Source organism: Serratia sp. 2880STDY5682894, from assembly GCF_001537385.1.
In the GTDB taxonomy this organism is placed as follows: Bacteria; Pseudomonadota; Gammaproteobacteria; order Enterobacterales; family Enterobacteriaceae; genus Serratia; species Serratia nevei.
On sequence record NZ_FCJA01000001.1, the window covers coordinates 537900 to 763335 of the forward strand.

The window sequence follows — 225436 nt, forward strand, 5'->3', positions numbered from 1 at the left end:
TAGGATGATTCTTAATGACTAGTCGCGTTCAAAAATCTAGTATTATGGCCATCTATTGCTTCAAATCACTGATTTTAAAGCAACCTTTCTGAACTATGTAATGCCATACATGTGAATTGCTGTGTGTAGTCTTTGCCCATCTCCTACGGTGGGCTTTTTTTTATTCTTTTTTCGCCAAATTGATTATTTTACGCGCCGTTATTTACATTCAGAAATAAAAAGGCCGCAGCGTAAACTGCGGCCTGGCGTTAATGCCTTAGCGATGCCGAGACATTATTTCTTTTTCGACAAATTGATCCAGGTCTGCACCACGGTGTCCGGATTGAGCGACAGGCTGTCGATGCCCTGCTCCATCAGCCACTCGGCGAAGTCTTCGTGGTCGGATGGGCCCTGGCCGCAGATGCCGACGTATTTGCCGTGGCGCTTGGCCGCCTGAATCGCCATCGACAGCAGCGCTTTCACCGCCTCGTTGCGTTCGTCGAACAGCTCCGACACCACGCCGGAGTCGCGATCCAGCCCCAGCGCCAGCTGGGTCATGTCGTTGGAACCGATGGAGAAGCCGTCGAAGTGCTCGAGGAACTGATCCGCCAACAGCGCATTGGACGGGATCTCGCACATCATGATCACTTTCAGCCCGTTCTCGCCGCGCTTCAGCCCTTGACGCGCCAGCTCGGCCACCACCGCTTCCGCCTGCGCCACGGTGCGCACGAACGGCACCATGATTTCGACGTTGGTCAGCCCCATTTCGTTACGCACGCGTTTCACCGCCTCGCACTCCAGCGCGAAGCAATCGCGGAAGCTGTCGGCCACGTAACGGCCGGCACCACGGAAGCCCAGCATCGGGTTCTCTTCGTGCGGTTCATACTTGTCGCCGCCCACCAGGTTGGCGTACTCGTTGGATTTGAAGTCGGACAGACGCACGATCACGCGCTTCGGCCAGAACGCGGCGCCCAGCGTCGCGATGCCCTCGGTCAGACGGCCGACGTAGAACTCGACCGGATGATCGTAACCCTGCATCAGCGCGCGAATTTCGTTTTGCAGCGCCGGCGTCTGCTGGTCAAACTCCAGCAGCGCGCGCGGGTGCACGCCGATCATGCGGTTGATGATAAATTCCAGCCGCGCCAGGCCCACGCCTTCATTCGGCAAACGCGCGAAGTCGAAGGCGCGATCCGGGTTGCCGACGTTCATCATGATCTTCAGCGGCAGATCAGGCAGCTCGGTCACTTCGGAGCTCTGCACGCTGAAGTCCAGCATATCGCTGTAAACGAAACCGGTGTCGCCTTCCGCGCAGGAGACGGTGACTTTCTGGCCGTCTTTCAGCACGTCGGTGGCGTGGCCACAGCCCACCACCGCCGGAATGCCCAGTTCACGGGCGATGATCGCCGCGTGGCAGGTGCGCCCGCCGCGGTTGGTGACGATCGCGGCGGCTTTCTTCATGATCGGTTCCCAATCCGGGTCGGTCATGTCGGTGACCAACACGTCGCCCGGCTGGATGCGATCCATTTCGCTGATGTCGTGGATCACTTTCACCGGGCCGGCGCCGATGCGGTGGCCGATGGCGCGGCCTTCCACCAGCACCGGGCTGGAGCCGTTCAGCTGGTAGCGCTCCATGGTCTGCTCGTTGGAGCGTACGGTCTCCGGGCGTGCCTGCACGATTAGCAGCTTGCCGGTATGGCCGTCTTTCGCCCACTCGATATCCATCGGGCGACCGTAATGTTTTTCGATCAGGATCGCCTGCTGCGCCAGCGCCTGCACTTCTTCATCCGTCAGCGAGAAACGGCTGCGCTGCGCTTCCGGCACGTCTTCGATGCGCACCTGCTTGCCGTGATCCTGCGACGGTGCGTACACCATGCGGATCTTTTTCGAGCCCAGGTTGCGGCGCACGATCGCCGGCTTGCCGTTTTGCAGCGTCGGTTTGTGCACGTAGAACTCATCCGGGTTCACCGCGCCCTGCACCACCATTTCGCCCAGGCCGAAGGCGGAGGTGATGAATACCACCTGATCAAAGCCGGACTCAGTGTCGATGGTGAACATCACGCCCGAGGAGGCCAGATCGGAGCGCACCATCCGCTGTACACCCGCCGACAGCGCCACGCCCCGGTGGTCATAGCCCTGATGCACGCGATACGAGATGGCGCGGTCGTTGAACAGCGACGCGAACACGTGCTTGATCGCCACCATCACGGCGTCGATGCCCTGCACGTTGAGGAAGGTTTCCTGCTGGCCGGCAAAGGACGCGTCCGGCATGTCTTCCGCCGTGGCGGAGGAGCGCACCGCAAAAGAGGCTTCCGGTTCGCCATCGGCGAGCTGTTGGTAAGCCTGATGAATTTCACGTTCGAACTCGGCGTGGAACGGCGTGTCGATCACCCATTGGCGGATCTGGGCGCCGGCCTTGGCCAGTTGTGCAACGTCGTCAACGTCGGTCTGATCCAGTAGCTGATAGATGCGCTGGTTAACACCGCTTTGTTCGAGGAAATCGTTAAACGCCTGTGCGGTGGTGGCAAAACCGTTTGGCACGGCCACGCCCAAATCGGAAAGATTGGTGATCATTTCACCGAGGGAGGCGTTTTTGCCGCCGACACGGTCAACGTCGTGCATGCCAAGCTGGTTGTACCAAAGCACATTACGCAAGTCTGGGCCATTGTTGGACATCGAGACAATCCTTATTGCTATCAGTAGGGTAAAGACGGATTTAATTCGCTTGCTTTACGGCGCCGCTAACACGGAGCCGAATCAGACTAGCACACTGATCTGGGGAAAATGGAAAGGTGAATCGATCAACCCACTGAAGAAAGTGGTTTTTAAGAGAATGTCCTAACCGGCTGATTTGCCTGGGAACCGTTCCCAATCGCACGAAAAGCTTAGTTCTCAACAAATTACGTTCTTTTTAAACTTCTGTTTTAATGACCACGCAAACGCTACCGTTTTTGGTGAAAATAGCGGCAAATTTGCGTTTCGGATCGAAAAGCGTCGCTGCGCCACGATTTTTACCGTCGTCAAAATGCACTTTTCTTCACGCGCCGCCGCAAGGCGGTTTACCGCCCCGCCGTCACAATTTTTTCCCTCGCCCCTTTACCGGCGAATCGTCTGCGGCTCATGATATTGGCAGTGATGACAGCAGGAACACCGTTCTCAGGTAAGGAGCCTCGGGTGGAAAGAAGCGTTTTTTATATTTCGGATGGTACGGCGATCACCGCCGAAGTGCTGGGGCACGCGGTGCTGTCGCAGTTCCCGGTCACGGCGACCACGTACACCTTGCCGTTTGTCGAAACCGAGGCCCGCGCACGCGCAGTTCGCCAACAAATCGATGATATCTATAATGAAACCGGCGTGCGGCCGCTGGTGTTTTACTCCATCATCTCGCCGGAAGTGCGCGATGTGATCGTCCAGAGCCAGGGCTTTTGCCAGGATATCGTGCAGGCGCTGGTCGGCCCGCTGCAGGGCGAGCTGGACGTAGAACCGACGCCGGTGCCGAACCGCACCCACGGCCTGACCGCCAGCAACCTCGGCAAGTATGATGCGCGCATCGCCGCCATCGACTATACCCTGGCGCACGATGACGGCATTTCGCTGCGCAACCTCGATCAGGCGCAGGTGATCCTGCTCGGCGTGTCGCGCTGCGGCAAAACCCCCACCAGCCTCTATCTGGCGATGCAGTTCGGCATCCGCGCCGCCAACTATCCGTTTATCGCCGACGATATGGACAATTTGCACCTGCCGGCTTCGCTGAAACCGTTTCAGCATAAATTATTCGGCCTGACCATCGATCCGGAGCGCCTGGCGGCGATCCGCGAAGAGCGGCGCGAAAACAGCCGCTACGCCTCATTGCGCCAGTGCCGCATGGAGATCGCCGAGGTCGAGGCGCTGTTCCGCAAAAACCAGATCCGCTATCTCAATACCACCAACTATTCGGTCGAAGAGATCTCCACCAAAATCCTCGATATCCTCGGCATGAGCCGCCGCATGTTCTGATCTTTTCCTCGCGGGGCCGTCGCGCCCCGCCGCCTGCCGTTTATTTCATCAGCAGCTGATTTTTTTGTGCTTTTTTTCGCGGCTTTGATCAACAGAACGCAATCTCTACGGTTGAATTCAGCGCTTTTTGCGTTATTGTGATCGCCATCACTTCCCGGCACTCCTGCCGCAGAGAAGAACAGTTTCCAGGGAACAACATGTACAAAACAGATGAACTGCGGACCGCGCGCATCGACAGCCTCGTCACGCCGCAAGCGTTGGCAGACAAGCTGCCGATCTCGGCGGCCGTCGCTGATAACGTGACAGCGTCACGAAAACGCATTGAAAAAATCCTCACCGGTGAAGACCGCCGCCTGTTGGTGGTGATCGGCCCCTGCTCCATCCACGATCTCGACGCCGCCGTCGATTACGCCGGCCGGCTGAACGCCCTGCGCGAACGCTACCAGGATCGTCTGGAAATCGTGATGCGCACCTACTTCGAAAAACCGCGCACCGTCGTCGGCTGGAAAGGCCTGATCTCCGATCCGGCGCTGGACGGCACCTTCCAGGTCAACCGCGGCATCGAAATGGCGCGCCGCCTGCTGCTGGAAGTGAACCAGCTCGGCCTGCCGACCGCCACCGAATTCCTGGACATGGTGGTCGGCCAATACATCGCCGATCTCATCAGCTGGGGTGCCATCGGCGCACGCACCACCGAAAGCCAGATCCACCGTGAAATGGCCTCGGCGCTCTCCTGCCCGGTCGGCTTCAAAAACGGCACCGACGGCAACACCCGCATCGCCATCGACGCCATTCGTGCGGCGCGCGCCGGGCACATGTTCCTGTCGCCGGACAAACATGGCCAGATGACCATCTACCAGACCAGCGGCAACCCGTATGGCCACATCATCATGCGCGGAGGCAAAACGCCGAACTACCACGCCAGCGACATCGCTACCGCCTGCGACAGCCTGCGCGAGTTCGATCTGCCGGAGCACCTGGTGATCGACTTCAGCCACGGCAACTGCCAGAAGATGCACCGCCGCCAGCTGGAAGTGGCCGACAACGTTTGCCAACAGATCCGCGCAGGCTCCGCCGCCATCACCGGCGTGATGGCGGAAAGCTTCCTGGTGGAAGGCACGCAGAAAATCGTCGCCGGCCAGCCGCTGACCTATGGCCAGTCGATCACCGATCCTTGCCTGAGCTGGTCCGACAGCGAACAGCTGTTGGCGATGCTGGCGGATGCGGTCGATAGCCGTTTCTGACGCAACCTAGGCCGGGGCTTCGCCCCGGCTTTATCCCTCCCGCCCCGCTCATCTATACTGATTGCAACCTCTTTGCACCCGCCGAAACGCACCTGGAGCCCCGGCATGATTCACTCTCTGTTATCCATCCCCTGCGTCACGCTGCAGGGCGAGCAAAAAACGCTGGGCGATTTCCCGGCGCGCGCTTATCTGGTGGTCAACACCGCCAGCAAGTGCGGCTTCACCCCGCAATACCGCGGGCTGGAAAATTTGTGGCAATACTATCGCGAACGCGGCCTGGTGGTGCTCGGCTTCCCCTGCAACCAGTTTGGTTCTCAGGAGCCGGGCAGCCCGCTGGAGATCGCCAACTTTTGCAGCCTCAACTACGGCGTCAGTTTCCCGCTGTTCAGCAAGATAGACGTTAACGGCCCCGGCGCGCACCCGCTGTTCAATGAGCTGAAACGCCTGGCGCCCGGCATTTTGGGTAGCCGCCGCATCAAGTGGAATTTCACCAAGTTTCTGCTTACCGCCGACGGCCAGCGCGTCACGCGCTTTGCGCCGATCACCAAGCCCGAACGTCTGTTTGACCGCATCGAAACCCTGCTGAAATAACGCCCCTTTTTTACGGGCCGAGTGCGCTCGGCCCGCCACCAGATGTCCGTTCGACAAAAAGGTTCCATCGGTAAGAAAATTTTCCTTGATGTAACCTTTCCTTCACATGATAATGATTCTCAGTTTGATATTAATTACCATTTAATGGTCTGTTTTATAAGCACAATGATGATGGATACTGCCAACACGCCTACCCCCGCCGCCGCGGCCCCGACCGAGCACAGCGCAAACGCGCCGCCCAGCTACGACAGCGCACAGCTGCTCGGCACCGACGGCATCGCGTTCATTACCCATCAGGGTCAGCGCTATCAGCTACGGCAGACCAAAGCCGGGAAATTGATCCTGACCAAATAACCACAGAATCCTCAAACGCCAGCCACCCCGATCTTTTGATCCAGGCAGCCAGCAAATCTATTGATATGTTTTATTACATACGGAGAGTTGCACCATGCCTCTGACATTTTCCACCCGGCTGCGTTTTTCCGCTTTGAGTCTGGCGATTGCCTGCGCTCTGCCTACGGTGGCCTTGGCACAAAACACCAGCACAACATCCTCTTCCAACGCGGCGCCGGCTAAAAAAGCCAAAGCCGCCGACGAGACCATGACGGTGGTCGCCACCGGTAACCAACGCAGCAGCTTTGAAGCGCCGATGATGGTCACGGTCATCGAAGGCAACTCGCCGGAAAGCCAGACTGCCACCTCGGCCGCCGATATGCTGCGCCGCGTGCCGGGCATCACCGTCAACGGCACCGGGCGCAGCAACGGTCAGGACGTAACGATGCGCGGCTACGGCAAAAACGGCGTGCTGACGCTGGTCGACGGCATCCGCCAGGGTACCGATACCGGCCACATCGGCGGCACCTTCCTCGATCCGGCGCTGGTCAAGCGCATTGAAATCGTGCGCGGACCCTCTGCGTTGCTGTACGGCAGCGGCGCACTGGGCGGCGTCATCGCCTACGAGACCGTCGATGCCGCCGATCTGCTGCTGCCGGGCCACGATACCGGGTTCCGCGTCTACGGCACCGCCGGCACCGGCGATCACAGCCTGGGCATGGGCGCCAGCGCTTACGGCAAGACCGATAACCTCGACGGCCTGCTGTCGTTCGGCACCCGCGACGTCGGCAATCTGCGTCAGGGCAACGGCTTCGATGCGCCAAACGATGAAACCATCAGCAACGTGCTGGCCAAAGGCACCTGGAAAATCGACGACAATCAGTCATTGAGCGGCGATCTGCGCTACTACAACAACAGCGCCCAGGAGCCGAAAAACCCGCAGACGCCGGGCAGCTCGAGCGGCAACCCGATGACCAACCGCTCCACCATCCAGCGCGATGCCGCTCTGAGCTATAAGCTCAAGCCGGTCGGCCAGGATTGGCTGGACGCCACCGCGAAACTGTACACCTCGGAAGTCAAAATCAATGCGCACAACGCCGGTGCGACCGACGAATTCCGCAAGCAGACCACCAACGGCGGCAAGCTGGAAAACCGCACGCGTCTGTTCGCCGACAGTTTTGCGTCACACCTGCTGACCTACGGCTCCGAGGTCTATGAACAGAAACAGCAGCCGGGCGGCGCCACCACCAGCTTCCCGCAGGCCAAGATCAACTTCGCCTCCGGCTGGCTGCAGGATGAAATCACGCTGCGCGACATTCCGATCACCGTGCTGGCCGGCACGCGCTACGACGATTACAAAGGCAGCAGCCAAGGCCACGAAGACGTCAAGGCCGACAAATGGTCGTCCCGCGGCGCCCTGAGCTACTCGCCGACCGACTGGCTGATGCTGTTCGGCTCCTATTCCCAGGCCTTCCGTGCCCCGACCATGGGCGAGATGTACAACGATTCGCGCCACTTCCCCGGCAACTATTGGGTGCCTAATCCGAATCTGCGGCCGGAAACCACCAGCACCACCGAAGCCGGTTTCGGCCTGCGCTTCGACGACCTGCTGCTGGCGGATGACAGCCTGCAATTCAAGGCCAGTTACTTCGATACCGACGCCAAAGACTACATCTTCATGTATGTCACTCGTACGCAGACCGCCTCAGCGAATATCTCTCGCGCCAAGATTTGGGGTTGGGACACCTCGCTGAACTACCAGACCAAGTGGTTTAACTGGGATCTGGCTTACAACCGCACACGCGGCAAGGACAAGTCTCGCAATGGCGAATTGAACGCGAAAAGCGGCGATTGGCTGGCCGACATCAGCCCGGATACCGTCACCAGCTCGCTGGACGTGCCGCTGGGCGAAACCGGTCTGTCCGCCGGTTGGGTCGCCACCTTCGCCGAACGCGCCACCCGCGTACAAACGGGGACGCCGGAGCAAGGCGGCTACGGCGTCAACGATTTCTATCTGAGCTACAAGGGCCGCGATCGGCTGCAGGGCGTGACCACCACCGTGGTGCTGGGCAACGCCTTTGACAAAGAATATTACTCGCCGCAGGGCGTCCCGCAGGATGGCCGCAACGCCAAACTGCTGGTCAGCTACCAGTGGTAATCATTTGACTATCTGGCGGACAACCCGGTTGTCCGCCGTTCGCATTACAGCGCAGGAGAATCCCGCATGAGCAATACCCTATACGAACGCTACCAACAGGCTAAAATCGATCACCCCGGCAAATACGCCCGCGATCTGGCGGCGATCCTCGGCGTCAGCGAAGCGGAGCTAACGCACGCCCGCGTCGGCCACGACACTCGCCGCCTGCAGGCCGACGCGCGCACCCTGCTGACCGAGCTTGAGCAGGTCGGCGTCACCAAGTCCATCACCCGCAACAGCTATGCGGTGCATGAGCAGATGGGCCGCTACCGCAACCAGCACCTCAACGGCCACGCCGGGCTGATCCTCAACCCGCGCGAGCTGGATCTGCGCCTGTTCCTCAACCACTGGACCAGCGTTTTCGCCATGAGCGAAACCAACAAGCGCGGCGTGCGCCACAGCATCCAGTTCTTCGACCAACAGGGCGATGCGCTGCACAAGGTCTACACCACCGAAGAGACCGATCTGCCGGCCTGGATGGCACTGGTGGAACGCCACCTGAGCGAAGAAAATCCGGCGCTGGCGCTGCAGCCCGCCGAGGCGAGCACTGCGGATGAAACGACGCAAGATCATGCAAAAATCGACGGTGAATGGCGCGCGATGACCGACGTTCACCAGTTCTTCCAGCTGCTCAGCCGCAACAAACTGACGCGCCAGCAGGCGTTCCGCGCCGTCGGCGACGATCTGGCCTATCAGGTGGACAACAGCGCGCTGTCGCAGCTGCTGGAAGCGGCGCAGCAGCAGCAAAACGAGATCATGATCTTCGTCGGCAACCGCGGCTGCGTGCAGATCTTCACCGGCCAGATCGAACGTTTGATGCCGCAGGAAGGTTGGATCAACGTGTTCAACCGCCGCTTCACGCTGCACCTGATCGAAGACGCCATCGCCGAAAGCTGGATCACCCGCAAACCGACCAAAGACGGCATCGTCACCAGCCTGGAGCTGTTCGCCGCCGATGGCACGCAGATTGCGCAGCTGTATGGCCAGCGTACCGAAGGTCAGCCGGAACAAACCCAGTGGCGCGAGCAGGTTGCCGCGCTCGCCGTCAAGGACATCGCCGCATGAAATCTTCCTTGATCCGCCGCCTGGCGTTGATGATGTCGCTGGCGCTGCCGCTCACCGCTGCGGCGGCGCAGCGCATCGTCTCGATCGGCGGCGACGTGACGGAAATCGCCTTCGCGCTCGGCGCCGGCGACGAAGTGATCGCCCGCGACAGCACCAGTCTGCATCCGGAAGCGGTGAAAAAGCTGCCGGACGTCGGCTATATGCGCCAGCTGAACGCCGAAGGCATTTTGGCGCTGAAGCCGACGCTGGTGCTGACAACCGAGCTGGCACAGCCGGCGCTGGTGCTCAAACAGCTGGCGGACAGCGGCGTCAACGTGGTCAGCGTGCCGGGTGACACCACCCTGCAGGCGGTACCGCAGAAAATCGCTACGATCGCCGCCGCGCTGCAGCGCGTTGAGCAAGGCAAACAGCTGAGCGAGCGCTATCGACAACAGCTGGCGGCGGTCGATACCTCCCCGCTGCCGGTCAAGGTGCTGTTCGTGATGAGCCACGGCGGCATCACCCCGATGGCCGCCGGGCAACACACCGCCGCCGACGCAGTGATTGCCGCCGCCGGCCTGAAAAACGCCATGCAGGGCTTTGACCGCTACCGTCCGCTGTCGCAGGAAGGCGTCATCGCCAGCGCGCCGGATCTGTTGCTGGTCACTACCGACGGCGTGCGCACCCTCGGCGGCGAACAGCAGCTGTGGACGCTGCCGGGCCTGGCGTTGACGCCGGCAGGCAAGCAACGCCGCGTGCTGATCGTCGATGACATGGCGCTGCTGGGCTTCGGTCTGGAAACGCCGGCGGCGCTGGCCAAACTGCGCCACGCGGCGGAGCAAAAGTAATGCGCTGTCGCACCTCGCCTCAGCTGGCCATCATCGGTCTGCTGGTGTTGCTGACGCTGCTGGCGCTGGTCGCCGCCAACCTGGGCGCGCTGACGCTGTCGTTTCGCACCCTGTGGCGCGAACCTTTCAGCGACGCCGCCTGGCACATCTGGTTGAACATCCGCCTGCCGCGCGTGCTGCTGGCGGTGGTGATCGGCTGCGCGCTGGCGGTATCCGGTGCGGTGATGCAGGGGCTGTTCCGCAACCCGCTGGCGGATCCGAGCCTGCTGGGCATCAGCAGCGGCGGCGCGCTGTTTGTCGCCCTGTTCATCGTGATGCCGCTGGCGTTGCCGGTGACGATCGCGCTGTATGGCCATATGCTGGCGGCGTTCCTCGGCAGCCTGCTGGTATCGCTATTGATCTACGGCATCAGCCGCAGCGGGCACGGCAATCTGTCGCGGCTGCTGCTGGCAGGCATCGCCATCAACGCCCTGTGCATGGCGGCCATCGGCGTGCTCTCTTACGTCAGCAGCGATCAACAGCTGCGCCAGTTCTCGCTGTGGATGATGGGCAGCCTCAGCCAGTCACAGTGGCCGACGCTGGCGGTTTCCGCCTCGCTGATCCTGCCTACGGCGCTGCTGACGCTGCTGCAGGCGCGCCGGCTGAACCTGTTGCAGCTGGGGGACGAAGAGGCCCACTACCTCGGGGTGAACGTCCAGCGCGCCAAGCTGCAGCTGCTGTTGCTGAGCGCCTTGCTGATCGGCGCGGCGGTAGCGATGAGCGGCGTGATCGGCTTTGTCGGTTTGGTGGTGCCGCATCTGGTGCGCATGCGCCTCGGCGGCGATCACCGCTGGCTGCTGCCCTGCTCCGCGCTGGGCGGTGCCTGCCTGCTACTGGTCAGCGATACGCTGGCGCGCACGCTGGTGGCGCCGGCCGAAATGCCGGTGGGGTTGATGACCAGCCTGATCGGCGGTCCTTACTTTTTATGGCTGGTGATGCGCCAGCGGGAGCGAACCGGTGGATAACGCCGCCTGCCTGACAGCCAGAGAGCTGCGCTACAGCCTCGGTGCGCGCCGCTTGATCAACGACGTTTCGCTCAGCCTCGCCGGCGGCGAAATGGTGGCGATTATCGGCCCTAACGGCGCCGGCAAATCGACGCTGCTGCGCTTGCTGACCGGCTATTTGACGCCGGACTGCGGCGAATGTCGCCTGCTTGATCGCCCGCTTGAACAGTGGGCGCCGCAGCAGTTGGCCAAAGTCCGAGCCGTGATGCGCCAGTACAGCGATCTGGCGTTTCCGTTCAGCGTGGAGGAAGTGGTCAGCATGGGGCGGGCGCCGCACGGCAAACGCGACGAGCATCAGGCGATCCAACAGGTGATGGCGCAGACCGACTGCCTGGCGCTGGCGCAGCGCGACTACCGCCAACTGTCCGGCGGCGAACAGCAGCGGGTACAGCTGGCGCGTGTGTTGGCGCAGCTGTGGCAACCGCAGCCGTCTCCCGCCTGGCTATTTCTCGATGAGCCGACCTCGGCGCTGGATCTGTACCACCAGCAGCACACTTTGCGCCTGCTGCGCTCGCTGACGCGCCAACAGCCGCTGGGCGTCTGCTGCGTGCTGCACGATCTTAATCTGGCCGCGCTGTACGCCGATAGGATCCTGCTGCTGCATCAGGGGCGTCTGGTGGCGAGCGGCACGCCGCAGGAGGTGTTGCAGACGGAGATCCTCACCCGCTGGTATCAGGCCGATCTCGGCGTGGTGCATCATCCCGAAGTGTCGCTGCCGCAGGTCTACCTGCGTCAATAACGTCAAGGGCGCCATTAAGCGCCCTTTTTTCATCTCAGCTGGAGCAGGAAATCTCCAGATGTTTGCCCCAGTCCGGCGGCAGCACGGCGAGATCGTCATATTCCGGCGCATCGTCGAACGGCCGCAGCAGGGCCTGATGCAACCGCTGCAAACGGCCCACGTCGTCTTGCTCCGCGTCTTCAATCGCCTGCTGCGCCAGATAGTTGCGCAGGATCAGGCGCGGGTTCACCGCCTTCATCGCCCGTTGCCGCTCCGCATCGCTCACCTGCTCCTGCTGCAAACGCTGACGATACTGCTGATACCAGGAATCGAACGCCGCGCGGTCGATAAACTCGTCGCGCAGCGGCGACTGCGCCTGTTGCTGTTCAGTGTCGCTCAACAGGCGGAACGTGCGGGTATAGTCCCGCCCTTCCTGCGCCATCAGGCTCAACAGCCCGGTGAGCACGTCATTGTCCTGCGCCGTCGGCGTGAAGAAGCCGAGTTTAGCGCGCATCTGTTCGCCGTAGGCGCGCATCAGCGCCGGTTCATACGCCGCCAGCGCCTGCTGCAGCTGTTCAGTGGTCATCAGCCCCGACAGGGTCTGCGCCAGGCGATGCAGGTTCCACAGCGCCACCGCCGGCTGATTGTCGAAGGCGTAACGCCCCTGATGGTCGGAGTGATTGCAGATATAACCGGGCTGATAGTCATCGAGGAAGCCGTAAGGGCCGTAGTCAATGGTGATGCCGAGAATCGACATGTTGTCGGTGTTCATCACGCCGTGAGCGAAACCGACGGTTTGCCAATGGGCGATCAGGCGCGCCGTCCGTTCCACCACGTCGGTAAACCACAGCAGGTAACGTTCAGCCTGATCCTGCAGCTGCGGCCAGTGACGGGCAATGACGAAATCCGCCAACTGCCGCACCTGCTCCGGCTGTTTGCGGTAGTAAAAGTGCTCGAAGTGGCCGAAGCGCACGTGGCTTTCCGCCACCCGCATCAGCATGGCGCCGCGTTCCGGCTGCTCGCGGAACACCGGCTGCCGGCTGGTCACGATGGTCAACGCCCGGGTGGTCGGGATCCCCAGATGATGCAACGCCTCGGAGGCCAGAAACTCGCGGATCACCGAACGCAGCACCGCGCGGCCGTCCCCCATACGCGAATATGGCGTCAGCCCGGCGCCCTTCAGGTGCCAGTCGCGGTGGCTGCCGTCCGCCAGGACCTGTTCGCCCAGTAAAATGCCGCGGCCATCCCCCAGCTGCCCGGCCCATACGCCAAACTGGTGGCCACTGTACACCTGTGCCAACGGCTGCATGCCGGGCAGCAGCGTTTCTCCCGCCCAAATGGGGGTTTTATCCTGGGTAAACCAACTTTCATCCAGCCCCAGCTCGCGCGCCAGCGGCTCGCTGTGGTACAGCAGGCGCGCATCCTTGAGCGGCGTCGGGTTCAGGGCGGTGTAGAAACCGGGTAACTGTTGGTAGTAAGCGTTATCGAACTGCGGCATAGGCCCTCCGTTTCAGCGTAGTGTAGAGCCTGGACGGGCGGATTAACACCGAAGGAATGCAGGGAGAACGCATCCGCCTGTCACCAGGACGGATGCGGGGAGTTTGGCGTTTCCACTTGGCGGAGGAAACGCGGTTTAACGTGGGCTGACAAAACGGTGTCATCAGCCAAAAAACGATGGCGAATAACGGCGACGGAATCACGGCAAACATCACCCCGCGCATTATTTACCTCATTGTGTGTAGTTTTTTATATCACTTCTTAATTATTGAACTCGCTGGGCTTCGCCAGCAAAGTTTGCAGATTATCCACACCAACGCTGGGCCATAAAAAACCTTGCAGGCCTAAAACACCGGCGTATCTGAGTTTATTAAAGTACTCTTTTTTCTCTATTCCTCCGACGATCACGCCTTTACACAACAGGTTGATATTCTTTAACAACGAGTCGATGACCACGTCATACCCCTGATGGGTAAACAGCTGCCAGTAAAAACGCTTGTCTATCTTTACATAGTCAAACAAACCATCATACAGCGCGGTCAAGGTGGCTTTACCGGAACCGAAATCATCGAGCCACAGCGTAAACATTTCGCTTAATCGCTGCACGTTCGGGTTGTTCTTCCCGGCCGAAAGATTCGGAAAACTCTCACTCATTTCGAATGCAATAAAAGGATATTGCCTGATCCATTGGCACAATGCCGGATCGGAAAGAATAAGTTCGACGATGGTTTCTTCGATATTGATGGTCAACTGCACGCTGTTACCGGTAAACCAGCCCGCGTGCCGCTCCGCAAGTTTCAATTGCTCATTAAATAACTCAATCCTTTGTTCAGGCGCCAATAAATTAATCCCAATTTCGGCCGGCATGGCTAAATCACCGTCGGGACTGTTGAAACGGCTCAACATTTCCACCGCCAACAGCCTGCCCTCCATTGAGTAAACAGGTTGAAAAACATAGCTACTAATAAAGTCAGCTTCGAGTTGGATGTTCATTTTAATGCCACAGGATGAATGGCTAGCGTATCATCGTATATCAATATATTTTATCGATCAATCCTTCTGGGATTAATCGGAAATATCAATGCAAATACCCATGAAATATCATTTAATTGATAGATTAAAGCTATACGACAATCGCGAAAGGCGCAAAAGAAAAGCAGCTGAACTTATGCCACCTTTCTCGCCTAACGCGTGATATGAAAAGGTATTTGGCTTAAGTGGATTGGATGACGGGCTAAATTTGACTTATCTCCGTTGTTTTATTTAAGAAAAATCTTAAATAAAGTAAAATAATCTTTCTGCCGTAACGCCGATTTTTCCTGTCGTTAACGATGACTGATTAAATTTAATAACACATCAATTCCGCCCGTTATTCTCAGCATTGAAAACGTAAAAAAATGCCCACCTTGATTTTCAGAAAATCTGCGCTACGCCCCTGCGAAACGTCGATTTCAGCGATAAAAAAAGGGATGAGCACGCTCATCCCCTTCACCATCCCATACCGGCTAACGGATCGTTTCGCTCAGCCATTGCCGCAGTTCGGTCAATTCCGCCGCCTGTTGCGGATAATCCGCCATCAGCCGATCGCAGCAAGCGGCAACGGGCTCGCTGCGATACGCGCAGCCCACCAGCGCTTCCGCCAGCCGTTGCAGCGGGGCGGGATTCAGGCTGTCGGTGAACACCTGCGCGCGAACAATCGTTCCCTTCTCCACGTCGAAGAACAGATCCACGCCGCCCCAGACGAAGCGCTCGTTAAGCAGATGGCTGAACGCCGGCGCCTTGCCGAAATTCCATTCCCAACTGCTCTGTTTGGCGAACTGCGCGGCAAAATCGGGCAAATCGGGGAATACGTCCGGCGAAATGATCTCCGGCTCGGCCGTCTCGCCATAGTGGGCAAAAAAGGCCTGCACGATGGCTTCGCACACCTGTTCATGGCTGATACCCGGCAAAAACTCCGCCAAATTGGCGACGCGCGAACGCACCGAGGTGATGCCCTTGGCCTGCAGCTTTTTGGGATCGGGATTGAGGTAGTCTGCCAGCCGCTCCAGATCGGCGTTCAGCAGCAGCGTGCCGTGGTGGAAACCACGGTCCTGGGTTTCTCGATAGGCCGAGCCGGATATTTTGCGCGGCCCGTCGGCGGTTTCCATCACCAGATCGTTGCGCCCCGACGCGCCGGCCGTGACGCCCAGCTGCCGCAGCGCTTGCAGAATGATGTCGGTCGAGACGCTTTTGTCGTAACCCGGTTTGCCGGCCATAAAGGTGAAACAGGTGTTGCCCAGGTCGTGAAATACCGCCCCACCGCCGCTGCTGCGCCGCGCCAGCCGAATGCCGTCCTGCTCCATGCGCCGGGTGTTGCACTCCTTCCAGGGGTTCTGCGACTGGCCAATCACCACCGTTTCGGCATTGCGCCACAGAAAGAGGATTTTTTGCGTGGTCATCTCGCGGAAGATGCATTCTTCCACCGCCAGGTTAAACCAGGGATCGTAGGAATCGGAGATCAGTAAACGCAGGCTGTTCATGGCAGGCACCGTTCAAAACACGTGATACCGCCATGATACACCAAATCAATAGGTTAAGGCTAAATGCGTCGCGCCTGCCAGTACACCCGCTTCCAGTAGACGTTATCGAGCGAGGAGCGGATCACTCCGCGGCTGGTCGACGCGTGGATAAATTGGTCGTTGGTATCGTAAATGCCGACGTGCAGGCCGTTCTCACCGCCGCCGGTTTTGAAAAACACCAGGTCGCCCGGCATCAGCTCATCACGCGAAACCTTGGTGCCCAGCGAGGTTTGCTCTTCGGTCGAACGCGGCAGCTGCATGTCGAAACGATCGCGGAACGTGCGGTAAACAAAGCCGGAACAATCTACGCCGCCGCGATCCAGGCCGCCGTAACGGTATGGCGTACCGTACCACTGACGCAGTTGCTCGTTGAGCTGGGCCACCACCACGATAGAGTCCGCCAGGCGGCCGCTCGGCGGCGGCGCATGGCTGCTGCAGCCGGCGAGGATCAAACTGGCTAATAAAAACCACACACGCATCCGCATAATATTCCTTCATTGAACACGCTGCCGCATTATGCCAATCGGCACACCACCACCGCCTGCGAGGCGAAGCCGGCACCACGTAAGGAGAGCGCTATTTGGCGTTAATTTATCTCCCGCACGGGGAAAAAGGCAAGCGCCATGAGGGAGATAATAGCAGGATCGCCGGTTTTGACCCTATTCCGGCGATTTTGTCTCGGATTTGCTGTTAATCAGCCAGACGCCGAACAGAATAAACAGCGTGCCCAACGTTTTCAGCAGCGTAGCGGATTCGTTAAACCACGGCAGGATCACCGCCGCCAGATAGACCAGCGCGTAGCTGACGCTCAGCAGAGGATAAGCGCGGTTTAACGGCAGGTGGCGCAGCGCAAAGAACCAACACAGCATCGACAGCGCATAACCGAAGATGCCGCCGCCCACCGCCAGCAGCGGCAGCCAGTAGTCGCCGATCAACGCCAACGAGACGTCGGCGAACGACATCAGCGGGATTTGCACCATGCCCCACTTCATCAGCAACTGCGCCAGCGTCACCAGCAACACGCTGGCGGCGCCCCAGGCATAGCCCCTCATGAATGCACGCTCATCAGCAGGATCCCCAACATAATCGACGCTACGCCACACCAGTGGCGCACGGTCGTCGGCTCATGAAACAGCCAGCGCGCCGCCAGCGTCACCATCACGAAGTTCAGGCTGAGCATCGGGTAAGCCAGGCTGAGCGGCAGGCGTTGCAGCACATTGAGCCACACCGCCATGCCCAGCCCCAGCAGCAGCACCGCCAGCGCCAGCCAACGCAGCGTCTGCTTCAGCCGCGCTTCGTCCGCCCGCTCCCAACAGTGCGCCGCCTGCTTCTGGCACAGCTGCCCACCGCAGGTGAGCAGGCTGACCACAATCACCAACAGAAAACCCATCATGGTTGCTGTTTATACCACATCAGCACCAGGCGATTCATACGATCTACCTTGTCTGCGGCAGGCAGTTCCTGCGGCAGCGCTTCGCCACGGGACAGCTGCAGCACCAGGGACACATTCCCCTGTTTGCGCGCCTGCGCCAGCCACTGCGGGAAGTCGGCGTCGCTGATCAGGTGGCCTTTGGCGTCCGGATACTCCAGACCATAAGCTACCTCGCCTTTCTGGCTGTACATCAGCACGTCGCTACGCTTCAGTTCCCAGGCCAAACCGGCCGCTACCCCGACGCTGTCGGTCAGCACGTAACGGCTGTCGCCCAGCTCGGCCATCGTGGCGCTCGCGAAGTTCTGCGGCAGCTTGGAATCGGTCACCTGTTGCGGGATGGCGTAGCCGATCACCAGGCACAGCAATACCGGGCAGGCCGCCGCCCAGCGCCATTGACGGCCGTTATCGCGTGCGGAAACCAGCGCGAACAGGAGCCAGCCGCCGAAGGCGATCAGGCCGAGCACCACCTTCGGCCACTCTTGCGCGGTAAACAGATGGGCTTTCGGCAGCAGGCCGGCGCTCAACACCACCAGCGCCACGATGCCGATCAGCCCGAACAGGCCGTTCAGCCAGGCATTGGCCTTGAACAGTCTGGCGCGCAGGGTGGCGGCGTAGTCTTCCGCATAGGCGGTCATCAGCAGCGCCAGCGGCGCCATGCACGGCAGAATGTAGGTCGGCAGCTTGCCTTTGGCGATGCTGAAGAAGATCAGCGGCATCATCGCCCAGCTCAGCAGGAAGAACAGCTCCGGGCGCTGTACGCGTTCGCGCCAGCCCTTGAGCAGCGCACCGGGCAGCAGCGCCAGCCACGGCAGCACCGCCGCCAGCAGGATCGGCAGGTAATACCAGAACGGCGCCTTGTGCTGGGCGTTATCTTCGGCGAAACGCTGAATATGTTCGACCCAGAAGAAGTAATTCCAGAAATCGGGTTCGCGTTGCGCGATCGCCAGCGCCCACGGCAGGCTGAGCAACGTAGCGGTCACGATCGCCACCGGGCCGTAGCACAGCAGATCCTTGATGCGACGTTGCTGGATGACGATCGGGATCACCGCGATCACCGGCACCGCCAGCGCCAGGAAGCCCTTGGTCATAAAGCCCATGCCGCAGGCCAAGCCCAGCAGCGCGTAGGCGCCCAGCTTGCCTTTGACCGAAGTGGCTTTCAGCGTCAGGTAGTAGCTGACCATCGCCGCCGCCAGCCACAGCGAGATCATCGGATCCAGCACGCTGTAGGTGCCGATGCTGAACACCAGCACCATCGACAGGAAAATCAGCGCCGCCAGGCTGGCGCGGCGCGCATTGCGCCACATCAGCATCGCCAGCGCGAACACCAGCAGTGCGGTCATGCCGGTGCTGAACACCGAGCCGAAGCGCACCGCAAAGTTGTTTTCGCCGAACAGCCACTGGCTGATGTTATTGAACCAGTAACCCGCCACCGGCTTTTCGAAGTAGCGCAGCCCCAGCAGGTGCGGCACAACCCAATCGCCGCGCTGCAGCATTTCACGGCTGATCTCGGCATAACGCGTCTCGTCCGGCTGCCACAGCAGGCGGCCGTTAAGCGGGATCAGGTAAACCAGAGCAAAAAAAACGGCCAGCAGAATGGCCCAGGATCCTTTTAGCGCCTTCATGTAACGTCCTTCACATCGGTTTGACAGCCCAGCCAACCTTCGCGGCCGGGGAAAGGAGCACGCTTGATGCGGCCCAACGGCAGTGACGCCAAATCTTGTGGTAACAGCGCGCTAAGCGGACAGAATTCGATGCCCTGCTGCCGTGCGCGTTGCAATAACTGTTCGAACATCGCCGCTTGCGACATGCCTTCCACTTCGGTGTGAATGGTGTACACCGGCACGCCGCGATCGTTCTCGATAGCGCGCAGAATGTAGTCGTTGAAGTCGGCCATGCTGACTTCGCTGCCGATCACTTCGTCGAAGGTCGGCAACGTCACCGGGATCTGCACCGTGCCGTGACGCCCGTCGCTCAGCACCGGACGGAATGGATGGGTGCCGCGGCAATCGCTGTTGTAATGGAAGCCGAAGCGTTGCTTGACCTCCAGCACGCGCGTATCGGCACGCCAGCCCGCCACGGCGGAGCATTTCACCGGCTGGCCGGTGCTGGCGCTCAGGGCATCGACGCCCAGCTGCACTTGTTCGGTCAGCTGCGCCTCGCTCCACTTGCCGACCTTGGCCTGCCACCCCTGGTGATCCCAGGCGTGCAGCCCGACTTCATGGCCGGCTTCGGCGGTGCGCTTCATCAGCGGCCCCAACGCGCGTGAAATGTTGCGCCCCGGCCAGGCGGTGCCGGCCAGCAGAATGTCCAGGCCGTACAGCGAGGCGGCGTTCGAACGCAGCATTTTCCACAGAAATTTCGGACGCAAAAGGCGCCAAAGATGGCGCCCCATGTTGTCCGGTCCCACGCTGAAGAAGAAGCTGGCCTGAATGTCGTACTTGTCGAACAGGTCCAGCAACTGCGGCACCCCTTCACGGGTGCCGCTGAAGGTATCTACATCAACCCGCAGACCGACTTTCTTCATGCATCGTTCCCTTCCTGAACGGTAGTGCGCAGGAAGTAGTCCAGCGTATCGGCGACGGTTTGCTTCATCTCGATGGTCGGCTGCCAGCCCAGCAGGCGGTGAGCGTTCTTGATGCTCGGCGTGCGGTGCTCGACGTCCTGGTAACCTTTACCGTAGTAGCTGCTGCTCTCAACGTCCTTGAAGCCGGCAAACGGCGGGAAGCGGTCGCGCAGCGGGTGGTTGTTGAAGCTTTCCAGCAGCATTTCCGCCAGCTCGCGGATGCTCGCTTCGTTGGTCGGGTTGCCGATGTTGACGATCTGGCCGTCGCACAGGCCGTCGCGGTTCTCGATGATGCGGAACAGCGCTTCGATGCCGTCGTTGATGTCGGTGAAGCAACGTTTCTGCGCGCCGCCGTCCATCAGTTTGATCGGCGAACCTTCCACCAGGTTGAGGATCAGCTGGGTGATGGCACGGGAAGAGCCGATACGCGCAGCGTCCAGGTTATCCAGGCGCGGCCCCATCCAGTTGAATGGACGGAACAGCGTGAACTTCAGGCCTTCTTTAGCGCCGTAAGCCCAGATCACCCGATCCAGCAGCTGTTTGGAGACCGAGTAGATCCAGCGCTGTTTGTTGATTGGCCCGACGATCAGGCGCGAATGGTCTTCGTCGAACTCTTTGTCGTCGCACATGCCGTACACTTCTGAGGTGGACGGGAAGATGATGCGCTTGTTGTATTTCACGCAGTCGCGAACGATCTTCAGGTTCTCTTCGAAATCCAGCTCGAACACGCGCAGCGGGTTACGGGTGTATTCGATCGGCGTCGCGATCGCCACCAGCGGCAGCACCACGTCGCATTTCTTGATGTGATACTCGATCCACTCGGAGTGGATGCTGATGTCGCCTTCCACGAAGTGGAAACGCGGGTTGTCGAGGAAACGGCTGATGGCGTCAGAACCGATATCCAGGCCGTAGATGTCGTAGCGATCGTCACGCAGCAGGCGCTCGGTCAGGTGGTTACCGATGAAGCCGTTGACCCCGAGGATCAGCACGCGAGTGCGGCGTTTCATTACGGCGTTCGGCTTGGCGGCCAGGCGCACGTCGGTGACGATGCCCATTTCCTGCGCCAGGCGGCTGCCCTGCACGTACAGGCCGCTGTCGTTCTGACCGGCAACGATCTCCAGCGCGCCTTCGCCACAGGCGATGACCAGCGGCGAGGTGCTCAGTACGGTGCCCGGCTGCTTGTCGTGTTGGGTATCCAGCACGCGAGAGCGCCAGACGATCAGCTTGCGCTGGCCGAGGTAGCTGAAAGCACCCGGGTACGGTTCCGTTACGGCACGTACCAGGTTGTTGATCTCTTTGGCGGACTTGTGCCACAGGATCTCGCCGTCCGCTGCGGTGCGACGGCCGAAGTAGCTGGCCTGAGACTCATCCTGCTTGGTGAAGGTGGCGGTGCCGTTCTTCAGCTTCGGCAACTGCTCTTTCAATACGGCCTGCGCGGCTTCCAGCACTTTTTTGTGAAGCGTCAGCGCAGTGTCGCTGTCGGCGATGGTCACTTTCTGCTGACCGACGATGTCGCCGGCGTCCGGGCGTTTCACCATCTTGTGCAGCGTGGCGCCGGTTTCGGTTTCGCCGTTCACCAGCGCCCAGTTCACCGGGGCGCGGCCACGGTAATGCGGCAGCAGCGAACCGTGCAGGTTGAAGCCGCCCTGCGGTGCCAGCGAGAGGATCTCGTCGCTCAGCATATGGCGGTAGTAGAACGAAAAGATCACGTCCGGCTGCAGGTCGCGAATGCGGTCAACCCACAGCGGGTGGTTCACGTCTTCCGGCGCATAGACCGGCAGATCCAATTCGGCGCCCAAACGGGCCACGGAGGAGAAGAAGTTGTTCTCACCAGGGTCGTCGGTGTGCGTGAATACGGCCTGCACGTCATAACCCGCCTCAGTCAGCGCTTTCAGACCTGCGCAGCCAATATCATGGTAAGCAAATACAATAGCTTTCATCATTCTTCTTCCTGAGTATTGTGGTCCTGCTGTACGCCGACCACTTTCTGAACAAAATAGCGAGGACGTGCGCGCACGTCGGTATAGATGCGGCCGATGTATTCACCCAGTAGCCCCATGCCAACAAACTGGGCGCCGATAAAGGTGAACAGCACGGCGAAGAGGGTGAACACGCCGCCGGCGGCCCATTCAGGGCCGAGCAGCAGACGCAGCGCAATCAGCACCAGCGCCAACACAAACCCGGACAGCGCCACGATGCTGCCGACCACGCTGAGCAAACGCAGCGGGGTGGTGGTCAGGCAGGTGATCAGGTCGTACATCAGGTTGATCAACTTCATCAGGCTGTACTTGGAATCGCCAAACTCGCGCTCGGCGTGACGCACGTCGATCTCGGTCGTGCGACGGGCGAAGGTGTTCGCCAGAATCGGGATAAAGGTGCTGCGTTCGTGGCAGTGCAGCATCGCCTCAACGATGTGACGACGGTAGGCGCGCAGCATGCAGCCGTAGTCCCCCATCGACTTGCCGGTGGCGCGTTGAATCATCATGTTGATCACGCGCGAAGCGCTTTTGCGGAACCAGGAGTCTTGACGGTTGGCGCGCACGGTGCCCACCACGTCATAGCCCTCTTCCGCCACGCTGACCAGACGAGGGATCTCCTCCGGCGGGTTCTGCAGATCGGCGTCCAGCGTAATCACCAGATCGCCGGTCACCTGGTTGAAACCGGCCATGATCGCCGAGTGCTGGCCATAGTTGCGGTTCAGCAAAACGGCGATGACGTGGCTGTCCGGCTTTTCCGCCGCCGCGGTCAGCATGTCCGCGGAGTTGTCGCTGCTGCCATCGTCGACGAGGATGATTTCATAAGGTTGAGATAACTGCTTGCAAGCGGCGGTAGTACGCTCCAGCAACGCCGGCAGACTTTCCTGCTCGTTGTATACCGGGATGACTATCGACACTTTTTTAATCGGTTCAACGCGAGACACGTAAAGACTCCACAACAGAAGACAAGGCATTGACCACGCGATCCACGTCGGCGTCGGTCATATCAGGGAATAGCGGTAAAGTGCATAGCCGCGCCGAGTTCCATTCGGTATTCGGCAAGGAAAGCTGCGGATAACGCTCACGGTAGAATTTCTGGGTATGCGCGGCGCGGAAATGCAGCCCGGTGCCGACGCCAACCTCTTTCAGACGCTCCATCAACCGATCGCGATCGATGCCGCAACGCTCAGGGTCGACGCGCACCATAAACAGATGCCAGGCGTGGTCATGCGGGTAATCCGGCACGCCCAACGGTTGGAACGGCGAGCCTTCCAGCGCGCTCAGGTATCGCTGTGCCAGCACCTTGCGGCGCGCGTTCAGCTCAGCGAAGCGCGACAGTTGCACCACGGCGATCGCCGCGTGAATGTCGGACAGGTTGTATTTGTAACCCGGCTCCACCACTTCGGCCTGCGGTTTGCGGCCAAGCTGCTGACGATCGAAGGCATCGACGGCCAGACCGTGGAACTTCAGGCAACGCAGGCGATCCGCCAGCGCATCGTCGTCGGTGGCGATCAGGCCGCCCTCGGCGCAGGTCACGTTTTTAATGGCGTGGAACGAGAAAATCGCCGTGCCACGCGCGCCGACCCATTCGCCGTTGTAGCGCGTACCGACCGCATGGGCGGCGTCTTCGATCAAAGGCAGACCGTGGCGTTCGGCCACGGCGCGCAGCGCGTCCATCTGAAGAGGAGCGCCGGCGTAGTGCACCGGAACAATCGCTTTGGTTTTCGGGGTGATGGCAGCCTCGACATCGGCGGCGCTGACCATCAACGTATCACGGTCAACGTCGATCATGACCGGCGTGGCGCCCAGCAGCTCGATCATGTTGAGGGTGGAAACCCAGGTTTGCGAAGGGGTGATGACTTCGTCGCCGGGGCCGATGCCCAGCGCCATCAGCGTGATGTGCATGCCCGCCGTGGCGGAACTGACGGCGATCGCATGCTTACAGCCGAAGGTGGAACAGAAGTCGCTTTCCAGCTGCTGGTTTTGCGGCCCGGTGGTGATCCAACCGGAACGCAACACTTTCTCTACCGCGGCGATTTCTTCATCGCCGATGGCCGGACGAGAGAAAGGTAAAAATTGATCCATAGTTAACCCCAAACGTATCGAACTGCTTTTGATGACACTGTAAATCCCTTTCGTTTAACGGATATTAAACGCCAGAGAAGAATCGTTTCCGTGGATTAACTGCCAATGTAAGGCCGCAAGCTTAACTAAACCTTAAGACGAGACTTGTCATCAGTGGGTCAACTGATTGGTGGGTGCCGCCATCATCTATTTAAAATCATTATTAAAATCAATTTCTTATATTTATTAATAATTATTTACGTATTTTATTTTTGCCGAATCAAGCGTAGCACGTCATCGACGTTTTTCAAGAAAATCGATAAGAAAGTGAGAGGCAGCCCAATATTAACCGATGATTACCCGGCTATTTATATTCACTACGTTTAGTGTTCGTTTACGTTACGCTCCGCCGCCGCCGCGACTCAAGCCGTGCGGGTCATGATCCAACGCTGGTCCCCCACCCATTGCAGGTGGAAGTCCACTTCATAGATCTGCGACAGCAGCGCGGGTGCCATCACCTCACGCGTGGCCCCCTGTGCCACCAGCCGCCCGGCGTGCAGCAACCAAACCCGATCGGCCTGCTGTAAGGTATGATTCAGATCGTGCGCGCACACCAGCGCGCTGCGCCCGCTCTGGCAAAATTCCCGCAGCAGGCGATCCAGCGCGACTTTCTGCGCCACGTCCAGGCTGTTGGTCGGCTCATCCAGCAACAACAGCTGACTGTGCGGATTGACGCTGGGCCACACCTGCAGCAACACCGCCGCCAGCCGCACCCGCTGCCATTCGCCACCGGAGAGCTGCGTCAGCATGCGTGACAGCTTATCCACCAGCTTCAGCCGCTGGCACAAATAGAGAATGGCGTGTTCCACATCGGTTTGCGCCGCTGCCGCTGGCCGGTGCAAGGCCAAATACTGGAACACCGGCATCAGCGACACCGGCGGCTGTTGCTGGCTGAGATAGCCGCGCCGGCATGCCAGCGCGTTACCCGGATAATCGGCCAGCGCGCGCCCGTCCAGGCGAACCTCGCCCAGCCCCGGCAGCATGCCGGCCACCCGCGCCAGCAAGGTACTCTTCCCGGCGCCGTTTGGGCCGATCAGATGAACCTGCAACCCGCCTTCAATCTGTGCCGAAAAAGGCGCCAGGCGCCCCGCCACCCCAACCTCGACGAGTTGCAGCATCCGTCTTATCCTGCCAGCGCTTGTTTTACCGCCGCCACGAGCGCCGGATCTTCCGGCGTGGTGTCAGGCGAGAAGCGTTGGATCACCGTGCCGTCGCGCGCGACGAGGAATTTCTCGAAGTTCCACAGAATATCGCCGGCGTGCTTCGGCGCCCGCCCTTTGCTGGTCATCCGCGCCAGGAACTCGCTGCCCTCCGGTGCGACAGCATCCGGCTGCGCGGCAATCAGAGCCTGGTACAGCGGATGCCGATGTTCGCCGTTCACCTCAATCTTGGCGAACATCGGGAATTGCACGCCGAAGGTGCCGCGGCAAAACGCCAGGATCTCTTCGTTGCTGCCCGGCTCCTGGCCCAGGAATTCATTGGACGGGAACCCCAAAACTTCCAGTCCCCGATCGCGATAGGCTTCGTACAGCGCTTCCAGCCCTTCATATTGCTTGGTCAGGCCGCACTCCGAGGCCACGTTGACCACCAGCAGCACCTTACCCTGGTAGGCGCCCAGCGTGGTCGCCTGATTTTCGATGGTGTGTAACGGCAGGTTGTAGATTGGCTTGCTCATCGGTTGTCATCCTTTGGTTTTTTAATGGCAGGTGAATGAAGAAAACTACCTTACGCCCTTTGTTCGGGTCAGTAACCAGATAAATAGCGGCGCCCCCAGCGTGGCGGTCACCACGCCGATCGGCAGCTCGGCCGCCAACAGCGCAACGCGGGCGATCACATCGGCCACCAGCAACACCCCGGCTCCCGCCAGCGCGCAGGCCGGCAGCAGATAGCGCTGATCGGTCAGGCCGGTGAGCCGCAAAATATGCGGGATCACCAACCCAACAAAACCAATCACTCCGGCGAGCGCCACGCTGACGCCGACCAACCAGCCGATCGCCAGCACCAGCAAATTACGCCACAGATGCAGCGACAGCCCAAGTTGCCGCGCCTGTACCTCGCCCAGCGCCATCAGGTTGAGCGCTCTACCCTGGCCGCACAGCCACAGCAGCACCGGCAGCAGCGCCAGCACCAGCCACTTTTGCCGCCAATCGACGCCGCCGAAACCGCCCATCATCCAGTACATCAGCTGCCGCAGATCGAGGCTGGTGCTGAAATAGACCGCCCAGGTCATCAGCGCGCTGCACACGATGCCCAGCGCCACGCCAACCAGCAACAGCCGTGCATTGGTCAGGCGCCGGCGCCGAGCGAAGCCCAGCAGCAAAAAGGTCATCGCCAGCGCACCGGCTATCGCGGCGGCGCTCATCAGCGCCACCGGCAACAAACCGTGCCCTAACAGCACCGTCAACACCAGCGCGACGCCGGCGCCGTTAGCCACCCCCAGCAGACCGGGCTCCGCCAGCGGGTTTTCAAACAGCGCCTGCATCACCGCGCCCGCCACCGCCAGGGCGGCGCCGACCAGCATCACCGCCAGCGCGCGCGGTAAACGCAGTTGCCAAACGAACAGCTGCGCCCGATCGCTGAACCACGCTGACGGCCATATCCATTGGTCACCGGCGCAGAGGCTGAACAGCAACGCCACCGCCACGCCCAGCGCCAGCAGAGTGACCTGGCGCTTATCGCGGTAGCGCTGATGTTGCAACAGTAAGGTGAAAGTACGGCTGGTTGGCATGGCGCGGCGGTTCCCTGCCGGCCGCTGTCGTGGCCGGATAATTGACGTCTGAGTCGAATATTAGGGGGTTAACGCCGCAAGGGGAAGCCTTGTGTAGGCGATGGCGCAGGAAAGCAGCGGCTGGCCCTGCCCGTCATCACCATGATGATGGCAAAACCAGCCGCCGATAAACTCAGGGATTAACGATGCGGGCCGGCGTTGCCCGGTGGATAAGGCTGACCACGGCCGTCATCGCGCCGGTCATGGTCACCCCGATCGTCATGACGGCGGTCGCGGTCGCGATTATCGCGATCGCCGTGGAACGGATTGCCGCTGCGTTCCGGCTCGCGATGCTCATAGCCACGCGGCGGCGAAGGTTGCCAGCGTCCGCCGTCCCAGTACAAACCGCGCGCATTGCGCTCACCCAGACCGCGGCCCTGGTGCGCATGCCACCACTGCGGTGGACGCCAGTCGTAGCCGTCCCAGTAGTAGCCGCGACGGTCCTGATCCCCCAGATGCAGGGAAACGCCCGGCACGTTGATATCGACGGACACATCGGCCTGCGCCGCCAGCGGCAGCAACAGCGGGAAACACACCAGCAACAGGATCTTTTTCATTTTACCTACTCACTCTATTTTTCTTGCTGCAGTGGTTATATCAGCGTGCTTATTTAACGACTATCTCATCGATGCCTATTTTCAGATCGTTTTCGACGGCCTTACACAATCCCTACACTGTTTTCCGCCGCCTTTAATTATCATAACCACTGACAAGGTTTAACGAATAACTGACGTCTCTCAAGCCGCAAGACAATTATAATTAAATGGATTCCCACCGGAGGATAATAAGATGATTAAACGTATCGGTATGTTGCTGGCCGTTGTCGCCTTGGCCTCAAGCCTCAGCGCCTGCTGCTGGGGCCCGCACTGGGGCGGCGGCCACCGCGGCGACGGCCCAGGCCATTATTATGGCCGTTATTGAAATGACAAATAAGGCCACCCATCAAATGAAATAAGATATAAGAATATTCCGCAAATAAGATTAAATAAATTTTCGCCGTAGTGCTTTAATGAATAATTTTAATTCTTACATTGCCCATTAGGAATAAACTGAATTTTCCCAAAAAAAAGAAAAAGGCCGCGCAAGCGGCCTTTTTTGATGTCACGTCACTCACCCTTTCGGGCTGGCGTTTTCTACCCGGCTTTTCAGCTTCTGCCCCGGACGGAAGGTCACCACGCGGCGCGCCGTAATCGGAATGTCTTCGCCGGTCTTCGGGTTACGCCCCGGACGTTGGTTCTTGTCACGCAGATCAAAGTTGCCAAAACCCGACAGTTTTACCTGTTCGCCATTCTCAAGGGCCCGACGGACCTCTTCAAAGAACAGTTCCACCAGGTCTTTGGCGTCCCGTTTGCTAAGCCCAAGCTTCTCAAACAGGTGTTCTGACATTTCAGCTTTAGTAAGCGCCATAGGTTCAATCCCTCAAGGATGCTTGGAATCGCTGTTTTAGAGCCTCTACGCATTTTGCAACGGTAGCGGCTATCTCCTCTTCTTCCAGTGTACGAGCGGTATCCTGCAATACCAGACTGATAGCCAGGCTCTTGTCACCTTCTGCCACGCCCTTGCCACGGTACACGTCAAACAAGTTTACGCCAACTACCTGATTTGCGCCAACTTTCTTACACTCGGCCAAAATATCTTCTGCGGGGACGTTTTCAGCCACCACAACGGCGATATCACGGCGGTTTGCCGGGAAGCGCGAAATCTCCCGCGCCTGAGGCACGGCGCGGCTCGCAAGCTTGTTCCACTCCAGTTCAAACACCACGGTGCGGCCGTTAAGATCCAGTTTACGTTCAAGTTCCGGGTGAACCACACCGATGAAACCTACGCGTTCACCGTGCAAATAAATCGCCGCACTTTGCCCTGGATGCAGGGCCGGATTGGCTTCCGCCCGGAACTGAATTTCGGATAATTTACCGGTCAGCTCGAGGACAGACTCCAGATCCCCTTTTAAATCATAGAAGTCGACGGGCTTGCGCGCCAGATCCCAATGCTCATCGTGCGTATGGCCAGCGATCACGCCTGCCAGCATGACGTCCTGACGGATACCCAGATCTGCCGCACTATCAGGCACAAAGCGCAGGCCGCTTTCGAACAGGCGCAGGCGCGTCTGCTGGCGGTTCTGGTTATACACCACCGCAGACAGCAGGCCGGTCCACAGCGACAGACGCATCGCCGACATCTCGACCGAAATCGGGCTCGGCAGGATCAGCGCTTCTTCATTCGGATGCAGTAATGCCTGCACTTTCGGATCGACGAAGCTGTAGGTGATCGCTTCCTGGTAGCCGTGATCGACCAGCATGGTCTTCACGCGCTTGAGCGTCAGATCGGCTTCGCGATGCTGGGTCATCACCAGATCGGCACGAACCGGCACATCCGGGATGTTGTCGTAGCCGTAAACGCGCGCCACTTCTTCCACCAGATCCTCTTCGATCTCCATATCGAAACGCCAGCTCGGCGCGACCGCTTGCCAGCTGTCGCCCTGTTCGGTTACCTGGCAACCCAGGCGGCGCAGAATGTCGCTAACCTGCTCGCTCGGCACCACGTGGCCGATCAGGCGATCCAGCTTCTCGCGGCGCAGCGTGATGGTAGCGCGCTTCGGCAGTTCGTTTTCATCGGTCACGTCGATAACCGGGCCGGCCTGGCCGCCGCAGATGTCGAGCAGCAGGCGCGTGGCGCGCTCCATCGCTTTGTACTGCAGCGCCGGATCGACGCCACGCTCATAGCGGTGAGAAGCATCGGTGTGCAGGCCGTGACGGCGTGCGCGACCGGTGATCGACAGCGGGCTGAAGAAAGCGCACTCCAGCAGCACGTCCTGAGTTTCCCCGTTGACGCCGGAATGCTCGCCGCCGAAGATACCGCCCATCGCCAGCGCTTTTTGATGATCGGCGATCACTAAGGTGTCGGCGTTCAGTTTGGCTTCGTTGCCGTCCAGCAGCGTCAAGGTTTCCCCTTCTTCCGCCATGCGCACCACGATGCCGCCGTCGATGCGGCTCAGATCGAAGGCGTGCATCGGCTGGCCAAGCTCCAGCAGCACATAGTTGGTGACGTCAACCACGGCATCGATAGAACGGATACCGCAGCGACGCAGTTTTTCACGCATCCACAGCGGGGTTGGCGCCTTGACGTCGATGCCTTTCACTACGCGGCCCAGATAGCGTGGGCACGCCTGCGGCGCGTCAACGCGGATCGGCAGCGTGGCGTCGATGGTGGCGGCTACCGGGCTCATGTCCGGCTCGGTCAGCGCAACCTGGTTCAGTACGCCCACGTCGCGCGCAACGCCGATGATGCCCAGGCAGTCGGCGCGGTTCGGGGTAACGCTGATCTCGATGGTGTTGTCGTTCAGTTTCAGATAGTCGCGGATGTCGGTGCCGATCGGCGCATCCAGCGGCAGCTCAATGATACCGTCATGATCGTCGGAAATGCCCAGCTCGGAGAACGAGCACAGCATGCCTTCCGAAGGTTCGCCGCGCAGCTTGGCGGCCTTGATTTTGAAATCGCCCGGCAGCACCGCGCCCACGGTGGCGACCGCCACTTTCAGGCCGGTACGGCAGTTCGGCGCGCCGCAGACGATGTCGAGCAGGCGATCGCCGCCTACGTTAACCTTGGTAACGCGCAGTTTGTCGGCGTTCGGATGCTGGCCACACTCGACCACCTCCCCCACGACGACACCGTTAAACGCGCCGGCAACCGGATCCACGCCGTCCACTTCCAGGCCGGCCATGGTGATTTGATCGGATAATGCTTCGCTGCTGATGGCCGGATTTACCCACTCGCGCAACCAGAGTTCACTGAATTTCATGTGATATTCCCGCCTTACTTAAACTGTTTGAGGAAACGCAGATCGTTTTCGAAGAATGCGCGCAGGTCGGTGACGCCGTAACGCAGCATCGTCAGGCGCTCCATGCCCATGCCGAAGGCGAAGCCGGAGTAAACTTCCGGATCGATGCCCACGTTGCGCAGCACGTTCGGATGCACCATGCCGCAGCCCAGCACTTCCAGCCACTTGCCGTTCTTGCCCATCACGTCCACTTCAGCAGACGGCTCGGTGAACGGGAAGTAGGACGGACGGAAACGAACCTGCAGGTCTTCTTCAAAGAAGTTGTTCAGGAAATCGTGCAGCGTGCCCTTCAGGTTGGTGAAGCTGATGTCTTTATCGACGATCAGCCCTTCCATCTGGTGGAACATCGGGGTGTGCGTCTGATCGTAGTCGTTACGATAAACGCGGCCCGGCGCAATGATGCGGATCGGCGGCTGCTGGTTCTTCATGGTGCGGATCTGCACGCCTGAAGTCTGGGTGCGCAGCAGGCGCGTGGCGTCGAACCAGAAGGTGTCGTGGTCGGCGCGCGCCGGGTGATGCCCTGGAATGTTCAGCGCGTCGAAGTTATGGTAATCGTCTTCAATTTCCGGGCCGGTGGCAACGGAGAAGCCCAGCTCGCCGAAGAAGGTTTCGATACGGTCGATGGTGCGGGTCACCGGATGCAGGCCGCCGTTCTCCATGCGACGGCCCGGCAGGGACACGTCGATGGTTTCAGCCGCCAGGCGCGCGTTCAGCGCGGCGCTTTCCAGCGCGTTCTTACGCGCGTTCAGCGCGTCTTGCACCTCTTGCTTGGCCTGGTTGATCACCGCGCCGGCCGCCGGACGGTCTTCCGCCGGTACGTCGCGCAGAGACTGCATCTGCAAGGTGAAATGACCTTTCTTGCCAAAATATTCGACGCGTACCAAATCTAACGCGGCAACATCCTGGGCATCTTCTACGGCTGCCTTGGCATTGGCAACCAGCTCTGCGAGATGTGGCATTGCTTTCCTCTTCCTCTGGCCGGGATGGCCCTAAGTAATTGTTATCTATTATTCGAACACGCCTTTGAGCAATCTTCAAAGACTTTTCAATACGTTGCCGGCCAGGCGACTCACCAGCGAGGCACAAGGCTCGCTCAACGCCTGCCGCTCTCACCGCAACGCTTTGCAAGGCGGGACGATGGCCAAAAACAAAAAAGCCTCCACGAGGGAGGCTTAGGCGCTACTTTTCGTTTCTTTTCTTACGCGCAAAGCCTCCTGAAATCAGGCGCTAAAGTAAAAAAAGAAACGAAAAATAGCTGCGTGCATGATTGCGGTACCTTGTCGATGATTGCCCACCAGTGATATAGCGGCGGCCAATAAAAGTCAATATTTGTCGCTGAAAACAAAGATTAAAAGAGGGAGCAAGCTCCCTCTTCTACTGACTTACGCCAGAGCTGCTTTCGCTTTCTCAACCAGTGCGCCGAAGGCCACTTTGTCGAAGACTGCGATGTCAGCCAGGATCTTACGGTCAATTTCGATCGACGCTTTTTTCAAGCCGTTGATGAACTTGCTGTAAGACAGACCGTTCTGACGAGCAGCTGCGTTGATACGTGCAATCCACAGCTGACGGAACTGACGCTTACGTTGACGACGGTCACGGTAAGCATACTGGCCTGCTTTGATTACTGCCTGGAAGGCAACACGATATACGCGCGAACGGGCACCGTAGTAACCTTTCGCCTGCTTCATAATTTTCTTGTGACGTGCGCGTGCAATTACACCACGTTTTACGCGAGCCATATGCTCTCTCCTAAAGTCTTATTCTAAATTCAAAAAAAATGGCTTATGCGTACGGCAGGCACGCGGTAACCAGGACCAGATCGTTTTTAGACACCATGCCTTTCGGACGCAGGTGACGTTTACGCTTGGTTGCTTTTTTGGTCAGAATATGACGCAGGTTGGCATGTTTACGCTTAAAACCACCGCTGCCGGTTTTTTTGAAGCGCTTGGCTGCACCACGTACAGTTTTAATCTTTGGCATTTTAATTAAATCCACTTCGCATTGTTAAACAACGAATCAGTTGGGCGAATAAAACCCACACAGCGCAAGCGCCGCGCGGGTTCCATTACTTGTAAGCCTTACTGTTTCTTCTTAGGAGCGAGCACCATAATCATCTGGCGGCCTTCGATCTTCGTAGGGAAGGATTCGACCACTGCCAGATCCATATCTTCACACAGGTCTTTACGGACGCGGTTAAGCACTTCCATACCGATCTGCTGGTGCGCCATCTCACGCCCACGGAAACGCAGGGTGATTTTGGCTTTATCGCCATCTTCCAGAAAGCGAATCAGGTTGCGTAGTTTGACCTGATAGTCGCCATCATCGGTGCCAGGACGGAATTTGATTTCCTTAACCTGGATAACTTTTTGCTTCTTCTTCTGTTCTTTCGTCGACTTGCTCTTCTCGTAGAGGAATTTGCCGTAATCCATGATTCGGCAAACTGGCGGTTCGGCATTTGGGCTGATTTCTACTAAATCAACGCCCGCTTCCTCAGCTTTTTCAAGAGCTTCATTCAGACTGACAATACCAATCTGCTCGCCATCGACGCCGGTTAGGCGAACTTCTTGCGCGCGAATTTCTCTGTTAATGCGATTAGGACGCGCCGGTTGAACTCGTTTTCCGCCTTTAATACTTTATTCCTCCAGTTGATGAAGACTACGGCTGCGAATCTCTTTCAGCAGCTTGTCTACGACTTCGTTTACGTCCAGGCTTCCCAAGTCTTTGCCACGGCGGGTACGAACGGCAACTTTGCCTGCTTCGACCTCTTTGTCGCCGCACACCAACATGTAAGGGACTCGACGTAAAGTATGTTCGCGAATTTTAAAGCCAATCTTCTCATTTCTCAAGTCCGCTTTCACGCGAATGCCTGCATCCTGCAGTTTTTTGGTCAATTGCTGGACATAATCAGACTGGCTGTCGGTGATATTCATCACCACCACCTGCACCGGGGCGATCCAGGTCGGGTAGAACCCGGCGTATTCTTCGGTCAGGATACCGATGAAGCGTTCCATGGAGCCCAAAATGGCGCGGTGAATCATTACCGGCACGACGCGATCGTTGTTTTCGCCAACGTACGAGGCGCCCAAACGGCCCGGCAAGAAGAAATCGAGCTGCACGGTACCACATTGCCATGCGCGATCCAAACAATCATGCAGGGTAAATTCAATTTTCGGTCCGTAGAAGGCACCCTCACCCGGCTGATATTCAAACGGAATGCCGTTCTCGGTCAGCGCGGCGGCCAGGTCTTCTTCCGCACGGGTCCACATGTCGTCGGTGCCGATGCGCTTTTCCGGACGCGTAGACAGCTTGACGGCGATCTTGTCGAAGCCGAAAGTGCCGTACACGTCATAGACCATGCGAATGCATTCGTTCACTTCGGCACGCACCTGCTCTTCGGTACAGAAGATATGGGCGTCATCCTGCGTGAAGCCACGCACGCGCATCAGGCCGTGCAGGGAGCCCGATGGCTCGTTGCGGTGGCAGCTGCCGAACTCGCCCATGCGCAGCGGCAAATCGCGGTACGACTTCAGGCCCTGGTTGAAGATCTGCACGTGACCCGGGCAGTTCATCGGCTTGATGCAGTATTCGCGGTTTTCCGACGCGGTGGTGAACATGGCGTCTTTGTAGTTTTCCCAGTGGCCGGTTTTTTCCCACAGCACGCGGTCCATCATGAACGGACCTTTCACTTCCTGGTACTGATACTCTTTGAGCTTCATGCGCACGAAGGCTTCCAGCTCGCGGAAAATCGTCCAACCGTCGTTGTGCCAGAACACCATGCCCGGCGCTTCTTCCTGCATGTGATACAGGTCGAGCTGTTTGCCGATCTTGCGGTGATCGCGCTTGGCCGCTTCTTCCAGGCGCTGCAGGTAGGCGTTCAGCTGCTTCTTGTCTGCCCAGGCGGTGCCGTAGATACGCTGCAGCATTTTGTTTTTGCTGTCGCCGCGCCAGTAAGCGCCGGAGGTTTTCTGCAGCTTGAAATGGTGACAGAAACGCATGTTCGGCACGTGCGGGCCACGGCACATGTCGACGTATTCTTCGTGGTGATACAGGCCAGGACGATCGTCATGGCTGATGTTCTCATCCAGGATCGCCACTTTGTAGATTTCGCCGCGCTCAGCGAAGGTGTCGCGGGCTTCTTGCCAGCTGACCTTCTTCTTGATGACGTCGTAATCCTTATCGGCCAACTCGTGCATCCGCTTTTCCAGCAGATCCAGGTCTTCCTGCGTCAGGGTGCGGTCGATATCCACGTCATAATAGAAACCGTTGTCGATCACCGGACCGATCGCCATTTTGGTATCCGGCCACAGCTGCTTGATCGCATGACCCAGCAGGTGCGCGCAGGAGTGGCGCATGATTTCCAGACCGTCTTCATCTTTGATGGTGATGATGGCCAGCTGCGCATCTGATTCGATCAGATCGCCGGCATCAACCAGCTCGCCGTTGACGCGGCCGGCGATACAGGCTTTCGCCAGGCCAGGGCCGATATCGCGCGCGACATCCATCGGGGAAACGGGGTGGTCGAAATGACGCTGACTACCGTCAGGAAGAGTAATAACAGGCATTAATAATTCCTTATCTACAGTGGTGACCCACACGACAGATCACATGCAGTACGAAAATTGGGTTTTGGGTTTGGTCAGCCAGGTTTCAGATCTCGCCCACAATTGCCAGATTGAAACCTCACTGGGTATACAGAATGGAACGCATACCTTCTCAGCCGCATTCGGCTAAGCGAATAGTATCACTAAAATTGTTCCGGATAAATAAAGCGCCGCCCTCACGCTTTCGCCTCATCCGGCGCAAAAACGGTTTTCATGTAGCTCAGGGTGGCCAGCAGGCACAGGCCGTAGCCCAGCAGTTCACAGCCCTCTTCCACCATGTTTTTCACTACCCGGTTATAGCCGTCCAACATCAGCGTTTGCCACAGCGCGCTCATGCCGAACAGGCGTGAAAACACCAGAATGCACAGCAGGCCCGCGCACATCATGCCGTAGCCGGGATGCGTCACGAAATCGGCCAGGCCGCGCACCGTCGCCGCGATGTGCCTGGCGGCATGCCACAAGCAAACCAAGGCGACCGCCAGCGCGAACCACACCCACGCGCCGTGCCACAGCGCATCGAAGGCGAAGTCCATCTCGCGGATCAGCATGCAGAGAAAGAAGCCGCCGACCAGCATCCAGGCGGAGCGGCGTTCAGCCTGTCGCCAGGCCGCGGCGAAAAAACCACCGGAGATGGCGAGCAGCAACAGTTCCTGCGCCACTTCGGTCAGCGAGGTTTCATGCACGAAATTATGCAGCCAGTGTACGTCGATAAACACCAGGCCGACCAAGGCCGCCAAAAAAGCGCCATAGAATAGAAAGGCAACGGCCTTCCCCAGCAAAATATTCAGCTCTTGTTTCATAATCACACTCATTATTATTTACAGCGCATCTATGTTATCCACCTGTTCTCAGGGATCGTGGCAATTGATGCCTAATACCGTACACAGCGATAAAGGTGGTCATTAATCACGCCGCAAACAATAAAAACCCCGGCACATGGCCGGGGGAAACGCCAGTCTTTCCTGGCTGTCATTTCATCACCGTCAGTATTTCAGGCTCTCATCCCTCTATCATCGAGACGCGCAAACGAGCCTGGAAATTACGCCTGCGGAGATGATACGGTGACACGCCGGGCGTTGGTGTTAACGCCCCACAAGCCTGCCAATGCACTGACCACTGCGCCAATCAACAATGCAAAGAATGACCACAGGGCAGCCCGAGACAATTCGTCCGCAGCCGCGGCAGCCTGTTCGCGCGCTTTCTGTTTCAGCTCAGCATACTCCTGTTTTGCCTGATTGATTTTTGCTTCGGCTTCATCCAAACGCTGATTAACCAGCTGCGCAGTTTTATTTTTGGCGTCGACCAAATTCTTCACAGTCTGGTCTACTTCCTGCGGCGTCATATTGGTATTTTCAACCAGCGCTTTTTTCAGTGTGTCTTGATCCACATCTTGCGAGATGGCCTCACCATGTTTTTTAAGCTTGTCGACCAGTTGCTTAATAATCGCATCGCTATTGTCGGGCTGAAGTGCCAGGGCTTTTACTGCGTCTGCCAAATCAGTCTTGGCCGCATTCAACTGTTGCTGCATGAATTCAGGCTGCAATGACGGAATACCACTTTTTTTAAGCGCCGTAACCACATCACCATGCAGCTGTTCAGGTTCCAACGTGGTGTCTATACCCAACTTGTCAAACACCTTGCCACCCACGTCCGCTAACCCGGCAGCCCCTTTGCCAATCGCTGAACCGGCACCGGAGAGCAAGCTGCCAGAGGTCGAAGCGATAGCACCCAGCGCATTGCCGGTGGCCTTCACTGCAGACCCTACCAGCATCCCGCCCAGCACCGCCGCCACAATCAGTGACGTAGCCCATACCAGGAAGCCATGAATAAGGCCGTCATTAGCAGCCAAACGTCCGGCAATAAAAGCGCCGGCAGCCAAGCTAATAATGATTGAAACAGCGGACCAAATCACTACGGTGGTACCGGCTCCATTGATTGGATCGTCTGACGTCGGATCCACGATGGAAAATCCAAGGCTGGTACCCAACGTCGACAGCAACAGTGAAACAGCCAATACGGTGATAACACCACCAATGACGCTGCCCCAGGAGATTTTTTTCGCCGCTACCCATTCTTTTGCCACTTCCATAGTAAAACTCCTTTTAAGCTTTTCGATTATAAAGAAATGCCACAAAGCCTTACCAGTATAGAAGTGTTTAATCTCTTAAGCGCTTAAATGGTAAAAACAGTTAAAAATAATTAATAATAATTACAGCACGGACGTGCCTACTCTCGGCGACAACACGCTGACAGAGCGTCTTGGCATCACTATCCTTACGTTATTCACTGGTGAACAGGTCTTGAGCTCATAATATGAACCGGTTACTCGCAGTCCTCGTCGTGCTATGCGCGGTATTAGCGACGCTGTATGGGCTGGTGCATTTTGGCGCGCGTTCAGTGCCGCGAGCGATTGCGGTCAATGAAGCGCCGCTGGGGTGTGAGGATGAACCGGAGCTCGCCGGCGAGTGCAATGGTGAAGAGGAAACGCCGGCCGACGGTTAATTAACCTTCCGAGCTATCCCCATTGCCGCCAGAGACACGGCAGGCTAGGCTGTTCAGCTCATGGGCCGCCGCCTGGCGGCTTGAACGTTGCACAGGGAGTTTTTTATGACGGGTATTTTGCAGTTATTCCAGGCCATCGGACTGGGTTTGGTGCTGCTGTTGCCGCTGGCCAACCCGCTGACCACGGTGGCGTTGCTGCTCGGGTTGTCCGGCAATATGACGCGCGAAGAGCGTAACCAGCAGTCGCTGATGGCCTCGGTTTATGTGTTCTGCATCATGACGGTGGCGTTTTACGCCGGGCAGGTGGTGATGAACACCTTCGGCATTTCGATCCCCGGCCTGCGCATCGCCGGCGGGCTGATCGTCGCCTTCATCGGTTTTCGCATGTTGTTCCCCCAGCAGAGCCCTGAAGAGGCACCGGAGGTAGAAAGCAAGTCGCACGAGCTGCGCCATAAGACGTCGGCCAACATCGCCTTCGTGCCGTTGGCCATGCCGAGCACCGCCGGGCCGGGTACCATCGCGATGATCATCAGCTCGGCGTCGAGCGTCAAAGCGAACACGCTGGGTTTTGAACCCTGGGTACTGGCCGTGGCGCCGGTTGCCATCTTCCTGACGGTCGCGGTGATCCTGTGGGGCTGCCTGCTCAGTTCCGGCGCCATCATGCGCTTGGTGGGGAAAAGCGGCATCGAGGCGATCTCTCGCCTGATGGGCTTCCTGCTGGTGTGCATGGGCGTGCAGTTCATCATCAACGGCGTACTGGAGATTATCTCCACCTATACGCCGGCCGCCTGACGATAAAAAACGGGCGCGATGATCGTCGCGCCCGTTGCCGTTATTTCCCCGCCGGCGCCTGCGCGCCCAAAATGCCCTTGCCTTCCGGCACTTCGGTAAAGCGGCTGAGGATCTCGCTGTAGGTCTTGGCCGGATCCAGATCCGGGAACTGCGCCGGATAGATAAACTTCGCCAGATACTCCAGCCCCACGATGTTGTACGGGTGGTTGTAGAAGTTATGGTAGATGCCGTAGAACCGCCCTTCCTTCACCGCCGACACCTGAGCGAACCCCGGGCGCTGCTTCATCCGGTTGAAAGCCTCATCCACCTGCTGCTGCGTCACGCCATAGCCAAACGGCACCGCGGCGTTGGTCTTGCTGGCCCACTGCGAACCGGAAACGATGTAGGCGTCCGGCTTCATGCTGATCACTTTTTCCAGCGCCACGTCGCCGGTGGCGCCCGGCAGCAGCGCAGAGCCGATATTGCGCGCGCCGACCGCTTCCACCAACGCGCCCCAGCCGACGTGGCCGTGGGTATAGCAGCAGGACTCCAGCCCGTTCAGGCCGGCCTTGGCTTCAAAGAACACCAGCGGCTTGGGTTCCACCGCCTGCGTCTTGGCCAGAATGGCCTGATAGTGCTGCTGATAATAATCGGTATATTGCTTGGCTTCGCTTTCGCGGTTGAGGGTTTCCCCCAGCAGCGTCACGCTTTTCGGCGTGTTTTCCACCGGCTTGAGCATGGTGTCGATAAACAGTACCGGCACGTTCAACGCCTTCAGCTTATCCAGCACGCCGGTTTGGCTCAGCGAAGGTTTGGAACGCAGCTGGGCGATCATCAGATCGGGGCGTTTGGCGATCACGCTTTCCAGATTGACTTCGCCCTTGTCGCTGAACCCCATATCGATGATGTTTTTCGCCGCCGGCCATTTGCTTTGCAAGATGTCCCAGGTCGCCGCATCGCTTTTCTTCAGCAGGTTGTTCCAGGCCACCAGCCGATCGAACGGGTTGGCGCGATCGAGCAGCGCCAGCGTGAGAATATCGCGCCCGTCCTGCACCACGATGCGTTTTGGCTCTTGCTGGAGGGTGAGCGTCTGGCCGGAAGTGTCGGTCAGGGTCAGCGGATAGGTAGTGGCCATCGCCGGGGCGGAAAGCGCGGCGGCGCAAACCAGCGCCGACAGAGTAATTCGACGGTGCACGAAAAGCTCCTTGGTAAACAATTCAACCAGGGAATAGTAATGAGAATGGCTAGCATTATCAAAGGTCACGCCGCGTTGCCCGGCGATTAATTGCAAAGGGATGTGTAATGCGGGATGAAGAGGCGCGCCGGAAGCGGCGCGCCCTGAGGATCACACCAGGCCGTAGATCAGCGCCGACAGCGCAATCAGGCCCATCACCAGTACGAATACGTTGCTCGCCGCGCGGTATTTACGCATTGCCGGCACCGCGCGCACCGCGTACATCGGCAGAATGAACAGGATGGCGGCAATCAGCGGGCCGCTGATGGTTTCAATGATGTGCAGCGCGCTGGGGTTCCACACCGTCGCCGCCCAGGTGAGCAGGAACAGCGACACCGCCGAGATGCGGTGCGTCATACGCGAACTGAGCGGTTTGCCGACCGCGCGCGTGACGCCGTCGATCAGGCTGGTCGCCCCTTCCGTCACCCCCAGCGAGGTGCCGAGATAGGATTTGGCCATTGCCAACATCGCCATTACCGGGCCGAGATAGGCGATCAGCGGGTTGGAGAATTTGTTGGCCAGCGTGGTCAGCACCGTGATGTTCTGGTCTTTCGCCTGCTGCATGTCTTCATGGGACAGGCTCAGCACGCAGCTGAACACGAAAAACAGCACGGTGACGCAGATCAGCACATAGCTGTAGCGCATGATGCGCGCGCAGCGGCGTTCCGCCTTATCGCCATACAGGCTCTTCTGGGTCGAGGCGAAGGAAGAGATGATCGGCGCATGGCTGAAGGAGAACACCATCACCGGCACCGCCAGCCACAGCGAATGCCACAGCCCCGGCGTGTCGAAGCGGGTGGCGGCCAGGCCACTAACGAAGTTGGCAGTATTCCAGCTCGGCATCAGGTACAGCGAAATGCCCATCAGGAACACCAGCAGCGGGAACACCAGCATGCCCATCGCCGCCACGATGCTGTCTTTGCCGCGCAGCAGCACCAGATTGAGCACCACCACCACCGCCAGGCTCAGCCAGATGCGCGGCAGCGGCGCCACGTGGAACTGATGGATCAGGAAGCTGTCCAGCGCGTTGGTGATCGAAATGCTGTACACCAGCACGATCGGGAAGAACGCCATCAGATACAGCATCATGATGATTTTGCCGGCCAGCACGCCGAAGTGTTCCACCACCACATCGTGAATATTGCCGTCGCGGCTGGAGCCGGACAGCACGAAGCGGCTGAGCGCGCGGTGCGGCAAATAGGTCAGCGGAAAAGCGAACAGCGCCATCAACAGCAGCACCAGCGGGCCGTTCAAACCGGCGTTGATCGGCAAGAACAGCGTGCCGGCACCCACCGCGGTGGCATAAAGGCCGAACATCCAGACGGTGTCGGTTTTGTTCCATTTGGCTGGCTGAGCGGCCGTCAGCGTGCCTGAATCGGGAGAAATCGTACTCATGAGACAGTCTACCTTAATCTACGGCGCCAACGATTGCGCCTAACGGGATATCCTTCTCCGCGAACTTTTTAATAGTAATCAGTGAATTAAAGCGATATTTCATACTTACGCCTGATGAAAGGACGGCAAAGGATAATGAAAAATCCCCTGCGGGTCTATGTTTTATCGGCCGAACGGGCAATTTGCGAACAGGAAATGCTGAAAAAATCGGCATACACAGAAAAAACTAAGGGCCCCTTGCGGAGCCCTTAAGCGGTTTACTTCTTCGCGTCCGGATGGTCCGGCACCTCGGCGCTGCCCATCTCCTTCTCGTCGCGGATCATCGAGCGGTCTTTACGCACGTCGGCCACGTCGGAGGCGCTCACCGGTTTGGCGCTGTTGCCCCAGCTGGTACGGATGAAGTTCACCACGTCCGCCACCTGCTGATCGTTCAAACGCCAGCCGAACGGCGGCATGGTGATGTTGGACACCGCCCCCTGCACCGCCGGCGTAGTGTTGCCGGTCAGCACGATGTGGATCAGCGAGGTCGCGTCCTCGGTCTGCACCACCGGGTTGCCCTTCAGCGACGGGAAGGCGCGCTTGTAGCCCACGCCGTCGGTGCGGTGGCAGGCCGCGCAGTTATCGACATACAGCGCCGCGCCGGGCTTGCTGTCGTCGCCGCGCCACAGATCCTTGGCCACGCTGTCTTCGACCGGCGCCGCCTGCTGTTTGCCGTCTTTCGGCGGCAGCGATTTCAGGTAGCGTGCGATGGCGGTCAGATCGTCGTCGCTCAGGTATTGCAGGCTGTGCTCCACCACGTCGCTCATGCCGCCAAACACGATCGCCTTGTCGTTACGGCCGGTTTTCAGGAACTCGGTCAGCTCGGCTTCGCTCCAGCTGCCCAGGCCATCCTTACGGTCGCTGCGCAAGCTGGAAGCCACCCAGCCGTCGATCGGCGCGTTGCTGCCGGACAGATAGTCGTCGCTTTCGCTGTTGCTCAACGCTTTTTCCTGCATGGTGATGCTGCGCGGGGTATGGCAAGCGCCGCAGTGGCCCAGGCCTTCCACCAGATAACGACCGCGTTCAATCACCGGATCGGCTTTGGCGTCAGCCACGAAGTCCGCCGGCGACGGCGCAAACATGCCGCGCCAGATGCTCAGCGGCCAGCGCATCGACAGCGGCCACGGGATGTCGGAATCCTTGTTGGCCTGCTCCACCGGCTGCACGCCGTGCATGAAATAGGCATACATGGCGCGCATGTCTTCCTCTTTCACCAGCGCGAACGACGGGTACGGCATCGCCGGGTACAGGGTACTGCCGTTTTTGGCTACGCCCTTACGCACCGCGTTGTCGAAATCTTCGAAGCTGTAATCGCCGATGCCGGTTTTCTTGTCCGGCGTGATGTTGGTGGAGTAAATGGTGCCGATCGGCGTCTCCATCGCCAGACCGCCGGCGAAGGTTTTGCCGCTCTTGCCGTCGGTGTGGCAGGCCACGCAGTCGCCGGCGCGCGCCAGGTATTCACCGCGCTTGATAAGCTCGCTGCTGACGGTGGCGTCCTGCGCCCAAACGGAAAAACTCACTGCACTGAGAACCAGTGCCGGTACAAATGCTTTCATCGTTCGCCGTCCTTATGCCTGCACCAATGGGCCTGGGTTTTTCAGATACTGCTCGCGAATAGCGCGGGCAGACCAGTAAGCCAGCGCCGCCACGGTGCCGGTCGGGTTGTAGCCCAGCCCCTGCGGGAAGGCCGAGGCGCCGATCGAGAACACGTTGTGCACGTCCCAGCTCTGCAGATAGCGGTTGACCGCGCTGGTCTTCGGATCTTCCCCCATTACCGCGCCGCCGTTCATGTGGGTGGTCTGGTAGCTGGTGGTATCGAAGTGGCTGTTGGCGTTTTTCGGGCTGCCGGCGATCAGTTTCGGGTTCATCGCCTTGGCGATCGGCGCCATCTTGTCGTACATGAACTGCGCCATCTTGATGTCGTTTTCCTGCCAGTCGAACGTCATGCGCAGCAGCGGCTGGCCAAAGACGTTCTTGTAGTTGGGATCGAGATCCAGATAGTTATTGCGGTACGACTGGTGCGCGCCGTGGGCGTCCATCGAAACGTGGTGGGTGTAGGCATCCGCCACCGCCGCTTTCCACTTGCTGCCCCAGGCCGGGGTGCCCGGCGGGGTCGGCAGGCCGGAGATCGGCTTGGTGCCCGCCTGGTTGACCCAGAACGGCGAACCGCCGACGAAGCCTTCTTTGGCGTGGTCGAAGTTATCGGCGTTAAAGTCGTCCACGCCCACGCCGTTGCCGCCGGCGCCGATGAACGGGTTGGTAAACACGTCTTTATCGAAGAACGCCTTGATGGTGGTCATGTTCTGGTAGGCGAAGTTGCGCCCGACCACGCCTTCGCCGGTCACCGGATCGTAAGGCTTGCCGATGCCGGACAGCAGCATCAGGTGCACGTTGTGGAACTGGAACGCGCCCAGGATCACCAGATCGGCCGGCTGTTCAATCTCGCGGCCCTGCGCATCGACGTAGTTCACGCCGGTGGCGCGGGACTTGTCGTCGGTCAGGTTGACCTTCAGCACGTTGGCGTTGGTGCGCAGCTCGAAGCGTTTTTCCATGCGCAGCGCCGGCAGAATGTTGACGTTCGGCGAAGCTTTGGAATACATGTAGCAGGCGTAGCCGCTGCAGAAACCACAGAAGTTGCACGGGCCCATCTGCGCGCCGTACGGGTTGGTGTAAGAGTCCGAGGTGTTGGCGGACGGCAGGTTGTAAGGGTGGTAACCCACCTCCAGCGCCGCTTTCTCGAACAGCTGGGCGGAGTAGGTATTTTTCTGCGCCGGCAGCGGGAAGTCGCTGGAGCGATCTGCCGCAAAGCGGTTGCCGCCCTTCTGCGCCACTTTCTGCCCTTTGATGGTCCAGGCGGTGCCGGAGGTGCCGAACACTTTCTCCGCTTTGTCGAAGAACGGTTCCAGCTCGTCGTAGGTCACGCCGAAGTCCTGGATGGTCATGTCCTTCGGAATGAAGTTTTTGCCGTAGCGCTCTTCATAGTGGCTGCGCATGCGCAGTTCGATCGGATCGACGCGGAAATGCACGCCCGACCAGTGCAGGCCGGCGCCGCCGACGCCGGTGCCCGGCAGGAACGCCGCCAGTTGGCGGTAAGGCACCGCGGTCTGGCTGCTGTTGTGACGAATGGTGACGGTGCTTTTCGACAGATCCTGGAACAGCTTGCGGCGGATGTTATAGGTCAGCTCATCGATCACCTGCGGATAAGACCCGTCCGGATAGGTGTCGCGCATCGGGCCGCGCTCCAGCGCCACCACGTTGAGGCCGGCCTCGGTCAGCTCTTTGGCCATGATCGCGCCCACCCAGCCGAAGCCGACGATCACCGCATCTACTTTTTTCATTACCGTTGCCATGATTAGCCCCTCTCCCCACGAATCGAGACCGGCGGGAAGGGATAACGCTCCCCTCGCTCAACCCAGTCCATAAAATCGGCGCGTGCGCCCGGAAAATTAATCAGCTTCCAACCCACCATGTCTTTGTTGCCGCCATGGATAGGATCGCTGAAGAAACCTTCGCGGGTGTTTTGCAGCAGATAGGAGAAGAACAGTTTCGACGGCAGCTGCTGGAACTCCGCCTCGCCGGACTCGAACTTTTGCAGCATGGCGTCTTGCTGCGCGCCATCCAGTTCGGCGAAAGGCTTGCCGGCGGTTTTCTTGCTGTAAGCGTCGGCGTCACTGATGCCGAGGTTGTAGATTTGCTTGGGCACCAGCGGCAGCTGATAGCCCATCTCCTTCGGCACATCGGGGTTGAATGGCCCCTGCATGTACCAGATGGAGCCGGTGGCGTACGGGGTATTCATCTGGCGATCAATAAACTCCGGCACGCCGGCTTCCAGTGCGCCAGGGCCGCGTTCGTCGGCCGGGATCAGGCGCGCAACGGCGGCCTTGATGAAGGCCCACTCTTCCGGGGTGAAAAAGGTCGGTTGGTAATCGTTCTGCGTTGTGGTGTTCGAGGCCGCGACCGCCGGTGTCGGTGCCGTCAGCGCGCCAACGCCGCTGCCACCAATTACCGCCGCAGGAATTAAGGTCATCGATTTCAACAAGAAATCGCGCCGCGAATTGTTGGTTTTATGGTTCGACATGTCACATTCCATCCAAAGATAGTCACAACTATTTAACCGCAACCTTGCGATCGATATGGGTTTTTAAAATAATTTGTTACTTATTTGTATATTTATTGAAGGTCACAATGCGCGCAAAAGCAAAAATGTTACCGGTAACTTATTGAATGAACGTAAAGATTTATCTGCTAACGTAAATTTAACTTTTTGTGCGGTTTTTCCGATAAGCGGAGAGGAAATAACGAAAAATGAGAAGTAGGTCGCGCACTAGAACGGCGCCGGAAACAAAATCGGCCGCGTTCAGCGGCCGATTTGAAGAAGGATGGCAGGCTACGGCGACATCGCCTGATAAGCGGTGGTCACCTTCCACAAATAGCGCGGCGCCTGCGGTGCCGGGTGCTTTTTCTGGATGTGCTGATAAAACTCATCCGGGCTCATCTGATTGATGCGATTGACCGCCACGCGCTTGTCCGAGGAGAAGGTGCGCAACATGGCGCCCGCCCCGTTCACGTACGAAACGATGGTGGCATAACGCAAAGTCTGTGGGTTGTTGATCCCGGCTAGCTGCTGGCTTTGAAGAATATTGATATAGGCCGTTCCCAGATCAATATTGACCGCCGGATCCTTCAGCTCTCGCGAGCTGGGTTGCCCGCTTCGTCCTTTCATGCGATAGGCGTCGCGGCCGGCGGTAGAAGCCTTAAGCTGCATCAATCCCACTGCGTTCGAGGTGCTGACCACGTTCGGGTTAAACCCGGACTCCACCTGAATAATCGCTTTAATCAGCGTTTCGTCGACGCCATAGTTGCTGGCGGCCTGACGAATGTAATCGTTATAAACAACCGGCGTGCCTGTGCGATTTACCGGTGCCTGCGGAGGGGGTTTTAACCAACCGCCGCGCGTTGTGCCACTGCCTGAAATATTGCTTGCCGTTTGCGGGTCTTTGGCGCACCCCGACAAAAGTAAAATTGCCGTAAGGCAACCTATTTTTGTTTTCACAGAATCCCTCACTCCTTTCAATGAGTTGCGTAGCATATACAACTTGTAAGGACACCTGCAGTAATTTTTTGGACTAATCTCAAGCTATCCATATACCAAGAGGTGATTTATGAGTCAATCTGCAACAAGCTGCTTTGTGGTGACTTTTCGCTATCAGGAAGAAGGATTGACCGACCTGGCGAAGCTGACCGGGCAATTGACGCGGGAGGGTTTTGTCACGTCGGTGACAGACGAGAATGGCGTTCACCACGAACTCGGCAGCAACAGTTTTGCGTTTATAACCGTGCTGGATCAAGAGGATGTACAGCGGCTGGCGCAGGGGTTCGGGCAGTTGGCCTTGGGAAAACAGCCTGAGGTGACTATATGCAGCTGTAAGGACTACCTTCAGCGGTTACATACTGATACATAAAATGCTATAACTCCCCGGACGGTATTATTTTTTCAGTTGGAGAAATACCCCGCCGGCGGTGGGCAAGTGACGCTTGACTTCGCTTCAATTGATATTGATAATCATTTTCATTTGAACCAGGAGACGTCATCATGCCATTGATAAGTTGCGCTTTTCGCCGTAGTCGCCTTCCCCGCGCTGCCGCACTGTTACGCCCTTTCACGCTCGCCTGCCTGCTGCTCGGCGCCGCTATGGCCAGCCCACACGCGCTGGCGGAAAAGAAGCTGCGCGTGGTGACCACCTTTACCATCATTCAGGACATCGCCCAGAACGTGGCGGGTGACGCCGCCGTGGTAGAATCCATCACCAAACCGGGTGCCGAGATCCACGACTATCAACCTACCCCGCGCGACATCGTCAAGGCGCAGCACGCCGATCTGATCCTGTGGAACGGCATGAACCTGGAACGCTGGTTCCAGCGCTTCTTCGAGAACATCAAGCAGGTGCCGGCGGCGGTCGTGACCGAAGGCATCACCCCACTGCCGATCCGCGAAGGGCCGTATAACGGCAACCCGAACCCGCATGCCTGGATGTCGCCGAGCAACGCGCTGGTGTACATCGAGAACATCCGTAAGGCGCTGGTAGAGCACGATCCGGCCCATGCAGAAACCTACAACCGCAACGCCAAGGCCTACGCAGAGAAGATCGGCGCGCTGGACGCCCCGCTGCGCGAACGCCTGGCGCGCATTCCTGCCGCACAGCGTTGGCTGGTGACCAGCGAAGGCGCCTTCAGCTATCTGGCGCAGGACTACCAGCTGAAAGAAGTTTATCTTTGGCCGATCAACGCCGATGAGCAAGGCTCGCCGCAGCAGGTGCGCCGGGTGATCGATGCGGTGCGCGCCCACCATATTCCGGTGGTGTTCAGCGAGAGCACCATTTCCGACAAGCCGGCCAAGCAGGTGGCGAAAGAGACCGGCGCCAAATACGGCGGCGTGCTGTACGTGGATTCACTGTCCACCCGCGATGGCCCGGTGCCGACCTATATCGACCTGCTCAACACCACCGTGCAAACCATCGCCAAAGGATTCGATCAATGACCCATGAACCGTTTGTCCGCCCTGAATTGAACGTGGACGACGTCACCGTAACCTACAACAACGGGCACACCGCCATTCACAACGCCAGCTTTACCCTGAGCGGCGGTTCGATCTGCGCGCTGGTCGGCGTCAACGGCAGCGGCAAATCGACGCTGTTCAAAAGCATCATGGGCCTGGTCAGGCCCACTGCCGGCCAGGTGTCGCTGAGCGACAAACCGGTGGCGGACGCGCTGAAAAAGAACCTGATCGCCTACGTGCCGCAGACCGAAGACGTCGACTGGAACTTCCCGGTGCTGGTGGAAGACGTGGTGATGATGGGCCGTTACGGCAAGATGAACTTCCTGCGCATCCCGTCGCGCGAAGACCGGCTGCGGGTCGACAAGGCGCTGGAACGCGTCGGCCTGAGCGAGCTGCGCAGCCGGCAGATCGGCGAGCTGTCCGGCGGCCAGAAAAAACGCGTGTTTCTGGCGCGTGCGCTGGCGCAACAGGGCACGGTACTGCTGCTGGACGAGCCGTTCACCGGCGTGGATGTAAAAACCGAGAACGCCATTATCGAGCTGCTGCGCGCGCTGCGCGACGAGGGGCACCTGATCCTGGTTTCCACCCATAACCTCGGCAGCGTGCCGGAGTTTTGCGATCGGGTGATCCTCATCAACCGCACGGTGCTGGCCGCCGGCCCGACCGAGACCACCTTCACCCAGAGCAACCTGGAACAGGCGTTCGGCGGCGTGCTGCGCCATATCAACCTCTCCGGCCCGGATCTGCACGACGACAACGATCCGCGCACAGTTACGGTGTTGACCGACGATGAACGCCCCGCGGTGTTCTACGGCCACACCAAGAGCGATCCGCCGGCCAACAGCCAGGCCAGGGAGAAACAATCCTGATGCTGGACCTTCTGCTGCAACCTTTCAGTTATAACTACATGGTGAAAGCCATCTGGGTCAGCGCCATCGTCGGCGCCGCCTGCGCGTTCCTCTCCGCCTACCTGATGTTGAAAGGGTGGTCGCTGATGGGCGACGCGCTGTCGCACTCGGTGGTGCCCGGCGTAGCCGGCGCCTACGCCCTCGGCCTGCCCTACGCCGCCGGCGCCTTCTTCACCGGCATGCTGGCGGCGCTGGCGATGACGCTGGTGCGCCACATCACCCGGCTGCGCGAAGACGCCATCATCGGCTTTATCTTCTCCACCTTCTTCGCCGTCGGCCTGCTGATCGTGTCGCTCAACCCCACCTCGGTCAACGTACAGTCGATCATCTTCGGCAATATCCTCGGCATCGCCGACGAAGACGTGCTGCAGGTGGAAATCATCATCGGCGTTTCGCTGCTGATCCTGTGCCTGGTGTGGAAAGACCTGCTGGCGGTGTTCTTCGACGAAAGTCACGCGGTGTCGATCGGCCTGTCGCCGCTAAAGCTGAAGATCCTGTTCTTCACCCTGCTTAGCGCCTGCACCGTCGCCGCGCTGCAAACCGTCGGCGCCATTTTGGTGATCGCCATGGTGATCACGCCGGGCGCCACCGCCTACCTGCTGACCGATCGCTTCAGCCGGCTGGTGATCATCGCCATCATCATCGGTTCGCTGACCAGCGGCGTCGGCGCCTACCTGAGTTTCTTCCTCGACGGTGCCACCGGGGGCGTGATTGTCACCCTGCAAACGCTGGTGTTCCTGGCGGCGTTCTTCTTCGCGCCGAAACACGGCCTGCTGGCGTCCCGGCGCCGCGTGGCGCATTCGCAAACCGGAGGCCGCTGATGGACACCCTGTATCAACTGCTCAGCGAACCCTTCGCCTACCCGTTCATGCAGCGGGCGATCGTCGCCGCCATCGTCACCGGCGTAGTGTGCGCCGTGCTCTCCTGCTATCTGGTGCTCAAAGGCTGGTCGCTGATGGGCGACGCCATCTCGCACGCGGTGCTGCCCGGCATCGTGGTAGCGTTCGTGGTCGGCATCCCGCTGGCGATCGGCGCGTTCCTCTCCGGCATCTTTTGCGCGGTAGCCACCGGCTACCTGAAAGAGAACAGCCGGGTGAAAGAAGACACGGTGATGGGCATCGTCTTTTCCGGCATGTTCGCCTTCGGCCTGGTGCTGTTCTCGCGCATCGATACCGACCAGCACCTGAGCCACATTCTGTTCGGCAACATGCTGGGCATTACCGACGGCGAGCTGAAGCAAACCCTGCTGATCGCCGGCATTACCCTGGCGGTGGTGCTGCTCAAGCGTAAAGACTTCATGCTGTACTGCTTCGATCCGCATCATGCGCGGGTGATTGGCCTGCCGGTCAAGCTGCTGCACTACGGGCTGCTGTGCCTGCTGGCGATGACCATCGTCGCCTCGCTGCAGGCCGTGGGGGTGATCCTGGTGATCGCCATGCTGATCGCCCCCGGCATCATCGCCTTTATGCTGTGCCGCCGCTTCGACCACATGCTGATGGTGGCGACGATAGTATCGGTGTTCTCCTGCGTGCTCGGCACCCTGATCAGCTTCCACATCGACGGCGCCACCGGCCCCTGCATCGTCATCGTACAGGCCGTGCTGTTCGTTATCGCCTTGTTGTACAGCAAGCTGCGTCCGTTACAGCGTAACCAAGGCGCCCTCACCGGCGGTTAACTCCCCGATGCGGCGATGCCCTCTGCTCGCCGCATCACCTTCCCCCGCTCATCGCGTCGTTGTCATCAAGTTGCAACCGGTATTGCGCTTAAATTAATCAATAGGGTATATACTTTGAGCTGGCGAGGCGCTGAAAAAATCGCCGCCTTTGACGCCGGCTGTGCGCCGCGTCGTGTTTTCACCACGGGAAAGACGCTAACCTAATGAATTATCAGGCAGCACAGAGGGGGAAATACCATGTGGCAAGCCGTTAGCCGTCTGTTAAGTGAACATCTTGGCAGCGCAGAGATACGCGAAAGGATTGAACTGCCCGGGGGCGACATTCACCCGGCGTGGCGCGTGAGTTACGGTGACAACGAGGTGTTCGTGAAATGCGACGCCCGTGAACAACTGCCGATATTCACCGCCGAGGCCGATCAGCTGGCGTTGCTGGCGCGCAGCAAAAGCGTGCGGGTGCCGGAAGTGTACGGCGTCGGCAGCGATCGCGACTACAGCTTTCTGCTGCTGGAGTATCAGCAGCTGAAACCCCTCGACGCCCACGGCGCCTACTGTCTGGGCCAGCAGCTGGCGCACCTGCACCAGTGGAGCGAGCAACCGCAGTTCGGCCTCGACTTCGACAGCGATCTGACCACCACCCCGCAACCCAACGCCTGGCAGCGCCGCTGGTCGGAATTCTTCGCCGAACAGCGCATCGGCTGGCAGCTGCAGCTGGCGGCCGAGAAAGGCATGACCTTCGGTGACATCGACGACATCGTCGATCGGGTGTATCTGCGCTTGCAGCACCACCAGCCGCAGCCTTCGCTGCTGCACGGCAACCTGTGGCCAGGCAACTGCGCGATGACCGCCCACGGGCCGATTCTGTTCGATCCGGCCAGCTACTGGGGCGACCGGGAGTGCGATTTGGCGATGCTGCCGCTGTACCCCGAGCTGCCGCCGCAGATCTACGACGGCTATCAGAGCGTATGGCCGCTGGGAGCCGGATTTATCGAGCGTCAGCCGCTGTATCAGCTGTACTACCTGCTCAACCGCAGCAACCTGTTCGGCGGCCAGCATCTGGTGGCTGCGCAACGCGCGGTGGAGGCGCTGCTGCAGCCCGAGGCGTCATAACGTTCCGGGGCGCCGCTCGGCGCCCCGTTCATGGTTCAGGCCGCGCCGGCCAGCTGCCCCAACAGGCGGATCACGAACCAGGCGATCACCGCAATCACGATCGGCAGGATATACAGCGGGAAGTACTGCAGGAAGATGGTGTGGTGCGGCAGCGTGATGCGCGCCTCCAGCTGCTGGCGCGTGTGCCCTTCGCTGCCCTTGGCCTGCTCCAGGATCATCTGGTCTTCCAACCCTTCGCGGATGAACTTGACCTGGCGCGACATGCGTGCGCCGGAAGCCTGCAGCGCCAGCCCGACGAAGATCAGGATATAGATGATGATGAACATCAGATTGGCGCCGCTGAACAGGCTTTTATCCACGTCAGGCACCGGCGAGTTGTACCAGAAAAGGTTCAGGAACGGTGTATTGAAACGCACCATGTCCACCATCACGTGAACAAAATCCAGCATCACCGCGTTGATGCCCTTGGTTTTTTCACTGTGCTGATAGATGAAGCCCAGCACGGAAATCAGCGTCGACAGCAACGCCGGGATAAAAACCACCCATCCGAGAATGCGTTTCAAAATGGCGATACGCCCGGCCTGTTGATACGTCATGTGTTCCCCTTGTTAGCGACGTAACCGAATCGGCTAAGTCTACCTGCAGTTGGCGAAACTCGCCCACCGTTTTCTTCATTCCCGCTGTGCTACAAGCTTAGCCGAATTCGCCGAAATCAACTGCTTAACGACGTTCGCGCACTATCATTGAAGAGATAACGTTACCCGTTTAATCAGAGGCCGTCATGATTCGACTGATTATCTTATTGCTGGGCGCGCAGGCGCTGCACGGCCAGCGCCGCCTGCTGGTGCTGTTCGGTTGGCTGTGGATAGCCGCAGGGGCGCTGATGCTGTTCGACATCCTGCAGGATGGCCGGTCCGTGCTGGCGCTGGATGCGCTGGCGGTCATCCTGGCGCTGGAGGGGCTGGTGGCGATATCCGCCGCGCTGGTGATCGGCTCTTCGGCCAGCCGGCCGGTGCTGCTTAAGGGGCTGGGCTTCGTGTTTATGGCCTTTTTAATGTTGGACGTGCCCGCAGACGATAACATCGTCGCCACCGTGGTGTTTGGCAGCGCGCTGCTGCTTGACGGCGCCGTGCGCATCGCCTCCTCCACGGTGATTCAACACAGCCGATGGAAAGCCGTGGCGCTGGCGGGCGGCGGCGAAATCCTGCTTTCGTTGATGATTTTTGTCGGCTGGCCGGCGCCGCATCGCATGACGGTGCCCTTTTGCCTCGGCGTGATGATGGTGCTTTCCGGCTGGGCTTTATTGCGCATCGCCCGGAGACTGACAAGCTTTTCTCTGAATCAGCACCCAACCCGGCAGCCACCGCCCCCGGCGGATGAGACTGCGCCGCTCACGGTGTATGTCTGGACACCGATTGGTGCGGCTAAAGATCCGCGCCGACGTTACATCGTCGACCGATACATCGCGGCGGTCGACAACGGCGGCAATATCTCCACCGGTCATGCCGCCCTGGCGCTCGCGCCGGATGTGTATATCAGTCACTACCCGCTCAACGACATCAGCCATTCCGTTCAGGATTTCCGCCAGTTGTTGCATGCCGGCGAACAGAACAACGTCGACGGACGTTTCCTGCCCGACCTGTCGGGCGAGATCGCCGCCTGGTGCCCCCCGGACAAGAAAATTCAGTTCTATCGCTATAACCCGGCGGCGCTGCGCGCATTCTGGTTACGCTACCGACAGGATGCGACTTACAACCTGACCCGGCGTAACTGCTCCACCACGGTCATCGGCGCGCTCGACAGTGCGCTGGAGGGCGTGCTGGGCGATAAACATCTGTGGCGCCGTTTTCTGTTATTGGTGCTGGATCCCAATCTGTGGATGCTGGCGGTACTGCGCAGCCGTGGCGAAAGCATGACCTGGACGCCGGGGTTGGTGCTGGACTATGCGCGCATGTTGCAACAGGTTACCGAGCGCCAACACCAACGCTGGTGGCTAAAGTTGCGCGAGATGTGGAATATCCTTCGCTTTGGCAAAAGCCAAACGCGCAGGCAAAGATTTTAGTCTCGCCGTCGGCGATGATAGAGTGTCGGGCACATTCACCCGCGCCGGCAGGAGTTAACCGTTAATGGCTTATTCGCAACGCATTGAAACCGCAATTTTTGATATGGACGGCTTGTTGATCGATTCGGAACCGCTGTGGCTGCAGGCCGAGCTGGATATCTTCGGCGCGCTGGGTCTGGATCTGTCCGATCGCCACAAACTGCCGGACACCCTGGGGCTGCGCATCGATCTGGTGGTGAAAATGTGGTACCAGGCGATGCCGTGGCAAGGGGTTTCGCTCGATGAGGTGTCGGCAAGGATTATCGAACGCGCCATCGAGCTGGTGCACGAGACCCGCCCGCTGCTGCCGGGCGTCCGGCAGGCGCTGGAACTGTGCCGCGAGCAGGGGCTGAACATCGGTCTCGCCTCCGCCTCGCCGCTGCACATGCAACAGCAGGTGCTGAAGATGTTCGATCTTGAGGGCTACTTCGATCAGCTGGTTTCCGCCGAATACTTGCCGTACAGCAAACCGCACCCGGAGGTCTACCTGATCGCCGCCGAACGGCTGGGCAGCGATCCGCTGCGCTGCATCACGCTGGAAGACTCCTTTAACGGCATGATCGCCACCAAGGCCGCGCGCATGCGCTCCATCGTGATCCCGGCCGCCGAATACCGCCACGATCCGCGCTGGGCGCTGGCAGACCACCAGCTGGAGACCCTGGAACAGCTCACCCCCGCCCACTTTGCCTGACCTGCGGCGCCGGCCACCGGCGCCCTGGCTTTCCGCTCAGCGCCATAAAAGGGATCCGTGCCGCAAAACAAACGAAACAGCGTTTCATTATTATTGAATCGGCATGCTGTTGTTATTATGCTGGGCGGCAGGGAAAGCGACGGTCCGCGAAACGTTGTCACTGCCACGCAGCGCTCTTCGCGGCCGCCGCTTCCTCCCGCCGCTGCGTACTGAAAACCGCCCTTATTTCTCTCCGTTCCGCACCGCCCATTGCCCGCTTTTTGTTCACGCCCGTCAAAAGCGATGATTTGTTACGCATTGCCGTAACAAGCCGTTGTAAAACCGGGAAAAATAAACAATTGGTTACAGGGTAACTGCTTCCACTACTGGGAATTTTCCCATATACTGGATAAATTAACAGTTTACCAGCCGGAATCGCAACAGCATGACCGCGGAAGGACACCTTATATTCTCTGTCGCTTGCGCGATCTTCGCCAAGAAGGCGGAAGTGACGCCAGAGCTGGCTACCGGCGACTGGTGGCACATCATACCCGCCGCGCTGCTGACCTCGCTGCTGCCGGACATCGATCACCCCAAGTCGGTACTGGGCCAGCGTCTGCGCTGGATTGCCCTGCCCATCGCCCGCGCCTTCGGCCACCGCGGCTTCACCCACAGCCTGCTGGCGATCGCCGGCGGCATGGCGCTGTTCCAGCTGGACGTGCCGCGCAGCTGGCCGATCCCGGCCGACGCGCTGCACGCCATGATCATCGGTTACTTCAGCCATCTGCTGGCCGATATGCTCACTCCCGCCGGCGTTCCGCTGCTGTGGCCATGCCGCTGGCGTTTTCGCCTGCCGCTGCTCAACTCGCAAAAAGGCAATCAGCTCGAGCGCGTGCTGTGTCTGTGCCTGGTGGCGTTTGCCATCTGTTGGCAAGGTGATTTCACCCTGCCGGTGCAATCCTATGTCGAGCAAATCAGAAATATCAGACTCTGATCACAAAAATCCGCTCAACCCATCACCTTTATGTATATAAAACGAACAAAAACACACAAAAAGCTATATCAAATTCCATTTGGATATAAGTAGGCCACTCGGCAAACTGTTACGATATTTACATCGCGACATACGTGATGCGTAGTCGTTTTTATAAGAAAGATTATTGGAGACATTGGGGATGAATCTTCCGCTCGTGATTAACGTGCTGGTGTTTGTCGCGCTCCTGTTGCTGTTGGCGCAAACCCGCCACAAGCAATGGAGCCTGGCGAAAAAAGTGCTGGTCGGCCTGGTGGTCGGCGTGGTGTTCGGCCTGGGCCTGCAGCTGGTGTACGGCTCCGACAACCCGGTGCTGAAAGAATCCATCAGCTGGTTCAACATCGTCGGCAACGGCTATGTGCAGCTGCTGCAAATGATCGTCATGCCGCTGGTGTTCGCCTCGATCCTGAGCGCGGTGGCCAAGCTGCACAACGCCTCTTCTCTGGGCAAAATCAGCGTCCTGACTATCGGCACGCTGCTGTTCACCACGCTGATCTCGGCGCTGGTGGGCGTGCTGGTCACCAACCTGTTCGGCCTGACCGCCGAAGGCCTGGTGCAGGGCGCGCAGGAAAGCGCGCGCCTGACGGCGATCCAGACCAACTACGTGGGTAAACTGGCCGACCTGACCGTGCCGCAGATGGTGCTGTCGTTCATCCCGAAAAACCCGTTCGCCGATCTGACCGGGGCCAGCCCGACGTCGATCATTAGCGTGGTGATTTTCGCCACCTTCCTCGGCGTGGCATCGCTGCAGCTGCTGAAAGACGACAAGCCGAAAGGCGAGCGCGTACTGGTGGCTATCGACACCCTGCAGGCCTGGGTGATGAAGCTGGTGCGTCTGGTCATGAAGCTGACGCCGTACGGTGTGCTGGCGCTGATGACCAAAGTGGTCGCCGGTTCCAACATTCACGACATCGTCAAGCTCGGCAGCTTTGTGGTGGCCTCGTATATCGGCCTGGCCATCATGTTCGTGGTGCACGCTGTGCTGCTGGCCTTCACCGGCGTTAACCCGATGAAGTTCTTCCGCAAGGTGTGGCCGGTGATCACTTTCGCCTTCACCAGCCGCTCGAGCGCCGCCAGCATTCCATTGAACGTGGAAGCGCAGACCCGCCGCCTGGGCGTGCCGGAATCCATCGCCAGCTTCTCGGCGTCGTTCGGTGCCACCATCGGCCAGAACGGCTGTGCGGGCCTCTACCCGGCAATGCTGGCGGTAATGGTTGCGCCGACCGTCGGCATCAACCCGCTGGATCCGGTGTGGATCGCCACCCTGGTCGGCATCGTCACCATCAGCTCCGCCGGCGTAGCGGGCGTGGGCGGAGGCGCGACCTTCGCCGCGCTGATCGTGCTGCCGGCGATGGGCCTGCCGGTGACGCTGGTCGCGCTGCTGATCTCGGTCGAACCGCTGATCGACATGGGCCGTACCGCGCTGAACGTCAACGGCTCCATGGCGGCAGGCACCATCACCAGCCAGCTGATGAAGCAAACCGACAAAGCCGTGATGGACAGCGAAGACGAAGTCGAATTGGCTCACCGTTAACGCCGTCTCAAAACGAAAAAACCGGGGATTATCCCCGGTTTTTTTATGCCCCGCGCTCGGTCGTTACGGCCGCTCGCCGTTCGCCAGCCGCCGGTTGATGTCGGCGATCACCCCCGGCAAGTGCGCCAGCGTGTCTATCACATAGTGCGCGCCCGCCGCGTACAGCTTATCGGCGGCGGCCGTACGGCGCAGCTCTATCTCACCTTCCGCCATTTGGCGGTACTCCTGCCAGGTCGCGCCAAACTCATTGCCGGACAGCGCCAATCCGACGCTCCACATCCCGGCGTTCAGCCCTTCAGCAATGCCCGGCACCGCGTCGTCCACCTTCACGCAGTGCGCCACCGCATCGATGCCCAGCGCGATAACGTTCTGCAACGCCATCCACGGCCCCGGCCGGCCACCGGCCGCGAGATCGTCAGTGGCGACCCAGTAATCTGGCGCGTAGCCGCGCTGCGCGGCGGCAGGCACCAGCACCTCCATCACCGCACGCGGATAACCGGAGCAGGAGCCGATTTTAATGCCCTGTTCGCGCAGCCCGGCAATCACCTGCGGCACACCCTCGATGGGATCGGCGAAGTCGATCACTTTGGCGATTTGCAGCGGCATAAACGCCTGATACAGCGCGTCGATGTCCTGATGGCTCATCGAACGGCCCAGCTTCTGCCGCCAGCGCGCATCGACCGCCGGCAGCTTGCCCAGCGCCTCAATGTGCTGCCATTTACCCAGCCCCATTGGAATGCGCGCCTCCGCCAGGCTGATGTCGATATCGAAGGTTTGTTTGAATGCCTCGACAAAAATCTGCGTTGGCGCAAAGGAGCCGAAGTCCACCGTGGTGCCGGCCCAGTCGAGGATCACTGCGTTGATCTGTTTCATGGTCAATCCTTATTGATTCCAGTACATCGCCTGCCCGACGGCCGCCAGCAAACGTTCGATATCCTGCGGATAAATTTCCCCGATGTTGCCGATGCGGAAGCAGTCGCTCTGCGACACTTTGCCGGGATAGATCACAAACCCTTGCTGCTTCAGGCGCTGATAAAATTCGGCAAAGCGGTAAGTGTCGGCCTTTGGCGAATAGAACGCGGTGATGATCGGCGAATGCAACGCATCGTCCAGCAGAGTCTCAAAGCCCAGCTCGCGCATACCCGCCACCAGCCGCCGCTGATTGGTCTGATAGCGGCGGTGGCGCGCGGCAATGCCGCCCTCTTGTTCCAGTTCTTTCAGCGCCTGTGCAAAGGCCAACACGGTGTGGGTCGGCGACGTAAAGCGCCATTTGCCGGCCTGGTCTTCCATACAGCGCCACTGGGCATACAGATCCAACGACAGCGAGCGTGAACGGCCGGCACATTTCTCCAGCTCGCTGCGGCGGGCGATGACGAAAGCGAAGCCCGGCACGCCCTGAATGCATTTGTTGGCGGAGCTGATCAGAAAATCGATGCCCAGCGCGTCCACATCCAGCGGGATGCCGCCGAAGCTGCTCATGGCATCGACGATAAAGGTCTTTCCGTTGCGCGCCGCTAGGCCGGCGACCTTCTGCAGCGGGTTGAGCATGCCGGTGGTGGTTTCGCAGTGCACCATGGCGATATGGCTGATGCGCGCATCGCTTTTCAGCACCGCCTCCATCGCCGCCACGTCCGGCTCATTGACCTCGCCGCAGTCGAAAGCGTGATGGTCGATGTCCATCAGCCGCGCCATTTCGATCATTCGCGCCCCGTAGGCGCCGTTGTTGACGATCAGCAGCTTGTCCTGCGGGCCGATGACCGTGCCCAGCACGCCTTCCACCGCAAAACTGCCGCTGCCCTGCAGCAACACCGAGGTGTAACCGGCGGACGGCGTCGCCAGCGCCACCAACTGCTGGCGGATGCTTTGCACCACGCCCAGGTTGTAATCTTCATCCCAGGTGCAGCTGTCGAACAGCATCGCCTCTTTTACCGTTTTCGACGTGGTCAACGGGCCGGGGGTCAACAGCAGGTAGTTACGATCGGACATGTTATTCACCTATTTGGTCTATACCAGATTACGGGCATTGTGGCCGCAAATTCCTTCCCCGGTCAAACGACAAAGCGCGGTGAAACAAAAAATTCATCTGGCTATGTATAATAAGCGCGTGCCGGAATGTCGGGCCGATGCCATAGCGAGATGAAATGAAAGAACATCAGGGCGATATGCCCCACTACCTGCAGATCAAGGATCAGCTTCTGGCGCGTATCACCCGCGGCGCGCTGCAGGCGGGCGACAAGCTGCCTTCGGAGCGCGAGCTGTGCGCCATCTTCTCCACCACCCGCGTTACCATTCGCGAGAGCCTGGCGCAGTTGGAGGCCACCGGCGCCATCTACCGCGCCGATCGCCGCGGTTGGTTCGTCACGCCGGAGCGGCTGTGGCTGGATCCGACGCAGAACACCAACTTCCACCGCCTCTGCCAGGAGCAGGGGCGCACGCCGCGCACCGCGCTGCTGTCCGGCGAAAAAACCACGGTGCCGCTCGACGTGATGCAGCCGCTGGCGCTCGAACCGTTCGATCAGGTGTATCTGCTACGCCGCGTGCGCTACGCCGACGGCCGCGCCATCTGCTATTGCGAAAACCACTGCCTGCCGCAGCGGGTGCCGGAACTGCTCAGCCACGATCTCAACAGCAGCCTGACCGAGGTCTATCAACAGCATTACGCGTTGATTTACAGCAACATGCATCTGTCGTTCTATCCAACGGCCCTGCCTTACCGCGCCGCCAACGCGCTCGGCGCCATGGTCGGCCTGCCCGCCTTGCTGCTGCGCCGATTAAATTACGATCAGCACGGCCGCATTCTCGATTTCGATATCGAATACTGGCGCCACGACAGCCTGCGCATCGAAGTCGATACGCTTTAACCCTCTGCATGACGGGGCTGCGCCTGCCGCCCCCGTTTCTCTCCCACGCCCAATCCCCGTTGCCGGTAAATATATTTTGCCGCTTTCATTTGTTTGTCATATTCGCCGATTAGCTTGGCCGCATATCTGGTGTATACCAGTTTCGCATTAACCCGCAACAGTGAGGCTGAAGCTATGAAACTTTCTCGTCTGGTCGTGATGACCGCCATCGCACTCGGCGCCGCGCCGGCCTGGGCCGCCGACGCGGTGGTGACCGTCTACTCTGCCGATGGGCTGCACGACGGCGATCACAGCTGGTATCAAACCCAGTTCGACGCCTTCACTCAGGCAACCGGCATCAAGGTGCAGTACGTCGAAGGCGGTTCCGGCGCCATCGTCGAGCGGCTGTCGAAAGAGCGCAGCAACCCGCAGGCCGACGTGCTGGTGACGCTGCCGCCGTTCATCCAGCGCGCCGCCGCGGAAAAACTGCTGCAGGATTTCACCCCGCAGGATGCGGCGCAGATCGCCGACGCCCAGCCACAGTTCGTGCCGCTGGTGAACAACTACCTGAGCTTCATCTATAACGCCAAGCTGTTGCCGCAGGCGCCCGCCAGCTATCAACAGCTGCTGGACGCGCAGTTCCGCAACAAGCTGCAGTACTCCACGCCGGGCCAGGCGGGTGACGGCACCGCGGTGATGCTGCAGGCGTTTCACAGCTTCGGCAGCAAAGACGCCGGTTTCGACTACCTCGGCAAACTGCAAAGCAACAACGTCGGCCCTTCCGCTTCCACCGGCAAGCTGACCGCGCTGGTCAATAAAGGCGAGCTGCTGGTGGCCAACGGCGATCTGCAGATGAACCTGGCGCAGATGCGCAGCAACCCGAACGTGAAGGTGTTCTGGCCGGCCGGGCCGGACGGCAAGCGCAGCACGCTGGTGCTGCCTTACTATGTCGGCCTGGTGCAAGGCGCGCCGCAAAGCGCCAACGGCAAAAAGCTGATCGACTTCCTGCTGAGCAAAGAAGCCCAGAGCAGCGTCAGCGCCATTTCCTACGGCATGCCGGTGCGTAAGGACGTCACCCCGGCCGACGATAACTTCAAGCAGTCGCAGGCGGCGCTGAAAGGCGTTGAGATCTGGGCGCCGGACTGGAATCAGGTGGTGAGCAGCCTGTCCGCCGATATCTCCCGCTGGCACCAGGTGACCGAATGACGCTGACGATGCCTTCTACCCTCTCTTCCCGCGCCGAGGCGCGGGATAGCAGCCAAGACATCGCCGGGCCGTCGGGCATTCAGCTCGACCGCGTCAGCGTGTCGTATCGCGGCACCGAGGTGCTGAAACCCCTGACGCTCACCATCGCCCCCGGCGAAGTGCTGGCGCTGATCGGCCCCTCCGGTTCGGGCAAAACTACCGTGCTGCGGGCGATCGCCGGCTTCGTGCAGCCCTCCGCCGGGCGTATTGCCATCGGTGACGTCGATGTCACCGACGTGCCACCTTATGAGCGCGGCCTGGGCATGGTGGTACAGAACTACGCGCTGTTTCCGCATATGCGCGTCGAAGACAATGTGGCGTTCGGCCTGCGCGCCCAGGGCAAGCCGCGCGGCCTCACCGCCGAGCGCGTCGAAGAGGCGTTGGCCATCGTCGGCATGTCCGCCTACGCCAAGCGCTATCCCAGCCAGCTCTCCGGTGGCCAACAGCAGCGCGTGGCGATCGCCCGCGCCATCGCGGTGCGCCCCAAAGTCTTGCTGCTGGATGAACCGCTGTCGGCGCTGGACGCGCAAATTCGCCACAGCATGGTGGAAGAGATCGCCCGCCTGCACCGCGAACTGCCTGACCTGACCATCCTGTACGTCACCCACGATCAGGGCGAAGCGCTGACGCTGGCGGACAAGATTGGCATCATGCGCGACGGCCACCTGATCGCCCACGGCGAGACCCGCGCGCTGTACCATCATCCCACGAACCGTTTCGCCGCCGAGTTCCTCGGCCGCGCCAACCTGCTGCCGGCCACCGCGCTGGAGACCACTACCGGGCAAGGCATGACCACCGTCAGCTGCGCCGGCAAAGTGATCGGCTGCTTTACCTATGGTGCGCAACGCGGTTTCGACAAACTGCTGTGTATTCGGCCGCAGCATATTGCGCTCGATGCCGACGCCCAGCGCAGCAACTGCATCATCGGTACGCTGCGCGACATTCACTGGCAGGGGGAGTTGACGCACCTGCAGTTCGACGCGGAAGGCCATCCGCTGCGCGTGGTCACCACCCATCGCAGCCAGATGCCCCAGATCGGCGAGCGCGTGCCGCTCTATTTCGCCCCCGACGACGCGGTACTGATCGAGGACTGACATGACCGACTCTACGCTTATTCGCCCGGCTCTGCGGCTGCGCTTGCCGCGCCGTCTGTGGATCTTGCTGCCGCTGCTGGTGCTGGCGACGCTGTTTTTCTATCCGCTGGCGCTGATCGTCAAACAGGCGTTTACCGACGATCAGGGGCTGTTCAGCGCCGCCGCGCTGCAACAGGTATTCGAATCCCGACGCTTTGTCGGCGCCCTGCTCAACACGCTGCAGATTGCGCTGCTGGCGACGCTGGGCTGCCTGGTGCTCGGCACCCTGCTGTCGCTGCTGCTGGTGTTTACGCCGTTCCCCGGCAGCCGGCTGATCGCCCGGGTGATCGATACCTTTATCGCCATGCCGACCTTCCTGATCACGCTGGCCTTCACCTTTATCTACGGATCCGCCGGCCTGCTGAACGGCACGCTGATGGCGGCCTTCGGTTTTACCCTGCCGCCGGTGGACTTTCTTTATTCCATTTGGGGCGTGATCCTGGCGGAAATCACCGTGTTTACGCCACTGGTGATGCGCCCGCTGATGGCGGCGCTGTCGCAGATCGATCGCAGCCAGCTCGAGGCCGCCAGCATCCTCGGCGCCCGGCCAGGGCGCGTGGTACGCCAGGTGATTTTGCCCGCCGCGCTGCCGGCCTTGCTGGCCGGCGGCAGCCTGTGTTTGCTGTTGACCACCAATGAATTCGGCATCGTGCTGTTTATCGGCGCCAAGGGCGTCACCACGCTGCCGATGATGGTCTACTCCAAAGCGATTCTGGAGTCGGATTACGCCGTCGCCTGCACGATCGCCGTCGTGAATATCGCACTGTCGCTCGGGCTGTTCTCCCTTTACCGCTACGCCGCGGCGCGCGCCGGGCTGAGGAACTGACGATGTTGATTTGGTCTCGCACCGGCCGCACCCTGACCTGCACGCTGGCGGTCACGCTGTTCGCCCTGTTCTTCTGCCTGCCGCTGGCGGTGATCCTGATGTCCAGCCTGAGCGAACAGTGGAACGGCGTGCTGCCGAGCGGCTTCACTCTAAGCCATTTCCGCCAGGCCTTCAGCGGCGCCTCCTGGGACGCGCTGGTCGCCAGCCTGGCTATCGGTTTCAGCGCCAGCCTGTTCGCGCTGCTGTGCGGCACCTGGGCGGCGTTGGCGCTGCGCCACCATCAGGGGCGCGGCCAGCGCCTGCTGAGTACGCTGTTCTTCATACCCAGCGCGGTGCCTTCGGTGTCGATCGGTTTAGGCATGCTGGTGGCATTCAGCCAGGGGCCGCTGCAGATGAACGGTACCTTCCTGATCGTGCCCGTCGCCCACTTCGTGCTGATTTCCGCCTTCACCTTCGGCAACGTGATGGCCGGGCTGACCCGGCTTTCGAGCGACTACGAAAACGTCGCCGCCAGCCTGGGTGCTTCGCCGTTGTTTCGCCTGCGTCACGTCACCCTGCCGATGATCGCTCCCTATATGATCTCCGCCTTCGCCCTCAGCCTGTCGCTGTCGATGGGTGAGCTGGGCGCGACCATGATGATCTACCCACCGAGCTGGGCGACGCTGCCGGTCACTATCTTCAGCCTGACCGATCGCGGCAGCATCGCCAACGGCGCGACGCTGACCATGATCCTGGTGGCGGCCACGCTGCTGCTGATGTTAGTGCTGGAGCGGATTGCGCAGCGGCTGACGCCGGGCGCAAAATAGCAACAAGGCGCTGCCATGGCCGCGCCTTGTTCATCGAAGCGAAGGGTTAGAACGGGTAGTCGTGATAGCCCTGCTGTTCACTGATGCGCCGGGCGGCGACGTGCAGCAGCGCCACATACTCCTCCCGCGCCGCTTCGGAAAAACGCAGCGTCGGGAAAGAGAGGCTCAGCCCGGCGATCGCCACCCCGAACCGATCGAAGACCGGCACCGCGATGCAGCGGATCCCCGCCTCCTGTTCCTCGGCATCTTCGCCGTATCCCTGCTTACGCACCCGCTCCAGCACCGGCAACAGTTCGGCGGCGCTGGTCAGGGTATGCTCGGTGCTGCGGGTAAATTCAATCTGCGACAGGATCTGCGCCACCTCATCCCGATCGCGCCAGGCCAGCAGCACTTTACCGATGGCGGTGCTGTGCAGCGGGTTGCGGCGGCCGATGCGCGAATACATGCGCAGGTTGTACATTGCGTCAATCTTGTGGATATAGACGATGCCGTCCTCGTCCAGGGCACCGAGGTGGATGGTTTCGCGGGTGCGGTTCGACAGCTCGCGCATCTGTACGTCGGCGCTGCGGATCAGATCGACATTCTGCAGCGATTTGGCACCCAGCTCGAACAGCTTGAGCGTCAGCGCATACTTTTCCGTCTCGCCTTCCTGCGAGACGTAGCCCAGCGCTTTCATGGTTTGCAGAAAACGGTAGACGGTGCTTTTGGACATCATCACCCGCTGGGACAGTTCGGTAATGCCAATTTCGCGCTCATCGCCGAGCGCCTGCAAAATGCCGAACACTTTCATCACGGATGAGACGGCATCCGGTTGCTTGTCTGAATCTGCGTTAGCCATGGTGAATACCCTACTTAACGGTTTTGTTTCAGGAAATTTAAACAAGGGTTTCAGTATAATCGGAACAGATCGCGGCGCGCAACGCGGCTGAACGCTAAGCGATTGAAGCCTAATGGATAACCCCAGCCCGCTCACCGCCGTTTACAATAAAGCGGACAAGGGGCATGCAATCACGGGCGAATATGATTAGCATGATAATACTCCCCTGAATAAATACCGCTGAGACCAACATGCGTCCTTGTTCCGACGGCCTCCCCGTCCCGCAACGCTATGGGGCGATCCTCGCCATCGCCCTCGGCATTACCGTATCCGTGCTCGACGGCGCGATAGCCAACGTGGCGCTGCCCACCATCGCGCGCGACCTCAACGCCAGCCCGGCCAGCTCCATTTGGGTGGTTAACGCCTATCAGCTGGCGATCACCGTGTCTCTGCTGTCGCTGGCGTCGCTCGGCGATCTGATCGGCTATCGCCGCATCTATCAGGCCGGCTTGCTGGTGTTCAGCATTACCTCGCTGTTCTGCGCCCTGTCCGACTCGCTGCTTACGCTGACCATCGCCCGCGTGCTGCAAGGCTTTGGTGCCGCCGCCATCATGAGCGTCAACACCGCGCTGATCCGCATCATCTATCCGCAGCGTTTTCTCGGCCGCGGCATGGGCATCAACTCGCTGATCGTCGCCTGCTCCTCGGCGGCCGGGCCAACGGTGGCGGCGGCGATCCTGTCGGTCGCTTCCTGGCAGTGGCTGTTCGCCATCAACCTGCCGATCGGCCTCGTCGCGCTGCTGCTGGGCATGAAGTTCCTGCCGGCCAACGGCCAAAAAAGCGATAACCGCCGTTTCGATCCCACCAGCGCCGTGCTGAACGCGTTGACGTTCGGCCTGCTGATCACCGCCATCAGCGGCTTCGCCCAGGGCCAAAGCCTGACGCTGATCTTCAGCGAGATCGCCGCGCTGCTGGCGATTGGCGCGGTGTTCGTGCGCCGCCAGCTGCGCCAGGAATTTCCGCTGCTGCCGGTCGACCTGCTGCGCATCCCGATCTTCGCCCTGTCGATGGGCACCTCAATCTGCTCGTTTGCTGCGCAAATGCTGGCGATGGTGTCGTTGCCGTTCTTCCTGCAAAGCGCATTGGGCCGCGACGAAGTGGCGACCGGGCTGCTGCTGACGCCGTGGCCGCTGGCGATCGTAGTCATGGCGCCGATCGCCGGCCGGCTGGTGGAGCGCGTGCACGCCGGCCTGCTGGGCTGCATTGGGCTGGCGGTGTTCGCACTTGGGCTGTTCTCGCTGGCGCTGCTGCCCGCGGATCCGTCGAATGGGGACATCATCTGGCGCATGGTGCTGTGCGGCGCCGGCTTCGGCCTGTTCCAGTCGCCCAACAATCACACCATCATCTCCGCCGCGCCGCGTAACCGCAGCGGTGGCGCCAGCGGCATGCTGGGCACCGCTCGCCTGCTGGGGCAAACCTCGGGGGCCGCGCTGGTGGCGCTGATGTTCAACCTGTTCCCCACATCTGGTACCCACGCATCGCTGATCCTGGCCGGCGTGTTCGCCACTCTGGCGGCGGCGGTCAGCAGCCTGCGCATCACCCAATCGACGGCGCCAACGGCGCAGCCAAGCCGCGAGGTGAAATAACGGACATAAAAAAACCCCGGCGAGCCGGGGTTTTTCCTTTCATTCAGCCGATTACTTCAGGTACTGGCCGGAACGCAGCGCTTCGATACGCTTGTCGAGCGGCGGGTGCGACATGAACAGCTCGCTGAACGACTTGGATTTACCGTTGATGCAGAACGCCATCATGCTGCCCGCTTCCTGCGGTTCGTAGCTGGTTTTCAGGCGCTGCAAGGCGGCGATCATCTTCTCGCGGCCCACCAGCTTGGCGGAGCCGGCGTCGGCGTAGAACTCGCGGTGACGCGAGAACCACATGGTGATGATGCTTGCCAGGATGCCGAACACCAGTTCCAGCACCATCGACACCGCGAAGTAAATCATCGGGTTGCCGTTGCCTTCCCCTTCGCCATCACGATTGCCCAGGAAGCCGGCGGCGACCTGCGCGATCAGGCGCGAAATGAAGATGACGAAGGTGTTCACGATGCCCTGAATCAGGGTCATGGTCACCATATCGCCGTTGGCGACGTGGCTGATTTCGTGCGCGATGACCGCTTCCGCCTCGTCGCGGCTCATGCTCTGCAGCAGGCCAGTGCTGACGGCGACCAGCGAGGCGTCGCGGCGCGCGCCGGTGGCAAAGGCGTTGATGTCCGGCGCGTGGTAGATAGCGACCTGCGGCATGGCGATGCCCGCCTGCTGCGACTGACGGCGTACCGTTTCCAGCAGCCAGTTTTCGGTTTCGTTACGCGGTTGTTCAATCACTTCCCCGCCGACGGAGCGCAGCGCCATCCACTTGGACATCAGCAACGACACGAAAGCGCCGCCGAAGCCGAACAGACCGGCCATGATCATCAGGCCCTGAACGCTACTGGATTGGATTCCTGTCAGGCTGAGCACCAGCCCGAAAACCAACATCACCGCCAGGTTGGTGAGCAGGAACAGAGCTATACGCATCATAAAATGTTTACTTCCTCATAAATGTTAACAAAACGCTGTCTAAGATACCCTAGATCGTATGGGCATTCGTCACAGTTTCAAGAGTCGCACGTCATTAACCTACTAAAAATACGAAACTTTACAAAAACGACGCGCGACCGGGATTTGGCAAATTGTAAACGATTGTTGCGCAAGGCGGAGGGATTTCTCAGAAAAAATTCTTGGCCCACGCAAAATGACGTCGAGAAAAATTGCCCGCACACTTTTTATGGCCGCCAGGCTCTCACCGCCTTCGCTCACGCAGCGCTCGCCTCGCCTCGCCTCGCCTGACAGGAAAGTTTGAATCCCGCGATTAATTGTTACATTATAACATCACAATTAATCGTAAAGGGATGTCAATCATGTTACCTCGCCTCGTCTGTATGCTGACTGCGTGGCTGCTCTTTTGCCACGTCGCGCAAGCTGAAATCCACCTCACCGACGCAGAAGGACGCCAGGTCACCCTGGCCGCCCCCGCACAACGCGCCTATATCGGCTTTTACTACGAAGATTTTCTGGCGGTGAACGGCCCGGACAGTTTTCAACAGGTGGCCGCCTTCTCTAAAAGCGACTGGGCCTTGCGCACCAGCCAATGGCCGCGTTATCAGGCGGCTCTGCCGCGGCTCGCTCAGCTGGTCGATGTCGGTTCGCTCTACAATCAGAGCTTTGACTTCGAACGCCTGCTGACCACGCGGCCAGACCTGCTGATCCTGGCGAAGTGGCAGCTCGACGGCTTCGCCAACTACCTGCCGGTGCTGCAACAGCTCAACATTCCTTACATCGTCGTCGACTTCAACCAGGGTGCGGAAGTCAAACTCGCCAGCATTCGGGCCATGGGTCAGGCGATGGGCCACCCCGAGCGGGCAGAACGGCTGGCCAGCGAGTATCGGCAGAGCCTTGAAGATACTCAGCGGCGTATTCGCGAGGCGCAGCTGCCGCCACCGACCGCTTATATCGAACTCGGCGACAAGGGGCCCGGCGAATACAGCAGCAGCTATGGCGCCTCCGTCTGGGGGCCGCTGTTACAGCTGGCCGGCGCCCGCAATATCGCCGCCGGCGTCGTCGGTAGCCCCGCGCCTTTACGCGCCGACTATGTACTGACCCAAAAGCCGGACGTCATTTTCCTCGCCGGCGGCGACTGGGAAAACATGCCAAACGCCGTACCGATGGGCTACGGCGCACAGGCGGCCCCCCTTCAGGCACGCCTCGCTCAGTACGCCCGGCGTGCCGGTTGGCCGCAGCTGCCGGCGATAAAAGACCAGCGCATCTATGCGCTCTACCATGGCGGCGCGCGCACGATTTACGATTTTATTTTTGTTCAGTATCTGGCGAAAGCTCTCTATCCGGCCGCGTTTGCCGACGTTGATCCCCCACGCAACCTGGCGCGGTTCTACCGCCAATACTTACCGATAGAGGCTGACGGCGTCTTCCTGCAACGCTGGCAAGGAGAGTAGCCGTGGCCCACACAGGACGTGCGTTTTTACAACGGCGCAGGCTGCGCCGCGGGCTATTGACGCTGGCGCTGCTCGGCGCGCTGTTGGCGGCCGCCGTCGTCGATCTGACCGTCGGCGCCGCGCACCTTAGCCTCTCGGATATCCTGCCCCTGCTCTGGCCCGGCTCCGCGCCAGGCAACGAGCTGCATCAGGTGGTTTTCTGGTCGATTCGCTTGCCGATGACGCTCACCGCGTTGGTCGTCGGCGCCAGCCTGGCGCTGGCCGGTCTGTTGATGCAGACCGTGCTGGCCAACCCCCTCGCCAGCCCGTATACGCTGGGGATCTCGGCCGCGGCGGGATTTGGCGCGGCGCTGTCGATCATCACCGGATTCAGCCTGGGTGGCGCGCTGGCGCTGGGCACGCCCCTGCTGGCTTCGTTGATGGCGCTGTTGGCCTGCGTGCCTATCTATCTGCTGGGACAGCGCCGCGGCATGACGCCGCAAATTTTGGTGCTGAGCGGCATCGTGGTGCTGTTCTTCTTTCAGTCGCTGCAATCCCTGCTGCTGTTTCTGGCCTCGCCCGAAGCCATGCAGCAAATCGTCTTCTGGCTGTTCGGCAGCCTGCTCAAAGCCAATATGCACGGCGTGGCGATCACCGGCGGCGTCCTGTTCTGCGCGCTGGTCGTCAGCCTGCGGCTGGCCTGGCGCCTGACCGCACTGTCCGCCGGCGAAGAACAGGCCCAGGGGCTGGGCATCAACGTCAGCGCGCTGCGCAAGCTGGCCTTTCTGCTGGCGACCTTACTGACGGCCGCCTCGGTCTCGTTTGTCGGCACCATCGGGTTCGTCGGGCTGATCGCCCCGCATTTCGCCCGTTTTCTGGTGGGCGAGGATCAACGCTATCTGATCTGCATTTCCGCCCTTTGCGGCAGCCTGTTGCTGCTGTGCGCGTCGATCGTCGCCAAACTGGTGCTGCCGAACGGCGTAGTGCCCATCGGCATCGTTATCGCCTTAATCGGCGTGCCGGTGCTGTTCTACTTCGTCACCCGACAGGTTAAACGCCCATGACTCAACTGACCCTCACCGGCGTCGGCGTCACGCTGCATCGACGTCAGCTGTTAGCCGACGTTTCATTGACCTGGCCGGAGGCAAAGCTCGGCGGCATCATCGGGCCCAACGGCGCCGGCAAATCGACGCTGCTCAAAGCGATCAATCGCATGCTGCCGCACAGCGGCGCTATCGCCTACCGCGAGCGCCCGCTCGATCCGAAAACCAGCCGCATCGCCTATGTGCCGCAGCTCAATCGCAGCGAGTCGGCGTTGACCGCGTTTGACATGGTGCTGCTGGGCAAGGTACGGCAGTTGGGGTGGCGCGTCAGCGCCGCACAGGCCGACGCGGTTGAACAGGCGCTGGCGGAATGCGGCATTTCCGCGCTTGCCGATCGCCCTTTCAACCGCCTCAGCGGCGGGCAGCGGCAGTTGGTAATGTTGGCGCAGGCCTTCGTCTCTCAGCCGCAGCTCATTTTACTCGACGAGCCCACCAGCGCGCTGGACATCCACCATCAGCTGCGCGTGCTCAATCAGATCGCCGACTACAGCCGGCGTCATCGCTGCATCACGCTGCTGGTGATCCACGATCTGGGGCTGGCGCTGCGCTACTGCCATTCTCTCACCTTGCTCGAGCACGGACGCGTCATTTGCCACGGCGACACCCATCAGATGATGGGGCACCCGATGATGTCCCGCGTATTTGGCGTCGGTATCGAAAGCGGCATCAGCCCCCAAGGCTACCCCTTTCTGCTGCCGACACAGCTGTTACACGCACACGGAGAAACCCCATGTACACTCTGACCAAGGCGGACATGCTGGCGCAACTCGCCGGCTTGCAACAGGAAATCCACCAGCTTCACCGTTCCGCCCAGCAAGATCGGCGCCATTTTTCCCTGCTGGAACGGCGCTTCAGCCGCCTGCAGGCCTTTAACGATCTGCCGCAGCTGCAGGCCTATCGCCGCAAGCTGGAAAACGATCGCTCGATAACGGCGCAAATCACCCAGCTGCGAGCGGTGGCCAATGCCGCCTTGTGCGATTACGAGAAGCATCGCGTCGCCACGCTCTGCCGGGAGCCGGCGCAGACCAACGCCTACCTGAACAGTTTCGATAGCGCCCTGCAGCTGGAGATCGCCGCCGCCGACATCAAACCCGGTGAACGAGTGTTGCTGGTGGGCAGCGGCGCCTTGCCCACCACCGCGCTGGCGCTGGTCGCCAGGCTCTCCGCCACCGTCATTTGCTACGATTGCGACCCGGCGGCCCAGCGTTTTGCCCGCCGCCTCACGCGCCATCTGGGGCTGTCACGGCAAATCCCCTGCATCGATAAATTGAACGGCCTGACCGACCGCGACATCGATCACATCATCATCGCCTCTCTGGTGGCGGACAAGCAGACCTTGCTGACGCAGCTGCGGCCTTTGCTGCCTCAGCGCGGCAAACTGCTGCTGCGCTACGGTAACGGCCTTAAGTCGATCTTCAACTGCCCTTATCACCATCTGGCTGCCCGTTCACCCTGGCGCGTCAGCGGTAAACCGGTTGCCACCCCGCTGTACGATCTCTTGATTTTGGAGTCTCATCGCCATGAATAATGCGTTTTCTACCCTGATCCTCGGCGCCGGTCCGGCGGCGATCCAATTGGCTGTGGATATCCAGGCCACGGCCGACACGCGCATCGGCCTGTACAATCGCCCCAGCGAGAAAGGACAACGCCTGAAGGCGCATCTGGCGCACACGCCCAGTCTGCATCTGGAAGGCGTCGGCAAGGCGCGGCAGACCCAGCGCGATGCGCAGGTGGCAGTAGACAGTTATTGCGACGATCTGTCGCTCATCGGCGGCGACTGGCAGCGGCTGATCCTCGCGGTGCCCGCCGATCGCTATTACGAGGTGCTGCGGCAGGTGCCGTGGGCCACCTTACCCCACCTGCGTTCGTTGATCCTGCTTTCCCCGTCCATCGGCTCCGGCCTGATGGTGCAAAGCCTGCTGCAGGCGGCTGGCCAATCCCACGTCGGGATCATCAGTCTGTCCAGTTATTACGCCGACACCAAATATCAGGATGCGGCGCAGCCCTATCGCGCCTTTACCAAAGCCTTTAAACAGCGGGTCTATCTCGCGGCCCAAAGCCCGGCGCCAGACTCCGCCGAACTCGACTGGATCGGCTCGGTGCTGGCGCGTCACGCTATCGACGCCCGGCGCTGCGACAGCCTGCTGGCCGCCGAGCGCTTCAGCATCACCAACTATGTTCATCCGCCGCTGGCGCTGGCCGACACCACGCTGCAGGCGATATTCCAGCCGCAGGCGCCGGTGCAATACCTGTATAAAACCTATCCCGAAGGGCCCCTCTGTCCCGAGGTTATCGCCGATATGCTCGAACTGTCGGAGGATTACAAAAGGCTGCTCAACCATCTCGGCGTCGAGGAGATCAACCTGCTGCGCTTTTTGAACGACGACAGCTACCCGGTTCCCTCCCGCATGGTGAGCCGCCGCTGGATTGACCATTTCCCGCAGCTCGCGCCGGCGGAACAACGCTATGCGCTGTTTACGCGCTATACCGCGCTGCTGGTCGATCCCTATTCCGAACCGGACGCGCAGGGTCGCTACTATGATTTTTCCGCCGTCAGGGTCGCCCGCGTCTTTCAGGATGCTCAAGGTCTGTGGTGCCTGCCGCGCGTGCCGCTGGAAGACGTGCGAAAACTCCGCACGCTGGTCTTGCTGGCGGAGCGGCTTGGCGTCGAGATGCCCACCGCCCGGCGCCTGTTGGCGCGCTTTCAGCAGGCGCTGCAGAGCTTCGTCACCCGGATCGGCGCCGAGCATTGCCATCATTCGCTGCTGGACGATACCTGCGACGAACAGGCGGCCATCACCTACCGTCAGTGGCGGGGGCAAGCATGAATCAGGGTGCGCTGCTGGCCATTTTCGCCTCGCTGATTTTCAGCGTCATGAATGCGCTGGTCAAAACCATCGCCGACGACATCCCCACCGGGGAAATCGTGTTCTTTCGCAGCAGCATCGGCTGCCTGCTGGTTCTGCTGCTGATGTATCGCCACGGCGTCGCCTTCAGCCGCGAGGACCGGCCGCTGCTGGTATTACGAGGCACTATGGGTGGGCTGTATCTCATCTGTTATTTTTACAGCATCGCCCACCTCACGCTGGCCGACGCCAGCATGCTGGCCTACCTGTCGCCGTTTTTCTCCATTCTGCTTTCCTTGCTGGTGCTGCGTGAACGGATCAGCGCCAACACCGCATTTTGGCTAGCGCTGGTCATCATCGGCGCCGTGCTGCTGGTGCGGCCGTGGCATTTCTCAACGTATACCCTGGCGTCGCTGGTCGGCGTGATGAGCGCGGTGTTCGCCGCTATCGCCTATCTGTCGGTCAACAAGCTCAGCAAGCGCCACCACAACTACGAGATCGTGTTCTATTTCCTGTTTATCGCGACGCTGATCTCGCTGCCGCTGATGTGGAACGCCTTCGTCTGGCCCAACGTCTACCAGTTTGCCATCCTGCTCGCCATCGCCCTGGTATCGCTGTTGGGACAGGTTGTCTTAACCCAGGCCTTTTCCTCCGATAACCTGATCGTGGTCTCGGTGGTGCGCTATATCGGCATCGTTTTCAATATTGCCTGGGGCTGGCTGTTCTGGCACGAAGTCCCGCTGTTGCTGTCGCTGATCGGCTGCCTGCTGGTGGTGGTTTCCTGCATCCGGCTCGGGCTGCGCCACCGCAAGAAAGCCGTCTGAGCAGCACGTAACGCGGCCATAAAAAAACGCACCCGAGGGTGCGTTTTTCATCCTGCCTCACGCGGCCTTATTTGGCCGGCGTTGGCTGCTGAGCGGGCTGATCTTTTTCCAGATGAGCCAGGTCCAGCGCGATATGCACGGTTTCATCCAGGTACGGATCCGGTTCCTGGTAATCCTTCGGCAGATCGTCGAGCGATTTCAGCGGCTTCTTGCCCGCACGTTCCAGGCGCTCGTTGATGCGTTTCAGACGGGTCGCATCGTCATCGTGGTTCTCTTTCTCGCGCACGGCCAGATTGAGGGACACGATGTTGCGTTTATCCTTCAGCGCCTTGTAATGCGCGATATCCTGCGCGATGTACTGGAACTCCGGATTCTGCGCGATGCGCTGCTGGTGATCTTTCAGCAGCTCCGGCTCGAACGGCGCCATATCGCCGGTCTTGCTGTAGGTCGCCGCATTGATGCTGTCCCACGGCATGGCGTTGTCTTCAAACGCTTCGCCGGTTTCCGCCGGATCGACGCCGGTCGGCATCAGAATGTCCGGGGTTACCCCTTTGCGCTGGGTGCTGCCGCCGTTGACGCGGTAGAACTTCTGAATGGTGTACTGCACCGACCCCAGCGCCGGCCACTCAGGGCGCAGCATCTGATCGTAGATGCGGTTCAGCGAACGGTACTGCTGCACGGTACCTTTACCGAAGGTCGGTTCGCCGACGATCAGCGCGCGGCCGTAATCCTGCATCGCCGCCGCGAAGATCTCGGAGGCGGAGGCGCTGAAGCGATCGACCAGCACCACCAGCGGGCCTTTGTAGTAGGTCACGCCGTCGGTGTCGGCGTCTTCACGCACTTTGCCGTTGTTGTCGCGCACCTGCACCACCGGGCCGCTCGGAATGAACAGGCCGGACAGCGACACCGCTTCGGTCAGCGCGCCGCCGCCGTTGGTGCGCAGATCGATGATCACGCTCTTGACGTTTTGCTTGGCCATCTTCTGCAGCTGCACTTTCACGTCATCGGTCAGACCGACGTAGAAGCCTGGGATGTCGAACACCGCCACCTTCTCTTTGCCGACGGTCTTGATGGTCATTTTCACCGCGCGGTCTTCCAGGCGGATGCGCTCGCGGGTCAGGGTGACCACGCGGGTTTTGGTGCCCTTGCCGGCCGGCAGGATCTCCAGGCGCACTTTGCTGCCTTTCGGCCCTTTGATCAACGACACCACGTCGTCCAGGCGCCAGCCGATCACGTCCACCATCGGTTTGCCGGCCTGGCCGACGCCGACGATGCGATCGCCCACGGTGATCGCCTTGCTCTTCGCCGCCGGGCCGCCCGGCACCATCGAGTTGATCAGGGTGTAGTCGTCATCCATCTGCAGCACCGCACCGATGCCTTCCAGCGACAGGCTCATCTCGGTGTTGAACTGCTCGGTGTTGCGCGGAGACAGATAGTTGGTGTGCGGGTCGATTTCATGCGCAAAGGCATTCATCGCCAGCTGGAAGACGTCTTCACTGTTGCTTTGCGTCAGGCGCTTGATGGCGAACTGATAACGCTTGGTCAGCGTGTCGCGGATTTCTTTGTCGGTCTTGCCGGTCAGCTTGAGGTTCAGCTCGTCATAGGTGACTTTCGCATCCCACAGGCTATCCAGCTCGGCCTTGTCTTTCGGCCACGGCGCTTTGCTGCGGTCGAGATCGATAGTGCCGTTGCCGGTGAAGTTCATCGGCTTGTCCAGCAGCGACAACGCATAGGTGTAACGCTCGAAACGGCGTTTCTGCGCCAGATTGAACAGCGCGTAGAAGGTATCCAGCTTGCCGGTTTTCAGCTCTTCGCCAACCTGATTGCGTTTGCCGGCGAACTGCGCCACGTCGGAGGCCAGCAACACGTTATGGTTGTAGTCCAGCATGTTCAGGTAGCGATCGAAGATCTTGCCTGAAAACTCCGCGTCGAGGGCGAACTGGCGGTAATGAGAGCGAGTGAAGCGCGAGGTCACGCGCTCACTCACCGTAGCGTGCTGGGGTTCCTGTTGCAGTTGGGGCAGTTGGCCGATGCGGATGTTGGCTGTTTCCGCGCCGTAACTGACACCCGCCCACAGCAGCCCTGCAATCGCTGTTAATCTGACGAATTTGTTCATGCCTTGGTTGGCCTCCGTATCAGAACTGCAAGTGTTCTGCGCGCACAATCATCGCCAGACCGGAAGAGAGCTGCACACGTACGCCATCTTTAGCGATTTCGAGTACGGTAGCATCCATCGCGCTCTTGCCTGCTCTGACTTTGATTTCCTGGCCAATTTGCAGTTTAGAGATATCCGTGACTGGCGCATAACGCGGCTGGTTTTCCTCTTTTGCTGCACGAGGTTGACGAGCTGGCTGTGGGCGAGTTTGTGGGCGCGGCTTGCGGTTTTCCGGCGCGGCTCCGCCTTCGCGACGTGCAGCAGGCTTTTTACCGGCTGGGCGCGGACGGCGTGGCGCGGCATCGGCAGATTCACCGGCGGCTTCACGTTTTTTGGCGTTTTGTTCGGCACGCTGTGCCTGAACGCGCGCTTTGGCTTCTTCAAGCTGCTGGCGAGCATGATCGACATGCTGCTGTTCCAGTTCACCGCACGGATTGCCGTCCAGGTCGACGCGCTGCGCGCCAACTTTGACGCCGTACAGGTAACGCCAGCTTGAGGTGTACAGGCGCAGGGCAGAACGCAATTGCGTTTTGCTGAGATTCTCTTCCCCCTGCACGCGCTCTACCAAATCCTGAAAAATACCGATTTTCAGCGGACGAGCTTCGCCTTCGGCGCTAAAGCAGAGCGGAAAACGCTCGGCAAGAAAAGCAATGACTTCTTTACTAGAGTTCAACTTAGGTTGATTTTCCATGAAATTTCCTGATTACAACGGTATTGCCAACAAGCCACAGGCATGAACAGGCGTCATTATAATGACGCCATCGGTAATTGCCACGTTAACCGTCGATCAACTTGCCGCTACAGTCACATATTTCGCACTGTCACACTGTTCCAGTTGCTCACAAAGCCCCGCCACCACTGCTTTCAGGCCCGCTTGATCCTGTTCGTCGAAGCGTTGATAAACCGTGCTGTCGATATCCAAAACGCCGATCACCCGGCCGCCAACCGCCAACGGCAGCACGATTTCCGCATTGCTGGCCGCATCGCAGGCGATATGGCCCGGGAACGCATGCACGTCGCCGACGCGCTGCACGCGATTTTCCGCCACCGCCGTGCCGCACACGCCCTTGCCCACCGGGATGCGCACGCAGGCGATCTTGCCCTGGAACGGCCCCAGCACCAGCTGGTCGCCATCCATCAGATAGAAACCGACCCAGTTCACGTCATCCAGACGCTCGTTGATCAACGCGCTGGCGTTGGACAGCGCCGCGATAAAGTTGGTCTCCCCGCCGAGCAACGCGCTCAGGTCACGTTTTAATTCCGCGTAGAATTGTTCTTTTGTCATGTGATAACCATTGAAACAGTGAAGATGGCCAGAAGCCCAAAGCTTAGGCCCTATAAAATAAGCATTAAATGCGTATAGCCACAAGGTTAATCATCTGTTGCTTCACAAAACCCTGCCGCTCGGGGTATGTTTGCCGCTCAGAATCCCGGTTTACCTCGTTTTACCGTCCGGCGCCCGATCGCCGGTGACGCGGCCGGTTTATTTTTCAGCTACGCTGACAGTTCCGGCGGGCTCAAGGGCAGCTACTTGTCAAAGATGAAAATACACGCGATCACCGCCCCCCTTTCCAAAGCGCGCCACCAGCGCTGCTGCGAGTGCGACCTGCTGTTCGTGCTGCCGCCGCTCAGCGGCAATCAGGCCGCCTATTGCCCGCGCTGCAACGCCAAGGTGGTGAGCGGCCGCGACTGGTCGATGACGCGCCTGACCGCCATGGCGATCGCCATGCTGCTGCTGATGCCGTTCGCCTTCACCGAGCCGCTGATCAGCATCCGCCTGCTCGGCACGCGCATCGACGCCAGTTTGCTGGAGGGCATCTGGCAGATGAGCCGTCAGGGCGATCCGCTGACCGCCAGCATGGTGGCGTTCTGTACCCTCGGCGCCCCGCTGACGCTGGCGCTGTCGCTGCTCTACCTGCGCTTCGGCCACGCGCTCGGCATGAATCTGCGCCCGGTGCTGCTGATGTTGGAGCGGCTGAAAGAGTGGGTGATGCTGGACATCTATCTGATCGGCATGGCGGTGGCGGCGATCAAGGTGCAGGATTATGCCGACATCCAGGCGGGCAGCGCGCTGATCGCCTACCTGTCGCTCACCCTGCTCAGCATCCTGACGCTGATCCACGCCAACCTGGAGCAGCTGTGGGAGCGTTACTACCCGCAGGAGCAGCCGGAAGGCCCGCCGGCGGCGCTGCATATTTGCCTGTCCTGCCACTATACCGGCTACCCCGACGCGCGCGGCCGCTGCCCGCGCTGCCACGTGCCGATGTGCCACCGCCAGCCCTACAGCCTGCAGAAAACCTGGGCGGCGCTGATCGCGGCGATGATCCTGCTGATACCGGCCAACCTGCTGCCGATTTCCATCATTTACGCCAACGGCGCGCGGCTCGAAGACACCATCTTCTCCGGCGTGGTCTCGCTGGCCACCTCCGGCAACGTGCCGATCGCCGCCATCGTGTTCATCGCCAGCGTGCTGGTGCCCTTTACCAAGGTGATCGTGCTGATCACGCTGCTGTTCAGCATTCACTTCAAAACCTCGCACAGCCTGAAGACGCGCATTCGTCTGCTGCGCCTGGTCACCTGGATCGGCCGCTGGTCGATGCTGGATCTGTTCGTTATCGCCTTGATGATGTCGCTGGTAAACCGCGACCAGCTGTTATCTTTTACTATGGGACCGGCCGCGTTTTACTTTGGCTCGGCGGTCATTTTGACTATTCTTGCCGTTGAGTGGCTGGATAGCCGATTGATTTGGGATGCACATGCAACAGGAAACGCCGACTATACCGACTGAAGCGCGGGTCAAGAACAAGCGCCGCATTTCACCGTTCTGGTTACTGCCGTTCATCGCCCTGCTGATCGCCGGGTGGCTGGTCTATAACAATTTCCAGGAGCGCGGTACCACCGTCACCATCGATTTCCAATCGGCGGCGGGCATCGTCGCCGGCCGCACGCCGGTGCGCTACCAGGGCGTTGACGTCGGCACGGTGCAGAAGATCAGCCTGAGCAAAGATCTGCGCAGCATCGTGGTGGAAGCCAGCATCAAAAGCGATCTGGAAGACTCGCTGCGCGAAGGCACCCAGTTTTGGCTGGTGACCCCCAAGGCTTCGCTGGCCGGGGTCTCCGGGCTCGATGCGCTGGTCGGCGGCAACTATATCGGCATGATGCCCGGCAGCGGCAAGGCGCAAACCCACTTTGCCGCGCTCGATACCCAGCCGAAATACCGCCTGAACACCGGCGAGCTGATGATCCATCTGCACGCCGACGATCTGGGCTCGCTCAACAGCGGCTCGCTGGTCTACTACCGTAAAATCCCGGTCGGCAAGGTGTACGACTACACCATCAGCGAAGGCAATAAGGGCGTGACCATCGACGTACTTATCGACCGCCGCTTCGCCCATCTGGTGAAAAACAACAGCCGCTTCTGGAACGTCTCCGGCTTCAAGGGCGATTTCAGCCTGTCCGGCGCGACGGTACAGATGGAGAGCCTGGCGGCGCTGGTCAACGGCGCCATCGCCTTCGATTCGCCGGCCGATGGCCAGCAGGCCAAGGGCGACCAGAGCTATGCCCTGTATCCCGATCTGGCCCACAGCCAGCGCGGCGTCAATATCCTGCTGGATCTGCCGAGCGGCAACAACCTGAGTGAAAACCGCACGCCGCTGATGTACCAAGGGCTGCAGGTCGGCACCCTGACCAAGCTGACGTTGCAGCAGGACAGCAAAGTGGTCGGTGAACTGACCATCGATCCTTCGGTGGTCGATCTGATGCGCAGCGGCACCCGCATCGTGATGCGCAGCCCGCGCATCAGCCTCAACGACGCCAAGCTCAGCCAGCTGCTGACCGGCACCACGCTGGAGCTGGTGCCGGGTGAAGGCGAGCCGCAGCAGCGCTTCAACGTGCTGGACAGCAGCGAGACGCTGTTGCAACAGCCTGGCGTGCTGACCGTCACGCTGAATGCGCCGCAAAGCTACGGCATCGACGTGGGGCAGCCGTTGGTGGTGCACGGCGTGAAAGTCGGCCAGATCCTGAGCCGCACCCTGACCGCCGGCGGCGTGGTGTTCACCGCCGCCATCGACGCCCAATATCGCGGCCTGCTGCACAAAGACAGCAAATTCGTGGTCAACAGCCGCCTCGACGTCAAGCTGGGCATCGACGGCATGGAAGTGCTCGGCGCCAGCGCCCAGGAGTGGGTAGACGGCGGCGTGCGCATTATTCCCGGCAGCAAGGGGGAACCGGGCGGCCAATACCCGCTGTACGCCAACAGCGAGAAAGCCGAGGAAGGCATCGTCGGCAACGCCCCGGCCACCACCCTGACCCTCAGCGCCACCAGCCTGCCGGACGTGCAGGCCGGTTCGGTGGTGCTGTATCGCAAATTCCAGGTGGGCGAAATCGTCAACGTGCGGCCAAAGGCCAACGAGTTTGAGGTGGACGTCTACATCAGCCCGGAATACCGCAAGCTGCTGACCCGTGAAAGCATCTTCTGGGCCGAAGGCGGCGCCAAGGTGCAGCTCAACGGCAGCGGGCTGACGGTGCAGGCTTCGCCGCTTAACCGCGCGCTGAAAGGCGCCATCAGCTTCGACAACCTGCAGGGCGTGACGCTCAACAAGGGCGCCAACCGCGTGCTGTACGCCAGCGAAACCGCCGCTCGCGCGGTGGGCAGCCAAATCACGCTGAAAACCTACGACGCCAGCAAGCTGTCGGCGGGCATGCCGCTGCGCTACCTCGGCATCGACGTCGGCCAGGTGGAGTCGCTGCAGCTGGCGCCGGAGCGCAACGAAGTGTTGGCCAAAGCGGTGCTGTATCCGGAATACGTGCAGACCTTCGCGCGTCTGGGCAGCCGCTTCTCGATCGTCTCGCCGGAGATCTCCGCCGCCGGCGTCAGCAACCTCGATACCCTGCTCCAGCCTTATATCAACGTGGAGCCGGGGCGCGGCCGCGAGATGCGCACCTTCGAACTGCAGCAGGCCAGCATCACCGACTCGCGCTATCTCGACGGCCTGAGCGTGGTGCTCGACGCTGCCGAAACCGGCTCCCTGCAGATCGGCACGCCGGTGTTGTTCCGCGGCGTGGAGGTCGGCACCATCACCGGCTTCTACCTTGGCGCCATGTCAGACCGGGTTCATGTCGCGCTGCGCATCAGCAAGAAGTATCAGCATCTGGTGCGCAACAACAGCGTGTTCTGGCTGGCTTCGGGGTACAACCTGCAGTTCGGCCTGACCGGCGGCGTGATCAAGAGCGGCACCTTCCAGCAGTTCATCCGCGGCGGTATCGCCTTCGCCACGCCGCCGACCATTCCGCTGGCGCCGAAAGCGACGCCTAACAAACACTTCCTGCTGAATCCGGAAGAGCCGAAGGACTGGAAAACCTGGGGCACCGCCATTCCGCGCGATTAAATTTCGCATTTTCCTCAGGGCCCGGCATTGTCGGGCCCTGTTTTTTTCCGCTTTGTGATAAACTCTCGCCCTTGTCTTTATTGCACCCTGAGAGTTCGCCCCGTGGCCAAATCCACCGCCGTTTTTCTGCCCCCCGCTTTCCTTGACGCCACCCGCGCCATCATGCCCGCCGAGCTGGCGATGGAAGATTTTATCGCCGCCTGCCAGCGCCCGCTGCGCCGCAGCCTGCGCGTCAACACGCTGAAAATCAGCGTCGCCGACTTCCTGGCGCTGGTGCAGGATTACGACTGGCGACTGGAGCCCATCCCCTGGTGCGCGGAAGGGTTCTGGATCGAGCGCGACGATGAAGAGCTGCGTCTGGGCAGCGCCGCCGAACACCTGAGCGGCCTGTTCTACATTCAGGAGGCCAGTTCAATGCTGCCGGTCAGCGCGCTGTTCGCGGGCGGCGCAGTGCCGAATCGGGTGCTGGACGTGGCGGCGGCACCAGGCTCCAAAACCACCCAAATCGCCGCGTTAATGGGCAATCAGGGCGGCATCGTCGCCAACGAATACTCCGCCAGCCGGGTAAAAGTGCTGCACGCCAATATCAGCCGCTGCGGCGTGAAGAACGCCGCGCTGACCCACTTCGACGGCAGGGTGTTCGGCGCCGCGCTGCCGGAGAGCTTCGACGCCATTCTGCTCGATGCCCCCTGCTCCGGCGAAGGCGTGGTGCGCAAGGATCCGGACGCCATGAGCAACTGGTCGCCACAGAGCGTGGCCGAAATCGCCGCCACCCAACGCGAACTGCTCGACAGCGCGTTTCATGCGCTGGCGCCGGGCGGCGTGATGGTTTACTCCACCTGCACGCTCAATGCGCAGGAAAACCAGCAGGTGGTGCGCTGGCTGCTGGACACCTACGGCGACGCGGTCAGCGTCGAGCCGCTGGGTGCGCTGTTCCCCGGCGCCGACAAGGCGCTGACTGCCGAAGGCTTCCTGCACGTCTTCCCGCAGATTTACGACAGCGAAGGCTTTTTCGTCACCCGCCTGCGCAAACAGCGCGCCGTGGCGCCGTTGGCGAAGCCGACCTACAAGGTGGGTAAATTCCCGTTCAGCCCGCTGTCCGGCAAAGAGGCGGCGCTGGTCGCCCAAGCCGCCGCCGCATCCGGCTTAACCTGGGGCGATGACAGCCGGCTGTGGGAGCGCGACAAGGAGCTCTGGCTGTTCCCGGCCGAGCTGGAACCGCTGTTCGGTAAAGTGCGCTTCTCACGTATCGGCCTCAAGCTGGCGGAACGTTTCCCGAAAGGTTTCCGCTGGCAGCACGAGGCGGCGATCGCGCTGGCCGGCACCGGCGGCAAAACGCATTTCGAGCTGGACGCCGCGCTGGCGCAAGAGTGGTATCACGGCCGCGATCTCTACCCGGAGCAGCCGCCGGCCGGCGATGAATGCATCGTCACCTACCAGGGCCAGCCGCTGGGCATCGCCAAGCGCATCGGCAGCCGCATCAAGAACAACCTGCCGCGCGAGCTGGTGCGCGACGGCGCGCTGGATTTTCACCTGTAATCGCTCCGGTGCCGGGGAACCGCCTTCCCCGGCGCCAAAATAATGCTAATAATATTCCTATCGCCATTCATTATTATTCTAATCATTTCCAATTTGCACTATTCCGCCTCCCCGCCCGTATTTCCCCGCCGGAAAAGAAAAAAGTTTTTAGCCTTTGATCAAGACAATTTCGCGTTCTTATCCTATTAATTTAAATGTAAGTAAATTAATGCGTTCAACTCAGCTCTGGGTGGCGTTTTTGCGGGCTTTCTCTGACACGGCAAGGAATCATGATGAATAAAACTCTGATGGTTTTGACCTCGGTAGCACCTCTGCTGTGCATCAGTGGCACAGCCAACGCAGCGGGCACCATTCAGGGCACGCTGGGCGTGACGATCACCATCGGCGCCGGCTGTGTGGTCACCGGCGGCAACAGTTCCGGCACCACCAACGACTTTGGTTCGATCAGCTTCGGGACTTACTCCTCGCTGGCCAACGTCATCACCGCCAGTGCCACCGGCAGCGGCGGCACCGGCACGCTGGGGCTGAACTGCACCACCGGCACCAACTATACCGTAGCGCTGGACAACGGCCTCAACGCCTCCGGCAGCCAACGGCGCATGGCCAGCAGCGTGCCGGCCTACATCAGCTACAACCTTTATCAGGACAGCGCCCACGCCCTGCCGTGGAACAGCACCACCGGCACGCTGACCGGCACCGGTACCGGATCGGCGGTGCCGCTGATCGTTTACGGCCTGGTGCCTGCCGCGGGAACGACTCCGGCGGCCGGCGTCTACAGCGATACCGTCACCATGACCGTCACCTGGTGAGTTTCATCGTCAACGGAGCGCCGTCAGTGCGCTCCGTTATTCATTAAGTAATAATATTCCCACCCACCTTATCATTCCCCCCTTAGTGTTCATGCCCGGTGACACGGCCGCCGCAGCGAACCTGCGACAGCGATTAAAAATAAATAAAGTTTTTAATCTTTTAGCGCGACATTCTCACGTTCTTATTCTATTAATTAATCTGTAAATAGATTAATGCATTTGACTCATTTTTCGGGCTTTTTGGCAGGCTTCTCTACTACGGCAAGGAACCACGATGAAAAAGACTCTGGCGGCATTAACCTCGGCAGCGCTTCTGCTGTGCGCCTCTGGCACCTCCTACGCGGCGGGCACCATTCAGGGCACGCTGGGCGTCACCCTGACCATCGGCGCCGGCTGCGTGGTCACCGGCGGCACCAGCTCCAGCTCCGGCACCACCAACAGCTTCGGCTCCATCAGCTTCGGCACCTACTCCTCACTGGCTAACGTCATCACCGCCAGCGCCACCGGCAGCGGCGGCACCGGCACGCTGGGGCTGAACTGCACCACCGGCACCAACTACACCGTGGCGCTGGACAACGGCCTCAACGCGACCGGCAGCCAGCGGCGCATGGCCAGCAGCGTACCGGCCTATATCAGCTATAACCTCTACCAGGACAGCGCCCACGCCGTGCCGTGGAACAGCACCACCGGCGTGCTGACCGGCACCGGCACCGGTTCGGCGGTGCCGCTGATCGTCTACGGCCTGGTACCTGCGGCAGGCACCACCCCGGCGGCCGGTGCGTACAGCGATACCGTCACCATGACCGTCACCTGGTAAACATGACGCGCCTGGCCGTCACCTGCATGCTGCTGTCGTTGGCGGGCGTTTGCCGCGCCGACGTCAGCACCGCGACGGTGGGCGTCAGCGCCACCCTGGTCAAGTCCTGCGTCGCCGGCACCACCAGCGGCGGCAACACCACATTCGGCACCTTTAACTTCGGCACGGTCTATTTCCTCAATACGGCGATAAAGGTGACCGGCCAGGCGAACGCCGGCGCACTGCAGATCAACTGCAACAACGGCACCAGTTACACGGTGCTGCTCAGCGGCGGACAGAGCGGCAATACCGCCGCACGCTATCTGCAAAGCGCGGCGGGCGCCCGCGTGAACTACAACCTGTATACCAGCGCCAGCTACGCCACCGTCTGGGATAACGTCACCGGCGTCACCCAGACCGCCACTGGCCAAAGCGTCTGGCTGCCGGTGTACGGCATGATCCCGGTACAAACGACGCCGGCGACGGGCAACTATACGGATACGGTGCAGGTGACGATAAATTGGTGATTAACGGAACGCTGCGCACCCTGCTGCTGGCGGCGCTGATCGGCGCCCCGACGGCCCGTGCCGATACCGTCAGCCAGGGCTTCACGGTCAACGCTTCGATCATCAAAGGCTGCGTACTCGGCAGCGGCGTCACCAACGTTACCTCGTTCGGCAGCATGAGCTTCGGCCAGGTTGCGTCCTTGAGCAGCCCGATAAAAATCGTCTCTAGCGCCGGCGCCGGCTCCATTTTGATCCGCTGCAATCCCGGGCTCAGCGTCACCCTGGGGTTGAACGTCGGCAATAACGTCACCGGCTCCATCGCCGGCGGGCGAAAACTGTTGAACTCGGTGACCTCGGAAACGCTGGTTTACCAGCTCTACCAGGATGCCAACTACGCCGTTTTGTGGGGCGACGGCGGCAACGGCGGCGCCGTCCAAACCGTCTCCTCCACCGGCAGTACGCAAGAAATAAAAATCTACGCCAGTTTAATGGCGAGCAGCACCTTGCCCACCAGCGGCACCTACAACGATACGGTCTTAGTGACGGTGAGTTATTGAGCTTTTAAAAAGGATCACATTATGCGTAGTACTCTGCTCCGCCTGCCCCTGCTGGCAGGATTGCTGTTAGCCGGTCAACCGCAGGCCTTCGCCGCCGCCTCCATTCTGATTTGGCCTATCGATCCGGCGATTGAAGACAACCAGCAGGCGACGGCCCTGTGGCTGGAAAACCGCGACAGCAAACCGGTCTATATGCAAATCCGCGTGCTCGGCTGGCAACAAACCGGCGGTAAGGACGACTACCGCAACCAGAGCGAAGTGGTCGCCAGCCCGCCGGTCGCCACCATTCTCCCCGGCAAACGCCAGCTGATTCGCCTGATCAAGCAGACCCCGGTCGCCGCCGGGCAAGAACGGGCTTACCGGATACTGGTTGACGAAGTGCCCATCAAGGATAAAGACGGCGCGGCGCCCGACAAGGGTGCGCAGATGGGGCTGAAATTCCAGATGCGTTATTCGGTGCCGCTGTTCGTCAGCGGCAAAGGCGTCTGGACCAAGCAAGACTTCGAACACCCGCGCGACTATGCCACCGCCAACCAGCCGAAGCTCAGCTATCGGCTGCTGCAGCAAAACAGCCAGCGCTGGCTCGACGTGCGCAACGACGGCATCGTGCACGCCCGCCTGTCGCAGGTCAGCATCCAGGGCAAGCCGCTCAACAACGGGCTGCTGGGCTATGTGCTGCCGGGTTCGCAAATGCGCTTTGCCCTGCCGCCTTCGGGCAGTTTCGCCGCCGGCAAGCTGCAGGCGATGGTCAATGACAATAAGCAACCCGTAACCATTCCGTCTTACTGAGCCTGAGGTGCAGGTGAAGCGGATCTCGTCGCCGGCCACGCGCGGCATGCAGCTCAAGCCGCTGGCCCTGGCCGTACTTTGTATGGCGGTGGAGCTGTGGCCGCCGCACGCCGCCGCCGACGACCTTCCGCCGCCGCCCAGCGCCATCAGCATGCCGGACACCACGCTGTATCTGGAGCCGGTGGTGAACGGCCGCCAGACCGGCAAAGTGGTGCCGGTCACCTACCGCGGCGGCCACTACTATTTGACGCCGCAGCAACTGAGCGACGCCGGCCTGCCGGTGGCGGACAAGCAAGCGAAAGAGATCGCCGTCGATCAATTGGATAAGGTCGACGTCACCTACAGCGGCGAAACGCAGCAGCTGTTGATCTCGGTGCCCAACGACTGGCTGCCCAAGCAAACCCTCGGCGACGCCAACCCAGAACAGCGGCTGCCGGCGCAAAGCAGCCTGGGTTTCTTGCTGAATTACGACGCCTACGTCAGCCAGAGCGGCGGGCGCGGCAATCCGGGCTATTTTTCCGCCTGGAGCGAACAGCGGCTGTTCGACGGCTTCGGCGTTATCGCCAACACCGGCATTTTCCGCAGCAGCTTCAACGGCGAGACCGCCGCACAGCAGAACAATCGCTATATCCGCTACGACAGCAGCTGGCGCTACAGCGACGACGACACCATGCTCAGCTATACCGCCGGCGATCTCACGACCGGCTCGCTGCCCTGGACCAGTTCGGTGCGCATCGGCGGCCTGCAGGTGGCGCGCAACTTCGCCACGCGTCCGGATCTGATTACCTATCCGCTGCCGCAGTTCTCCGGCCAGGCCGCCGTGCCGAGCAGCGTCGATCTGTACATCAACAGCTACAAGAATACCTCCGTCAGCGTGAACCCCGGCCCGTTCACCCTGAATACCGTGCCTTACATCAACGGCGCCGGCCAGGCGACGGTGGTCACCACCGACGCGCTCGGCCGCCAGATCAGCACCACGGTGCCGTTCTATGTCGCCAGCTCGCTGCTGCAGGCCGGGCTAAGCGATTTCAGCCTGTCGGCAGGGGCGCTGCGTCAAAATTACGGCTACCGCTCCGCAGACTACGGCCAATGGGTGGCCAGCGGCAGTGGGCGTTACGGTGTCACTGATTGGTTGACGCTCGAAGGGCGGGCGGAAGGCGCGGCTGAGCTGGCGGTCACCGGCGCCGGCGCGGGCGTGCGCCTGGGGCAGTTAGGGGTCCTCAACGCCTCCTACAGTTACAGCCAGGCGGGCAGCGATGCCTTCAACGCCCCGCCGGTCACGCCCCTTTATTACGATCCGATCACCGGCCAACCGGTACAGCAACCGGATGCCGGGCCGGTTTATCAGTACACCGGCCGCCACGGCGATCAGACCAGCCTGAGCTATACCTACAGCAACCAATATTTCAGCCTCAATGCCCAACGGGTACTGCGCAGCGCGGACTTCGGCGACCTCTCCACCTACAAGAGCAGCTACCGCCTGAGCCGCCGCACCGATCAACTGACCGGCAGCATCGGCCTGAGCCGCTTCGGCAGCCTGGGCGCCGGTTATTTCGACGTGCGCGACGCCATCGGCCAACGCACCCGCCTGGTCAACCTGTCGTACAGCCTGACGCTGTGGCGCAATATCAGCCTGTACGCCTCGGCGAACCGCGAGATCGGCGGCGACGGCTACAGCTCGCAGCTGCAGATCAGCATTCCGTTCGATGCCTGGGGCACCGCTAACGTCAGTACCGCCCGCGACGCCGGCAACCGCTGGAGCGAACGCGTCGCGTACAGCCGCGCCGCGCCGACCGACGGCGGTTTCGGCTGGAACCTGGCCTACGCCGGCGGTCAAGGCAGCGACAGCGATTACCGCCAGGCAGACCTGACCTGGCGCACCTCGCTGTTGGAAACCCGCGCCGGGCTGTACGGCAACCGTAACGATTACACCCGCTGGGGCGAAGTCAGCGGTTCGCTGGTGGCGATGAACGGCGGCGTATACGCCACCAACACCATCAACGACGCCTTTGCCCTGGTTTCGACCAACGGCTACGCCGGTATTCCGGTCAGCTACGAGAACCAGCGCATCGGCGTCACCAACGACAAAGGCTACCTGTTGGTGCCCACCGTCACTTCGTATTACCACGCCAAATTCCAGATTGATCCGCTCAATCTGCCGGCGGACGTCAATTTGCCATCGGTAGAAAAAACCGTCGCCATTCGCGATCACAGTGGCTACCTGGTCGAATTCCCCGTCCAGCGCCTTTCCGCCGCCGACGTGGAGCTGGTCGATACGCAAGGCAAACCGCTGGCCAACGGCAGCCAGGTGGCGGTGATCGGCAGCAATCAACAAAGCTACGTCGGGTGGGATGGCATGACCTATATCGACCCGGTGCAGCAGCACAACCGGCTGAGCGTGATCCCAGCCGACGGTGGCGCGCCGTGCCAGGTCAGCTTCAGCCTGGCCAATCCGCAGGGGCTACAGCGCGTCGGTCCCCTCGTCTGCCAATAACACACGGAGAAGAAGAACGATGTCTCGGCAAGTGAAAATTCTTTTGGCGGCGCTGCTGCTGCTGTGCGGGCAACGCGCGCTGGCGGACTGCGCCACCACCAACGGCACGGTGACCCTGCCCAGCAGCAACTCCTTCGCCGTCTACAACGGCCAGATCAGCGCCCAGGGTACCGCCGGGCTCAACTGTACCGGGCTGGGGCTCAATCTGTTGACGCAAAACACCGTCACGGTCAAGATCGCCTCCACCACCAACAATATGGCCCTGCTGAACGGCAACGGCTCCGGCGATAAAATTTCCTATCTCATCTACCCGGATGCCAACTACCAATACCCCTACAGCGTCGGCCAGACCATCGACTACAGCTCGCTGAACCTGCTGTCGCTGATCCTGATCTCTTCCAACGTCAACTTTCCGGTGTATATCAAAACGGTGGCGGGTGCGAACGTCAGCGCCGGCACCTATACCGACACCATCAATCTGGTGTGGAACTACCATATTTGCGGCCTGGGCCTGATAGGGCTGTGTATCTGGTGGGACGGCACCAACCAACCCAGCACCGTGACCATCACCGCAGTCATCACCAAAAGCTGCCTGATCAATACCGCCAATAACGTCAACTTCGGCAGCATGGCGCTGGTGGGGCAATTCAACCCGATCAACCAGAGCATCACCCTGACCTGCACCAAATCCCAGTCATACAGCTCCTACTTTACCAACGGCAACAACCCCATCACCGGTTGGCGGCAAATGCTCAGCGGCACCAGCAACTTCCTGCAGTATCAGATCTACCTGCCCAACACCAGCACCGTGTGGAGCAGCACCAACGCGCAAAGCGGCACCGGCACCGGCCTGGCGCAAAGCATTCCCTTTACCGCCGCCATCAATCCGGCGCAGACCGAAGTGCCGGTCGGTACCTATCAGGATAACGTCAGCTATGTCGTGACCTATTAGCCTGGCCGCTAGCCGCTCAGGAAGAATGTTGCCAGAATGTATTTTTTATGTGGCATTTTTTGCTCATTTGGCTATGCTCATACCGATGGCCTTACTGGTCCAACCTCCTACCACATCATTGAGCAAGGAGTTCCCATGAGCAAAACCGTCGTAAAAATTGGCAGCTTCGAGGTCGATGACGCGCATCTTCACGCCGGCACCGACCGCGCCGGCACCCTGAGCATTCCCTGCAAGTCCGATCCGGACCTGTGTATGCAGCTCGACGGCTGGGATGAACACACCAGCATTCCGGCGATCCTCAACGGCAAACAGTCGCTGCTGTACAAGCAGCACTACGATCGGCAGGCGGACGCCTGGGTGATGCGGCTGGCATGAAAATACGCCGGGCCTGCTGACGACGCGCTGCTTTCATCGGAAACAGCGCGTTTTTTTATGCGATGGCGATGCCGCGGCCGGCAAAGAAAGGGGTGAAGCGGTTGAGCGGCAGCTGTACCCGCTCGCGCGTCGCCGGGCTGTCGCCCGAAGGGTTGTGGAAAGTCACGCTTTGCGTATCGGCGGCGGTGATCAGCACCAGATGCCCGCCTCGCTGTGGCGGCACGCTCTCGGGCCGGCGAATGGAGGGATGCACCGAGGCGATAAAGTAGCGGTATTGGCTAAGCAGCGCCGATAACTCGGCCGCCTCCAGCCCCACCTTCACCTCCGCTTGCAGCGCAAACTGCTCGCGCACGTACTCGACGAACGGCGCGTAAATCAGCCCTTTTATCCGCTCCCCCTCGCGCACATAGGCACCGTAAGGCAGGCTGCGCCGCGCCAGCTCCAGCAGCGGTGGCGCTTCGCCGTCGCGGTGGCTCAGCACCATTTTCAGGCAGGCCATGCCGCACACGTGGTTGGCCCACTCGACGTACTCCGCCCGATCGCGGGCGCCGCTGCGCGCCCAATTCTCGTCTTGCGCCAGCGTCATGCGGCCGGCGATCAGATCGGCCGCCAGCTCCGGGCTTGCCCACTGGCATTCGTAGGGAACGGCGCGCATCCGTTTAGAACTTGTCGACGACTTTGAAATTCATCAGCACCAGCGTCATGTCCGGCGAGAACAGATCGTACTCTTCGAAGAAACGCTGCAGCTCTTTGCGCCAATGCGCCAGCGAACGATCGCCCTCGCCTTCGGCAAAGGCGTGCGCTTCATCGACCTGATCGTAAGTTTTCATTTCCACCGCGGTCAGTTCAACCGCGCAGACCGGTTCACCTTTGCCGTCCACCACCAGGAACAGATCGCCGGCCTGCGGGATCCCTTCGCCGTCCAGGTTGGAACAGGTGGCCGTTTTGGTGCCATTGAGGATCAATTGCACCACTTCATCGGCCTGCTGCTCGGTATCGCCGAACGCCCAGCGCTCAAGGTGCTCGTATTTCTGTGGAATTGCCGTCGCCATGATTATACCTTTTGGAAAAATGCATCAATGCAGACAGGATAGTACAACGTATTGCCGGCCGTCTGCATCCGTCGCAAGCGCGACTGCGCGTTCCGCCACCGCCGCCTTTACGAGTTTTTACCGTTCTTCGCTGTGCCTGTCGCGCTGCCGGGCGCATACTGTGGACATTATTCACCCAATGGCAACCGCCAGGCGGCAACATGCGGCAAGACGACATCGATGCTGACGATACCTTCAGCGATTTACTCAACGGCGTCGCCCTGGTGACGCTTTTCCTCATCACCCTCGTCGGCGGGTGGTACTTCAGTTAAGGGGGCAACGTGGCAACAAAACGCATGGGCAACAAACTCAGTAAAATGGTCGTGGTGCTGCTGCTGATCTGCCTGGCGTTGCTGCTGTTGCGTTGGGCGGCAATCGCCTTCGGTTAATCTCGCGAACCGGCGCCGGCGTCGTGCTCACCGCCGCCCTGGCGCGGTCGGCTCCAGCAACTCCCGCAAATAGGCCAGACGCGCTTCCCCTTGTGGCAACCAGCGGCGGCACAGCCAATGTTGCGTTTCACCCGTGCGGCTGAGGCGGTAGTACTCCGCCAAGGTTTCGACCCAGTTCATGATGTTTTCTCCTGCTTTTCGACACCGCCAGTATTGAGCGTAAAAACCAGAAGAAATACTGATGGCTTGTTTTTTATGCTTCCTGTTTTGGGTGGCCGGTAGCGAAGCCGCAGTTCAGCTGCTACATTGGGCAAAAATCAACCAGCCGAGGTAGGCCATGACGTTCTCGGAACAGGAGATTAAACCCGTATGGGATGAGGTCGCACGCCTGATCGGCGACGGCGTGATGCAGCTGCGCCATCGTGGCGAAGCGCTGTCGGTGGAAACGCTGGAAAAACATCTGGCGCGGCAGCTGGCGGACAGCAACGATATCGAACGGCGCATCCTGCTCGGCGCCGCCATCAACATGTTGAAAGGCGGAAAATGAATCGCCAACCGAAAAGGTTGGCGATCCGACAGAAGCCCGAGGTATGCAAGCCCGGCCTTCTACGCGCTACTATGTCACGCTAATATGACGGAATTAATAGGAATTGTCGGGTTTTTGCCCAAAACGCCCTATTTTTGTTGCCAACATTACGCCAACACGAAATCGCCGGCATCCAGCGGCTGCCCCACCACTTTCACCAGAAAATCGCTGGCGCCAAAAGCGCCGCCCAGGTTGATCGCCACGTCGCTGACGTGACTTTGCGCGTCATAGCTCAACATCGCTTCACCCGCCTTGCCGCTGAACTGATCGACGAAGCGAATGCCGTCCGCGCTGCCGGTGTTTAACAGCGTCAGATCGATCTTGTCTTCACCGCGCACGAAGTCGCGGATCCAATCCGGTGCCGCCGCCGTCGATTCATCCGCCGCGAAATAGACGAAGGTGTCCTTGCCGGCGCCGCCCCACAGCTGATCCGCCCCTTTGCCGCCATACAGCACATCATCGCCCGCGCCGCCCTTGAGCACGTTGTCGGCGGCGTTGCCCACCAGTACATCGTTGCCCGATCCGCCGATGGCATTTTCAATCGTTACGCCTGCGGCGATGGACACGTTGCCTTTCAGGCCGCCAACGTCCGAGAACGCTTTTTCATTCAGGTTGATGCGCTGATTCTGGCCAAAGCCGGAGAAGTCGAAGGTGTCGTTACCGCCGGCATCCCAGGCGGTGAAAACAATCTTGTCCTGCGCGCCGGTGGCGGTGAGGAAGTCGCGATCGGTATTGGAATTGAATCCGTAGATCGTATCGCCGGTGCGGGTGTTCATGTTGGCGCCGTAGAAATGCTGGATCGCCGTAATGTCGTTGAGCAGCGGCCCGGAAGAGTACGCGCCTTTAAAGTCCTGCCCGGTGTTGCTTTCGCTGAAATAGCTCATCACGCTGTGGGCGCGGCTGTCCTCGAAATAGGTCGCGTCCTTGCCGTAGGTGATGCTGACGCCCGGCGCGGCGTTATAGTCGCCCGGGTGTTGCAGCCCCAGCGCATGGCCGATTTCATGGGTGAAGGTCTGGCGACCGTACTCGTTCTCATGGATCTGGTTGTTGACGAAGGTGTGGTTCTTGGCGTTATACCAGGTTTGCCCGGCAACCGAAGGCGAGGTATCCGGGTTATACGCAAAGGCATAGGAGCCGCGCGAGCTGTAGTCGAACAGGCCGAATTTGATGTTGGCGGCGGCGGTGTTGCTGGTTTCGGTAAAGGTGACGTTGGCCACGTCGGACCATGACTGCAACGACAGTTTGGCCTGCTCGCGCTGTTCGGCGTTAAAGCTGCTGAAGCCGCTGATGCCCATGCTCGGCATGTTGCTCGGCGCCTTTTCCCAGAAGCTGAAGGTCAGGGAGACCGGCGTGTCGGTCACGCCCTTGTCGTGCCAACTGCGATCGCCGCGCACCAGCTCCAGGCCGGCGTTTTCGAACGTTTTCGACGGATGAAGCACGGTAATGGTGTCGTCTTCATCGGGTTTATAAGCGCCCAGCAGGGCTAATACGCCTTCGGCCTTAACGGAAGCATTGCTTGATGACATAACCTTATCTCCATATTCGTCAATTCAATCGGGGGGATGCCCCAACTGGCGGATTGCCTGAACGGCAGCGGCCCGGTGTTGAATCAATACGGGGATATCGGTAATGCGGTGGCGCCTTCCCTCGGCACTCTGAATGAGAACGATAATCCCTTAAGAGAAAAGAATAGACACATTTTCGCCGAGTACAGAATTTTCTTAGATAAAGTACGACTATGCATTTGCGCCATACGAATGATTTTCAAGGTAATCATCAGCATTATCACGATAAGCGGAAGAAACGCATAAAAAAACCGGGGCAATCCAACCCCGGCTATCCATAAGAAATTCTGGACTCAGACTAACCAACCGAGCAGCAGCGTCGCCCCGATGACCGTGGAAGCGCCGCCGATGCGCGTGGCGATTTGGGCGAACGGCATTAGCCCCATGCGGTTCGACGCCGACAGGATCGCCACGTCACCGGTGCCGCCCAGGCCGCTGTGGCAACAGGTGACGATCGCCGCTTCCACCGGGAACATCTTCAGGTAAGGCGCAATCAGGAAACTGACCAGCCCCATCGACAGCACCACCGAGCCGCAGACCACCACATAACCGACCGAGAACACCGCCACCACGCTTTCCAGCGGTACGTACAGCATGCCCAGACCGATCATCAGCGGCCACACCAGCGCCGTGGAGACGAACTTATAGAAACTGTGCGCGCCGGTTTCCATCGAGGCCGGGATCACCCGGCAGTACTTGCACAACACCGCGAACAGGATCATCAGCACCGGGCCGGGAATATGCACGATGTGTTCGAACAGACCACCGACGATAAAGAAGGCGCAGATCACCAGCAGCCCGCCGCCCATCAGTTGGAAATCGACGTTGCCGCTTTGCTCCTTGATGGCGAACATCGCGTTCTCCTGCGCCGAACGGATCAGCATGCCGTCGCCGCTCAGCGCCTTGCGCTGCATGCCGATGCGAGCCAGCACCCCGGCGGTCACGATGGCGAAGATATTGCCCAGCACCGCCGCCGGCGCCAGCTGCGCGACGTAGACGTCCGGCGTCGCTCCCAGGATCGCCGAATAGGCCAGCGACAGCGGTAAAATCCCCTCGCCGATGCCGCCGCCGATGATCGGCACGATGATGAAGAAGAAGGTGTGATAGAAGGTAAAACCGAACAGCTTGCCCACCAGCAGCCCGGTGATCACCGCCGTGATCGTGCCCACTACCAAGGGCACGAACATGCGAATCATCCCCTGGATCAGGATCACCCGATTCATGCCGAGAATGCTGCCGACCACCAGACTGGCGATGACGAAATACAGCAGGTTGGCGTCTTTCATCAGCAAATGGACGGTGCCCATGACGTTAGGCTGGAAGACATTGAAATAGACCAGCACCGACGGCACCATCAAACACAGAATGGCCGGCCCGCCGATATCGCGCAGCACGGGAATGCTTTTTCCCAACTGCGCCAGCGCAAAGCCCAGCGTCATTATCACCGCCAGGCCGCCGATCATATTCTTCGGCAGGAAGTTGGCATAGGCGGAAATCGCCACGATCGCGCAAATCGTGATAAACAGCGCGATCGGTACCGCACCGATATCTATTTGACGAAGTTGATTAATTAATCCTGAGGATTCGGACGATGCCGTATTTTTATCACAGGCCAGTTCTGCATTTATCTGTTTCATTATTCACCCTGCTGACAAGCGTACAGTACGGTTAGATTCACCTGGCGCAACGATCTTGCCATAGCCAAGTAAAAACAAATGATTACGAAAAATCCTATTGTGGATTTCGCTTTTTCTAATAAGAAATAAAACAGTAGACAGCTCTGACGATATGATAAAAAATAAAAATGCAAAACTAAATTACGCCCGCGGAATTCAATATTGTGACCCTCCGCCAAGGTTAGTTTTAATTAATTATCGTCAGCATTTTGTAATTAAAGTAATCGGGTTTAAATTCGCTGCTATGCTATAGGAGGGCGAAAAAGCCCCCTGCTTTATTAATAAAGAACCGGAAACGCATTAGCTGAATCCGGTCAGCTTGATCCGAACCTTAATCCTGCGCGCGGCACCGCACGGGAAAGAGGCATAATATGACTCATAAGGAAGTAGAATATGTCTTCACGCACTGTTACCCCACAAACCCTCGCTCGCTACGGCATTCATCAGGCCGCCGACGTCGTCTATAACCCCAGCTATGAATTACTGTTCGCCGAAGAGACCCGCGCCGACCTGCCGCCGCTGGAACGCGGCACCCTCACCCAGCTGGGCGCGGTCAACGTCGCGACCGGTGAATTCACCGGCCGTTCGCCGAAGGACAAATACATCGTGCGCGACGACACCACGCGCGATACCGTCTGGTGGTCGGACAACGGCACCGGCAAGAACGACAACCAGCCGCTCTCCCCGGAAGTCTGGCAGCATCTGAAAACGCTAGTGGGCAACCAGCTCTCCGGCAAGCGTCTGTTCGTGGTGGACGCGTTCTGCGGCGCCAACGCCGACACGCGCCTGAAAGTGCGTTTCATCACCGAGGTGGCCTGGCAGGCGCACTTCGTGAAAAACATGTTTATTCGCCCGAGCGACGCCGAACTGGCAGACTTCGAGCCGGACTTCGTGGTGATGAACGGCGCCAAATGCACCAACCCGGACTGGCAGCAGCAAGGGCTGCATTCGGAGAACTTCGTCGCCTTCAACCTGACGGAACGCATGCAGCTGATCGGCGGCACCTGGTACGGCGGCGAGATGAAGAAAGGCCTGTTCTCGATCATGAACTACCTGCTGCCGCTGAAGGGCATCGCCTCGATGCACTGCTCGGCCAACGTCGGCGAACAAGGCGATGTGGCGGTGTTCTTCGGCCTGTCCGGCACCGGCAAAACCACCCTCTCCACCGATCCGAAGCGCCAGCTGATCGGCGATGACGAGCACGGCTGGGACGACGACGGCGTGTTCAATTTCGAAGGCGGCTGCTACGCCAAGACCATCAAGCTGTCGCCGCAGGCGGAGCCGGAAATCTATCAGGCGATCCGCCGCGATGCGCTGCTGGAAAACGTCACCGTGCTGGCCGACGGCAGCATCGACTTCGACGACGCCAGCAAAACCGAGAACACCCGCGTCTCCTATCCGATTTATCACATCGAGAACATCGTCAAACCGGTGTCCAAAGCCGGCCATGCGCGCAAGATCATCTTCCTGACCGCCGACGCCTTCGGCGTACTGCCGCCGGTATCGCGCCTGACGCCTGAGCAGACCCAGTACCACTTCCTGTCCGGCTTCACCGCCAAGCTGGCCGGCACCGAGCGCGGCATCACCGCGCCGACGCCGACCTTCTCCGCCTGCTTCGGCGCCGCGTTCCTGACGCTGCACCCGACGCAGTATGCCGAAGTGCTGGTGAAACGCATGGAGGCCGCCGGCGCCCAGGCTTACCTGGTCAACACCGGCTGGAACGGCAGCGGCAAACGTATCTCGATCAAAGATACACGCGGCATCATCGACGCCATTCTAAATGGCGACATTGAGCAGGCCGAGACATTCACGCTGCCGATCTTCGGGCTGGCAGTGCCGACCGCGCTGCCGGGCGTCGATCCGTCGATTCTCGATCCGCGCAAAACCTATGCCGACGAATCGCTGTGGCAGGAGAAGGCGCAGGATCTGGCGCAGCGCTTTATCGATAACTTCGCCAAATATACCGTCACCCCGGCGGGCGAAAAACTGGTGAACGCCGGGCCTAAACGGTAACGGCATTCCCCCGCTCAAGGGCCGATTCGTCGGCCCTTTTTTGTTTTCACTCCTCTTCCAGCAAACCCGGCATCACCAGCGCCACCGCCGCCGCGATGCGCTCGTCGATCGCGCTGCCCGGCGGCAACAGCCCCAGCGTCATCTGCCGCAGCGGTTCGGCGATGGTCATCGCCAACAGCAGGTCGCTGGTTTGCGCCCAGTCGTGCTCACGCAGCCATCCGCACTGCTGCTGGCGCTGCAGCCAGTCCGCCACCGTCGCACGGCCGCGCTGAATACCGTTGCGCTGGTAGCTGTCCAGCAGCCCCTCGCGCCCCGGAAATTCGCTTTGCAGCAGCCGGAACATGCCCACCGCTTCCGCACTCAGCACTTGCTGCGCGATGGCCTGCAGCCCTTTTTCCAACAGCGGCGCAACCGCCGCCCGCTGCCCGGCATCCTGGGCGAAGGCCGGCTGAAACGCCTCAGTCCAACCGCTTACCGCCTGCGCCACCAGTTCGTCGCGGTTGGCGGCAAAGCGATACAGGGTTTTTTTAGCCACCCCGGCGCGTTTCGCCACCGCATCCACCGTCGCCGCGGCATAGCCACCGTCGATCAGCAGTGCCAACGTCGCCTGAACCAGCGCCGCGCGCAGCGCCGTTTCCGGCGTGGCCGGCCGGCCGCGAGCACGCAGCGGTTCTTCATTCGGGTTTGCCATATTTATTCCTCATAAGCGTTGACAGACTCAGCATAGCGGCATAGCCTTATTTTGGAAACGCAATTCGTTTCCAAAATAAAAAAGGAACCCATTATGACACATCCCTCCCTGCTGGCGCCGTGGGGCGTTAACGATATCAACGAGTTGCTCAGGCCCGAACCGCTGCGGCTGGAGATGGGGCTAAGCCGCAGCGCCGACGGCCTGCTGACCGTGGCGGTTCGCACCGACCTGCACGGCTGCAAAGGGCGCATGCTGGACTGGTGGTTCACCTTCTTCGAAACGACTCAGCATATCAACTGGTGGCACCCGCACGATCACGTCGAACACCGCGGCTGGGATCGCCACTGGAAAAAGGGGGAAAGCTACGTCGGCGCCAGCATCGAAGCGGTCGAGTGGTTGGCGGAGCTGCCGCCGGTCGCGGCGCGCCTCAAGTTTCACGCCGCCGAGGATTTCTTCGCGCCGCAGCCGCTGCGCCAGGCGCGCGACGCGCAGGCGCTCTCCGCCGCCGTTTGCGCGCGCATCGGCTTCGGTGACCAGGTGGCGCTGGATGACAACGGCGATCCCTGCGACGGCGAGATGCTGCACCTGGTGCGCGACACGCCCTATGGCTGCGTGCTGCGCAGCCGCTTCCTGCTGGGCAAAGCCTGCGCCAACGCCCACGACGAGCTGCCGGACGACATCGGCTTTAACCTGATGCGCCACTGCTACAACGAGTTCAGCTATCTGGCGCAGTTCCTGCCGTCGCTGTACTACGCCGAAAACGGCCGCGAACCGGCGCCGTTGCTCTGGTAATGCGTCAGCGGGGACCTGTTAATTTTTCGCGATGCCGCTATAGTGATTTTCATCGCCATTCCCGCGTTTATGACGGAGAACTCATGGAAAACCCCAGCTATAGCGGCGGCTGCCTGTGCGGGCATATTCGCTTTCAGGCACGCGGCCTGCCTGGCAATCCGCACAGCTGTTCCTGCGATTTTTGCCGCCGCCACTCCGGCGCGCCGACGCTCTGTTGGGTCGAATTTCCGCGTCAGGCCATCGAGTGGAACGGCCCGGGTGGCATGCCGGCCCTATACCGTTCTTCACCCTATTCCAGCCGCGCCTTTTGCCCACGCTGCGGCAGCACGCTGGGGGCGATCGACGACGAGCCGACGGTGGCACTGGCCACCGGCAGCTTCGATCGGGCCGATCTGCCGGAGCTGTGCCCGACCTCACATGCATTCGCCGATGTTTGCCCCGAATGGTGGCGTATCGACGGCATGCGCTGAACGCCTCACAGTTCCCGCTGAAATCAATTGATTGTTTTGTCGTATAAATTTAGAACTGACGAACAATAATTCAAAAGTATGGGAACGGGGATGAATCAACAGACTCTCGACGCGCGCCGCTCGCGTCAGGCGTTGCTGGCCGGCTCGGTCGGCAACTTTATCGAATGGTATGAGTTCGGGGTGTACGGGTTCCTGGCCACCGTTATCGCCGCCAATTTTTTCACGCTGCAGGGTGAAAACGAAATCACCAGCCTGATCCTCACCTACGCCGCCTTCGCGCTGGCGTTCTTCTGTCGGCCGATCGGCGCGGTGATCTTCGGCCGCATCGGCGATCGCATCGGCCGTCGCCCGACGCTGATTGCGGTTCTGCTGCTGATGACGCTGGCCACCGCGCTGATCGGCGTCATGCCGACCTATGCCTCGATCGGCGTCGCCGCCCCGCTGCTGCTGACGCTGCTGCGCATGTTTCAGGGGCTGTTCGCCGGCGGCGAATTCGGCGGCGCCGTGTCGCTGATGACCGAGTTCGCCCCGAAGGGCAAGCGTGGGCTGTTCGGCGCCTGGCAGTCGCTGACCGTCGCGCTCGGCCTGCTGGCCGGCGCTGGGCTGGTGGCGCTGCTGGCCGCGCTGCTCAGCGTGCAGCAGCTGCATGACTGGGGCTGGCGCATTCCCTTCCTGCTGGCGCTGCCGATGGGCGCCGTGGCGCTGTGGCTACGGCTCAAGCTCGAGGAAACGCCCACGTTCACCCAGGCGCAGCAACATGCGGAGCACGCCGCAGCGCCGCCGGAAGCGAAGCTGGGCGGCGTGGTGAAAACCATTCTGATCGGCATCGGCCGCATGATGGGCTGGTCGGCCGCCGGCTATACCTTCCTGGTGGTGATGCCTTCCTATTTGCAAACTTCATTGCACGCCACCTTCCAGCAGGCGCTGGTGGCGACGGTGCTGGCCAACGTCGGCTTCGCCCTGACCATTCTGCCGGCGGGCATCATCAGCGACAAACTGGGGCGTAAAACGGTGATGCTGACGGCAGTGGCGGCGGTGATCCTGTTCACCTTCCCGCTGCTGCACCTGTTGCAGGATGCGCAGAGTTCACTGTGGGCCAAAGGGCTGGCGGTCATGATCGCCGGTGCCGTGGTCGGCCTGCTGGCCGGCCCTGGCCCGGCGATGCTGGCGGAGATGTTCCCGACCCGGGTGCGCTATACCGGCTTGGGGCTGGCTTACTCGCTGTCCAATGCGGTGTTTTCCGGCTCGGCCGGGCTGATTATCACCGGCCTCATCAAACAGACCGGTAATATCGACATTCCCGCCTACTACGTGGTCGCCACCTCGGTGGTCAGCCTGTTTGCGCTGATGACGCTGCGCCGCGACGACCATCTGCGCTCGCTGAACGAACGTTAATCCTCCGGGGGCACATCGCCCCCTTGCCAACTCGTGACCTCGATCACAACGCCAAAATGTTAACGTTAACTTTTGTGATTAACATCGCACGCGTGATATCTGCTAGCTTCATCCCTTTGCGAGTTAACGTTAACAATAGAGCTAACTTCACTCACCGGGGCCCTACCCATGAACCGCGAAACTAAAAAATATTACGTGCTGCTCAGCGGCCTGCTGTTCTTCTTTTTCTTCACCTGGTCTTCCAGCTTTTCGCTGATCTCACTGTGGCTGAATCAGAAGATCGGCCTGAAAGGCGCCGAGACCGGCCTGATCTTCTCCGCTATCTCGTTGGTGGCGCTGTGCGCACAGCCACTGTACGGGTTTATTCAGGACAAACTTGGGCTGCGCAAGCACCTGCTGCAGTTTCTCGGCGTAATGCTGCTGCTGACCGGCCCGTTCTTTATCTACGTTTACGCCCCGCTGCTGGCCAGCAGCCTGCCGCTCGGCGCGCTGGTCGGCGGGGTATTTATCGGCGCCACCTTCTTCGCCGGCATCGGCGCGCTGGAATCTTATACCGAGCGAGTCAGCCGCATCAGCGGTTTCGAATTCGGCCGCGCCCGCATGTGGGGATCGCTCGGCTGGGCCAGCGCCACCTTTTTGGCCGGTTTTATCTTCAATATCGATCCGAACATCAATTTCTGGCTGGCCTCCGCCGCCGCCGTGGTATTCCTGTTGCTGCTCAGCCAGGTGCGCGAGCTGAAGCCGAACGCCATGGCCGGCCTGGCGTTCGGCAAACCGGAAAATCTGCGGCTGCAGGATGCGCTGGCGCTGCTGCGTATGCCGGGCTTCTGGGCGCTGGTGGTGTTTGTGCTCGGTATCAGCGTGTACAACGTTTTCGATCAGCAATTTTCGGTCTACTTCGCCTCGCAGTTCGCTTCTCGCGAACAGGGCAACGAGATGTACGGCTTCCTCAACTCGCTGCAGGTCTTCCTCGAAGCCGGCGGCATGTTCCTGGCGCCGCTGCTGGTGAACCGCATCGGCGCCAAACAGGGGCTGCTGCTGGCCGGTGGCGTGATGGCGCTGCGCATGTTCGGCTCAGGCTTGGTCAGCGGCGCATTGATGATCTCCGCCATGAAACTGCTGCACGCCGTAGAGTTGCCGATCCTGCTGATCGCTATCTTCAAATACATCGCCAGCCGCTTCGACAGTCGCCTCTCCTCAACGCTTTACCTGGTGGGCTTTCAGTTCATCACTCAGGTGATGGCCAGCTTCCTGTCGCCGCTGGCGGGCTACGGTTATGACCGCATCGGCTTTGCCGACACCTATCTGCTGATGGGGTGCGCGGTCGCCGCCACGACGCTTGTCTCCTGTTTCCTGCTGCGCGGCGAACGTTCCGCCAGCGCAGCCCCCTTTCAATCCGCCATTAAATCAAGTGAGTCTGTCCAATGAACACTGCCTTAGCTCAAGCCGACCATGCGGTCGAAGCCCTGCGCGCAGAACGCCGAGACGAATACTACCCGCAGTTCCATCTCGCGCCGCCCGCCGGCTGGATCAACGATCCCAACGGCCTGATCTGTATTGACGGCGTCTATCATGCCTTCTTCCAGCATCACCCCTATAGCGAGCACTGGGGCCCCATGCACTGGGGGCACGCGACCAGCCGCGATCTGATCCGCTGGCAGCACCAGCCCATCGCCCTGGCGCCCGATGCGCCCTATGACAAAGACGGTTGCTTTTCCGGCTGCGCCGTGGATGACAACGGCGTGCTGACGCTGATTTACACCGGCCACGTGTGGCTGGGCGAGCCCGGCGACGACAGCCAGGTGCGGGAAGTGCAATGTCTGGCCACCAGCGAAGACGGCATACGCTTCGTCAAGCACGGGCCGGTGCTGGCCGCGCCGGACGGCATTCAGCATTTCCGCGATCCGAAAGTCTGGCGCGAGAACGGCGAATGGTGGCTGGTGGTCGGTGCCAAAGAAAACGGCCTGGGCCAGGTGCGCCTGTACCGTTCTGCAGATCTGCGCGCCTGGCGCTTCGATCGGGTGCTGGCCGGCGCGCAGGCGGCGCATCAAGGGTATATGTGGGAATGCCCGGATTTCTTCCCGCTGGGGGAACAACACCTGTTGTTGTTCTCGCCGCAGGGGCTGGTGGCACAGGGCTACCGCTACCGCAATCGCTTCCAGAGCGGCTATCTGCTCGGCCACTGGCGGCCGGACAGCGACTTTAGGGTGACCCAACCCTTCTGCGAGCTGGATGCCGGCCACGATTTCTATGCGCCGCAGACCTTCACCGCCGCCGACGGCCGTCGGCTGCTGTTTGCCTGGATGGATATGTGGGAATCCCCAATGCCCAGCAAAGCGCACCGTTGGGCCGGTGCCCTCACCCTGCCGCGTGAGCTGACGCTGGCCGCCGACGGCAGCATCCGCATGAACCCGGCGCGTGAACTGACGGCGCTGCGCCGAGAATCGCACACCTTTTTGGCACAGACGCTGACCAATCAGCATCTGCCGCTGACGGACGACGTGCAGGAACTCACCCTGACGTTGAGACCTGCCGACAACGACGCCGAGCGCTACGGGCTGGCCATCGGGAATACGGCGCGGCTGTTCGTCGACAATCAGGCACACCGGCTGGTGCTGGAACGTTTTCATGAAAACCCCGCCCTGTGCACCTGCCGCAGCGTGCCGCTGCCAGAAGGTGACAGCCTGTCGCTACGGATCTTCATTGACCGCTCATCGCTGGAGATCTTCGTCAATCAGGGGCAGGCCTGCCTGACCAGCCGAATTTATCCGACGGCGGGCGATCGCCGCCTCCGCCTGTTCGCCGAAGGCGGCCGGGCACAGTTTGAGCCCATCATGGGATGGCAGTTGGCAAGCCTCTGGGGATAATGGGAATGAGCACTGGGCGCGCAGCGACGCACCCGGTGCGCTTACAGCGAACCACGCTCCAACAGCGGGCAAGGCACTTTCACCGTCTCACGCTGCTCCCGCTGCTCAATCACATGCAGCGCCGCAAGGCGGCCCAGCTCATAATGCGGCAGCTGCACCGTCGTCAATGCCGGCAGGAACAGCTCGCCGGTGCCGACCATATTGTCGTAACCCAGCACCGCTACCTGTTGCGGTATCCGCCATCCTTGTGCCAGCAATACCTGATACACCAGAAAGGCTATCCGATCGTTCCCGCACACCACGACATCGCAATCGCGCCTGCCTGCAGAGAAATGCCGCTCCAGCAGCGCGACGCAGTCGCGATAGCTTTGGTCGCCGCCGCTCAGATCGAGATGATACTGCCGCAGCTGTTCAACATCGCGCCCCGCTTCGCGCCAGGCGCGTTCCAGACCGCGGCGGCGCAGGCCCGCCGCCAGCGTATCCGCCGGTAAATGAATGCACAGTGGCGCGCGATAGCCTTTGGCGATCAGCGCGCGCGTGGCGTCATACTGCCCTTGCTCATCATCAGGAATGTAGCTGGCGATCGAATGCGCCGGGCTGACGCAGTTGGCCAGCACCAGCTTTTTGTCCAACAGTTTGGCCGGCAATGTCACCTCGCGCAGCCCCATCGTGGTGAAGATCACCCCATCCGGACGATGCGCCAGCAGCAGATCGACGGTCTGTTCGGCGTTGTCGTCGGCAAACAGGTTGACGACGAAGCTGTTCCAGCCTCGCTCGCGCGCGGTTTTCTCAATCGACAGGATCATTTCCACCGAGAACGGCGTCGTGGCGGTGTCCAGCGCCAGCACGCCGAGCGTCTGTACGCGATTTCCGTCACCGCGAATACGCCGCGCCGACAGATCCGGCACGTAGTCCAACTGGTCGATAGCCTGTTTGACGCGGCGGTAGGTTTCCGGCCGCAGCTTGCCGGGTTCATTGATGGCGCGGGACACCGTCATCAACGAGACTCCGGCAAGTTTTGCGACGTCTTTCAGCGAAGCCATGCGCCCTTCTTTATGATGATTAATGGGAAAAAGTGAATAATCCCATAACCGGGCGCAGGACTCTACTCTGCGTTAGCAGGCTGTGATGTTCGCCCACAGGAGAACGCCGTCGGCCGTCAGCGGCGCCACTTCACCGCCCGCCGCCTGCGCCGCCCACCAGACGCCCTCGCGCGCCCGCAGTTCACCGCCCCCCGGCAGCGACCAGCCCCCGCTCAGCACATACAGCACGCCCGCCTGGTGGGATGGCAGGATAACGGGCGCCGTGCTGCGCCGCACCTCGGCCGCCTGCCGGCCACGGCGCGTCATGATGTTGAAATCCTGACTGGCGCCGCCCAGCAGCGTCGCTTCCAGCGCCACGTCGCCGGAGAACGCGAACGGTTCCCCGACGCGAGCCAATTGATGGTCGATATGCCCGGCGCTGAACAGCCGCACGCCATCGCCTTCCAGCAAAGTGATCGAGCGGTCGATGCCCGTAAAGGCGGAAAACGGCCCGTCCTGCGCGATGGTAGCGATGCTGGCGCGCCAGTCAAAATCCTGCGCGCCCGGTGGCCAGCTGACGATTTCACGGGTTTCCCCACCGCCGTTGCGCCACGGGCTGACCGGCAGCGCGGCGAAGCTAAAACGGGTCAGGCTCATTACGCCTCCTGCTGAAAGGTTTTCAACACCTGCAGGAACTCGGCGCTGCTCTGCTGCTGCAGCGCATGCCGCCCCTGCTCGATCACCTGCCGGCCGCCGACGAACACGTCGCGAATTTGCTCTTTGCCGCCGGCGAACAGCCAGCGGTTGAGGATCGAGGCGTCCGGCGCCGCCGCCAGATACGGGTCGTCGCCGTCCAGCACCAGCCAGTCGGCGCGATAGCCGCTCTGCAACCGGCCGATCGGCGCACCGCACGCCTGCGCGCCGCCCTGCAGCGCCTGCAGGTACAGCACATCGCCCACCGCCGACTGTTCCGGCGTCGTCAGACGGTTGCGGCGCTGATCGCGCAGCCGCTGGCCGTATTCGAACCAGCGCAGCTCTTCCACCACGTTGAGCGAAACGTGGCTGTCGGAACCGATGCCCCAGCGCCCCTGCTGCTGCAGGTAAGCGTCGCCGGGGAAAATGCCGTCGCCGAGGTTGGCTTCGGTGGTCAGGCACAGGCCGGCCACCGCGCGGCTACGCGCCAGCGCTTCCAGCTCATCGCGATCCAGATGGGTGGCATGCACCAGACACCAGCGCTGATCGACCGGCAGATGGTCATACAGCCAGGCCACCGGGCGCTGCCCGCTCCACGCCAGGCAGTCGTTCACCTCTTTTTGCTGCTCGGCGATATGAATATGCACCGGCAAAGTGCGATCCGACGCGGCCAAAATCTGCTGCATCTGGCCCAGCTCCACCGCACGCAGCGAATGGAAGCACAGCCCCTGATTCTGCAACGGACGATCCGCCAGCTGGCGGGCAATCACCTGCTGCTGGTGCAGATAGCTTTCGGTATCCTGGATAAAACGTTTCTGCCCCGGCTGCGCCGGCTGCGCGCCGAAACCGGCGTAGCTGTACAGCACCGGCAGCATCGTCATGCCGATGCCGGCCTGATGCGCGGCCTCGCTGAGGCGGCCGGTCATTTCACCGCGATCGGCGTAAGGCTTACCGTCGGCGTCGTGATGCAGGTAGTGGAATTCGGCCACCTGGGTGTATCCGCCCTTGAGCATTTCGATATACAGTTGACGGGCGACCACCTCCACCTGCTCCGGCGTCAGGCGCTGCACCAGGCGGTACATCAGATCGCGCCAGGTCCAGAAGCTGTCCTGCGGGTTGCCCGCCACTTCCGCCAGCCCGGCCATCGCGCGCTGGAAAGCGTGGGAATGCAGGTTCGGCATGCCCGGCACCGCATCGCCGTGCAGCCGGATGCAGCCTTGCGGTTCAGCGTCGGCGGTAACTTGAGTCAGATAACCTTGCGCATCGACGTCCAGCCGGACGTTATGCGCCCAGCCCTCAGGGAGCAAAGCGCGTGGGGCAAAATAAGCAGGCATGGCAGTATTCCACTGTTGGTGTAACGGCGAATGGGGCGCGGCGATGGCGCGCATTCAGGAATTTTTGGCGGTCGCCGGCAAGTTTCTGGCGCGACGGCCACTAGTTGTATATACATATACATACGCCGACATCAACAGTAAACTGGTGTTATTATTTTTTTATTTGACGAGGTTAACGTCGTGGCTGAACAACAGACCGTGTTACAACTGGCGGCTGCAATGAGCGATGCCCCCGCCCCGATCTACCAACGGGTCAAACAGGCGATCGTGAATCAAATCCGTGCGGGGCATTGGCAACCGCACCAGCGCGTGCCCTCCGAAAGTGAACTGGTGGCGGAACTGGGCGTCAGCCGCATGACCATCAACCGCGCGCTGCGCGAGCTGACCAGCGAAGGTTTTTTGATTCGCATGCAGGGCGTCGGCACCTTCGTCGCCGAAGCCAAAGCGCATACCGCGCTGCTGGAAGTGCACAACATCGCCGATGAGATCGCCGCGCGCGGCCATCGCCACAGCAGCAAGATCCTCGAGCTGAAGGCCCGAGCGGCCAGCGAAGAAGAAGCGACGGCATTGGGCATTCAGCCCGGCCAACGGCTGTTCTACTCGCAGATCGTGCATTACGAAAACGATGTGCCGGTGCAGGTGGAAGACCGCTGCGTCAACCCGCTGGTGGCGCCGGATTACCTGAAGCAGGATTTCGACCGCGTCACGCCTTACACCTATCTGACGCAGGCCGCGCCGCTGACCGCCGGCGAACACATCGTCGAAGCGGTGATCCCCACCCGGCGCGAGCGCGAGCTGCTGCAGTTGGAAGACCACGAACCCGGCCTGCTGATTCATCGCCGCACCTGGTCCGGCAAAACCGTGGTGACCTCGGCCCGGCTGCTGTACCCCGGCAGCCGTTATCAACTGTTCGGCCGCTTCACCAGCGAAGTCTGATTCCCGGCGGGCGCGCCCTGCGCCCGCATCTCCGCTGTCGATCACATCCTGATAACAAAATCTCTCCCGCCTCTTGTGACATCCCGGTGAATGCGTTAGGTTGTTTTTAATTGTATATACAACCATGTGGGAGCTGCGGCTCCGGCGGAGGAAAGCAATGACGTCTGAGATTCACTGTGACAGCCTGTGGCACGGCGCCGATATCGTCACCATGCGCGACGGCAACTATCACACCCTGACCGACGGCGCGATCGCCGTGCGCGACGGCAAGATCGTCTGGATTGGCGAACATGCGGCGCTGCCGCCCGGCCTGATCGCGGACGAAACGGTGAAATTCAACGGCGGCATCATTACCCCCGGCTTTGTTGACTGCCACACGCACCTGGTGTTCGGCGGCAACCGCAGCGGCGAGTTCGAACAGCGGCTGAACGGCGTGAGCTACGCCGACATTGCCGCGCAGGGCGGCGGCATCATTTCCACCGTGAAAGCCACCCGCGAGGCCGACGAGGCGCTGCTGCTGGAGCAGGCGCTGTTCCGCCTGCGGCCGCTGCTGGCGGAAGGCGTCACCTGCGTGGAGATCAAATCCGGTTACGGCCTCAGCCCGGAGAGCGAACTGAAGATGCTGCGGGTGGCGCGCAAGTTGGGCGAGCTGCTGCCGGTCGAGGTGAAAACCACCTGTCTGGCGGCCCATGCGCTGCCGCCGGAATACGCCAACCGCGCCGACGACTACATCAATCTGGTCTGCGATACCATCATTCCGCAGGCGGCCGCCGCCGGGCTGGCGGATGCGGTTGACGCCTTCTGCGAACATCTGGCGTTCTCACCGGCGCAGGTGGAGCGAGTCTTCGCCGCCGCCGAGGCCGCCGGGCTGCCGGTCAAGCTGCACGCCGAGCAGCTCTCCGCCCTCGGCGGCAGCACGCTGGCGGCGCGCCATCACGCGCTCTCCGCCGACCATCTCGAATACGCTACCGAACAAGATGCCCGCGCCATGGGCGATGCCGGCACCGTGGCGGTACTGCTGCCCGGCGCCTATTACCTGCTGCGCGAAACCCAGTGCCCGCCGGTAGAGCTGTTCCGCAAGCACCACGTGGCGATGGCGATCGCCAGCGACGCCAACCCCGGCACCTCGCCGGCGCTGTCGCTGCGCCTGATGATCAACATGGCCTGCACGCTGTTCCGCCTGACGCCGGAAGAAGCGCTGGCGGGCGTTACCACCCACGCCGCCAAAGCGCTGGGGCTGCAACACAGCCACGGCACGCTGGAAACCGGCAAGGTGGCGGACTTCGTTCACTGGCCGCTGTCGCGGCCGGCGGAACTGGCTTATTGGTTGGGCGGCCAGCTGCCCTGTACGGTGATTTTCCGAGGAGAAGTACGTCAATGACCATTCGCGATCCTTTTAGCTTCCAGAGCGGCAGCCTGCCGCTGCTGATCAGCATCCCGCACGCCGGCACGCAACTGACGCCGGCGGTCGAGGCCGGACTGACCGACGACGCCCGCCCACTGCCCGATACCGACTGGCACATTCCGCAGCTGTACGACTTCGCCCGGGCGATGGGTGCCAGCGTGCTGGTCGGCAACTATTCGCGCTTCGTCATCGATCTGAACCGCCCGGCGGACGACAAGCCGCTGTATACCACCGCCACTACCGGCCTGTATCCCGACGTGCTGTTCGACGGCCGCCCAAGCTTCCTGCCGGGCAAAGCGCCGACGGACGCAGAACGCGCCGGCTATCTGCAGCAGATTTGGCAACCTTATCATCAGCAGCTGCAGGACGAACTGGCACGCCTCAAAGCGCGGCACGGCTATGCGTTGCTGTTCGACGCACACTCCATCGCCTCGGTGATCCCGCGGCTATTCGACGGCCAGCTGCCGGATCTCAACCTCGGCACCAACGGCGGCGAAAGCTGCGCCCAGGCGCTGAGCGATCGGCTGGTCGCCTGCTGCGAGCAGCAACAGCAGTACACCCACGTGCTGAACGGCCGCTTCAAGGGCGGTTACATCACCCGCGCCTACGGGCAGCCGCAGCAGCAACAGCATGCGATCCAGCTCGAACTGGCGCAGGTGAACTACATGTCCGAACAGTACCCTTACGCGTTCGAACCGCAGCGCGCCGCCTCGCTGCAGCGCCTGCTCAAGCAGATGATTGAAGGCCTGTTGGACGGCGCCGCCAAACTCAACTGATCCCTCTGCAGGCGCCGCCGGGCGCCTGTTTCTCCCCCTGCCTTTAGCCGCAACGTCAGCCGCAATCTGCGCGCTATATCAAAGTTTCGCGTGATTCCCCACTGACTGGTCTAAACAGCGCACAAAACAGCGGCCGACGAAAAACGCACTGCGCCACAATCAGCCGAAAAGCCCGCGCTCATCGTCAGCGCCGGGCGGCGTGTGGCCGAGCTGGCCCGTTTCGAACCATCACTCTGGAGGCCCTATGTCTGTAACACCGTTAAACTGGCGCGCTGCCGGCGCCCTCGCCGAACAATTGCTGGCCGGCTGGCAACGGCGTGGCGAACCCGGCGGCGCCATCACCCTGTTTGACGCCGAACAACTCCGCGCCACCGCCTGCGCCGGCCTGGCCGATCTGGCGCAGAATACCCCCTTCACCGTCGACAGCGTGGTGCGCTACGCCTCCGTGACCAAACATATCTTCGCCGCGCTGGCGCTGAACGCCACCGGCCGCGCCATTCGGCTCGAACAGCGCCTGGGCGAACTGCTGCCCGCCCTGCAGCCTGCGCTGGCGGACGTCACCGTCGGCCAGGCGCTGGACATGACCGGCGGCCTGCCCGACGTGCGCGAAACGCTCGGCTTGCTCGGCATCTCGCTGCACGCCGTCAGCGAGGCGCAGCCAGTCATGCAGTTTGTCGAAGGGCTGGAAAAGTTGAACTACGAAGCCGGCAGCGAGATCGCCTACAGCAATACCGGCTATCGGCTGCTGGAGGCCGCGCTGCGTAGCAAAGGGTATGATTTCGACCAACTGGTGCAACAGCACATCGCCCGGCCGCTGCAGGTGCAGATGCAAGCACCGGAAAGCTGGTTCGACGTGGTGCCGGGGTTGGTGCCGGGTTACTGGCGGGCGCCGCAGGGCTGGCAACACGCCAGCGCCGGCCTGCACCTTTCCGCCTCCGGTAGCCTGACCGGCAGCCTCCACGCCCTCACCCGCTGGCTGCAAACGCTGCTGGCCGACGAGGGCCCCGGCCAGGGCGTGCTGGCGCAACTCGGCGCCCCGCGCCGCCTCAATCAGGGCCAGCTCAGCGCCTATGGCCTGGGGCTGGCGCAAACCCCGCTGGGCCGCCGCCGCTTGCTCGGCCACGGCGGTTCCCACGCCGGTTACAAAACCTATTTCCTGCTGGCGCCCGATCGCCAGGTCGGCGTCGCGTTGGTCGCCAACCGCGAAGACTGCGACAGTTTCGGTATGGCTTTGCAGGTGATGGCGGCGCTGCTGGGCGAACCTTTGCCGCAGCGCAGCACGGCGATCCCCGACGGCCTCTACGCCACGCTGGCCGAGCCGCACTGGCTGGAGGTTAAAGACGGCAACCTGGCCTATCTGGGCAGCGGTGAACCGCTGTATCAGGGCGAGGACGGGTACGCGGTGTCGCTGTCCGCCCATATGCCAATCAAATTGAAGTGGACCGGCGAAGCGGTCGAGGGCGAAGTCGGGCATGTGGCGCGCCGTTTTCTGCCGGTCACGGCCAACGGCGACTGCCTGAAGCATGTGCAGGGGCTGTGGTATCACCCGCACTATCGCACCGCCTTTGAAATTCGTGGCGATCGGGTGCATATCGGCGTCGGCCCGGCGGCGCAGAGCGGTACGCTCAGCCCGCTCGGCCAGGGCCGCATGCTGGTAGAGTGCCAGGACGGCCCGTGGTTAAAACGCTTTTGCCTCTATTTCCGCGGTTACAACGTGGATCTCATCGCCAACCGCAGCCGGATGCTGACCTTCCGCCGCAGCACCGTCGGCCGCGACTGACGCTCAGCCTGCGCTGCCGGTTTTGACCGCCAGCAGCGCATCCGCCAGCCGCCGTTTGTCGGCGGCGCTGAGGTTCACCTGATCCACGGACGCCATAAACGCCGCCCGATCCGCCTCGCCAAGCGGGCCGGCGCGCAGCCGCTCCGCCAGCCGTTGCAATATCTGGCTGCTCAACCGCGCAATCTGCGGGCGCACCTGCGCCAACGGGCGCGGCTGCCAACCGGTTTCCGGGCTCGCCAGCCAGTCGGCGCGATAGCGATACTGAATCGCCTTGGCGGCGTCCATCTGCGCGGCGATAAAAGGCCGCACCGACGCGGGCTCAAGCCCCAAACGCCCCGCCTCCGCCTGCGCGCTGGCCAACACCTTCGCCTCCTGCGCCAGGTCTTCGATCGGCAAATGCTGCTGGGCCTTGTAACCGGCAACGTCCTTCATCAACGACAGCCGTTGGTTCACCAGCTCCCCGAGAGCGGCGGCGCCGTCCGCCAACGCCGGAAAACTGGTCAAACAACAGGCGATCAATAACGCCCTGAACATGGCACCTCCCTTATGATGCAGTGAAAACGTCAGGGCTAAAGTTCACCACGTCCGCCCCGCGCTGGCAAATAAAAAGGCCCCGCCACAGCGAGGCCCGATAACGCTCGACAGGCGTTAGTCGAACACGCCATTGATAACGGAAGCCACAATCGCGGTGCTGAGTGCGACCAGCACCAGATCGTCGCCGGCGATACGCCACTCATACCCCGGGTACTGCGGCAGCTCACGCAGCATAGAGCGCGGCACCATTTTTTTGGCGATGCCCGGCGGCAGCGGTTTACCGCGCGCCAGATTCTTGGCGATGCCCGGCGGCAACGAACGGTAGCCGGTCAGGCCATAGTTGTGCGCCAGCGCACGGGCGCGATCGCGCGAGAGGTTGACGGTGATCAGATTGTCGTCGTTACGATAAACGCCGTTATCATAATGGTCTTTATTGCCTTTGTTACCGTGATTGCCGTTATTGCCATGGTTACCGTTATTGCCGCTGTTGCCATGGCCATTACCGTTGCCGTTACCATTGCCGCCCTTATCGGCCAGAGCCGGAGCGGATGACAACCCCAGCGACGCGATCAGCGCCAACACCGTGAGGGTCGTACGACGTTTGTTCATGTTGTGTATTCCTGCGTGGGTGACTCTATTGACTATAGCGGGCCTTTCCCGGACGAAGTATAAGGAAAACTCCGAGATGATGACGCGCGAGACGGCAGACGCGCCAAAATCTTGTTTTAACGCAAAACGCCTCGAAAATGCCGATACTTACCTCAGATTTTTCTTGAAGAAAAATAAGCCTTACGCTAGCGTGGGAAGGTAACAAAAAAGAGTTAGCGTGCTCTTTTTCGTCGCACCTCAAATCTTATTCTTATCATCCATAATGATAATAGCGAACACTTCCCGCCTCTCCGTGCGGGATTCTTTTTCCCGCCGCCGTCGCCCCAATCTGGTGCTTTATGTTGAGATTTAGTTGCCGATAATTTACATTCGCTGTCTGAGAAACCTCAACCTCCCGCGGTGGCCAGGCTGGCAACGGGTGGGCGTTCAGGAGCAAAAGACGTGCAAATGACCCTCATGGAATACATCACTCGACACTTTAACGGCGATCTTCATCGTTACGCGCAGTCGGAAGGCGTCAGCCGTGAACAAATCATTAGTTGGATAAATAATGAATGTCACGTGATCAAAGGCAGGCTGTTTATGCCGGTGAAGCATCTCCCGGTCGAACAAGCCCAGTGATGACGAAAAAAAACCCCGCCAGGCGGGGTTTTCTGTTTCTGATAACACGGAAAATCAGAAGTTATAGCCGACCACGAGGTAATAACCCCAACCGGTAGACTTGATTTTCATCGGGTCCTGCGGCGTGCCGATATCCGCGCCATCCTGCCACTGGCCGCCGTTATGGAAATAACGCGCCACGAAAGAATAGTGCCAGTGATCGTAGTTCAGCGCCAAAATATGGCTGGAGGCGATCGAGTTGCCGGTGCGTACCTGTTTGCCGGTGCCGTCAACCCAATGGCTGTCCTTGCCCAGATCGGAACCAAAGTCGAAGTTGGTGAAGCCGATGTAGCTCAGGTTGCCGCCCCACACCTGGGTCAGCGGCACGAAGTATTTCACCTTGAAGCGGTAACCGTCCCAGCTGTTCTCGTTGGCAGCCTGGTAGTTTTCCCACTGGTATTTGGCATAGATGTTCATCGACAGGCTCATCGGCAGGCCGGTGTCGATATCGGTGCCCAGACCCATGTACCAGGTGTTTTGACGGCCGTCGGCGTTGTGGCCCAGATCATAGATGTAGTTGTTGGCGAAGTACCACTCTTTGAACGGCCCGAAGCTCAGATCGGTGCCGGTCAGCTTGTCGATGGAGAAGCGCGGTTCAATCTCCATAAACATTGGGGAGCCTTTGTCCCAGATGCCGCGGTCCGGGGTGTTGCCCACGCCGAAGAACTTCGGCACGTCAACGTAACCGTAGAAATCGAACCAGTCTTTCTTGGCGAAGGCTTCGTATTCGAGATACACGTCGTTATTCAGCTGCGGCCCGAAGCGGGTGTGGTAGCTGCCCACCACGTTGACGCTCTGGTGCCACCAGTCGGAGACATATTGACTGTCTTTGCTATCAGCCATTGATGATGCACTGTAAGACGCTGCGAGCAGTACACCTGCTGCGAGAGCTATTTTTTTCATTTTATTACCACATGCTTAAAGGGCCATTTCCTGCCCGTTTAGAAAAGATGACAATGAGTCTGCCGACACCTGGCGTTGTCTTCACACAGAAACTCGGATGACGCGCGCATTATAGAAACCACTGACTGTAAGAATCTGTGATCCAGTTACGCATTTCGCGAATAGGTAATCGATTGCGTTCACATTTGTCAAATTATGTTTCATGCAAATTCACATTCGCTGTGATTTTAGTCATGCACATCGATTTTTAGCGCAGTTTTTGAGCCAACTGTCATCAGGGCGTCACCTGACCATTATCGCGACGTGGAAAAGAAAAAGCCGACGCATGAACGCCGGCCTTCATCAAAATCAACAGAAAATACGCAAAGCGAAATCAGTTCACCGCCGGCACCGCCTTGGCGATGTTTTCCTGGCGGAACGCCACCTCCTCGCCGTTTTTCACCTCCCAGCTGGCGACCGGAATGTCGGTCTTGGGCGCCGCCGCAACGACGGAACCGTAAATCAGCTTGTCGTCGCGGCGCAAAATATAAACGTCGAGCTGATATTCATGCCGCAGATTCGCCGTGGTCAGGCGCACGGTATCGCCGCGTTCATAGTGATGCGCGTCGATTTCGGGTTGTTGAATAAATTGAATGTCGCTTCTCATCGTCGTCGTTCCTTCAGGCAACATGGCTAGTTAAATTCTAGTTCAACATTGCGCCGACGGCGGATAATTTCCGTTAATTTCCACGGGTTGCCCGCCAACAGATCAGCGAGCCGAGCGTCACCATCGCCACGCCCTGCCAGAAATTGGCGGTTAGCGAGGTGTGCAACACCAGCGCGGCGAACACCGCCGACAGCACCGGGGTAAAATAAGAGACGGTGGCCAGCAGCGTCATGTTGCCGTGCAGAATGCCGACGTTCCAGGCGGCATACCCCGCCCCCATCGCCACCCCGGCGCACAGCAGCGTCACGATCACGCCGAGGCTGAACTGCATGCCGCTTTCCGCGCTGAAGGCATATTTAAGCCACAGCGCCAGCGCGGTCAGCACGATAAACAGCACCACGCCGTTGCTGCCCTGGGCGATCTTCTTGGTCAGGTTGCAGTACAGCGCCCAGATCACTGCGCCGCTGAACGCCAGCCCGTAGCTGAGCGGATTGCTGCGCACGTTGGCCAGCATTTGCGCCGGTGACCAGCCGCCCTCGCCGCTCATGATCCAGCCGATGCCGAACAGCGACAGCAGCAGCCCCGGCAGCAGCCACCATTTGGCCTTTTGCCCGTTGAGCGCCAACGCCATCAGCACGGTGAAACAGGGCCACAGGTAGTTGATCATGCCCACTTCTATCGCCTGCAGGCGGGTATTGGCGTAGCCGAGCGACAGCGACAGGCAGATCTCATAGCTGACGAACAGCAGGCTGCCGACGATGAGATAAGGCCGCGGAAAGCTGCGCCATTTCGGCACGCCGAGCGCCACCAGCAAAAACACCGCGCTGACGCTGTAGATCATCGCCGCGCCGCCGATCGGCCCCAGCCCTTCGCTGACGCTGCGGATCAGGCCGACGACGCTGCTCCACAGCACAATGGCCAATAAACCGAACAGCGTGGCGCGGGTACGCGAGGGCAAAGCGGGCATAAGGCGGATCCAATGGGTTATTTTTTATCAGTTTTTTCACTCTACTGCCGCACGCGCCAAAAAGAAAGGCGGGAAACTCCCGCCTGTGATTTTATTGCTGCGGCTGCCGCTCGAGCTGCGGCGGCGGCTGGCGAAAACGCCGGGTCAACCAGGCCAAATAGCCGAAGCCCAGCGTCGCCCAGATAAGCCCCATAGTCAGCGAGCTCTTCTCCAGGTTCAGCCACAGCACCCCCACCGTCAGCGCCCCCACCAGCGGCAGGAACAGGAAGTTGAAGCGATCCTTCCAGCTTTTGTTGCGCCCTTCGCGAATAAAGAAGTGGCTGATGACCGACAGGTTGACGAAGGTAAAGGCCACCAGCGCGCCAAAGTTGATCAGCGCCGTGGCGGTCACCAGATCGAACGACAACGCAGACAGCGCCACCAGCCCGACCATCAGCACGTTGAGCGCCGGCGTGCGCCATTTAGGGTGGATGTAACCGAAGAACTTCTCCGGGAACACGTTATCGCGCCCCATCACGTACAGCAGGCGCGACACGCTGGCGTGCGACGCCAGGCCGGAGGCCAGCGTGTTGATGAAGGTCACGCACAGGAAGATCGACTGGAACAGCTTGCCGCCGACGTACAGCGCGATCTCCGGCAGCGCGGCATCGGGCTGGTGGAAGCGTTGAATGGACGGGAAAAACAGCTGAATAAAGAACGACACGCTGATAAAGATCACCCCGCCGTACAGCGCGGTCAGGAAGATGGCGCGCGGGATCACCTTGGCGGCGTCGGGCGTCTCTTCACACAGCGTGGTGACCGCATCGAAGCCGAGGAACGAGAAGCACAGGATAGTGGCGCCGGTAATGATCGGCAGCAGATGCGCATTCTCGCTGAGGAACGGCCGCAGGCTCCACACCGTGCCCATCCCCTCGCCGTTGTGCAGGCCGCGCACCACCAGGTAGATGAACACCAGAATGATCGCCACCTGCGCCAGTACGAACAGGGTATTGAAGTTGGCCACCAGATTGACGCTTTTCAGGTTGATGGCGGTAATCAGGATAACGAAGCCCACCACCCACACCCAGGGCGGCACTTCCGGGAACAGCGCGGTCAGGTAAATCTTCGCCAGCAGCGTGTTGATCATCGGCAGGAACAGATAATCGAGCAACGATGACCACCCCACCAGAAAACCGACGTGCGGGTTGATCGCCTTCTGCGCATAGGTGTAGGCGGAGCCGGCGGTAGGAAACTGGCGCACCAGTTTGCCGTAGCTGATGGCGGTGAACAGCACGCCGGCCAGCGCCAGCAGATAGGAGGTCGGCACATGGCCGTCGGTGAGGCCGGAGACGATGCCGAAGGTATCGAACACCGTCATCGGCGTCAGATAGGCCAGGCCCATCATCACCACCTGCCACAGCTTGAGGGATTTGCGCAGCTGCGGTTTGCCCGCCGGGCCGCCATCGATGGCTTTAATCGTCATGGCATTTCCCCTCTTGGTCCTCTGCTGTCAACCGTGCAACGTCATTCAGAGAGGCCGCGGGGAAACTGCTGCTCAGGCGGCGGGAAAAACGGGTTGGGATCACTGTCGGGCGGCCAGCGACCGGCCCGTAAGCACTGCGGCACAGGCAAACGTCTGCGCAGGGGAATGACTGAGTCATGGTTATTTCCTCGTCGGCGTCCTGTACGCCGTGATAGAAGAAATTCTGTACCGCAGCGCGCAGCCTCACCGGCCACAGGAGAGCCGATGAAATGCGCCAGACGCGCGCGGTCGTCGCAGGGCGAGCGGGATCAGGCGTTTTTCAGCATCCACTCGATTTCGGTTTCGGTGATCAGGCGCTCGAACTGCACCAGCTCATCGGTTTTGCAGGCCAGGTAGACATGGCTGAAACGTTCGCCCAGCAGTGCATTGAGCACCGGCTGATGTTCGAACTCGTACAGCGCGTCGCTCTGGCGAATCGGGAACGGCAGCCCGTCCTGCTCCAGCCCGTTGCCGGTCACCGGCTCAGGCAGCGGCAGCGCGCTTTCCAGGCCGTAGACGATGCCGGCCAGAATGGTCGCCATCACCAGATAAGGGTTGGCGTCGGCGCCCGCCACGCGGTACTCCACGCGGTGGTTGTCGCGATCGCCGCAGGGAATGCGCAGCGCCACGGTGCGGTTGTTATGCCCCCAGGAGGCCTGGGTCGGCACGTACATGCCGGGCTGGAAGCGGCGATAGGCGTTGACGTTCGGCGCCAGCAGCGCCATCGAAGACGGCATCAGGGCGATCATGCCCGCCAGCGCCTGTTTCAGCAGCGCCGAGTCTTCGCCGTCGTCGTCGGCGAACACGTTGTTGCCCTGCGCGTTCAGCATGCTGATGTGCACGTGCATGCCGCTGCCGGCGTGCTCCTCATACGGCTTGGCCATAAAGGTGGCCTGCATGTTGTGGTTCTCGGCCACCATGCGCACCAGCCGCTTCAGCGCCAGCGCGTGATCGCAGGCCTGCAGCACGTCGTCGGTATGGTGCAGGTTGACTTCGAACTGTCCCGGCGACGCCTCCGCCACCGCGCCGTCCGCCGGAATGCCCTGCAAACGCGCCAGTTCGTCGATCTCGCTCAGCACGTCGGCGAAATGGTTCAGGTTATCGACGGAATACACCTGGCTTTGGGTGTTGCGCTCTTGCGTGCCCGGCGCGCACGGCGGCTGCAGATAGCCCTCTGCGTCGCGTTGACGATCGATGAGATAGAACTCCAACTCTACCGCTACCACGGGGGAAAGCCCGCGCTGACGCAAACGCTGCCACACTCGGTTCAGCACATTGCGCGGTTCAACGTCAAAGGGAGTGCCATCTTCATCCAGCATGGTGAGCAGCACCTGCGCAATATATTGCGGATCCGCCGCCGACGGCGTCAGCGTGCCCGGCACCGGCACGCACACGTGATCCGGCTCGCCCAGCTCCTGCCCCAGCCCGGCCTCTTCGACGACGTTGCCGAGAATATCCATCGCAAATACCGACGCCGGGAAGTAACAGCCCTTCTCCAGCTTGCTCAGGCCGCCGACCGGGATGCGTTTGCCGCGGAAGCTGCCGTTCAGATCGGTCAACAGTACGTCGACATGTTGGGTTAACGGATAACGTTCCAGGTACTTCTTCACTTCGCGCTGGAACGCGCTACTTCGTCTCTCTTCACTGTGCTGAACAAAGTTTTCCACTTCTACGATGTTGGTCTGCATGGTTCACCCGCCGTTTGTGTTTTGCTGTCGTCGATGTTTATTGACCGTATTGTTCAATATAATGCCCACAAATGAAACGTAGATGAAACAAATTTGTTTTGCAAGTGTTACTTTTGGTTTGAATATTGCCCAATCGACTGCTAGATTTATAGAATATTGAACGAAATCGGCGGTGGAGAAGCTTATCGTTCATAATTTCGAACGTACCAAGGGGATAGCATGGACAATATATTTAACAGACCAGTCATCGGCGTCGTCATGTGCAGGTATAGGTTAAACGGGCACCTCACACAGACCTTGCAAGAAAAGTACCTGAATGCCGTTATCACCGCCGGCGGCTTGCCGATCGCCCTGCCGCACGCGCTGGCGGAGCCGGAAATGCTGGCGGAACTGCTGCCGCGCCTCGACGGCATTTTGCTGCCGGGCAGCCCCAGTAATGTGCAGCCGCACCTTTATGGTGAAAACGGCGATGAGCCTGACGCCGATCCTGGCCGAGACGCGTTGAGCCTGGCGCTGATCCGCCAGGCGTTCGACAGGCGCATTCCCCTTTTCGCCATTTGCCGCGGCATGCAGGAGATGGTGGTCGCCACCCAAGGTACCCTGCATCGCCGCCTGTACGAACTGCCCGAGCTGCAGGAACACCGTGAAGATCACGACCTGCCGCTGGAACAGCAATACGCCCCCGCCCACGAAGTCATCGTTCAGGAAGGGGGGCTGCTTTCGCAACTGATACCGGATTGCAACAGATTCTGGGTGAACTCGCTGCACGGCCAGGGCGCCAAAACCCTGGGCGAAAGCGTTCGCATCGAGGCGCACGCCGCCGACGGGCTGGTGGAGGCGATCAGCGTGCGCGATCAGCCTTTCGCGCTCGGCGTGCAGTGGCACCCGGAGTGGAACAGCGACGAGTACGCCCTGTCGCGCCTGTTGTTTGATGGTTTCATCACCGCCTGTCGGAACTATCAAAAGGAAAAACGCCCATGAGCGACGTCAGCTTGGCACCGGGAAAACGTCTGTCGCAGATCCGTCAACAATTAGGGTTGTCGCAGCGCCGGGTCGCCGAACTGTCTGGGTTAACCCACAGCGCCATCAGCACTATCGAGCAGGACAAGGTCAGCCCGGCCATCAGCACGCTGCAAAAGCTGCTGACGGTGTACGGTCTGTCGCTGTCGGCGTTTTTCGCCGAGCCGGAAAAACCGACGGAGCCGCAGATCGTGATCGGCAGTGACGATCTGATCGAAATCGGCAGCCAGGGCGTTTCGATGAAGCTTATTCATAACGGCGACCCGAACCGCACGCTGGCGATGATGATCGAGACCTACGAACCGGGCACCACCACCGGCGAGCGCATCAAGCATCAGGGGGAAGAGATCGGCACGCTGCTGGAGGGTGAAGTGGTGCTGCAGGTCAACGGCCAGAGCTATCACCTGTTGGCTGGGCAAAGCTACGCCATCAATACCGGCATCCCCCACAGTTTCAGCAACACGTCGGCGCGCATTTGCCGGATTATCAGCGCCCATACGCCGACGACATTCTGATCAACGGAGCCAGGCATGAACTTTCACCATTTGCAGTATTGGCAACAACGGGCGCAGGCCCTGAAGATTGAGCACCAGCTGTTTATCGACGGCCGCTACCAGCCGGCTGCCGCGGGGAAAAGTTTCGCCGTGGAAGATCCCGCCGGGCGCCGTGAGCTGGCGCAGGTCGCGCGCGGCGAAGCCGTCGACATCGATCGGGCGGTCAGCGCGGCGCGCGCCGCCTTTGAGCGTGGCGACTGGGCGCAAGCCGCCCCGACGCAGCGCAAGGCCACGCTGTTGCGCTTCGCCGAGCTGATGGAGCAGCATCACGAAGAGCTGGCGCTGCTGGAAACGCTGGACACCGGCAAGCCGATTCGCCACAGCCTGCGCGACGACGTGCCGGGCGCCATTCGCTGCATCCGCTGGTACGCCGAAGCGATCGATAAGGTGTACGGCGAAATCGCCCCCACCGGCCGCGATGCGCTGGCGCTGATCGAACGCGAGCCGATCGGCGTGGTCGGCGCCATCGTGCCCTGGAACTTTCCGCTGCTGCTGGCCTGCTGGAAACTCGGTCCGGCGCTGGCCGCCGGCAACAGCGTGGTGCTCAAACCCTCTGAAAAATCGCCGCTGAGCGCCATCCTGCTCGGCAAACTGGCGCAGCAGGCTGGGCTGCCGGACGGCGTGCTGAACGTGGTGCCCGGCTATGGCCACGACGCCGGCAAGGCGCTGGCGCTGCACCGCGACGTCGACGCCCTCACCTTCACCGGCTCCACGCTGGTGGCGAAGCAGCTGATGATTTACGCCGGCGAATCGAACATGAAACGCGTCTGGCTGGAGGCCGGCGGCAAGAGCGCCAATATCGTCTTCGCCGATTGCCCGGATCTGGATCAGGCCGCCCGCAGCGCCGCCGCCGGCATCTTCTATAATCAGGGGCAGGTGTGCATCGCCGGCACTCGCCTGCTGGTCGAAGCGAGCATTGAGCAAGAATTCCTGCAGGCGCTGCGCAAACACGCGGCGGCCTTCGTTCCCGGCGATCCGCTCGATCCCGCCACGGTGATGGGCACGCTGATCGACAGCGGCCACTGCGAAAAAGTGGCCGGCTATATCGATCGGGGGCTGAGCCAGGGCGCCGCGCTATTCCTCGACGGGCGCGACCATCCGCAGGGCGACCACGCAGGCTACCTGGGGCCGACCATCCTCACCCAGGTGAACAACGCCATGAGCGTGGCGCGCGATGAAATCTTCGGCCCGGTGCTGGCGGTGACCACCTTCGACGACGAGCAACAGGCGCTGCAGCTGGCCAACGACAGCGACTACGGCCTCGGCGCCGCGGTCTGGACCCGCGATCTGGCCCGTGCGCACCGCATGGCGCGCCAGCTGAAGGCCGGCACGGTGTTCGTCAACAACTACAACGACGGCGACATGACCGTACCGTTCGGCGGCTACAAGCAGAGCGGCAACGGCCGCGACAAATCGCTGCACGCGCTGGACAAATTCACCGAATTGAAAACCACCTGGATCTCGCTGGAATAAGGGCTTATCTCATGACTGAACACGTAAAAAGCTACTATGCGGCCACGGCCAACGCACATCAGCCCTATCCGCAACTGAATGAATCTATCGAATGCGACGTCTGCGTGATCGGCGGCGGCTATACCGGCCTCTCCTCCGCGCTGTTTCTGGTGGAGGCCGGCTATAACGTGGTGGTGCTGGAAGCGGCGCGCATCGGTTTCGGCGCCAGCGGCCGCAACGGCGGCCAGTTGGTCAACTCTTACAGCCGCGACATCGATGTGATTGAAGAGCGCTACGGCGCAGAAAGCGCCCGCCTGCTCGGCAGCATGATGTTTGAAGGCGCGGAGATCATCCGCAGCCGCATCAGCCGCTACGCCATCGACTGCGACTACCGCCCCGGCGGCATCTTCGCCGCGCTGAACAACAAGCAGTTCCATGCGCTGATCGAGCAAAAGCGCAACTGGGAACGCTACGGCAATACCCAGCTCGAGCTGCTCGATGCGGATCGGGTACGCCAGGAAGTTGCCAGCGATCGCTACGTCGGCGCGCTGCTCGATCACAGCGGCGGCCACATCCATCCGCTCAACCTGGCGCTGGGCGAGGCCGAGGCGATTCGCCTGCAGGGCGGGCGCATCTTCGAACAATCGGCGGTGACGAACATCCGCCACGGCGAACCGGCGCTCATCAGCACCGCCAACGGCCAGGTGAAGGCGCGTTTCGTCATCGTCGCCGGCAACGCCTATCTGGGCGACAAGCTGGAGCCGCGGCTGGCCAAGCGCAGCATGCCGTGCGGCACCCAGGTGGTGACCACCGAGCCGCTGGCGCCGGAGATCGCACAGGCGCTGATCCCGCAGAACTACTGCGTGGAAGACTGCAACTACCTGCTGGATTACTACCGCATCACCGCCGATCATCGCCTGTTGTACGGTGGCGGCGTGGTGTACGGCGCGCGCGATCCGGACGACATCGACAACCTGATACGGCCAAAATTGCTGAAGACCTTCCCGCAGCTGAAAGGGGTGCGTATCGACTATCGCTGGACCGGCAACTTCCTGCTGACGCTGTCGCGCATGCCGCAGTTCGGCCGGCTGGAGAATAACGTGTACTACATGCAGGGCTACAGCGGCCACGGCGTGACCTGCACCCATCTGGCGGGCAAGCTGATCGCCGAGCTGATGCGCGGCGACGCCGAACGCTTCGACGCCTTCGCCAAGCTGCCGCACCTGCCGTTCTTCGGCGGGCGCAATCTGCAGATCCCGTTCACCGCCATCGGCGCGGCCTACTACACGCTGCGCGACCGCATCGGCGTCTAAAACAGCAGGCCCGGTCATCCTGACCGGGCCTGCTGTTTTACCACTTAAACGATCTTCGGTTGACCGTCCGAGGCGGTCGCCCCGCCATCGACCGGGATGTTGGCGCCATTGATAAAGCTGGCGTCGTCGCTGGCCAGGAACGCCATCACCGCCGCCACTTCTTCCGGCTCCGCCGCACGCCCCAGCGCGATGCGCTCATTGAACTTGTCGCGGATCTCCTGCGGCCAGCCGTTGGTCATGTTGGTTTTCACCAGGCTCGGGCAGACCGAGTTGATACGCACGCCGTCACCGCCGTGGTCCAGTGCCATGGCGCGCGTCAGGTTGACCACCGCGCCTTTCGCCGCGCAGTAGTAGGCCGCGCCCCAGTCGCCGCCCAGGCCGGACACCGACGCGGTATTGACGATACAACCTTTGGTCTTCAGCAGGTGCGGCAAGGCGAATTTGGAGCAGAACACCACGCCGTCGATATCGACCCCGGCGATGCGGCGCCAGTCGTCGACGCTGGTTTCCAGCACGCTGCCCGCCACGTGTACGCCGGCATTGTTCAGCAGGACGTCGATGCGGCCCAGTTTTTCCGCCACCTCGTTCATCATTTTCTCAACCGCGACGTGATCGGACACGTCGATATGTACCGCCATCGCCCGGCCCTTCGGCAGCGAAGCGGCAACCTTATCTACCGCCTCTTTGGCCCAGTCGGCCAGCACCACGATGGCGCCCTCGGCGGAGAACCGCCGCGCCGCCGCTTCCCCCATGCCGTTGCCCGCACCGGTGATAACCACGACTTTATTGTCAAAACGCATGAGACCTCCTCCATGTGAACGTATTTATATAAGTCATACAAATCTCATTACCCCGAGGATAAGGCGCCCCTCCCCTGAGAGCCAGTCAAAACGTGCGGTTTATTAACCAAAAGGAGGTATGTCAGTGATTTCAATGCGCTGGATTAACCTTTATCGGATTTTGGCCAACATATTGATGGATAAAATAAAATTACGGTTAGTCACTATTTGCCTGGCGGATTGTCAGCGGGCGAGACTATTGCAGGTGTGCGGTTATAGCCGCACAGAGATAAACGATGTGAATGAAAAACGGCAGCCGCCCGCAGGCGGCCGCGACTATTTCTTCTCGATGGGAACAACCAGCAGATCGACGTTCAGTTCATTGATCGCCTGGCGCGCCGCAGAGACCAGCCGGCTCCAGACGTCGTGATGGTGGCCGAAGATCACCAGGTCGAACCCTTTCTCTTTCGCCACCCGGTTCAGCTCTTCCGTCAACGCGCCGCGGCTGACGATCACCTCTTCGACCGGGTAGGACGACTGCCCTTTGATCGCATTGAGCATATTCTTCACCCGCTCCGAAAAGGTGCGATCGGTGTAGTTGTAATCGCCCACGCCCAGATCGACGTAATAACCGGCGCGGCGGATGTCGATATAGATCAGGGAAAGTTTAGCCTTGAGCGCGGCGGCCAGTCTGGCGCCTTTGCCCAGCAGGAACTCGGCGTCTTCGCTGAGATCCGTGGCGACAACGATATGCCGGTAAGCCATGATGGCGGCCCTCCTCGTCAACTCCGTAATCCGTAAACAGGATGGCGCTCCTTGCCGCATGTTTCTCATGCATCTTAAGTTTAGCCCAGCGCGGGTTCGCTCGCCTTCCGCACCGTCGTTCCATCTGTGGAACGATGCATCCCGCCTGCACGGTCTACCGGATTTTTCGCCCCTCCCTACACTGTAGGCAAGTGCTGAGTTTCAGCCTTATCAATCAAAGAAGATACCCACTGACCTCACGACGAGAAAAGGAAAACACCATGAGCACTCCAGCCAACTTCAACGGCCAGCGTCCTGTTATTGATGCCAATGACGCAGTCATGCTCCTGATCGACCACCAGAGCGGCCTGTTCCAAACCGTCGCCGACATGCCGATGACCGAACTGCGCGCCCGCGCCGCTGCCCTGGCCAGCATCGCCACCCTCAGCAAACTGCCGGTGATCACCACCGCCTCGGTGCCGCAGGGCCCGAACGGCCCGCTGATCCCGGAAATTCACCAAAATGCGCCGCACGCGCAATACGTCGCCCGCAAAGGGGAAATCAACGCCTGGGACAACCCGGACTTCGTGGCGGCGGTCAAAGCCACCGGCCGCAAAACCTTGATCATCGCCGGCACCATCACCAGCGTCTGCATGGCCTTCCCGTCCATCAGCGCGGTGGCCGAAGGCTATAAAGTGTTCGCGGTGATCGACGCCTCCGGCACCTACTCGAAAATGGCGCAGGAAATCACCCTGGCACGCGTGGTGCAGGCCGGCGTGGTACCGATCGACACCGCCGGCGTCGCCTCGGAGCTGCAGGGCAGCTGGAATCGCGCCGACGCTCAGCAGTGGGCCGAGGTTTACACCAAAATCTTCCCGGCCTATCAGCTGCTGATCGAGAGCTACCTCAAAGCGCAGGACGTGGTGAAAAACAACGAACGGCTGGACTCGCAGCGTTAAGATCGCGGGCACAAAAAACCCCGGCCAGAGCCGGGGCTATTAATCATGTGCCGGTGACTTTCCCGGCTGTCATGTTATGGCGTAAGCGTCCATCCAACACTCCAACATTACGCAGCCTAAGCGCGACTTTTTCACAACAGGAAAACAGACTGGAAAGCGGCATTATTATTTATGCGAAAATCTGTTTTTCTGTTGCCAATAATAATTAATTATTGGAACGTCATCGAGGAATCGAACCCCAGTCCGCCAACGAATATTTCGCTGCCGCTCTTCCTGCTGAGCTAATGACGTATCGATAAAGACTCCGGGCGAACCCGGAGTTTATTCAGGCTGAGGGTGTTATTTCTTAACTGCTCCGGCTTAAACCTTCATCGCTGTCGTAAGAAACCGCACCTTGGCCGAAAATTATAACGCGACCACGTTGCCGGCAGAAGGACCCTTCATACCCTTTTCGATAGTGAACTCAACCTGTTGGCCTTCGTCCAGCGTTTTGAAATCGTTGCTCTGGATAGCGGAGAAGTGTACGAACACGTCTTTGCCGCCGTCTGCCGGGGTGATAAAGCCGAAGCCTTTACCTGCATCAAACCATTTTACCAAACCTGTCATTTTAGTAGACATAGAGATATTTCCTTTATATTTTTGCGACGCCATATGGCGATAGAGGTCTGTTTTTATTGGAAACTTATGGGGCACTAGAGAAGAAAATTCGCGGAAGAAGAGGTATCTGAGGGATATCGCTAATACTGAGAACTGCTTTACTAAAACTGCTTTCATAAGGTCTGTACTACAAACCGATGCCCCTATTTACACACGGCTGAGTTATTTAAGCAAGCAATATTTAAATTTATATTCATAAACCGCGTAAACATATTTCCCCCAGGCACCGTGGAAAACGGGCCTGGGGCAATTTATTAGCCGATAACCGCAATCCCTAACCGCTCCAGCAGCTGCGCGGCCTGCAGGCTGTCCATTTTGACACCCTGCAGATCGGTGGTGCGCAAATCCAATTCGCCCAGTTCCGCGTTGCTCAAATCGCACTGGGTGACGTCGGCAGCGCGCCAGTCGAATCCGGAGAACTCGCCGCCGGACAGATCGGAGCCGCTGAAGCTGGCGCCGAGCACCTGTGCGCCGTGCCAGCGGTTTTCCCACAGCTCGCATTTCTCCAGCACCACCTTGGCGAAGTTGGCGTAGCTCAGATTGCTTTTGGTGATATAGGCGCTGCAAAACCAGGTGCGGCTGGTGATCATGTTCATAAAGCTGGCGCCGCGAAAATCAGCACCCTGCGCGCGGCACTCGCGGATCTCCAGCCCCAGGGCGCTGGCGTGGCGGAAGTCGGCCATCGACAAATCGCAGCTTCTGAAGCTGGCGTCTTTCAGTATCGCGCGGCTGAAATTGCCGCCCTGTCGGCTGTCGCGATCGTAAAACTGGCAGCCGATAAACTCGGTGCCGGTCAGATCGGCGCCCGAAAAATCACACAGCATAAAGCTGCCGTTTTCAATCTTCTCGCCGGTAAAGCGGTTACGGTCAATCTTTTCACCCTTCAACATCAGACTCATCGCGCGCACCTGTTTATTTATACAGTCAGTGCGGCATTTAATCCTATTCCGGCCGGGTTGGCAACCGTCGCCGATCGGCGGGCCTCCGCTCTAACGCCACCCTGACGATGCTGAACGTCCTGGTTCTCTCTGCCTGAGCGACGTCGGCAAACAAACGGGGATAACGCGAGTTGACGACCCACACCTCGCCATCGCGCAGCGCGGCGCCGGTCGGCCCATCCAATTCCGGCGGCGTGGCGACCGCCGTGATATGCGCGCTGGCCCAGTCGTCGTTCGAGGAGAGCAGCGTTACGTCGCCGGACATGCTCCCCTTTGCCCCCGGAAAAGACTGTACGATCACCAATTCATGGGCGTTTTTGAGCCGCAGCCCGTCCGGCCCTTTCAGCCGCTGCGGTAGCCTGATTTCACTTATCGCAGGCGCGCTATCCAGCGTCACCTTCCACAACAGCCCGCGGGTGTAGTCCGCCGCAATCAGATAGCCATCCGGGTGATACACGATACCGTTGAGATAAGGCTGCGTGCCCTGCGCAGCGGCGGGAACCTCGGCCGGCATCAAACGCGCTGAGCGCACCAGAATCGACACCTGGCGCGTTGCCCGGTCGACCTTGTAAATCTGCGGCTGGAAGCTGTCGGTCACGTAGATATTGCCCTGCGCGTCGAGCGCCAGATCGTTGGCCAGCGTCGGCCCACGGCTTAACGATGAGAGATCGTACGTCTGCTGCAGCGCGCCGGTATCGAGATTGAACTCCAGCACCTGCGCCACGCGATTGCGCGTACCGGGCGCAGAGCTGAGGGAGACCCCCACGTCTTCGTTGCACACCAGCACCCGATTACGCTCGGCGTCCACCAGCATGCCGGAGGTGGTGATGAGCCCCTTACCGGTGGAAAACCGCCGATAGCGGCCATCCGGGTAGACCAGGCCAAGCTGCCCACCGCGCAGGGAGGAGACCAGGAACGCACCGGCGCGCGGGTTCCAGGCGATACCCTCTGGATAAGCGCCGGCGGTATCCGGCGAGAATTCGATACGCTGCGCGGCCTGCGCCTGCATGACGCCGCTGAGAAGCAGCGCGACGCCGGCCAAGCAGGTGACGCGCCGGTGGCGCTGTAATAAGAAAGAAAAGAGGCTGAAGCGGAACATGAGCATGACCCTGATAAGGATTCGGATCGCTAGAGTAGGATCGCGTCGCTCACGGCACCAGCCGGAAAAAAGGCAATGCGCCACTAAAAAAATCGCAGCAATCAGCGCAAAAAAAACCGCCCGGTGCGGGCGGTTGAGGTGACGGCGAACCGTTACTTCAGGGCTTCCTGAATGGCGTCGGCCATCGGGCCGATGTGCTTCTCCGCCGCCTTCAGCTGGAAGTCTACGCCGTTGCCGTCGTTGGTATCCGACAGCGTGGCCTTGATCAATTCCAGCGCCGCCTGCACCGCCACCAGCCGTTTGTGCTGTTCGTCCGTGACCGGTTCGGCACCCATATTGGCCGGATAATAGTGTTCTAACATCGCGATCTCCTTTTGATGACGTTAAGCTCTAACCTACCAGAAAACCGCGCATTTACTAAGGAAACCGGGCCCTGCGCGGCCGAGTGGCGATAAATTGCACTATACTGGGCAAACACTTTCCCCTGTAACAGGATCATCGCCATGTCATTCCTGGGAAGCTGCCACTGCGGCGCCGTCACCTTCTCCGTGGACGCCGAACTGCCCACCGAGGCCCTCAGCTGCAACTGTTCGATCTGCCGCCGCAAAGGGCTGCTGCTGTCTTTCTTCCCCATCAGCGCCTTCACGCTCAACAGCGGCCAGGACCAGCTCAGCACCTACACTTTCAATCACCACAAGATCCGCCATCAGTTCTGCCGAGTCTGCGGTGCCCAGCCCTTCGCCTACGGCACTGCGCCGGACGGCGCCGCGATGTGCGCCGTCAACCTGCGCTGCGTGCCTGACATTGCGCTGGATGCGTTGCAGATCCACAGTTACGACGGCGCCAGCGTCTGAGATCCCGCGTTTTCAGCGGTAGACGGAGAATTTCTTGGTCAGCGGCTTAAGCTGTTCGGCGTCGCCGTAGAGCGCCACCGCCACGAAATCCAGCTGTTCGTAAGGGGTGTTGGCGGTGTCGGCGATCTGCTGTTCGGCAGAGTGCGACAGCATGGTGGTGGTGAAGAAGTTGGACAACACACCCTCTTCCTTGCACTTCAAAATCAGGTTGCTGAGCTGGCTGCTGTTCTTGGCCTGCAGGATCACGATCGGATAGTGGCTCATATTGGCGCTGACGCCGTCGAGGCTGCTCGGATAGTGGTGAAACTCGCGCTGCTCGATCAGATCGGTGATACCCGCCGTCAGATGGCAGGAAGCGTTAAACAGCGTGGCCGGTTCGTGATTGCGGTTGAGGATGATATAAAATTTTTTCTCGTTGTCGCTGTACATACTCTTCTCCTTGAATAGGCAGCCAGTTTTACCCAACCGGCGCACGGTTTCAAGGCGCGATAAGGGGCCGCGTCCGGCCCCGTGATAACGCTGCCGACTCAGACGGCGCCTTCACCCGGGCCGAGCGGCTGCGCCACCTGATGCAGCACGGTGATGTTCTGCAAAAGCGTGCCGCCGTCGATCGGCTTCATCTGGCCGTCGCGATCTTTATAGTGCGTCGGCTTGGCGCCGTGGAAGAACAGCCCGGCGTTGACCTGCACGCCCAGATAGCCTGCGCTGGCCGGCAGGCGCTGCACGTCGGTCCAGGGGTTGGAAACCGGCACGTACTGGAAGCCCTCGCCCGTCCTGGCGTACAGCGGGCGCAGCAGCGTGACAAAGGCCATCATCGGCGACAGCGCGTCTTTAAAGATCTGCACCGGCCGATCGACCGTCATCAGGAAACCCTGCGGCTGCTCCTCAACCGTGTCGAGGCTCAGGCTGCTGCTGATATCATCACCCCGGCCGCCATAGCTCCATTCAATGGCCGGCGCCCCACTCTCGTTCATCATCTCTGACATACACTGCTCCTTATAAAATGAATATCACACGCCTGCTGCGTGTCGGAACAGTAAACCGCTGAAGGGAGGCGAGCGTCCACGCCGGGCGGCACGCTGGCAAACCAAACAACGAAGGCGCGCAATCCATAAAGCTCGAAATGAATAATTTCCCCGCGTGATAGCGCAGCATTTGAACGACCTCAGCCGTTGCAAGAGCACATAGTGATGGCGTTACCGCCACTGGAGAGTGTTATGACCGCCATTAAATCGGACGCCATCGACCGCGTTCTTCCCGCCGCCACGCCCTGGTTAGCCGTCGTCAACGTGCTGTTCGCCGGCATCGCCGCGGCGCTGCACGTGGGCAAGGCCACCATCGCGCTGCCGGCGCTACAGGCCGAGTTCGGCCGTTCGCTCGAGGCGCTGAGCTGGGTGATTTCGGCCTTTCCCTTCGTCGGCGTGTTCGGCGGCATCGCCGCCGGGCTGTTGGTGCGCCGCTGGGGTGACCGGCGCCTGCTGGCGCTTGGGCTGCTGATCATCAGCGCCGCCAGCTTTACCGGCGCCACTCTGCACGACTTCGGCGGGTTGATCGTCAGCCGCTTTGTCGAAGGCCTCGGCTTCGTGATCGTGGTGGTCGCCTCGCCGGCGGTGCTGAACCGCCTCGTCGCCCCAGCGCAGCGCAGCCTGGTGTTCGGCATCTGGAGCACCTTCATGCCGGCGGGCATCGCCATTTCGCTGTTTTTCGGCCCGCACCTGGCCGACTGGCAACAGAGTTGGCAGGCCGGTGCGGCGCTGACGCTGCTGGCCGCCCTGCTGCTGCCGCTGACCACCTCCCGCCGTGCCGCCGAGGCACACGTTCCGCCGTTACAGCTGCGGCAAGCGCTGGGCGCGATGCTACGGGCGCGCCGGCCGCTGTTGCTGGCGCTGATGTTCACCACTTACAACCTGCAGTTTTTCTCGGTGATGACCTTCCTGCCGATCTTCCTGATGCAGCACATCGGCCTGTCGTTGGCGGCCGCCGGCGGCATCAGCGCGGCGGCGGTGGCGGCGAACATCATCGGTAACCTCGCCGCCGGGCTCTTGCTGTCGCGCGGTCTGCGGGCCGGTAGCCTGCTCGCGGCCACCAGCCTGATCATAGGCATCTTCGGCATCGGCATTTTCCTGCCGATGACGCCCAACGGCCTGCTGATCCCGCTGTGTTTCCTGTTCTGCGCCATCGCCGGCATGCTGCCCGCCACCATTCTGGCCGCCACGCCGGCGGCGACGCCGGAACCGACGCTGCTGCCGCTGAGCCTGGGGCTGGTGATGCAGGGGAACTATCTCGGCCAGGTGATCGGCCCGGTCGCGCTGAGCGCCATCGTGGCCGCGGCCGGTTGGGCGGCCCCGGCGTGGCTGGTGCTGGCGGCAGCGGTGTCAGGGGCACTGTTGGCGCTGGCGGCTAATCTTCCGTCAGAAAATCGATGAATTTCCGCACTTTAAGCGGAACATAACGCGCATAGGGATAAAGCAGAATGAAGGGGCGTGAGGCGCCGGCGTAATCTTTCAGCACCTCCACCAGCGCCCCGCTTCTCAGCTCTTGTTCGACGCTAAAGCGATAAACCTGCATCAACCCGGCACCATTTTTCACCAGCGTCAGCGTGGCGAGATAATCTTCCTGGCAGAGCCAACGCCCGCGGGTTTCCACTTTGCTATTTTCGCCCTGCACGTTAAAGGCCCAGGTGGTTTTCCTGCCGGTGCTGGGCAACGCATACTGAATGCAGTCGTGCTGGGCCAAATCCGCCGGCGTAAGCGGCGCAGGATGGCGCTGCAAATAGCCCGGTGACGCCACGACGATGAGTTCGGCCTCCTCCAATCGCCGCGATACCAGGCCAGAATCGTTCAGTTCGCTGCCACGAATGGCAACGTCGAATTTATCTTCGGAAAAGTCGATATTTTGATTACTGACGTGCAGATTCAGCGTGAGTTCGGGATAGCGCTGCGCAAACTCGGGCAGGCGCGGCAACAACCTAAAATGTGCGTATAGCGTCGGTACGCTGATGCTGAGCGTGCCGACCGGTTTCTGCCGCTCGCCGGAAATTTTCGCTTCGGCCTCGATCAGTTGGCTCAGCGCCCTGCGACACTCCAGGTAATAACTTTGGCCGGCATCCGTGACGCGCATCTGGCGCGTCGTGCGGATAAACAGCTTCGCCTGCAACCGCGCCTCCAGGCGCGCGACGGAACGGCTGACCGCCGCAGGCGTTATCCCGGCGGCATTGGCCGCGGCGGTGAAACTGCCGGTCTCGACGGTCAGGCAAAACAGCTCGATGCTGCCCACTTGGACATCGTCAAAATGACGTTGCATATCTATCCCTGCCAATTCATTACATAAAGTATAAATTAAAGTTCTTTCCCCCTCATTTTTCAATTCAAAGGTATGGATTACCGTTCACCTAGGCTAAATCACAGCCCTGTCGAGGAGGGGACATGAACAAGGTAAAAACGGTCATTGTAACGGGGGCATCGAGCGGATTGGGCTTTGCCATTGCGCAAGCCTATCTGGCACGCGGTTATCAGGTTGTCGCAAACGCCCGTTCGCTTGAACGGCTGCAAACGGCGGCGGACCAACTCGGCCATCAGGCCAATCTGCTGCTGGTGCCGGGAGACATTGCGCTGCCGGAAACCGCCGAACGGTTGTTCAGCATGGCGACACAAAGGTTTGGCCGGGTGGATATTCTCATCAATAACGCCGGCATATTTATCGCCAAGCCGATCGCCGACTATTCGCCGGAGGATGTCGAGGCCATGGTGGCAACCAACCTGAAAGGCTTCTTCTACCCAGCGCAGGCCGCCGCGCGGCATATGCAACAATTCGGCGGTGGCCATATCGTCGCCATCACCGCGTCGATCGCCATGCAGCCCAACAGTAAAGTGCCCGCCTTGCTGCCGGTGCTGATCAAAGGCGGCCTGAATCAGGCCGTACGCGAACTGGCGTTGGAGTTGGCGCCGCATAACGTGATGGTCAACGCCGTGGCGCCAGGCATCATCGCCACGCCGATGCACCAGAACGATGAGCAGAACCTGGCGCAGATGCGGCAACTGGCGCCAACCGGCCGCATAGGTCAACCTCAGGATATCGTCAACGCGGTGCTGTACCTGACCGATTCCCATTTTGTCACCGGCACCGCGATCGCGGTGGACGGCGGCGCAACCGCCGGGGTCTGGTGACCCCATGGAGCAATGATATGCCATACATCAACATTAAAGTGACCGATGAAGAGATCAGCGCCGAGCAAAAACGATGGCTGATCGAGGGGGCCACCGCGCTGCTGGAACAGGTGCTGAATAAACCGCGCCACACCACCTTCGTGGTGATTGACGAGGTGCCTACCGACAACTGGGGCGTCGGCGGAGAGAGCGTAACCACCCTGCGCGCCAAAGAACGGCGCGGATAACGGATGATTCATTATGTGAATGTATTGTCGTAGGGTACAGCGGCTAATTATCGTTATCGGGTCTGCATAGCTAGAGCAACCGCGCTATCGCGAAGGATAAGGCCAGTGATGATCAAGGCCCGATAATGACAAGGCGCCGGTCGCGGCAAGATAAACCAGTACGCCGGCGAAAACGATCAGCAGTGCTTTTTCTATAACGGCAAGTCGTTTGTGTTCAGTCATTTGCATACTCCTACGTGATATCGGGCGAACGGCCGCCCTCATCAACACTAGGAAAGCCTGGCGCAGGCGGCAAGCGCGGCTCACAAAATGAAACACAATCGATAAATTTTGTTAATTATTTAGCCCTCTTTCTTTTCTCGCGCCGCCGCCTGTCCACCGTGCGGTGCCCGCCTTGCCCTTAATAACCCTATGGAATACGCCACTAAAAATCCCCTACCGGTTAAGCAAAGGTGATGATAGTGTTGTTTTCATTCAGTTCATCTATGCTGAAAATTCATCTTTTGAGGGACGACTATGATGTCTAAAGGCATTTCCAAAGGATTCTTTATTCTGATCCTGTTTATCGTCACCGCCGCCTTTCTTGACGTGCTGGGGCCTTACTACTCCTCGGTGCTGTGGGCAATTATTCTGGCGGTGATTTTCCATCCGGTGAAAAAGAAGCTGAAGCAGTACGTCGGCGAACGCAACGGCGTGGTGTCGCTGCTGACGGTGGCGCTGATCTGCCTGATCGTGTTCACGCCGTTGGCGATCATCGCCTCGTCGCTGGCGATGGAATTCAACGTGATCTACACCAAGCTGCAGACCAACAACAGCCAATTGCCGACCATGCTGGCGGACTTTATGCGCCACCTGCCCGGCTGGGCGCAGCGCTTCCTGGCGGAACATAACCTCAACAGCGCCGCCGAGATCCAAAAGCAGCTTTCCGAGGTGGCGCTCAAGGGCGGGCAATACCTGGCGGGCAGCGTCTTCCTGATCGGCAAGGGCACCTTCAACTTCGTCGTCGGCTTCGGCGTGATGCTCTACCTGCTGTTCTTCCTGCTGAAAGACGGCCCCTATCTGGTGAACCTGGCGCTCGAAGCGCTGCCGCTCTCCCAGCACGTCAAGCACCACCTGTTCGTGAAGTTCGCCGCCGTCTCCCGCGCCACCGTCAAGGGCACGGTGGTGGTCGCCGTGGTGCAAGGTGCGCTCGGCGGGCTGGCGTTTTACTTTACCGGCATCGACGGCAGCCTGCTGTGGGGCGCGCTGATGGCGTTCCTGTCGATCATCCCGGCCGTGGGCTCCGCCATCATCTGGGTGCCGGCGGTGATCTACTTCTTCGCCACCGGCATGCTGTGGAAAGCCATTTTCCTGGTGGTGTTCTTCGTGGTGGTGATCGGCCTGGTGGACAACATCCTGCGCCCGCTGCTGGTGGGCAAAGACACCAAAATGCCGGACTACCTGATCCTGATTTCCACCCTGGGCGGCATGGAGATCTACGGCATCAACGGCTTCGTCATCGGCCCTTTGATCGCCGCGCTGTTCATCGCTTGCTGGAACATCCTGTCCGGCCGCGACAGCGAGGAGAACATCGAAGAGATCGACGAAGAATTCATCGAGGAAGGCAAAAATCATCCCGACGCGGCGGAGTAACACTCTCGCAGCGAATCACACCGGGGCCCAATTGGGCCCCTTTTTTGTCTGTGGTATCCTTGCCGTGCTTACAAGGAAGAACGGGTTTCGTTATGCTTATTTTTTACGCCACGCTGGCTATCGCCTTCACTCTGCTGTGCCTGATGGCCTTTCTCTATTGCGCTTATCAGCTGTCGAAGCACGGCGACGTCAAGTTTTTGGCCTCGCTTTCCGTGCTGCTCTTCGCGCTGCTGGCCTTCTATGCCGCTTATGGCTACGTCAGCACCTGGCTGCAACAGCAGGCGGTCGATGTCCGGCTGTATTAGCGCGCCGGGATAAAAAAGACCTGCTCCGGATCGCCGTCATCGAGATTGTCAATCTGGCCGCTGGCGACAAACCCGGCGTTCAACAGCAGCCGCTGCATCGGCAGGTTGGAGCGATTGGTGGAGGTGAACAGCTTCGGGTGCCGACAGTGGGATTTCAACGCGGCAATCAGCACCAGCCCGACGCCCCGGCGGCGATAGCGCTCGCCAACCATCAGCATCTCGATAAAGCCGCAGCCGAAGAAGTGATAGTGCAGCACGCCGTAGCCCATCGCCATGCCCTGTTCCTCGGCAAGATAACAGATGCCCTGCCCGCACCAGGCGCGGATCTGCGCCGCGCGCTGCGGCTCGTCTTCGGCAGCGCTGTCGAGGGCGATCAGGGCTGCGGCATCGGTTTCAGTGGCAAGACGAACAGGCATGTTTACCCCCTCATGTTTATGGGTAGCGGCGACACCGCTTCAACGAAACGGCAACCGAAGCGGGATAATTTTTACATCCCCGCCGAATTTTGTAATCCTATTATAGAGTTACTAGAACCCACGCCAAAGAAGGAAAGCATTTCCCAGTGAGAATACCGCAAATCTCCGCCGCCCTGCTGTTTACCCTGCTGCTGGCGGGCTGCCAGTTCCACAAAACCGTGTTCCCGCCGCCGTATATCGGCACCCCGCAAGAGATCAGCACCTACGAAGTGAAAGGGCTGACGTTCGTCACCACCGTCACCTTCAGCGGCCTGTTCGCCGAAGATCTGGTGCGCGAATACGCACAGAAACACCACTACCGCTATTACGTGGTAACGATGCGCAGCAACGGTTTTAAAGATCGGGCCGAGCGCGTGAGCGCGATGATGTATCGGTAGGAGCGCCGGCCCTGATTTGCAAACCTGCATCAGGGCTCTACTTCAAAACCCCATCTCGCTCGATGCCGCCGCAGGTAAGCTCTGTTCTTTTCAGACAACCCGCTAATGTTGGCGTCCAACGGGATCCTTAGCTCGCATAACAAACCGCTCATCGTCCGTGAATACAGCAAACGTCCATCATCGGCAAAACTGATCATGCCGCGATCGAACAGCTTGTCCAGATTGGGGATTAACGGCAGACCATTGTGCGGATCCACTTTTTCTTCTGAGGTCGCAATCGACCAGGCAACGATGTGAGAGGCAATGAGAATAGACGGCTCCGCAATCCCCGTGACGGCGCACCGGTTTCCCCACCGCTTAAACATTTTATCGCGATAGGGGCCATGCCCAATCCGCGCCTGAATCACCGTTGCTTGCTCACCACCGATCTCTTTGGTGATTTCGACGGTATCCGCATGGAAGTTGATAGAGAGATTTTCCGAGATAAAACTGGTGATCAACGCGGCTGCCGGTGCGGGGATCTCGCACATATAGTTTTCGGTGCATCCGCCTGTCTTATTAAAAACGCGCGGAAGGCAAGTCGGGTTGTGCATGCGCATGAACGCCTGATTAAAAAGGGAAACATCAATAGGTAGTTCAAGACGCGTCAGTTCCAAATCGACTTGGGTACCCGCAATATGCCGCGGTCCCGCGACCCGATGCTCAGGCCGCGGTGCAGAGTAAGCATCGCGTACCGCTGTCGCCACGCCGATAATCTTCCTACCCTTGTGGCAAAAAATCAGGTCACCCTCTTTGACTTTTTTGACCGTTTCCCACCCGGCAGGCTTAAACATGTGCCCAGTCTTATTTATTCCATATTGCGGCGCCCACAGAAATTCGCCCTTCAAAACTTCCGCGACGCTGCCACCGATGTTGACCCAGAAAAAACGCATTGCCACTCTTTTATAATCAGGGGTTTTAACGTTTATCGTCACCATTCATCAATGGCTTTAGTGATTTTCACCCATTAACGCAGAGTGACGGCAATAAAAAATCCCGGCCTTGACCGGGATAGCGTTGCACAGAAACAGCGTTGCTTATTCACTGAGGGCGAAATTCCAACGTGATAATTTGGAACGCATTATGAACCTCTGGCGTTGGCGGCTTAGGCAGACGCGCATCGGCAACCGCCTTCATGGCGGCACGGCAAAGATCCGGATCGCCACCTTCAGTTCGAACACCGACTGGCATGCCGTCCGGCGCCAGCGTGATACGCAATGTACAGCGTTGGCCTGAGTAAGTGGCGGCGTCTTTTAAATGGCGTTGAATCTCAGCTTGCACCTGAGTCATGTAATGTAATTTCTCTTTTCCCGGCGCCGGCGTCTTTGGGTCGCCAAGGTTGGCGAAAAGATCATCGACCTCTTTATTCGCCGTATCGTTTTGGCTGGGGGCAGTACTCTTGGCACACCCCGTTAACGTCAGCGCGGTCATCGCCGCCAATAGTATCGCGATGCCGGTTTTGTAGCCTGAATGCGTTATTTTCATATCCCTGTCCTTATGGATGATTATCAGATGAATCAACGTTGTATTCAAAAAGATCCCCGGTGAATACTTATACAGAATTAACATCCAACCACCAGAGACATTGTTAGTATCAAGCATCGGCATGCGGAGTTTCTTGGTCCGATGATGGCATGATGCCATAGCGCCCTCGCCGGGCAGTACGTCTGCGAGCCCTGACCTATCGATAACTTTGTTATCCGAACGATCAATCACCCCATCAATAAATTAAGAAATTCTTAATTTTTTATCGCATTAAAAGCGTTTCAACGCTAACAATCTGGAGATCCTGCCTATACTTACTTTCCTGCTATTAAATTCATTTAAGTAACCAGGATGGTAAGTATGAAAAGTAAACGACTCTTTGCCGCGCTTCTTACTGCGACTACGGTGATGTTCATAGCGGGCTGCGCTTCCAATCAGGCGATCAAAACAACGGATGGCAAGACCATTGTCACCGACGGCAAGCCTCAGGTCGATAAAGATACCGGGTTAGTCTCCTATCGAAATGCAGAAACGGGCAAAACGGAACAGATCAATCGAGACCAGATTGCAAACATGAGTGAGTTGGATAACTAAAAGGAGCTACAAATGAAAAAAACGCTTGTTCTTCCCGCGATCGCCCTGGTTGCCATCGCCGCACTGTCAGGCTGCACACGCACCAGCTACGCCATCCATACCCACGACGGTCGAACGCTCATCAGTGACGGTAAGCCGAAAGAAACCGCTGCCGGGTTGATCGGTTATACCGACGCCAATGGCGTTAAACAGCAAATCAACAAGACGGAAGTCAAAGAGGTTTCAGAGATCCCGCATTAAGATTTCGATAACCTTAGCCAGCTAAAACCAAGGGAGCCAATGGCTCCCTTTCTACTCAAAAAACCGGCGTGCTTGCGTGAATTTAACGATAACGTCGATAACCACCTGACATTTAGCGCCAACGTTCTCAGGTTTGCCATAGGGATCTCCCCTTTCCCTGCATCAAGCAGCTATAATCCAAAAAGTGGAGTTTTTTGATAACGATAAGGAGGGAGTATGTATAAAACTATCTTGGTTCCCGTGGATATTACCGAGCCGGAATTAACACAGCAGGTCATCCCGCATGTCAACGCGCTCGCCAGGCTCGAAGACTCCCACGTCCATTTCCTGGCGGTGATCCCGTCGCGCGCCACCTACGCCGCTTTCGGCTTTGCCGCCACGGCTGCAATAGAAACCAAAGACGAAACCATTGCGCTAGCGACCGAGGGGCTGGCAAAAGCGGCAAAACAATTCAGCGTGCCTGAAGATAGAGTGACCACGCACGTTGCCGTCGGCGATCCTAAAGATCAGATCCTGGAACTCGCTGATGCGCTTAACGCGGAGATTATCGTGATGGGTTCCAACCGCCCTTCTGCGATCACTTACCTCCTCGGCTCCAATGCCACCGCCGTCGTCCGCCACGCCAATTGCCCGGTGCTGGTCGTACGTGAATCGGCTAACGCCGCTCGCTGAGCCTGTCCGATACCTCACTCATATTTGAACAATAAAAAAACGGGAGCCCTAAGGCTCCCGCTCTCATTCAAGCGCTGAACACACTTACATGTGTTTAACGATAGCGTCGCCAAACTCTGAACATTTCAGCAGCTTAGCGCCTTCCATCAGGCGTTCGAAGTCATAGGTCACGGTCTTGGCGGCGATGGCGCCTTCCATACCTTTAACGATCAGGTCAGCCGCTTCGAACCAGCCCATGTGGCGCAGCATCATCTCTGCAGACAGGATGATGGAGCCTGGGTTCACTTTGTCCTGGCCGGCGTACTTCGGCGCGGTGCCGTGAGTCGCTTCGAACAGCGCGCAGTCGGAGCCGATGTTGGCGCCCGGCGCGATGCCGATGCCGCCGACCTGGGCCGCCAAGGCGTCGGAGATGTAGTCGCCGTTCAGGTTCATACAGGCGATCACGTCGTATTCCGCCGGGCGCAGCAGGATCTGCTGCAGGAAGGCGTCGGCGATCACGTCTTTAACCACGATCTCTTTGCCGGTGTTCGGGTTCTTGATCTTCAGCCATGGGCCGCCGTCGATCAGCTCGCCGCCGAACTCTTCGCGCGCCAGCTCATAGCCCCAATCCTTGAAGGCACCTTCGGTGAACTTCATGATGTTGCCTTTGTGAACCAGGGTCACGGAGTCGCGGTCGTTGGTGATGGCGTATTCGATCGCCGCACGCACCAGACGCTTGGTCCCTTCTTCGGAGCATGGCTTCACGCCGATACCGCACTGCTCTGGGAAGCGGATTTTCTTCACGCCCATTTCGTCGCGCAGGAATTTGATCACTTTGTCCGCTTCGGCAGAGCCGGCTTTCCACTCGATGCCGGCGTAGATGTCTTCGGCGTTTTCGCGGAAGATCACCATGTCGGTCAGCTCAGGCTGTTTCACCGGGCTTGGGGTGCCCTGGTAGTAACGCACCGGGCGCAGGCACACGTACAGGTCCAGCTGCTGGCGCAGGGCCACGTTCAGAGAACGAATGCCACCGCCGACCGGGGTGGTCAGGGGGCCTTTGATGGCGACGCGGTAGTCGCGGATCAGGTCCAGAGTTTCGTCCGGCAGCCACACGTCTTTACCGTAAACGTGGGTAGATTTTTCGCCGGTGTAGATTTCCATCCAGGAGATTTTACGTTCGCCGTGGTAAGCCTTTTTAACAGCCGCATCAACCACGTGGATCATGGCAGGAGTCACGTCAACGCCGATGCCGTCGCCTTCGATGAACGGGATGATCGGGTTATGAGGAACAACCAGTTTACCCTGGGCGTCAACCGTGATTTTTTTACCTTCTGCCGGAACAACTACTTTGCTTTCCATCAACCTCTCCTTCAAGCGCAATTTTGTTAATGCTTTGTAAGATGCGTGTAGATACTACTTGAATATTCGGTCCGCGCCAATCCGAAACGGATTCGGTTATAATGCGCTTATCATCCGTAATCTCAACTGTTATGAAAAAATTCTCTGTTAGAAATCACAACGTTAAACGATTCAGCAAGCCGAATGCCGCCAAACCCGCCGCGCCGAAAGGGCCGCGCCGAATTGTGTTATTCAACAAGCCCTTCGACGTGTTGCCGCAGTTCACCGACGAAGCCGGCCGCGCCACGCTGAAAGAGTACATCCCCTTCCCCGACGTTTACGCCGCCGGGCGCCTGGATCGCGACAGCGAAGGGCTGCTGGTGCTGACCAACGACGGCCAGCTGCAGGCGCAGCTCACCCAGCCGGGGAAGCGCACCGGCAAAATCTATTATGTGCAGGTCGAGGGCGCGCCGCAGGAGAGCGATCTGGCGCCATTGCGCAGCGGCGTCACGCTGAAAGACGGCCCCACGCTGCCCGCCGGGGTGGAGCTGGTGGCCGAGCCGCAGTGGCTGTGGCCGCGCAACCCACCGATCCGCGAACGTAAATCCATCCCCACCAGCTGGCTGAAAATCACCCTGTATGAAGGGCGAAACCGCCAGGTGCGTCGCATGACGGCGCATATCGGGTTCCCTACCCTGCGCCTGATTCGCTACAGTATGGGTAATCTTTCGCTGGGTTCACTGCAGCCTGGTGAATGGAAAAGCATCGATTCCCTGTAGACCGATAACTGATGGAGGCGCCATGAAATACACGCCGATCGCGCTGCTGCTCGCCGCTCTGGCGGCCCCGTTCGCCGCCCAGGCCGCCAGCTTCGACTGCGCCAAGGCGGCAAACCGCGATGAGCAAGCCATCTGCGCCAACCGCACGCTGAACGATCTGGACGTGCAAATGGCCACCAAATACCAATTCCTGCGCGGCCTGTTCGCCATGGGCGCGCGGACAGCCAGCAGGCCTGGCTGGCAAAACGCCAGCGGTGCGGCGGCGATACCGCCTGCCTGCTGCAAAGCTACCGCACCCGCATCGCCGAGCTGGACGACATCTATCGGCGTATCGACAAACCGCTGTAAGGAAAGGAGAGCGCATGTTCAAACCGCACGTCACCGTGGCCTGCGTAGTGCACGCCGCCGGCAAATTTTTGATGGTCGAAGAGACCATCAACGGCAAAGCGCTGTGGAATCAGCCGGCCGGCCACCTGGAGGCCGACGAGACGCTGGTGCAGGCTGCCGAGCGCGAGCTGTGGGAGGAGACCGGCATCCGCGCCACGCCGCAGGCGTTCCTGCGCTTGCACCAGTGGATCGCGCCGGATCGCACGCCGTTCCTGCGTTTTTGCTTCGTTATCGAGCTGGAACAGCCGCTGCCGACCGAGCCGCACGACAGCGACATCGATCGCTGCCTGTGGCTGAGCGCCGACGAGATTCTGCAGGCGCCCAACCTGCGTTCCGCGCTGGTGGCGGAGAGCATTCGCAGCTACCAGCAGCCGGAGCGCTACCCGCTGTCGCTGGTCGGCAGCTTCGCCTGGCCGTTTTAAGGGCGCCGGGCAGCACAAGATGAACAGTGCGCCGGCGCGGCCAACGTGGTAAAATCCTGCGCTTGTTTTTATCAGCACGGTTCGTGTTCAAGTTCGTGAGATCCCCATGTCAGACAACAGCCAGAAAAAAGTAATCGTCGGTATGTCCGGCGGCGTCGACTCTTCCGTTACCGCCTATCTGTTACAGCAACAGGGCTATCAGGTCGCTGGGCTGTTCATGAAGAACTGGGAAGAAGACGACGACGAAGAGTACTGCTCAGCCGCGACCGATCTGGCCGACGCGCAAGCGGTCTGCGACAAGCTGGGCATCGAACTGCACACGGTGAACTTTGCGGCGGAATACTGGGACAACGTGTTTGAGCTGTTCCTGGAAGAGTACAAGGCCGGCCGCACGCCGAACCCGGACATCCTGTGCAATAAAGAGATCAAATTCAAAGCCTTCCTGGAGTTCGCCGCCGAAGATCTGGGGGCCGATTTTATCGCCACCGGCCACTACGTGCGCCGCCAGGATGTGAACGGCAAGAGCCGCCTGCTGCGCGGCGTCGACGGCAACAAAGATCAGAGCTACTTCCTCTACACCCTGAGCCACAAGCAGGTGGCGCAAAGCCTGTTCCCGGTCGGGGAGCTGGAGAAGCCGGAGGTGCGCCGCATCGCCGAGCAGCTGGAGCTGGTCACCGCCAAGAAGAAAGATTCTACCGGCATCTGCTTTATCGGCGAGCGCAAGTTCCGCGACTTCCTCGGCCGCTACCTGCCGGCCCAGCCGGGCCCGATCGTCAGCGTTGACGGCCAGACCGTCGGCGAACACCAGGGCCTGATGTATCACACCCTGGGCCAGCGCAAAGGGCTGGGCATCGGCGGCATGAAAGACAGCAGCGAAGATCCGTGGTACGTGGTCGATAAAGACGTGGCCAACAACGTGCTGGTCGTCGCGCAGGGGCACGATCACCCGCGCCTGATGTCTGTCGGCCTTATCGCGCAGCAGCTGCACTGGGTGGATCGCCTGCCGCTGAGCGGCCCGTTCCGCTGCACGGTGAAGACCCGCTATCGCCAGCAGGATATCCCTTGCACCGTGACCCCGCTCGACGATGAACGCATCGAAGTGCGTTTCGACGAGCCGGTCTCCGCCGTCACCCCCGGCCAGTCGGCGGTGTTCTACCAGGGCGAAATCTGCCTCGGCGGCGGCATCATCGAACAGCGCCTGGCGTAACTGCCAGGCAAAAGAAAAACGCTGCGTTTACCGCAGCGTTTTTTTTATTCAGAACTCCACCTGCGCCCCCAGCTCGATCACCCGGTTCGGCGGGATTTCGAACAGGTCCGGCGCCCGTAGCGCGTTGCGCTGCAACAGCTGGAACACCTTGCCGCGAATGCGCAAATACCAGGGCCGCTTGCCCAGCACCAGCGTATCGCGCGACATGAAGAACGAGGTCTCGTTCATGGTGAAGCTCATCCCTTCCAGCCCACAACGGTACAGAATGTCCGTCACGTTGGGCGTTTCGCGCCAGCCGTAGCTCGCCACCACCCGCCAAAAGCTCGCCGACAGCTGTTCGATCGCCACCCGCTGCACGTTGTGCACGTACGGCATGTCGGTGGTGACGATGGTCAGCAGCACCACGCGCTCATGCAGCACCTTGTTGTGCTTCAGGTTGTGCAACAGCACCAGCGGCACCGCGTGCGGCGTGCGCTCCATAAACACGGCGGTGCCCGGCACCCGCTTCGGTGGCGCCTTCTCCAGCGACTCGATCAGCGCGGTCAGCCCCTCCTGATTGTCGCGCAGCCGGCGGATCAGGCGCGAACGCTCGGTCTTCCAGGTCAGCATGATCAGCAGAATGGTCAGCCCGAGCGCCACCGGCAGCCAGCCGCCGGTCGCTAGTTTGATCAGGTTGGCGCCGAACAGCGGCACGTCGATGCACAGCATGATAACCAGCATCAGCCCGCCCAGATAGCGCGGCCAGCCCCAGTTTTTCACCGCCACGATGCTCAGCAAAATCGACGACAGCAGCATGGTGCCGGTCACCACGATGCCGTAAGCCGAGGCCAGGTTGCTGGAGTGTTTGAAGCTGATGATCACGATCAGCACCGCAGCGAACAGCAGCCAGTTCACCACCGGAATGTAAATCTGCCCAGACTCCTGATCGGAGGTATAAATGATGCGCATCGGCGGCAGGTAGCCCAGCCGCACCGCCTGGCGCGTCAGCGAGAACACGCCGGAGATCACCGCCTGCGAGGCGATGACCGTCGCCAGCGTGGCGATCACCAGCAGCGGGATCAGCGCCCAGGTCGGCGCCAGCAGGAAGAACGGGTTGTTGATCGCCGCCGGGTTGGCCAGCAGCAGCGCCCCCTGGCCGAAGTAGTTCAGCACCAGCGACGGCGCTACCAGGGTAAACCACGCCAGGCGGATCGGTTTTTTACCGAAGTGGCCCATATCGGCGTACAGCGCTTCGGCGCCGGTCACCGACAGCACCACCATGCCCAGCGCAAAGAACGATACTGCCTTGTACTCGAGGAAAAAATTCACCGCCCAGTAAGGGTTCAACGCCCGCAGCACGCCGGGGTGATGCAAAATGCCGCCGATGCCCAGCAGCGCCAGCGTCAGGAACCAGATCACCATCGCCGGCGCGAACAGCTTGCCGACGCTGCCGGTGCCGTGTTTTTGGATCGCAAACAGCGCGGTCAGCACCAGCAGCGAGAGCGGCACGATAAAGCGGTCCAGCTCGGGGGCGATAATCTGCAGCCCCTCGATGGCCGAGAGCACCGAAATGGCCGGGGTGATCACCCCGTCGCCATAAAAGAAGCTGCCGCCCACCAGCCCGATCAGCACCGCCGCCGGCACCCAGCGCGCATCCAGGTTGCGGATCGCCAGCGACATCAGCGTCAGGATCCCCCCCTCGCCGTCGTTGTCGGCGCGCATCACGAAACAAATGTATTTAATTGACACCACCAGCGTCAGCAGCCAGAAGATCAGCGACAGAAAGCCGTAGATCGAGGCCGGCGTCATGGTGATACCCTCCTCTGCCGTCAGGCATTCGCGCAGGGTGTACAGCGGGCTGGTGCCGATATCGCCGTACACCACGCCGATGGCCGCCAGCGTCACCGCCGGCAGCGGCTGCTTGTTTTTTACATGCATATAAAGGTCTTTATTTGAGGGCTCACGTTGGCAGTATAGATGCAGCCGCCGCACTTTATTTGCCGCCGCAACAATATGTTCGCGCCGCCACGCCGGCGATTTTCGCCGCCTATTTGCACAGTTCTGCGCCGCACGGCGCCTCCGCCTCGTTACGGGCGTATTAGACGCTGGGTTTACCCTCGATTTTGTGGCATGATCCGCGGCATTCGTTGTCATCGTTGTTACAGCCACGCCCGATCGTTCCCGTTCGCGGCCGCCGCCGTTACCCTGGCGATACACACAACCTTATGCAGTAAGCCATGTACCGTTCACCGCGTTTACAGGAGTCATCGTGGCGAAGAATTATTATGACATCACGCTGGCCATGGCAGGTATCAGCCAGGCGGCGCGTTTGGTTCAGCAGTTGGCCCATGAAGGGCAATGCAACCGCGAAGCCTTTCAAACCTCGCTGAAAAGCCTGCTGCAGATGGACCCGCCCTCCACGCTGGCGGTGTTCGGCGGTGAAGAACGCAATTTGCTGGTCGGCCTCGAAACCCTGATGGGCGTGCTTAACGCCAACAACAAAGGGCCAGGTGCGGAACTGACCCGCTACACCATCAGCCTGATGGTGCTGGAGCGCAAGCTCAACGCCAACAAACAGGCGATGAACACGCTCGGCGAACGCCTCGGCCAGCTCGAGCGCCAGCTGGCGCACTTCGATCTTGAGTCGGACACCATCATCAGCGCGCTGGCCGGCATTTACGTCGACGTGGTCAGCCCGCTCGGGCCGCGCATCCAGGTGACCGGCTCGCCGGCAATCTTGCAGAACCCGCAGGTGCAGGCCAAGGTTCGCGCCACGCTGCTGGCCGGCATTCGCGCCGCCGTGCTGTGGCAACAGGTCGGCGGCAGCCGCCTGCAGTTAATGTTTTCCCGTAATCGTCTGTTCAAACAGGCGCAAAATATCGTTGCTCATTGTTAATCGATCCCAGGAGTTGCTACCGATGGAATTATCCTCACTGACCGCCGTTTCCCCCGTTGATGGACGCTACGGTGATAAAGTCAGCGCACTGCGCCCCATTTTCAGCGAATACGGTCTGCTGAAATTCCGCGTACAGGTTGAAGTACGTTGGCTGCAAAAACTGGCGACCTGCGCAGAAATCAAGGAAGTTCCCGCTTTTGACGCCGACGCAAACGCTTTCCTCGACAAAATCGTCGCGGAATTCAATGAAGAAGACGCTCAGCGCATCAAAACCATCGAGCGCACCACCAACCACGACGTGAAAGCGGTCGAGTATTTCCTGAAGGAAAAAGTGGCGGCGGTGCCTGCGCTGCACGCGGTGTCCGAGTTCATCCACTTCGCCTGCACCTCTGAAGACATCAACAACCTGTCGCACGCGCTGATGCTGCAAAGCGCCCGTCAGGACGTGGTGCTGCCTTACTGGCGCAAGATCATCGACGCGCTGAAAGGGCTGGCGCTGGAATACCGCGATATCCCGCTGCTGTCGCGCACCCACGGCCAGCCGGCGACCCCGTCGACCGTCGGCAAAGAGTTCGCCAACGTGGCTTACCGCATGGAGCGCCAGTACCGTCAGCTGGAGCGCGTGGAGATCATGGGTAAAATCAACGGCGCGGTCGGCAACTACAATGCCCACATCGTCGCTTACCCGGAAGTGGACTGGCACCAGTTCAGCGAGGCGTTCGTGACCTCGCTCGGCATCACCTGGAACCCGTACACCACCCAGATCGAGCCGCATGACTACATCGCCGAGCTGTTCGACTGCGTAGCGCGTTTCAACACCATCCTGCTCGACTTCGACCGCGACATCTGGGGCTACATCGCCCTGAACCACTTCAAGCAGAAGACCATCGCCGGCGAAATCGGCTCTTCCACCATGCCGCACAAGGTCAACCCGATCGACTTCGAAAATTCCGAAGGCAACCTGGGCCTGGCCAACGCCGTGCTGGGCCACCTGGCGGGTAAACTGCCGGTTTCCCGCTGGCAGCGCGACCTGACCGATTCCACCGTGCTGCGTAACCTGGGCGTGGGCCTGGGCTACGCGCTGATCGCCTATCAGGCCACCCTGAAAGGCATCAGCAAGCTGGAAGTGAACCAGGCGCACCTGCTGGACGAACTGGATCACAACTGGGAAGTGCTGGCCGAGCCGATCCAGACCGTGATGCGCCGCTACGGCATCGAGAAGCCATACGAGAAGCTGAAAGAACTGACCCGCGGCAAACGCGTGGATGCCGCCGGCATGCAGGCGTTCATCGATAGCCTGGCGCTGCCGGAAGAAGAGAAAACCCGTCTGAAGGCGATGACCCCGGCCAACTACATCGGTCGCGCCACCACCATGGTCGACGAGCTGAAGTAAGCGCTTTAGCCTGACAACGACAAGGCGGCCCTCGGGCCGCCTTTTTCTTTGCTATTCGCCGCGCAACACCTTCAGCCTGGCTATCTGCCGCCCCTGCGCATCGAAGTTGTCCGCGTTCAGCCAGCGTGCCAGCGCCTGCCGCACCGCCGGCCAACGGTCAGCGGTGATGGCGAACCAGTCGGTATCCCGGCTGCGCCCCTTGACGATCACCGCGAAGCGGAAGTTACCCTCGTAGCGAAAACCGAAGCGCAGCGCGGCCTGGCGCGACGGCGCGTTATGGCTGTCGCACTTCCACTCGCAGCGGCGGTAGCCCAGCGTGTCGAAGGCGTAGCGCAGCAGCAGCGCGATGGCTTCGGTGGCGCTGGAGCGCTGTTTCATCAACGGCGACCAGCTGACGTGGCCGATCTCCAGCACGCCGTTGGCCTCGTCGATGCGCATCAGTGCCACCGTGCCCACCGGCGCATCGCTGGCGGCGTCGAACACCGTTAGATTAACCAGCATCGGGTTGGCCTGCAGCGTCTCCAGGTGTTGCAGCATCGCCGCCGGCGTATCGGGCCGTTCGATAGACAGATAGGTCCAGTCGCGGCCGTCCGGCGCCAGTTGAAACGCCTCGAACAGCGCGGCGTAATCCCGCTGCGGCTCGAGCGGCGCCAGCGAGCAGAAACGCCCGCCGAGCGTCGCGCCCCCCGGGCGGCGAGCCGGCTGCCAATCCGGCATCGGTTCCCCGACCGGCTGACCATAACGATTCATTGCCATAAACGCCCTCCTGCGATTAACGGGAATAAACGATAAACGAGCTTCTTCTGCCGATTTTGTCGTACAGCGAGCGCGCCGGCGCGTTGTACTCCTGGGTCATCCAGTAGACCCGATCGCTGCCGCGCGTCTCTGCCAATCGGTATGCCTGTTCGAACAGCTTTTCCGACACCTTGTGGCCGCGCGCCTGCGGCGACACATAGAGATCTTCGATATAACAATAGCCGACCGCGCTCCAGGTGGACGGGTGGAACACCAGGTTCATCAGCCCCAGCAGCCGGCCCTCGGCATCCTCCGCCACCAGCCCGTACACCTGTTCATCCTGCCCCAGGCGTTCGAAGGTGCGATCGGTCACCTGCGGCGCCACGTCGGCGCGGTAAAAATCGAGATAGCCCTGCCACAGCGCCAGCCATTGCGCTTTGTCGTCGCCATTGATTCTGCGGATAGTCACTTCAGGGTTGGATAGGTTCATAGCGCCTCACGGAGTAAGATATTATTTCCATTAGGGAAATAATCGGATAGCGGCAGAATACACCGCGCGGCGGCGGTGCAATACGGACCAATCAAAAACGCAGAGCAGACCAATTTTAACCGTCGCTTGCCACCGGCAGCACGCTGAACACCTGCGCCAGCGTCGTGATAAAGCGCACGATCTCATCCGGCGTATAGGCCGAGAAGCCGAGCACCAACGCCCCGCGCTGCGGCGTGCCGGTGTAGAAGTCCGCCAGGCCGTACAGCCGAATCCCCCGCTCGGCGGCCGCCGCCACCAGCCGCCGCTCCGTCGCCGCATCCGCCAACGGGCAAACCAGCTGCAGCCCGCCCTGCGGCAGCGCCGGGCGCGTCCAGGCCGCCAGGTGACGATGCACCGCGTCGTACAGCGCGTCCAGCCGCGCCTTGTACAGCGTGCGCATATTACGCAGATGCTCGGCGTAGCCGCCCTCGTGCAGGAAGTGGAACAGCGTCATCTGCGCCAGCGCCGACGTGTAGCCGTCCTGAAACTGCCTGGCGGCGACCAATGGCCGCACCAACTGCGGCGGCGCGATCATGAAACCGATGCGCAGCCCCGGAAACAGCGTCTTGCTGAAGGTGCCGAGGTACAGCGTGCGCCCGCCGCCGTCCAACCCCTGCAGCGCCGCCTTGGTTTGCCGGTCGTAGTTGAACTCGGCGTCGTAATCGTCCTCGATGATCCAGGCTCGCTGGCGCTTCGCCCACTGCAACAGCGCCAGCCGCCGATCGAGGCTCAGCGAATACCCCAGCGGATAGTGATGGGACGGCGTGATATAAACGCCCCGTCCGCCGCCCGAGGCCTGCATTAGCTGCCCGACATCCAGCCCCTGCCCGTCGATGCCGATCGGCCGCGCCTGCAGCCCCGCCGACTGCACCAGCTTTTTCGCCCCCTGGTAACCCGGCTCTTCGACGAACACCGCATCGCCGGGATCGAACAGCACCTGGGTACATAGCGCCAGCGCCTGCTGAGAGCTGGTCACCACGATCACCTGCTCCGCCGTCGCCTTGACGCCCCGCTCCCGCTGCAAGTAATGCGCGATCTCCGCACGCAGCTCCGGCAGCCCTTGCGGATCGGCATACCCCAACAGCCGCTCGCCGTGCTGCCGCAGCGCCTGTTTCTCCCGCTGCAGCCACTGGTCGATGGGAAACGCCCGCAGATCCGCCAGCGAAGGCGTCAGCGAAGCCTGGCGGCTGGTGTGCGGCATATGGCTGACCGCCAGCAGCGCCCGGCCGCGGTCGCTCAGCTCGCGCTCCGCCAGCCGCGCCTCTTGCCCCGTCGCCGTCGCCAGCAGTTCGCGGCCGAGCAACGTGTCGCAGCGATAGCGCACAAAGCTGCCGCGCCCCACCGTTCGGCTGATGAACCCTTCCGCCTCCAGCCGAGCGTAGGTCTGTTCCACCGTGTCGCGCGCCACCGCCAGCCGGGCCGCCAACGCACGGCTTGGCGGCAGCTTCGTCCGCCAGGGCAGTTCTCCGGCGGCAATCAGCTGCAACAGGGCCTGATGCAGCGCCGAACGCCGGGTCAGGCCTTGCCGGCGCTGCTGCGCGAAGGCGGACAGGATCGCCGCGTCGTCCGCGTGTCGTGGGGTGTCGCTCATGGGGGATATTTCTCCTGGCTCTGGGGGCCGACGCACTACTCTACCTCATTTCGCTCCGGCGGCGGCAGTTGCGCTGCCCGGCGAAATCCCCTTAAATAAGCCATCGCATTGCGGCTACAGGACTTCCGTCGGCTATGAGCAAGGAGACCAACCAGCGTCTGCTGGACAAACTGCAGCAGGATCTGGCCAGCGCGGGCGCGATGCCGCTGTATTTGCGCTTCAACGCCTCGGTACGCCAGGCCATCGAGCAAGGGTTGCTGAATTCGGGGGATTTTCTGCCCAGCGAACGCCTGTTCACCGAACGGCTCGGCATCTCGCGCATCACGGTGCGCAAAGCGCTGGCCTGCCTCGAGCAGGACGGCATCATCGGCCGCTCGCGCGGTTACGGCACCTTTATTCAACCGCAACGGCCGGAGCCGAAGCTGTTCTATTCATTGGCGGACGTCAAAGGATTCTCGCGCGAGGTGATACAGCAAGGGCGCCGGCCGGACACGCAATGGATCAGCCGCGAACGGATGCCCGCCGGCGCTGAACTGGCTGAAAAGCTCCAGCTGGCGGCCGGTACGCCGATCTACAAACTCAAACGCATTCACTTGATCGATCGGCGGCCAATGTCGGTGGCGGTGTCCTACGTGGTGGTGACGGCAATTGCCAACGTCGACGAGATCGGCATTTCGCTGTACGACTACTTCCGGCGCAATAAGGTCGAGATGGGATCGCTGCGCAGCCAGGTCAGCGCGGCGATGGCCGACGACGATATTCGTCAGGCGCTGCGGCTCTCGGAGCCGATGCCGCTGTTGATCGTGCGCCAGACGCTGTTCGACCACCATAAAAAGCCGATCGAATACAGCGAAAGCTTCTGCCGCAGCGACATGTACGAATTTACCAGCGAAAGCTGATCCGTTGCGTCACGCGGTCGCTTACGCCTCGCCCTGTCGGCGGCGGCGAAAACGCGCGAACGCCTGAACGTAAGCCTCGATATCCAGCGAATTCACCCGTTTTAACTCCGCCAGCAATCCGGGTTCGATCGCTTCTGCGCCGTGCAGCGCGCCGCAAATCGCGGTGGCCATCGCGCCGATGGTGTCGGTGTCGCCGCCCAGATTGGCGCACAGCACGGCGCACCGGGTAGGATCGGTTTGCGCCAGCTGCACCATCGCCAGCGCCGCAGGCACCGACTCGATGGTGCTCACCCCAGCGCCGATCAGCTGATACACCCGTTCGGAGGCCTGCTCAGTGTCAGCGGCTTCATCCACCACCTGAAACGCCAGTTCGATGCGCGCCGCCAGCGAAGGGCTGAACGTCGTCTCCTGCCGGCGCTGGGCATACTCCGCCACCTCCGGCAACGCCAGGCGAATCGAGGCCCAGTCCGCCCCCTCCACCGCCCGCGCGACGGCCCAGGCGATCGTCACGGCACCGGCGACGGCGATGTCGGATTTGTGCGTCGGGCTGGAAGCCAGCCACACCTGCTGGCAAAAATCCTCCAGCGGCGCGGAAGGCAGCACGCAGCCCAAAGGCGAAATGCGCATCGCCGCACCGTTGGTGATACCGTTGTTTTCCAACTCGGCGATCGGCGTGCCCGCTTTCTGCTCGCTCAGCGCCAGTTTGGAACTGGGGCCGAGAATGTTCTTGTTGAAGGCGTCAAAACCGTCCACCCAGCGGATCACGTTGCGGGCAATCAGTTCCGGCACCACCTCGCCTTCCGCCTCCAACAGCGCATCGGCCAACGCCAATGCCATCGCGGTATCGTCGGTATATTGCCCGGCCTTGAAGTAGCAGGCGGCGGTGTTCTCCTTCGGCCCATCGAGAAAGCCGTCTATCCAGCCGAAGTGGCGCTTAACCCGCTCGCGCGGCCACAGCTCGGAAGGCATGCCGAGCGCGTCGCCCAGCATCTGTCCGTAAAGTGCGCCCGCTATGCGTTCTGCCTGGGTTAACTGCTTCATCCGTCGCTCCTGAAAAGTGTGCCGATACATCCATAATACCTTATTAGTACCTTTAAAGCTTTTCAAGCGGTCCGGTTCACCCTTCCGCCTGCCGGCAATGCCCACCGCGTTTAAGGTGCGTTTAACGTTGCCCCGCCGCTGTTTATCCGACGTTTATCAGAGCTTGCCGATAATGTCGGCGAACAAATTGATAACGCTTATTTTAATACATTGCTTCGGCTCTCTTGCGGGCCGAGCGGGTTATACCTACCATAACCTCAGCATTTTTTGCCAAAATGGTTCAGGTGGCCGCGTTATCCCCTGACACGCCGCAGAGCGTGTTCCCTTTTATCGCGTGGGTGACAGGACGTTCACCCGCACAGTCACAGGAGTTCGCCATGCGAGTACTGGTTGTTGAAGATAATGGTTTGCTGCGCCACCACCTTTCCGTTCAGATGCGCGAGATGGGCCATCAGGTCGACGCGGCCGAAGACGCCAAGGAAGCCGATTACTTCCTGCAGGAACACGCGCCGGATATCGCCATCGTCGATCTCGGCCTGCCGGGCGAAGACGGCCTGAGCCTGATCCGCCGCTGGCGCGCACACCAGACCAAGCTGCCGATCCTGGTGCTGACCGCCCGTGAAAGCTGGCAGGACAAAGTGGCGGTGCTGGAAGCCGGCGCCGACGACTATGTCACCAAGCCGTTCCACCTGGAAGAAGTGATCGCCCGCATGCAGGCGCTGATGCGCCGCAACAGCGGCCTGGCTTCGCAGGTGATCGTGCTGCCGCCGTTCCAGATCGATCTGTCGCGCCGCGAACTGAGCGTTAACGATCAGCAAATCAAGCTGACCGCTTTTGAATACACCATCATCGAGACCCTGATCCGCAACGCCGGCAAGGTGGTGAGCAAGGATTCGTTGATGCTGCAACTCTACCCGGACGCCGAACTGCGCGAAAGCCACACCATCGACGTGCTGATGGGCCGCTTGCGTAAAAAGGTGCAGGCGGAATACCCGCATGAAGTGATCACCACGGTACGTGGCCAGGGCTATCGTTTTGACGCGAAGTGAACATGATGTTCAACAAGAATAAAAAACCGTTTTCGCTGCGCGCCCGCTTCCTGATGGCGACCGCCGGGGTGATCCTGGCGCTGTCGCTCTCTTACGGTTTGGTGGCGGTCGTCGGCTACATCGTCAGCTTCGACAAGACCGCCTTCCGCCTGCTGCGCGGCGAGAGCAACCTGTTCTTCAGCCTGGCGCAGTGGAAAGACAACAAGCTCACCATCGCCATTCCCCCCGATATCGATCTCAACTTCCCGACGCTGGTGTTTATCTACGACGATAAAGGCAACCTGCTGTGGAGCCAGCGCAAAGTGCCGGAGCTGGAGAAACTGATCAACAAGGAGTGGCTGGAGGAGTCCGGCTTCTACGAAATCGACACCGACACCCGCATCAGTAGCGAAGTGCTGGGGGACAACCCCAAAGCGCAAAACCAGCTGAAAGATTACGACGATACCGATCAGAACGCGCTGACCCACTCGGTGGCGGTTAACACCTATGCCGCCACGCCTCGGCTGCCGGCGCTGACCATCGTGGTGGTCGACAGCATTCCGCAGGAGCTGCAGCGATCCGACGTGGTGTGGGAGTGGTTCAGCTACGTGCTGTTGGCCAACCTGCTGCTGGTGGTGCCGCTGCTGTGGCTGGCGGCCTACTGGAGCCTGCGGCCGATCAAGGCACTGGTCACTCAGGTGGGCGAGCTGGAGAACGGCGAGCGCGATCAGCTCGACGAAAATCCGCCCAGCGAGCTGCGCGGGCTGGTGCGCAATCTGAACATTCTGGTGCGCAACGAGCGCCAGCGTTACACCAAGTATCGCACCACCCTGTCGGATCTGACCCACAGCCTGAAAACGCCGCTGGCGGTGCTGCAAAGTACCCTGCGTTCGCTGCGCAGCGGCAAACAGACCACCATCGAAGAAGCCGAGCCGATCATGCTGGATCAGATCGGCCGCATCTCGCAGCAGATCGGTTACTACCTGCACCGGGCCAGCATCAACTCCGGCCAGACGGTGCTGACGCGCGAGATCCACTCGGTGCCGGCGCTGCTCGACAGCCTGGTGGTGGCGCTGAACAAGGTTTATCAGCGCAAAGGGGTAGTGATCACGCTGGACATCTCGCCGGAGGTGACCTTTATGGGCGAGAAGAACGACTTTATGGAAGTGATGGGCAACGTGTTGGAAAACGCCTGCAAATACTGCCTGGAGTTCGTTGAGATCACCTCGCTGCACTCCGAGAAAAACCTCACCATCGTCATCGACGACGACGGCCCGGGGATCCCGGAAAGCAAGCGCCAGCTGATCTTCCAGCGCGGCCAGCGGGTGGATACCCTGCGCCCCGGCCAGGGCCTGGGCCTGTCGGTGGCGGCGGAGATCATTGAGCAGTACGACGGCGAAATCGTCATCAGCGACAGCCCGCTCGGCGGCGCACGCATGCAGGTCACCTTCGCCCGTCAGCACGACACCCACCACAACGAGTAAATTATGCCTCTGCGGCCCCGATCCACGGGGCCAAACTTCCGTTATAATCGCACTCAGGCTCACTCCTCTCTCCTGGAATAGAACATGGATTATCAATTAGACCTGGACTGGAACGATTTTTTGCAACGTTATTGGCAAAAGCGTCCGGTGATTCTGAAGCGCGGCTTCAAAAACTTTATCGATCCGATCTCCCCGGATGAGCTGGCCGGGCTGGCGATGGAAAACGAAGTGGACAGCCGCCTGGTCAGCCACCAGGACGGCCGTTGGCAGGTTGCGCACGGCCCCTTCGAGAGCTTCGACCACCTGAGCGAAAACAACTGGTCGCTGCTGGTGCAGGCGGTGGACCACTGGCATGAGCCTTCCGCAGCGCTGATGCGCCCGTTCCGCCAGCTGCCGGACTGGCGGATGGATGACCTGATGATCTCCTTCTCGGTACCGGGCGGCGGCGTCGGCCCGCACCTCGATCAGTACGACGTGTTCATCATTCAGGGCACCGGCCGCCGCCGCTGGCGCGTCGGGGAAAAAACGCCGCTGAAACAGCACTGCCCGCATCCGGATCTGCTGCAGGTGGAACCGTTCGACGCCATCATCGACGAAGAGATGGAACCGGGCGACATTCTCTATATTCCGCCGGGCTTCCCGCACGAAGGCTACGCGCTGGAAAACGCGCTCAACTACTCGGTGGGCTTCCGCGCACCGAACGGCCGCGAGCTGGTGAGCGGCTTCGCCGACTACGTGCTGGCGCGCGAGCTGGGCAGCAAGCGCTACGGCGATCCGGACGTTAAACTGCGCGAACACCCGGCGGAGATCCTGCCGCAGGAAGTGGACGCCTTACGGCAGATGATGCTGGATCTGGTGCAACAGCCGGAACACTTCCAGCACTGGTTCGGCGAGTTCATCTCCCAGTCGCGCCACGAGCTGGATCTGGCGCCGCCGGAGCCACCGTATCAGGCCGGGGAAATCTACGAGCTGCTGCAACAGGGTGAAGCGCTGCAGCGCCTGGGTGGGTTGCGCGTGCTGCGCGTCGGCGATCGCTGCTTCGTCAACGGCGAGCTGATCGACACCGACCAGCTGCAGGCCGCAGACGCCCTGTGCCAAAACTTCAGCGTCGATGCCGCCCTGCTCGGCGACGCGGTAGACGACCCGTCGTTCCTGGCGCTGCTGACCGCGCTGGTCAACAGCGGGTATTGGTACTTTAACGACTGATTGCCGTCACACGAACAAGCCACCCTGCCGGGTGGCTTTTTTTATGCCTGCCGCGCCTGCGCGCGATAATCCGCCAGTTCCCCCGCCGCCATGCCCGCCTGCTCCGCCGCCGCACAAATCTGCCGCCAGGTATTGGCATCGATCGGGATGCCCTGCTCCAGCCGCGCAGCGCGGTTGGCCTCTTCCCACTCTCCCGGGACGGCGATCGGCTGTTCGCCGCTCGGCGGCGAAGCTTTCACCCAGCCGATAAAGGCTTCGGCTTCGGCCTGCATTTGCGGGGCGTCGAAGGCCTGCGGATCGAGGATCAGGGTCGTCATGCAGTTGAAGATGGCGTCGCTGCCGGCTTTCAGCGTGGCGTCGTGGGTGGTGCGGCCGCCGGAGAGCGCGCCGCCGAGGATTTCGCACATCGCCGCCAACGCATAGCCTTTGTGCAAGCCGAACGGCAGCAGCGAACCGAACGGCGCTTCGTGCATCACTTTCGGTTCGGTGGTCGGCTGCCCGTGTTCGTCGATCAGATAGCCCGGCGCCACCGACAGCCCTTTGTTATAGGCCACCCGGGTCTTGCCGAAGGCGATACCGCTGGTGGCAAAATCCAACAGCAGCGGCGTGCGGCCCGGCCGCGGGAAAATGGCGCAGAATGGGTTGGTGCCGAAGCGACGATCGCTGCCGCCGAACGGCGCCACCATCGGATCGCCCACCACGTTGACGAAGTGAATCGAAATGAAACCGGCGCGAGCGCACTGCTCCGCCCAATGGCCGATACGGCCGATATGGTGCGCGTTGTGCAGCGCCACCGCCGCCAGGCCCAGCTTGCCGGCGCGTTCAATGCCCAGCGCCATCGCTTCGCTGGCCACCACCTGACCGAAACCGCGCGCACCGTCGAGCGTCAGCACCGCGCCGGCGTCGCGCACCACCTCGGCATGCTGATTGAGCTGCAATTGCCCCTGCGCCAACGACGCCATGTAGCTGGGGATCATGCCGACGCCGTGCGAGTCGTGCCCGGCCAGATTGGCCTGCACCAGATGATCGGCCACCAGCTCGGCTTCACGCGCCGTGCTGCCGGCCTGGCGCCAAATCGCCTGAACGAACTGCGCCAAATGCGGGCTGGCGATACGGTATTCGGTGCTCATCATGCGGTCCTTATGCGTGGGGAATAGGCTTCCACACTATGAGCAACGCCTTGTTACGGCAAGCGCTTATGCCGATCGCAAGCGTCCCGTTTTAACTACAGTATCCGCACGTTAGCTCAGGCGACAAAAAAGCGAGGGCCGCTACTTTAGCCACCCGGCATAAGGCTCGCGTTATGGCACCCCCACCAGCCAAAAAAGAAACCCCCAACAAAATTTCGTTTGCCGGGGGTTAAAGAAGCACGAATCAGACCATAACCACGGCTATTCGATACCGTATTTTTTCTCGGTTACGAATTTCGGCTCTTTCCAATTGGGGCCTTTAACTACTTTTCCATTTTGATCTTGAAGTACCCCTTTTTGGAATAATGCATCGTAAGTAGAAGAGAGTTCCCCGCTAGAAATTGCATCAAAGCGATTATAGGTATATAGACGATCCAATTTACGGTAATCAGAGGTCGGCCCCAAAAAAGTTAGCACATCTTCTACACTTTCATTTTTAACGATATCTTTTAAAGGCATTATTTCTTCCCTCCCATAGCATCTTTCAGCTCCTGTTCATATGCGGCTTGTAGGGCCCCATCTGTATAAAGTGCCTGTTCTTTTTCATTTATTCTATAGTCTTCAAGCGTAGCAGTATGTGTATTATTCCATACGGCCTTCCGTTCTTGAACACTGTGAGGAACCTCACCATCTTTTATGCCAAGATTCCTATACCTTTCCAACTCTCTGATTTCATGAGTATAAAATCGCCTATCGGTGTCAGTAGGTTGTAGCTCCCCTTTCAAAATTTTATCCAAACGGTCAATCATCACTTGGTTTTCCGGAGTCTGTTCAAAACGCCCAGTATGCAGCTTCACCTTATCCACGCCGGCACGGTCGATGCTGGCCCCTTTCCAATCCAGATTCTGAATGGGGCCTCCAGCTTTATTGGTGTTGTATTCACGACCGCTGTATTTGCCCCTGGCGTTGGTTTCACCATAGGGTTTGCTCACCATCACATAGATGGCCTCTACACCAATCTCCGTCGCATCCGGCTGCCACAGGATAAAGTCTTGCAGATCCTGCACCACATCCGCCGGGAAGGTGGTGACCACGATGCTGTCCGCCTGCCTGATGCCGGACCTTGAAGGGTAACCGATTAACCGCTATTAAATTAGCTCTTCACTTCCTTGCCATCGTTACGAAACAATAAAATGCCCAATAGACTCTCGTCTATTGGGCGTTAGGGTCACTTTTGTTAACTATTCTGTCACTATGAAGGCGGTTCTTTTTATCTTGCCCAATACCCAGATAATTTCAAATCTACTAGAGCACCTATCCTAATAAGTGTTCAGATAAAATTGAATTTTTCTAGTGTCGTTATAACTGCGGCACGCAATCCGGCATCATCAAGTTCATAATCAGCACGTTCTGAATCAGGATTGTAAACTTCAGCTATCATAAATAGCTCTTCCCCACAATTCATAACGTTTCTATCCTGATCCTTAACCCCGTAGAGCATACGTCTTTCTACACATATTTTTTCGGAGAACTCCAATGCACCGACCTCTTTTCTTAGAAAACTCTTAGCCAGATCAATAATTGCCATCCGATTCATAAATCCCCCGTATCTAAATATATCCTACCGTTATCTGCGTCTGGATTTATCTTCCACCCTGATAAGAAATCGCCGTTTTCTTTTAAAACAACAACATTCATTGTGTTAGGATTGAAAAACACCTTAGATCCTTTCTCTCGTCTATAAACCCCTCTTTCTACCGTATCCTTATCATTCAAATGAGCCTCGAGCGCATCGCGGTATTTAGTCAGAGTCTCTCTGTTTTTTCTGGTATCCGCAACACCAAAGTCACTCGCGTGCTTGTACTTTTTATCCAGTTGCTGGCGAGTAAAACGCCCCGAGTCCAAGGGATCACTGACCATCACATAGATGGCCTCTACACCAATCTCCGTCGCATCCGGCTGCCACAGGATAAAGTCTTGCAGATCCTGCACCACATCCGCCGGGAAGGTGGTGACCACGATGCTGTCCGCCTGCCTGATGCCGGTGCCGGTATGCACTGGCGATTTGGGCCCCGGTGAGCCGTTGCCGGTATGCGCCGGCGCTGCCGGCCCGGTCGGCACCGGGTTGATCAGTATCGTTCTGGCCGGTGTGCCCGCCACCGCCGGCAGCGTGATTTTGTCCAGCCCCGTCAGCTCATCGCGAACGGGTCTGAATACCGGCACGCTCGGCGATACGCCGCCGACGCCCGTTCTGACGAAGTTGACGCTCTGTCTCCCGTCATCGTCGGTGGTGATAAATCCGCGCACCGGCAAATCGACCGAGGTCATGCCGGGCTGGATGGTCGCCCTGCCCGCCGCCGCCAGGCTCGCCTGGAGGGCAAACAGATTGACATCCCGCCCGGGCACCTGGGCACTCCCGGCTCCGGCCTCTGTCGGGTAGAAGCCGAGGGCAAAAGCCCCCAGCACCGATCCGGCGGCGACTACGGTGCCGGCGCGTATACTGCCAACTTCATAAGCCGCCCGCCACGACGCGCTCGCTGCCCAGCCGGCCAGTTCGCTCGTGGTCGTCATCACGCCTTGCCCGACCGTCGACGTTTGCAGCATCGCGGGCGCGCGGTTAAGCACCATGGCGCCTGCGGCAGCCAGTGCCGCATTGGCCGCTTTTAGCTTTTCCGGGGAGTAGGCCGGTGCATCCAGAATCCCCGCTTTGGCGAACAACGCTTTTCTTGCGGCTTCCACCTTGCGGGCCTCTTCAGCCTTGCGGGCCTCTTCAGCCTTGCGGGCTTCTTCTGCTTTGCGAGCCTCTTCAGCCTTACGAGCTTCTTCAGCCTTGCGGGCCTCCTCAGCCTTTCGGGCCTCCTCAGCCTTTCGGGCCTCCTCAGCTTTACGGGCCTCCTCAGCTTTACGAGCCACTTCAGCCACTTCTCGTTCTACCTGTTTAAATTGTTGGTAGGCCGAGGTCAAAGAAGGCACTTCGACATTACGTTGCCGGTAACCTGTGCGATCGCTCCCTTTTCCGCCTCCGTTGATCTCATACCGTTCCGTAATTTCAGTCATCACCCTATTATTATCAAGCCAGAAACCCGGTGGGATTTTTCCATTAAGCATCTCGGAATAGGTGGCTAATGACACCTTATCTTCAGCGGTAGAATTGTTACCATTACTGTTCCCGTTGGGTGCACTCTGATAATTACCGATCTTATGGCCAGTATCAATATGACCGACAAAACCGGTCACTCCAGACTTATTAAAATCAAAACCAATGACATTTTTTAATTGTGGCTCAGACTTTAATGCGTTACGCACACCTATTTCATCAACAGCGCGAACGTCATTGACCTGAACCTGCAATCTGCCGCTATCATCCAACCCCGTCAAAGATACTGAGGCATAAGGTGCAAGGGCTCGTCTTATTTTCAGCAAGCTTCCCAGTATATTCTTAACGTTAGGATCATTTTTGATAGCATTGACCTGCCGTTGCTTAGCGGCTTCCCGAGAGTTCCCACTGATGCTACTGTCTCTGCCGCCATTACCGTTCGAGCCGCCTGGCGTCGAACCATCAGGTCGAGCATTGAGATTATCGCCGCTGCCGCCCATATAATCTCCGGCGGTAGGGCCATGGCCATTCAGTTCCTGTGGCATATTATTTTCTCCTGGATATTACTAATCCTTCAGATGCACTGAAGGCGATTTATTCCCTGTCTGGCAAACGTCGACATGCAAAAATATTTCCGCGTCGATGGACGCTCAATTTTATTTCCAGCTCACAGAGATTGAATAAATCGCCGTTTTATTATCGTTATTGGCTGGAAATCATGCCTTCCAACGCTGCCACCCGCGATTCCAACCCTTCTCGGGCCGCTCGCTCTTCCTTAAGCGCCTCAACCAACAACGCCACCACGCCGTTGATATTGATGCCGCGGGCATCCTTCAGCACGCTGCCGTCGTTGAGCTTCAATTCGGTTTGGGTTACCGACTGCGGCAATACGCTCTCCACTTCCTGAGCGATCACCCCGGCCTCCGGCACGCCCTGTTTGAGGTAGGTGTAGCCGCCAATATTGGCCAGCTTGTCCAATGCGCCGGCAATTTGGGTGATGTCCGTTTTCATGCGGGCATCGGAGCTGCTGTTCCAGGCGCCGTTGGTGTAGGCATGACCGTTATTCCGGAACTCATACCATCCTTGCGCCCCGCCGTTGGCCACATGGAATGCCATGGCATGGTATTGGCTAATGTGTTCAATATGATAAATATCTGCGCTCAGATCCCCATTTCCCTGAAGACGCACCCCATTGGTAATACGTTCTGCTTTACCTGAAACGTCAATATTGCCGGCAGCGACAATCCAGCCATTGCCGTTACGTTTTGTCAGTTGCCCGGCAGAGAGCTCGCTGTTCGCCTTTACTTGAATTTCATTCCAGCGTCCCGCAAGGTCGCTATAAGCCAGTAATCCCGTATCTTCTTTCCCGGGGATAATCCGCGCGCCCATCATCATAGAAGAACTGACTCCGCTGGTGACGAAGCGCGTATGAATATACGGTGCGTTGTATGCCTGCCCATTTATCAGGGGAGTGGGTCCCGTGGTCACCGCTCCTATACCCGCGTCATGCGATACCATCGCACCACCGGAAATATCAACGCCGTTGCCGAGTGCAACCCTGCCGGAAGCCAGGCTGAAAGCGAAAGGACGCGAGGTGTTCCATTGTCCGTTTTGAGCTTGCCCAGCCTGAGTTGTCAGTAAGTAGAAAGCCTCGCCATCATTACGCAGCATCACACCGGTATTGCCATTTGCCAGCCGAAAACCGTTGGCCGATTTGGAGACGATTTCACCGTCGCTGACCACGCGCTGGCGCAGCGTAGACAGCGATTTCAGCTCCGCGATATCGTCGTTAACGCCGTTAATCACCTGAGCATTTTTCTTTTCTTCTGCCATGATTGTTACCCTCTTACGTCCTGTTTGATGGCGGTTAACAGCGCTCATTCCCCCAGCATTCCCTGGCCACTGGGCTCACCGCACCGAAGCTGTAAAACCGGTTAAGCACACAGCAATGCTGTATGCATAACCAGCACCTTATCTCGAAGGATAATGGGATTCCCTCACTGCGGATTGTGTGGTGAACGAAACAACCATGAGATCGGGAGCCATAAAGAGAGCAGAAGAAGAGAACGGCGGGCACGCTGAGCCCGCCGGGCGTATCAGAAAAGGGAATGCGGGCCGGCGCAAGCCGGCCGGGAAACGAAGGTGTTTACCGCGCCCGCTCGGCGGCCAGCGCCGCGATACGCATGATCACCGCCACCGCTTGCTCCATGCCTTCCAGGGTCACGAATTCGTGCTTGCCGTGGTAGTTGTAGCCGCCGGTGAACAGGTTCGGGCACGGCAGGCCGCGGAACGACAGCTGCGCGCCGTCGGTGCCGCCGCGGATCGGCTTCATCACCGGTTCGATGTCGCAGTCGCGCATCGCCTGCTGCGCCAGCGCGATCACATGCGGGTGCTCCGCCACCTGTTCGCGCATGTTGTAATAGCTGTCTTCGATGCTCACTTCGATATAGCAATCGCGCGGCAGGCCTTTGCCGACCTCGCGGGCGATGTCCACCATCTTGCGCTTGCGCGCTTCAAACCCCTCGCGCTCGAAGTCGCGCAGGATATAGTGCATTTCGGCGCGCTCTACGCTGCCCTTGATGCTGCTGAGGTGAAAAAAGCCCTGGTAGCCTTCGGTGGTCTCCGGCGCTTCGTCCGCCGGCAACGCCTGATGAATACGGGTGGCCAGCGACAGCGCGTTGACCATCACGCCCTTGGCGCTGCCGGGGTGCACGCTGTTGCCGAGGATTTTGATCGTCACCGAGGCGGCGTTGAAGTTCTCGCACTCCAGCTCACCGACGCCGCCGCCGTCCACGGTGTAAGCCCATTCGGCATTGAAGGCCGCCACGTCGAACAGCTGTGCCCCCTTGCCCACCTCCTCGTCCGGGGTGAAGGCCACGCGGATATCGCCGTGCGGGATTTTGCGCGCGCGCAGGCGCACCATGGCGGTGAGGATCTCGGCGATGCCGGCCTTGTCGTCGGCGCCCAGCAGCGTTTTGCCGTCGGTGGTAATCAGGGTCTGCCCCAGCATCTGGTGCAGGATCGGGAACATCACCGGCGACAGCACTTCATCGCCGATGCCGAGCGCGATGTCGCCGCCGCGATAGTTCTCGACGATCTGCGGATTGACGTGTTTGCCGCTGAAATCCGGCGAGGTATCCAGATGGGCGATAAAACCGACCGCCGGCACCGGCCAGGCGACGTTGCCCGGCCAGGTGCCCATCACGCAGCCGTGTTCGCTGAGCGACACCCGCTCGAAGCCGAGCGCGATCATTTCCTGCTGCAACGCACGCGCCAGCTTCAACTGCCCGTCGGTGCTCGGCACATGCTTTACGTTCGCTTTGGACTGGGTGTCAAAAGAGACGTAGTTGAAAAAGCGGTCAAGTAATTTGTCCATGGTAGCGGCCCCTCAGAATATCGCGTTTCATTATGCGGAACCGATCAGGATCAAATATTGCGTCAGGTCATTTTTAACCAGAATTCGCCAATATCATTAATCTTTGTGATGATTTCTGAGGGAAATAACACTGTCATCACAGGGTCATTTGTCGCTATCATGATGAAAAACGCGGCATCTGGGCCGGATCGGCTTTCAATTCCGGCATTCAGCGTCTATCATGCGCGCTCGAAAAATTTCCATTGGCGCAACTGGTTTGAGCTTCATTTGATCAGCGGGCATTCCGCAAGCTCCGGCAGTCTTTTCCAGTTGCGGTTCTATCTGCATTAGCCCACGGGATAGAGTAATACGATAAATGACTGAGACATCCTCTCTGACTCCCCTTGTTGAACTGCATGCCCTGAGCAAAGCGTTCGATGGCAAAACCATCATTGCCGATCTCGAACTGGCGATTAACCACGGCGAATTCCTCACCATTCTCGGCCCCTCCGGCTGTGGCAAAACCACGGTGCTGCGCCTGATCGCCGGTCTTGAAGACGCCGATCGGGGCCGCATCGTGCTCGACGGCCAGGACATCACCGCCATTCCGGCCGAACATCGCCACGTCAACACCGTGTTTCAGAGCTATGCCCTGTTTCCGCACATGTCGGTGTTCGACAACGTCGCCTTTGGCCTGCGCATGCAAAAGGTGCCGGCGGCGGAACTGACGCCGCGCGTCGAAGAGGCGCTGCGCATGGTGCAGCTGGATGCGTTCGCCAAGCGGCGGCCGGGCCAGCTCTCCGGCGGCCAACAGCAGCGCGTGGCCATCGCCCGCGCAGTGGTCAACAAGCCGAAGGTGCTGCTGCTGGACGAATCGCTGTCGGCGCTGGACTACAAGCTGCGCAAACAGATGCAGAACGAGCTGAAGGCGCTGCAGCGCAAGCTGGGCATCACCTTCGTGTTCGTCACCCACGATCAGGAAGAAGCGCTGACCATGTCGGATCGCATCGTGGTGATGCGTGAAGGCCGCATCGAGCAAGACGGCACGCCGCGTGAGATCTACGAAGAGCCGAAGAACCTGTTCGTCGCCAGCTTTATCGGCGAGATCAACATCTTCGACGCGGTGGTCTTGCAGCGCCTCGATGCGCAGCGGGTGCGCGCCAACGTCGAAGGCCGCGAGTGCGACATCTATGCCGATCTGCCGGTAGAGCCGGGCCAAAAGCTGAAGGTGCTGCTGCGCCCGGAGGATCTGCGGGTAGAAGAAGTGAACGACAGCGCGCAGCACGACGGGCTGATCGGCTACGTGCGCGAACGCAACTACAAAGGCATGACGCTGGAGTCGGTGGTTGAGCTGGAGAGCGGTAAAACGGTGATGGTCAGCGAGTTCTTCAATGAAGACGATCCGGACGTCGACCACTCGCTCAACCAGAAGATGGCGGTGACCTGGGTTGAAAGCTGGGAGGTGGTGCTGGCCGATGAAGAAATCGCGTAAAGTCTTCCAGAATGTGGTGATCGTCGGCGTCGTCGCCTGGCTGCTGCTGTTCGTGTTCATGCCGAACCTGATGATCATCGCCACCAGCTTCCTGACCCGCGACGACGCCAATCTGGTGCAGATGGTGTTCACGCTGGATAACTATCGGCGCTTGTTCGATCCGTTGTACGCCCAGGTGCTGCTGCACTCGCTGAACATGGCGCTGATCGCCACCCTGTGCTGCCTGGTGATTGGCTATCCGTTCGCCTTTATTCTGGCGCGGTTGCCGCAGAAGGTGCGGCCGCTGCTGCTGTTTCTGCTGATCGTGCCCTTCTGGACCAACTCGCTGATCCGCATCTACGGCCTGAAGCTGTTTCTCAGCACCCGCGGCTATCTCAACGACGCGCTGCTGTGGATCGGCATCATCGACAAGCCGCTGCGCATCATGTACACCTCGGAAGCGGTGATCCTCGGCCTGGTGTATATCCTGCTGCCGTTTATGGTGATGCCGCTCTACTCCAGCATCGAAAAACTCGATAAGTCCTGCCTGGAGGCAGCGCGCGATCTCGGCGCCAGCAAGCTGCAGACCTTTATCCGCATCATCGTGCCGCTGACCATGCCGGGCATTATCGCCGGCTGCCTGCTGGTGGTGCTACCGGCGATGGGGCTGTTCTTCGTCGCCGATCTGATGGGCGGTGCCAAGAATCTGCTGATCGGCAACGTGATTAAAAGCCAGTTCCTCAATATCCGCGACTGGCCGTTCGGCGCGGCTACCAGCATCTGCCTGACGCTGGTGATGGGGCTGTTGCTGCTGGTCTATTACCGGGCCGCCCGCCTGCTGAACAAGAAGGAGGATCTGGCATGATCGGACGTCTGCTGCGCGGCGGCTTTATGACGCTGGTGTACGCCTACCTGTATATCCCGATCGTCATCCTGATCGTCAACTCCTTCAACGCTTCGCGCTTCGGCATCAGTTGGCAAGGAGCCACCACCAAGTGGTACAGCACGCTGCTGAATAACGACAGCCTGCTGCAGGCCGCCGGCCACTCGCTGACCATGGCGGTGCTCTCCGCCACCTTCGCCACGCTGATCGGCTCGCTGACCGCGGTGGCGCTGTACCGTTACCGCTTCCGCGGCAAGCCGTTCGTCGGCGGCATGCTGTTCGTGGTAATGATGTCGCCGGACATCGTGATGGCCATCTCGTTGCTGGTGCTGTTCATGCTGCTCGGCATCTCGCTCGGCTTCTGGTCGCTGCTGTTCTCGCACATCACCTTCTGCCTGCCGTTCGTGGTGGTGACCGTCTACGCGCGCCTGAAAGGGTTCGACGTGAAAATGCTGGAGGCCGCGCGCGATCTCGGCGCAAGCGAGTTCACCATTCTGCGTAAGATCATCCTGCCGCTGGCGATGCCGGCGGTGGCGGCCGGCTGGCTGCTGAGCTTCACTCTGTCGATGGACGACGTGGTCGTCTCCTCCTTCGTCACCGGGCCAAGCTACGAAATCTTGCCGCTGAAGATTTATTCGATGGTGAAAGTCGGCGTCTCGCCGGAGGTCAACGCGCTGGCCACCATTTTGCTGCTGCTGTCGCTGGTGCTGGTGATCGCCAGCCAGTGGGTGATGCGCGATCGCTCGCCCAAGGCCGAGTAGCCCTTCCCGCCGGGCGCGGCAGCGCCCGACTCTTTCATTCGCCGCAGTGATATGACTGCGGCCGTTTTTGATCGGCCAGGCTCGGTTAACCCGCTGATTTGCCGCTGGGATAACCGCCTTTACCCACCCCGCCCCGGCCCCTATAATGGCCCCTTTCTGGGGTATGGCGCGGCCGCCAAACGGTTTGCCCATACGGGTTCGGCTCATTACTGCTGAAGGATACGCTGCATGAAAAAGTGGTCACATCTGCTCGCAGCCGGGATGATGGCGCTGAGTTTCTGCTCTGCAAACGCCTCTGACGGCAAAACGCTGTATTTCTATAACTGGACTGAATACGTCCCGCCGGGGCTGCTGGAGCAGTTCACCAAGGAAACCGGCATCAAGGTGATCTATTCCACCTATGAATCCAACGAAAGCATGTACGCCAAGCTGAAGACCTATAAAGACGGCGCGTACGATCTGGTGGTGCCTTCCACCTACTTCATCGCCAAGATGAGCAAGGAAGGCATGCTGCAAAAAATCGACAAGAGCAAGCTCAGCCACTTCAAGGATCTCGATCCTGCCCTGCTGAACAAGCCGTTCGATCCTAACAACGACTATTCCATCCCCTATATCTGGGGCGCCACCGCCATCGGCGTTAACAGCGATGCGCAGGAGCCCTCCACCGTCACGTCCTGGGCCGATCTGTGGCAGCCGCAGTACAAAGGCCGCCTGCTGCTGACCGACGACGCGCGCGAAGTGTTCCAGATGGCGCTGCTCAAGCTGGGCTATTCCGGCAACACCACCGACCCGAAAGAGATCGAAGCCGCCTACCACGAACTGCAGAAATTGATGCCGAACGTGCTGGCCTTCAACTCCGACAACCCGGGCAACCCGTTTATGGAAGGGGAAGTCAACGTCGGTATGGTGTGGAACGGTTCGGCCTTCGTGGCGCGCCAGGCCGGCACGCCGCTGGAGATCGTCTGGCCGAAGGAAGGCGGGATCTTCTGGATGGATAGCCTGGCCATTCCGGCCAACGCGCGCAACGTCGAGGGGGCGCTGAAGCTGATCGACTTCCTGCTGCGGCCGGAAATCGCGGTGCAGGTGGCGGAAACCATCGGTTACCCGACGCCGAACCTGGCGGCGAAGAAGCTGCTGTCGCCGGAGATCGCCAATGACAAGTCACTCTACCCGGATAAGGCGGTGATTGAACACGGCGAGTGGCAAAACGACGTCGGCGACGCCAGCACGCTGTACGAAAGCTACTTCCAAAAGCTGAAAGCAGGGCGCTAACACGCCCCGCCATCCCATCAGGCCGCGCAGTGCGCCCTGATGCCTTTCTCAGGGCCTGTCGGCCCGCGCCACCTTGCCCACCAGGAATTTGTGCACAAAACGCGGCACCACTTCGCTGGCCAGGCCGTAGTGTTTCTCGTCGAACTGGCTCTCCACCTGGCTCGGCTCCAGGTTCAGCTCCATGGCGTAGGCGCCGCCCAGCCGCGCCTCATGCACGAAGCCGGCCGCCGGATAGACGTGGCCGGAGGTGCCGATGGCGACGAAGAAATCGGCCTTGCTCAGCGCTTGATAAATATCGTCCATGCCCAGCGGCATCTCGCCGAACCACACCACGTGCGGCCGCAGCGGCGCCGGGAACTGGCAGCAGTGGCAACGGTCGTCAACGCTGAGATCGCCGGGCCATTCGAACACCTGACCCGACTGGGTGCAGCGCACCTTCAGCAATTCGCCGTGCATGTGCAGCACCCGCTTGCTGCCGGCGCGCTCATGCAGGTTATCGATGTTTTGCGTGACCAGCAGGAAGTTGTCCCCCAGCCACTCTTCCAGATCCGCCAGCGCGCGGTGCGCGGCATTCGGAGCAATCTCCTCCGTCTGCAGCTGGCGGCGGCGTTCGTTGTAAAACGCCTGCACCAGCGCCGGATCGCGCTGAAAACCTTCCGGCGTGGCGACGTCCTCCACCCGGTGCTCTTCCCACAGCCCATCCGCGGCGCGGAAGGTGCGAATGCCCGATTCGGCCGAAATGCCGGCCCCGGTCAACACCACCACAAACGGCTTTTTCAGCTCGGCCGCCGCCATGGTGTCACGGTGAAAAATGCGTGAACGAAAGCGCTGATGCAGCACATGCTTACTCTTGCGAAACTGACACAGCCGATGGCGAGTGTGCATTAACTCTCTCCTTACTTTTCCCTGTTTACCAAATTGAGGAACGCTGCGCCGCGCACGCCGCCGGCGTCGCCATAGCGCGCCTTCTCGATGCGCGGCAGCCGGGCCACCCGCAGCAGATGCGCCGGCAGCCGCTGCGGCAACGCCTGGTAAATGGCGTCGAAGTTCGACAGCCCGCCGCCGATCACCACCAGGTGCGGATCCAGCACCGTCAGCAGGTTGCCCAGGCAGATCGCCAGCACGTCCATAAAGCGGTCAACGTGAGCCACCGCCTGCGGCTCACCCGTCTGATAATGCGCAATGATCTCGGTGGCAGGCAAGTGCCGGCCATAGAAATGGGCATACATCCATTCGAAACCGCGGCCCGATATGTAATTTTCAATGCAACCCTGATGGCCACACCCGCAGGCAACGCGAGGCACATCACGCCCCAAGACCTCGAGCGCGTCCACCGGCAGGCGCAAATGGCCGAACTCGCCGGCAATATAGTTACGCCCTGGCACCGTCTTGCCGTCGACGATCAGCCCACCGCCTACGCCGGTGCCGAGGATGATGCCCAGCACCGTCGGGTAGCGGCGAAACTCGTCGTCCCAGGCCTCCGACAGCGCAAAGCAGTTGGCGTCGTTATCGACCCGCACCTCGCGCCCGATCAGCGCCGCCAGATCGCGCGGCAGCGGCCGCCCCATCGCCGCCGGCACGTTGGCGGTAAACAGCGTGCCATCATCGTCGTTGGGCAGGCCCGGGATGCCGATGCCGACGCTGCCGCGCCGGCCGCAAAACGCATCCGCCTCAAGGGTCAGATCGCACAGCGTGGCCAGCAGCTGCCGGTAATCTTCACGCGGCGTCGGCACCCGCTTTTGCCAAATGCGCTGCAGCTGGTCGTCGAATACCCCCAGCTCAATCTTGGTGCCGCCCATATCGAAACCGTAGTACATAACCCATCCCCAGGCTAAAAAAACGGGGCGGCATCGCTGCCTCCCCGTGGGTTTTATTGTCCGCTCAGCACCCGCGCCGGGTCGATGCGGCTGGCGCGCCTGGCCGGATACCAACTGGCCAGCAGGCTCAGCACGATGGCGGTCGCCAGCACGATCAGCACGTCCAGCCAGTGCAGCTCGGAAGGCAGGAAGTCGATGAAGTAGATATCGCCCGACAGGAAGGAGTGGCCGACCAGTTTCTCGATGCCCCGGATGATGTTGGTCAGCTGCAGCGAGGCGATCACCCCGATCACCACGCCGCTCAGGCTGCCCAGCAGCCCGGCCAGCAGCCCATACCAGATGAAGATGGCGCGAATAAAGCCATCTTTGGCGCCCAGGGTGCGCAGCACCGCGATGTCGGCGCTTTTGTCTTTCACCGCCATCACCAGCGTGGACACGATGTTGAAGCAGGCCACGCCGATCACCAGCACCATCGCCAGGTACATAATGGCGCGGATCATCTGGATATCGCGATACATGTAGCCGTACTTGCCGATCCAGCTTTTGATGTAGATATAAGAATTGGTCACTTCGCCGGCGTCGCGCACCAGTTTATTGGCGGCGAACACGTCGTTCATCTTGAGGGCGATACCCGTGACGCTGTCACCCATATCGAGATACTGCTGCGCATCGGACAGCGGCACCAGCGCCAGGCTGTGATCGAGCTGGCCGCTGAGCTGCAAAATGCCGGTCACGTGCAGACGGATGCGCTTCGGCTGCAGCAGCTTCATTTCCGGGTCGCTGTTGGGGATCATCACCGTCACATAGGCGCCCTGCTTGACGCCCAGCGCGTCGGCCACGCCCTTGCCGAGGATCACCTGCTGCTCGCCGGGCTTGAAGTTGGCCCAGGCGTCGCCCTGCACATACTGCGGCAGCGCGCTAAGCCGGCTCTCCTGCTGCGGATCAACGCCTTTGACTTCCACCGCGCGCAGCTGCGCGCCGTTCTCCATCAGGCCGGTAAAGTTGATGTACGGCGCGGCGGCCACAATGCCCGGCACCTTTTCCACCCGCTGCAGAATCGACGGCCAGCCGCTGAACGGCTGATTGACCGGCTCGAGTTCGCCGTGCGGCACCACCGCCAGAATGCGGTTCTTCAGCTCGCGCTCAAAGCCGTTCATCGCGCTCAGGCCGACGATCAGCACCGCCACCCCTAGCGCGATGCCGATGGTGGAGATGACCGAGATCAGCGACACCATGCCGCCGCGTTTACGGCCGCGGCTGAAACGCAGGGCCGTCAGGAAGGACAGTGAGGCTCCCGCCATTACTCGGCCCCCATCAGGGTCAGCTGCGCCTGCAGGTGGCCGTCGGCCATTTCCAGCTGGCGGCTCAGGCGCTTGGCCAGCTGCAGATCGTGCGTCACCACCAGAAAAGCGGTGCCCTGACGCACGTTCAGCTCGCCCAGCAGATCGAAGATGCTGTCTGCGGTGCGTTTGTCCAGGTTACCGGTCGGTTCGTCCGCCAGCACCAGAGCCGGGTTGTTGACCAGCGCGCGCGCGATCGCCACGCGCTGACGCTCGCCGCCGGAGAGTTCGGACGGGCGGTGCTTGCTGCGTTTTTCCAGCCCGACCGCCGCCAGCATCTCCCGCGCCTTCTCCTGCGCCTGCGCCGGCTTGGCGCCGCCTATCAGCAGCGGCATGGCGGCGTTTTCCAGCGCGGTGAAGTCCGGCAGTAAATGGTGAAACTGATAGATGAAGCCCAGCTGGCGGTTGCGCAGCTCGGCCTTGGCCGCCGAAGACATGGCGTTCAGCGATTCGCCCTTGAAGATCACCTCGCCGGAGGTCGGTGAGTCCAACCCGCCCAGCAGGTGCAACAGGGTACTCTTGCCGGAACCCGAGCTGCCGACGATCGCCATCATCTCGCCCTGCTGCATGGCAAAGCTGACATTGCGCAGCACGTCGGTGTGCAGATTGCCTTCCTGATAGGTCTTGCACAGGTTGTCACACTGCAGCAAAAGATGGTTACTCATAACGTAAAGCCTCAGCGGGTTGTACGGCGGCAGCGCGCCATGAAGGATAAAGCGTTGACAACAAGGAAACCGCCATCGCCACCACGGCGATGATCGTTACCTGCAGCGGATCGACCGCCACCGGCAGCGAAGCGCCGTCGATCAAGGCGCCGAGGATCGGCATCAGGTTATTCAGGTTGGTGGCCAGCAGCACGCCGAGCAGCGTGCCGAGCAGCGAACCGATGATGCCGGCGCTGGCGCCCTGCACCATAAACACCGACATGATCTGGCGGCGAGTCAGCCCCTGGGTCTGCAGAATGGCGACCTCGCCCTGCTTTTCCATCACCAGCAGGCCGAGCGACGTAATGATGTTAAACGCCGCCACCGCCACGATCAGGCTGAGCAGCAGCCCCATCATGTTTTTCTCCATGCGCACCGCCTGGAACAGCTCGCCCTTGCGATCGCGCCAGTCTTTCCAGACCGTGCCCGCCGGCAGCGCCTGTTGGCTGAGGGTATCGACCGCCAGCGGCTGCTGCAGGAACAGGCGCCAGCCGGTGATGTTGCCCGCCGGGTAGCGCATCAGGCGCGAAGCGTCCTGTTGGTTGACCAGCAGCTGATAGCCGTCCACCTCGCTGTTGGCGTGGAAGGTGCCGATAAGGGTGAACAGGCGCTGGCTGGGTATGCGGCCCATCGGTGTGAACTGGCTGGCGCTCGGCACCATCACGCGCAGCGAATCGCCGCGCTTGACGCCGAGTTGCCCCGCCAGCTGTTCGCCGATGATGATGTTGTATTGGCCCGGCTGCAGCTGTTGCTGCTTGACGTTGACCAGATACGGGGTCAGCGGATCGGCTTCGTCGGGATTGACGCCGAGCATCACCCCGACCGCCACGCTGCGGGCGCTTTGCAGCACCACGTCACCGGTGGTCAGCGGTGCGACGCGCGTGACGCCCTGCAGCTTCTGCACCTCGGAGGCCGGCAGCTGCTGCGGGTTGACCGATCCTTGCGGACTGGTAACCAACGCCTGCGGCATCAGGCCGAGGATGTTGTTCTCCAGATCCTTTTCGAAACCGTTCATCACCGACAGCACGGTGACCAACGCCATCACCCCCAGCGTAATGCCGATGGTGGAAAGCCAGGAAACAAACCGCCCGAAGCGGTCTGAGGCTCGCCCGCGCATGTAGCGCAGGCCAATGAATAACGCGACAGGTTGATACATGAAATCCGTTTGATAGCCGTGGCTTAAGCAAAGTGATCATGGATAATAAAGGCTCTCCCTCGTTTAGGGAACACCCGGCGGCCTTTTATTGCGCCGGGCGGCCCCTCATCCGGCGTCTCGCTTGAGCAGGTTATAGACCGACACCCGCGAGATGCCGAGCGCTTCGGCCACCATGGTGGCCGCGCCGCGCAGTTGCAAATACCCTTGCTGCTTCAGCTGTTGCACCACCTGAAACCGCTGTTCGGAAGACAAAGCGCGCGGCTGGGTGGCATGCGACGCGGCGAACGCGTTGATCGCCGCAGCGATGTCCGACAGCGAGCGTGCACTCTCCGCCGCCTGCGGCGCGGCGCTTTGCACCACCGCCGTCAGCTGCTGCAGGATAGCGGTGACGCTGTTGAAGATAGACACATCCAGATTGAGGCAAATTGCCGCCACAAAGCGGCCCTGGCTATTGCGCAGGCCGATCGAGGTGCTCTTGGCCGGGCGCCCGTCCGGAAACACGCTGGCGTAGTTCTGCACCACGTCTGGAAACTCCGGCGACGCGATGCGCTCCAGCCCCATTTCCGTCGCGGCGTCGCCGATGCGGCGGTTGGATAGATTGTTGGCGATGGCGACAATGGCGCGATCGGGCTGGGTCAGATCGTGCAGCACCACTTCGCAACCGGGCGCGAACATCACGCCCAACGCCTGAACAATTTTTTCCGCTTCGCGCAGCAACAGCGCATTTTCCTGCCTGAGATCGCTCATTGAGTTAACCATTTGACAATAACTTTACAAAGAGTAAATTAAAAATCCACACCAAGCAATGCATCGTCCATCACTTACCTGTGCGAGGTCGCCATGAGTTCAGTCCCACGCTGCATCACCGCCGCCGATATTGCCACCGCCGCCGACGTTATCGCCGGGCATGCCCTGCGCACGCCGGTCATGACTTCGCGCCAGGCCGACCAGATCGCCGGCGCGCAGCTGTTCTTCAAGTGCGAGAATTTTCAGCGCATCGGCGCCTTCAAATTTCGCGGCGCCTATAACGCCATCGCGCAACTCAGCGCAGAGCAGCGTCGGGCCGGGGTAATCGCCTTTTCATCCGGCAACCACGCACAGGCGATGGCGCTGGCGGCGCGCGAATTGGGCGTTAGCGCCACCATCGTAATGCCCGATGACGCCCCTGCGGCCAAGCTGGCGGCGACGCGCGGCTACGGCGCCAACGTGGTCATCTATCAGCGCCACAGCGAAGATCGTGAAGAAATCACCCGACGCCTGGCCGCAGAGCGGGGCCTGACGCTGGTGCCACCGTACGATTATCCGCAGGTGATCGCCGGCCAGGGCACCGCCGCCAAGGAGCTGTTTGAAGAGACCGGGCCATTGGATCTGCTGTTGGTGTGCACCGGCGGCGGCGGCCTGCTGGCCGGCAGCGCGGTAGCGGCGCATCACTGGTCGCCGGGCTGCCGCGTGTTCGGCGTCGAGCCCGAAGCCGGCAACGACGTTCAGCAAGCCTTTCAGCGCGGTGAACCGGTGCACATCCCGGTGCCGAAAACCATTGCCGACGGCGCGCAGACCCAACAGGTCGGGCGGCTGACCTTCCCGATCATTCAAGAATATGTCGAAGGCATTCTGACGGTCAGCGACGCCCAGCTGTGTCGGCAAATGCGCTTCTTTATGGAGCGGATGAAAATGGTGGTTGAGCCGACCGGCTGCCTGGCGGCCGCGGCGGCGATGAACGGCCTGCTCGATCTGCACGGTAAAAAGGTCGGCGTTATCGTCAGCGGCGGCAACCTTGACGTCGACAAGATTGCGCACTATCTCGCCCTGGCCGGCGAAAATTAACGCGGCGCATCGGTTAAATAACAGGCGGAACATCAGGGTATAGCGCTTTTTGCTGTGTCAGTTTGGCGGCCGCTGGGCTACTATAAACAGCATAAAGGCGCTGGGTTATCCGTGCCGGAACGCCCTCTAACACATTGATTAAAGATACCTGAATGAGCACTTCCGATAGCCGTAACCGTTCCTCATCCCCCCGTTATTCTCTGCCCGATCGCGCGGGCGATCTGCGCCAGCTGGGGCAACTGACCGGCGCGGCCTGCGCCGTGGAGTGCGCCGAGATCGTCGAACGCCACCCTGGCCCGGTGATGCTGATCGCGCCGGACATGCAGAACGCCCTGCGGCTGCGTGACGAGATCCAGCAGTTCACCGACCAGATGGTGACCACGCTGTCCGACTGGGAAACCCTGCCGTACGACAGCTTCTCGCCGCATCAGGAAATCATCTCGGATCGCTTGTCGAGCCTGTATCACCTGCCGACCATGGCGCGCGGCGTGATCATTCTGCCGGTCAACACCCTGATGCAGCGCGTCTGCCCGCACGAGTTCCTGCACGGCCACGCGCTGGTGATGAAGAAAGGCCAGCGCCTGTCGCGCGACAAGCTGCGCGCGCAGCTGGAACAGGCCGGTTACCGCAGCGTCGATCAGGTGATGGAGCACGGCGAATTCGCCACCCGCGGCGCGTTGCTCGATCTTTACCCGATGGGCAGCGATGAGCCTTACCGCATCGACTTCTTCGATGACGAAATCGACAGCCTGCGCATCTTCGACGTCGATACCCAGCGCACGTTGAGCGAAGTCGAGGCCATCAATCTGTTGCCGGCCCACGAGTTCCCCACCGACAAAAACGCCATCGAGCTGTTTCGCAGCCAGTGGCGCGAGCAGTTTGAGGTGCGCCGCGACGCCGAGCACATCTATCAGCAGGTCAGCAAAAGCGCCTGGCCGGCCGGCATCGAATACTGGCAGCCGCTGTTCTTCAGCCAGCCGCTGCCGTCGCTGTTCAGCTACCTGCCGGCCAATACGCTGATCGTCAACACCGGCGATCTGGAGGGCGCCGCCGAGCGCTTCTGGCAGGACGTCAACCAGCGTTACGAAAGCCGCCGCGTCGATCCGATGCGCCCGCTGCTGGCGCCGGATACGCTGTGGCTGCGCGTCGACGCGCTGTTCGGCGAGCTGAAGGCCTGGCCGCGCATCGCGCTGAAAACCGCTGAGCTGCCGGCCAAGGCCGGCAATACCAATCTGGACTACCATGCCCTGCCCGATCTGGCGGTGCAAGCGCAGCATAAATCCCCGCTGGATAACCTGCGGCGCTTTATCGAAGGCTTCGACGGCAGCGTGATTTTCTCCGTCGAGAGCGAGGGGCGGCGTGAAACGCTGCAGGATCTGCTCGGCCGCATCAAGCTGGCGCCGGCGCTGATTCAGCGCCTCGATCAGGGGGAAACGGCGGGCCGTTACATGATGGTCGGCGCCGCCGAACACGGCTTCCTCGACGGCCTGCGCCAGCGGGCGCTGATCTGCGAAAGCGATCTGCTCGGCGAGCGCGTCAGCCGCCGCCGGCAGGACAACCGGCGCACCATCAATACCGATACCCTGATCCGCAACCTGGCGGAGCTGCATCCCGGCCAGCCGGTGGTGCATCTGGAGCACGGCGTCGGCCGCTACGTCGGCCTGACCACGCTGGAGGCCGGCGGTATCAAGGCCGAGTACCTGATCCTCTCCTACGCCGGTGAGGACAAGCTGTACGTGCCGGTTTCTTCGCTGCATCTGATCAGCCGCTACGCCGGCGGCGCGGACGAAAACGCCCCGCTGCACAAGCTGGGCGGCGACGCCTGGACGCGCGCGCGGCAGAAAGCGGCCGAGCGCGTGCGCGACGTGGCGGCGGAGCTGCTGGATATCTACGCCCAGCGCGCCGCCAAGGCCGGTTTCGCCTTCAAACACAATCGCGAACAGTATCAGCTGTTCTGCCAGAGCTTCCCGTTCGAAACCACGCCGGATCAGGAACAGGCGATCAACGCGGTGCTGAGCGACATGTGCCAGCCGCTGGCGATGGACCGCCTGGTGTGCGGCGACGTCGGCTTCGGCAAAACCGAAGTGGCGATGCGCGCCGCCTTCCTGGCGGTGGAAAACGGCAAGCAGGTGGCGGTGCTGGTGCCGACCACCCTGCTGGCGCAGCAGCACTTCGACAACTTCCGCGATCGCTTTGCCACCTGGCCGATCCGCATCGAAATGATGTCGCGCTTCCGCAGCGCCAAAGAGCAGCAGCAGGTGCTGGACGACGCGGCCGAAGGCAAAGTGGACATCATCATCGGCACCCACAAGCTGCTGCAGAGCGATCTCCGCTGGAAAGACCTGGGGCTGCTGATCGTCGATGAAGAACACCGCTTCGGCGTGCGCCATAAAGAACGCATCAAGGCGATGCGCGCCGACGTCGATATCCTGACGCTGACCGCCACGCCGATCCCGCGTACCCTGAACATGGCGATGAGCGGCATGCGCGATCTGTCGATCATCGCCACCCCGCCGGCGCGCCGGCTGGCGGTGAAGACCTTCGTGCGCGAATACGACAGCCTGGTGGTGCGCGAGGCGATCCTGCGTGAAGTGCTGCGCGGCGGCCAGGTTTACTACCTCTACAACGACGTGGAAAACATCGAGAAAGCGGCGCAGCGCCTGGCGGAATTGGTGCCGGAAGCGCGCATCGCCATCGGCCACGGCCAGATGCGCGAACGCGATCTGGAACGGGTGATGAACGATTTCCACCACCAGCGCTTCAACGTGCTGGTGTGCACCACCATCATCGAGACCGGCATCGATATCCCCAGCGCCAACACCATCATCATCGAGCGGGCCGATCGCTTCGGCCTGGCGCAGCTGCACCAGCTGCGCGGCCGCGTCGGGCGTTCGCACCACCAGGCTTACGCCTATCTGCTGACGCCGAACCCGAAAGCCATGGGCACCGACGCCCATAAACGGCTCGAAGCCATCGCATCGCTAGAAGATCTCGGCGCCGGTTTCGCCCTGGCGACCCACGATCTGGAGATCCGCGGCGCCGGCGAACTGCTGGGCGAAGACCAGAGCGGCCAGATGACCACCGTCGGTTTCTCGCTCTACATGGAGCTGTTGGAAAGCGCCGTCGATGCGTTGAAAAACGGCCGCGAACCGTCGCTGGAAGATCTCACCAGCAGCCAGACCGAGGTGGAACTGCGCATGCCGGCGCTGCTGCCGGAAAATTTCATTCCCGACGTCAATACCCGTCTTTCGCTGTACAAGCGTATCGCCAGCGCGAAGAGCGACGGCGAGCTGGATGAGCTGAAAGTCGAGCTGATCGACCGCTTCGGCCAGTTGCCGGACGCGGCGCGCAACCTGTTGCAGTGCGCGGCGCTGCGCCTGCATGCGCAGAAGCTGGGCATCAAACGCATCGAGAGCAACGAGCGCGGCGGCTTTATCGAGTTCGGCGACAACAACCGCGTCGACCCTGGTTATCTGATCGGCCTGTTGCAGGGCAATCCGCAGGTTTACCGCCTGGACGGCCCGAGCAAGCTGAAGTTCACGCTCGATTTGGCCGACCGCCAGAAACGCCTGACGTTCACCGAAGATCTGCTGGACGCCTTCCGCGAACACACGCTGGCGGCCTGAGCCAACGCCTCCCGCCGGTGCGGTGGGAGGCGGCTTATTCGCGCGGGAAACCGGCGCCCAGCGGTGCCAGCTGCATCACGCGGCTGGTCACCACCCGATTTTTACCGCTGCGCTTCGCCTCATATAACGCTTCGTCGGTCATGGCGATCGCCTTGTCCAGCGTCATGCCGGGCAGATACAGCGACACGCCGATCGACAGCGTGATGTGCGCTTCATCGTGGGCATTCAGCAAGAACGTCGAGCTCTCCACCGCGCTGCGAATGCGCTCCGCCACCCCACCGATGACCAGCGGATCGTAACTGGCGGTGATCACCATAAACTCCTCGCCGCCGTAACGCCCGACGAAGTCCTCGTTGCGCACGCTGTTTTGCAGCAGCCGGCCGACGCTGGCCAGCAGCACGTCGCCGGCCGGGTGGCCGTAGGTGTCATTGATCTTTTTGAAATCATCCAGATCGAGGATCATCAGCCCGCACGGGCGGCGTTCGGCGCGCTGCAGCATCAGGTGGTAATCGACGCTGGCGCGGTTGTTGATATGGGTCAGGCTGTCGGTCGTGGCGCGGGCGCGCATCGCGAAATAGGCGTAGATGTGGCGCTCTTTGAAATTCAGCGCATGGTAGCAAATCGCCAGGCAGAGCGCGGAAACCGCCTGGTACAGCAACACGTCCAGCCATAGCCCGCTCATGTCCACCAGCAGCCACACCACCGCGATGCGATACAGTGCGATGGCGCCGATCGTCAGGTAAAACACCCAGTGGGATTTCTTCAGCCACACGCGCGACAGCAGCAACGGCACCAGGATTGAGGCGATAAACAGGTTATCGACGGTGAAACCGCCGGTCAGCGCCATGGCGAACAAAAAGCTCACCAGCCCACTGATACCGCCGCCGAAAAAAGTCACCAGGACCATCGGAATCATCGAAAAGCTGTAGTGCACCTTATCGGTCAGCTCCAGCCGGTCCTGGCTTAAATACAGCACCGCCACCCCGGCCAACAGGCCGAATACGACGCGCTTCCACAGCGCAGAGCGATAGGAGAACGGCGCGTTTTTACTGAGAACGAAATAGCTTACCGACAGCGTGGCGTAGGTGATGCAGGCGTCGCTGTAAATGGCGGGAATGGACGCAATGTAGGTCATAAATAGTCAGCGGCTCCTCGGGATCGCCAGGGGTTGATATGCAGACGTTGAATAACGCATCCCTGTCGTCTCCGCTTCGGCGGCGGCTATTTTACACAGTCTATTAATAGAGTAGCAGTTCTATCTTATCGCCAAGCCGTCTATCTCACGATGCGCGCTTCAGGCTACTCTGTGCTTGGTGTTATCGGGGGAGAACCGCATGAATATCGACGATGAACTGCAGGCGCTCAGCGAACAGGAAGCGACGCTGGCCTTTACCCATTTTGACGCTGCCACCGCCTGGGAGCTGGGCGCGGCGCTGAAAACCGCCGCCGAGCGGCGCGGTCTGAGCATCGCCATCGAGATCCAACTGGCCGGGCAGACGCTGTTTTATTACGCCATGCCGGGCGCCACGCCGGACATCGCCGACTGGGTGCGGCGCAAGCGCAATCTGGTGAATCATTTTCACAAAAGCTCTTATGCCATCGGCCTGCGCCTGCAGCAGCGGCAAACGTCGCTGGAAGAGCGCTACGGGCTGAGCGTGCGCGACTATTCGGTGCACGGCGGCGCCTTCCCGCTCACCCTGGCCGGCCTCGGCTGCGTCGGTAGCATCAGCATTTCCGGCGCGCCGCAGAAGGAAGATCACCAGCTGCTGATAAGCACTTTAGCCCACTTTCTCGGCTTATCCCTGCCCGCGCTCCACTAGCCGTTAAAACCTTGATTATTCCTTTCCTTTTCAGCCGCAGAATCTGCGGCTGACTTACCTGTTATCCGCATTTAGCGCCAAACAAAAGGGCGACTCTCTGATTTCCTGCGCCAAATTGACACAGGTCTGGTAATCCGCTGAACAAAAGGCGTATGGTATCTGTCACGTGACAAGACGGACCTCATCGGGCCCGCCATTCCTTTCACTTTTGAAGATTTGGTACGCACCGTAGATGAAAACGCATGAAATAAACAAAATTCGCCCCTTCAGCGCGCTGATAGACGCCTGCTGGCGGGAACCTTATAGCCTGGCGCGGTTGCTGAAAGATGCTATCGCCGGGGTGACGGTCGGTATTATCGCCATCCCGCTGGCGATGGCGCTGGCGATCGCCAGCGGCGTGCCGCCGCAGTACGGCCTGTATACCGCCGCCATCGCCGGTATCGTCATCGCCGTCAGCGGCGGTTCACGCTACAGCGTCTCCGGCCCCACCGCCGCCTTCGTGGTGATCCTGTATCCGGTTTCGCAGCAGTTCGGACTGGCCGGCCTGCTGGTCGCCACGCTGATCTCCGGGGTGTTTCTGCTGCTGATGGGGCTGGCGCGCTTTGGCCGGCTGATCGAGTACATTCCGCTGCCGGTGACGCTCGGCTTTACCTCCGGTATCGCCATCACCATCGCCACCATGCAGATCAAGGACTTCTTCGGCCTGCAGCTGGCGCACACGCCGGAAAATTACGTCGGCAAACTGTACGCCCTGCTGCAGGCGCTGCCAACGCTGGATTTCGGCGATACCCTGATCGGCGCGGTGACGCTCCTGATCCTGATCTTCTGGCCCAAGCTCGGCCTGCGGGTGCCTGGCCACCTGCCGGCGCTGCTGGCGGGCACCGCGCTAATGGGTCTGCTGGCGCTGTTTGACCACCCGGTGGCGACCATCGGCTCGCGCTTCAGCTACCTGCTGGCCGACGGCAGCAGCGGCCAGGGCATCCCGCCGATCCTGCCGCAGCTGCTGCTGCCCTGGGATCTGCCGGGCGGCGGCGGGCAGCCGTTCACCCTGAGCTGGCAAACCGTTTCCGCCCTGCTGCCGGCGGCGTTTTCGATGGCGATGCTCGGCGCGATCGAATCGCTGCTGTGCGCCGTGGTGCTCGACGGCATGACCGGCAAGAAGCACAACTCGAACAGCGAGCTGATCGGCCAGGGTGCGGGTAACATCATCGCGCCGTTCTTCGGCGGCATTACCGCCACCGCCGCGATTGCCCGTTCGGCGGCCAACGTGCGCGCCGGCGCCACTTCGCCGGTGTCCGCCATCATCCACGCGTTGCTGGTGCTGTTGGCGCTGCTGGTATTGGCACCGTGGCTCTCTTACCTGCCGCTGGCGGCGATGGCGGCGCTGCTGCTGATGGTCGCCTGGAACATGAGCGAGGCGCACAAGGTGATTTATCTGCTGCGCCGGGCGCCGAAGGACGACATTCTGGTGCTGCTGCTGTGCATGTCGCTGACGGTGCTGTTCGATATGGTGATCGCCATTACCGTGGGCATCGTGCTGGCGTCGCTGCTGTTTATGCGCCGCATCGCCCGCATGACGCGGCTGAGCGAGCTGAGCGCCGGCGACGGCCGCCTGGTGCTCCGGGTGAACGGCCCGCTGTTCTTCGCCGCCGCCGAGCGCATCTTTACCGAACTGCTGGCGCGCAGCGAAGGTTACCGCACGATCGTGCTGCAATGGGATGCGGTTCCGGTGCTCGATGCCGGCGGCCTGAGCGCCCTGCGGCGCTTTATCGACGTGCTGCCGGCAGACAAAAAGCTGGTGATCACCGACGTGCCGTTCCAGCCGCTGAAAACCCTGGCGCGTGCGCGGGTGCAGCCGATCGAGGGCCGCCTGCAGTTCTACCCGACGCTGCCGGAAGCGCTGGCGGCCACCGGCGCCTAAACGTAAAAAAGCCCGACGAGTCGGGCTTTTTTTTATGGCGACGAACGCTTAGTTGCTGGTATCCAGCTCCGGGAAGCTCTTCACCAGGTCGTCGATGGCTTTCATCTGCGCCAGGAACGGCTCCAGCTTGTCCAACGGCAGCGCAGACGGGCCGTCGCACTTGGCGTTTTTCGGATCCGGGTGCGCTTCGAGGAACAGGCCGGCCAGGCCAACCGCCATACCGGCGCGCGCCAGCTCGGCCACCTGAGCGCGGCGGCCGCCGGACGCGGCGCCGAACGGATCGCGGGTCTGCAGCGCGTGGGTCACGTCGAAGATCACCGGATGGCCGCCGGTCACGTTCTTCATCACGTTGATGCCCAGCATGTCGACCACCAGGTTGTCATAGCCGAAGTTGCTGCCGCGATCGCACAGGATCACCTGATCGTTGCCGCCTTCTTTGAACTTGTCGACGATGTTGCCCATCTGCCCCGGGCTGACGAACTGCGGCTTCTTGACGTTGATCACCGCGCCGGTTTTCGCCATCGCTTCCACCAGATCGGTCTGACGCGCCAGGAAGGCCGGCAGCTGGATCACGTCAACCACTTCGGAAACCGGCTGCGCCTGCGCCGCTTCATGCACGTCGGTGATGATTTTCACGCCGAAGGTTTTTTTCAGCTCTTCGAAGATCTTCATCCCTTCTTCCAGGCCCGGACCGCGGTACGAGTGGATGGAAGAACGGTTGGCCTTGTCGAAAGAGGCTTTGAATACGTAAGGGATGCCCAGTTTTTGCGTCACGGTGACGTAGTGTTCGCAGATGCTCATCGCCAGATCGCGCGATTCCAGCACGTTCATACCGCCAAACAGCACAAACGGCAGATCGTTTGCTACGTCGATATCGCCAATGCTAACCACTTTCTGTTTCATGCTTTCGCCTTTGTTAAGGTTGTAACCGTCGCCTTGCAAACTGCACGGAGTCATTGAATTAATGCAGCGTCACCTGTTTCGGCTCAATCGAGTGGATCTGTACTTTGATCACTTCGCTGACCGGGTCTTCAGGACACTGCTCGACAAAATAGTTGAGGTCGGAGATCGCGATATGGTTGCACTCCAGCTGGGCGTAAATCAGCCCGCGGTCGCGGATCTCGTACGGATCTTCCGGATCGAAGCACAGCACCGTTTCGCTGGTGCGCAGCGCCATCTCCAGCTGCTTTTCTTCCATCAGGGCGGCCTTCAGCGTATCGAGCATCTTGCGCACCACCATGATGTTCTCCGACTCGTCGAGATCGTCGTCTTCCAGCTCGGCGCCCAGCCCCAGGTTGCCCTTGATCCACACTTCCAGCTGGTGTTCGCTCAGGGTTTCGCCGTTCAGCGGGTTGATCAGCCACAGCTCTTCGTCCAGCCAGTCGGCACGCAGGATCAGCTGAGTGGGGAAAATCACCGGCAGCAGCGGCAGGTCCAGCGCGTTGGCGATATGCAGGAAGATAGTGCCCAGCGAGACCGGCGTGCCCTGCCGCGCTTCCAGCACTTTGTCCAGCCAGATGGCGTCCGACAGGCGGTACACGCCGCTGGCGCCGCCGAATCCCCAGGTCTTGTAAAACAGTTCGATGAGCGCATCCAGTTGCTGCTCCTGAGTGATATCGACCGGCACCGCCGCGCGCGCTTCGTCCACCAGCTGTTGCAGCTTGCGCTCCACGTCGGCAACCGGGAAATCGCGCCGCACCGACTGCGACACCAGGATCACCCCTTCGCTCAGCGGCGAGGCGTTAAATTCAAAATCAGCAATGCTACTCATAGGTATCCCATCAGAAACGGTATTTTCGTCGTGGCAAGTTTAATTATCAGGTACAGGCAGCCCAACGCCAGCACGAACGCCACGGTTCGCAGCCGCTGACTTTTGGTCTTCTTGCCCAATGCGACGTAGCCAAGCAGGATATAGATAATAACGCCAAACAGCTTCTCGGTCAGCCATGAGTCCATACCCAGCAGCGGATAAAACCCGAACGTCACCACCAGCGCGATGCCGCTGACGAACAGCAGCGTGTCGTTCAGGTGCGGCGCTACCTTGACCCAGCGGCGGCCCATGATCGGCGAGCGGCGCCACTGCCAAAAGAAACGCAGCACAAACAAGGTAATACTGATGGCGACCGTCAGCAAATGGAAATGTTTCAACGCGGTGTATGCAGTCATGATGCTCCCTTAAATGGCTCGGGCGTCGTTATTATGAGAGGCGCTTATCCCGGCCATTGGCCGAGCGTCACGCGGTCGTTGTCGCCATAATCACGGTGGGTGGCGACAGCGGAAAATCCGGCGGCCTGCAGCAGCGCGCGCACGCTCTCGCCCTGCTGCCAGCCATGTTCCAACAGCAGCCAGCCCTGGGGCTGCAAATGGTGCGGCGCCTGGCGCACGATGGCGGCCAGATCCGCCAACCCACGATCGGCGGCGACCAGCGCGCTGCCGGGCTCGAAGCGCACGTCGCCCTGCGACAAATGCGGATCGGCGGCGTCGATATAGGGCGGATTGCTGGCGATCAGCGCGAAGCGTTGCCCCGCCACCGGCGCAAACCAGCTGCCCTGTAGAAATCGGACGTTGTCGATCTTCAGCTTGTGCGCATTGTGCTGCGCCAGCGCGACCGCTTCCGGCTGCACATCGACGCCGATAGCCGAACAGTCCGGGCGCTCGCTGGCCAGCGCCAGCGCGATGGCGCCGGTGCCGGTGCCGAGATCGAGGAAGTGGCAGGGTTGCGGCGGCAGGCGCGCCAGCGCCAGCTCTACCAGGCATTCGGTATCCGGGCGTGGGATCAGCGTTGCGGGTGAAACCGACAGCGGCAGCGACCAAAATTCACGCTCGCCCACCAGATAGGCCACCGGCTCTCCGCGTTCGCGGCGCGCCAGCAGCGTCTCCAGCTGCTGTTGCTGCGGTGGCGTCAGCAGGGTTTCACCGAACGCCATCAGGAAGGTTCTGGCCTTGCCGGTCACGAAACCCAACAGGATTTCCGCGTCGCGCCGGGCGCTGTCGCTGTGGGTCAAACGCGCGGCGGCGGCTTTCAGCCAGTGTTGATAGTCCATCACTCTTGCTCGGCGGACAGCGCAGCCAGCTGATCGGCCTGATACTCCTGCACGATCGGCTGGATCAGCATGTCCAGTTTGCCTTCCATCACTTCGTCCAGGCGGTAGAGCGTCAGGTTGATGCGGTGGTCGGTCACCCGCCCCTGCGGGAAGTTGTAGGTGCGGTTACGGTCGGAACGGTCGCCGCTGCCCAGCAGGTTGCGGCGAGTGGACGCCTCGGCCTGCTGGCGCTTGGCCACCTCAGCGGCGCGAATGCGCGCGCCCAGCACCGACATCGCCTTGGCTTTGTTTTTGTGCTGTGAACGTTCGTCCTGGCACTCCACCACGATGCCGGTCGGCAGGTGGGTGATGCGGATTGCCGAGTCGGTGGTGTTAACGTGCTGGCCACCGGCGCCGGAGGAGCGGAAGGTGTCGATTTTCAGATCGCCCGGGTTGATGTCCGGCAGCTCGGCTTCCGGCACTTCCGGCATCACCGCCACGGTGCAGGCGGAGGTGTGGATGCGCCCCTGGGATTCGGTTTCCGGCACGCGCTGCACGCGGTGGCCGCCGGATTCAAACTTCAGTTGACCGTACACGCCGTCGCCGGAGACTTTGGCGATCACTTCTTTAAAGCCGCCGTGCTCACCTTCGTTGGCGCTCATCACCTCGACGCGCCAGCGGCGGCTTTCCGCATAGCGGCTGTACATACGGAACAGATCGCCGGCGAAGATCGCCGCCTCATCGCCGCCGGTACCGGCACGCACTTCGAGGAAGCAGCTGCGCTCATCGTCCGGATCTTTCGGCAGCAGCAACACCTGCAGCTGCTGCTCCAGCTCTTCGCTGGCCGCCCGCGCCTGTTTCAGCTCTTCCTGCGCCATCTCGCGCATCTCCGGATCGTCCAGCATCATTTCCGCCGTCTCCAGATCCTCCTGCACCTGACGCCATTCCAGGAAGCAGCGGCTGACGTCGGTCAGCTGCGCGTATTCTCGCGACAGCGCGCGGAACCGGTCTTGGTCGGCGATAACGCCGGCATCGCCGAGCAGCGCCTGCACTTCTTCATGGCGCTCTTGTAACGCTTCCAGTTTGGCAACAATAGAAGGCTTCATGCGTGGTAATAAACCCTGTTAATAGAGAAAACTAATGCTGATCCAGCCCGAGGCTGTCGCGTAATAACTGCAACCGCTCCACGTCGCCGTCGCCGGCGGCCTGCTGGAGGGATTTGGTGGGGGCATGAATAAGACGGTTGGTCAGTTTATGGGCCAGCTCGTGAATAACCTGCTCCACGTTGGCGCCCTGCGCGATGGCGGCCAGCGCTTTGGCCTCCATCTCTGCGCGAATTTGGTCGGCCTGCGAACGGTAGTCGCGGATGGTTTCCACCGCGCCCTGCGAGCGCAGCCAGGCCATGAAGTTGGTGCTTTCCTGCTGCACGATCGACTCCGCCTGCACCGCCGCCGCTTTGCGCTGCGCCAGGTTGCTTTGAATGATGGCGTGCAGATCGTCCACGCTGTACAGATAGGCGTTGGCCAGTTTGCCGACTTCCGGTTCGATGTCGCGCGGTACGGCGATATCCACCAGCAGCATCGGCTGGTTGCGACGCGCCTTCAGCGCGCGCTCCACCATCCCCTTGCCGATGATAGGCAGCGGGCTGGCGGTAGAACTGATGATGATGTCGGCGTCCGCCAGGCGTTCGTCGATCTCCGGCAGGGTGATCACCTCCGCGCCGACCTCGTCCGCCAGCAGCTGGGCGCGTTCGCGGGTGCGGTTGGCGATGATCATGTGCCGCACTTTGTGTTCGCGCAGGTGGCGCGCCACCAGCTCGATGGTTTCACCGGCGCCCACCAGCAAGACGTTGAGATCGGCCAGCGATTCGAAGATCTGGCGCGCCAGGGTACAGGCGGCAAAAGCCACGGAGACCGCGCTGGCACCGATGTCGGTTTCGGTACGCACGCGCTTGGCGACGGAGAAGGATTTCTGGAACAGACGCTCCAGCTCGCCGGACAGCGACTGGCCGCGTTGCGACTCGGCGAAGGCCTTTTTGACCTGCCCGAGGATCTGCGGTTCGCCCAGCACCAATGAGTCCAACCCGCTGGCCACCCGCATCAAATGGCTGACCGCGTCGTTGCCCTGATGCCAGTACAGGCTTTTCTTCACCTCTTCCGGGCGCAGGTTGTGGTAGGCGCACAGCCAGGCGACCAGCTGCTCGTGCATGTGTTCCTGCTGCTCTACGCTGAGGTACAGCTCGGTGCGGTTGCAGGTGGACAACACGACGCCGCCCTGCACCAACGGTTGTTGGAGCAAGCTGGTCAGCGCCTCATCGATGGACTCTGGCGAGAAGGTCACCCTTTCACGCAGAGAAACCGGAGCGGTTTTGTGATTTATACCTAACGCCAGCAGGGTCATTGCTTCGAGTAATACTTCTGTTGGTACGGGTTCTCGTTGAACGGCATTCTACTTGATGCGCAGGATCAATAAAAGTAACAACCGCATCTTCCGTTCAATCATTGCCATAGACGGCATCAATCGATGAATAATTAATAAATACAGTGAGATGATTTATAATTTGACGACATAACATACTGAATTTTAGCGCAGGATGCGATCTCCCGCACAGGATTCGGTAAAACCTGCAGGTTATCCGCTTATAATCCGCGCGTTTACCAACCCAGCGTGCCGCAACGGTAGGAGGGATCCAGGATAAAAGAGACCTGCTGGCAAAAAACCTGCTTGGCCTGAAAATAAAAAAATACCGCGCCGGCAAAGCACAGAAGCGAAATGATTATCCGCGCCGCAATCTTCATTCGATTATTTCCCGCAACAAAAACCCCCGGCAGCATACCGAGGCAAACATCAACCAAACGCTAACGGCGGTCACCCCGCCGTATCGAAAATTGTTGCCCCCGGACAACGGCACGAAACGATTGTGTTAATCTTAATGACGCCCCAATGCGCGTACCGGGTTGGCATTGCGCCAGTAAAAGCGGCAAGATTCAACGCGATGCAGCAAAAAATTGACGCGCCGCCGCCGCCCCGTTAGCGTGAGCGCTGAATCCGGGTTTCGTCGCGCATGCCCGCAAGGACAAAAGGACAAGAGAAAGTTATGCCAATACGCAAAGTTAGTTTGCTCCGTCTGATCCCGCTGGCCAGCCTGGTGCTGGCCGCCTGTACCACCACCAAGCCGACCGGCCCGGCCACCAGCCCGACTTCACCGCAGTGGCGCGCCCATGAGCAGGCGGTGCAGCAGCTCAGCACCTATCAGACCCGCGGCTCCTTCGCCTACTTGTCTGATCAGAAAAAAGTCTACGCCCGCTTCTTCTGGCAGCAGTTCTCACCGGAGCGCTATCGTCTGCTGTTGACCAACCCGCTGGGCAGCACGGAAATGGATCTCAACGTGCAGAAAAACGTGGTGCAGCTGACCGACAACCAGGGCAAACGCTACGTCAGTGACAATCCGGACGAGATGATCCGCAAGCTGACCGGCATGGCGATCCCACTGAACAACCTGCGCCAGTGGATGCTCGGCCTGCCGGGCGAAGCCAGCGATTTTGCGCTGGATGACCAATATCGCCTGAGCAAGCTGACTTACCAGCAAGGCGGTCAGACCTGGAAAGTGGATTACCAGGGCTACAGCAACGAGGTGCAGCCGACGCTGCCGAACCGCCTGGAACTGCAGCAGGGCGAGCAGCGCATCAAGCTGAAAATGGATAACTGGACGCTCAAATGATTCGCCAGTGGCCCTCCCCCGCGAAACTCAACCTGTTTCTGTACATCACCGGCCGTCGTGAAGACGGCTATCACCTGCTGCAGACGCTGTTTCAGTTCTTGGACTACGGCGACACCCTGACCATTGACCCGCGCCAGGACGACCGTATTCATCTGCTGACGCCGGTCGACGGCGTGCCGGACGAACAGAATCTGATCGTGCGCGCCGCCCGCCTGCTGCAGCGCTATTGCGATGAGCGCGGCCTGCAGACCGCACCGCGCGGCGCCGACATCAGCATCGACAAGCGCCTGCCGATGGGCGGCGGCCTGGGCGGTGGCTCCTCCAACGCCGCCACCGTACTGGTGGCGCTCAACGAACTGTGGCGCTGCGGTCTTGGCGACGACCAACTGGCCGAGCTGGGGCTCAGCCTCGGCGCCGACGTGCCGGTGTTCGTGCGCGGCCACGCCGCCTTCGCCGAAGGCATCGGCGAGCGTCTGCAGCCGGCCGAGCCGCAAGAAAAGTGGTATCTGGTAGCGCATCCCGGCGTCAGCATCCCGACGCCGGTTATCTTCGGTGACCCCGAATTGAAAAGAGACACCCCGGTTCGCTCCTTAAGTGAGCTGTTGCAGGCGCCGTACGCAAATGATTGCGAACCGATCGCAAGAAAACGTTTTCGCGAGGTTGAACAGCTTCTTTCATGGCTGTTAGAATACGCCCCGTCACGCCTGACTGGCACAGGTGCTTGTGTGTTTGCTGAATTCGACACAGAAATCGCCGCCCGTCAGGTGTTAAATCAAGCCCCGGAGTGGTTGTGTGGTTTTGTAGCGCGCGGCGTTAACGTCTCCCCACTACATCGCATTCGTTCCGGGCGGTTTGAGTCGTAGCTCAACGTTTCGCTGCGCAGGGTCATGCACACCTGGCCCTGTTATCCCTGCGCTGCCTGCGGTCTCAATTTTAGTTTTACATACCCGTATGTATATTGCGCCGGCGTCGCCGACTGCCCCTTGGCGATGTCGTATGACAATATCTTCTCTGGACGCAAGCCTGAGGTTCTTCTCGTGCCTGATATGAAGCTTTTTGCTGGTAACGCCACCCCGGAACTAGCACAACGTATTGCCAACCGTTTGTACACCAGCCTTGGTGACGCCGCTGTAGGTCGTTTTAGCGACGGCGAAGTGAGCGTGCAAATCAACGAAAATGTACGCGGCGGTGATATTTTCATCATCCAGTCCACCTGTGCCCCGACCAACGACAACCTGATGGAACTGGTTGTGATGGTCGACGCCCTGCGTCGCGCCTCCGCAGGTCGTATTACCGCCGTTATCCCTTACTTCGGCTATGCCCGCCAGGATCGCCGCGTGCGTTCCGCGCGTGTGCCAATCACCGCCAAAGTGGTTGCCGATTTCCTCTCCAGCGTAGGGGTTGACCGCGTTCTGACGGTGGATCTGCATGCTGAGCAGATTCAAGGCTTCTTCGACGTACCGGTAGACAACGTGTTCGGCAGCCCGATCCTGCTGGAAGACATGCTGCAGCAGAACCTGGAAAACCCGATCGTGGTTTCCCCGGACATCGGCGGCGTAGTGCGTGCCCGCGCCATCGCCAAACTGCTGAACGACACCGACATGGCCATCATCGACAAACGCCGCCCGCGCGCGAACGTGTCTCAGGTGATGCACATCATCGGTGACGTGGCAGGCCGCGACTGCGTGCTGGTCGACGACATGATCGACACCGGCGGTACCTTGTGTAAAGCGGCTGAAGCGTTGAAAGAACGCGGTGCCAAGCGCGTATTCGCCTACGCGACGCACCCGATCTTCTCCGGCAACGCCGTGGACAACATCAAGAACTCGGTGATTGATGAAGTGATCGTCTGCGACACCATTCCGCTGTCGCCGGAAATCAAGGCACTGAAAAACGTTCGCACTCTGACCCTGTCCGGCATGCTGGCTGAAGCCATCCGCCGCATCAGCAACGAAGAGTCGATCTCTGCGATGTTCGAGCATTGATTCGTCGTCTTTCCGGTGCGGCGCCCACCGTGCCGGAAAGATAGCGTGCCCGACAGCAGAAAAAGAAAAACCCGTTGGTGCGTGAGCAACAACGGGTTTTCTACTCGTAGTCCAACATGACCTCAAACCTTAATGCACGGCAGATATTCCCTTGCCCTGCTCTCGCTTCCCTTCTGATTTTTTAATCAATGCGACGAACGATGTTGGTCGTTACGGCACCGTTTATCAAAGTGTTTTACCCACCAGTAGCGATCCGCCACTTGCTCGCGGCCGCCGATACGCGCGCCCACCAGCCACAACAGCGCGCCGACGAAGATACTCATGATGGCGCCGTGGGCGAAAAATTGCGGTAAATCGAACTGAGATACTTCAGCAATAATGGAGTATCCGACGCCGCCGATCATCACGACCAGGCCCAGCCCCATAAAAAAGTTGCCCATTCTGTCCGCGTTTCTACGTTTCATATGCCACCTCCATGATTGCCATGTGCCAACCGGGATAACGCTGCAACTTGTTAACCCACTTTGATAAGTTAAGTATAGTCCTTGTGGCGGCAAGGGGATTGCGGAGGCGATCACAAATGGTAAAGAATTATTGACACTTCTTAACACGCCGCTGAAAATTAGCGGACAAATTGAATTATTCAGCTAATGAATCATTCGTCTTTCTTACCTACGGTGACGGCGGAGATCGGATTTTGTCATTCGCTGCCCCGGCAGGTAGACTAAGGCCCTTTCTATTACCCTGATCATAGCGAATCTCCCAGTGAGCAGTATTAAATTGATAGTCGGCCTGGCCAACCCGGGCGCGGAATATGCCCAGACGCGCCACAACGCCGGCGCCTGGTACGTCGATCTGCTGGCCCAGCGCCACAATCAGCAGTTGAAAGAAGAAAGCAAGTTCTTCGGCTACACCGCCCGCTTGAACCTGGCGGGCAACGACGTGCGCCTGCTGGTGCCGACCACCTTCATGAACCTGAGCGGCAAAGCGGTGCTGGCGATGGCCAACTTCTACCGCATCGAGCCGAACGAGATTTTGGTGGCGCACGACGAGCTGGATCTGCCGCCCGGCGTGGCCAAAATCAAGCTCGGCGGCGGCAACGGCGGCCACAACGGCCTGAAGGACATCCAGAACAAGTTCGGCAACAACCCGAACTTCTACCGCCTGCGCATCGGCATCGGCCATCCGGGCGACAAGAACAAGGTGGTGGGCTTCGTGCTCGGCAAACCGCCGGCCAGCGAGCAGAAGATGATTGACGAAGCGATCGACGAGTCGCTGCGCTGCACCGAGATGCTGATGAAGGACGGGCTGGAAAAAACCGTTCAGCGCCTGCACAGCTTCAAGGCGCAGGCCTGAACCTTGCCGCAGCGGGCGCCCTGCCCGCTGCCTGCATTTAGCCGCGCGGGTTGAAGGTCTCCTCGCTCACGCGGCGGTCATCGGCGGTGAAGCCCTCTTCCGCCACGTAATACTGCGGATCGTCCAGCTCATGGCTGCAGAACGGCCCGGCGCGCTTGAGCAAGCGCACGCAGTCACCGCTCAGGTGGCGCAGCCGAATGCTTTTTCCCGCCGCCAGATAACGCGCCGTCAGCTTATCGATCGCCTCTACGCCGCTGGAATCCATCACCCGGGTGCCGGCAAAATCCAGCACCACGTTCTGCGGATCGCTCTGCGGATCGAACAGCTCGGCGAAAGCGGCAGCGGAGCCGAAGAACAGCGGGCCATCGAGCTGATACACCGCCACGTCGCCCGTCACCTGCCGCTGGCGCACGCGGATGCGCGCCTGCTGCCAGGCGAACACCAGCGCCGAGATAATCACCCCGCTGATCACCGCCACCGCCAGATCGGTAAAGATGGTGATCAACGTGACGGCGATCATCACCAGCGCGTCCGCCTTCGGCATGCGGCGCAAACGGCGCAGCGAGCTCCACTCGAAGGTGTTGTAACACACTACCAGCATCACCCCGGCCAGCGCTGCCACCGGCAGCAGGCCGATATAGCGCGACAGGCTGACCACGAACAGAATCAGCAGGATGGCGCCCACCGTGCCGGAGAGGCGCCCGCGCCCGCCCGAGGTAAAGTTGATGATCGACTGGCCGATCATCGCGCAGCCGGCGAAGCAGCCGAACAGGCCGCATACCGCATTACCGGCGCCCTGCGCGATGCTCTCGCGGTTGCCGTTCCCCTTCTTGCCGCCCATTTCATCCAGCACCGTCATGGTCAGCAGCGATTCAATCAAACCGACCAGGGCGATCACCACCGCATAGGGCAACACCACCCGCACCATCTCCAGAGTGAACGGCGCCGTCGGCAGGCTAAAGTGCGGCAGCGCGCCGGAAATGTCCGCCAGATCGCCCACCCGCAGCGTGTGCAGATTGAGGCCGATCGCCAACGCCGAAACCACCAGCAGCGCCGCCAGCGAAGACGGAATGGCCTTGGTCAGGCGCGGGAACAGCACCACCACCGCAATCGCCAGCGCCACCAGGCCGTACATCAGCGGCCCCTGCCCGGCGATCATCTTCAGCTGCGCCAGCATGATGACGATCGCCAAACCGTTGACGAAGCCGTGGATCGCCGGCAGCGGCACCAGACGAATGAACTTGCCCAACCGGAAGGCGCCAATCAGGATTTGAATCGCCCCGGCAAACAGCGTGGCCCACAGCACGTAGCCCATGCCGTACTGCGCCGCCAGGCTCATCAGCACCACCACAATGGAGCCGGCGGCGCCGGAAACCATGCCCGGCTTGCCGCCGAACAGCGCCGTGACCAGGCCGATGATAAACGCGGTATGCAAACCGACGATCGGCGAAAGACCGGCGACCAGCGAAAAGCCGACCGCCTCGGGGATCATCGAAACCGCCACCACAAAGCCCGCCAGGACTTCATTTTTAACGTCCGCGATCCTGACGTTACTCAGGTTAAACATGCATTATTCACTTATGACAGATGACATCATCTCCCCGCGTAGCGGGTATGGGGTACCGCAAGGCGCGGCAGACTGCAGGCGGGCACAACTCAGGGTGGCGTAGGCAAGAAATACATCCGGCGCGTTTCCTGTCGGTTAATCGGAACGGCCAGTATGGGTAAATGTGATCCAAATCTCAAATAAAAACCTGCCGCGGGCGCTGGGCTCGCCCCGGCCAAACAAGTCTGATCGAGATAAACGCCCATTACGTGTATAATGGCGGCATTATTTTGCCCTTTATGCAGTCGATTAAACCTAACCGGCTGATAGTTAAGATATTTAAGGTGATTACAACATGGGATTCAAATGCGGTATCGTCGGCCTGCCTAACGTAGGCAAATCCACCCTGTTCAACGCGTTGACCAAAGCGGGCATTGAAGCAGCCAACTTCCCGTTCTGCACCATTGAACCGAACACCGGTGTGGTGCCGATGCCCGATCCGCGTCTGGATAAGCTGGCCGAGATCGTCAAGCCGCAACGCATTCTGCCAACCACCATGGAATTCGTCGACATCGCCGGCCTGGTGAAAGGCGCGTCCAAGGGTGAAGGCCTGGGCAACCAGTTCCTGACCAACATCCGCGAAACCGAAGCCATCGGCCACGTGGTGCGCTGCTTCGAGAACGACAACATCATCCACGTCAACAACAAGGTCGATCCGGCCGAAGACATCGACGTCATCAACACCGAGCTGGCGCTGTCTGACCTGGACACCTGCGAGCGTGCCATCCACCGCGTGCAGAAGAAAGCCAAAGGCGGCGACAAAGACGCCAAGGCCGAGCTGGCGGCGCTGGAGAAATGCCTGCCGCACCTGGAAAACGCCGGTATGCTGCGCGCGCTGGATCTGACTGCAGAAGACAAAGCGGCGATCAAATACCTGAGCTTCCTGACCCTGAAGCCGACCATGTACATCGCCAACGTTAACGAAGACGGCTTCGAGAACAACCCGTACCTGGACACCGTGCGTAAAATCGCCGATGCCGAAGGCTCCGTGGTAGTTGCCGTGTGCGCCGCTGTGGAATCCGATATCGCCGAGCTGGAAGACGAAGAGCGCGACGAGTTCATGGCCGAGCTGGGCCTGGAAGAGCCGGGCCTGAACCGCGTGATCCGCGCCGGTTACGAGCTGCTGAACCTGCAGACCTACTTCACCGCCGGCGTGAAAGAAGTACGCGCCTGGACCATCCCGGTCGGCGCCACCGCCCCGCAGGCGGCCGGCAAGATCCACACCGACTTCGAGAAAGGCTTTATCCGCGCGCAAACCATCGCCTTCGACGACTTCATCACCTACAAGGGTGAACAAGGCGCCAAAGAAGCCGGTAAAATGCGCTCAGAAGGTAAAGACTACATCGTCAAAGACGGCGACGTGATGAACTTCCTGTTCAACGTCTAACCCCTTCCCCGCAGCGTATTTCTCCGCTGCCGGAAACGGAAAAATCCACGCTTCGGCGTGGATTTTTTTGTCTCTCGATTCTGCGTGTTAGCGCTCTGGATAAGAATCTAATGTTAAAAGTGCAACGTACTGAACGTTACGATGAGCAACGGACAGTTTTATTCAGTAGGCCCCTCATCCAGAATGATTAAATTTTCTGCTATTCAATACTTTAATATCTGTATTAAGATGACTTCACAATCTTTGGTTAATTAGTGAGTTAGATAAGGATTCTAGCGATGCCTCTACCTGACCGAATGAGACCCACAAAAGTCAGTAGCAAAAAGATCAATGAGCTGGCAAACAAAGCTAAGCAGATACTTTCAAGAATTGACGAAGGTTTTGACGAACAAGATTCCGTTTTAGAAGCAATGATAGTCGAATGGAACAGCCAGGTTGCATGCCCCTATGCGTTTTCAGATTTCAGAGATTTCTCCTCCTGGACCAGTGCCAGGGAGTTCACCCGCATGGCTTTCAATCTGGAAAAATTCTATGCGGATTTTACCTGGGATGAATTGGTTCAAACACTTCGCTGTGTGTCTGATGCCAAAAGTAAGGAATCCGAACAAAATTTCGCTCTTGCACTGCTTGAGAAAAATTTTGATGGCAATCCATCAGACCTCATTTTTTGGCCGGATGAATGGTTCCAGGATCCTGATATGTTCCATGTTGACCTGACAACCGAAGAGATTGCCGGCTATTTAATGGCCCGCTCTGGCAGGTATTTAGCTGATGCGCCTGAAATAGAGTTAAAGTATCCGATCCCATGATCAATGCTTAAAGAACGGTACTGGCCTCTTTTCCAATCTGAACGCTCAATATTAGATGTTTGTGCGGCTTAAAGCGGCCTAATCCTAAAGGCTTTCCATATAGTTGAATGCGTTCATCAGCTCTTTTTCAGTTAACGGTGATTCCAGATTTGAGCCTGACTCTTTCTCAACTTTTATTAGAAGCTCACTGCGAGTCATTCCCAATCGGTTCGCCACATGGTTAGCACAACTGCGCGCGTGAGACGCTCTCTGTGCCAGCGACATTGCCGTATTCAACACTTTTTCCTCGCTGATGAATGAGACATGGCTTCTCCCTGCAAGCGACATTTTTATCCATTCTAACACTTCCGAAAAACAGCCTCTTGGAGGCTGCCTTTCAATTTCTTTCGGCAGATACAGTACGCATTATTTCATAGTCCACAAGCGTTTACCGTTGCTCATTATGTCCATTTCTCGCGGTTATCCCCCCTCCCACACCGAAGGCCGGTTCTCGCTGCGCCATTTCTCCCCCGCCGTCGTTCCCGGCGCCGGGGGCTTCAAGCCTTCGATAGTCCACAGCGAGAACGGCGTTTCGTCCACGTGCAGCTCCCAGCGCAACCCGCGCGCGGCAAGGTAGGGTTGCAGGATGCGGGTGCAGGCCGCCAGGAATTGCTGCTGCTATGCGTCGTTGTCCATGGCGCGCGCAATATGGTCGATGGTCACCCGCACGAAGTCATCAGCCGGTTCGCCGCCGAGATAGGCCGAACCTGGCGGCAGCGCGTGGAAGAAGACGTTGACGTAGAAGCGCGGCAAAAAGTCCTGGTACAGGGCGGTGACCTTCTGCGCAATCGCGCGTTTATCGGCGGCGCTGAAGGCCGGCTCAGGGTGGTAAATCTGCCACAGTGGCATAACGTTTTCTCCTCGGTAAAGCTGCGGGGTATCGACAATCGTTCTGGCCGGCAGCCTGTGTCAAACAAAACTCCAATAATAATAGTAATAACTCCAATCATTGAAGTTATCAAGCCGAGGCGATAAAATTATCCGCATTAGGGCGGCAAACGGAGGCAAGGCAACGTGAAAGCAAAAGGGTTTGAAGGTATGACGTGCTCGGTGGCCCACGTGCTGTCGGCATTGGGCGATCGCTGGGGCGCGATTCTCATGCGCGATCTGTTGCTGGGGCTCTCGCGCTATGACGATCTGCGCCAATCGACCGGCATCACCAACAACACGTTGGCCGATCGGCTCAAGGCGCTGGAAGGCAGCGGCCTTATCGAAAAGCGGCAATACCAGACGCGCCCCGATCGCTACGAGTATCTTCCGACGGAGAAGGGAAAAGATCTCGGGCTGCTGGTGATGGCGATGATCCAGATTGGCGACAAGTGGAACCTGTCCGAGCTGGCCGGGCCGCCGCTGCGCGTGGTCGACCGTGCGACTGGCCACCCCGCCACCCTGCGCGTGGTCGATGCCGTGACCGGCGAATCGCTGCCGCCGCAAAACCTGGCGCTGGCCGCCGGGCCCGGCGCCGATGAGATCACGCGATGGCGGCTGGCCGTCGGCAAAACCCGCTAACGGCGCGCTACAACAGCGCAATCATCTTCAGCAGTTCAACCCGATTGCGGATGCCGAACTTTTTGCCGGCGTTATTGAGGTGCGAATAAACGGTTTTCGGGTGCAGGTTAAGCCGCCGCGCGGTCAGGCGGATATCTTCGGTGCGGGCGGTTTCACACAGCACCGCTGCCTCGCCAGGCGTGATTGCCGCCGCCCGCTGCCGGTTCACCACGTGCCGTTCGCTCGTCTCCTGGCGGGCCAGCGTTGCGCAGGTCTCTCGCACCACCTGCAGCGCTTCCCGTTTGTGCAAAATCGCATCCGGCTGCGCCGCAGCGATAAACGCCAGGATCAGCGGTGAAGTCTTATCGATGAAGAACAGTAACCGGACGTCTTTATATTCACTGCGTGAATATTTAATGAATTTTAAATACGCCTCGAACCGGTAAATCTCCTGGGGAAACTCCATAATAATTAAATCAGGCGCCGGGCTTATATTTTTAATGATATTCATATTGGGTGAGGATAAGGTTATCACCCCACCGCCCAATAATGTTTTCATGCCCAGCCGGCACAGCGGTGAACCATCGATATAAATCACTCTCACTTTAATTCTCCTTATCAGCATGGACGCATGCTTCCACACCTCAGGCGGCTTGTCGCTGCTCTTTTTTGGGGTAATTCGCCTGCAAAGCACACCGATATAAAACATCTTGATAACATGTTTTTCAAATAATCACGCAACCGTCAGCACGTTGATTAATACGCAAAAAAGGCATGAATGTTTCAAATTATTTCAATCACAAAAACTGGCGATCCAATAAAATCGCAACGTAATGATATAGATCTATTTTCTATTTTGTATGATATAAGCACAAATGAAAAAAAATGTAACAGCAGGCCTTCTCGTCTTATTGCCTTATTCAAAACACCTATAGGGAAAATTCTTAGTTTGTTAGGATGAAAATCCATGTTTGCCGACGCGTTTAAAAAACAATTGCGCAACATGATTAACCCACAACCGCACGTCAGTAATTTATTACTGTCAGGAAAGCTTTTCTCTAAAGTAAATTAAAGGGCATTTCACATGAATGTTAAATTAGTCGCATTATCCATGCTGGCTCTCTCCGGCGCCTGTGCGGCCGCTTCGTCCAATACGGTGCAATTTAAAGGCGAAGTCAGCACGCAAACCTGCTCGGTGAATATTAACGGCAACCAATCCAACCCGGTCGTTCTGCTGCCGACCGTCGCCGCCAGCAAACTCGCCACCAAAGGCGCCACCGCCGGCGACACCACCTTCACCGTCAACGTGACCGGCTGTGCGGCCGCAACCAGCGATACGGCGATCAAAACCGTGCTGGCGGGCAACAACCCGACCACCAACGGCAACCTGGGCAACGCGGGCGATGCGGCCAAAGTGTCCATTCAACTGCTGGACAGCGATGCCACCACGCCACTGTCGTTCGCCAGCGGTTCGACCGTCACCACGTCGGCGATGACGCTGGCCAAAGACGCCACCTCCACCTCGCAGAACCTGGTGGCCCGCTACTACGCGGAAGACACCGGCGTGGCGGCCGGTTCGGTGATCGCCACCGCACAGTTCGCCATTAGCTACAAATAAGCCGGCGTCAGGCGCCATACCTGTTGATGCCAGCGCCGCCCTTCGCCGGGCGGCGCTGAATGACTCGCTCCCTTTATCGGTTCACGTTTATGCCGCAGATAACCCGCTCCGCCCGCCGATGGGCCGCCCTGTCGCTTTGCATGATGAGTTTTGCCGCTACCCACGCGTCGGCCAGCGTGACGCTGCTCGGCAACCGCGTGATCTACCCCGCCGAGGCGCGGGAAAAAACGCTGCAGTTCACCAACGACGACGGCACCCCGGCGCTGATGCAGATCTGGCTCGACATCAATAACCCCAAATCCACGCCGGAAAACGCCGATGCGCCCTTTGTCGCCTCGCCGCAAATCTTCCGCATGAATCCGCACAGCGGGCAGATGGTGCGGCTGTCGTTCGTCGGCCAGCCGCTGCCGCGCGATCGCGAATCGCTGTTCTACCTCAACTTCCTGCAGGTGCCCGCCGTGCGCCAGACGGACAGCGACAAGAACAAACTGCTGCTGGTGGTCACCAATCGGCTGAAGGTGTTCTATCGCCCCACCGGGCTGGCCGGCGACGCCAACCACGTCATCGATCGGCTCAGCCTGCGCCAGGCCGGTAACGCGCTGCGCGTCGACAACCCGACCGGCTACTACGCCAACGTCAGCCAGGCCGCGATCCTGAGCGGCGCGAAGCGCATCACCATCCCGCAGGCGGATCTGATCCCGCCGTTTTCGCAGGCCAGTTGGCCGGTGAACGGGGAGGTGCGGCAGGTCGCACTGCGCGTCATCAATGACTATGGGGTGGAAATCTCACGCACCCTGGACGTCGCGCGCTGAAACCAGACAGGGAGGTTTTCATGTTCGATGTCCGCAAGGCGACGCCGCTGCCTGCGCGCTGGTGTTGCGCGCTGCTGGCGCTGCCGCTGGGCTGCGCCGCCGCCGACGGCTATACCTTCGATCCCGCGCTGCTGCGCGGCAGCGTGCTGAGCAACAGCGCCCTGAGCCAGTTCAACCAGCAGGACGCCGTTGCTCCCGGCAGCTATCAGATCGATCTGTACCTCAACGGCCAGTTTCTCGAGCGCGACCAAATTCGCTTCGTGCGCGCAGGCCAGCAGGTGCTGCCCTGTTTCGATCGGCCGCAGTTGGCGCGCTTCGGGCTGAAAAATCCGCCGGCGGCCGCCGAAGCAGAATGCCTGCTGCCCGGTCGGGATCTCAAGGACATCGCGGTGAACGCGGACATTTCGCGGCTGCGGCTGGATCTGAGCATTCCGCAGGCGCTGTTGAACGGCCAGCCGCGCGGCAGCGTCAATCCCGCCAGCCTGGACAGCGGCGAATCGATGGCCTTCGTCAATTACAACCTCAACCAGTACCACGTCAGTTATCGACAGGGGCAAACCCGCGATCTCGACTCGACCTACGCCAACCTGAACGGCGGGTTCAACCTCGGGCTATGGCGCTACCGCCAGCAGTCCAGCTACCGCTACGATCGGGAGTTCGGCGGCCACCTGGACACCAGCCGCCGCTACGTCCAGCGCGCAATTTTGCCCTGGCGCAGCGAAATGCTGTTGGGCGAAGGCTTTACCGACGGGCACTTCTTCTCCGGCCTGGGATTTCGCGGTATTCAGCTCAGTTCGGACGACCGCATGCTGCCGGATTCGCAGCGCGGCTATGCGCCGGTGGTACGCGGCGTGGCGAAAAGCAACGCGCGCGTGACGGTGCTGCAGGGCAAAAGTACGCTGTATGAAACCACCGTCGCGCCGGGGCCGTTCGCCATCAACGATCTGTACGCCACCAACTACGCCGGCGATCTCACCGTGGTGGTGACGGAAGCCGACGGCAGCGTCAGTACCTTCACCGTGCCGTTCGCCGCGGTGCCGGAATCCATCCGCCCCGGTCAGTCGCGCTACTCCGCGATCGTCGGCCGTTCCCGCTACGTCGGCGACAACGATCTGTTCAGCGAAGTGACCTGGCAGCACGGCCTGACCAACGCCCTGACCTTCAACCTCGGCAACCAGCTGGCGGACGGTTATCAGGCGATGATGCTGGGCGGCGTGTACAGCAGCTGGCTGGGCGCCTTCGGCATGGACACCACCTATTCCCACGCCAGCCTGCCGGAAGGCGGTGCCTCCGGCTGGATGCTGCACCTCTCTTACAGCCGAACCTTCAGCCCGACGGACACCACCTTATCCATCGCCGGCTACCGCTACTCCACCGAAGGCTTTCGCGATCTCAGCGACGTGCTCGGCGTACGGCGCGCCGCCACTACCGGCCAAAACTGGCAGTCCGACTCCTACCGCCAGCGTTCGCGCTTCGAGGTCGCCGTCAATCAGGGGATGGGGACGTTCGGCAGCCTGACGATGTCCGGCTCGACTCAGGACTACCGCGATCAGCGCGGCCGCGACAATCAGCTCCAGCTGGGCTGGGGAAAAACCTTCGGCAACGGCGTGGCGCTTAACCTCTCCGTCACCCGCACCCGCAGCCTGGGCTACAGCAACGGCGACTACCGCGGCTACGGGCCGCTGGATAACGTCTACAGCGCGCCGCTGGCGCAGAACGCGCAGACCGTCACCGCCCTGTCGCTGAGCTTCCCGCTCGGCCGTTCGTCATCCGCCCCCAGCGTCTCGCTGTTGGCCAACCACAGCCAGGGCCAGGGCGGCAACTATCAGGCTGCGCTGTCGGGCAGCGTCGGCGACGAACAGCCGGTCAGCTACGGCCTGAACTTCACCACCGATGACGATCGCCAACAAAGCATCTGGGGCGGCAACCTGCAAACCCGTCTGCCTTACGCCAACGTCACCGGCTCGTTCTCCACCGCGCGCCAGTACCGACAAGGCTCCCTGTCGCTGCAGGGGGCGGTGGTGGCGCACCGCGGCGGCGTGACATTAGGGCCGTATGTCGGCGATACCTTCGCCCTGATCGAGGCGCCCGGCGCCAGCGGCGCACGGGTGATGGACGGCCAGGGTGCGCGCGTCGATCGCTTCGGCTACGCCCTGGCACCGTCGCTGGTGCCCTATCACTACAACACCGTCGCGCTGAATCCCGAGGGCATGAACGATAAAGCGGAACTGGAAGACGGCCAGCGGCGCGTCGCTCCTTATGCAGGAGCCACGGTGCGCCTGCACTTCAACACCGTGCGCGGCCAGGCGCTGCTGATCACCGCGCAGCGGCCCGATAACGCACCGATCCCGATGGGCGCCAACGTCCTTGACGCGGCAGGCAACAGCGTGGGCATGGTCGGCCAGGCCAATCAGGTGTATCTGCGCAGCGACCGGAATGCCGGTGCGCTGACGCTGAACTGGGGCGACGCCCCCGGCCAGCAGTGCACGCTGCATTATCGCCTGCCCGCCGGGGAAGACGGCCCGATTCAACGGCTCAGCGCCCCGTGCCGCTAGCCCGTTAAACTTATTTTCAGGAGAGACGATGAAACGCATTTTTTACCCGATCGCCGCCCTGGCGCTGCTCGCCCTGTCGCTGTTCGGCGCGCCCGCCGCGCTGGCGCAATGCACCCGGGTCGCCCCCTGGATCGATTCCGGTTGCGATCCCTGCGGAGTGGGCACGGCGCTGGGCCGGGTCAATTTGACCAGCACTTACCTGCAGCCCGTCGGCACGCCGCTCGGCACCAGCGTGTTCGACTTCACCTCCGGCACGCGCTATCCGGATCCCAACAAGGTGCTGTATGAATGCGACGCCGGCGACGCGGGACAGATCTATGAAGTCTTCGCCACCAACGGCGACGATCGCGTCGGCGGCTATTACGATCTGGGCGCCCAGGACGGCAACCCCAACTACTACGCCACCTACTTCCCCTACGTCGGCATCCGCCTGACCCATCTGGATTCCGGCAAGGTTTTTACCCGCTACTGGCAGTCGGCGCCGATTACCCGCTACGCCACCGTCGGCAGCAAAATTCAGATCCGGGTGAAAGACTTCAGCGCCATCCGTGCCGATCTGATCCGCATCAGCTCGCTGCCGGGCGCGGGCGCCAGCAACTACTGTGGCTACAGCGCCGGCAACCCGCTGGTGGGCATGGCCTCGACCACCGGCAATTCGAACTATACCTGCACGCAGCCGAACGGCTATGTCACCTTTCAGGGGCCCGGCATCGCCTCGGATCCTATCGGCAGCGACTCCGCCACCAACTACGCCACCTGGGGCACCGGGCGCTGGAACGCGATGGGCATGGGCACCGCACCCATCTCCTCCTTGACCTATACCGCCACCTGCGTGGCGCGCAACGTCACGCCGCTGGTGATCCTGCCGACCATTTCCGTCAGCCAGCTGACCGCCGGACAAACCTCACAGGCGCAGTTCACCATCAATATCGAATGCGACAACGCCGCCGTGTCCGGCGTCAGCAGTAACAATACCGCCCTCGGCCTGCAGGTACCGTATGAAAGCTATGTCGCGGCGCAGCAGCTCGGGCTGGTCAGCGCCAACGGCGGCGTGAGCTACCTGCTCTCCAGCGGCTACGGCACAGACAGCAGCGTCGCCACCGGCGTGGGCATCGCACTCGCCAACGCCGGCAACGGCGCGCCGATGAACTTCGTCGGCTGGGCGCGTTGCAGCGCCGGGCAATGCCCGCAGGGCAACGACGCCGGCTGGTACCCGGTGCTCAACGGCGCCAGCGGCGGCGGCAGCACCGCGGCGGGGTTTACCCACTACACCACCCAGCTCACCGCCACGCTTGCCCGGCTGCCCGGGCAAACCGTCACCGCCGGCAAAGTGGACGCCAGGGCCTACGTCTGGGTTAAGGTGCAATAATGATGAGAAAGAAATATCTGACAATGGGATGCGCCCTGCTGCTGGCGCTGGCGGCCATGGGCGCGCAGGCAGGCATCATCGCCTCCGCCACCCGGGTGATTTTCCGCGAGGGTGACACGGAAAAAACCCTGATGTTGCTCAACACCAACGGCTATCCGATCGTGGCGCAAACCTGGGTCGATAACGGCGACGTCAATGCCGCCCCCGAACTGTCGCGCGCGCCGTTTGTCACCCTGCCCAGCGTATTCGCCCTGCCGCCTTCGGCGCTGAAAGGGCTGCGGATCCTGTTTGCCGGCGCGGCCCTGCCCACCGACAGGGAGTCGGTGTTCTGGCTTAACCTGTATGAGATCCCGCCCAGCCAGCCGACCACGCCGCCGCTGGCGTCGCGCGTGACGCTGGCGATGAACACGCAGATGAAAATCTTCTACCGCCCCAAAGCGCTAAAGGGAAACGCCGAAAACGCGGCCGAGGCCGTCTCGTTCTCGCTGCAAAAATCGCCGGGCGGCTATCTGCTGCGCTGCCACAACCGGTCGGCGTTTTATCTCTCCTTCGCCCGCATAAGCATACACATAGGAAAACGTGATTACCCGGTGCGGCAAGAAAGCGACATGATGACCGCGCCGTTCAGCATGCGAGATTATCACCTCGACGGCGTTGCGGCGCCGACACTCCCTTCACAGATCACCGTTCAGGCCACCCTCATCAACGACCAGGGCCAACAGATCGTCAAGTCATACACAGCAAACCCATAACGATAAAAAGCAGCACATTTTTTAAGTACAGGAAATAGGGAAAAATGAGTCTAAGCAGATTCCAGCTACAGTTTCACCTGGAGAAACAGGCCAACAACATCAGGCAGTCACCGGGATTTCACGCCGCCATCGTCAAACACGGGGAGTTGTTGAAAGAGACCTACAAGAAGCATCCGCTGTTTTACAAAATCATCTTCAGAAACAGCCGGTTCATCATTTGTTCCACCATCCTGTCCATTTACTACCACCAGCCCGCCGCCGGGCTGAAAGACATCAAAGCCTTTTTTAAAGGAAAGAACATGATCAGCGAGAACTCCCTGGACTCCTTTCTGTTCTTTTTGCGGGTCGGCCGCCGGCTGGAGGTCAAACCCTGCGAACATGACAAACGCCAGCTGCGCTATAAGCCTACGCCGCACGCGCTGGCGGAAACCCAGGCGCTGATCGCCTCCATGGCGCGGCCCTATCAGGCGCTGGCGCCACAGATGCCCATCGCGGCGCTGCTGGCGGCGCCCGACTTTCTGCCCACCTTTTTCGCCGCCTACGGGCAGCTGATGCTCAAGGAGATCTACCTGATCGATCTGGTGCCGCAATCCGGACTGTTTATCAGCAAGGACGCCGGCCACATGGTGCTGCTGATGCTGCATATCGAAAGCATCCGGCAGGACTCCCCCTTTCTGCTGCTCTCCTCGGCGAAAATCGCCAAGTCGTGCTCCGTCTCACGCGCGCACGTCAATCGCATCCTGCAGGCGGCGGAAAAATCGGGCCTGCTGACCACCACCAATAACGTAGTGATCGAACTCAACAGCTCGTTCTTTATCATGGCAGAGCGCTATTTCAGCCTCTATTTCGCGATGGTCGAATTCGGGCTTGAACGGGTTTGGCACACGCCGCAGGCCGCCGAGCCCCGCTGAGCCGTTTTACCGCTCCCGCAATACCTTATCGATCAACCCCCAGGCCGCCGCTTCGTCGGCGGTCATAAAGCGATCGCGATCCAACGCCAGCTCCACCGCTTCATCACTCAGGCCGCAATGTTGGGCGTACAGCCGGATCACCCGGTCTTTGGTGCGCTTCATCTCTTCGGCGTGGATCAAGATGTCGGAGGCCTGCCCCTGAAAGCCGCCCAGCGGCTGGTGCACGTGCAGGCTGGCGTTGGGCAGCGCCATGCGGTGCCCCGGCTCGCCGGCCATCAGCAGGAACGAACCCATCGAACGCGCGGTGCCCATGCACAGGGTATGCACCGGCGCGCGCAGGTACTGCATGGTGTCGTAAATCGCCAACCCGCTGGTGATCGCCCCACCCGGCGAGTTGATGTACAGATGGATCGGTTTTTCCGGGTTTTCCGCCTCCAGAAACAGCAGCTGGGCGCACAGCATTTCAGCCACGTCGTCGTTGACTTCACCGTTGAGGAACACGATCCGATCGCGCAGCAGGCGCGAATAAATATCAAAGGAGCGTTCTCCCCGGCTGGTCTGTTCCACCACCATCGGGACGAGCATCATCTTCTCACGCATCGGTGAACTCCTGGGTTGGCAACAAAGGGAAGTGTGTTTAACGCGTCAGGCGGCGCGCATCACCGTCGTCGGGCCGTCGTTGGCGGCGTCGAGCTGGTGAATAATCCGCAGCAGGCTGCCACCGCCGGCATCCGGCACAATCTGCAGCGTCACCACGCTTTCGCGGAACGGCGGTTGGTCGTCGCGCAGGCGATAGCTCACCGCCTCGCCCGGCGTGGTGGCCAGCGGCTCGGCCTGCGCCAGGTCGCCCGTCGGCAGCCACTGCTCGCGCAGCTCGGGAATGCTGAGCGCCCGCCACACTTTTTCCGGCGGCGCATCGAGCGAATATTCCAACACCAGCCGATCGTGCGGCGGCGGCTCAGCCCGTTTGTTCATTGATCCATGTCCTTCAGTAAGGTTTGCAGCGCGTCGATGCGCGCTGGCCACCAGGCGCGATACTTCGCCAGCCACTGGGCGATCTGCGCCAGCCCGTCCGGGTCGACCTGATAATTGACGCAGCGCCCCTGCTTCGCCTCGCGCACCAGCCCGGCATTGCGCAGCACCGCCAGGTGTTGCGACATTGCCGACTGGCTGATGGGCAGCCCTTCGCGCAGCGCGCTGGCGTTCATGCTGCCGGCGGCGAGTTTGTCGAAGATGGTGCGGCGGGTCGGATCGGCCAACGCTTTGAAGATGTCATTTTCGTTCATATAAACACATTAGTATTCACTTATGTATTATGCAAACGCAGACGTGGATTTTTTACACAAGCGAGACTCCGCGCCTGAGCGCGGAGCCGATAGAGGAGAGATTACAGCGGCTTATTGCAAGCGGGCGTGGTCAGCGCGGGTTGCCCGGCCTGCGCCCCTTCCTGCGCTTCCAGCGCGAGGCGCGCCAGCGGCATGTCTTCGTGGTAGCGCGCCTCGGCGTTCAGGGTCTTCGAGTAGCGGTTGTACTTCCACCAGGCGTATCCCAGGAACACCACCAACCCGCCGACGTTATAGAACACGATGGTCATGATGCTGGCGCCGGTCGGGAACGTCGAGGCGAAGAAACCGACGGTGAAGATGGCGATCAGCACGCTGACGATGGCGATGCCCTGCAGGCGCGAGCCCATTTTGAAATCGCGCGCCACCCGGTCGTACTTCAGCCGCAGATTCAGGTAGGCCAACATGATGAACAGCGGCGGCAGCATCGAGGCGGCGGCGGTCATGTTGATCAGCGTGTTCATCAAATCCTGCACGCTGCTGGAACCCAGCGTCGGGATCAGCATCAGCGGGATGACGATGAAGAACTGGATCCAGGCCGCGCGCGTCGGCACGCCGTGCCGGTTCAGGCGAATGGTTTTCTCGCCGAAAATGCCCTTCGGGATCTCGGTGAAGAAAATCTTCACCGGCGCCGCCGTCCACATCAGCAGCGAGCCGAACATGGCGGTGAAGGAAACGATGCCGACAAAGCGGTTCATCAGCACCGTCGGCAGGCCGAAGTGCGCCGACAGGCCTTCGAACACCTGAACCGTGCCGCCGGTAAAGTGCAGATCGGTGCGATGCACGAATACGTTAATCAGCAGCGAAGACACCGAATACAGCACGCCGATGAACAGCCCGGAAACGATGATCACCTTCACGAAGGCGCGGCTGCCGCCTTTCACATCGTTCACGTACACTGCCACGGACTCCGCCCCGCCCGCCGCCTGGAAGATCCAGGCGGTAATGCCGAGGAACGCCCAGTTGAAGTTTGGGGTCATCGCCTGCACGTTGATCGGGTCGGCCGGCTCGATGCCGCCCAACACCGCCGCGCCCGCCAGAACGATGTAGGAAAACGTCAGCAGCAGCATCAGCGACGAAGTGACGGAGGTCATCGGCCCCAGCAGTTTTGCGCCGCTGTTGGAGATGTAGGTCGAGAAGGCGAACAGGAAGATGCTGATGATCGCCGTGGTCAGCGGGGTAAACACATAGTCATAGCCCAGGAACGCGTAAGAAGCGTAGGCAATGACGCGCGGCAGCAGCGCGGTAAAAAAGAACAGGTTTACGAACCAATAGGTGTAGGCGGTGATAAACGCCCAGCGCCCGCCGAGCGCGCTTTTCACCCAGGCATAAACGCCGGCCTCGGAGTTGCGGTTGAGCGAGACGAATTCGGCGATGATCAGGCAAAAGGGAATGAAGTAAATGATCGTCGCCACCAGGAACACCGGCGACGAGGCGATGCCGAGCTGAATATTGTTGTTAATCACGTTGTTGAAACTGAACACTGCCGCAAACGTCATCGACAGCAGACCAAACTTGCCGATGGTGTTTCTGTTCGACGCAGCCATAGAGATTCTCCGAATGGTGTAGGGGACTTCGGTTTGTTGTTATCGATCGGCGAGCGCGCTATTTATTGACGAAATAGCTGTCTTCCACCGTCACTTTTAAAATGACTTTTTTTACCTTGCCGCTTTCTGCGAAGCGGTGAGCCTGGTGGTTTTCGAAGATCACCACGTTGCCTTTGCCGACCCGGCGCCTCTCGCCTTCGCCGCTGAAAAACTCGCGGTCGGTTTCATCCTGATAGGGCGCCACCGTCGTCAGCGCCCGTTTGTCGGCAACCTCGACGGTCTCTTCCCCGTCGAGGTAATAGTGCACGTCGAAGTAACGGCGGTTGCCCTCCAGCCAGCCGTGCTGGCGGCCGGCGCCGACGCTCAGCCGATACGTCAGCGAGTCGCCGATCGAATGGCACACGTTTGGGCTGATGCGCTCGACATTGGCGATCGCTTCCATGCAGCGCAGCCACTTCTTGCCGCTGTGATAAATGCGCTGGAACTCCGCCAGGGATTCGAGAATGATCATACGTTTTCCTCCGCAGACTGCGGGTGGTGGTGAGCGGGCGCGAAGTCATAACCGGCGAGCGCGGCGCCCTGCGTTTGCCGCCCGTCGAACGGCACCAGCGTGAAGCCGTAGCTGAACGGCGCCAGATAGACCCGGTGGGTATCCAGCACTTCGGAGCCCCAGGAGTTGGAGCCGAGGCCGAGGATCTGGTCGTCCAGGTTCAGCGTCAGGCAGTCGCTCGGTTCCAGCTCGTTGATGTGTTGGGCCTGGTGCAGCATCTCGGCGCTGTAAGGCCACAGGCTGAAGTTGATCGGCCGCCGCGGTTGGATGAAGATCCCCTTGCCCGCCGCGTCCTGCAGGCTCAGCCAGCGCACGTCCTGCCGGTTGCCGTTGTCCTGCGGGAACGGATAGTGTTCGAACAGCGCGTCGGCGCACTGCCGGTAGTGGCCGATGAGGTTGGCCCGGCAGCTGTCGCGGTAGTTCTCGCCCGGCCCGCGGCCGTAGTATTCCACCTGCACGAAGCGGCGACTGATGCCGAAATCGAGACCAATTTTCGAGATAATCTGCCGGAAATCGCCGTAAGGCTCACCGGACAGATCCAGGCTGACGTAGCCCTGCGGGGAGATGCGCCAGCGGTAGGTGCAGCGCATGCCGAAGTCGAACACCGGCGGCGCAATCAGGCTGTGCACCTCGAGCAGCAGATCTTCGCCCTGCCATTGCCGGCTGAGGCGGCGGAAGTGCTGCTGCATGATGGGGAAATGTTGCGGCAGCCAAATCCCCTCATATTCCTGTTTATGGTTATCGATCACCGGTTTGAAGAAGGTGATGCGCGGCGCGCGCCCCACCATTTCTTCATCGTCTACCCGCCACGACAGCAGTTCGCCGCTCAGCAGCGAGAACGCCAGCTGGAACCGGCCGCCGCTGACGAGCAGCTGATGATTCTCCTCGCGGCATTGCAGCGCCGGCGCATCGGCCAACGGTGGAGCCGGTCGCCGCGTCGCCGCCTGGCGCAGATGCTGGTAATGCCCCAGCCGCTGGCCGCTCTCGCTGTAGCGGGTGGCGCTGTCCTTATGCACCGCCACGTCGATCAGCGTTTCCCCCTGCCCCAGCGCCAACACCGGCAGATGCATGTCTTCGCTCTCGCCCGGCTGTAGATGCGGCAGCTTGAATTCGTAACTTGCCACCTGGCGGCCGTCGGTCTTGACGCTGACCTTCAGCGTGATGTCCGCCAGCGAGCTGAACCAATAGCGGTTTTTCACCCGCAGCACGTCACCCGCGCCCTCTTCCGCCGTCACCTCCACCGGGCACAGCACCTGCTGGTATTCCCGCAGGCCGGGGCCGGGGCGCTGGTCCGGATAGATCAGGCCGTCCATGCAGAAGTTGTAGTTGTTCGGGTAGTCGCCGTAATCGCCGCCGTACTGATAGCGCTCGCGCCCCTGCTCGTCGTGGCTCAGCAGCCCGTGATCGCACCACTCCCAGATGTAGTGCCCCTGCAAACTGGCGTGACGGTTGAACACCGACTGGTATTCGAACAGCCCGCCGGGGCCATTGCCCATCGCGTGGGCGTATTCGCACAGGATGCGCGGTTTGGGGTGCGGGTATTCGCCGAAGGCGTTCATCATCGCCACGCGGGAATACATGGTGCTGATCACGTCGGTCACTTCGGCGTCACGATCTTCTTCATAGTGGATCAGACGAGTCGGATCGAGCGCCTTGCAGCGCCGGGCCATGGCGCGAATGTTGCAGCCGTAGCCGGACTCGTTGCCCAGCGACCAGATGATGATCGACGGGTGGTTTTTCTGCGCCGCCACGTGGCGCTCGATGCGCTCGACGTAGGCCTGCTCCCAGCGCGGATCGTCGGTGATGCGGCTCAGATCGCCGACGTTGGCGAAGCCGTGGCTTTCCAGATCGGTCTCCGCCATCACGAACAGGCCGTAGAGATCGCACAGCTCGTAAAAGCGCGGATCGTTGGGGTAATGGGCGGTGCGCACCGAGTTGATGTTGTGCTGCTTCATCAGCACGATGTCGCGCTCCACCCGCGCCATATCGACGGCGCGCCCTTTGCGGTGATCGTGATCGTGGCGGTTGACGCCGTGCAACTTGAGGTAGCGCCCGTTGACGTACATCAGCCCGTCGCGCACCGCGATCTCGCGGAAACCCACCCGCTGCGGCACCACGCCCAGCAGGTTGCCGGCGCCGTCATACAGGCTGAGCAACAGCTGATACAGGTAGGGATTTTCCGCATTCCACTGCTGCGGGCGGCTGACCGGCAGTTCGAAACGGCAGCTCAGCGCCTGCTCGATGCGCAGATCGTCGCGCCACTGCTCCGCCACGCAGCGATCGCCGTCGAACAGCTGCGCCTGCAGGCGGCAGCCCTCGGCGGCCTGCACACCGAGATGGCGCAGCTCGGCATCGATCGCCAACTGCGCGTCGCAATAGCGCTCATCAAAGGTGGTGACCAGCGTCAGGTCGTGAAGGTGAGTGGCGCTCTGGCCGATCAGATAGACATCGCGGAAGATGCCGGCCATCCACCACATGTCCTGATCTTCGATGTAGGTGGAATCGGCCCACTGCATCACCCGCACCGACAGCAGGTTCTCGCCCTGCCGCACATAGGGGCTGATGTCGAACTCGGCGCACAGCCGGCTGCCCTTGCTGAAGCCGACATAGTCGCCGTTAACGTACACCTCGAAGTAGGTTTCCACGCCGTCGAATTTGATCAGCACCTGCTGATCTTGCCAGCCGGCGTCGAGCGTAAAGGGGCGCTGATAGGCGCCGGTGGGGTTGTTGGTCGGCACGTAAGGCACGTCGATCGGGAACGGGAAGCCCTCGTCGGTGTACTGCAGATGGCCGTGCCCTTCCAGCTGCCACATGCCCGGCACCGCCATATCGCCCCAGTCGTTCATCGGCTCCCGATAAAACGCCGCCGGCACCTGCGCCGGGTGCTCGAAGAAGCGAAAACGCCAGCGGCCGCTCAGCAGCTGGAAGCGCCGGCTGGCGTTGCGATCGAAGCTCAGCGCCTGCCCGGCGTCCGCGTAGCTGAAGAAGCTCGCGCGCGGTGCCAACCGGTGCTCCGACTGTTTTTCAATGTTTTCCCAATTATTCACGTCACGTCTCCCGACACCTGTGCAATGCGGAAACGATAGTAAATATTTAGTAAAAACTACAGTTGATATTTACCAAATGACGACAGGATCACAATAAATCTCAAATGCCTTTTTTTATCATGACGTTAATTTTGGGCGCCAACGCAACGCCCCGCCGAGGCGGGGCCGGTCAGGCGACGGTGGTGTCGCGCAGCTGCAGCGAGCTGGGAACGAAGATCGACAGCGGGACGGCGCGCTCATCGCGCAGCCGCTCCGCCAGCAGGTTGACGGCCTGTGCGCCCATGGTCTCCGAAGGGATGCGCACCGTGGACAAGGCGGGGAAAATAAAGCGGGCGGTGGGAATGTCGTTGACGCTGATCAGCGCGATCTGCCCCGGCACCTGAATGCCGTGTTCGTGCAGCGCACGCAGCACGCCGATCGCGATCGAATCAGTCGCCACCAGCAGCGCCGGCGGATAGCCATTCTTGCTCTGCAACATCGCTTTGGCGCACTGGTAGCCCGACTGGCTGCTGAAATCACCGTGGTAAATGTCCTGCGCTCGCACCACGTTTTGCTGCCGGCCATACTCGACGAACGCCTGCTCGCGCTGGTCGATGCCGGCCGGATCGTCGCGCCCGCCGATAAAGCCGATGCGCTGATAGCCGCGGCCGATGAAGTAGTCGATCACCTTGCGGCTGATCTTGTACAGGTCGACATTGACGCAGTCGAACCGCTCATCCTCCACCACGCCGTCGATGAATACGACCGGCGTTTCCTGCTGCCTGAGCTGCTCATACAGCGCGGGCTGTGGCCGGCCGATCACCAGGAGGCCATCGGCCACCGGCAGCGCCTTGTCGCCGTTGAAGTCATATCCGGCACTCAGCGCCACGCCCAGCTTTTCGCACTGCGTTTCGATGCCGTAGCGCATCGCCAGGTAATAGGGATCGTTGATCTCCACGCCCTGCGTATAGGTGAACAGCGCGGCGAAATGCAGGCGTTGCCCGCTTTGCCGTTTGGAAGGTGCAACCTTGTATTCGAGGCGCTCCGCCGCTTCCAGGATCTTCTGGCGGGTTTGCGCCTTCACGCTCAGGGTGGGGTCGTCATTCAACACGCGTGAAACGGTGGCGACGGACACATTAGCGGCTTCAGCAATTTCCTTCAGTGTGGCCATAGAGTCCCAATGCACAGACGAAAAACGGTAGCTTAATCGGATAGCGCCACGGCGTACAGCGCCGCCCGCCTCCTCTCCTTCCCAGACCGGGCCAGCGCACGCTCATGCCAGCCGTTGCCGGGCGCCTGCAGCGAAAGATACCCATTTCGCCCGCTGTGATCAAGTTAACGATTTACTGATTTAAGCGTATTTTTTACTAAATATTTTACTAATATACCTGCCGTTTACTGCCCCATGAGGGCGGACTTTTTCTCTTCTCCCAGGGATCCGGGAGCGACCTCGCGTGAGCCGCCGCTCGGCTGACGTTCCGATCCATCCAACACCAGGCTATGCCCCATGAAATCACTAAGCCATCACGCCCTGTTGCCCTTGTTGCTGCTCGTTAATGCGCCCGCCTGGGCGGCGCAGGAACCGGTGACCCCGGCGGAGCGCAATCAGCTCCCGCCACCGCCGCTTCCCGATAGCACCGCGACCGCCCTGCGTTTTTACGGCGAGCTCGGCATCGGCGGCAGCGTCTATTTGAACGGCGAACATCAGCATCAATACAGCGACGGCACCTATATCGAAGGTGGCCTGGAGATCAAACGGGGACACTGGTTCGGCCTGATTTACGGCGAAGGCTGGACCGTGCAGGCGGACAGCCAGGGCCACGCCTGGACGCCGGACCACAGCTGGGGCGGCTTCGAGGGTGGATTGAACCGCTTTTACGGCGGTTACCGCACCGACGACGGCACCGAGATGATGCTCAGCGTGCGCAACGATTCGTCGCTCGACGATTTGCAGTGGTGGGGCGACTTCACGCCGGAGTACGGCTACGTGCTCCCCAACACCCGCGATCTCAGCTACGCCGCCAAGCTGCAAAACCTGACCGGGCGCTTTCGCTACAGCGTGACGGCGGCCCCGGAAAGCCGCATCGACGAGAGCAAGGCACTGCTGCACTTCGGTAAATACGACCGCTATTCCGACAAGTATACCTACCGGGCGATGGCCAATGGCTACACCCAGTACGACCTGCAGGAGAATCTGACGCTGCTGACCGGCCTGGAAGTGACCGACGGGCTGGGGCAGCTGTTTCTGCTGGGGCTGCGCGGCAAACACCTGGCCGGCCGCGTCTGGCACCACACCGGCAAAGGCGACAGCGGCGGCCATCCCGGCAGCGAATCGGGCCTGATGCTCAGCGCGATGACGGAAACCGCCAAAGGGCTGTATCTCTCCAGCGCCTACAGCTACGCCCGCCACCGGTTTGATCGCGCGGCGGACACCGCCACCTCATACGCCCAGTTTGGCGTCTGGTACGAATACGCCGGCGGCAAACTGGCCACCGCGCTGGACAGCAAATTCTTCATGCGCAACGACAGCACCGGTGCCAGCAACTCGGTGTTTCTGATGCAATATTTCTATTGGTAACCGTTGAGGCTCCTACGATGAACATGACTCCCCTGACCCCGCTGGCCACTGCCCTCATCCTCGCATGGGCGCTGACGGGCTGTGTGCCGAAAATGCCCGACGCCGACGCCCAGTTGGCCGAGCGCTATAAAAACGTCATCGACCGCCGCGGCGCGCCGCACTTTATGCTCGATTACGATTTCGACGATCACCAGCGCTTCAATCCGTTCTTCGATCTCGGCGCCTGGCACGGCCACCTGTTGCCGAGCGGGCCGGAAGGCATGGGCGGTTTCCCCGGCCCGGCGCTGCTGACCGAAGAGTACATCAACTTTATGGCCAACAATTTCGATCGGCTCAGCGTCTATCGAGACGGTAAACCGGTGCATTTCACCATGACGGCCTACAGCCTGCCCGGCGCCCTGGTGCAGCGGCTCAGCGCGCCGGGCGTGACCGTCAACCTGACGCTGCGCTTCGCCGCCGCGCGCACCTCGCTGCTGGAAACCCAAATCCTGACCGACACGCCGCTGGAGCTGGTGTGGGACGGTGAATTGCTGGAGCGCTACGCGGCCAAAGAGCAAAAACCGCAGCCGCCGGCGACCCTCGAGCAGGCGTTTCCGGACTACACGCGCCGCATTGTGCCGACGGCTGACGGCCTGCGCGTCACCTTCGGCAAGGTGCGCGCGCCGTCGCAGCTGATGACCTCGGGCCAGTCCGAGTATCAGATCCACAAATCGCTGCCGCAGCGCACCACGGTCGACGGCCACCGCTTCCGCGCCACGGCGCGCATCGCCGGTTCCACCACCCTGTACACCACCTACTCGCACCTGCTCACCGCCGAAGAGGCACAGCGCGAACAGCGCGCTATCGCCGATATCCTCGCTCACCCGCAGCGCTATATGGCCGCGTCGGCCCAGCGCTGGGAACGCTATCTCGCCACTGGGCTCAGCAACCCGCACGCCACGCCGGAACAAACCCGCGTGGCGGTCAAAGCGATGGAAACGCTGAACGGCAACTGGCGCGGCGCAGCCGGGGCGATGAAGTTCGACTCGGTCACCCCGTCGGTGACCGGGCGCTGGTTCTCCGGAAACCAAACCTGGCCGTGGGACACCTGGAAACAGGCCTACGCCATGGCGCACTTCAACCCGGACGTGGCCAAGGACAACATTCGCGCAGTGTTCGCCTTCCAGATCCGGCCGGGCGACACCCTGCGCCCGTGGGACGCCGGTTTTCTGCCCGACCTTATCGCCTACAACCCCAGCCCGGAGCGCGGCGGCGACGGCAGCAACTGGAACGAGCGCAACACCAAGCCGAGCCTGGCGGCCTGGGCGGTGATGGAGGTGTATCGCGTCACCGGCGATAAGGACTGGCTGGCGGAGATGTACCCGAAGCTGGTGGCCTACCATGACTGGTGGCTGCGCAACCGCGATCACAACGGCAACGGCGTGCCGGAGTACGGCGCCACCCGCGACAAAGCGCACAATACCCCCGACGGGCGCATGTTGTTCACCGTCAAACGCGGGCAGCGCGAGCAAACGCTGGCCGGCCTCGACAATTACGATCGCATCGTGCGCGAGGGGCAGTACGACAGCATCGAGATCCCGGCGCAGACCGCCGCCTCCTGGGAGTCGGGCCGCGACGACGCGGCGGTATTCGGCTTTATCGATCCGGATCAATTGGCGCGCTACGTGGCGCAGGGCGGCAAACGCGAAGACTGGCAGGTAAAATTCGCCGAAAACCGCGCGCCGGACGGTACGCTGCTCGGCTACTCGCTGCTGCAGGAGTCGGTGGATCAGGCCAGCTATATGTACAGCGACAACCGCTATCTGGCGGAGATGGCCGATATTCTGGGCCGCGGTGCCGAGGCCGCTGCCTTCCGCGCCAAAGCCGACCGGCTGGCGGCCTACATCAACACCTGCATGTTCGACAAGCAGAGCGGTTTCTTCTATGACATCCGCATCGAAAGCCAGCCGTTGGCCAACGGCTGCGCCGGCAAACCGATCGTCGAACGCGGCAAAGGGCCGGAAGGCTGGTCGCCGCTGTTCAACGGCGCCGCCAGCCAACCGCACGCCGATGCGGTGGTCAGGGTGATGAAGGATCCGCGCGAGTTCAATACCTACGTGCCGCTCGGCACCGCGGCGCTGACCAATCCGGCGTTCGGCGCGGACATCTACTGGCGCGGCCGCGTGTGGGTCGATCAGCTGTATTTCGGCCTCAAGGGCATGGAGCGCTACGGCTATCGCGACGATGCGGTGGCGATGGCGCAGGCCTTCTTCCGCCACGCCGACGGCCTGGTCGCCGACGGGCCGATCCGCGAGAACTACAACCCGCTCACCGGCAAGCAGCAAGGCGCGCCGAACTTCTCCTGGAGCGCGGCGCACCTGTACATGCTGTATAACGACTTCTTCACACAATAAGCCGCAGCGGCCACCGCCATCGTTGCCCGGCGGTGGCCCGCGTTTATGAACGGATCGGGATCACCAGCACGTCGATATTCAGCTGGTTGATAGCATTGCGGGTGGAAGAAAACAGGTTGCTCCACAGATCGTGGTGATGGCCGAACACCAGCAGATCGATGTTCTTATCCACGACTGCCGTACGCAGTTCATCGACAAAGCCGCCGCGCCCGATAATCACCTCCGCGATCGGGTAATTGACGTTTTGCGTGGTGGGCTCCAGCTCTTTGCGGATCTTCTCTTCGAACGGCACGCCGTCATAGCTGCGCTCCGAAAAGCCGATCGCCGCGTGGTAGGTGTCGTAGTGAACGTCCACATAGATCAGCGAGAGTTTGGCCTGCAGCGCCTCCGCCAGCAGCGCCCCCTTTTCGACCAGCCGTTTGCCGTCATCGCTCAGATCGGTGGCGATGACAATATGGTGGTAACACATAGCGCCTCCTGTCATGGACTCGGTAGAGCCGAGGCTCCGATATCACGCCGGGGTCATATCGTTATGGTTAATTTTAGTTCAGAAATGGCGCGTATGACGGGTGGCGACGCGGTGGGAAAGCCCCGTTGCCGGGGCTGAAGGCAAAAATTACTTCTCGCGCTGCGCCTCAAACCAGACGTTGCACAGCGACAGGATCAGCGTGTTGGCGTCTTTCACCAGCACGTTATCGCCGGGCACCCCATCGGTGCCCTGATCGGTGATGCCTTTGATGGCGGTATCCGCGTGCTGAATGGCCACGCGTTCGACCGACGGCGTGCTGATGCCCAGCATCGGGAAATCGATGTAGGAGCTGCTGCCGGAATTGTCCTCGACAAACTCCTGCGCTTCTACGGTGCTGACGGTGGCCCCTTCGCTTTTCAGCGCCGTGCCGTTCCAGCTGAACGCATCCGCTTTGTAGCTGATTTTGCCGCCGATCAGGCTCTGTGCCTGCTGTTGATCCCAGCAGCCGGTGGTCTGGGTCGGCACAATTTTACTGACGCGCCAGTTGCCCAGCAGCTGTTTGGGGATCGGCCCGGTATCGCTCTCCGCCGCCCGAACCTGAGTCGCCGAGACGCAGGCCAACACCACCAGCGGCAGCAGCGCCTTGCTCCAAGTGTTCAATCGCATTGTCTTTTCCTTCGTTTCAGTACCCAGTCTGCCCTCACGGGCCAACGGCTATCATAATAAGCCCGCCGATTCGCCGTCAAAACAATCCGCACCGCGCCAGGCGGCGGCCGCTCATAGCTAATCGCTATGAGTCATAGTGAATCAGTATTTTGTTTTAGCCCAGCGATTACCTACAGTCACTGCCACTATTCTGCCCGCCAAAATTAGCAGGCAATGTTGACAAGGACCCTAGGAAAATGACATTTACGCTGAAAAACCTCACCCTGGCGCTGGCCGCCGCCGGCACGCTGCTGCTGACCGCCTGTGGCCCGACGGCACAGGACGATCACCACATCAAGGTCGGCATCAGCGCCGGTATCGATCAGTCGCTGTGGGCGGTGGTACAAAAGGTCGCCAAGCAGAAATACGATCTGGACGTGGAGGTGGTGACCTTCAACGACTACGTGCTGCCGAACGAAGCGCTGAACAACGGCGATCTGGACGTCAACGCCTTCCAGCACAAGCCGTATCTGGACAAGCAGATGCAGGAGCGCGGCTACAAGCTGGCGGCGGTGGGCAACACCTTCGTCTACCCGATCGCCGGCTATTCGAAGAAGATAACCGCACTCAGCCAGCTGCCGGACGGCGCGCAGGTGGCGGTGCCGAACGATCCGACCAACCTGGGCCGCTCGCTGCTGCTGTTGCAAAAACAGGGGCTGATCACCCTGAAAGAGGGCGTCGGCCTGCTGCCGACCGCGCTGGACATCGTCGGCAACCCGAAAAAGCTGAAGATCGTCGAGATTGAAGCGCCGCAGCTGCCGCGCGCGCTGGACGATCAGAAAGTGACGCTGGCGATCATCAACACCAACTATTCCAGCCAGATCGGCCTGTCGCCGGCCAAGGACGGGCTGTTTGTCGAAGACAAAAACTCGCCGTACGTCAACATCTTCGCCAGCCGCATCGACAACAAAGACAGCGAGAAAGTGAAGGATCTGGTCAAGGCCTATCAGACCGACGAAGTGGCGGCCAGCGCCGCCGACATCTACAAGGGCGACGCCGTCAAAGGCTGGTAACCCTCCCCCGCATGCCCGTGGCGCCCGGCCACGGGCCATGCCAACCTCAGCCGCGCTGGATGGACACGCCACCGTCCACCAGCATCGCGGTGCCGGTGACAAATGAGGAAGCGTCAGACGCCAGATACAGCGCCGCCTGCGCGATCTCCTCCGGCATCGCCAGCCGCTTCAGCGCGTGCAGGTCGGCCACCTGCGCCAGCGCCTCCGGGGTATTGCTCATCTGCCGGCCCATCGCCGTATCGGTGCCGCCCGGCAGCAGTGCGTTCACCCGAATACCGCGTCCGCCGAACTCCACCGCCAGCGCCTGCGTCAGGCCGATCAGCCCCGACTTGCCGGCCGCATAGGCCGCCGTGCCGGGAAACGCCGCGGTGTGGCCGACGAAGGTGGAGGTGAAAATCACCGAGCCCGCGCCGCGCGCCAGCATGGCGGGGATTTGATATTTGGCGCCGTAGTAGGCGCTCGACAGGTTGGTTTCCAGCACCTCGCGCCATTCTGGCGCGGTGAGCGCCAGCGACGGCCCCAGCGGCCCCAGCGTGCCGGCGTTGTTGAAGGCGATATCCAGCCCGCCGAATTCGTCGACCGCCGTCGCCGTCAGCCGTTCGGCGAAGGCTTCATCGCGCACGTCGCCCGCCACCGCGAGCGCCCGGCCGCCCTCGCGCCGAATGTCCTCCACCAGCTCCGCCAACAGCCGCTCGCGCCGCGCCCCCAACACCAGCGCAGCCCCCTGGCGGGCGAACAGCAGCGCCGCCGCCCTGCCGATCCCCGAACTGGCGCCGCCGATCACCGCCACCTTGCCGTTCAATGCGTTCATCGCTCATCCTCACGCGGTTTAAAGATCCTCAGTGTGAAGCAAGATCCCGCGCCGCGCTGGCCGCAAGCGGACATGTAACTGACGCCAATAAAAAAGGCGCTGCAAGCAGCGCCCCGGCAACGCGGATCTGACGGTTAACTCACGGCCTGGCCGCATACTTCTGCATCGTGGCCGGCGTCACCAGCTCGAACGGGATCCAGTAATACGGCTCGAGCTTTTCACCGTTGATCATGCGCTGCGCCACATCGACCGAGGCTTTGCCCTGCCCGACCGCGTCCTGGAACACCGTGACCTGCATCTTGCCGGAGGCCAGCGCCTTGAGGCCGTCCGGCGTGGCGTCGATGCCGCCGATCAGCACTTTCTTGTCCGCCTTGCCCGCCTGCTGCAGCGCCATGATTGCGCCGATCGCCATCTCGTCGTTGTTGGCGGCGACGATGTCGATCGCTTCGCCGTTGGTCAGCCAGTTCATCATCAGGTCCATGCCTTCACTGCGTGAATAGTTGGCGCTCTGCTTCTGCACCACCTTCATTTTCGGGTACTTGCTCACCACCTGCTCCACGTCTTTGGTGCGCTGCAGCGCGCCGGCGTCGGTCAGGTTGCCGATCATCAGCGCCACGTTGCCCTGATAGCCGGCCAGCCGCGCCAGCTCTTCCATCTGCAGCGTGCCGGATTCCCGCTCGTCGGAGCCGACGAACACCACGCCCTGCGGCAGTTTGGCGTCGCCCGGCGTGCGGTTCACGTACACCAGCGGCACGCCGGCGGCCTGGACCATTTTGGTCATCACCGGCGTGCTGGCCGAGTTGACCGGATCGACGATAATCGCGTCCACCCCGGCGCTGATAAAGCTCTGCACCTGATCGGTCTGGCGGCCGACGTCGCCGCGCGCATCCTCAAACTGCACGGTGATGCCGCGCGCCTTGGCCTCCTTGTCGATCGCCTGGCGGATGATGGTGAGGAAGTTCTGGTCGAAATAGGCCATCGACACGCCGATGGTTTGCGCCCATGCCGAGGTAGACGCGCACAGCGCCACCGCCAGCCACAGCCCTTTCAGGTAATTCATGATGTGTCCCCCGGTAAAAAAACGCCGCCGGCCAACCCTGGCGCCGGCGGCAATTCACGGCAATCAGTGTTTTTTACGGTTGCGCCGCATGTCGATCGACACGGCGGCGACGATAATCACGCCTTTGATGATGTCCTGAATGTAAGAATCGACGCCGATAAAGGTGAAGCCGCTTTTGATCAGGCCGAGGATCACCGCGCCGATCAACGTGCCGGTGATGCGCCCGACGCCGCCCATCAGGCTGCTGCCGCCGATCACCGCCGCGGCGATGGCGTCCAGCTCGTAGGACATCCCCATGCTCGACTGGCCGCTGCTGACGCGCGCCGCCAGCACCACGCCCGCCAACCCCGCAAGGCCGCCGGCGATGGTGTAAACCGTCACCAGGTACTTATTGACGTTGATGCCGGAAACCCGCGCCGAGGTCATGTTGCCGCCGATGGCGTAGATGTATTTGCCGTAGCGGGTGTGCTTGAGTGCGATATGGAAGATCACCGCAATCACCAGGAAGATGATCACCGGCATCGCGCCCTGGCCGATTGACGTGAAGCCGTCCGACAGGAAGCTGACCGGGTTGCCCTTGGTGTAGTACTGCGCCAGGCCGCGCGCCGACACCATCATCCCCAGCGTAGCGATGAACGGTGGAATGCCGGTGCGGGTGATCAGGAAGCCGTTGATAAAGCCGCAGACGATGCCCACCCCGATCCCCGCGCCGATCGGGATCGCCGCCGGCAGATCGAGCAGCCCCGGATACATCGGCGAGATGCTGTCCGAGGTCTGCGCCAGGCTGGCCGCCACTACCGCAGTCAGCGCAATCAGCGAGCCGGAGGAGAGATCGATGCCGGTGGTGATGATCACCTGGGTGACGCCCACTGCGATGATGCCGATGATCGCCACCTGCAGCACGATCAGCAGCAGGCGGTTCGGGTTCAGCAGGAATGACTGATCGCGCATGTACCAGCCGAGGATTTCGAAGATCAGCGCGATGCCGATCATCACGATGAAGATACCGGTATCCTTCGGCATTTTGCCGCTCAGCCCGGAGAACAGCGTTCCCTTGCCCGTTGAATCGGCGGAGAGCGGCTTCTCAATCTTTACGTTACTCATGATGTTCACCCTTCGTTATTCTGAGGCCAGCGCCAGGATCTTCTCCTGGTCCGCGTCGTCTTTGTCCAAAATGCCAGTGATGCGGCCGCCGTGCATCACCATCACCCGGTCGCTCATGCCGAGGATCTCCGGCAGCTCGGAGGAAACCAGAATGATGGCGACGCCGCGGTTGGCCAGCTCGCTGATCAGGCGGTAAATTTCCGCTTTCGCCCCCACGTCGATACCGCGCGTCGGTTCGTCGAGGATCAGGATTTTCGGCTGCGCCAGCAGCCAGCGCGCGATCAAGACCTTCTGCTGGTTGCCGCCGCTGAGGTTATTGATGATCTGATCCATGGTCGGCGTTTTGATGTTGAGCTTTTTAATCTGATCCATGCAGTCTTTGGCCATCTGCACGTGGCTGACGAAACCGTTCTTGCCGATGTATTCCGACAGGTTGACGATGCTCATGTTCTCGACCACCGACAGCACCAGAAACAGGCCGGATTTCTTGCGGTCTTCGGTGAGGAACGCCAGCCCGCTCTCGATCGCCTTCGCCGGGGAATCCACTTTCACCGCCTGGCCTTCGATAAAGATCTCGCCGCCGTCCGCCGGGTGCATGCCGAACAGGCTCTCCATCACTTCGCTGCGCCCGGCGCCCACCAGCCCGGCAACGCCGAGGATCTCGCCGCGCTTGACGCTGAACGATACGTCATGGAACCAGCCGCTGCGGCGCAGCCCCGCCACCCGCAGCACTTCCTCGCCGATATTGTTGTTGAATTTGGGGAACATCTGCGTCAGTTCGCGCCCCACCATCATGGTGATCAGCGACTGTTTGGTCAGGTTTTCGGTTTTGTCGCAGGCGATGAAGGTGCCGTCGCGGAAAATGCTCACTTCGTCGGTGATGGCGAAGATCTCATCCATCTTGTGGCTGATATAGATGATGCCTTTGCCTTGCTCGCGCAGCTCGCGAATGATGGCGAACAGGTGCACCACTTCGCCTTCGGTCAGCGCCGAGGTCGGTTCGTCCATGATCAGCACGTCGGCGTTGTAGGATACCGCCTTGGCGATCTCCACCATCTGTTGGTTGGCGATGCTCAGCTCACCCACCAGCGTCTCCGGCTGCAGTTTGATGTTCAGCCGCGCCAGCAGTTCGCGGGTCTGTTCGTTCAGCTGTTCGTGGTTGACGAACCCCAGCCGCGCCGGCTCGCGCCCCAGCCAGATGTTTTCCGCCACCGTCATGTAGGGCACCAGGTTCAGCTCCTGGTGGATCATGGAAATGCCCGAATGCAGCGCCTGCAGCGTGTCGCTGAAGGTGACCGGCCGACCTTTGATTTTGATCGAGCCTTCGTCCGGGTGGTAGATGCCGATCAGGCATTTCATCAGCGTCGATTTACCCGCGCCGTTTTCCCCCATCAGCGCGTGCACGCTGCCGGGTTTGATTTTAATCGAGACCTTATCCAGCGCTTTGACGCCGGGGAACTGCTTGCTGATGCCTTCGGCCTCAAGAACATAAGGGTACATACCGCTTACCTCCGCACTGACCCACGTTTTCCGCCGCGCTCGCCCCACACCGACGCCCGCGGCGGGCTTCACGGCTTATTTCTTGTTTTTATCGGCGAATTGCTGGTAATTGGCCTGGGTGATCAGCTGGTAAGGGATCAGCACGTTGCTCTCCACTTTCTCGCCTTTCACCAGTTGAACGGCGGTCTGCACCGCGCCTTCGCCCTGGCCTTTAGCGTCCTGGAACACGCTCAACGCCAGATCGCCCTTCTTGATGAACTCCAGCGCGTCCGGCGTGCCGTCAACGCCGGCCACCAGCACGCCGGATTTCTTGGCCTGCTTCAGCGCCAAAATAGCGCCGATGGCCATTTCGTCGTTGTTGGAGGCGATGGCGTCTATCTGCTGGCCGGACAAAATCCAGTCGGTGGTAACGTCCACCGCCTCTTTGCGGAAGAACTTGGCGGTTTGCTTATCGACTATTTTGATGCCGGGATAGTTGGCCGCCACCTCTTCCACGCCGCGGGTGCGGTCGCGCGTGGCTTCACTCGACAGCTCGCCCATCAGGATCATCACGTTGCCCTTGCCGTTCATCAGCTTGGCCAGCGCTTCCATCTGCAGCTTGCCGGCCAGCTTGGAGTCGGAGCCGACGTAGGCCATGCCGGCCGGCAGCGCCACTTCCGGCTTGCGGTTGACGAACACCAGCGGGATCTTGGCCTTCTCGGCCAGCTTGATCATCGGCTTGACGCCCTGGGTATCCACCGGGTTGAGGATGATGGCGTCGACGCCCTGGCTGACGAAGTTTTCGATTTGTTGAATTTGCTGCGCGATGTCGCCCTTGGCGTCTTCGAACTGGCCGCTGACGTTACCGTCGGCCTTCATTTTGTTTTGCATCGACTGGCGCAGAATGGTGAGGAAGTTGTCATCGAAGTAAGCCATGGAAACGCCGATCTTGATGTCTTTCGCCAACACGCTGGCCGGCAGCATGCACATCAGTACCGAGGCGGCGATCAGTTTCTTCAGCTTCATGTTCGTTACCCTTTAATCGTTAGAATGAAGAGGTCTGTTGGTTGACAGCTAATGAAAAATATTTTTTACATTCAAACAACAATACGGTCGGTGTTATCCCTTTGATACGGCGAATTTACCGCGTTATCGCCGTATAAAGGTCGTTGGGAAAATGGTGATCAATATCTCAAAACAGATTAAAAACAACCAATTGAAATAAACCCTTGGCACAACAAACGGCACCTCCAGCCCGTTTTTAAATGTTTATTTCATAATTTAGATTATTGAAACTTTTTAACCCAAACAAGCGAAACATGCATTTTGGAATGGCTTATTAACAAAAACATGACACGGATCTAACAAATGAAATGAAAGCCGCCGGCGAGCGTTCCTCTTTCGTGCGCCGGCAAAAACTGCGAGCGGCCACGCAGTTTGCGGTTTCCGCGTTTCCCGACCATCCTTACTCGGCAATAATGGACATATCCCTATCTCAGGAGGACCTGACATGCAGCTCAGCAGTAAGGTGCGGATGAACCGCCTGTTCAACAACGGCAAGTGCCTGGACGTGGCGATCGATCACGGCA

The 225436-nt window shown here is 60.4% G+C and carries 221 protein-coding genes, 1 other RNA gene, 3 pseudogenes and 1 other annotated feature (1 of these 226 running past the window's edge); of the genes and pseudogenes, 110 read left to right on the forward strand and 115 right to left on the reverse strand.

What is annotated here, in order from left to right:
* The first annotated feature begins 54 nt into the window (after positions 1–54).
* An RNA gene (gene rprA / locus AWX27_RS02415) (antisense sRNA RprA) lies at positions 55–164 on the forward strand.
* A gap of 109 nt (positions 165–273) precedes the next feature.
* On the opposite strand, the gene ppsA is transcribed toward rprA, so the two are convergent.
* Positions 274–2652, reverse strand: coding sequence for a phosphoenolpyruvate synthase (gene ppsA, locus AWX27_RS02420; RefSeq protein ID WP_060419199.1), 2379 nt, complete (start codon positions 2650–2652; stop codon positions 274–276).
* Between the two features lie 459 nt (positions 2653–3111).
* On the opposite strand from ppsA, the gene AWX27_RS02430 reads away from it, so the two are divergent.
* The 9 genes from AWX27_RS02430 to AWX27_RS02470 all read left to right on the forward strand — a co-directional run bounded on the left by AWX27_RS02430 (position 3112) and on the right by AWX27_RS02470 (position 12011).
* On the forward strand, positions 3112–3972 hold the full coding sequence (locus AWX27_RS02430) for a posphoenolpyruvate synthetase regulatory kinase/phosphorylase PpsR (RefSeq protein WP_162215433.1): 861 nt from the start codon (positions 3112–3114) through the stop codon (positions 3970–3972).
* 197 nt (positions 3973–4169) lie between these two features.
* The gene (locus AWX27_RS02435; protein WP_038871025.1) at positions 4170–5216 is read left to right on the forward strand and encodes a 3-deoxy-7-phosphoheptulonate synthase; all 1047 of its coding nucleotides are present in this window, start codon (positions 4170–4172) and stop codon (positions 5214–5216) included.
* A 105-nt stretch (positions 5217–5321) separates the two neighbouring features.
* Positions 5322–5807: a glutathione peroxidase gene (locus tag AWX27_RS02440; RefSeq protein WP_038871031.1), complete on the forward strand. Its 486-nt coding sequence runs from the start codon at positions 5322–5324 to the stop codon at positions 5805–5807.
* A gap of 171 nt (positions 5808–5978) precedes the next feature.
* Positions 5979–6161, forward strand: coding sequence for a hemin uptake protein HemP (gene hemP, locus AWX27_RS02445; protein ID WP_043141213.1), 183 nt, complete (start codon positions 5979–5981; stop codon positions 6159–6161).
* Between the two features lie 94 nt (positions 6162–6255).
* On the forward strand, positions 6256–8298 hold the full coding sequence (locus tag AWX27_RS02450) for a TonB-dependent hemoglobin/transferrin/lactoferrin family receptor (RefSeq protein WP_060419200.1): 2043 nt from the start codon (positions 6256–6258) through the stop codon (positions 8296–8298).
* A 66-nt stretch (positions 8299–8364) separates the two neighbouring features.
* The gene (locus AWX27_RS02455) at positions 8365–9402 is read left to right on the forward strand and encodes a hemin-degrading factor (protein WP_060419203.1); all 1038 of its coding nucleotides are present in this window, start codon (positions 8365–8367) and stop codon (positions 9400–9402) included.
* Positions 9399–10229: a heme/hemin ABC transporter substrate-binding protein gene (locus AWX27_RS02460; RefSeq protein WP_033638352.1), complete on the forward strand. Its 831-nt coding sequence runs from the start codon at positions 9399–9401 to the stop codon at positions 10227–10229. Before AWX27_RS02455 ends, AWX27_RS02460 begins: the two co-directional genes overlap by 4 nt.
* Complete coding sequence (locus tag AWX27_RS02465) at positions 10229–11233, forward strand: FecCD family ABC transporter permease (RefSeq protein WP_016927948.1); 1005 nt, start codon at positions 10229–10231, stop codon at positions 11231–11233. Before AWX27_RS02460 ends, AWX27_RS02465 begins: the two co-directional genes overlap by 1 nt.
* On the forward strand, positions 11226–12011 hold the full coding sequence (locus AWX27_RS02470) for a heme ABC transporter ATP-binding protein (RefSeq protein ID WP_049198604.1): 786 nt from the start codon (positions 11226–11228) through the stop codon (positions 12009–12011). The genes AWX27_RS02465 and AWX27_RS02470 overlap by 8 nt, the downstream gene beginning before the upstream one ends.
* Positions 12012–12045: 34 nt before the next feature.
* On the opposite strand, the gene AWX27_RS02475 is transcribed toward AWX27_RS02470, so the two are convergent.
* The 15 genes from AWX27_RS02475 to AWX27_RS02545 form a co-directional block, all read right to left on the reverse strand.
* On the reverse strand, positions 12046–13488 hold the full coding sequence (locus AWX27_RS02475; RefSeq protein WP_060419205.1) for a protein adenylyltransferase SelO: 1443 nt from the start codon (positions 13486–13488) through the stop codon (positions 12046–12048).
* Between the two features lie 260 nt (positions 13489–13748).
* The gene (locus tag AWX27_RS02480; RefSeq protein ID WP_060419207.1) at positions 13749–14480 is read right to left on the reverse strand and encodes an EAL domain-containing protein; all 732 of its coding nucleotides are present in this window, start codon (positions 14478–14480) and stop codon (positions 13749–13751) included.
* 512 nt (positions 14481–14992) lie between these two features.
* On the reverse strand, positions 14993–16006 hold the full coding sequence (locus AWX27_RS02485) for a lipoate--protein ligase A (RefSeq protein ID WP_060419209.1): 1014 nt from the start codon (positions 16004–16006) through the stop codon (positions 14993–14995).
* A gap of 59 nt (positions 16007–16065) precedes the next feature.
* Positions 16066–16530: an NlpC/P60 family protein gene (locus AWX27_RS02490; protein WP_016927954.1), complete on the reverse strand. Its 465-nt coding sequence runs from the start codon at positions 16528–16530 to the stop codon at positions 16066–16068.
* A gap of 174 nt (positions 16531–16704) precedes the next feature.
* Positions 16705–17097, reverse strand: a complete 393-nt coding sequence (arnF, locus tag AWX27_RS02495) for a 4-amino-4-deoxy-L-arabinose-phosphoundecaprenol flippase subunit ArnF (RefSeq protein ID WP_019456018.1) — start codon at positions 17095–17097, stop codon at positions 16705–16707.
* On the reverse strand, positions 17094–17438 hold the full coding sequence (gene arnE / locus AWX27_RS02500; RefSeq protein WP_060419210.1) for a 4-amino-4-deoxy-L-arabinose-phosphoundecaprenol flippase subunit ArnE: 345 nt from the start codon (positions 17436–17438) through the stop codon (positions 17094–17096). The genes arnF and arnE overlap by 4 nt, the downstream gene beginning before the upstream one ends.
* Positions 17435–19099 carry a lipid IV(A) 4-amino-4-deoxy-L-arabinosyltransferase gene (gene arnT / locus AWX27_RS02505; RefSeq protein WP_060419212.1) on the reverse strand — a complete coding sequence of 555 codons (1665 nt, stop codon included), beginning with the start codon at positions 19097–19099 and terminating at the stop codon, positions 17435–17437. Before arnT ends, arnE begins: the two co-directional genes overlap by 4 nt.
* Positions 19096–20001, reverse strand: coding sequence for a 4-deoxy-4-formamido-L-arabinose-phosphoundecaprenol deformylase (gene arnD / locus AWX27_RS02510; RefSeq protein WP_047727670.1), 906 nt, complete (start codon positions 19999–20001; stop codon positions 19096–19098). The genes arnT and arnD overlap by 4 nt, the downstream gene beginning before the upstream one ends.
* Positions 19998–21980, reverse strand: a complete 1983-nt coding sequence (gene arnA / locus AWX27_RS02515; RefSeq protein WP_060419724.1) for a bifunctional UDP-4-amino-4-deoxy-L-arabinose formyltransferase/UDP-glucuronic acid oxidase ArnA — start codon at positions 21978–21980, stop codon at positions 19998–20000. The genes arnD and arnA overlap by 4 nt, the downstream gene beginning before the upstream one ends.
* Positions 21980–22960: an undecaprenyl-phosphate 4-deoxy-4-formamido-L-arabinose transferase gene (gene arnC, locus AWX27_RS02520; RefSeq protein WP_033642884.1), complete on the reverse strand. Its 981-nt coding sequence runs from the start codon at positions 22958–22960 to the stop codon at positions 21980–21982. Before arnC ends, arnA begins: the two co-directional genes overlap by 1 nt.
* Positions 22947–24101: a UDP-4-amino-4-deoxy-L-arabinose aminotransferase gene (gene arnB, locus AWX27_RS02525; protein WP_060419214.1), complete on the reverse strand. Its 1155-nt coding sequence runs from the start codon at positions 24099–24101 to the stop codon at positions 22947–22949. The genes arnC and arnB overlap by 14 nt, the downstream gene beginning before the upstream one ends.
* A 401-nt stretch (positions 24102–24502) precedes the next feature.
* Positions 24503–25258 (reverse strand): vitamin B12 ABC transporter ATP-binding protein BtuD, encoded by a 756-nt coding sequence (gene btuD / locus AWX27_RS02530; protein ID WP_060419216.1) that lies wholly within the window; start codon positions 25256–25258, stop codon positions 24503–24505.
* A 5-nt stretch (positions 25259–25263) separates the two neighbouring features.
* Positions 25264–25815 carry a glutathione peroxidase gene (locus AWX27_RS02535; RefSeq protein WP_060419218.1) on the reverse strand — a complete coding sequence of 184 codons (552 nt, stop codon included), beginning with the start codon at positions 25813–25815 and terminating at the stop codon, positions 25264–25266.
* A gap of 45 nt (positions 25816–25860) precedes the next feature.
* Complete coding sequence (gene btuC, locus AWX27_RS02540) at positions 25861–26868, reverse strand: vitamin B12 ABC transporter permease BtuC (RefSeq protein WP_060419220.1); 1008 nt, start codon at positions 26866–26868, stop codon at positions 25861–25863.
* A gap of 179 nt (positions 26869–27047) precedes the next feature.
* Positions 27048–27464, reverse strand: coding sequence for a DUF2502 domain-containing protein (locus tag AWX27_RS02545; RefSeq protein ID WP_049271951.1), 417 nt, complete (start codon positions 27462–27464; stop codon positions 27048–27050).
* Positions 27465–27696: 232 nt separating this feature from the next.
* Here AWX27_RS02545 and AWX27_RS25410 point away from each other — a divergent pair, with 232 nt between their 5' ends.
* Positions 27697–27828, forward strand: a complete 132-nt coding sequence (locus AWX27_RS25410; protein WP_047727673.1) for a hypothetical protein — start codon at positions 27697–27699, stop codon at positions 27826–27828.
* A 189-nt stretch (positions 27829–28017) separates the two neighbouring features.
* Here AWX27_RS25410 and ihfA read toward each other — a convergent pair whose 3' ends face one another.
* The 10 genes from ihfA to AWX27_RS02590 form a co-directional block, all read right to left on the reverse strand.
* Positions 28018–28314 (reverse strand): integration host factor subunit alpha, encoded by a 297-nt coding sequence (gene ihfA / locus AWX27_RS02550; RefSeq protein ID WP_004931414.1) that lies wholly within the window; start codon positions 28312–28314, stop codon positions 28018–28020.
* A gap of 4 nt (positions 28315–28318) precedes the next feature.
* Positions 28319–30706: a phenylalanine--tRNA ligase subunit beta gene (gene pheT, locus AWX27_RS02555; protein ID WP_049288255.1), complete on the reverse strand. Its 2388-nt coding sequence runs from the start codon at positions 30704–30706 to the stop codon at positions 28319–28321.
* A 14-nt stretch (positions 30707–30720) separates the two neighbouring features.
* The gene (gene pheS, locus AWX27_RS02560) at positions 30721–31704 is read right to left on the reverse strand and encodes a phenylalanine--tRNA ligase subunit alpha (protein WP_004931416.1); all 984 of its coding nucleotides are present in this window, start codon (positions 31702–31704) and stop codon (positions 30721–30723) included.
* A gap of 187 nt (positions 31705–31891) precedes the next feature.
* Positions 31892–32014, reverse strand: a sequence feature (Phe leader region).
* A complete protein-coding gene (gene pheM, locus AWX27_RS25235; protein ID WP_121626058.1) occupies positions 31966–32010 on the reverse strand; it encodes a pheST operon leader peptide PheM in 45 nt (14 codons plus the stop codon). Its footprint overlaps the feature before it by 45 nt.
* Before the next feature lie 113 nt (positions 32015–32127).
* Entirely contained in the window at positions 32128–32484 is a 357-nt protein-coding gene (rplT, locus tag AWX27_RS02565) for a 50S ribosomal protein L20 (protein WP_004931417.1), read from the reverse strand.
* A gap of 43 nt (positions 32485–32527) precedes the next feature.
* A complete protein-coding gene (gene rpmI, locus AWX27_RS02570) occupies positions 32528–32725 on the reverse strand; it encodes a 50S ribosomal protein L35 (RefSeq protein ID WP_004931418.1) in 198 nt (65 codons plus the stop codon).
* 98 nt (positions 32726–32823) lie between these two features.
* Positions 32824–33375, reverse strand: a complete 552-nt coding sequence (gene infC / locus AWX27_RS24310) for a translation initiation factor IF-3 (protein ID WP_048233542.1) — start codon at positions 33373–33375, stop codon at positions 32824–32826.
* A gap of 3 nt (positions 33376–33378) precedes the next feature.
* Entirely contained in the window at positions 33379–35307 is a 1929-nt protein-coding gene (thrS, locus tag AWX27_RS02580) for a threonine--tRNA ligase (protein WP_025159696.1), read from the reverse strand.
* Between the two features lie 215 nt (positions 35308–35522).
* Positions 35523–36146, reverse strand: coding sequence for a hypothetical protein (locus tag AWX27_RS02585; protein ID WP_060419222.1), 624 nt, complete (start codon positions 36144–36146; stop codon positions 35523–35525).
* A gap of 239 nt (positions 36147–36385) precedes the next feature.
* Entirely contained in the window at positions 36386–37435 is a 1050-nt protein-coding gene (locus AWX27_RS02590) for an AAA family ATPase (RefSeq protein WP_060419224.1), read from the reverse strand.
* A gap of 224 nt (positions 37436–37659) precedes the next feature.
* On the opposite strand from AWX27_RS02590, the gene AWX27_RS02595 reads away from it, so the two are divergent.
* Both AWX27_RS02595 and AWX27_RS02600 read left to right on the forward strand, forming a co-directional pair.
* On the forward strand, positions 37660–37848 hold the full coding sequence (locus tag AWX27_RS02595; protein WP_047727675.1) for a hypothetical protein: 189 nt from the start codon (positions 37660–37662) through the stop codon (positions 37846–37848).
* Between the two features lie 105 nt (positions 37849–37953).
* Positions 37954–38640, forward strand: a complete 687-nt coding sequence (locus AWX27_RS02600) for a MarC family NAAT transporter (protein ID WP_038877591.1) — start codon at positions 37954–37956, stop codon at positions 38638–38640.
* 40 nt (positions 38641–38680) lie between these two features.
* On the opposite strand, the gene AWX27_RS02605 is transcribed toward AWX27_RS02600, so the two are convergent.
* The 6 genes from AWX27_RS02605 to AWX27_RS02630 form a co-directional block, all read right to left on the reverse strand.
* A complete protein-coding gene (locus AWX27_RS02605) occupies positions 38681–39814 on the reverse strand; it encodes an ABC transporter substrate-binding protein (RefSeq protein ID WP_060419226.1) in 1134 nt (377 codons plus the stop codon).
* 150 nt (positions 39815–39964) lie between these two features.
* Entirely contained in the window at positions 39965–41248 is a 1284-nt protein-coding gene (locus tag AWX27_RS02610) for an SLC5/6 family protein (protein WP_060419228.1), read from the reverse strand.
* Between the two features lie 257 nt (positions 41249–41505).
* Positions 41506–42843: a c-type cytochrome gene (locus AWX27_RS02615; RefSeq protein ID WP_060419230.1), complete on the reverse strand. Its 1338-nt coding sequence runs from the start codon at positions 42841–42843 to the stop codon at positions 41506–41508.
* A 12-nt stretch (positions 42844–42855) separates the two neighbouring features.
* Positions 42856–44637 (reverse strand): GMC family oxidoreductase, encoded by a 1782-nt coding sequence (locus tag AWX27_RS02620; RefSeq protein WP_025302609.1) that lies wholly within the window; start codon positions 44635–44637, stop codon positions 42856–42858.
* 2 nt (positions 44638–44639) lie between these two features.
* Positions 44640–45365, reverse strand: coding sequence for a gluconate 2-dehydrogenase subunit 3 family protein (locus tag AWX27_RS02625; RefSeq protein ID WP_038877597.1), 726 nt, complete (start codon positions 45363–45365; stop codon positions 44640–44642).
* Positions 45366–45674: 309 nt separating this feature from the next.
* Entirely contained in the window at positions 45675–46340 is a 666-nt protein-coding gene (locus AWX27_RS02630; protein ID WP_049295470.1) for a transglycosylase SLT domain-containing protein, read from the reverse strand.
* Between the two features lie 109 nt (positions 46341–46449).
* Between AWX27_RS02630 and ghoS the strand changes: the two genes are divergently transcribed.
* The 6 genes from ghoS (at position 46450) to AWX27_RS02660 (ending at position 51533) form a co-directional block, all read left to right on the forward strand.
* Complete coding sequence (gene ghoS, locus AWX27_RS02635) at positions 46450–46749, forward strand: type V toxin-antitoxin system endoribonuclease antitoxin GhoS (protein WP_060419232.1); 300 nt, start codon at positions 46450–46452, stop codon at positions 46747–46749.
* 131 nt (positions 46750–46880) lie between these two features.
* Positions 46881–47825: a metal ABC transporter substrate-binding protein gene (locus AWX27_RS02640; RefSeq protein ID WP_060419234.1), complete on the forward strand. Its 945-nt coding sequence runs from the start codon at positions 46881–46883 to the stop codon at positions 47823–47825.
* Entirely contained in the window at positions 47822–48712 is an 891-nt protein-coding gene (locus tag AWX27_RS02645) for a manganese/iron ABC transporter ATP-binding protein (RefSeq protein ID WP_047727680.1), read from the forward strand. The genes AWX27_RS02640 and AWX27_RS02645 overlap by 4 nt, the downstream gene beginning before the upstream one ends.
* Positions 48712–49572, forward strand: coding sequence for an iron/manganese ABC transporter permease subunit YfeC (yfeC, locus tag AWX27_RS02650; protein WP_049198580.1), 861 nt, complete (start codon positions 48712–48714; stop codon positions 49570–49572). Before AWX27_RS02645 ends, yfeC begins: the two co-directional genes overlap by 1 nt.
* On the forward strand, positions 49572–50426 hold the full coding sequence (locus AWX27_RS02655; RefSeq protein ID WP_060419236.1) for a metal ABC transporter permease: 855 nt from the start codon (positions 49572–49574) through the stop codon (positions 50424–50426). Before yfeC ends, AWX27_RS02655 begins: the two co-directional genes overlap by 1 nt.
* 237 nt (positions 50427–50663) lie before the next feature.
* On the forward strand, positions 50664–51533 hold the full coding sequence (locus AWX27_RS02660) for a fructosamine kinase family protein (RefSeq protein WP_004931452.1): 870 nt from the start codon (positions 50664–50666) through the stop codon (positions 51531–51533).
* A gap of 35 nt (positions 51534–51568) precedes the next feature.
* Here the strand turns inward: AWX27_RS02660 and AWX27_RS02665 are convergent, their stop codons facing one another.
* Positions 51569–52129 carry a YniB family protein gene (locus tag AWX27_RS02665; protein ID WP_038877612.1) on the reverse strand — a complete coding sequence of 187 codons (561 nt, stop codon included), beginning with the start codon at positions 52127–52129 and terminating at the stop codon, positions 51569–51571.
* Between the two features lie 185 nt (positions 52130–52314).
* On the opposite strand from AWX27_RS02665, the gene AWX27_RS02670 reads away from it, so the two are divergent.
* The 4 genes from AWX27_RS02670 (at position 52315) to AWX27_RS02685 (ending at position 56871) form a co-directional block, all read left to right on the forward strand.
* The gene (locus AWX27_RS02670; RefSeq protein ID WP_060419239.1) at positions 52315–53595 is read left to right on the forward strand and encodes an HdeD family acid-resistance protein; all 1281 of its coding nucleotides are present in this window, start codon (positions 52315–52317) and stop codon (positions 53593–53595) included.
* A 64-nt stretch (positions 53596–53659) separates the two neighbouring features.
* Positions 53660–54325: a hexitol phosphatase HxpB gene (hxpB, locus tag AWX27_RS02675; protein ID WP_049198577.1), complete on the forward strand. Its 666-nt coding sequence runs from the start codon at positions 53660–53662 to the stop codon at positions 54323–54325.
* Between the two features lie 424 nt (positions 54326–54749).
* On the forward strand, positions 54750–55298 hold the full coding sequence (locus AWX27_RS02680; protein WP_004931456.1) for a metal-dependent hydrolase: 549 nt from the start codon (positions 54750–54752) through the stop codon (positions 55296–55298).
* Between the two features lie 181 nt (positions 55299–55479).
* On the forward strand, positions 55480–56871 hold the full coding sequence (locus AWX27_RS02685; RefSeq protein ID WP_038877619.1) for an L-cystine transporter: 1392 nt from the start codon (positions 55480–55482) through the stop codon (positions 56869–56871).
* A gap of 63 nt (positions 56872–56934) precedes the next feature.
* Here the strand turns inward: AWX27_RS02685 and phnX are convergent, their stop codons facing one another.
* Together phnX and phnW are read right to left on the reverse strand one after the other, a co-directional pair.
* Positions 56935–57744, reverse strand: a complete 810-nt coding sequence (gene phnX / locus AWX27_RS02690) for a phosphonoacetaldehyde hydrolase (protein ID WP_060419240.1) — start codon at positions 57742–57744, stop codon at positions 56935–56937.
* A 9-nt stretch (positions 57745–57753) separates the two neighbouring features.
* The gene (gene phnW, locus AWX27_RS02695) at positions 57754–58857 is read right to left on the reverse strand and encodes a 2-aminoethylphosphonate--pyruvate transaminase (RefSeq protein ID WP_060419242.1); all 1104 of its coding nucleotides are present in this window, start codon (positions 58855–58857) and stop codon (positions 57754–57756) included.
* A gap of 155 nt (positions 58858–59012) precedes the next feature.
* Between phnW and phnR the strand changes: the two genes are divergently transcribed.
* The 5 genes from phnR to AWX27_RS02720 all read left to right on the forward strand — a co-directional run bounded on the left by phnR (position 59013) and on the right by AWX27_RS02720 (position 63721).
* Positions 59013–59732: a phosphonate utilization transcriptional regulator PhnR gene (gene phnR / locus AWX27_RS02700; protein ID WP_060419244.1), complete on the forward strand. Its 720-nt coding sequence runs from the start codon at positions 59013–59015 to the stop codon at positions 59730–59732.
* A gap of 174 nt (positions 59733–59906) precedes the next feature.
* Positions 59907–60917 carry a 2-aminoethylphosphonate ABC transporter substrate-binding protein gene (locus AWX27_RS02705; protein ID WP_060419247.1) on the forward strand — a complete coding sequence of 337 codons (1011 nt, stop codon included), beginning with the start codon at positions 59907–59909 and terminating at the stop codon, positions 60915–60917.
* A gap of 8 nt (positions 60918–60925) precedes the next feature.
* Positions 60926–62050, forward strand: a complete 1125-nt coding sequence (gene phnT, locus AWX27_RS02710; protein ID WP_060419727.1) for a 2-aminoethylphosphonate ABC transport system ATP-binding subunit PhnT — start codon at positions 60926–60928, stop codon at positions 62048–62050.
* 1 nt (position 62051) lies between these two features.
* The gene (gene phnU / locus AWX27_RS02715; RefSeq protein ID WP_060419249.1) at positions 62052–62915 is read left to right on the forward strand and encodes a 2-aminoethylphosphonate ABC transporter permease subunit; all 864 of its coding nucleotides are present in this window, start codon (positions 62052–62054) and stop codon (positions 62913–62915) included.
* A gap of 2 nt (positions 62916–62917) precedes the next feature.
* Positions 62918–63721, forward strand: coding sequence for an ABC transporter permease (locus tag AWX27_RS02720; RefSeq protein WP_060419250.1), 804 nt, complete (start codon positions 62918–62920; stop codon positions 63719–63721).
* A 46-nt stretch (positions 63722–63767) separates the two neighbouring features.
* On the opposite strand, the gene kdgR is transcribed toward AWX27_RS02720, so the two are convergent.
* A complete protein-coding gene (gene kdgR / locus AWX27_RS02725) occupies positions 63768–64559 on the reverse strand; it encodes a DNA-binding transcriptional regulator KdgR (protein WP_049198570.1) in 792 nt (263 codons plus the stop codon).
* Positions 64560–64789: 230 nt separating this feature from the next.
* Between kdgR and AWX27_RS02730 the strand changes: the two genes are divergently transcribed.
* Positions 64790–66184, forward strand: a complete 1395-nt coding sequence (locus tag AWX27_RS02730) for an MFS transporter (protein ID WP_060419252.1) — start codon at positions 64790–64792, stop codon at positions 66182–66184.
* Positions 66185–66235: 51 nt separating this feature from the next.
* On the opposite strand, the gene htpX is transcribed toward AWX27_RS02730, so the two are convergent.
* Positions 66236–67114, reverse strand: coding sequence for a protease HtpX (htpX, locus tag AWX27_RS02735; RefSeq protein ID WP_033638291.1), 879 nt, complete (start codon positions 67112–67114; stop codon positions 66236–66238).
* Positions 67115–67494: 380 nt separating this feature from the next.
* Between htpX and AWX27_RS02740 the strand changes: the two genes are divergently transcribed.
* From AWX27_RS02740 to AWX27_RS02765, 6 genes are read left to right on the forward strand one after another with little or no spacing between them, the layout of a single operon-like run.
* Positions 67495–68586: an ABC transporter substrate-binding protein gene (locus AWX27_RS02740; protein WP_060419254.1), complete on the forward strand. Its 1092-nt coding sequence runs from the start codon at positions 67495–67497 to the stop codon at positions 68584–68586.
* A gap of 2 nt (positions 68587–68588) precedes the next feature.
* Complete coding sequence (locus tag AWX27_RS02745; protein WP_060419256.1) at positions 68589–69629, forward strand: FecCD family ABC transporter permease; 1041 nt, start codon at positions 68589–68591, stop codon at positions 69627–69629.
* A complete protein-coding gene (locus tag AWX27_RS02750; RefSeq protein WP_060419257.1) occupies positions 69626–70411 on the forward strand; it encodes an ABC transporter ATP-binding protein in 786 nt (261 codons plus the stop codon). Before AWX27_RS02745 ends, AWX27_RS02750 begins: the two co-directional genes overlap by 4 nt.
* Positions 70399–71196 carry an SAM-dependent methyltransferase gene (locus tag AWX27_RS02755; protein ID WP_060419259.1) on the forward strand — a complete coding sequence of 266 codons (798 nt, stop codon included), beginning with the start codon at positions 70399–70401 and terminating at the stop codon, positions 71194–71196. The genes AWX27_RS02750 and AWX27_RS02755 overlap by 13 nt, the downstream gene beginning before the upstream one ends.
* A complete protein-coding gene (locus AWX27_RS02760) occupies positions 71189–72496 on the forward strand; it encodes an opine metallophore biosynthesis dehydrogenase (protein ID WP_060419261.1) in 1308 nt (435 codons plus the stop codon). Before AWX27_RS02755 ends, AWX27_RS02760 begins: the two co-directional genes overlap by 8 nt.
* Complete coding sequence (locus AWX27_RS02765) at positions 72493–73338, forward strand: DMT family transporter (protein ID WP_038877656.1); 846 nt, start codon at positions 72493–72495, stop codon at positions 73336–73338. Before AWX27_RS02760 ends, AWX27_RS02765 begins: the two co-directional genes overlap by 4 nt.
* Before the next feature lie 67 nt (positions 73339–73405).
* On the opposite strand, the gene prc is transcribed toward AWX27_RS02765, so the two are convergent.
* The 3 genes from prc to AWX27_RS02780 all read right to left on the reverse strand — a co-directional run bounded on the left by prc (position 73406) and on the right by AWX27_RS02780 (position 76778).
* The gene (gene prc / locus AWX27_RS02770; RefSeq protein ID WP_033642845.1) at positions 73406–75454 is read right to left on the reverse strand and encodes a carboxy terminal-processing peptidase; all 2049 of its coding nucleotides are present in this window, start codon (positions 75452–75454) and stop codon (positions 73406–73408) included.
* Between the two features lie 19 nt (positions 75455–75473).
* Complete coding sequence (gene proQ, locus AWX27_RS02775; RefSeq protein ID WP_033638287.1) at positions 75474–76184, reverse strand: RNA chaperone ProQ; 711 nt, start codon at positions 76182–76184, stop codon at positions 75474–75476.
* Positions 76185–76280: 96 nt separating this feature from the next.
* Entirely contained in the window at positions 76281–76778 is a 498-nt protein-coding gene (locus AWX27_RS02780; RefSeq protein WP_060419263.1) for a GAF domain-containing protein, read from the reverse strand.
* A 255-nt stretch (positions 76779–77033) separates the two neighbouring features.
* Between AWX27_RS02780 and yebS the strand changes: the two genes are divergently transcribed.
* The 11 genes from yebS to AWX27_RS02835 all read left to right on the forward strand — a co-directional run bounded on the left by yebS (position 77034) and on the right by AWX27_RS02835 (position 89697).
* A complete protein-coding gene (yebS, locus tag AWX27_RS02785; protein WP_049198592.1) occupies positions 77034–78281 on the forward strand; it encodes a membrane integrity lipid transport subunit YebS in 1248 nt (415 codons plus the stop codon).
* Entirely contained in the window at positions 78250–80880 is a 2631-nt protein-coding gene (locus AWX27_RS02790) for a PqiB family protein (protein ID WP_060419730.1), read from the forward strand. Before yebS ends, AWX27_RS02790 begins: the two co-directional genes overlap by 32 nt.
* A 102-nt stretch (positions 80881–80982) precedes the next feature.
* Entirely contained in the window at positions 80983–82419 is a 1437-nt protein-coding gene (gene rsmF, locus AWX27_RS02795) for a 16S rRNA (cytosine(1407)-C(5))-methyltransferase RsmF (protein WP_060419266.1), read from the forward strand.
* 272 nt (positions 82420–82691) lie between these two features.
* Positions 82692–83228: a Csu type fimbrial protein gene (locus tag AWX27_RS02800; protein WP_060419268.1), complete on the forward strand. Its 537-nt coding sequence runs from the start codon at positions 82692–82694 to the stop codon at positions 83226–83228.
* A 274-nt stretch (positions 83229–83502) separates the two neighbouring features.
* Positions 83503–84045, forward strand: coding sequence for a Csu type fimbrial protein (locus AWX27_RS02805; RefSeq protein WP_060419270.1), 543 nt, complete (start codon positions 83503–83505; stop codon positions 84043–84045).
* Positions 84046–84047: 2 nt separating this feature from the next.
* Positions 84048–84551 carry a Csu type fimbrial protein gene (locus AWX27_RS02810; RefSeq protein WP_038877669.1) on the forward strand — a complete coding sequence of 168 codons (504 nt, stop codon included), beginning with the start codon at positions 84048–84050 and terminating at the stop codon, positions 84549–84551.
* 20 nt (positions 84552–84571) lie between these two features.
* Positions 84572–85087: a Csu type fimbrial protein gene (locus AWX27_RS02815; RefSeq protein WP_047730737.1), complete on the forward strand. Its 516-nt coding sequence runs from the start codon at positions 84572–84574 to the stop codon at positions 85085–85087.
* Positions 85088–85108: 21 nt separating this feature from the next.
* A complete protein-coding gene (locus tag AWX27_RS02820) occupies positions 85109–85876 on the forward strand; it encodes a fimbrial biogenesis chaperone (RefSeq protein ID WP_049201714.1) in 768 nt (255 codons plus the stop codon).
* A gap of 46 nt (positions 85877–85922) precedes the next feature.
* Entirely contained in the window at positions 85923–88370 is a 2448-nt protein-coding gene (locus tag AWX27_RS02825) for a fimbria/pilus outer membrane usher protein (protein ID WP_369819284.1), read from the forward strand.
* 19 nt (positions 88371–88389) lie between these two features.
* Entirely contained in the window at positions 88390–89322 is a 933-nt protein-coding gene (locus tag AWX27_RS02830) for a Csu type fimbrial protein (RefSeq protein ID WP_060419273.1), read from the forward strand.
* A gap of 135 nt (positions 89323–89457) precedes the next feature.
* Positions 89458–89697 carry a YebV family protein gene (locus tag AWX27_RS02835; RefSeq protein ID WP_060419275.1) on the forward strand — a complete coding sequence of 80 codons (240 nt, stop codon included), beginning with the start codon at positions 89458–89460 and terminating at the stop codon, positions 89695–89697.
* A gap of 55 nt (positions 89698–89752) precedes the next feature.
* On the opposite strand, the gene AWX27_RS02840 is transcribed toward AWX27_RS02835, so the two are convergent.
* Both AWX27_RS02840 and AWX27_RS02845 read right to left on the reverse strand, forming a co-directional pair.
* Positions 89753–90352: a C39 family peptidase gene (locus tag AWX27_RS02840; protein WP_060419277.1), complete on the reverse strand. Its 600-nt coding sequence runs from the start codon at positions 90350–90352 to the stop codon at positions 89753–89755.
* Positions 90353–90356: 4 nt separating this feature from the next.
* Positions 90357–90749 (reverse strand): ASCH domain-containing protein, encoded by a 393-nt coding sequence (locus AWX27_RS02845; RefSeq protein WP_004931522.1) that lies wholly within the window; start codon positions 90747–90749, stop codon positions 90357–90359.
* Positions 90750–91084: 335 nt separating this feature from the next.
* Here AWX27_RS02845 and yniD point away from each other — a divergent pair, with 335 nt between their 5' ends.
* Positions 91085–91177, forward strand: coding sequence for a small membrane protein YniD (gene yniD / locus AWX27_RS25335; protein ID WP_016928013.1), 93 nt, complete (start codon positions 91085–91087; stop codon positions 91175–91177).
* 27 nt (positions 91178–91204) lie between these two features.
* On the opposite strand, the gene AWX27_RS25240 is transcribed toward yniD, so the two are convergent.
* Complete coding sequence (locus AWX27_RS25240) at positions 91205–91357, reverse strand: hypothetical protein (RefSeq protein ID WP_169318360.1); 153 nt, start codon at positions 91355–91357, stop codon at positions 91205–91207.
* Between the two features lie 157 nt (positions 91358–91514).
* Between AWX27_RS25240 and AWX27_RS02850 the strand changes: the two genes are divergently transcribed.
* Positions 91515–91724: a hypothetical protein gene (locus AWX27_RS02850; protein WP_004931526.1), complete on the forward strand. Its 210-nt coding sequence runs from the start codon at positions 91515–91517 to the stop codon at positions 91722–91724.
* 146 nt (positions 91725–91870) lie between these two features.
* Here the strand turns inward: AWX27_RS02850 and AWX27_RS02855 are convergent, their stop codons facing one another.
* Positions 91871–93289: a serralysin family metalloprotease gene (locus AWX27_RS02855; protein ID WP_060419280.1), complete on the reverse strand. Its 1419-nt coding sequence runs from the start codon at positions 93287–93289 to the stop codon at positions 91871–91873.
* Positions 93290–93621: 332 nt separating this feature from the next.
* The gene (locus tag AWX27_RS02865; protein ID WP_060419284.1) at positions 93622–94965 is read right to left on the reverse strand and encodes a 2-hydroxycarboxylate transporter family protein; all 1344 of its coding nucleotides are present in this window, start codon (positions 94963–94965) and stop codon (positions 93622–93624) included.
* Positions 94966–95397: 432 nt separating this feature from the next.
* On the opposite strand from AWX27_RS02865, the gene pckA reads away from it, so the two are divergent.
* Positions 95398–97017 (forward strand): phosphoenolpyruvate carboxykinase (ATP), encoded by a 1620-nt coding sequence (pckA, locus tag AWX27_RS02870; RefSeq protein ID WP_060419286.1) that lies wholly within the window; start codon positions 95398–95400, stop codon positions 97015–97017.
* Positions 97018–97063: 46 nt separating this feature from the next.
* On the opposite strand, the gene AWX27_RS02875 is transcribed toward pckA, so the two are convergent.
* A complete protein-coding gene (locus AWX27_RS02875) occupies positions 97064–97708 on the reverse strand; it encodes a TetR/AcrR family transcriptional regulator (protein WP_060419288.1) in 645 nt (214 codons plus the stop codon).
* 93 nt (positions 97709–97801) lie between these two features.
* On the opposite strand from AWX27_RS02875, the gene AWX27_RS02880 reads away from it, so the two are divergent.
* From AWX27_RS02880 to AWX27_RS02900, 5 genes are all read left to right on the forward strand, one after another.
* Entirely contained in the window at positions 97802–98500 is a 699-nt protein-coding gene (locus AWX27_RS02880; protein WP_033638266.1) for a DAPG hydrolase family protein, read from the forward strand.
* Positions 98501–98583: 83 nt separating this feature from the next.
* The gene (locus AWX27_RS02885; protein WP_060419290.1) at positions 98584–98970 is read left to right on the forward strand and encodes a GFA family protein; all 387 of its coding nucleotides are present in this window, start codon (positions 98584–98586) and stop codon (positions 98968–98970) included.
* A gap of 90 nt (positions 98971–99060) precedes the next feature.
* Positions 99061–100365 (forward strand): MFS transporter, encoded by a 1305-nt coding sequence (locus AWX27_RS02890; RefSeq protein WP_033646340.1) that lies wholly within the window; start codon positions 99061–99063, stop codon positions 100363–100365.
* A 168-nt stretch (positions 100366–100533) separates the two neighbouring features.
* Positions 100534–101793 (forward strand): MFS transporter, encoded by a 1260-nt coding sequence (locus tag AWX27_RS02895; protein ID WP_060419292.1) that lies wholly within the window; start codon positions 100534–100536, stop codon positions 101791–101793.
* Positions 101790–103232, forward strand: coding sequence for a glycoside hydrolase family 32 protein (locus AWX27_RS02900; RefSeq protein ID WP_060419294.1), 1443 nt, complete (start codon positions 101790–101792; stop codon positions 103230–103232). The genes AWX27_RS02895 and AWX27_RS02900 overlap by 4 nt, the downstream gene beginning before the upstream one ends.
* A gap of 41 nt (positions 103233–103273) precedes the next feature.
* Here the strand turns inward: AWX27_RS02900 and AWX27_RS02905 are convergent, their stop codons facing one another.
* The 3 genes from AWX27_RS02905 to AWX27_RS02915 all read right to left on the reverse strand — a co-directional run bounded on the left by AWX27_RS02905 (position 103274) and on the right by AWX27_RS02915 (position 106281).
* On the reverse strand, positions 103274–104275 hold the full coding sequence (locus AWX27_RS02905) for a LacI family DNA-binding transcriptional regulator (protein WP_049200376.1): 1002 nt from the start codon (positions 104273–104275) through the stop codon (positions 103274–103276).
* A 72-nt stretch (positions 104276–104347) separates the two neighbouring features.
* A complete protein-coding gene (locus AWX27_RS02910) occupies positions 104348–104911 on the reverse strand; it encodes a HutD/Ves family protein (RefSeq protein ID WP_060419296.1) in 564 nt (187 codons plus the stop codon).
* Positions 104911–106281, reverse strand: coding sequence for a formimidoylglutamate deiminase (locus AWX27_RS02915; RefSeq protein WP_049200374.1), 1371 nt, complete (start codon positions 106279–106281; stop codon positions 104911–104913). The genes AWX27_RS02910 and AWX27_RS02915 overlap by 1 nt, the downstream gene beginning before the upstream one ends.
* 180 nt (positions 106282–106461) lie before the next feature.
* Between AWX27_RS02915 and hutC the strand changes: the two genes are divergently transcribed.
* From hutC to AWX27_RS02935, 4 genes are all read left to right on the forward strand, one after another.
* Positions 106462–107217 carry a histidine utilization repressor gene (gene hutC / locus AWX27_RS02920; protein ID WP_033646346.1) on the forward strand — a complete coding sequence of 252 codons (756 nt, stop codon included), beginning with the start codon at positions 106462–106464 and terminating at the stop codon, positions 107215–107217.
* A 157-nt stretch (positions 107218–107374) separates the two neighbouring features.
* Positions 107375–108598, forward strand: a complete 1224-nt coding sequence (gene hutI, locus AWX27_RS02925) for an imidazolonepropionase (protein WP_043141410.1) — start codon at positions 107375–107377, stop codon at positions 108596–108598.
* On the forward strand, positions 108595–109398 hold the full coding sequence (hutG, locus tag AWX27_RS02930) for an N-formylglutamate deformylase (RefSeq protein ID WP_060419298.1): 804 nt from the start codon (positions 108595–108597) through the stop codon (positions 109396–109398). Before hutI ends, hutG begins: the two co-directional genes overlap by 4 nt.
* A 244-nt stretch (positions 109399–109642) precedes the next feature.
* Entirely contained in the window at positions 109643–111178 is a 1536-nt protein-coding gene (locus AWX27_RS02935; RefSeq protein ID WP_060419300.1) for a serine hydrolase domain-containing protein, read from the forward strand.
* Between the two features lie 3 nt (positions 111179–111181).
* On the opposite strand, the gene AWX27_RS02940 is transcribed toward AWX27_RS02935, so the two are convergent.
* Together AWX27_RS02940 and AWX27_RS02945 are read right to left on the reverse strand one after the other, a co-directional pair.
* On the reverse strand, positions 111182–111712 hold the full coding sequence (locus AWX27_RS02940) for a chorismate mutase (RefSeq protein ID WP_060419302.1): 531 nt from the start codon (positions 111710–111712) through the stop codon (positions 111182–111184).
* A 114-nt stretch (positions 111713–111826) separates the two neighbouring features.
* On the reverse strand, positions 111827–112321 hold the full coding sequence (locus tag AWX27_RS02945) for an anti-virulence regulator CigR family protein (protein ID WP_060419303.1): 495 nt from the start codon (positions 112319–112321) through the stop codon (positions 111827–111829).
* Between the two features lie 441 nt (positions 112322–112762).
* Between AWX27_RS02945 and AWX27_RS02950 the strand changes: the two genes are divergently transcribed.
* A complete protein-coding gene (locus tag AWX27_RS02950; RefSeq protein ID WP_025160261.1) occupies positions 112763–112942 on the forward strand; it encodes a hypothetical protein in 180 nt (59 codons plus the stop codon).
* 54 nt (positions 112943–112996) lie between these two features.
* Here the strand turns inward: AWX27_RS02950 and AWX27_RS02955 are convergent, their stop codons facing one another.
* The 5 genes from AWX27_RS02955 to AWX27_RS02975 all read right to left on the reverse strand — a co-directional run bounded on the left by AWX27_RS02955 (position 112997) and on the right by AWX27_RS02975 (position 118686).
* Positions 112997–113884, reverse strand: a complete 888-nt coding sequence (locus AWX27_RS02955) for a nucleoside-specific channel-forming protein Tsx (protein ID WP_060419305.1) — start codon at positions 113882–113884, stop codon at positions 112997–112999.
* 373 nt (positions 113885–114257) lie between these two features.
* Entirely contained in the window at positions 114258–114530 is a 273-nt protein-coding gene (locus tag AWX27_RS02960) for a hypothetical protein (protein ID WP_049272745.1), read from the reverse strand.
* Positions 114531–114603: 73 nt separating this feature from the next.
* Positions 114604–115497, reverse strand: coding sequence for an aromatic amino acid DMT transporter YddG (gene yddG, locus AWX27_RS02965; protein ID WP_060419307.1), 894 nt, complete (start codon positions 115495–115497; stop codon positions 114604–114606).
* 91 nt (positions 115498–115588) lie between these two features.
* A complete protein-coding gene (locus AWX27_RS02970) occupies positions 115589–116959 on the reverse strand; it encodes an APC family permease (protein WP_025302554.1) in 1371 nt (456 codons plus the stop codon).
* Between the two features lie 308 nt (positions 116960–117267).
* Positions 117268–118686, reverse strand: coding sequence for a glutamine synthetase family protein (locus AWX27_RS02975; protein WP_049296669.1), 1419 nt, complete (start codon positions 118684–118686; stop codon positions 117268–117270).
* Positions 118687–118905: 219 nt separating this feature from the next.
* Here AWX27_RS02975 and puuD point away from each other — a divergent pair, with 219 nt between their 5' ends.
* The 4 genes from puuD to AWX27_RS02995 are packed head-to-tail and all read left to right on the forward strand — an operon-like array spanning position 118906 to position 123025.
* Positions 118906–119667: a gamma-glutamyl-gamma-aminobutyrate hydrolase gene (gene puuD, locus AWX27_RS02980; protein ID WP_060419308.1), complete on the forward strand. Its 762-nt coding sequence runs from the start codon at positions 118906–118908 to the stop codon at positions 119665–119667.
* Complete coding sequence (gene puuR / locus AWX27_RS02985) at positions 119664–120221, forward strand: HTH-type transcriptional regulator PuuR (RefSeq protein WP_049288046.1); 558 nt, start codon at positions 119664–119666, stop codon at positions 120219–120221. The genes puuD and puuR overlap by 4 nt, the downstream gene beginning before the upstream one ends.
* A 15-nt stretch (positions 120222–120236) precedes the next feature.
* A complete protein-coding gene (gene puuC / locus AWX27_RS02990) occupies positions 120237–121733 on the forward strand; it encodes an aldehyde dehydrogenase PuuC (RefSeq protein WP_060419310.1) in 1497 nt (498 codons plus the stop codon).
* Between the two features lie 11 nt (positions 121734–121744).
* Positions 121745–123025 carry an NAD(P)/FAD-dependent oxidoreductase gene (locus AWX27_RS02995; RefSeq protein WP_025302550.1) on the forward strand — a complete coding sequence of 427 codons (1281 nt, stop codon included), beginning with the start codon at positions 121745–121747 and terminating at the stop codon, positions 123023–123025.
* A 44-nt stretch (positions 123026–123069) separates the two neighbouring features.
* On the opposite strand, the gene AWX27_RS03000 is transcribed toward AWX27_RS02995, so the two are convergent.
* Complete coding sequence (locus tag AWX27_RS03000; protein ID WP_025302549.1) at positions 123070–123825, reverse strand: meso-2,3-butanediol dehydrogenase; 756 nt, start codon at positions 123823–123825, stop codon at positions 123070–123072.
* 315 nt (positions 123826–124140) lie between these two features.
* On the reverse strand, positions 124141–124569 hold the full coding sequence (locus AWX27_RS03005; RefSeq protein WP_060419312.1) for a universal stress protein: 429 nt from the start codon (positions 124567–124569) through the stop codon (positions 124141–124143).
* Positions 124570–124829: 260 nt separating this feature from the next.
* Between AWX27_RS03005 and AWX27_RS03010 the strand changes: the two genes are divergently transcribed.
* A complete protein-coding gene (locus AWX27_RS03010) occupies positions 124830–125507 on the forward strand; it encodes an isochorismatase family protein (RefSeq protein ID WP_038877740.1) in 678 nt (225 codons plus the stop codon).
* Between the two features lie 213 nt (positions 125508–125720).
* Here AWX27_RS03010 and AWX27_RS03015 read toward each other — a convergent pair.
* The 5 genes and pseudogenes from AWX27_RS03015 to AWX27_RS03035 all read right to left on the reverse strand — a co-directional run bounded on the left by AWX27_RS03015 (position 125721) and on the right by AWX27_RS03035 (position 128563).
* Positions 125721–125798, reverse strand: a pseudogene (locus AWX27_RS03015).
* A gap of 114 nt (positions 125799–125912) precedes the next feature.
* Positions 125913–126125: a transcription antiterminator/RNA stability regulator CspE gene (gene cspA / locus AWX27_RS03020; RefSeq protein WP_025302547.1), complete on the reverse strand. Its 213-nt coding sequence runs from the start codon at positions 126123–126125 to the stop codon at positions 125913–125915.
* Positions 126126–126418: 293 nt separating this feature from the next.
* The gene (locus tag AWX27_RS03025; RefSeq protein WP_060419314.1) at positions 126419–127063 is read right to left on the reverse strand and encodes a Qnr family pentapeptide repeat protein; all 645 of its coding nucleotides are present in this window, start codon (positions 127061–127063) and stop codon (positions 126419–126421) included.
* Positions 127064–127106: 43 nt separating this feature from the next.
* Complete coding sequence (locus AWX27_RS03030) at positions 127107–128201, reverse strand: SMP-30/gluconolactonase/LRE family protein (RefSeq protein WP_230200969.1); 1095 nt, start codon at positions 128199–128201, stop codon at positions 127107–127109.
* Positions 128202–128353: 152 nt separating this feature from the next.
* Positions 128354–128563 (reverse strand): hypothetical protein, encoded by a 210-nt coding sequence (locus tag AWX27_RS03035; protein WP_004941260.1) that lies wholly within the window; start codon positions 128561–128563, stop codon positions 128354–128356.
* Between the two features lie 141 nt (positions 128564–128704).
* Here AWX27_RS03035 and AWX27_RS03040 point away from each other — a divergent pair, with 141 nt between their 5' ends.
* The gene (locus AWX27_RS03040) at positions 128705–129055 is read left to right on the forward strand and encodes a GFA family protein (RefSeq protein WP_060419318.1); all 351 of its coding nucleotides are present in this window, start codon (positions 128705–128707) and stop codon (positions 129053–129055) included.
* A 12-nt stretch (positions 129056–129067) separates the two neighbouring features.
* On the opposite strand, the gene AWX27_RS03045 is transcribed toward AWX27_RS03040, so the two are convergent.
* Together AWX27_RS03045 and AWX27_RS03050 are read right to left on the reverse strand one after the other, a co-directional pair.
* Positions 129068–129484 (reverse strand): DUF2000 domain-containing protein, encoded by a 417-nt coding sequence (locus AWX27_RS03045; protein ID WP_033638236.1) that lies wholly within the window; start codon positions 129482–129484, stop codon positions 129068–129070.
* A gap of 98 nt (positions 129485–129582) precedes the next feature.
* Positions 129583–130041, reverse strand: a complete 459-nt coding sequence (locus AWX27_RS03050; protein WP_060419320.1) for a hypothetical protein — start codon at positions 130039–130041, stop codon at positions 129583–129585.
* A gap of 231 nt (positions 130042–130272) precedes the next feature.
* On the opposite strand from AWX27_RS03050, the gene AWX27_RS03055 reads away from it, so the two are divergent.
* Entirely contained in the window at positions 130273–131481 is a 1209-nt protein-coding gene (locus AWX27_RS03055) for an MFS transporter (RefSeq protein ID WP_060419322.1), read from the forward strand.
* Here the strand turns inward: AWX27_RS03055 and AWX27_RS03060 are convergent.
* On the reverse strand, positions 131456–132358 hold the full coding sequence (locus tag AWX27_RS03060; protein WP_049202732.1) for a LysR family transcriptional regulator: 903 nt from the start codon (positions 132356–132358) through the stop codon (positions 131456–131458). The two genes, AWX27_RS03055 and AWX27_RS03060, sit on opposite strands and share 26 nt — an antisense overlap.
* A 122-nt stretch (positions 132359–132480) precedes the next feature.
* Between AWX27_RS03060 and AWX27_RS03065 the strand changes: the two genes are divergently transcribed.
* Together AWX27_RS03065 and AWX27_RS03070 are read left to right on the forward strand one after the other, a co-directional pair.
* The gene (locus AWX27_RS03065) at positions 132481–133221 is read left to right on the forward strand and encodes an SDR family NAD(P)-dependent oxidoreductase (RefSeq protein WP_060419324.1); all 741 of its coding nucleotides are present in this window, start codon (positions 132481–132483) and stop codon (positions 133219–133221) included.
* A 17-nt stretch (positions 133222–133238) separates the two neighbouring features.
* Positions 133239–133448, forward strand: coding sequence for a tautomerase family protein (locus AWX27_RS03070; protein ID WP_060419326.1), 210 nt, complete (start codon positions 133239–133241; stop codon positions 133446–133448).
* A gap of 84 nt (positions 133449–133532) precedes the next feature.
* Here the strand turns inward: AWX27_RS03070 and AWX27_RS25245 are convergent, their stop codons facing one another.
* On the reverse strand, positions 133533–133670 hold the full coding sequence (locus tag AWX27_RS25245; RefSeq protein WP_175444106.1) for a hypothetical protein: 138 nt from the start codon (positions 133668–133670) through the stop codon (positions 133533–133535).
* A 294-nt stretch (positions 133671–133964) separates the two neighbouring features.
* Between AWX27_RS25245 and AWX27_RS03075 the strand changes: the two genes are divergently transcribed.
* Both AWX27_RS03075 and AWX27_RS03080 read left to right on the forward strand, forming a co-directional pair.
* Complete coding sequence (locus AWX27_RS03075) at positions 133965–135080, forward strand: AI-2E family transporter (RefSeq protein ID WP_049202735.1); 1116 nt, start codon at positions 133965–133967, stop codon at positions 135078–135080.
* A 92-nt stretch (positions 135081–135172) separates the two neighbouring features.
* On the forward strand, positions 135173–135385 hold the full coding sequence (locus AWX27_RS03080; protein WP_033638232.1) for a hypothetical protein: 213 nt from the start codon (positions 135173–135175) through the stop codon (positions 135383–135385).
* On the opposite strand, the gene AWX27_RS03085 is transcribed toward AWX27_RS03080, so the two are convergent.
* Positions 135382–135801, reverse strand: coding sequence for a GNAT family N-acetyltransferase (locus tag AWX27_RS03085; RefSeq protein ID WP_060419327.1), 420 nt, complete (start codon positions 135799–135801; stop codon positions 135382–135384). The genes AWX27_RS03080 and AWX27_RS03085 overlap by 4 nt on opposite strands.
* A 146-nt stretch (positions 135802–135947) precedes the next feature.
* Between AWX27_RS03085 and AWX27_RS03090 the strand changes: the two genes are divergently transcribed.
* A complete protein-coding gene (locus AWX27_RS03090; protein ID WP_025302534.1) occupies positions 135948–136238 on the forward strand; it encodes a hypothetical protein in 291 nt (96 codons plus the stop codon).
* A gap of 29 nt (positions 136239–136267) precedes the next feature.
* On the opposite strand, the gene AWX27_RS03095 is transcribed toward AWX27_RS03090, so the two are convergent.
* Both AWX27_RS03095 and tolA read right to left on the reverse strand, forming a co-directional pair.
* Entirely contained in the window at positions 136268–137170 is a 903-nt protein-coding gene (locus AWX27_RS03095) for an HNH endonuclease (RefSeq protein ID WP_060419329.1), read from the reverse strand.
* Positions 137171–137318: 148 nt separating this feature from the next.
* On the reverse strand, positions 137319–137885 hold the full coding sequence (gene tolA / locus AWX27_RS03100; protein ID WP_204275758.1) for a cell envelope integrity protein TolA: 567 nt from the start codon (positions 137883–137885) through the stop codon (positions 137319–137321).
* A 237-nt stretch (positions 137886–138122) separates the two neighbouring features.
* Here tolA and AWX27_RS03105 point away from each other — a divergent pair, with 237 nt between their 5' ends.
* The 3 genes from AWX27_RS03105 to uspF all read left to right on the forward strand — a co-directional run bounded on the left by AWX27_RS03105 (position 138123) and on the right by uspF (position 139268).
* Positions 138123–138356: a YgdI/YgdR family lipoprotein gene (locus AWX27_RS03105; RefSeq protein ID WP_038877765.1), complete on the forward strand. Its 234-nt coding sequence runs from the start codon at positions 138123–138125 to the stop codon at positions 138354–138356.
* A 12-nt stretch (positions 138357–138368) separates the two neighbouring features.
* Entirely contained in the window at positions 138369–138596 is a 228-nt protein-coding gene (locus tag AWX27_RS03110) for a YgdI/YgdR family lipoprotein (protein ID WP_038877767.1), read from the forward strand.
* Positions 138597–138812: 216 nt separating this feature from the next.
* Complete coding sequence (gene uspF, locus AWX27_RS03115) at positions 138813–139268, forward strand: universal stress protein UspF (protein WP_060419331.1); 456 nt, start codon at positions 138813–138815, stop codon at positions 139266–139268.
* 84 nt (positions 139269–139352) lie between these two features.
* Here uspF and icd read toward each other — a convergent pair whose 3' ends face one another.
* Positions 139353–140606 carry an NADP-dependent isocitrate dehydrogenase gene (gene icd, locus AWX27_RS03120; RefSeq protein ID WP_015377612.1) on the reverse strand — a complete coding sequence of 418 codons (1254 nt, stop codon included), beginning with the start codon at positions 140604–140606 and terminating at the stop codon, positions 139353–139355.
* Between the two features lie 131 nt (positions 140607–140737).
* Between icd and rluE the strand changes: the two genes are divergently transcribed.
* From rluE to mnmA, 4 genes and pseudogenes are all read left to right on the forward strand, one after another.
* Positions 140738–141364, forward strand: a complete 627-nt coding sequence (gene rluE / locus AWX27_RS03125; RefSeq protein ID WP_060419333.1) for a 23S rRNA pseudouridine(2457) synthase RluE — start codon at positions 140738–140740, stop codon at positions 141362–141364.
* A 22-nt stretch (positions 141365–141386) separates the two neighbouring features.
* A pseudogene (locus AWX27_RS25340) lies at positions 141387–141712 on the forward strand (lysozyme inhibitor LprI family protein).
* Positions 141713–141726: 14 nt separating this feature from the next.
* Positions 141727–142173 (forward strand): NUDIX hydrolase, encoded by a 447-nt coding sequence (locus AWX27_RS03130; RefSeq protein WP_060419335.1) that lies wholly within the window; start codon positions 141727–141729, stop codon positions 142171–142173.
* A 106-nt stretch (positions 142174–142279) separates the two neighbouring features.
* Positions 142280–143380 carry a tRNA 2-thiouridine(34) synthase MnmA gene (gene mnmA / locus AWX27_RS03135; RefSeq protein ID WP_060419337.1) on the forward strand — a complete coding sequence of 367 codons (1101 nt, stop codon included), beginning with the start codon at positions 142280–142282 and terminating at the stop codon, positions 143378–143380.
* 48 nt (positions 143381–143428) lie between these two features.
* Here the strand turns inward: mnmA and kup are convergent, their stop codons facing one another.
* The gene (gene kup, locus AWX27_RS03140; RefSeq protein ID WP_049296670.1) at positions 143429–145297 is read right to left on the reverse strand and encodes a low affinity potassium transporter Kup; all 1869 of its coding nucleotides are present in this window, start codon (positions 145295–145297) and stop codon (positions 143429–143431) included.
* Between the two features lie 331 nt (positions 145298–145628).
* Between kup and hflD the strand changes: the two genes are divergently transcribed.
* The gene (hflD, locus tag AWX27_RS03145; protein ID WP_060419339.1) at positions 145629–146255 is read left to right on the forward strand and encodes a high frequency lysogenization protein HflD; all 627 of its coding nucleotides are present in this window, start codon (positions 145629–145631) and stop codon (positions 146253–146255) included.
* A 22-nt stretch (positions 146256–146277) separates the two neighbouring features.
* The gene (gene purB / locus AWX27_RS03150; protein WP_060419341.1) at positions 146278–147648 is read left to right on the forward strand and encodes an adenylosuccinate lyase; all 1371 of its coding nucleotides are present in this window, start codon (positions 146278–146280) and stop codon (positions 147646–147648) included.
* 51 nt (positions 147649–147699) lie between these two features.
* On the opposite strand, the gene AWX27_RS03155 is transcribed toward purB, so the two are convergent.
* The 3 genes from AWX27_RS03155 to AWX27_RS03165 all read right to left on the reverse strand — a co-directional run bounded on the left by AWX27_RS03155 (position 147700) and on the right by AWX27_RS03165 (position 150503).
* Positions 147700–148404 (reverse strand): GNAT family N-acetyltransferase, encoded by a 705-nt coding sequence (locus AWX27_RS03155; protein WP_060419343.1) that lies wholly within the window; start codon positions 148402–148404, stop codon positions 147700–147702.
* Between the two features lie 16 nt (positions 148405–148420).
* Positions 148421–148873: a GNAT family N-acetyltransferase gene (locus AWX27_RS03160; protein WP_049202749.1), complete on the reverse strand. Its 453-nt coding sequence runs from the start codon at positions 148871–148873 to the stop codon at positions 148421–148423.
* A 115-nt stretch (positions 148874–148988) separates the two neighbouring features.
* Positions 148989–150503 (reverse strand): MocR-like pyridoxine biosynthesis transcription factor PdxR, encoded by a 1515-nt coding sequence (locus tag AWX27_RS03165; protein WP_060419345.1) that lies wholly within the window; start codon positions 150501–150503, stop codon positions 148989–148991.
* A 134-nt stretch (positions 150504–150637) separates the two neighbouring features.
* Between AWX27_RS03165 and AWX27_RS03170 the strand changes: the two genes are divergently transcribed.
* A complete protein-coding gene (locus tag AWX27_RS03170; RefSeq protein WP_038877791.1) occupies positions 150638–151402 on the forward strand; it encodes a GntR family transcriptional regulator in 765 nt (254 codons plus the stop codon).
* Between the two features lie 21 nt (positions 151403–151423).
* Here the strand turns inward: AWX27_RS03170 and AWX27_RS03175 are convergent, their stop codons facing one another.
* Positions 151424–152443 carry an ADP-ribosylglycohydrolase family protein gene (locus AWX27_RS03175; RefSeq protein WP_060419347.1) on the reverse strand — a complete coding sequence of 340 codons (1020 nt, stop codon included), beginning with the start codon at positions 152441–152443 and terminating at the stop codon, positions 151424–151426.
* A gap of 377 nt (positions 152444–152820) precedes the next feature.
* On the opposite strand from AWX27_RS03175, the gene phoP reads away from it, so the two are divergent.
* From phoP to AWX27_RS03190, 3 genes are all read left to right on the forward strand, one after another.
* Positions 152821–153492: a two-component system response regulator PhoP gene (phoP, locus tag AWX27_RS03180; protein WP_004941169.1), complete on the forward strand. Its 672-nt coding sequence runs from the start codon at positions 152821–152823 to the stop codon at positions 153490–153492.
* A 5-nt stretch (positions 153493–153497) separates the two neighbouring features.
* Entirely contained in the window at positions 153498–154955 is a 1458-nt protein-coding gene (gene phoQ, locus AWX27_RS03185) for a two-component system sensor histidine kinase PhoQ (RefSeq protein WP_060419738.1), read from the forward strand.
* Positions 154956–155039: 84 nt separating this feature from the next.
* Positions 155040–156161 carry a ribosomal protein uL16 3-hydroxylase gene (locus AWX27_RS03190; RefSeq protein ID WP_033638200.1) on the forward strand — a complete coding sequence of 374 codons (1122 nt, stop codon included), beginning with the start codon at positions 155040–155042 and terminating at the stop codon, positions 156159–156161.
* A 41-nt stretch (positions 156162–156202) separates the two neighbouring features.
* On the opposite strand, the gene AWX27_RS03195 is transcribed toward AWX27_RS03190, so the two are convergent.
* From AWX27_RS03195 to pepT, 7 genes are all read right to left on the reverse strand, one after another.
* Positions 156203–157291, reverse strand: a complete 1089-nt coding sequence (locus AWX27_RS03195) for a malate/lactate/ureidoglycolate dehydrogenase (RefSeq protein WP_060419349.1) — start codon at positions 157289–157291, stop codon at positions 156203–156205.
* Between the two features lie 261 nt (positions 157292–157552).
* Positions 157553–157810 carry a hypothetical protein gene (locus AWX27_RS24325; protein WP_015377593.1) on the reverse strand — a complete coding sequence of 86 codons (258 nt, stop codon included), beginning with the start codon at positions 157808–157810 and terminating at the stop codon, positions 157553–157555.
* Complete coding sequence (locus AWX27_RS03200; RefSeq protein WP_326778215.1) at positions 157810–158430, reverse strand: S-type pyocin domain-containing protein; 621 nt, start codon at positions 158428–158430, stop codon at positions 157810–157812. Before AWX27_RS03200 ends, AWX27_RS24325 begins: the two co-directional genes overlap by 1 nt.
* Positions 158431–158621: 191 nt before the next feature.
* Positions 158622–158879 (reverse strand): colicin immunity domain-containing protein, encoded by a 258-nt coding sequence (locus tag AWX27_RS03205; protein WP_226873076.1) that lies wholly within the window; start codon positions 158877–158879, stop codon positions 158622–158624.
* 5 nt (positions 158880–158884) lie between these two features.
* Positions 158885–160933, reverse strand: coding sequence for an S-type pyocin domain-containing protein (locus AWX27_RS25345; protein WP_230200970.1), 2049 nt, complete (start codon positions 160931–160933; stop codon positions 158885–158887).
* A 157-nt stretch (positions 160934–161090) separates the two neighbouring features.
* Positions 161091–162221: a tail fiber domain-containing protein gene (locus AWX27_RS03215; RefSeq protein ID WP_060419743.1), complete on the reverse strand. Its 1131-nt coding sequence runs from the start codon at positions 162219–162221 to the stop codon at positions 161091–161093.
* Between the two features lie 313 nt (positions 162222–162534).
* Positions 162535–163764: a peptidase T gene (gene pepT, locus AWX27_RS03220; protein WP_060419352.1), complete on the reverse strand. Its 1230-nt coding sequence runs from the start codon at positions 163762–163764 to the stop codon at positions 162535–162537.
* A gap of 57 nt (positions 163765–163821) precedes the next feature.
* Between pepT and AWX27_RS24945 the strand changes: the two genes are divergently transcribed.
* The 5 genes from AWX27_RS24945 to potD all read left to right on the forward strand — a co-directional run bounded on the left by AWX27_RS24945 (position 163822) and on the right by potD (position 168130).
* A complete protein-coding gene (locus AWX27_RS24945) occupies positions 163822–164094 on the forward strand; it encodes a hypothetical protein (RefSeq protein WP_126179550.1) in 273 nt (90 codons plus the stop codon).
* A gap of 25 nt (positions 164095–164119) precedes the next feature.
* On the forward strand, positions 164120–165235 hold the full coding sequence (gene potA / locus AWX27_RS03225; RefSeq protein ID WP_060419354.1) for a spermidine/putrescine ABC transporter ATP-binding protein PotA: 1116 nt from the start codon (positions 164120–164122) through the stop codon (positions 165233–165235).
* The gene (potB, locus tag AWX27_RS03230) at positions 165219–166079 is read left to right on the forward strand and encodes a spermidine/putrescine ABC transporter permease PotB (protein ID WP_060419356.1); all 861 of its coding nucleotides are present in this window, start codon (positions 165219–165221) and stop codon (positions 166077–166079) included. The genes potA and potB overlap by 17 nt, the downstream gene beginning before the upstream one ends.
* The gene (potC, locus tag AWX27_RS03235) at positions 166076–166858 is read left to right on the forward strand and encodes a spermidine/putrescine ABC transporter permease PotC (protein ID WP_047727722.1); all 783 of its coding nucleotides are present in this window, start codon (positions 166076–166078) and stop codon (positions 166856–166858) included. Before potB ends, potC begins: the two co-directional genes overlap by 4 nt.
* Positions 166859–167086: 228 nt before the next feature.
* Positions 167087–168130 (forward strand): spermidine/putrescine ABC transporter substrate-binding protein PotD, encoded by a 1044-nt coding sequence (gene potD / locus AWX27_RS03240; protein WP_060419358.1) that lies wholly within the window; start codon positions 167087–167089, stop codon positions 168128–168130.
* 48 nt (positions 168131–168178) lie between these two features.
* Here the strand turns inward: potD and cobB are convergent, their stop codons facing one another.
* From cobB to AWX27_RS03270, 6 genes are all read right to left on the reverse strand, one after another.
* Complete coding sequence (gene cobB, locus AWX27_RS03245; RefSeq protein WP_015377583.1) at positions 168179–169015, reverse strand: Sir2 family NAD+-dependent deacetylase; 837 nt, start codon at positions 169013–169015, stop codon at positions 168179–168181.
* Positions 169016–169026: 11 nt separating this feature from the next.
* The gene (nagK, locus tag AWX27_RS03250) at positions 169027–169947 is read right to left on the reverse strand and encodes an N-acetylglucosamine kinase (RefSeq protein ID WP_060419360.1); all 921 of its coding nucleotides are present in this window, start codon (positions 169945–169947) and stop codon (positions 169027–169029) included.
* A 53-nt stretch (positions 169948–170000) separates the two neighbouring features.
* Positions 170001–171248 (reverse strand): lipoprotein-releasing ABC transporter permease subunit LolE, encoded by a 1248-nt coding sequence (gene lolE / locus AWX27_RS03255; protein WP_060419362.1) that lies wholly within the window; start codon positions 171246–171248, stop codon positions 170001–170003.
* Entirely contained in the window at positions 171248–171952 is a 705-nt protein-coding gene (gene lolD, locus AWX27_RS03260; protein WP_004941120.1) for a lipoprotein-releasing ABC transporter ATP-binding protein LolD, read from the reverse strand. Before lolD ends, lolE begins: the two co-directional genes overlap by 1 nt.
* Positions 171945–173147 carry a lipoprotein-releasing ABC transporter permease subunit LolC gene (gene lolC / locus AWX27_RS03265; protein ID WP_038877815.1) on the reverse strand — a complete coding sequence of 401 codons (1203 nt, stop codon included), beginning with the start codon at positions 173145–173147 and terminating at the stop codon, positions 171945–171947. The genes lolD and lolC overlap by 8 nt, the downstream gene beginning before the upstream one ends.
* 105 nt (positions 173148–173252) lie before the next feature.
* Positions 173253–173894: a helix-turn-helix transcriptional regulator gene (locus AWX27_RS03270; RefSeq protein WP_038877816.1), complete on the reverse strand. Its 642-nt coding sequence runs from the start codon at positions 173892–173894 to the stop codon at positions 173253–173255.
* A gap of 93 nt (positions 173895–173987) precedes the next feature.
* Between AWX27_RS03270 and AWX27_RS03275 the strand changes: the two genes are divergently transcribed.
* Together AWX27_RS03275 and mfd are read left to right on the forward strand one after the other, a co-directional pair.
* The gene (locus AWX27_RS03275) at positions 173988–174971 is read left to right on the forward strand and encodes a threo-3-hydroxy-L-aspartate ammonia-lyase (protein WP_060419364.1); all 984 of its coding nucleotides are present in this window, start codon (positions 173988–173990) and stop codon (positions 174969–174971) included.
* Between the two features lie 152 nt (positions 174972–175123).
* Positions 175124–178597, forward strand: coding sequence for a transcription-repair coupling factor (mfd, locus tag AWX27_RS03280; RefSeq protein ID WP_060419366.1), 3474 nt, complete (start codon positions 175124–175126; stop codon positions 178595–178597).
* 34 nt (positions 178598–178631) lie between these two features.
* On the opposite strand, the gene AWX27_RS03285 is transcribed toward mfd, so the two are convergent.
* Positions 178632–179732, reverse strand: a complete 1101-nt coding sequence (locus AWX27_RS03285) for a GGDEF domain-containing protein (protein ID WP_060419368.1) — start codon at positions 179730–179732, stop codon at positions 178632–178634.
* A gap of 199 nt (positions 179733–179931) precedes the next feature.
* Here AWX27_RS03285 and AWX27_RS03290 point away from each other — a divergent pair, with 199 nt between their 5' ends.
* Together AWX27_RS03290 and dauA are read left to right on the forward strand one after the other, a co-directional pair.
* A complete protein-coding gene (locus tag AWX27_RS03290; protein ID WP_060419370.1) occupies positions 179932–180417 on the forward strand; it encodes a heme-degrading domain-containing protein in 486 nt (161 codons plus the stop codon).
* A 232-nt stretch (positions 180418–180649) separates the two neighbouring features.
* Entirely contained in the window at positions 180650–182338 is a 1689-nt protein-coding gene (gene dauA, locus AWX27_RS03295) for a C4-dicarboxylic acid transporter DauA (protein ID WP_060419372.1), read from the forward strand.
* 48 nt (positions 182339–182386) lie between these two features.
* Here the strand turns inward: dauA and kdsA are convergent, their stop codons facing one another.
* From kdsA to AWX27_RS24950, 7 genes are all read right to left on the reverse strand, one after another.
* Positions 182387–183241 (reverse strand): 3-deoxy-8-phosphooctulonate synthase, encoded by an 855-nt coding sequence (gene kdsA, locus AWX27_RS03300; protein WP_038872048.1) that lies wholly within the window; start codon positions 183239–183241, stop codon positions 182387–182389.
* Positions 183242–183299: 58 nt separating this feature from the next.
* A complete protein-coding gene (gene sirB1, locus AWX27_RS03305) occupies positions 183300–184109 on the reverse strand; it encodes an invasion regulator SirB1 (protein ID WP_038872030.1) in 810 nt (269 codons plus the stop codon).
* Positions 184106–184507 (reverse strand): SirB2 family protein, encoded by a 402-nt coding sequence (locus AWX27_RS03310; protein WP_170310367.1) that lies wholly within the window; start codon positions 184505–184507, stop codon positions 184106–184108. The genes sirB1 and AWX27_RS03310 overlap by 4 nt, the downstream gene beginning before the upstream one ends.
* A 41-nt stretch (positions 184508–184548) precedes the next feature.
* Positions 184549–185382 carry a peptide chain release factor N(5)-glutamine methyltransferase gene (gene prmC, locus AWX27_RS03315; protein WP_060419374.1) on the reverse strand — a complete coding sequence of 278 codons (834 nt, stop codon included), beginning with the start codon at positions 185380–185382 and terminating at the stop codon, positions 184549–184551.
* Entirely contained in the window at positions 185382–186467 is a 1086-nt protein-coding gene (gene prfA / locus AWX27_RS03320; RefSeq protein WP_060419376.1) for a peptide chain release factor 1, read from the reverse strand. Before prfA ends, prmC begins: the two co-directional genes overlap by 1 nt.
* Before the next feature lie 31 nt (positions 186468–186498).
* Positions 186499–187761, reverse strand: a complete 1263-nt coding sequence (gene hemA, locus AWX27_RS03325) for a glutamyl-tRNA reductase (RefSeq protein WP_033638164.1) — start codon at positions 187759–187761, stop codon at positions 186499–186501.
* Positions 187762–188015: 254 nt separating this feature from the next.
* Positions 188016–188159 (reverse strand): hypothetical protein, encoded by a 144-nt coding sequence (locus AWX27_RS24950; protein WP_154618166.1) that lies wholly within the window; start codon positions 188157–188159, stop codon positions 188016–188018.
* A gap of 299 nt (positions 188160–188458) precedes the next feature.
* On the opposite strand from AWX27_RS24950, the gene lolB reads away from it, so the two are divergent.
* The 3 genes from lolB to prs all read left to right on the forward strand — a co-directional run bounded on the left by lolB (position 188459) and on the right by prs (position 191067).
* Entirely contained in the window at positions 188459–189082 is a 624-nt protein-coding gene (lolB, locus tag AWX27_RS03330; protein ID WP_060419378.1) for a lipoprotein insertase outer membrane protein LolB, read from the forward strand.
* A complete protein-coding gene (gene ispE, locus AWX27_RS03335) occupies positions 189079–189945 on the forward strand; it encodes a 4-(cytidine 5'-diphospho)-2-C-methyl-D-erythritol kinase (protein WP_060419379.1) in 867 nt (288 codons plus the stop codon). Before lolB ends, ispE begins: the two co-directional genes overlap by 4 nt.
* A gap of 174 nt (positions 189946–190119) precedes the next feature.
* Positions 190120–191067, forward strand: coding sequence for a ribose-phosphate diphosphokinase (gene prs, locus AWX27_RS03340; protein ID WP_004941061.1), 948 nt, complete (start codon positions 190120–190122; stop codon positions 191065–191067).
* A gap of 185 nt (positions 191068–191252) precedes the next feature.
* On the opposite strand, the gene ychH is transcribed toward prs, so the two are convergent.
* The gene (ychH, locus tag AWX27_RS03345) at positions 191253–191531 is read right to left on the reverse strand and encodes a stress-induced protein YchH (RefSeq protein ID WP_025160276.1); all 279 of its coding nucleotides are present in this window, start codon (positions 191529–191531) and stop codon (positions 191253–191255) included.
* Positions 191532–191832: 301 nt separating this feature from the next.
* Here ychH and pth point away from each other — a divergent pair, with 301 nt between their 5' ends.
* Positions 191833–192423 carry an aminoacyl-tRNA hydrolase gene (pth, locus tag AWX27_RS03350; RefSeq protein WP_004941053.1) on the forward strand — a complete coding sequence of 197 codons (591 nt, stop codon included), beginning with the start codon at positions 191833–191835 and terminating at the stop codon, positions 192421–192423.
* 37 nt (positions 192424–192460) lie between these two features.
* Here the strand turns inward: pth and AWX27_RS03355 are convergent, their stop codons facing one another.
* Entirely contained in the window at positions 192461–193990 is a 1530-nt protein-coding gene (locus AWX27_RS03355) for a SulP family inorganic anion transporter (protein WP_060419382.1), read from the reverse strand.
* A gap of 334 nt (positions 193991–194324) precedes the next feature.
* Between AWX27_RS03355 and ychF the strand changes: the two genes are divergently transcribed.
* Both ychF and AWX27_RS03365 read left to right on the forward strand, forming a co-directional pair.
* Positions 194325–195416 (forward strand): redox-regulated ATPase YchF, encoded by a 1092-nt coding sequence (gene ychF / locus AWX27_RS03360; RefSeq protein ID WP_004941048.1) that lies wholly within the window; start codon positions 194325–194327, stop codon positions 195414–195416.
* A 278-nt stretch (positions 195417–195694) separates the two neighbouring features.
* Positions 195695–196225, forward strand: coding sequence for a hypothetical protein (locus AWX27_RS03365; protein ID WP_060419384.1), 531 nt, complete (start codon positions 195695–195697; stop codon positions 196223–196225).
* 459 nt (positions 196226–196684) lie between these two features.
* On the opposite strand, the pseudogene AWX27_RS03370 reads toward AWX27_RS03365, so the two are convergent.
* A pseudogene (locus AWX27_RS03370) lies at positions 196685–197113 on the reverse strand (tautomerase family protein).
* A 189-nt stretch (positions 197114–197302) separates the two neighbouring features.
* On the opposite strand from AWX27_RS03370, the gene AWX27_RS03375 reads away from it, so the two are divergent.
* Positions 197303–197773, forward strand: a complete 471-nt coding sequence (locus AWX27_RS03375) for a winged helix-turn-helix transcriptional regulator (RefSeq protein ID WP_208523541.1) — start codon at positions 197303–197305, stop codon at positions 197771–197773.
* Positions 197774–197780: 7 nt separating this feature from the next.
* Here the strand turns inward: AWX27_RS03375 and AWX27_RS03380 are convergent, their stop codons facing one another.
* On the reverse strand, positions 197781–198461 hold the full coding sequence (locus AWX27_RS03380) for a helix-turn-helix domain-containing protein (RefSeq protein ID WP_225528900.1): 681 nt from the start codon (positions 198459–198461) through the stop codon (positions 197781–197783).
* A gap of 375 nt (positions 198462–198836) precedes the next feature.
* Between AWX27_RS03380 and AWX27_RS03385 the strand changes: the two genes are divergently transcribed.
* Genes AWX27_RS03385 through AWX27_RS03410 form a run of 6 tightly spaced genes read left to right on the forward strand, consistent with a single transcriptional unit; the run spans position 198837 to position 205769 of the window.
* Positions 198837–199370 carry a fimbrial protein gene (locus AWX27_RS03385; protein WP_015377562.1) on the forward strand — a complete coding sequence of 178 codons (534 nt, stop codon included), beginning with the start codon at positions 198837–198839 and terminating at the stop codon, positions 199368–199370.
* Positions 199371–199429: 59 nt separating this feature from the next.
* A complete protein-coding gene (locus tag AWX27_RS03390; protein ID WP_230200971.1) occupies positions 199430–200182 on the forward strand; it encodes a fimbrial biogenesis chaperone in 753 nt (250 codons plus the stop codon).
* Positions 200183–200202: 20 nt separating this feature from the next.
* Complete coding sequence (locus tag AWX27_RS03395) at positions 200203–202737, forward strand: fimbria/pilus outer membrane usher protein (protein ID WP_060419390.1); 2535 nt, start codon at positions 200203–200205, stop codon at positions 202735–202737.
* A gap of 28 nt (positions 202738–202765) precedes the next feature.
* Positions 202766–204106: a fimbrial protein gene (locus tag AWX27_RS03400; protein ID WP_060419392.1), complete on the forward strand. Its 1341-nt coding sequence runs from the start codon at positions 202766–202768 to the stop codon at positions 204104–204106.
* Positions 204106–204858, forward strand: a complete 753-nt coding sequence (locus AWX27_RS03405) for a fimbrial biogenesis chaperone (protein ID WP_226908246.1) — start codon at positions 204106–204108, stop codon at positions 204856–204858. Before AWX27_RS03400 ends, AWX27_RS03405 begins: the two co-directional genes overlap by 1 nt.
* Before the next feature lie 44 nt (positions 204859–204902).
* A complete protein-coding gene (locus tag AWX27_RS03410; RefSeq protein ID WP_060419394.1) occupies positions 204903–205769 on the forward strand; it encodes a hypothetical protein in 867 nt (288 codons plus the stop codon).
* A 6-nt stretch (positions 205770–205775) separates the two neighbouring features.
* On the opposite strand, the gene AWX27_RS03415 is transcribed toward AWX27_RS03410, so the two are convergent.
* The 7 genes from AWX27_RS03415 to ebgR all read right to left on the reverse strand — a co-directional run bounded on the left by AWX27_RS03415 (position 205776) and on the right by ebgR (position 213406).
* Complete coding sequence (locus AWX27_RS03415) at positions 205776–206369, reverse strand: ATP-dependent Clp protease proteolytic subunit (protein ID WP_060419396.1); 594 nt, start codon at positions 206367–206369, stop codon at positions 205776–205778.
* A 45-nt stretch (positions 206370–206414) separates the two neighbouring features.
* Complete coding sequence (locus tag AWX27_RS03420; protein WP_060419398.1) at positions 206415–206744, reverse strand: SRPBCC family protein; 330 nt, start codon at positions 206742–206744, stop codon at positions 206415–206417.
* The gene (locus AWX27_RS03425) at positions 206741–207055 is read right to left on the reverse strand and encodes an ArsR/SmtB family transcription factor (protein WP_047727753.1); all 315 of its coding nucleotides are present in this window, start codon (positions 207053–207055) and stop codon (positions 206741–206743) included. The genes AWX27_RS03420 and AWX27_RS03425 overlap by 4 nt, the downstream gene beginning before the upstream one ends.
* A 101-nt stretch (positions 207056–207156) precedes the next feature.
* On the reverse strand, positions 207157–208659 hold the full coding sequence (locus AWX27_RS03430; protein WP_060419400.1) for an amino acid permease: 1503 nt from the start codon (positions 208657–208659) through the stop codon (positions 207157–207159).
* Positions 208660–208717: 58 nt separating this feature from the next.
* Positions 208718–209170, reverse strand: a complete 453-nt coding sequence (locus AWX27_RS03435) for a beta-galactosidase subunit beta (protein WP_055312129.1) — start codon at positions 209168–209170, stop codon at positions 208718–208720.
* Positions 209167–212256 (reverse strand): beta-galactosidase subunit alpha, encoded by a 3090-nt coding sequence (gene ebgA, locus AWX27_RS03440; protein WP_060419402.1) that lies wholly within the window; start codon positions 212254–212256, stop codon positions 209167–209169. The genes AWX27_RS03435 and ebgA overlap by 4 nt, the downstream gene beginning before the upstream one ends.
* Positions 212257–212425: 169 nt before the next feature.
* Entirely contained in the window at positions 212426–213406 is a 981-nt protein-coding gene (gene ebgR / locus AWX27_RS03445; RefSeq protein ID WP_060419404.1) for a transcriptional regulator EbgR, read from the reverse strand.
* Between the two features lie 336 nt (positions 213407–213742).
* On the opposite strand from ebgR, the gene ygjJ reads away from it, so the two are divergent.
* Together ygjJ and ygjK are read left to right on the forward strand one after the other, a co-directional pair.
* Positions 213743–214813: a protein YgjJ gene (ygjJ, locus tag AWX27_RS03450; protein ID WP_060419406.1), complete on the forward strand. Its 1071-nt coding sequence runs from the start codon at positions 213743–213745 to the stop codon at positions 214811–214813.
* 17 nt (positions 214814–214830) lie between these two features.
* On the forward strand, positions 214831–217206 hold the full coding sequence (gene ygjK / locus AWX27_RS03455; protein ID WP_080432932.1) for an alpha-glucosidase: 2376 nt from the start codon (positions 214831–214833) through the stop codon (positions 217204–217206).
* 43 nt (positions 217207–217249) lie between these two features.
* Here ygjK and AWX27_RS03460 read toward each other — a convergent pair whose 3' ends face one another.
* Complete coding sequence (locus AWX27_RS03460) at positions 217250–217675, reverse strand: universal stress protein (protein ID WP_015377548.1); 426 nt, start codon at positions 217673–217675, stop codon at positions 217250–217252.
* A 147-nt stretch (positions 217676–217822) separates the two neighbouring features.
* The gene (locus AWX27_RS03465; protein ID WP_049202527.1) at positions 217823–218341 is read right to left on the reverse strand and encodes a hypothetical protein; all 519 of its coding nucleotides are present in this window, start codon (positions 218339–218341) and stop codon (positions 217823–217825) included.
* A 236-nt stretch (positions 218342–218577) separates the two neighbouring features.
* Here AWX27_RS03465 and metQ point away from each other — a divergent pair, with 236 nt between their 5' ends.
* Complete coding sequence (metQ, locus tag AWX27_RS03470; protein ID WP_047727757.1) at positions 218578–219393, forward strand: methionine ABC transporter substrate-binding lipoprotein MetQ; 816 nt, start codon at positions 218578–218580, stop codon at positions 219391–219393.
* A gap of 46 nt (positions 219394–219439) precedes the next feature.
* Here metQ and AWX27_RS03475 read toward each other — a convergent pair whose 3' ends face one another.
* From AWX27_RS03475 to AWX27_RS03495, 5 genes are all read right to left on the reverse strand, one after another.
* On the reverse strand, positions 219440–220204 hold the full coding sequence (locus tag AWX27_RS03475; RefSeq protein ID WP_049274233.1) for an SDR family oxidoreductase: 765 nt from the start codon (positions 220202–220204) through the stop codon (positions 219440–219442).
* A gap of 139 nt (positions 220205–220343) precedes the next feature.
* Entirely contained in the window at positions 220344–221264 is a 921-nt protein-coding gene (locus AWX27_RS03480; protein ID WP_060419408.1) for a sugar ABC transporter substrate-binding protein, read from the reverse strand.
* A 63-nt stretch (positions 221265–221327) separates the two neighbouring features.
* Positions 221328–222368: an ABC transporter permease gene (locus AWX27_RS03485; protein WP_025160279.1), complete on the reverse strand. Its 1041-nt coding sequence runs from the start codon at positions 222366–222368 to the stop codon at positions 221328–221330.
* 15 nt (positions 222369–222383) lie between these two features.
* Positions 222384–223868, reverse strand: coding sequence for a sugar ABC transporter ATP-binding protein (locus AWX27_RS03490; protein WP_049202519.1), 1485 nt, complete (start codon positions 223866–223868; stop codon positions 222384–222386).
* Between the two features lie 75 nt (positions 223869–223943).
* Entirely contained in the window at positions 223944–224873 is a 930-nt protein-coding gene (locus tag AWX27_RS03495; RefSeq protein WP_033642730.1) for a sugar ABC transporter substrate-binding protein, read from the reverse strand.
* 484 nt (positions 224874–225357) lie between these two features.
* Between AWX27_RS03495 and AWX27_RS03500 the strand changes: the two genes are divergently transcribed.
* Positions 225358–225436 carry the start of a class I fructose-bisphosphate aldolase gene (locus tag AWX27_RS03500; protein ID WP_047727766.1) on the forward strand. The gene runs 764 nt beyond the window's last position, so only the first 79 of its 843 coding nucleotides appear in the window; its start codon is at positions 225358–225360; the stop codon falls past the right edge of the window.

Excerpts from the sequence above, each read along its gene's own strand:
- ppsA (WP_060419199.1), bottom strand. The coding sequence starts at position 2,652 with ATGTCCAACAATGGCCCAGACTTGCGTAATGTGCTTTGGTACAACCAG.
- AWX27_RS02430 (WP_162215433.1), top strand. The coding sequence starts at position 3,112 with ATGACAGCAGGAACACCGTTCTCAGGTAAGGAGCCTCGGGTGGAAAGA.
- AWX27_RS02435 (WP_038871025.1), top strand. The coding sequence starts at position 4,170 with ATGTACAAAACAGATGAACTGCGGACCGCGCGCATCGACAGCCTCGTC.
- AWX27_RS02440 (WP_038871031.1), top strand. The coding sequence starts at position 5,322 with ATGATTCACTCTCTGTTATCCATCCCCTGCGTCACGCTGCAGGGCGAG.
- hemP (WP_043141213.1), top strand. The coding sequence starts at position 5,979 with ATGGATACTGCCAACACGCCTACCCCCGCCGCCGCGGCCCCGACCGAG.
- AWX27_RS02450 (WP_060419200.1), top strand. The coding sequence starts at position 6,256 with ATGCCTCTGACATTTTCCACCCGGCTGCGTTTTTCCGCTTTGAGTCTG.
- AWX27_RS02455 (WP_060419203.1), top strand. The coding sequence starts at position 8,365 with ATGAGCAATACCCTATACGAACGCTACCAACAGGCTAAAATCGATCAC.
- AWX27_RS02460 (WP_033638352.1), top strand. The coding sequence starts at position 9,399 with ATGAAATCTTCCTTGATCCGCCGCCTGGCGTTGATGATGTCGCTGGCG.
- AWX27_RS02465 (WP_016927948.1), top strand. The coding sequence starts at position 10,229 with ATGCGCTGTCGCACCTCGCCTCAGCTGGCCATCATCGGTCTGCTGGTG.
- AWX27_RS02475 (WP_060419205.1), bottom strand. The coding sequence starts at position 13,488 with ATGCCGCAGTTCGATAACGCTTACTACCAACAGTTACCCGGTTTCTAC.
- AWX27_RS02480 (WP_060419207.1), bottom strand. The coding sequence starts at position 14,480 with ATGAACATCCAACTCGAAGCTGACTTTATTAGTAGCTATGTTTTTCAA.
- AWX27_RS02485 (WP_060419209.1), bottom strand. The coding sequence starts at position 16,006 with ATGAACAGCCTGCGTTTACTGATCTCCGATTCCTACGATCCCTGGTTT.
- AWX27_RS02490 (WP_016927954.1), bottom strand. The coding sequence starts at position 16,530 with ATGCGGATGCGTGTGTGGTTTTTATTAGCCAGTTTGATCCTCGCCGGC.
- arnF (WP_019456018.1), bottom strand. The coding sequence starts at position 17,097 with ATGAGGGGCTATGCCTGGGGCGCCGCCAGCGTGTTGCTGGTGACGCTG.
- arnE (WP_060419210.1), bottom strand. The coding sequence starts at position 17,438 with ATGATGGGTTTTCTGTTGGTGATTGTGGTCAGCCTGCTCACCTGCGGT.
- arnT (WP_060419212.1), bottom strand. The coding sequence starts at position 19,099 with ATGAAGGCGCTAAAAGGATCCTGGGCCATTCTGCTGGCCGTTTTTTTT.
- arnD (WP_047727670.1), bottom strand. The coding sequence starts at position 20,001 with ATGAAGAAAGTCGGTCTGCGGGTTGATGTAGATACCTTCAGCGGCACC.
- arnA (WP_060419724.1), bottom strand. The coding sequence starts at position 21,980 with ATGAAAGCTATTGTATTTGCTTACCATGATATTGGCTGCGCAGGTCTG.
- arnB (WP_060419214.1), bottom strand. The coding sequence starts at position 24,101 with ATGGATCAATTTTTACCTTTCTCTCGTCCGGCCATCGGCGATGAAGAA.
- btuD (WP_060419216.1), bottom strand. The coding sequence starts at position 25,258 with ATGCTGCAACTCGTCGAGGTTGGGGTGGCGGGGCGCCTGGCGCCTTTT.
- AWX27_RS02535 (WP_060419218.1), bottom strand. The coding sequence starts at position 25,815 with ATGAGCAAGCCAATCTACAACCTGCCGTTACACACCATCGAAAATCAG.
- btuC (WP_060419220.1), bottom strand. The coding sequence starts at position 26,868 with ATGCCAACCAGCCGTACTTTCACCTTACTGTTGCAACATCAGCGCTAC.
- AWX27_RS02545 (WP_049271951.1), bottom strand. The coding sequence starts at position 27,464 with ATGAAAAAGATCCTGTTGCTGGTGTGTTTCCCGCTGTTGCTGCCGCTG.
- AWX27_RS25410 (WP_047727673.1), top strand. The coding sequence starts at position 27,697 with ATGATTAAACGTATCGGTATGTTGCTGGCCGTTGTCGCCTTGGCCTCA.
- ihfA (WP_004931414.1), bottom strand. The coding sequence starts at position 28,314 with ATGGCGCTTACTAAAGCTGAAATGTCAGAACACCTGTTTGAGAAGCTT.
- pheT (WP_049288255.1), bottom strand. The coding sequence starts at position 30,706 with ATGAAATTCAGTGAACTCTGGTTGCGCGAGTGGGTAAATCCGGCCATC.
- pheS (WP_004931416.1), bottom strand. The coding sequence starts at position 31,704 with ATGCCACATCTCGCAGAGCTGGTTGCCAATGCCAAGGCAGCCGTAGAA.
- rplT (WP_004931417.1), bottom strand. The coding sequence starts at position 32,484 with ATGGCTCGCGTAAAACGTGGTGTAATTGCACGCGCACGTCACAAGAAA.
- rpmI (WP_004931418.1), bottom strand. The coding sequence starts at position 32,725 with ATGCCAAAGATTAAAACTGTACGTGGTGCAGCCAAGCGCTTCAAAAAA.
- thrS (WP_025159696.1), bottom strand. The coding sequence starts at position 35,307 with ATGCCTGTTATTACTCTTCCTGACGGTAGTCAGCGTCATTTCGACCAC.
- AWX27_RS02585 (WP_060419222.1), bottom strand. The coding sequence starts at position 36,146 with ATGAAACAAGAGCTGAATATTTTGCTGGGGAAGGCCGTTGCCTTTCTA.
- AWX27_RS02590 (WP_060419224.1), bottom strand. The coding sequence starts at position 37,435 with ATGGAAGTGGCAAAAGAATGGGTAGCGGCGAAAAAAATCTCCTGGGGC.
- AWX27_RS02595 (WP_047727675.1), top strand. The coding sequence starts at position 37,660 with ATGAACCGGTTACTCGCAGTCCTCGTCGTGCTATGCGCGGTATTAGCG.
- AWX27_RS02600 (WP_038877591.1), top strand. The coding sequence starts at position 37,954 with ATGACGGGTATTTTGCAGTTATTCCAGGCCATCGGACTGGGTTTGGTG.
- AWX27_RS02610 (WP_060419228.1), bottom strand. The coding sequence starts at position 41,248 with ATGAGTACGATTTCTCCCGATTCAGGCACGCTGACGGCCGCTCAGCCA.
- AWX27_RS02615 (WP_060419230.1), bottom strand. The coding sequence starts at position 42,843 with ATGAAAGCATTTGTACCGGCACTGGTTCTCAGTGCAGTGAGTTTTTCC.
- AWX27_RS02620 (WP_025302609.1), bottom strand. The coding sequence starts at position 44,637 with ATGGCAACGGTAATGAAAAAAGTAGATGCGGTGATCGTCGGCTTCGGC.
- AWX27_RS02625 (WP_038877597.1), bottom strand. The coding sequence starts at position 45,365 with ATGTCGAACCATAAAACCAACAATTCGCGGCGCGATTTCTTGTTGAAA.
- ghoS (WP_060419232.1), top strand. The coding sequence starts at position 46,450 with ATGAGTCAATCTGCAACAAGCTGCTTTGTGGTGACTTTTCGCTATCAG.
- AWX27_RS02640 (WP_060419234.1), top strand. The coding sequence starts at position 46,881 with ATGCCATTGATAAGTTGCGCTTTTCGCCGTAGTCGCCTTCCCCGCGCT.
- AWX27_RS02645 (WP_047727680.1), top strand. The coding sequence starts at position 47,822 with ATGACCCATGAACCGTTTGTCCGCCCTGAATTGAACGTGGACGACGTC.
- yfeC (WP_049198580.1), top strand. The coding sequence starts at position 48,712 with ATGCTGGACCTTCTGCTGCAACCTTTCAGTTATAACTACATGGTGAAA.
- AWX27_RS02655 (WP_060419236.1), top strand. The coding sequence starts at position 49,572 with ATGGACACCCTGTATCAACTGCTCAGCGAACCCTTCGCCTACCCGTTC.
- AWX27_RS02660 (WP_004931452.1), top strand. The coding sequence starts at position 50,664 with ATGTGGCAAGCCGTTAGCCGTCTGTTAAGTGAACATCTTGGCAGCGCA.
- AWX27_RS02665 (WP_038877612.1), bottom strand. The coding sequence starts at position 52,129 with ATGACGTATCAACAGGCCGGGCGTATCGCCATTTTGAAACGCATTCTC.
- AWX27_RS02670 (WP_060419239.1), top strand. The coding sequence starts at position 52,315 with ATGATTCGACTGATTATCTTATTGCTGGGCGCGCAGGCGCTGCACGGC.
- hxpB (WP_049198577.1), top strand. The coding sequence starts at position 53,660 with ATGGCTTATTCGCAACGCATTGAAACCGCAATTTTTGATATGGACGGC.
- AWX27_RS02680 (WP_004931456.1), top strand. The coding sequence starts at position 54,750 with ATGACCGCGGAAGGACACCTTATATTCTCTGTCGCTTGCGCGATCTTC.
- AWX27_RS02685 (WP_038877619.1), top strand. The coding sequence starts at position 55,480 with ATGAATCTTCCGCTCGTGATTAACGTGCTGGTGTTTGTCGCGCTCCTG.
- phnX (WP_060419240.1), bottom strand. The coding sequence starts at position 57,744 with ATGAAACAGATCAACGCAGTGATCCTCGACTGGGCCGGCACCACGGTG.
- phnW (WP_060419242.1), bottom strand. The coding sequence starts at position 58,857 with ATGTCCGATCGTAACTACCTGCTGTTGACCCCCGGCCCGTTGACCACG.
- phnR (WP_060419244.1), top strand. The coding sequence starts at position 59,013 with ATGAAAGAACATCAGGGCGATATGCCCCACTACCTGCAGATCAAGGAT.
- AWX27_RS02705 (WP_060419247.1), top strand. The coding sequence starts at position 59,907 with ATGAAACTTTCTCGTCTGGTCGTGATGACCGCCATCGCACTCGGCGCC.
- phnT (WP_060419727.1), top strand. The coding sequence starts at position 60,926 with ATGCCTTCTACCCTCTCTTCCCGCGCCGAGGCGCGGGATAGCAGCCAA.
- phnU (WP_060419249.1), top strand. The coding sequence starts at position 62,052 with ATGACCGACTCTACGCTTATTCGCCCGGCTCTGCGGCTGCGCTTGCCG.
- AWX27_RS02720 (WP_060419250.1), top strand. The coding sequence starts at position 62,918 with ATGTTGATTTGGTCTCGCACCGGCCGCACCCTGACCTGCACGCTGGCG.
- kdgR (WP_049198570.1), bottom strand. The coding sequence starts at position 64,559 with ATGGCTAACGCAGATTCAGACAAGCAACCGGATGCCGTCTCATCCGTG.
- AWX27_RS02730 (WP_060419252.1), top strand. The coding sequence starts at position 64,790 with ATGCGTCCTTGTTCCGACGGCCTCCCCGTCCCGCAACGCTATGGGGCG.
- htpX (WP_033638291.1), bottom strand. The coding sequence starts at position 67,114 with ATGATGCGTATAGCTCTGTTCCTGCTCACCAACCTGGCGGTGATGTTG.
- AWX27_RS02740 (WP_060419254.1), top strand. The coding sequence starts at position 67,495 with ATGTTACCTCGCCTCGTCTGTATGCTGACTGCGTGGCTGCTCTTTTGC.
- AWX27_RS02750 (WP_060419257.1), top strand. The coding sequence starts at position 69,626 with ATGACTCAACTGACCCTCACCGGCGTCGGCGTCACGCTGCATCGACGT.
- AWX27_RS02755 (WP_060419259.1), top strand. The coding sequence starts at position 70,399 with ATGTACACTCTGACCAAGGCGGACATGCTGGCGCAACTCGCCGGCTTG.
- AWX27_RS02760 (WP_060419261.1), top strand. The coding sequence starts at position 71,189 with ATGAATAATGCGTTTTCTACCCTGATCCTCGGCGCCGGTCCGGCGGCG.
- AWX27_RS02765 (WP_038877656.1), top strand. The coding sequence starts at position 72,493 with ATGAATCAGGGTGCGCTGCTGGCCATTTTCGCCTCGCTGATTTTCAGC.
- prc (WP_033642845.1), bottom strand. The coding sequence starts at position 75,454 with ATGAACAAATTCGTCAGATTAACAGCGATTGCAGGGCTGCTGTGGGCG.
- proQ (WP_033638287.1), bottom strand. The coding sequence starts at position 76,184 with ATGGAAAATCAACCTAAGTTGAACTCTAGTAAAGAAGTCATTGCTTTT.
- AWX27_RS02780 (WP_060419263.1), bottom strand. The coding sequence starts at position 76,778 with ATGACAAAAGAACAATTCTACGCGGAATTAAAACGTGACCTGAGCGCG.
- yebS (WP_049198592.1), top strand. The coding sequence starts at position 77,034 with ATGAAAATACACGCGATCACCGCCCCCCTTTCCAAAGCGCGCCACCAG.
- AWX27_RS02790 (WP_060419730.1), top strand. The coding sequence starts at position 78,250 with ATGCAACAGGAAACGCCGACTATACCGACTGAAGCGCGGGTCAAGAAC.
- AWX27_RS02800 (WP_060419268.1), top strand. The coding sequence starts at position 82,692 with ATGAATAAAACTCTGATGGTTTTGACCTCGGTAGCACCTCTGCTGTGC.
- AWX27_RS02805 (WP_060419270.1), top strand. The coding sequence starts at position 83,503 with ATGAAAAAGACTCTGGCGGCATTAACCTCGGCAGCGCTTCTGCTGTGC.
- AWX27_RS02810 (WP_038877669.1), top strand. The coding sequence starts at position 84,048 with ATGACGCGCCTGGCCGTCACCTGCATGCTGCTGTCGTTGGCGGGCGTT.
- AWX27_RS02820 (WP_049201714.1), top strand. The coding sequence starts at position 85,109 with ATGCGTAGTACTCTGCTCCGCCTGCCCCTGCTGGCAGGATTGCTGTTA.
- AWX27_RS02825 (WP_369819284.1), top strand. The coding sequence starts at position 85,923 with ATGCAGCTCAAGCCGCTGGCCCTGGCCGTACTTTGTATGGCGGTGGAG.
- AWX27_RS02830 (WP_060419273.1), top strand. The coding sequence starts at position 88,390 with ATGTCTCGGCAAGTGAAAATTCTTTTGGCGGCGCTGCTGCTGCTGTGC.
- AWX27_RS02835 (WP_060419275.1), top strand. The coding sequence starts at position 89,458 with ATGAGCAAAACCGTCGTAAAAATTGGCAGCTTCGAGGTCGATGACGCG.
- AWX27_RS02840 (WP_060419277.1), bottom strand. The coding sequence starts at position 90,352 with ATGCGCGCCGTTCCCTACGAATGCCAGTGGGCAAGCCCGGAGCTGGCG.
- AWX27_RS02845 (WP_004931522.1), bottom strand. The coding sequence starts at position 90,749 with ATGGCGACGGCAATTCCACAGAAATACGAGCACCTTGAGCGCTGGGCG.
- yniD (WP_016928013.1), top strand. The coding sequence starts at position 91,085 with ATGGGCAACAAACTCAGTAAAATGGTCGTGGTGCTGCTGCTGATCTGC.
- AWX27_RS25240 (WP_169318360.1), bottom strand. The coding sequence starts at position 91,357 with ATGAACTGGGTCGAAACCTTGGCGGAGTACTACCGCCTCAGCCGCACG.
- AWX27_RS02850 (WP_004931526.1), top strand. The coding sequence starts at position 91,515 with ATGACGTTCTCGGAACAGGAGATTAAACCCGTATGGGATGAGGTCGCA.
- AWX27_RS02855 (WP_060419280.1), bottom strand. The coding sequence starts at position 93,289 with ATGTCATCAAGCAATGCTTCCGTTAAGGCCGAAGGCGTATTAGCCCTG.
- AWX27_RS02865 (WP_060419284.1), bottom strand. The coding sequence starts at position 94,965 with ATGAAACAGATAAATGCAGAACTGGCCTGTGATAAAAATACGGCATCG.
- pckA (WP_060419286.1), top strand. The coding sequence starts at position 95,398 with ATGTCTTCACGCACTGTTACCCCACAAACCCTCGCTCGCTACGGCATT.
- AWX27_RS02875 (WP_060419288.1), bottom strand. The coding sequence starts at position 97,708 with ATGGCAAACCCGAATGAAGAACCGCTGCGTGCTCGCGGCCGGCCGGCC.
- AWX27_RS02880 (WP_033638266.1), top strand. The coding sequence starts at position 97,802 with ATGACACATCCCTCCCTGCTGGCGCCGTGGGGCGTTAACGATATCAAC.
- AWX27_RS02885 (WP_060419290.1), top strand. The coding sequence starts at position 98,584 with ATGGAAAACCCCAGCTATAGCGGCGGCTGCCTGTGCGGGCATATTCGC.
- AWX27_RS02890 (WP_033646340.1), top strand. The coding sequence starts at position 99,061 with ATGAATCAACAGACTCTCGACGCGCGCCGCTCGCGTCAGGCGTTGCTG.
- AWX27_RS02895 (WP_060419292.1), top strand. The coding sequence starts at position 100,534 with ATGAACCGCGAAACTAAAAAATATTACGTGCTGCTCAGCGGCCTGCTG.
- AWX27_RS02900 (WP_060419294.1), top strand. The coding sequence starts at position 101,790 with ATGAACACTGCCTTAGCTCAAGCCGACCATGCGGTCGAAGCCCTGCGC.
- AWX27_RS02905 (WP_049200376.1), bottom strand. The coding sequence starts at position 104,275 with ATGGCTTCGCTGAAAGACGTCGCAAAACTTGCCGGAGTCTCGTTGATG.
- AWX27_RS02910 (WP_060419296.1), bottom strand. The coding sequence starts at position 104,911 with ATGAGCCTGACCCGTTTTAGCTTCGCCGCGCTGCCGGTCAGCCCGTGG.
- AWX27_RS02915 (WP_049200374.1), bottom strand. The coding sequence starts at position 106,281 with ATGCCTGCTTATTTTGCCCCACGCGCTTTGCTCCCTGAGGGCTGGGCG.
- hutI (WP_043141410.1), top strand. The coding sequence starts at position 107,375 with ATGACGTCTGAGATTCACTGTGACAGCCTGTGGCACGGCGCCGATATC.
- hutG (WP_060419298.1), top strand. The coding sequence starts at position 108,595 with ATGACCATTCGCGATCCTTTTAGCTTCCAGAGCGGCAGCCTGCCGCTG.
- AWX27_RS02935 (WP_060419300.1), top strand. The coding sequence starts at position 109,643 with ATGTCTGTAACACCGTTAAACTGGCGCGCTGCCGGCGCCCTCGCCGAA.
- AWX27_RS02940 (WP_060419302.1), bottom strand. The coding sequence starts at position 111,712 with ATGTTCAGGGCGTTATTGATCGCCTGTTGTTTGACCAGTTTTCCGGCG.
- AWX27_RS02945 (WP_060419303.1), bottom strand. The coding sequence starts at position 112,321 with ATGAACAAACGTCGTACGACCCTCACGGTGTTGGCGCTGATCGCGTCG.
- AWX27_RS02955 (WP_060419305.1), bottom strand. The coding sequence starts at position 113,884 with ATGAAAAAAATAGCTCTCGCAGCAGGTGTACTGCTCGCAGCGTCTTAC.
- AWX27_RS02960 (WP_049272745.1), bottom strand. The coding sequence starts at position 114,530 with ATGAGAAGCGACATTCAATTTATTCAACAACCCGAAATCGACGCGCAT.
- yddG (WP_060419307.1), bottom strand. The coding sequence starts at position 115,497 with ATGCCCGCTTTGCCCTCGCGTACCCGCGCCACGCTGTTCGGTTTATTG.
- AWX27_RS02970 (WP_025302554.1), bottom strand. The coding sequence starts at position 116,959 with ATGACGATTAAAGCCATCGATGGCGGCCCGGCGGGCAAACCGCAGCTG.
- AWX27_RS02975 (WP_049296669.1), bottom strand. The coding sequence starts at position 118,686 with ATGCAGACCAACATCGTAGAAGTGGAAAACTTTGTTCAGCACAGTGAA.
- puuD (WP_060419308.1), top strand. The coding sequence starts at position 118,906 with ATGGACAATATATTTAACAGACCAGTCATCGGCGTCGTCATGTGCAGG.
- puuR (WP_049288046.1), top strand. The coding sequence starts at position 119,664 with ATGAGCGACGTCAGCTTGGCACCGGGAAAACGTCTGTCGCAGATCCGT.
- puuC (WP_060419310.1), top strand. The coding sequence starts at position 120,237 with ATGAACTTTCACCATTTGCAGTATTGGCAACAACGGGCGCAGGCCCTG.
- AWX27_RS02995 (WP_025302550.1), top strand. The coding sequence starts at position 121,745 with ATGACTGAACACGTAAAAAGCTACTATGCGGCCACGGCCAACGCACAT.
- AWX27_RS03000 (WP_025302549.1), bottom strand. The coding sequence starts at position 123,825 with ATGCGTTTTGACAATAAAGTCGTGGTTATCACCGGTGCGGGCAACGGC.
- AWX27_RS03005 (WP_060419312.1), bottom strand. The coding sequence starts at position 124,569 with ATGGCTTACCGGCATATCGTTGTCGCCACGGATCTCAGCGAAGACGCC.
- AWX27_RS03010 (WP_038877740.1), top strand. The coding sequence starts at position 124,830 with ATGAGCACTCCAGCCAACTTCAACGGCCAGCGTCCTGTTATTGATGCC.
- cspA (WP_025302547.1), bottom strand. The coding sequence starts at position 126,125 with ATGTCTACTAAAATGACAGGTTTGGTAAAATGGTTTGATGCAGGTAAA.
- AWX27_RS03025 (WP_060419314.1), bottom strand. The coding sequence starts at position 127,063 with ATGAGTCTGATGTTGAAGGGTGAAAAGATTGACCGTAACCGCTTTACC.
- AWX27_RS03030 (WP_230200969.1), bottom strand. The coding sequence starts at position 128,201 with ATGTTCCGCTTCAGCCTCTTTTCTTTCTTATTACAGCGCCACCGGCGC.
- AWX27_RS03035 (WP_004941260.1), bottom strand. The coding sequence starts at position 128,563 with ATGTTAGAACACTATTATCCGGCCAATATGGGTGCCGAACCGGTCACG.
- AWX27_RS03040 (WP_060419318.1), top strand. The coding sequence starts at position 128,705 with ATGTCATTCCTGGGAAGCTGCCACTGCGGCGCCGTCACCTTCTCCGTG.
- AWX27_RS03045 (WP_033638236.1), bottom strand. The coding sequence starts at position 129,484 with ATGTACAGCGACAACGAGAAAAAATTTTATATCATCCTCAACCGCAAT.
- AWX27_RS03050 (WP_060419320.1), bottom strand. The coding sequence starts at position 130,041 with ATGTCAGAGATGATGAACGAGAGTGGGGCGCCGGCCATTGAATGGAGC.
- AWX27_RS03055 (WP_060419322.1), top strand. The coding sequence starts at position 130,273 with ATGACCGCCATTAAATCGGACGCCATCGACCGCGTTCTTCCCGCCGCC.
- AWX27_RS03060 (WP_049202732.1), bottom strand. The coding sequence starts at position 132,358 with ATGCAACGTCATTTTGACGATGTCCAAGTGGGCAGCATCGAGCTGTTT.
- AWX27_RS03065 (WP_060419324.1), top strand. The coding sequence starts at position 132,481 with ATGAACAAGGTAAAAACGGTCATTGTAACGGGGGCATCGAGCGGATTG.
- AWX27_RS03070 (WP_060419326.1), top strand. The coding sequence starts at position 133,239 with ATGCCATACATCAACATTAAAGTGACCGATGAAGAGATCAGCGCCGAG.
- AWX27_RS25245 (WP_175444106.1), bottom strand. The coding sequence starts at position 133,670 with ATGACTGAACACAAACGACTTGCCGTTATAGAAAAAGCACTGCTGATC.
- AWX27_RS03075 (WP_049202735.1), top strand. The coding sequence starts at position 133,965 with ATGATGTCTAAAGGCATTTCCAAAGGATTCTTTATTCTGATCCTGTTT.
- AWX27_RS03080 (WP_033638232.1), top strand. The coding sequence starts at position 135,173 with ATGCTTATTTTTTACGCCACGCTGGCTATCGCCTTCACTCTGCTGTGC.
- AWX27_RS03085 (WP_060419327.1), bottom strand. The coding sequence starts at position 135,801 with ATGCCTGTTCGTCTTGCCACTGAAACCGATGCCGCAGCCCTGATCGCC.
- AWX27_RS03095 (WP_060419329.1), bottom strand. The coding sequence starts at position 137,170 with ATGCGTTTTTTCTGGGTCAACATCGGTGGCAGCGTCGCGGAAGTTTTG.
- tolA (WP_204275758.1), bottom strand. The coding sequence starts at position 137,885 with ATGCCGATGCTTGATACTAACAATGTCTCTGGTGGTTGGATGTTAATT.
- AWX27_RS03105 (WP_038877765.1), top strand. The coding sequence starts at position 138,123 with ATGAAAAGTAAACGACTCTTTGCCGCGCTTCTTACTGCGACTACGGTG.
- AWX27_RS03110 (WP_038877767.1), top strand. The coding sequence starts at position 138,369 with ATGAAAAAAACGCTTGTTCTTCCCGCGATCGCCCTGGTTGCCATCGCC.
- uspF (WP_060419331.1), top strand. The coding sequence starts at position 138,813 with ATGTATAAAACTATCTTGGTTCCCGTGGATATTACCGAGCCGGAATTA.
- icd (WP_015377612.1), bottom strand. The coding sequence starts at position 140,606 with ATGGAAAGCAAAGTAGTTGTTCCGGCAGAAGGTAAAAAAATCACGGTT.
- rluE (WP_060419333.1), top strand. The coding sequence starts at position 140,738 with ATGAAAAAATTCTCTGTTAGAAATCACAACGTTAAACGATTCAGCAAG.
- AWX27_RS03130 (WP_060419335.1), top strand. The coding sequence starts at position 141,727 with ATGTTCAAACCGCACGTCACCGTGGCCTGCGTAGTGCACGCCGCCGGC.
- mnmA (WP_060419337.1), top strand. The coding sequence starts at position 142,280 with ATGTCAGACAACAGCCAGAAAAAAGTAATCGTCGGTATGTCCGGCGGC.
- kup (WP_049296670.1), bottom strand. The coding sequence starts at position 145,297 with ATGCATGTAAAAAACAAGCAGCCGCTGCCGGCGGTGACGCTGGCGGCC.
- purB (WP_060419341.1), top strand. The coding sequence starts at position 146,278 with ATGGAATTATCCTCACTGACCGCCGTTTCCCCCGTTGATGGACGCTAC.
- AWX27_RS03155 (WP_060419343.1), bottom strand. The coding sequence starts at position 148,404 with ATGGCAATGAATCGTTATGGTCAGCCGGTCGGGGAACCGATGCCGGAT.
- AWX27_RS03160 (WP_049202749.1), bottom strand. The coding sequence starts at position 148,873 with ATGAACCTATCCAACCCTGAAGTGACTATCCGCAGAATCAATGGCGAC.
- AWX27_RS03165 (WP_060419345.1), bottom strand. The coding sequence starts at position 150,503 with ATGAGCGACACCCCACGACACGCGGACGACGCGGCGATCCTGTCCGCC.
- AWX27_RS03170 (WP_038877791.1), top strand. The coding sequence starts at position 150,638 with ATGAGCAAGGAGACCAACCAGCGTCTGCTGGACAAACTGCAGCAGGAT.
- AWX27_RS03175 (WP_060419347.1), bottom strand. The coding sequence starts at position 152,443 with ATGAAGCAGTTAACCCAGGCAGAACGCATAGCGGGCGCACTTTACGGA.
- phoP (WP_004941169.1), top strand. The coding sequence starts at position 152,821 with ATGCGAGTACTGGTTGTTGAAGATAATGGTTTGCTGCGCCACCACCTT.
- phoQ (WP_060419738.1), top strand. The coding sequence starts at position 153,498 with ATGTTCAACAAGAATAAAAAACCGTTTTCGCTGCGCGCCCGCTTCCTG.
- AWX27_RS03190 (WP_033638200.1), top strand. The coding sequence starts at position 155,040 with ATGGATTATCAATTAGACCTGGACTGGAACGATTTTTTGCAACGTTAT.
- AWX27_RS03195 (WP_060419349.1), bottom strand. The coding sequence starts at position 157,291 with ATGAGCACCGAATACCGTATCGCCAGCCCGCATTTGGCGCAGTTCGTT.
- AWX27_RS24325 (WP_015377593.1), bottom strand. The coding sequence starts at position 157,810 with ATGCCTTTAAAAGATATCGTTAAAAATGAAAGTGTAGAAGATGTGCTA.
- AWX27_RS03205 (WP_226873076.1), bottom strand. The coding sequence starts at position 158,879 with ATGGCAATTATTGATCTGGCTAAGAGTTTTCTAAGAAAAGAGGTCGGT.
- AWX27_RS25345 (WP_230200970.1), bottom strand. The coding sequence starts at position 160,933 with ATGCCACAGGAACTGAATGGCCATGGCCCTACCGCCGGAGATTATATG.
- AWX27_RS03215 (WP_060419743.1), bottom strand. The coding sequence starts at position 162,221 with ATGGCAGAAGAAAAGAAAAATGCTCAGGTGATTAACGGCGTTAACGAC.
- pepT (WP_060419352.1), bottom strand. The coding sequence starts at position 163,764 with ATGGACAAATTACTTGACCGCTTTTTCAACTACGTCTCTTTTGACACC.
- potA (WP_060419354.1), top strand. The coding sequence starts at position 164,120 with ATGACTGAGACATCCTCTCTGACTCCCCTTGTTGAACTGCATGCCCTG.
- potB (WP_060419356.1), top strand. The coding sequence starts at position 165,219 with ATGAAGAAATCGCGTAAAGTCTTCCAGAATGTGGTGATCGTCGGCGTC.
- potC (WP_047727722.1), top strand. The coding sequence starts at position 166,076 with ATGATCGGACGTCTGCTGCGCGGCGGCTTTATGACGCTGGTGTACGCC.
- potD (WP_060419358.1), top strand. The coding sequence starts at position 167,087 with ATGAAAAAGTGGTCACATCTGCTCGCAGCCGGGATGATGGCGCTGAGT.
- cobB (WP_015377583.1), bottom strand. The coding sequence starts at position 169,015 with ATGCACACTCGCCATCGGCTGTGTCAGTTTCGCAAGAGTAAGCATGTG.
- nagK (WP_060419360.1), bottom strand. The coding sequence starts at position 169,947 with ATGTACTACGGTTTCGATATGGGCGGCACCAAGATTGAGCTGGGGGTA.
- lolE (WP_060419362.1), bottom strand. The coding sequence starts at position 171,248 with ATGGCGGGAGCCTCACTGTCCTTCCTGACGGCCCTGCGTTTCAGCCGC.
- lolD (WP_004941120.1), bottom strand. The coding sequence starts at position 171,952 with ATGAGTAACCATCTTTTGCTGCAGTGTGACAACCTGTGCAAGACCTAT.
- lolC (WP_038877815.1), bottom strand. The coding sequence starts at position 173,147 with ATGTATCAACCTGTCGCGTTATTCATTGGCCTGCGCTACATGCGCGGG.
- AWX27_RS03270 (WP_038877816.1), bottom strand. The coding sequence starts at position 173,894 with ATGAGCGATCTCAGGCAGGAAAATGCGCTGTTGCTGCGCGAAGCGGAA.
- AWX27_RS03275 (WP_060419364.1), top strand. The coding sequence starts at position 173,988 with ATGAGTTCAGTCCCACGCTGCATCACCGCCGCCGATATTGCCACCGCC.
- mfd (WP_060419366.1), top strand. The coding sequence starts at position 175,124 with ATGAGCACTTCCGATAGCCGTAACCGTTCCTCATCCCCCCGTTATTCT.
- AWX27_RS03285 (WP_060419368.1), bottom strand. The coding sequence starts at position 179,732 with ATGACCTACATTGCGTCCATTCCCGCCATTTACAGCGACGCCTGCATC.
- AWX27_RS03290 (WP_060419370.1), top strand. The coding sequence starts at position 179,932 with ATGAATATCGACGATGAACTGCAGGCGCTCAGCGAACAGGAAGCGACG.
- dauA (WP_060419372.1), top strand. The coding sequence starts at position 180,650 with ATGAAAACGCATGAAATAAACAAAATTCGCCCCTTCAGCGCGCTGATA.
- kdsA (WP_038872048.1), bottom strand. The coding sequence starts at position 183,241 with ATGAAACAGAAAGTGGTTAGCATTGGCGATATCGACGTAGCAAACGAT.
- sirB1 (WP_038872030.1), bottom strand. The coding sequence starts at position 184,109 with ATGAGTAGCATTGCTGATTTTGAATTTAACGCCTCGCCGCTGAGCGAA.
- prmC (WP_060419374.1), bottom strand. The coding sequence starts at position 185,382 with ATGGACTATCAACACTGGCTGAAAGCCGCCGCCGCGCGTTTGACCCAC.
- prfA (WP_060419376.1), bottom strand. The coding sequence starts at position 186,467 with ATGAAGCCTTCTATTGTTGCCAAACTGGAAGCGTTACAAGAGCGCCAT.
- hemA (WP_033638164.1), bottom strand. The coding sequence starts at position 187,761 with ATGACCCTGCTGGCGTTAGGTATAAATCACAAAACCGCTCCGGTTTCT.
- AWX27_RS24950 (WP_154618166.1), bottom strand. The coding sequence starts at position 188,159 with ATGAAGATTGCGGCGCGGATAATCATTTCGCTTCTGTGCTTTGCCGGC.
- lolB (WP_060419378.1), top strand. The coding sequence starts at position 188,459 with ATGCCAATACGCAAAGTTAGTTTGCTCCGTCTGATCCCGCTGGCCAGC.
- ispE (WP_060419379.1), top strand. The coding sequence starts at position 189,079 with ATGATTCGCCAGTGGCCCTCCCCCGCGAAACTCAACCTGTTTCTGTAC.
- ychH (WP_025160276.1), bottom strand. The coding sequence starts at position 191,531 with ATGAAACGTAGAAACGCGGACAGAATGGGCAACTTTTTTATGGGGCTG.
- AWX27_RS03355 (WP_060419382.1), bottom strand. The coding sequence starts at position 193,990 with ATGTTTAACCTGAGTAACGTCAGGATCGCGGACGTTAAAAATGAAGTC.
- ychF (WP_004941048.1), top strand. The coding sequence starts at position 194,325 with ATGGGATTCAAATGCGGTATCGTCGGCCTGCCTAACGTAGGCAAATCC.
- AWX27_RS03365 (WP_060419384.1), top strand. The coding sequence starts at position 195,695 with ATGCCTCTACCTGACCGAATGAGACCCACAAAAGTCAGTAGCAAAAAG.
- AWX27_RS03375 (WP_208523541.1), top strand. The coding sequence starts at position 197,303 with ATGACGTGCTCGGTGGCCCACGTGCTGTCGGCATTGGGCGATCGCTGG.
- AWX27_RS03380 (WP_225528900.1), bottom strand. The coding sequence starts at position 198,461 with ATGTTTTATATCGGTGTGCTTTGCAGGCGAATTACCCCAAAAAAGAGC.
- AWX27_RS03385 (WP_015377562.1), top strand. The coding sequence starts at position 198,837 with ATGAATGTTAAATTAGTCGCATTATCCATGCTGGCTCTCTCCGGCGCC.
- AWX27_RS03390 (WP_230200971.1), top strand. The coding sequence starts at position 199,430 with ATGACTCGCTCCCTTTATCGGTTCACGTTTATGCCGCAGATAACCCGC.
- AWX27_RS03395 (WP_060419390.1), top strand. The coding sequence starts at position 200,203 with ATGTTCGATGTCCGCAAGGCGACGCCGCTGCCTGCGCGCTGGTGTTGC.
- AWX27_RS03400 (WP_060419392.1), top strand. The coding sequence starts at position 202,766 with ATGAAACGCATTTTTTACCCGATCGCCGCCCTGGCGCTGCTCGCCCTG.
- AWX27_RS03405 (WP_226908246.1), top strand. The coding sequence starts at position 204,106 with ATGATGAGAAAGAAATATCTGACAATGGGATGCGCCCTGCTGCTGGCG.
- AWX27_RS03410 (WP_060419394.1), top strand. The coding sequence starts at position 204,903 with ATGAGTCTAAGCAGATTCCAGCTACAGTTTCACCTGGAGAAACAGGCC.
- AWX27_RS03415 (WP_060419396.1), bottom strand. The coding sequence starts at position 206,369 with ATGCGTGAGAAGATGATGCTCGTCCCGATGGTGGTGGAACAGACCAGC.
- AWX27_RS03420 (WP_060419398.1), bottom strand. The coding sequence starts at position 206,744 with ATGAACAAACGGGCTGAGCCGCCGCCGCACGATCGGCTGGTGTTGGAA.
- AWX27_RS03425 (WP_047727753.1), bottom strand. The coding sequence starts at position 207,055 with ATGAACGAAAATGACATCTTCAAAGCGTTGGCCGATCCGACCCGCCGC.
- AWX27_RS03430 (WP_060419400.1), bottom strand. The coding sequence starts at position 208,659 with ATGGCTGCGTCGAACAGAAACACCATCGGCAAGTTTGGTCTGCTGTCG.
- AWX27_RS03435 (WP_055312129.1), bottom strand. The coding sequence starts at position 209,170 with ATGATCATTCTCGAATCCCTGGCGGAGTTCCAGCGCATTTATCACAGC.
- ebgR (WP_060419404.1), bottom strand. The coding sequence starts at position 213,406 with ATGGCCACACTGAAGGAAATTGCTGAAGCCGCTAATGTGTCCGTCGCC.
- ygjJ (WP_060419406.1), top strand. The coding sequence starts at position 213,743 with ATGAAATCACTAAGCCATCACGCCCTGTTGCCCTTGTTGCTGCTCGTT.
- ygjK (WP_080432932.1), top strand. The coding sequence starts at position 214,831 with ATGAACATGACTCCCCTGACCCCGCTGGCCACTGCCCTCATCCTCGCA.
- AWX27_RS03460 (WP_015377548.1), bottom strand. The coding sequence starts at position 217,675 with ATGTGTTACCACCATATTGTCATCGCCACCGATCTGAGCGATGACGGC.
- AWX27_RS03465 (WP_049202527.1), bottom strand. The coding sequence starts at position 218,341 with ATGCGATTGAACACTTGGAGCAAGGCGCTGCTGCCGCTGGTGGTGTTG.
- metQ (WP_047727757.1), top strand. The coding sequence starts at position 218,578 with ATGACATTTACGCTGAAAAACCTCACCCTGGCGCTGGCCGCCGCCGGC.
- AWX27_RS03475 (WP_049274233.1), bottom strand. The coding sequence starts at position 220,204 with ATGAACGCATTGAACGGCAAGGTGGCGGTGATCGGCGGCGCCAGTTCG.
- AWX27_RS03480 (WP_060419408.1), bottom strand. The coding sequence starts at position 221,264 with ATGAATTACCTGAAAGGGCTGTGGCTGGCGGTGGCGCTGTGCGCGTCT.
- AWX27_RS03485 (WP_025160279.1), bottom strand. The coding sequence starts at position 222,368 with ATGAGTAACGTAAAGATTGAGAAGCCGCTCTCCGCCGATTCAACGGGC.
- AWX27_RS03490 (WP_049202519.1), bottom strand. The coding sequence starts at position 223,868 with ATGTACCCTTATGTTCTTGAGGCCGAAGGCATCAGCAAGCAGTTCCCC.
- AWX27_RS03495 (WP_033642730.1), bottom strand. The coding sequence starts at position 224,873 with ATGAAGCTGAAGAAACTGATCGCCGCCTCGGTACTGATGTGCATGCTG.